This window comes from Gimesia aquarii, from assembly GCF_007748195.1.
In the GTDB taxonomy this organism is placed as follows: domain Bacteria; phylum Planctomycetota; class Planctomycetia; order Planctomycetales; family Planctomycetaceae; genus Gimesia; species Gimesia aquarii.
Genome location: NZ_CP037920.1, coordinates 1,557,128 through 1,735,000 on the forward strand (window position 1 = coordinate 1,557,128; position 177,873 = coordinate 1,735,000).

129 protein-coding genes, 1 tRNA gene and 1 other RNA gene are annotated in these 177,873 nt (G+C 46.7%); 76 read left to right on the plus strand and 55 right to left on the minus strand.

Annotated features, from left to right (window positions below):
* Window positions 1–96 precede the first annotated feature (96 nt).
* The 5 genes from V144x_RS06435 to V144x_RS06455 all read right to left on the minus strand — a co-directional run bounded on the left by V144x_RS06435 (window position 97) and on the right by V144x_RS06455 (window position 4,156).
* Window positions 97–681 carry a TetR/AcrR family transcriptional regulator gene (locus V144x_RS06435; protein WP_144983096.1) on the minus strand — a complete coding sequence of 195 codons (585 nt, stop codon included), beginning with the start codon at window positions 679–681 and terminating at the stop codon, window positions 97–99.
* Window positions 682–1,281: 600 nt separating this feature from the next.
* The gene (locus V144x_RS06445; RefSeq protein ID WP_144983099.1) at window positions 1,282–1,887 is read right to left on the minus strand and encodes a YdeI/OmpD-associated family protein; all 606 of its coding nucleotides are present in this window, start codon (window positions 1,885–1,887) and stop codon (window positions 1,282–1,284) included.
* Between the two features lie 119 nt (window positions 1,888–2,006).
* Window positions 2,007–2,933: an SRPBCC family protein gene (locus tag V144x_RS06450; RefSeq protein WP_144983101.1), complete on the minus strand. Its 927-nt coding sequence runs from the start codon at window positions 2,931–2,933 to the stop codon at window positions 2,007–2,009.
* A gap of 85 nt (window positions 2,934–3,018) precedes the next feature.
* On the minus strand, window positions 3,019–3,168 hold the full coding sequence (locus tag V144x_RS28310) for a helix-turn-helix domain-containing protein (RefSeq protein WP_197998785.1): 150 nt from the start codon (window positions 3,166–3,168) through the stop codon (window positions 3,019–3,021).
* 88 nt (window positions 3,169–3,256) lie between these two features.
* Window positions 3,257–4,156, minus strand: coding sequence for a helix-turn-helix domain-containing protein (locus tag V144x_RS06455; protein WP_144983105.1), 900 nt, complete (start codon window positions 4,154–4,156; stop codon window positions 3,257–3,259).
* Window positions 4,157–4,831: 675 nt separating this feature from the next.
* On the opposite strand from V144x_RS06455, the gene V144x_RS06465 reads away from it, so the two are divergent.
* The 4 genes from V144x_RS06465 (at window position 4,832) to V144x_RS06480 (ending at window position 11,352) form a co-directional block, all read left to right on the plus strand.
* Window positions 4,832–6,373, plus strand: coding sequence for a glycoside hydrolase family 172 protein (locus V144x_RS06465; RefSeq protein WP_197998786.1), 1,542 nt, complete (start codon window positions 4,832–4,834; stop codon window positions 6,371–6,373).
* A gap of 260 nt (window positions 6,374–6,633) precedes the next feature.
* On the plus strand, window positions 6,634–9,027 hold the full coding sequence (locus V144x_RS06470; protein ID WP_144983112.1) for a DUF1549 domain-containing protein: 2,394 nt from the start codon (window positions 6,634–6,636) through the stop codon (window positions 9,025–9,027).
* Window positions 9,028–9,045: 18 nt separating this feature from the next.
* Window positions 9,046–10,482: a DUF1501 domain-containing protein gene (locus V144x_RS06475; RefSeq protein ID WP_232102735.1), complete on the plus strand. Its 1,437-nt coding sequence runs from the start codon at window positions 9,046–9,048 to the stop codon at window positions 10,480–10,482.
* 261 nt (window positions 10,483–10,743) lie between these two features.
* Window positions 10,744–11,352, plus strand: a complete 609-nt coding sequence (locus tag V144x_RS06480) for an alpha/beta hydrolase family protein (protein WP_232102736.1) — start codon at window positions 10,744–10,746, stop codon at window positions 11,350–11,352.
* 316 nt (window positions 11,353–11,668) lie between these two features.
* Here V144x_RS06480 and V144x_RS06485 read toward each other — a convergent pair whose 3' ends face one another.
* The 6 genes from V144x_RS06485 to V144x_RS06510 all read right to left on the minus strand — a co-directional run bounded on the left by V144x_RS06485 (window position 11,669) and on the right by V144x_RS06510 (window position 19,769).
* On the minus strand, window positions 11,669–12,376 hold the full coding sequence (locus tag V144x_RS06485; RefSeq protein ID WP_144983118.1) for an ATP-binding cassette domain-containing protein: 708 nt from the start codon (window positions 12,374–12,376) through the stop codon (window positions 11,669–11,671).
* Window positions 12,377–13,540, minus strand: a complete 1,164-nt coding sequence (gene devC, locus V144x_RS06490; RefSeq protein WP_232102737.1) for an ABC transporter permease DevC — start codon at window positions 13,538–13,540, stop codon at window positions 12,377–12,379.
* Window positions 13,540–14,637, minus strand: a complete 1,098-nt coding sequence (locus tag V144x_RS06495; protein ID WP_197998787.1) for an efflux RND transporter periplasmic adaptor subunit — start codon at window positions 14,635–14,637, stop codon at window positions 13,540–13,542. The genes devC and V144x_RS06495 overlap by 1 nt, the downstream gene beginning before the upstream one ends.
* Window positions 14,634–15,293 (minus strand): TetR/AcrR family transcriptional regulator, encoded by a 660-nt coding sequence (locus V144x_RS06500; protein WP_144983123.1) that lies wholly within the window; start codon window positions 15,291–15,293, stop codon window positions 14,634–14,636. The genes V144x_RS06495 and V144x_RS06500 overlap by 4 nt, the downstream gene beginning before the upstream one ends.
* A 749-nt stretch (window positions 15,294–16,042) precedes the next feature.
* Entirely contained in the window at window positions 16,043–19,381 is a 3,339-nt protein-coding gene (locus V144x_RS06505) for a M56 family metallopeptidase (protein WP_144983126.1), read from the minus strand.
* A 1-nt stretch (window position 19,382) separates the two neighbouring features.
* Window positions 19,383–19,769, minus strand: coding sequence for a BlaI/MecI/CopY family transcriptional regulator (locus V144x_RS06510; RefSeq protein ID WP_144983129.1), 387 nt, complete (start codon window positions 19,767–19,769; stop codon window positions 19,383–19,385).
* Window positions 19,770–20,242: 473 nt separating this feature from the next.
* Here V144x_RS06510 and V144x_RS06515 point away from each other — a divergent pair, with 473 nt between their 5' ends.
* The 3 genes from V144x_RS06515 to V144x_RS06525 all read left to right on the plus strand — a co-directional run bounded on the left by V144x_RS06515 (window position 20,243) and on the right by V144x_RS06525 (window position 23,269).
* Window positions 20,243–22,222, plus strand: coding sequence for a sulfatase family protein (locus tag V144x_RS06515; protein ID WP_197998788.1), 1,980 nt, complete (start codon window positions 20,243–20,245; stop codon window positions 22,220–22,222).
* A gap of 279 nt (window positions 22,223–22,501) precedes the next feature.
* Window positions 22,502–22,957, plus strand: a complete 456-nt coding sequence (locus tag V144x_RS06520; RefSeq protein WP_144983131.1) for a MarR family winged helix-turn-helix transcriptional regulator — start codon at window positions 22,502–22,504, stop codon at window positions 22,955–22,957.
* 18 nt (window positions 22,958–22,975) lie between these two features.
* A complete protein-coding gene (locus V144x_RS06525) occupies window positions 22,976–23,269 on the plus strand; it encodes an antibiotic biosynthesis monooxygenase family protein (RefSeq protein WP_197998789.1) in 294 nt (97 codons plus the stop codon).
* A gap of 232 nt (window positions 23,270–23,501) precedes the next feature.
* Here V144x_RS06525 and V144x_RS06530 read toward each other — a convergent pair whose 3' ends face one another.
* Both V144x_RS06530 and V144x_RS06535 read right to left on the minus strand, forming a co-directional pair.
* Complete coding sequence (locus tag V144x_RS06530) at window positions 23,502–27,032, minus strand: WD40 repeat domain-containing serine/threonine protein kinase (RefSeq protein WP_144983137.1); 3,531 nt, start codon at window positions 27,030–27,032, stop codon at window positions 23,502–23,504.
* Between the two features lie 67 nt (window positions 27,033–27,099).
* Window positions 27,100–29,493 (minus strand): hypothetical protein, encoded by a 2,394-nt coding sequence (locus tag V144x_RS06535; protein WP_144983140.1) that lies wholly within the window; start codon window positions 29,491–29,493, stop codon window positions 27,100–27,102.
* Window positions 29,494–29,603: 110 nt separating this feature from the next.
* Between V144x_RS06535 and V144x_RS06540 the strand changes: the two genes are divergently transcribed.
* The 10 genes from V144x_RS06540 to V144x_RS06590 all read left to right on the plus strand — a co-directional run bounded on the left by V144x_RS06540 (window position 29,604) and on the right by V144x_RS06590 (window position 39,832).
* Entirely contained in the window at window positions 29,604–30,257 is a 654-nt protein-coding gene (locus V144x_RS06540) for an RNA polymerase sigma factor (RefSeq protein WP_144983143.1), read from the plus strand.
* Window positions 30,258–30,500: 243 nt separating this feature from the next.
* Window positions 30,501–32,369, plus strand: a complete 1,869-nt coding sequence (locus V144x_RS06545) for a dienelactone hydrolase family protein (protein WP_390620810.1) — start codon at window positions 30,501–30,503, stop codon at window positions 32,367–32,369.
* Window positions 32,370–32,436: 67 nt separating this feature from the next.
* Window positions 32,437–33,237, plus strand: a complete 801-nt coding sequence (locus V144x_RS06550; RefSeq protein WP_144983146.1) for an MOSC domain-containing protein — start codon at window positions 32,437–32,439, stop codon at window positions 33,235–33,237.
* Window positions 33,238–33,635: 398 nt separating this feature from the next.
* Window positions 33,636–34,598, plus strand: a complete 963-nt coding sequence (locus V144x_RS06560) for an AraC family transcriptional regulator (RefSeq protein ID WP_144983149.1) — start codon at window positions 33,636–33,638, stop codon at window positions 34,596–34,598.
* A 266-nt stretch (window positions 34,599–34,864) separates the two neighbouring features.
* A complete protein-coding gene (gene ycaC / locus V144x_RS06565; protein WP_144983152.1) occupies window positions 34,865–35,497 on the plus strand; it encodes an isochorismate family cysteine hydrolase YcaC in 633 nt (210 codons plus the stop codon).
* Between the two features lie 10 nt (window positions 35,498–35,507).
* Window positions 35,508–36,086: an antibiotic biosynthesis monooxygenase gene (locus V144x_RS06570; protein ID WP_144983154.1), complete on the plus strand. Its 579-nt coding sequence runs from the start codon at window positions 35,508–35,510 to the stop codon at window positions 36,084–36,086.
* Window positions 36,083–37,969 carry an amidohydrolase gene (locus tag V144x_RS06575; RefSeq protein WP_144983157.1) on the plus strand — a complete coding sequence of 629 codons (1,887 nt, stop codon included), beginning with the start codon at window positions 36,083–36,085 and terminating at the stop codon, window positions 37,967–37,969. Before V144x_RS06570 ends, V144x_RS06575 begins: the two co-directional genes overlap by 4 nt.
* 26 nt (window positions 37,970–37,995) lie before the next feature.
* Window positions 37,996–38,694: a pirin family protein gene (locus V144x_RS06580; protein WP_144983160.1), complete on the plus strand. Its 699-nt coding sequence runs from the start codon at window positions 37,996–37,998 to the stop codon at window positions 38,692–38,694.
* Window positions 38,695–38,725: 31 nt separating this feature from the next.
* Window positions 38,726–39,088 (plus strand): nuclear transport factor 2 family protein, encoded by a 363-nt coding sequence (locus tag V144x_RS06585; protein WP_144983164.1) that lies wholly within the window; start codon window positions 38,726–38,728, stop codon window positions 39,086–39,088.
* 105 nt (window positions 39,089–39,193) lie between these two features.
* Entirely contained in the window at window positions 39,194–39,832 is a 639-nt protein-coding gene (locus tag V144x_RS06590; protein WP_144983167.1) for a TMEM175 family protein, read from the plus strand.
* Between the two features lie 89 nt (window positions 39,833–39,921).
* Here V144x_RS06590 and V144x_RS06595 read toward each other — a convergent pair whose 3' ends face one another.
* Entirely contained in the window at window positions 39,922–40,794 is an 873-nt protein-coding gene (locus V144x_RS06595) for a LysR family transcriptional regulator (RefSeq protein WP_144983170.1), read from the minus strand.
* 188 nt (window positions 40,795–40,982) lie between these two features.
* Here V144x_RS06595 and V144x_RS06600 point away from each other — a divergent pair, with 188 nt between their 5' ends.
* Window positions 40,983–42,830 (plus strand): catalase, encoded by a 1,848-nt coding sequence (locus tag V144x_RS06600; protein ID WP_144983172.1) that lies wholly within the window; start codon window positions 40,983–40,985, stop codon window positions 42,828–42,830.
* Window positions 42,831–42,966: 136 nt separating this feature from the next.
* Window positions 42,967–43,668, plus strand: coding sequence for an ankyrin repeat domain-containing protein (locus tag V144x_RS06605; RefSeq protein WP_144983175.1), 702 nt, complete (start codon window positions 42,967–42,969; stop codon window positions 43,666–43,668).
* 118 nt (window positions 43,669–43,786) lie between these two features.
* On the opposite strand, the gene V144x_RS28890 is transcribed toward V144x_RS06605, so the two are convergent.
* On the minus strand, window positions 43,787–43,918 hold the full coding sequence (locus V144x_RS28890) for a hypothetical protein (RefSeq protein ID WP_261343659.1): 132 nt from the start codon (window positions 43,916–43,918) through the stop codon (window positions 43,787–43,789).
* Here V144x_RS28890 and V144x_RS06610 point away from each other — a divergent pair.
* The 5 genes from V144x_RS06610 to V144x_RS06630 all read left to right on the plus strand — a co-directional run bounded on the left by V144x_RS06610 (window position 43,917) and on the right by V144x_RS06630 (window position 48,778).
* On the plus strand, window positions 43,917–44,825 hold the full coding sequence (locus tag V144x_RS06610; protein WP_144983178.1) for a hypothetical protein: 909 nt from the start codon (window positions 43,917–43,919) through the stop codon (window positions 44,823–44,825). The two genes, V144x_RS28890 and V144x_RS06610, sit on opposite strands and share 2 nt — an antisense overlap.
* Before the next feature lie 123 nt (window positions 44,826–44,948).
* Window positions 44,949–46,940 carry a protein-disulfide reductase DsbD family protein gene (locus V144x_RS06615; RefSeq protein WP_197998791.1) on the plus strand — a complete coding sequence of 664 codons (1,992 nt, stop codon included), beginning with the start codon at window positions 44,949–44,951 and terminating at the stop codon, window positions 46,938–46,940.
* A gap of 55 nt (window positions 46,941–46,995) precedes the next feature.
* Entirely contained in the window at window positions 46,996–47,790 is a 795-nt protein-coding gene (locus V144x_RS06620) for a DUF1223 domain-containing protein (RefSeq protein ID WP_197998792.1), read from the plus strand.
* Between the two features lie 113 nt (window positions 47,791–47,903).
* Window positions 47,904–48,515: an RNA polymerase sigma factor gene (locus V144x_RS06625; RefSeq protein WP_197998793.1), complete on the plus strand. Its 612-nt coding sequence runs from the start codon at window positions 47,904–47,906 to the stop codon at window positions 48,513–48,515.
* 14 nt (window positions 48,516–48,529) lie between these two features.
* Complete coding sequence (locus V144x_RS06630) at window positions 48,530–48,778, plus strand: anti-sigma factor (protein ID WP_144983190.1); 249 nt, start codon at window positions 48,530–48,532, stop codon at window positions 48,776–48,778.
* A 20-nt stretch (window positions 48,779–48,798) separates the two neighbouring features.
* Here the strand turns inward: V144x_RS06630 and V144x_RS06635 are convergent, their stop codons facing one another.
* Window positions 48,799–52,293: an FG-GAP-like repeat-containing protein gene (locus V144x_RS06635; protein WP_144983193.1), complete on the minus strand. Its 3,495-nt coding sequence runs from the start codon at window positions 52,291–52,293 to the stop codon at window positions 48,799–48,801.
* Window positions 52,294–52,782: 489 nt separating this feature from the next.
* On the opposite strand from V144x_RS06635, the gene V144x_RS06640 reads away from it, so the two are divergent.
* The 5 genes from V144x_RS06640 (at window position 52,783) to V144x_RS06660 (ending at window position 58,672) form a co-directional block, all read left to right on the plus strand.
* The gene (locus tag V144x_RS06640; protein ID WP_144983196.1) at window positions 52,783–53,172 is read left to right on the plus strand and encodes a BlaI/MecI/CopY family transcriptional regulator; all 390 of its coding nucleotides are present in this window, start codon (window positions 52,783–52,785) and stop codon (window positions 53,170–53,172) included.
* Entirely contained in the window at window positions 53,169–57,008 is a 3,840-nt protein-coding gene (locus V144x_RS06645) for a M56 family metallopeptidase (protein ID WP_144983199.1), read from the plus strand. Before V144x_RS06640 ends, V144x_RS06645 begins: the two co-directional genes overlap by 4 nt.
* Window positions 57,009–57,146: 138 nt before the next feature.
* Window positions 57,147–57,815 carry a class I SAM-dependent methyltransferase gene (locus V144x_RS06650; protein ID WP_144983202.1) on the plus strand — a complete coding sequence of 223 codons (669 nt, stop codon included), beginning with the start codon at window positions 57,147–57,149 and terminating at the stop codon, window positions 57,813–57,815.
* Window positions 57,816–58,043: 228 nt separating this feature from the next.
* Window positions 58,044–58,439 carry a hypothetical protein gene (locus V144x_RS06655; RefSeq protein WP_144983205.1) on the plus strand — a complete coding sequence of 132 codons (396 nt, stop codon included), beginning with the start codon at window positions 58,044–58,046 and terminating at the stop codon, window positions 58,437–58,439.
* Between the two features lie 5 nt (window positions 58,440–58,444).
* Entirely contained in the window at window positions 58,445–58,672 is a 228-nt protein-coding gene (locus V144x_RS06660; RefSeq protein ID WP_144983208.1) for a helix-turn-helix transcriptional regulator, read from the plus strand.
* Window positions 58,673–58,820: 148 nt separating this feature from the next.
* On the opposite strand, the gene V144x_RS06665 is transcribed toward V144x_RS06660, so the two are convergent.
* A complete protein-coding gene (locus tag V144x_RS06665; RefSeq protein WP_144983211.1) occupies window positions 58,821–59,927 on the minus strand; it encodes a slipin family protein in 1,107 nt (368 codons plus the stop codon).
* A gap of 156 nt (window positions 59,928–60,083) precedes the next feature.
* Between V144x_RS06665 and V144x_RS28315 the strand changes: the two genes are divergently transcribed.
* Window positions 60,084–60,443, plus strand: coding sequence for a hypothetical protein (locus tag V144x_RS28315; protein ID WP_197998794.1), 360 nt, complete (start codon window positions 60,084–60,086; stop codon window positions 60,441–60,443).
* 150 nt (window positions 60,444–60,593) lie between these two features.
* Here V144x_RS28315 and V144x_RS06675 read toward each other — a convergent pair whose 3' ends face one another.
* Window positions 60,594–61,427: a glycerophosphodiester phosphodiesterase gene (locus tag V144x_RS06675; RefSeq protein ID WP_144983214.1), complete on the minus strand. Its 834-nt coding sequence runs from the start codon at window positions 61,425–61,427 to the stop codon at window positions 60,594–60,596.
* A 446-nt stretch (window positions 61,428–61,873) separates the two neighbouring features.
* Here V144x_RS06675 and V144x_RS06680 point away from each other — a divergent pair, with 446 nt between their 5' ends.
* The 4 genes from V144x_RS06680 to V144x_RS06695 all read left to right on the plus strand — a co-directional run bounded on the left by V144x_RS06680 (window position 61,874) and on the right by V144x_RS06695 (window position 68,524).
* Window positions 61,874–64,063, plus strand: a complete 2,190-nt coding sequence (locus tag V144x_RS06680; protein WP_144983217.1) for a peptidase domain-containing ABC transporter — start codon at window positions 61,874–61,876, stop codon at window positions 64,061–64,063.
* A complete protein-coding gene (locus V144x_RS06685) occupies window positions 64,053–65,537 on the plus strand; it encodes an HlyD family secretion protein (protein ID WP_232102739.1) in 1,485 nt (494 codons plus the stop codon). Before V144x_RS06680 ends, V144x_RS06685 begins: the two co-directional genes overlap by 11 nt.
* Before the next feature lie 209 nt (window positions 65,538–65,746).
* Window positions 65,747–67,468, plus strand: a complete 1,722-nt coding sequence (locus V144x_RS06690; RefSeq protein WP_144983220.1) for a TolC family protein — start codon at window positions 65,747–65,749, stop codon at window positions 67,466–67,468.
* A gap of 84 nt (window positions 67,469–67,552) precedes the next feature.
* The gene (locus tag V144x_RS06695) at window positions 67,553–68,524 is read left to right on the plus strand and encodes a transporter (protein ID WP_144983223.1); all 972 of its coding nucleotides are present in this window, start codon (window positions 67,553–67,555) and stop codon (window positions 68,522–68,524) included.
* A 20-nt stretch (window positions 68,525–68,544) separates the two neighbouring features.
* Here V144x_RS06695 and V144x_RS06700 read toward each other — a convergent pair whose 3' ends face one another.
* From V144x_RS06700 to V144x_RS06710, 3 genes are all read right to left on the minus strand, one after another.
* Window positions 68,545–69,552, minus strand: a complete 1,008-nt coding sequence (locus V144x_RS06700) for a methyltransferase (RefSeq protein ID WP_144983226.1) — start codon at window positions 69,550–69,552, stop codon at window positions 68,545–68,547.
* Window positions 69,553–69,712: 160 nt separating this feature from the next.
* Complete coding sequence (locus tag V144x_RS06705) at window positions 69,713–70,186, minus strand: DUF1569 domain-containing protein (protein WP_144983229.1); 474 nt, start codon at window positions 70,184–70,186, stop codon at window positions 69,713–69,715.
* Window positions 70,187–70,250: 64 nt separating this feature from the next.
* A complete protein-coding gene (locus V144x_RS06710; RefSeq protein WP_144983232.1) occupies window positions 70,251–70,613 on the minus strand; it encodes a VOC family protein in 363 nt (120 codons plus the stop codon).
* A 235-nt stretch (window positions 70,614–70,848) separates the two neighbouring features.
* On the opposite strand from V144x_RS06710, the gene V144x_RS06715 reads away from it, so the two are divergent.
* Together V144x_RS06715 and V144x_RS06720 are read left to right on the plus strand one after the other, a co-directional pair.
* Window positions 70,849–71,214 (plus strand): YciI family protein, encoded by a 366-nt coding sequence (locus V144x_RS06715; RefSeq protein ID WP_144983235.1) that lies wholly within the window; start codon window positions 70,849–70,851, stop codon window positions 71,212–71,214.
* Between the two features lie 5 nt (window positions 71,215–71,219).
* A complete protein-coding gene (locus V144x_RS06720; RefSeq protein ID WP_197998795.1) occupies window positions 71,220–72,485 on the plus strand; it encodes an RNA polymerase sigma factor in 1,266 nt (421 codons plus the stop codon).
* A gap of 17 nt (window positions 72,486–72,502) precedes the next feature.
* On the opposite strand, the gene yaaA is transcribed toward V144x_RS06720, so the two are convergent.
* The 9 genes from yaaA to V144x_RS06765 form a co-directional block, all read right to left on the minus strand.
* Window positions 72,503–73,291: a peroxide stress protein YaaA gene (gene yaaA, locus V144x_RS06725; RefSeq protein ID WP_144983240.1), complete on the minus strand. Its 789-nt coding sequence runs from the start codon at window positions 73,289–73,291 to the stop codon at window positions 72,503–72,505.
* 92 nt (window positions 73,292–73,383) lie between these two features.
* Window positions 73,384–74,505: a glycoside hydrolase family 10 protein gene (locus V144x_RS06730; RefSeq protein WP_232102740.1), complete on the minus strand. Its 1,122-nt coding sequence runs from the start codon at window positions 74,503–74,505 to the stop codon at window positions 73,384–73,386.
* Window positions 74,506–74,574: 69 nt separating this feature from the next.
* On the minus strand, window positions 74,575–75,432 hold the full coding sequence (locus tag V144x_RS06735; protein WP_144983243.1) for a hypothetical protein: 858 nt from the start codon (window positions 75,430–75,432) through the stop codon (window positions 74,575–74,577).
* Window positions 75,433–75,471: 39 nt separating this feature from the next.
* Window positions 75,472–77,259, minus strand: a complete 1,788-nt coding sequence (locus tag V144x_RS06740; protein ID WP_144983246.1) for an FG-GAP-like repeat-containing protein — start codon at window positions 77,257–77,259, stop codon at window positions 75,472–75,474.
* A gap of 98 nt (window positions 77,260–77,357) precedes the next feature.
* The gene (locus tag V144x_RS06745) at window positions 77,358–77,798 is read right to left on the minus strand and encodes a hypothetical protein (RefSeq protein ID WP_144983249.1); all 441 of its coding nucleotides are present in this window, start codon (window positions 77,796–77,798) and stop codon (window positions 77,358–77,360) included.
* A gap of 87 nt (window positions 77,799–77,885) precedes the next feature.
* Window positions 77,886–78,812, minus strand: a complete 927-nt coding sequence (locus V144x_RS06750; RefSeq protein WP_144983252.1) for a DUF1559 domain-containing protein — start codon at window positions 78,810–78,812, stop codon at window positions 77,886–77,888.
* A 159-nt stretch (window positions 78,813–78,971) separates the two neighbouring features.
* On the minus strand, window positions 78,972–80,057 hold the full coding sequence (locus tag V144x_RS06755; RefSeq protein WP_144983256.1) for a polysaccharide deacetylase family protein: 1,086 nt from the start codon (window positions 80,055–80,057) through the stop codon (window positions 78,972–78,974).
* 14 nt (window positions 80,058–80,071) lie between these two features.
* Window positions 80,072–83,062, minus strand: a complete 2,991-nt coding sequence (locus V144x_RS06760) for a PVC-type heme-binding CxxCH protein (RefSeq protein ID WP_144983259.1) — start codon at window positions 83,060–83,062, stop codon at window positions 80,072–80,074.
* A 69-nt stretch (window positions 83,063–83,131) separates the two neighbouring features.
* Window positions 83,132–83,809 (minus strand): GntR family transcriptional regulator, encoded by a 678-nt coding sequence (locus V144x_RS06765; protein WP_197998796.1) that lies wholly within the window; start codon window positions 83,807–83,809, stop codon window positions 83,132–83,134.
* 655 nt (window positions 83,810–84,464) lie between these two features.
* Here V144x_RS06765 and V144x_RS06770 point away from each other — a divergent pair.
* The gene (locus V144x_RS06770) at window positions 84,465–84,974 is read left to right on the plus strand and encodes a hypothetical protein (RefSeq protein WP_144983265.1); all 510 of its coding nucleotides are present in this window, start codon (window positions 84,465–84,467) and stop codon (window positions 84,972–84,974) included.
* Window positions 84,975–84,996: 22 nt separating this feature from the next.
* Here the strand turns inward: V144x_RS06770 and V144x_RS06775 are convergent, their stop codons facing one another.
* Window positions 84,997–86,421, minus strand: a complete 1,425-nt coding sequence (locus V144x_RS06775; RefSeq protein WP_144983269.1) for a sulfatase family protein — start codon at window positions 86,419–86,421, stop codon at window positions 84,997–84,999.
* 257 nt (window positions 86,422–86,678) lie between these two features.
* Here V144x_RS06775 and V144x_RS06780 point away from each other — a divergent pair, with 257 nt between their 5' ends.
* The 9 genes from V144x_RS06780 to V144x_RS06820 all read left to right on the plus strand — a co-directional run bounded on the left by V144x_RS06780 (window position 86,679) and on the right by V144x_RS06820 (window position 100,006).
* Window positions 86,679–87,251, plus strand: a complete 573-nt coding sequence (locus V144x_RS06780; protein ID WP_144983272.1) for a MarR family winged helix-turn-helix transcriptional regulator — start codon at window positions 86,679–86,681, stop codon at window positions 87,249–87,251.
* 69 nt (window positions 87,252–87,320) lie between these two features.
* Window positions 87,321–90,095: a TolC family protein gene (locus tag V144x_RS28635; RefSeq protein WP_144983275.1), complete on the plus strand. Its 2,775-nt coding sequence runs from the start codon at window positions 87,321–87,323 to the stop codon at window positions 90,093–90,095.
* A 259-nt stretch (window positions 90,096–90,354) separates the two neighbouring features.
* Complete coding sequence (locus tag V144x_RS06790; RefSeq protein WP_232102824.1) at window positions 90,355–91,935, plus strand: efflux RND transporter periplasmic adaptor subunit; 1,581 nt, start codon at window positions 90,355–90,357, stop codon at window positions 91,933–91,935.
* Entirely contained in the window at window positions 91,932–92,645 is a 714-nt protein-coding gene (locus V144x_RS06795) for an ABC transporter ATP-binding protein (protein ID WP_144983281.1), read from the plus strand. The genes V144x_RS06790 and V144x_RS06795 overlap by 4 nt, the downstream gene beginning before the upstream one ends.
* Window positions 92,646–92,704: 59 nt before the next feature.
* Window positions 92,705–94,045 (plus strand): ABC transporter permease, encoded by a 1,341-nt coding sequence (locus tag V144x_RS06800; RefSeq protein ID WP_144983284.1) that lies wholly within the window; start codon window positions 92,705–92,707, stop codon window positions 94,043–94,045.
* Window positions 94,046–94,247: 202 nt separating this feature from the next.
* Window positions 94,248–96,338, plus strand: coding sequence for a thioredoxin-like domain-containing protein (locus V144x_RS06805; protein ID WP_144983287.1), 2,091 nt, complete (start codon window positions 94,248–94,250; stop codon window positions 96,336–96,338).
* 196 nt (window positions 96,339–96,534) lie between these two features.
* Complete coding sequence (locus tag V144x_RS06810; protein WP_232102741.1) at window positions 96,535–96,813, plus strand: 2TM domain-containing protein; 279 nt, start codon at window positions 96,535–96,537, stop codon at window positions 96,811–96,813.
* A gap of 32 nt (window positions 96,814–96,845) precedes the next feature.
* Window positions 96,846–99,203: a heavy metal translocating P-type ATPase gene (locus tag V144x_RS06815; protein WP_144983290.1), complete on the plus strand. Its 2,358-nt coding sequence runs from the start codon at window positions 96,846–96,848 to the stop codon at window positions 99,201–99,203.
* Between the two features lie 98 nt (window positions 99,204–99,301).
* Complete coding sequence (locus V144x_RS06820) at window positions 99,302–100,006, plus strand: class I SAM-dependent methyltransferase (RefSeq protein ID WP_144983293.1); 705 nt, start codon at window positions 99,302–99,304, stop codon at window positions 100,004–100,006.
* Window positions 100,007–100,039: 33 nt separating this feature from the next.
* Here V144x_RS06820 and V144x_RS06825 read toward each other — a convergent pair whose 3' ends face one another.
* Both V144x_RS06825 and V144x_RS06830 read right to left on the minus strand, forming a co-directional pair.
* Window positions 100,040–100,399, minus strand: a complete 360-nt coding sequence (locus V144x_RS06825) for a cupin domain-containing protein (RefSeq protein ID WP_144983296.1) — start codon at window positions 100,397–100,399, stop codon at window positions 100,040–100,042.
* 131 nt (window positions 100,400–100,530) lie between these two features.
* Window positions 100,531–100,604: transfer RNA gene (locus V144x_RS06830), tRNA-Val, on the minus strand.
* A 195-nt stretch (window positions 100,605–100,799) separates the two neighbouring features.
* On the opposite strand from V144x_RS06830, the gene V144x_RS06835 reads away from it, so the two are divergent.
* The 6 genes from V144x_RS06835 to V144x_RS06860 all read left to right on the plus strand — a co-directional run bounded on the left by V144x_RS06835 (window position 100,800) and on the right by V144x_RS06860 (window position 110,661).
* Window positions 100,800–101,777: an NAD-dependent epimerase/dehydratase family protein gene (locus V144x_RS06835; RefSeq protein WP_144983299.1), complete on the plus strand. Its 978-nt coding sequence runs from the start codon at window positions 100,800–100,802 to the stop codon at window positions 101,775–101,777.
* Window positions 101,778–101,949: 172 nt separating this feature from the next.
* Window positions 101,950–102,267 (plus strand): hypothetical protein, encoded by a 318-nt coding sequence (locus V144x_RS06840; protein WP_144983302.1) that lies wholly within the window; start codon window positions 101,950–101,952, stop codon window positions 102,265–102,267.
* A gap of 118 nt (window positions 102,268–102,385) precedes the next feature.
* On the plus strand, window positions 102,386–103,999 hold the full coding sequence (locus tag V144x_RS06845; protein ID WP_144983305.1) for a CehA/McbA family metallohydrolase: 1,614 nt from the start codon (window positions 102,386–102,388) through the stop codon (window positions 103,997–103,999).
* 100 nt (window positions 104,000–104,099) lie between these two features.
* Complete coding sequence (locus V144x_RS06850; protein ID WP_144983308.1) at window positions 104,100–105,845, plus strand: amidohydrolase; 1,746 nt, start codon at window positions 104,100–104,102, stop codon at window positions 105,843–105,845.
* A 174-nt stretch (window positions 105,846–106,019) separates the two neighbouring features.
* The gene (serS, locus tag V144x_RS06855; RefSeq protein ID WP_144983311.1) at window positions 106,020–107,300 is read left to right on the plus strand and encodes a serine--tRNA ligase; all 1,281 of its coding nucleotides are present in this window, start codon (window positions 106,020–106,022) and stop codon (window positions 107,298–107,300) included.
* Between the two features lie 217 nt (window positions 107,301–107,517).
* Window positions 107,518–110,661, plus strand: a complete 3,144-nt coding sequence (locus V144x_RS06860; protein ID WP_144983314.1) for a tetratricopeptide repeat protein — start codon at window positions 107,518–107,520, stop codon at window positions 110,659–110,661.
* Window positions 110,662–110,668: 7 nt separating this feature from the next.
* On the opposite strand, the gene V144x_RS06865 is transcribed toward V144x_RS06860, so the two are convergent.
* Genes V144x_RS06865 through V144x_RS06875 form a run of 3 tightly spaced genes read right to left on the minus strand, consistent with a single transcriptional unit; the run spans window position 110,669 to window position 115,163 of the window.
* Window positions 110,669–110,977 carry a putative quinol monooxygenase gene (locus V144x_RS06865; RefSeq protein ID WP_144983317.1) on the minus strand — a complete coding sequence of 103 codons (309 nt, stop codon included), beginning with the start codon at window positions 110,975–110,977 and terminating at the stop codon, window positions 110,669–110,671.
* Window positions 110,978–111,000: 23 nt separating this feature from the next.
* Window positions 111,001–111,396 (minus strand): thioesterase family protein, encoded by a 396-nt coding sequence (locus V144x_RS06870; protein WP_144983320.1) that lies wholly within the window; start codon window positions 111,394–111,396, stop codon window positions 111,001–111,003.
* Between the two features lie 26 nt (window positions 111,397–111,422).
* Window positions 111,423–115,163: a S8/S53 family peptidase gene (locus V144x_RS06875; protein ID WP_144983323.1), complete on the minus strand. Its 3,741-nt coding sequence runs from the start codon at window positions 115,161–115,163 to the stop codon at window positions 111,423–111,425.
* Window positions 115,164–115,529: 366 nt separating this feature from the next.
* Between V144x_RS06875 and V144x_RS06880 the strand changes: the two genes are divergently transcribed.
* From V144x_RS06880 to V144x_RS06890, 3 genes are all read left to right on the plus strand, one after another.
* Window positions 115,530–115,835: a hypothetical protein gene (locus V144x_RS06880; RefSeq protein ID WP_144983326.1), complete on the plus strand. Its 306-nt coding sequence runs from the start codon at window positions 115,530–115,532 to the stop codon at window positions 115,833–115,835.
* Window positions 115,836–116,048: 213 nt separating this feature from the next.
* Window positions 116,049–117,785 (plus strand): SulP family inorganic anion transporter, encoded by a 1,737-nt coding sequence (locus tag V144x_RS06885; RefSeq protein WP_197998798.1) that lies wholly within the window; start codon window positions 116,049–116,051, stop codon window positions 117,783–117,785.
* Between the two features lie 669 nt (window positions 117,786–118,454).
* Window positions 118,455–119,099, plus strand: a complete 645-nt coding sequence (locus tag V144x_RS06890) for a hypothetical protein (RefSeq protein WP_144983332.1) — start codon at window positions 118,455–118,457, stop codon at window positions 119,097–119,099.
* A 26-nt stretch (window positions 119,100–119,125) separates the two neighbouring features.
* Here the strand turns inward: V144x_RS06890 and V144x_RS06895 are convergent, their stop codons facing one another.
* The 3 genes from V144x_RS06895 to V144x_RS06905 form a co-directional block, all read right to left on the minus strand.
* Window positions 119,126–120,463 (minus strand): replication-associated recombination protein A, encoded by a 1,338-nt coding sequence (locus V144x_RS06895; RefSeq protein ID WP_144983334.1) that lies wholly within the window; start codon window positions 120,461–120,463, stop codon window positions 119,126–119,128.
* Between the two features lie 3 nt (window positions 120,464–120,466).
* A non-coding RNA gene (gene ssrS / locus V144x_RS06900) (6S RNA) lies at window positions 120,467–120,648 on the minus strand.
* Window positions 120,649–120,745: 97 nt separating this feature from the next.
* Window positions 120,746–124,021 carry a PVC-type heme-binding CxxCH protein gene (locus tag V144x_RS06905; protein WP_232102742.1) on the minus strand — a complete coding sequence of 1,092 codons (3,276 nt, stop codon included), beginning with the start codon at window positions 124,019–124,021 and terminating at the stop codon, window positions 120,746–120,748.
* 394 nt (window positions 124,022–124,415) lie between these two features.
* On the opposite strand from V144x_RS06905, the gene V144x_RS06910 reads away from it, so the two are divergent.
* The 4 genes from V144x_RS06910 (at window position 124,416) to V144x_RS06925 (ending at window position 132,461) form a co-directional block, all read left to right on the plus strand.
* Complete coding sequence (locus V144x_RS06910; protein WP_144983340.1) at window positions 124,416–125,699, plus strand: glucose-1-phosphate adenylyltransferase; 1,284 nt, start codon at window positions 124,416–124,418, stop codon at window positions 125,697–125,699.
* 197 nt (window positions 125,700–125,896) lie between these two features.
* The gene (locus V144x_RS06915) at window positions 125,897–127,276 is read left to right on the plus strand and encodes a hypothetical protein (RefSeq protein WP_144983342.1); all 1,380 of its coding nucleotides are present in this window, start codon (window positions 125,897–125,899) and stop codon (window positions 127,274–127,276) included.
* A gap of 476 nt (window positions 127,277–127,752) precedes the next feature.
* The gene (locus tag V144x_RS06920) at window positions 127,753–129,189 is read left to right on the plus strand and encodes an efflux RND transporter periplasmic adaptor subunit (RefSeq protein ID WP_232102743.1); all 1,437 of its coding nucleotides are present in this window, start codon (window positions 127,753–127,755) and stop codon (window positions 129,187–129,189) included.
* A 5-nt stretch (window positions 129,190–129,194) separates the two neighbouring features.
* Window positions 129,195–132,461: an efflux RND transporter permease subunit gene (locus V144x_RS06925; RefSeq protein ID WP_144983345.1), complete on the plus strand. Its 3,267-nt coding sequence runs from the start codon at window positions 129,195–129,197 to the stop codon at window positions 132,459–132,461.
* Window positions 132,462–132,620: 159 nt separating this feature from the next.
* On the opposite strand, the gene V144x_RS06930 is transcribed toward V144x_RS06925, so the two are convergent.
* Complete coding sequence (locus tag V144x_RS06930; protein ID WP_144983348.1) at window positions 132,621–133,187, minus strand: hypothetical protein; 567 nt, start codon at window positions 133,185–133,187, stop codon at window positions 132,621–132,623.
* Window positions 133,188–133,521: 334 nt separating this feature from the next.
* On the opposite strand from V144x_RS06930, the gene V144x_RS06935 reads away from it, so the two are divergent.
* From V144x_RS06935 to V144x_RS06965, 7 genes are all read left to right on the plus strand, one after another.
* A complete protein-coding gene (locus V144x_RS06935) occupies window positions 133,522–135,246 on the plus strand; it encodes a glycoside hydrolase family protein (protein ID WP_144983354.1) in 1,725 nt (574 codons plus the stop codon).
* A 317-nt stretch (window positions 135,247–135,563) separates the two neighbouring features.
* Complete coding sequence (locus V144x_RS06940; protein ID WP_232102744.1) at window positions 135,564–136,463, plus strand: 6-bladed beta-propeller; 900 nt, start codon at window positions 135,564–135,566, stop codon at window positions 136,461–136,463.
* Window positions 136,464–136,911: 448 nt separating this feature from the next.
* On the plus strand, window positions 136,912–138,327 hold the full coding sequence (locus tag V144x_RS06945) for an OprO/OprP family phosphate-selective porin (protein ID WP_144983361.1): 1,416 nt from the start codon (window positions 136,912–136,914) through the stop codon (window positions 138,325–138,327).
* A 226-nt stretch (window positions 138,328–138,553) separates the two neighbouring features.
* The gene (gene acpP / locus V144x_RS06950; protein WP_232102825.1) at window positions 138,554–138,814 is read left to right on the plus strand and encodes an acyl carrier protein; all 261 of its coding nucleotides are present in this window, start codon (window positions 138,554–138,556) and stop codon (window positions 138,812–138,814) included.
* A 215-nt stretch (window positions 138,815–139,029) separates the two neighbouring features.
* The gene (locus V144x_RS06955) at window positions 139,030–139,773 is read left to right on the plus strand and encodes an SDR family oxidoreductase (protein WP_144983366.1); all 744 of its coding nucleotides are present in this window, start codon (window positions 139,030–139,032) and stop codon (window positions 139,771–139,773) included.
* A 170-nt stretch (window positions 139,774–139,943) separates the two neighbouring features.
* Window positions 139,944–141,578, plus strand: coding sequence for a metallophosphoesterase family protein (locus V144x_RS06960; protein WP_144983369.1), 1,635 nt, complete (start codon window positions 139,944–139,946; stop codon window positions 141,576–141,578).
* 183 nt (window positions 141,579–141,761) lie between these two features.
* Entirely contained in the window at window positions 141,762–142,718 is a 957-nt protein-coding gene (locus tag V144x_RS06965) for a transglutaminase domain-containing protein (protein ID WP_197998799.1), read from the plus strand.
* A gap of 89 nt (window positions 142,719–142,807) precedes the next feature.
* Here the strand turns inward: V144x_RS06965 and V144x_RS06970 are convergent, their stop codons facing one another.
* Together V144x_RS06970 and V144x_RS06975 are read right to left on the minus strand one after the other, a co-directional pair.
* Entirely contained in the window at window positions 142,808–143,593 is a 786-nt protein-coding gene (locus V144x_RS06970) for a BPL-N domain-containing protein (RefSeq protein WP_232102745.1), read from the minus strand.
* A gap of 63 nt (window positions 143,594–143,656) precedes the next feature.
* A complete protein-coding gene (locus tag V144x_RS06975) occupies window positions 143,657–144,958 on the minus strand; it encodes a carcinine hydrolase/isopenicillin-N N-acyltransferase family protein (protein ID WP_144983375.1) in 1,302 nt (433 codons plus the stop codon).
* 277 nt (window positions 144,959–145,235) lie between these two features.
* Here V144x_RS06975 and V144x_RS06980 point away from each other — a divergent pair, with 277 nt between their 5' ends.
* Window positions 145,236–145,784, plus strand: a complete 549-nt coding sequence (locus tag V144x_RS06980; RefSeq protein WP_144983378.1) for a hypothetical protein — start codon at window positions 145,236–145,238, stop codon at window positions 145,782–145,784.
* 98 nt (window positions 145,785–145,882) lie between these two features.
* Window positions 145,883–146,443: a hypothetical protein gene (locus V144x_RS06985; RefSeq protein WP_144983381.1), complete on the plus strand. Its 561-nt coding sequence runs from the start codon at window positions 145,883–145,885 to the stop codon at window positions 146,441–146,443.
* A gap of 29 nt (window positions 146,444–146,472) precedes the next feature.
* Here the strand turns inward: V144x_RS06985 and V144x_RS06990 are convergent, their stop codons facing one another.
* From V144x_RS06990 to asnB, 8 genes are all read right to left on the minus strand, one after another.
* A complete protein-coding gene (locus V144x_RS06990; protein ID WP_232102746.1) occupies window positions 146,473–147,948 on the minus strand; it encodes a sulfatase family protein in 1,476 nt (491 codons plus the stop codon).
* Window positions 147,949–148,035: 87 nt separating this feature from the next.
* Entirely contained in the window at window positions 148,036–148,650 is a 615-nt protein-coding gene (locus tag V144x_RS06995; protein ID WP_144983384.1) for an adenylate kinase family protein, read from the minus strand.
* 220 nt (window positions 148,651–148,870) lie between these two features.
* Window positions 148,871–149,476, minus strand: coding sequence for a 30S ribosomal protein S4 (gene rpsD / locus V144x_RS07000; protein ID WP_144983387.1), 606 nt, complete (start codon window positions 149,474–149,476; stop codon window positions 148,871–148,873).
* Window positions 149,477–149,826: 350 nt separating this feature from the next.
* Complete coding sequence (locus V144x_RS07005) at window positions 149,827–150,825, minus strand: polysaccharide deacetylase family protein (protein ID WP_197998800.1); 999 nt, start codon at window positions 150,823–150,825, stop codon at window positions 149,827–149,829.
* 31 nt (window positions 150,826–150,856) lie between these two features.
* Entirely contained in the window at window positions 150,857–151,858 is a 1,002-nt protein-coding gene (gene nadE / locus V144x_RS07010) for an NAD(+) synthase (RefSeq protein WP_144983393.1), read from the minus strand.
* Window positions 151,859–151,938: 80 nt separating this feature from the next.
* Window positions 151,939–153,495, minus strand: a complete 1,557-nt coding sequence (locus V144x_RS07015; RefSeq protein WP_144983396.1) for a class I adenylate-forming enzyme family protein — start codon at window positions 153,493–153,495, stop codon at window positions 151,939–151,941.
* Between the two features lie 19 nt (window positions 153,496–153,514).
* The gene (locus V144x_RS07020) at window positions 153,515–153,772 is read right to left on the minus strand and encodes an acyl carrier protein (protein ID WP_144983399.1); all 258 of its coding nucleotides are present in this window, start codon (window positions 153,770–153,772) and stop codon (window positions 153,515–153,517) included.
* A 49-nt stretch (window positions 153,773–153,821) separates the two neighbouring features.
* The gene (gene asnB, locus V144x_RS07025; RefSeq protein ID WP_144983402.1) at window positions 153,822–155,795 is read right to left on the minus strand and encodes an asparagine synthase (glutamine-hydrolyzing); all 1,974 of its coding nucleotides are present in this window, start codon (window positions 155,793–155,795) and stop codon (window positions 153,822–153,824) included.
* Between the two features lie 448 nt (window positions 155,796–156,243).
* Here asnB and V144x_RS07030 point away from each other — a divergent pair, with 448 nt between their 5' ends.
* Window positions 156,244–157,848, plus strand: coding sequence for an ATP-binding protein (locus tag V144x_RS07030; protein ID WP_144983405.1), 1,605 nt, complete (start codon window positions 156,244–156,246; stop codon window positions 157,846–157,848).
* Window positions 157,849–157,869: 21 nt separating this feature from the next.
* Here the strand turns inward: V144x_RS07030 and V144x_RS07035 are convergent, their stop codons facing one another.
* A complete protein-coding gene (locus V144x_RS07035; RefSeq protein ID WP_144983408.1) occupies window positions 157,870–158,184 on the minus strand; it encodes a hypothetical protein in 315 nt (104 codons plus the stop codon).
* A gap of 381 nt (window positions 158,185–158,565) precedes the next feature.
* Between V144x_RS07035 and V144x_RS07040 the strand changes: the two genes are divergently transcribed.
* On the plus strand, window positions 158,566–159,573 hold the full coding sequence (locus tag V144x_RS07040; RefSeq protein WP_197998801.1) for a lysylphosphatidylglycerol synthase transmembrane domain-containing protein: 1,008 nt from the start codon (window positions 158,566–158,568) through the stop codon (window positions 159,571–159,573).
* 106 nt (window positions 159,574–159,679) lie between these two features.
* Here the strand turns inward: V144x_RS07040 and V144x_RS07045 are convergent, their stop codons facing one another.
* Both V144x_RS07045 and V144x_RS07050 read right to left on the minus strand, forming a co-directional pair.
* Window positions 159,680–160,564 (minus strand): right-handed parallel beta-helix repeat-containing protein, encoded by an 885-nt coding sequence (locus V144x_RS07045; protein ID WP_144983414.1) that lies wholly within the window; start codon window positions 160,562–160,564, stop codon window positions 159,680–159,682.
* Window positions 160,565–160,695: 131 nt separating this feature from the next.
* Window positions 160,696–161,844, minus strand: a complete 1,149-nt coding sequence (locus tag V144x_RS07050; RefSeq protein ID WP_144983416.1) for a citrate synthase — start codon at window positions 161,842–161,844, stop codon at window positions 160,696–160,698.
* Window positions 161,845–162,926: 1,082 nt separating this feature from the next.
* On the opposite strand from V144x_RS07050, the gene V144x_RS07055 reads away from it, so the two are divergent.
* The 5 genes from V144x_RS07055 (at window position 162,927) to V144x_RS07075 (ending at window position 174,477) form a co-directional block, all read left to right on the plus strand.
* Window positions 162,927–164,699 (plus strand): sigma-70 family RNA polymerase sigma factor, encoded by a 1,773-nt coding sequence (locus V144x_RS07055; protein WP_144983419.1) that lies wholly within the window; start codon window positions 162,927–162,929, stop codon window positions 164,697–164,699.
* 294 nt (window positions 164,700–164,993) lie between these two features.
* On the plus strand, window positions 164,994–165,806 hold the full coding sequence (locus V144x_RS07060; protein WP_144983422.1) for an enoyl-ACP reductase FabI: 813 nt from the start codon (window positions 164,994–164,996) through the stop codon (window positions 165,804–165,806).
* A 395-nt stretch (window positions 165,807–166,201) separates the two neighbouring features.
* On the plus strand, window positions 166,202–166,822 hold the full coding sequence (locus tag V144x_RS07065; protein WP_144983425.1) for a hypothetical protein: 621 nt from the start codon (window positions 166,202–166,204) through the stop codon (window positions 166,820–166,822).
* A 4-nt stretch (window positions 166,823–166,826) separates the two neighbouring features.
* Window positions 166,827–168,980: a flotillin family protein gene (locus V144x_RS07070; RefSeq protein ID WP_144983428.1), complete on the plus strand. Its 2,154-nt coding sequence runs from the start codon at window positions 166,827–166,829 to the stop codon at window positions 168,978–168,980.
* A 151-nt stretch (window positions 168,981–169,131) separates the two neighbouring features.
* A complete protein-coding gene (locus V144x_RS07075; RefSeq protein ID WP_144983431.1) occupies window positions 169,132–174,477 on the plus strand; it encodes a DNA repair ATPase in 5,346 nt (1,781 codons plus the stop codon).
* A gap of 28 nt (window positions 174,478–174,505) precedes the next feature.
* Here the strand turns inward: V144x_RS07075 and V144x_RS07080 are convergent, their stop codons facing one another.
* Window positions 174,506–175,882: a DUF1501 domain-containing protein gene (locus tag V144x_RS07080; RefSeq protein ID WP_144983434.1), complete on the minus strand. Its 1,377-nt coding sequence runs from the start codon at window positions 175,880–175,882 to the stop codon at window positions 174,506–174,508.
* 248 nt (window positions 175,883–176,130) lie between these two features.
* Here V144x_RS07080 and V144x_RS07085 point away from each other — a divergent pair, with 248 nt between their 5' ends.
* Complete coding sequence (locus V144x_RS07085; protein WP_144983437.1) at window positions 176,131–176,625, plus strand: hypothetical protein; 495 nt, start codon at window positions 176,131–176,133, stop codon at window positions 176,623–176,625.
* 88 nt (window positions 176,626–176,713) lie between these two features.
* Here V144x_RS07085 and V144x_RS07090 read toward each other — a convergent pair whose 3' ends face one another.
* Window positions 176,714–177,814 carry a DSD1 family PLP-dependent enzyme gene (locus V144x_RS07090; protein ID WP_144983440.1) on the minus strand — a complete coding sequence of 367 codons (1,101 nt, stop codon included), beginning with the start codon at window positions 177,812–177,814 and terminating at the stop codon, window positions 176,714–176,716.
* Window positions 177,815–177,873 lie beyond the last annotated feature (59 nt).

A 177,873-nucleotide genomic window follows, 5' to 3' on the forward strand; every position in this document is an offset into this window, starting at 1 on the left:
GCGTCTCTTTCTGCAAGTTCAGCCGGGTTCTTACCAAGTTCCTCATATTAAAGCGCACTCAGCCGGTGGACTTCCCACCACTTCTAGTCATCCACCTTAAGAAATCAGGGATTTCGCCTGCTGAGAGACTTGTTTTAAGGCTGCTTTGCTGAGCACCCCTCGGCTCATCACTCGAATTCCGACCACGAGTGTGAGCAGTGTTTTGGCAGTTGGCCGCGGCTGAACCGTCTCTGGAATCTGGCCAGCATTCTGACCACGTTTGATGAGTCGCTCAAAGAAAGAAGCGAACTCATCCATACCTTGAGTGACCAGTGTTCGTACCGCTTCGCTATAGTGGGTGATGTTTAATGCCGTGTTGACTAGCAAACAACCTTTTTTCTCGGTATCAGCCATTGCCTGTTGGACGAGAGAGTCAAACAAGGTATTGAATGCTATCATTGGGCTTTCAATCGCTTCGAGCTGCTTCAAAAATACGGCCCTTTGCTCTTGGTCGTATTTTTGCAAAGAGAGGAAGAATAGTTCTTGCTTGCCATCTCCAAAGGCGTTGTACAAACTTCCCCTCTTCAGCCCCGTTGCTTCGGTCAAATCGGAAATCGAAGTTGCCTCATATCCCTTATTCCAAAATACGTCCATGACGCTTTCGATTACGTCCGATTCGTCAAATGATTTTTCCCATGGCATCGTGAAGTCCTCCAAAGTTGCTTTCAGTGACATTATACACTGTGTTGACTAATCGGTCAAAATATGACACTATGTTTATCAAGAACCAAATAATTTTTAATGAAACATAAATCTCGTACACGGCAGCACTAAAGACTTCGCACACTCTGATTCTAACTCGTTACGAACGTCGACCTCTAGTCACTTAAAAATCAGGGTCACTCTTGCCCTACGGACACCAGAGTGTTGGTCGACGAAAGAAGTTCGACCTATAATCTTCGTCTATGAACATAAAATCAAATGACCATCGACAAACAAAATCAAAAATGAAAATTTGGTTCACATTGTGGCCTTTGTTAATGAGACACCAAACGAGGACTTCGAAAACGATGTCTATCGTAAACGAAACATCGTCGAGCACCTGATGGGGTGGCTCAAGGAATCACGAAGAGTCGCAAACAGATACGATAAACTCGCCGCCTCTTACCTCGCATTCGTTCAACTGATAGCGACAAGATGACTGCACAAAATGCTTTGATAAACAGTGCCTAGCCAGCGTCGGAGCGATCGGTGGGGCGTGGAGGAAGCGACGAAAATGGCTGGCCCCATCGCATCTCCCTGCTAAGTTTTCTTGCTTTTAGAGAAGCCAAAGTCAGGCTTCTCTTGACGGACTAGCATGTCGATGTATTTATCAAATCTCCTCTGTCTGGTTTCGGGTTTCTTCGCAGTTGTCAATCCATATGAAATGACGTATTTACTGGATTTGGTTAGTGTTTCAAAAAAACGTTTCGCTTTAGGCCTACTGTTCAGTGCTGCTAGAAAATCCGCTGGGACCTTCATCTCACTTGCCGGGGCATAGGCTTTTTGCCACCGACCGTCCGCTTTCGCGGAAAGAACATGCACGAGTCCAGGCTCTTCCATCCGGCCCTCAGTTATCAGACGCTCCACATGTTCTGTGTTTCTCTTCGACCAACTGCTTTGAGCTTTTCTTGGAGTAATCCGTTGGAGATAGGCTCGGTCACCGAGCGACTTCTTAACGCCGTCAATCCAGCCCCAACACAGCGTCTCGATCACAACCTCGTTCCAGGTCACGCTGGAAACTCCGGCTCCCTTTTTGAATATCTTGATCCATAGTTCATTTTCGGTGGCATGATTCGCTCTTAGCCACTTATTAAGCTCTTTCGAAGATGCAAAAGCAATTATTTTTTTCGGGTCGGGTTTAATCATTAATCAAACTCTCTTGGTGTAACGATTCAACTCAGCAGTCCGGGCCTCTGAGTGGGCTATGAAGTTCCACAAACGAACATATAAGCCGGGACTGCTGCAGCGCCTAGTTCGGCGCGCCTTCAATTCGCCATAGTCGCCTGGTACAGCTCGATCAACTCACGACTCGGCCCCAGGACGAACGCCATCCGCATGGGTTCCGGGCGATCACCCGACATGATCACGTCGAGCGGCGTGCCGTCCCACCGTTGCTCCGGGATCGGGATATCGGTGGGCGTTCCGCCGGCGGCGAGTGCCCGAGCGTAAGCGGCATCGACATCGGCCACGCCGAGCGCGAGGTGGTTCAGCGGGAATCCGGGCGGAGACATGGGCCACTGGCCGGCGGGGTGCAACTCGACGTAACGCCCATCGCCGGCCTCCAAAAACACGCTCGCCACACCGAAGGGAAACTCTCCGGAGGCGCGCTTCCCTATAATGTCTCGGAACTCTTCCCGCACTGTCAATCCGAGACCGATCGTGTAGAAACGAGTCGACGCCTCCATGTCGGCGACGAACAGACTGACGTGGTGTAGCGTTGGCCGACTTGCGGGGCAGAACACGTACTGGTTCGGGTCCGCACCGGGCTGGGCTTGGATGGCTCTCGTCGATGCCGTCGCGGCCTCTTGCGTTTGCTTTGTCAAGCCGAGGCCGCGCTCCATGATTTCGGCGACAGTGTCGGCGAGTTCATTTGGCAGCAGGTCAGCGGTCCAAACTACCCGGCACCCTTGGTTATCGCCAATCACTTGCGCGGAAGCATTGTGGTGTTCGAATGGGCCGGCGACAACCGACCAGACCAGACGTCGGGAGTCGCCGTCCACGGAGATGATTCGCTCCCTCAGGACGAGGCCGTCGGAGAAGGTGACAACGCGAATCCCTCCGCCATCTTCGAGCGTCGTGTTGGTTACGAATCCAGGGGCCACCCGAGTGTGGATAGCCCCAATGTCCTGAATTGCGTCCCACACGGTGGCGGCCGGAGCCGCGATGACAATCTCTTTCCGAATTGATGCCAAGGTGAAATCCTCTCAAAAACACATAAAAGTTGTATCCGATGACGCTTGCCGCCGGACGTAGTTCGGCTGAAACCCAAAAGTTCAGTTACTTCATATGACCGGAGTACTTGGCCGGGCTCTCTTTCACTGTTTTGGCGCAATCCTGACAGCAGACGACGATTTCCTTCCCATGAACCTGAACCTTGAAGGCTTCTTTGATTTCCCAGCCGCACACGGGACATTTTTTTGCGTTCATATCATCTTCCTTTGAATTGGACACCAATTAACATATTGCAGCGACTTGCGCCAGCGATTTAAAGGTGGTTATAGCCGAAGTCAAAAACTCAGGCTTCCAGATTCTTGCTCATTTCGCGAAGCGATTTGCGCGTTAGGGTGTGTCGCATGTCAGATGGCGAGCAGCCGAACTCGCGGCGGAAGGTGTCAGTGAAATGGCTGTGGCTGGAGAATCCGAGGTCAAGCGCCAGCGCGGTTAGATCACTAGCGCCGGCGGCAAGCTGTTCAAGTGAAGTGCGGAGGCGTAGGCAAATAAGGTAGCGATGGACAGGCATCCCGGTACGTCGCCGAAACACACGTGTGAGATGGAAAGGCGATGCATTCACTGCGCGAGCGACATCGTCGAGAATAACGCGTTCTCCAATACGGCTTGCGACGTAGGATTTAGCCGCCTCGGCCAGATCGATATGATCCGCATCCGTACGCGGTCGATGCCGTTTCTTCGGCAACCCGGTGCGTTGGAATGCAGCGTTGAGCACGTCAGTAATGAGAAGCATTGCTTTCTCATCGACCCAGAGCGAGTCTGGCGGATAGGATTGAACAGACTCAAGGACCGTCACCAGTTCACGATGCTGGTAGAAAGTCCGTGAATCGCATGGGCCTGTGACAAACGGGAACGGCCGATCGGGGTGATCGCTGATCGAGGGATCGAGTTCGTGGATCATGTCGTTGAGAACATGCGGCGAGACCGAAAAGATAGTTCCACGATCACCACAGTCGGCCGGATGGCTTACGCGATAGGTCGATCCTTTTGAGAAGAACGTCGCTTGATTGACATCGCTAGCGACAATACGCTTTCCCACATGTTTGCAGAACACACCGTGGCGCATGAGAACAATTTTGTTATCGCTGGAATGCTCTTCTTCCGCTGGTCCACCTCGACAGGCACTGCAGCGATAGTCGCTCAAGCTGACGATGGAACTGTTGTAGAGTGATTTGTATTCAAGCATACTTCTAACCGCTCATCCTTGACCAACGCTCAGATAGAAAATAACCACAATGATCTTCTACGAAATTCATGTTCCTCTTTCAGATATTTGGGGCCACTAGCTAGGAAGCAATTAGGCGTTCTGAGCCAGCTTCTCAAGCAGCAGTTGGCATTGCTCAGGCGCCGTCGTTTCAGGACCAATTGTTAGGTGAGCAACCGAAGCGTTGGCAGTGGTGAGGCTTGCGACGTAGGATTTGGCCGCCTCGGCCAGGTCAATATGATCCGCATCCGTAAGTGGTCGATGTCGCTTCTTCGACAATCCCTTGCTACAAAATACGTCCATGACACTTTCGATCACGTCCGATTCGTTAAATGATTATTACAATGGCATCACGAGATCCTCCAAAATTGGCTTAAACGCAAGTATACGCCGTATTGACTAATCCGTCAAAAAATGACAATATATTTATCAAGAACCAAATGATACTTTTGTAAGAGGTAATTCTCTTCCACGTCAGCACTAACGACTTCGCATACTCTGACTCTAAGTCGTTACTAACGTCGCCCTCTAGTCACTTAAAAATCTGAGTCACTCGTGCCCGACGGATACCAGAGTGTTGGTCGTCGAAAGAAGTTCGACCTATAATCTTCGTCTATGAACATAAAATCAAATGACCATCGACAAACAAAATCAACAATGAAACTTCGGGCCACTTTGTGGCTTTTATTGTTGATTTCAACGCCTGCTGTCTGTCCAGTGGCCGACGCGTCCCCGCCGATTCGACAGACATCAACATCATGGCAGTTGGATCTTCCCGATCACCCCGTTTCGCGACGTATCAGTCTACGCAGTGAATTCAAGGGTAAGCAAACCTTCGGAACGCTAATCGGTCCTGGATGTATTTGTCGCATCTGGGTAACGGGAAATTTCATCAGTCGAAAGGACATTTTGCGAATTTACTTCGATGGCGAAACAATCCCGTCTGTCGAAGCACCTCTGCCCGATTTTTTTGGCTTAATGCATAACTTGACTCAACCGGGAAAGAACTACCAGATCAATACTCCCTTCCTCTCGGTTAAGCCGAAACTGGGGATGACGTGTTATCTTCCGATGCCCTTTGCCAAGGGGGCACGTATTGAGGTCGAATCACCTGAGGGAAGCATCGTCTACATGATGGTCGATTGGCATGATTATCCAAGTCAGCAACTGAAGGAAAAGATGCGATTTCGTGCCCGTTGGCGACGAGAATCTCCGGTTGCGGATTTTGCAGACGACTTCATAATGCTGGATGCAGCCGGACCGGGAAGGTTAATCGGATTTGTTTACGCCGTCGATATGCTGGAAAGCCGACACAAGATGCGCTGGAGCCATGGTGGAGCAGACAACATCTACATTGATGGTCTTGGCGACCAGCCTTCGTTTCTACGTGGCATTGGCGGTGAAGATACTTTTGGCGCCTCTCATGGAGGCGCCGATTATGTGCCGCAGACATTTCTCTATTCGGACATGCCTTACTACATTCAAAAAGATGCCAAAGGCGACCGGCAAAAACTGGTGGGTTATCGTTTTTTCGCCAAAGACGAAGTTCACTTTAACAAATCGTTACATATCCGCTTTGGTGCACGAGCGCATGACATTTCATCAACTGCGTATTGGTATTCTGAAAAGCCGGTAAGGCCGTATTTCAAGATGCCGCCGATAAAGCAGCGCTTACCGCAGACAAAAATTCTCCGCGGCGAATATGATCTTCCGTTACCTGACTGTGGTTCGTGGTGGTTAGCAGGACCTTTTACGAAGGTAGAATCTCTACCAATGCGTGATGGCAAGTTTGATCCTAAAAGATCGTTTCTTGATCGTGCCTGGAAAAAGCGCGACTCAATCCGGGGATTCGTTGAGTTCAATCACGTTTTGCGTCCCAAGGCGTCCAATGCAAATTCTCCCACGTTAGACGGATGGGCTGTTGCATATTGCAAATTGGAGGCTCAGTCGGAAATGACCGCGGAACTCCGTTTGGCATGGGACGACCATTTGATCCTCAAGCTAAACGACGATCCCTCTGTCGATCTTGGATCACAGCCCTACATTCGTGCAAGAACTCTGAAAGTGAAACTACTAAAAGGGACTAATAAGTTACAGGTCTGGCTGAGCAATCAAGTAGGTGTGACGCGCGGCGCCTGGAACTTTGCGTTTCGTGCTACTGCACCCAATGGCAGGATCATTCTACCCAGGTCTGAGTAAGTAGACCACACTGTCGAATGCAATCAATTTTACAAAGCATTACCCTTTCACGACTTCTGGAATGGGTTCGAATGCGAGTCGTTACAAAGCGTATTTTATAACGGCAGCTTTGCGTAGCGCATACTAACAATCGTTATCCTCTGGTTACCAAAAACGTCGGACCAGAAATCGTTAGAAGTTTGTTTGTTTATCTGTGACGATGTCCGCTATAATAAAAGAACTTAGATGTCATTTATTATCGATCATGCAAAGAACAATCAATGAAATATTTTTATACAATGTTATTCGTGCTTTGTGGTATGTCTGTATGCGATGCGGATGATGTGCTAACGAAGCCCCAGTCTGCTGTCGATTTTGCTCATGAAGTGATGCCTGTGCTACAGAAGCATTGCGCGAAATGCCATACGGGTGACCAGAAAAAGGGCGGCCTGTCGATGAATACGCGGGCCGAACTGCTGGCCGGAGGAGAGTCTGGTAAAGTGGTAGTCCCGGGCGATGCGGCAAAGAGCCATATGATCGAATTGCTTGAATCGTCCGACGATTCCGTCTGGATGCCCCCGGAAGGGCCCCGTGTTTCGGCAAAGGAGATCGCAACTCTGAAAAAATGGGTCGACCAAGGCGCGCCTTGGGACACTGACATTACGATGGGCAAGTCTGCCTGGGAACCGCCGTTGAAACCCCGTCTTGTTACCCTGCCCCCACCACAAAACGGCCGTAACCATCCGATTGATCGGCTGCTGGATGCCGATCTCACTCAGCGAGGACAATCGCCTCCTCAAGCGGTTTCGGACGCCGCCTTTCTTCGTCGTGCCACTCTCGACGCCATTGGTCTGTTGCCGACGCCGGAAGAATTGCAGGCGTTCGTCGCGGACAAATCAAACCATAAACGCGAACAGTGGATTGATCAACTGCTGGCGAACGACATCGCTTATGCCGATCACTGGTTGACGACCTGGAACGACCTTTTACGCAACGATTATACAGGAACCGGCTTTATCACCGGTGGGCGCAAGCAGATCACTCCGTGGCTCTACGCTGCGTTGCGCGAGAACAAGCCTTATGATGTGTTCGTGCGCGAACTGATTTCGCCGACGACCGAATCGGCTGGCTTTATCGACGGGATCAAGTGGCGCGGCGATGTGAACGCAAGCCAGACGCGCGAGATCCAGTTCGCCCAGAATGTCTCGCAGGTTTTTCTTGGTATCAACATGAAGTGCGCCAGTTGCCACGACAGTTTCATTGATCGTTGGACTTTATCGGAGGCCTACAACTTAGCCGCGATTTATTCTGATCATCCCCTTGAACTCAATCACTGCGATAAGCCGACAGGTAAGATGGCCACGCCAAAATGGATCTTCCCCGAGTTGGGAGATGTCAATTCGAAAGCTCCCAAAACTAAACGACTCCAGCAGTTGGCTGTGCTGATGACTCATTCCGACAACGGGCGATTCACCCGGACGCTGGTCAATCGAATTTGGGCGCAGCTCATGGGGCGTGGTATCGTACATCCAGTCGACGCGATGCACACGCGGCCCTGGAATGAAGACTTGTTAGATTATCTTGCGGTGCAGTTTGCGAAGGATGGTTATGATTTGAGGAAGTTCATCCGCTTCATTATGACATCACAGGCTTACCAGTCGCAAGCCGTGATTCTGGAAAAAGAGCCGGGCGAAGATTATGTTTACGCGGGACCCATTGCCAAACGAATGACCGCTGAACAACTACTGGACTCGATCTGGCAGATAACGGGAGGAAATCCTGCCGTCGCGGAAGCCAAGGTGGATCGCTCAGAGAAATCGGAAGTAGAAAATTCGAAGTCCCCATCGGAAATATTAATACCCACACCGATTACCGCTTACTGGATTTGGCACAGCGGCGAAGTGGGCAAGAAATCACTGCTACGAAAGAAGTTTAAGCTCAACGCGGCTTCGACCGGTGCGAAATTGATGGCGACATGTGATAACGCCTTTGTCATGAAAATCAATGGCGCGAAAGTAGCCACCTCTCGAAGCTGGAAGAAGCCGGTCTATCTCGACATCACACAACATCTGCAGGTGGGTGAGAACCTGATTGAAGTCGATGCGGAGATGTTCGGAGGCGCTGCGGGATTTATTTGTCAGATTGCATATTTAGATGGCGTTGATCAAAAAGAAATTACGAGCAACAAATCCTGGGAAGCGCGTTCTCCATCCGGAAAATGGGCCGCGGCAGAAGAACTCAATCTGCACGGCAAGCCCCCCTGGGGCACTGTTCTGGATCCCAAAGTGAATGCAGGTCCGCCGTCTCTTCCTGCTTCCCCTGTTCGAGCGGCTTTAGTAAAGAATAATTTTCTGATGCGCTCGTTGGGTAGACCACATCGTGATCAAGTAGTGACAACCAGGCCTGGCGAGTTGACCACCTTGCAGGCAATTGACCTCTCGAATGGAGATATCCTGGCCGAGTACCTCCAAAATGGTGCAAAACATCTTGTTGGCAAAGACATAAGTAGTGAGGAATTGATCGTTCTGCTTTTTCGATATGCCCTCTCACGTGAACCCTCAACAGCGGAGCGAACCGTTCTAGCTGAAGTTGTCGGAGATGGCCGCGATCCTATCGCTGTTGAAGACCTTCTGTGGATCGTCTTCATGAAACCTGAATTTCAAATGATTCGTTAGTTCAAAGTCGATAATCTTATGATGACACTTGAAGAAAAAATTTCCCGTCGTGACCTGCTCAAAAAACTCAGCGCGGCATCTCTTGGTGCATTGACGATGGGAGCCCCTCGCGCCTGGGCCAATACCGAAGCGGTCAAACAACCGCACGCAAAGGCCGATTCCTGCATTCTCATCTGGCTCGCAGGAGGCATGGCTGCCCCTGACACGTTTGATCCGAAACGCTATCTGCCTTTTGAAAAAGGGCTCGAAGTAGAAAAAATTCTGAGCACATTCCCGGCGATTGATACCGCAGTCGACAATATCAAAATTACAAAAGGCATGGAGCAGATCGCAAAAGTTATGGATCGAGGCACACTGATCCGCTCTGCAGTGCAGCCGGACCTTGGTCACATTCTGCATTCCCGCCACCAGTATCATTGGCACACCGGATATGTTCCGCCTCTCACAGTAGCTGCTCCGCACATCGGGGCCTGGATGGCGAAGGTGCTTGGGCCGAAAAATCCGGTTGTCCCGCCATTCATTAATATTGGCCAGCGGCTTGAAGGCGTTGGGGAAAAGGAAGAGCTCAAAGCCTTCACCACTGCCGGCTTCTTTGGAACGGAATACGGCCCGATGAACCTACCCTACCCGAAAGACGCTGTTCGCTCTGTCCAACCACCAAAGGGGATGGAGCCCGGAAGGTTCGCCAATCGTTACCGGCATTATCGTCAGTTGATCGACAAAAACCCAAACCGTGAATGGATGAGCGATTACCAGCAGGAATCGATGCTGCGTTCGATGGAAGCGGCACATCGTCTGTTACAGTCGAAGGAAAAGCATGCCTTCGACCTGACTCTTGAGCCAAAGGAGTCTCGAGAGATTTACGACACAGGACGGTTTGGACGGGGTTGTCTTCTGGCACGCCGTCTGGTTGAGTCAGGCGCTCGATTTGTCGAAGTGACCACCGAATACATCCCCTTTATCCATTGGGATACGCACGAAAATGGTCACACCACTGTGAAACGTCTCAAGCAGGAGATCGATCGACCGATCGCGCAGCTTGTTCTCGATCTCGAAGTAAAAGGGCTACTTGACCGGACTCTTGTCATCATTGCCAGCGAGTTCAGCCGTGACATGATGATCGAAGGGGTTCCCGGTTCGAATGCGAAAGATCAGTCACGCGCCAAGACCGAGAAACTTGCAGAGATGAAGCACTATGGTTTGCACCGTCATTTCACTGGTGGCACAAGCGTCGCCCTGTTTGGTGGCGGCGTCAAAAAGGGCTTTCTCTACGGTAAGACGGCCGATGAGCGGCCTCTGCTTGCGATCGAAAACCCAGTCTCCGTTGAAGACTTACATGCTACGATCTTCACCGCGATGGGTATTAGTCCGAAAACAGCTTACGACGTCGAGAAACGGCCCTTCTTTGCGACAAAGGACGGACACGGCAAACCAGTGACAGAAATATTCGCCTGAGATGTATCCAATAATAGAATTAAGTAAGCGATGATGAATCGATTCTGTCTTATTTTTCTAAGCCTGTTCAGTATCACGGTGGCGACCGCCGCAGAACCCGTAATTACAGAAGGCAACAAGTCTCTGCCACTGCCGGGTGAGTCCTTCAAGCTCAATGGTCACAACGCCTTTGTTATTCTGCCACCGAATACAGACGCCAACATTCCATGGATTTGGTACGCTCCCACCCTTAGCGGACTACCGGCCAAATCCGAGGTTTGGATGTTCAAACAATTTCTCGCGAAAGGCATTGCCATCGCGGGCATCGACGTTGGCGAATCTTTTGGCAGTCCACAGGGGCGAAAGATCTACACAACCTTCTTTGATTATCTAGTAAAGAAACGCGGCTTTCGCAAGAAGCCATGCCTGCTGGCACGCAGCCGCGGCGGATTGATGCTTTATAGCTGGGCGGTTGAGCATCCGCAATCCGTGAGCGGAATCGCTGGTATTTATCCGGTCTGTAACATTAAGAGTTATCCCGGCATCGCGCGTGCCGCTGGCGCTTATGGGTTAACCCCCACACAATTCAAACTGGAATTGTCAAAACATAATCCAATCGATCGGCTAAAATCACTGGCCAAGGCCAGAGTACCCCTGTTTCATATTCATGGTGATAATGACAAGGTTGTGCCTTTGGAAGCAAACTCCGCAGAACTGGCCAGTCGTTACAAGGACTTTGGTGGTCCCGTTGAAATTGAAGTGGTCGCGGGGCAGGGACACAATATGTGGAAAGGCTGGTTTGAATCCCAAAGACTTACCGACTTCGCGACAGCTTGCGCGCTTGGGCAACCCCTGGAAAAACGTAAAGCGGCAGCCCGCTTAGAGCGCTGATCAACACAGTGACCACATACAACTCGCCGCATCGCTTATGCCACCTCCAGTTCTTTGAGTAAAAAAAGGAATACGAGCAAGGCAAACAAGATTGCGCAAGCTGCGGACGTGGCATGGACTATTAGAAAGGATTGCCAGCCATTCCAAGGCTGAAACCCTTCGCTGACCTTGTGTTTCATGAACGATGTCTGCAGAATCTCAACGATCCAGACACGGCTAATCGTATGAAGCAATCACGAGCAGGCGATCAGTCCAATAAAAGTGACCAGAAGTTGTATCACGATTCTTGAAAAAAATCTTTTCGTTGAGTGTGTATTCATTCACTGGCTTTACTTAACGCGCTTGAATCTTTGATCCGTCCATCCTCCATCTCGATGATTCGGTCTGCAATATCCAGTACTCGGGAATCGTGTGTCACCATGAGAATTGGAACTCCACGCTCTCGTGCGAGTTTCTTCAACAGATCGACGATACTCCTACCAGATTTGCTATCTAATGCGGCAGTTGGTTCGTCTGCCAGGATCAAAGAAGGATTGCCAACTAGCGCACGAGCAATCGCGACGCGTTGTCTTTGCCCCCCGGACAGGCCAGAGGGTTCGTGCCTCATGCGATCGCTTAAGCCAACGACAGCCAAAGCCTCGGCAGACCTGGAAACGATCTCGTTTGACGACACAAGTCCCTGCATTTCCAGCATCAATTCGACATTCTGTGCTGCCGTCAGAAAGGGGAGTAAATTGTGCTGTTGAAAAATGAATCCAATCTGCTTGCGTAGTGAAACCAGTTCTGACTCTGTCGCTTGATGCAACGAATGGTCTAGAACGGTTAACTCTCCCTCCTGAACTTGTCGTAGGCCGCCAATCAGGGTCAATAGTGTCGTTTTGCCGCTGCCACTCGGGCCAGTCAGTAATACGATCTCCCCCGCTTCGACCGAAAAACAGATGTCGAACAAGATTTGCTTTTGCAGTTCTCCATTGCCGAATGAGAAACAGAGGCTGTTTGCAACGATGGGAGTAGGATTCGACATCTAGAACACGTCTGCTGGTTGAGCGGAAGAGAGTTGTCTAATTGCAATCAGGCCTGATAGACCACACATCGATAAAGTCACGACAAACACTGTCACCGCACGATCAATAGTCATGATAATTGGCATTTGGATCGCATCTGTAGCGACCGAATAAATACCGAGAGCCATTAGAAAGCCTGGGACAAACCCAAAAATGGAAAAGATCACGGCTTGGCTGAGGACGATTCGAACCAGAAATGATTGTCGAAATCCCATCGCTTTCAGCGTTGCATAGTGAGGCAGATGGTTTGTGACCTCTGTGTACAGGATTTGGTAAACGACCACAAAACCGATGAAGAACCCAACAGCCGTACCCATACCAAAGATAAAGTCGAGAGGGGCGGTTTCTCTTAAGTAGGTTTCTTCGGCATCGACCAAATCTTGACAAGGCAAAACGCGGGCTTCTTTGCCGAGAAGCTCAGAGAGTGTACTGGCCACAGCCTGAGGGTCCGAATCACTTGTTAATCGGACCAAACCGATATCGATCGAGCCGGGGTTGCGATCAGGAAAAAGCCTGAGGAAATTTGCTGGAGATACATACAAATTGCCGTCCGTATTAATGGACACACCCACGGAAACGGAACCGACGACGTGGACTTCTCGATGATTGACCTCCGTGATCACGTTCCGACTTTTATCAAGTTCGTCAGCAACAGGACCATAGGTGGGTCGGCTTTGCCGGTCAAAACAAATGCGGTCAGCACGCTCAAGTATCTGCTGCATTGACTCGTAGCCGGGTAGATCCATCATTGGTCGGTCTGGATCGATTCCATACACGCTGATCGGAAACTCGATATCACTCCACGGATTGCGAAATACAGCGCGCCCAACATAGAGAGATTGCACCCGCTCGACCTCTGGATGTGCCATCACCCGGTAGAACATACTTCTTGGGACGGAAGAAGGTTGAAAAATTGTTTTCGTCCGCGGGCTGACGACAACGACATCTGCCGTCAGGCGTTTCGCGACCGCGATACTGCTATCGATGGCTCCGCGGCGAATACCCAGTTGCACTAACATCAGCATGACTGCAACAATCACGCCAGCGGAAGCCACGAGTAACTTGGTCTTATTGTGGCTGACTTGCTGCCACCCCACACGAAGACTCGCAGGCAGACGAACCATCAAGGTAGCCCCCTATCAACTGACAGATCTCTTGACCCTTCTGGCTTGATCACCACCTCGACTCTGGCATTCGAAAGCCGCGCGAGCGCCTGTACAATGTCAGGTTCCAAGTCGATGCGCACTTCAACTACGCGGGCATCCACATCGCTCACGGGATCGACAGAGAGAACGTCTTGGCGGCCGACGAGCTGCCCAATTTCAGCAATGGATCCCTTGAACCGTTGATTCATCGAGATGACACTCATTTCAGCGGACATGCCAACAGACAATTTAGCGATATCAGCCTCAAAAATTTCGGCTACGACTTGGAGATGTTCCATGTCTGCCAACTCTAGAATTCCTTGGTCGCCAATCGTCTCGCCCGCATGCGCGTGAAGCTTCAGCACTTTGCCATCAATAGGCGCAAAAACTTGAGTGGCTTCGAGTAAAGCTAATTGGAGTTGCAGTTCAGCTTCCGCTGTCTTTAGCTCGGCTTCTGATAGTGTGATATCGACCGCACGGACATTCTCCATGGCCGCTAATTCACTTGTAAACTGCTGAATGTTTAGGACCGCTTCGTCAAAACGCAGCTGAACCTTTTCAAGTTCATGAACGGTGATCGCCTTGGAATAATCAAGCCGCTTTGAACGTTCCAATTCCTTTCGAAGCGACTCCATCCGCGTGCGTACGAGCTTCAGTTCGGCACGCTTCGCGTCTATAGTCTCAGGCTCTTCGCCGGATTTGATTTTTTGGAGTCTCGCTAGAGCAGTTGCAACGTTTGCTTTCGCTACCGCAACTTCACTAGATCGTTGAGCAAATGTATCAAACGTGGCAAGCAACTGCCCCTTTTGTACGATATCTCCTGTATTAACGTGTAACTCCGTGATGACTGACGAGCGAGAACCACCCCAAGGGGAAATACGCCGAATGCGACTACGCGGTTCAATTCGACCGAGCGCACCAATCCATTTATCCTGTTCCTCGGAAAGAAAACGCGACTTTGCATTACCCGCAACGACACTTCGCAACTCACTCTTGTTTGAGCTAAGTGCAGCGATAGCGATTGTCGCGATAACAACGATTGCGAAGATGATGTTCCAGGACCGGCTTAGCTTCACTTTAGGCCCTCTTTCCGTCGTTTTGTTCGCTGAGTCGATTTTTTGCTCTTGGTCGATTGCTCTTTGCTGTCTTCTCGGGGTGACAGTCCCACGCGGCTTCGGAATTCATTGCCCACACGAGCGAATAGCTCGTCTTTTGGGTCGATTAACCCCAATAGCTGCCAAACCAGAAGACCGTCAATCGCGAGCCAAATCAGCATCTGCTCCAGACCAACAGACTCATCTTCGAGTAAACGATCGCGCAACTCTGTTCCCATTTCGGTAAGGGGGCCGATGCTGGTACTACGATCAGCAGCTAACGTGAGCATTGATAGCATAAATTTGAAAATGATCGATGGGTCAAGCTCCTGTTTCGTAGTTTCCAACTCCGCATCTGAAGGAAACATGCATGAAACAATTCCACGCGCCCAGCGCATTTCCGAATTGGGGTCAGACGCAATTCTGCCCAAGAGCATATGTTGGCCAACTTCTGCAAAATGCTGTAGCGTGCCGTGCATTAACTCTTCTTTTGTACCAAAATGATAAAGCAATCCACCTTTGCTGACTCCGGCTTCTGCAGCTACGGCATCCAAGCTCATCGAAGAGAATCCGTCCCTCGCGGCAACAGCGATTGCTGCTTCACAGATTTTGTTTCGAGATTCGCTAGCTTTGGACATAAATTCTCCTTGGACTCTTTTATTGTACCGTCTGGACGGTTTGTGTCAAGCTCAATTTTACTTGAGTACTCTGTCTGATTTCCATATCAACGATCACAAACCTGAAATAGCCGATGATTCGTGAACCACCGTAACGAGCTCTAAATATTGATCGAAGGATAGTGAGCATTCCTTTTTGAAGATCTGATGTTGGACTCGTAGGGAACATTTCGCATCTGCAAGTTAATCCCGAGCAATCTGCATGGCAATTGCTTGAGTGTTGAGAACACCTCTTGTAATTCATAGAAGCTCCTAAAGGAAAAAAGTGTATTTCTAAGCGAGTCCATCATGAACCTGTTATCGTAAGTGAAATCCCAAAATACATGGTAGGGGTAGTGGTTGTTTTTGCGGCCACCGCTCATGTTCTTTTTAACTATCAGCGAAACATGCCAAGCTTGTCGGCCTTGGACGTCTTTTGCAGCCGATCGAAGAGCCCAATGATCTGGTTCAAGAGCTAATGACTGTCTGCCTATCCGAAATGGAAGAAAAAAACTACGGAAGAAATTAAAAAAGCAAAACACCACAGGTTTACCTGTGATGGGATTGAGCATTGACAACAAAAAAATGACGAAGTTTGTAGGATCAGAAATCTCTGTCAGGGACCGAGTTCATGGATGGCAAGCTCGACGAGATAAAGATTTGGAATCAGGCCTTGACGTCTGAGCAGGTTCAAGTGGAGTGGGAAGCGACCAATTGATTTACTGCGATTCTTACTTTGGTTTGTTCTCTGGAACATTCGAACTGTCATCAGATTTTTTTGGCATTACAACTGGTGGGAACTTTATGTTGCCAACATTTTTTGTTTGGTTTGCTTGAACAGCGATGTCCGTTAATACGTGTCCGCTTGCGTTAGCTGACATACCTGAGATCGTGTACTTTTTACCTGGTACTAAGCCTTGAATGAGGAACCACCCTTCTTTATCCGTCACTAATCGAGGCGCTTGGACTCCAATTCTCTCTAGTGGCAAACCTTTACCGCTGAGCATGACATCTGGAACAGGATCACCAACTTCATCCACTAATCGTCCTCGTACGCTGCCAGCCGGTTCCATCTGAATCACGATTTCTGCAGGTGGTTTGCCTTCCAGATGGTAGCTGCCAATGAGATTTTTCTGTGGGTAATAGGCGTGTAGGGTTCGCGGTTGATCGGGATAGTAGCCTTGAATCAAAAACTGTTTGTTACGAATCGGTAGCCCCCAAGATTCCAGATTTCGGTAGTACGTCCCACTGACAAACCCACCGTCGAGCGACTCTCCGTTTTCATCAATCATTCTGCCTGGGATATCAACTCCGGAAGTCAGTTTCATTTCGATCTCAACTGGTTCAGAACCAACCTGCGGATTGATTTCTCGAAGGAGATGACAGTACGAAGGTATTAAGGCGGGAACCGTATCAAGTTGCTTGTACTTACCGATGTTGATTTTAACTTTTGCTGTGATGGACTCTATTCCCACTCCTCTACGATAGCGGGTATGGTCATAGGCCATGAAAGTAACAATTCCCTTTCCGGGTAGTACGGGAATTTTAAAATGACCTTCCCTGTCGGTCCGCCGCTCGAAGACATTGAATAAAAAAACGGTGTGGTTCAACTTTGAGGGCTTTTTAGTATTGAACGCATAGTATTTAACGAGTCCACGTACAGGCTTTCCAGTACGCTCATCGACCACCTGTCCGCGAACCCACACTCCTTTGGTTAGCTTGATTTCCGGAATTGTTTGCGGCTGCTCTGTTTGTGCCGGGACCTCAACAGTTACCGGAAGGTAAGTGGTATCGATTGGGGAATGCACATAGATCCGCTCCTGTCGTTTTTTCTTAATGGCCGGGAGCCCTTCCAGGCGATAGCGACCATCGGCATCTGTGGTATCGTTAATATGATTTTTACCACCGCCGGTGAATGTAACGAAAGGACCAGCACTTACGAGTGCTCCTGAAATCGGTTTACCCGTTTCAGCATCAGTCACTCGACCAACAACAGGTATTGAATCACTAACAATGTGCGTAAACTTGGCTGGAAAATAGATTTCTTTAGGCAGAGAGTTAATTCCCCTTTGAGAAGTTTTATCTTTCCAAGAATGAGGCACAACAATTTTTTCGCCTCGACGCGTGCGCGCGGATATCATATTTGCTTCGATGCCGGGGCCACTGACCAGCAGTTTGGCAATTCGTTCTTTCCCGATTTCCCGTATTGTAAAGTATCCATCAGCGTCTGTATGAACATCGGGAATAACCGATGGCATTTGGGGGCCGTTATGGCTCTCCGGTGTAAAATTTCGAAGCGAATAAAAGTCGGCCTCTTTCTTTTTTGCGGCTTGTTCCCAGGCATCAAGGTTATTTTCTGCATTGAGCCAGACTCGATCAACACGCACGCGGGCTCCTTTAACTGGCTTGCCTTCGATATTCATAATACGACCAGTAATGGGTACCTCATCTGGTACGAGTTGCAGGACCGGTTTCTGTTTTGCCAAATAATTAGAATAACTTTTTCTTCTCGAAGCAGGCAGCAGTTGCAGAGTACGTCCGGTTGTCTCAAAAACGGACGAGGAACCTCTGGCGAATCCGAATCCATCCGCAGCAGCAACGAGAGTGTAAGCCAGATAATAAATATCGGCATCGGGCTCGAATACATCTGAGGATTCGGAATATTGAAACATCCCATTGGCATCGCTAATGGCACGTGGTTTGATATGAGGGTTGGAGCGAGAGCCTTGCACCCAATACACGGCAAAGATTTTTGCTCCCTCAACGGGAGTTCCATCGGGAGCAATGACACGTCCGCGATACTTCAGAACATATTTTTCCTTACCGCTCTTATTATCTGCTTTTTGTGAATGATTCTGTGCGGGTAAACTGTTTTTTGAATTCGAATCAGGTTTACTTTCGGATGATTGAGACTGTGGTGTTTCGATTGGTCTGGCGTCGAGCCGTACGGTGCTCAGGCCAGTCACTGTCAGCAGTGCAAATAATAATATCAGAAGTGTCGGCAACCGCTTTTTCTTTTGCAGCAACGGACGCGGTGGGTCCACGAGCATATTAACCCTACGGAAGAGATTCGATCTGTGATCGCTGATGCCAAGGGTTCCTGTAAGTAGTGGCTGGTTCTGATTGCGTGCGATCGAAACCAGAAAGTCTGCGTAGTCTTCTGTTGACGGTCCTTGATTTGCTGCGAATGCATCCGCGAGGAAATCCTGATTAAGAATCAATTGGCGCCGCAACCACCAATAAGCCGGCTGATAGAAACAAACGAATTTCGTTAAACTCGACAGCACTTGTGTGCTGAAGTCGCCTTGTAAAACGTGAGACCATTCATGAGCAATCGCCCAGCGCAGTGCAGCGGAATTCGGCTTAGCGGCAAGCTCGGTCGGAATCACAATGGTTGGCCGAAACGCTCCCCACATAATGGGGGTTGGCACTCGGTCACTTACGAGCAGACGAACATGCTTCCCTTTTGCACCAGCGATCGAACTTAGGAGATGCTGCAATTCATCGCTGGCTAAAATTGCATATTTGGCGATTTGACAACGTCGAGCATAGCCAACCAACCAAATGAGAATCCAGAAACCGACCATCGTAAAATACACTAACTGCATCGTGCGTCCGATACGTAATAGCAATGCAGAATCACTGATTACAGGCACTGTAGCGGGTCGTGCCGACTCTTTCAAATTTTCAATTTCAGAGAAAACCGTATTTTCGACAGACAAGTTTTGTGAAGGGATCGGTTCGAAATGTCGAATCGAGGAACCTTGTGTTTGTTCAACAGGGACTGATTGTGAAACGAGGGGCGATTCGGAAAGTGAAACGATTTCAGGAGCTGTCTGCAGTGGCTCGGTTTTCATTTCACTTCCTAAATTGAGCGAGTAACCGGGGATCATATCTAATTGTTGAAACGCCGGCACTAGCAAACAGGCCACGAATGTCCAATGAATAATACGAATACGATAGATTGGCTCGCGGAAAAACCAGACTGCTAAGCCGCCAAGCAACAAGATCGCTGCACCAAACACAGCCGAGTGAATGAGCCATGAACCTGATTCATTGAGTAACATCATATCACTTCCCTTTTTTTCGATTACGGGCTTTCTTTTGACGAGCCTGCGCGATAATCGCTTCGAGTTCCAGCAAATCCTTAGCACTCAGTTTTTCTGAACTCAGCATATTCAAAACAAGTTCATTGACAGCACCATCATAGACTTTATGCAAAAAACGTGATGAAACTTGCTCGCGAGAGCAAAGCGGACGATACAAAAACGTTCGTCCTTCACGTCGATGAGCGACAAGCTGTTTTTCATCCATGATACGAAGCTGAGTCTGGATTGTATTGAAATGCAACCCTGACTGCTTTTCGAGACGCGCATGCACATCACGCACCGAACCTTCTTTGATCTCCCAAAGCACTTTCAAAATATCCATCTCTCGCTCAGTGGGTGCGGTATCCATGGGTCGCCTTGCTCTCAAATCATTTCTTGAACGCGACAATTGATGTCACGCGAGTCAAAAATATCACCTAATTATTTAGGTATATGTGATCCGAGTGATACCGTCAAGAGGAATACCTAATAAATTCGGTGAAAGCAAAAAAGCTGTTACTAAAAGAACTGCTGTGCTACGAGATACAATAATTCTGCAAATCGATCATTTTGGATTGGAAACGCCGAATCAGTCTTGAATCGTTACCGCGATCGCCGTTCTTATCTCACCCCATTGTCATGTTATGTTTATTCCTGGTCGATTGTGGATGTTCCAAAATCACGGAAAAGTGGCAGTAGCAGAAGGTTTCTGGTACGCTTGGTTTACTGCGGTATTATTATTGTCATCAGTGAAATGTCGCCACACACGAATTGGCAACTTCAGTTATCGTTTGATTCTGTGAGAGGCGTATCCAAATTCATCACCTGGTAGAAAAAAGGGGAATGATGACCAACCAACTCCGACTTACGAGAAAGAACGCGACCCCTCTTCAGATATTGGGTTGTGCCATTTTAGCCCTTTCACTCCATACCTCGATTGCCGTTGCAAATGACAAACCCAATATCATTGTGATTTTTACTGACGATCAAGGCTATAACGATCTGGGGTGTTTCGGTAGTCAGACCATCAAGACGCCACATTTGGATCAAATGGCGGCAGAAGGTCTAAGGCTGACAAGTTTCTATGCGCAACCGGTCTGTGGTGTATCGCGGGCCGCTTTGATGACGGGATGTTACCCGATTCGCGTTGCTGAGCCAGATAACGTCAAGCACTTACATACCGTACCACATCCTCAAGAGTGGACTATGGCCGAGATGCTGAAAGAGGCGGGTTATGCGACGGCTTTAATTGGAAAATGGCATTTATGTCAACGCGATCGCAAAGCTCCGACAGGTTTTCGTGTTGCTACGATGCCGAACGCTCAGGGATTTGACTATTTCTATGGCACTCCCCAATTTAACGGTCTCACGACATTTGTGAATCAATCGCGGTTTCGCAGTCCAATCTTACGCAATGAGGAAGTGGTCGTTCACCAGGTTCAAGACTGGGATGCCATTACTGGCGATTATACTCGCGAGGCAATTGATTGGATTGAGAAACACCACAGGCAGCCTTTCTTTCTGTATCTCGCGCATAACATGCCGCACATTCCCGTGGGGGCCTCAAAAGATTTCAAGGACAAATCGAAAAACGGGCCCTACGGAGATACAATCGAAGAAATCGACTGGTCTTGCGGTCAGATTTTTGCGAAGCTCAAGTCACTTGGGTTAGATGAAAACACGCTCGTCGTTTTTACATCCGACAATGGTCCTTGGATTGAAAAACAGATTCCCAGAAACCATTCGGGGACAGCAGATCCCCTGCGTGGCTGGAAAATGTCGGCATGGGACGGCGGATCGCGCGTGCCTTGCATTGTGCGCTGGCCTGGTAAGATTCGCCCGGGCCGTGAAAGCGATGAAATCCTGACAACCATGGATTTGCTACCGACGTTTGCGGCGTTCGCCAAAACGAAGACACCGAAGGAACTTATTTTAGATGGCTTCGATGCATCAGAATTCTTGCTGGGAAAAACAGACAAAAGTCCGCGTGATGAATACTTCTATTATTGTGGTTGTCTCCTTACCGGAGTACGTGTTGGCGAATGGAAACTGGTGTTACCCCGAGAGAAAAATCCCCCAGGCACGGGCTGGTGGGGTCGCATGATCGAAGCCGTTGAGAAAACCCAATTATTTAATCTCGACAAAGACCCTGGTGAAACAAATGACATTGCCCGGCAGCATCCAGATGTGGTGAAACGTCTGATGCAGCGAATTCAGCACGCCCGAGAAGACCTTGGCGACATCAACCAGAGCGGTCGCGGTGCCCGGTTCTTTGATGAAGGCCCGCGTAGATTAGAAGCCAGTCGACGGTCCAACAAAAACAGAAAAGTAGTTTACGACAACGCAAAGCCGGTCGGCAACTATCGATTCACATTTGAAAAAGAGGACTGGCACGGATGGAAAGTCGTCGAAGGATCTCTGCCTGATGCACTCACGGATCGAGACACTTTACCGAACTTCAAAAGTCAGCCCTTCAATAAGCAAGGCGATTGGTTTCTGTTCACAGGCAACCGAAAGACTCAGATGCGCGGCGATGATAGTCAAGTCGGCATCATTGAATCGCCGACATTCGTTCTCAAAGGGCCTAAAGTCAGTTTCTTAATCGGTGGTGGTAGTGGCAATTCCACATACGTCGCCCTCTACGATTCCGATGGGAAACAACTGCGAAAGGCAAGCGGTAGTAATGGTCCCGCGATGCGCCGCGTGGTGTGGAATATGAACTACTCTATTGGAAAACGAGTGAAATTACGCATCGTCGATCAGAGTACGGGCGGATGGGGTCACGTTACGTTTGATGATTTCTCCTGCCAGACTGACGATTAAACACTCCTTCTTCTTTCTGAGCTTCACTTACTCATAGAAATTGATTGCCGCGCAATAGCACGCAAGAATCTTCTTTTCCCGATCAGTATTTGGTATCCAAAATACTGACTTCGGTACCAATGATGCTCATTTTCTTTATCTATACACAACTCGCCATCCGTTAACGGAGAATCGCTGGCGAGAAGAATCCGCGGACAACGGAAGGTTTGAAAAACTCGATTCGATATTGCCATAATTTAACTTGACAGCATCCTGTCATTAAGGTAGGATACTGTCATAATGACAAAGGATCCATCAAGAACCGTAAAGGGACAATCCCTCACAGAACTCATCCTCGAGGTGTTTCCACTTCATGGAGACATTCTTACGGCTGGTGATGAAATCGGTGCCGAGTTTGGATTGACTAGTGCGCTTTGGCAGGTTCTGGGTGCGCTTGAAGACGCTCCACATACAGTTCCTCAAATCGGTCGTGCGATGGGTTTGACTCGGCAGAGCGTCCAGCGTTCTATCAACATCATGGAACATGATGGCTTGGTCGAGTTGATTCCTAACCCGGATCATAAGACTTCGCCGTTAGTACAGATGTCAACGAAAGGGCGAACGGCTTTTCAAAAAGTCATGCGCATTCAGGTGCTGTGGTCGAATAAGCTTGCTGAAGGAATGAAAGCAGATGAATTGAAGACCGCCATTCGCGTTCTTCATTCTTTACGAGAATCTTTGAACAATGAAGAATAACAAAACAAGGAGAATATGATGTCTGTCACTTTACTCAACCCGTTTGAAGTTCCAGAAGGCAAAGAGGCTGAAGCGATTGAGTATTGGGAACGTGGCGCCGATGTGATGCGAAAGTCTCCGGGTTTTATCTCGACTCGCTTGCACCGGGCGATCTCATCAGATGCACGATTCCATCTCATCAACATGGCTGAATGGGAGTCGCCGGCGCATTTCGTAGCGGCAATTGAAAGCGACGAGTTCAAGGAAGCAATTGCTGAAGGCAGGGAGACATTTCCGCACTTCCCCGGTCTATATGAAGTTGTCCGAACTTGAGGTAATGGGACTGATCGCTCAACACCTCGATGATCCGAAGTACCTGTAAACGCTTCATCTAATACAATCTTCCAGACATTCGAATAACCTGTAAGAGATTCGTCCGATAACTAATATTAGTTCCGTGGGGTGAAATACGTCATTTACTTTTAAAAAAGATAATTGGTGTTTCAGGGAGCAGCATTTCTATTTTGATGTAGTTAGGCACTCAACCAAGGGGCTAATGACATATTTACCTTTTTGAAGAGAACTCAAACCACCGTCGTGTCCAACCGACGTCAGTGCCGACAGCAAGTGATTCTCCAGATTCACTGAATCGAAATTCGTCGACGGCTCCTTCCAGTTGTTCATCGAATACGATCTTCCAGGTTTGACAATCGTAGGCAACTAATCTTCCATACGCTCGTCCGACAAATAAGGTTGATTCCTGCGGGTGGAAGATGGCACTCACTCTTAAATTCCCCGTTGGTATCTCCTGGACGAGAGCTCCTGTTTCGGCAGAAAAGACTCTGACTGATCCAGCGTTACTTCCCGTGGCGATGAGTTTGCCGTCATGTGAAAATGAAACTTTAAAATTATGAGGCGTTTTCGTGGTCCATTTCAAGGTGAAATCATCCAGGTTAATCATGTTTATCCCTTTTCTTGTAATCAGGCACAGATGCTGACCGGTGGGATCAATGTCAAGTTTCCGAGAGTAGCCTCTGACTGAAGTATTTCGTTTCACGATTTTTTCATCATCAATGGACCATTGAACGATGCCTTGGCGACCGGCTCCAATGAAATGCTGTCCATCGGGATGGAATGCAATCAAACCGTTTGCTTGCTTTTTATCACATGGCAGTCTCGCCATTTTCTCTCCCGTTTTTAAAGAGAATATTTCTATGAAATCATCATCAACCATAAACGCGATCCGTCCCTGACGATGATCTACCACTGTGAAGATCTGGTGGAAATGAAATTTTGGATTGACGGGTCGGGTTTCAATTACCCTCTTTTTGAGATTGACTTTATCATTTCCTCCCCGATGGGGCACGATTACCCAGGGCTCTTCTTGATAATAAAAGAGATATGGTCTCACCTGAGGGCCATAGTGTGTAATGGGTTCCCATCGCGCCAGCTCTTTCTCAACGAATTGCGATCGAAATCTTCGAACATGTAGAGGGGCTTTGCGAATCACGACTTCGTTGTATTCTACGTTCGCATAGAGATTTCCCTGAGGAGAGATGGAAACTCCTTGGGCCTTGCCTATAAATTCTCCTGATTTCATATTCCACCAACAGAGCGACGTTGAGAAACAGATCGGGGAGCCCGTTGTATTCAGATTGAGCGTGACATATTGGTTATCGTTCGAAATTCGAAAGCCCTGCCATTTTCCCGGAGAAATGTTGCTTTGCTTATCGGAATAAACTAACAGGTCTTCTGCAACGGCAGAGTTGCTTTCTAGCTTGGAAATGATTTTATCAGGCAGTTGGACGACTGCCACTTGACCGGGTGCAATAATCCGACCTCGTTCTTCCCAGTTCCATGTGTCTTGTAACTGGCCGACGATATACTTGAAATCGTCAGAAGCATTGGAATGAATTGCCCCCAGGCGTTTCATAACAGACCTCTGGGTTTTTTCTTCTCTCGTTTCCTTAGTCGAAAATGTCACTTTGTTTCGAGTTCTAAAGGCTAAAGACTTTTTATCAGGAGCCAAACTGAAATTACCGGGAAAGCAAAAAGGGCCCGTTCCCAGGTCTTCCGATTTATTATTTCGAAAATCCCAAATTGAAAATCGGGGCTGGTCATCCATTTTTTTTTCAAGCAGTATTTTGTGCTCACAGTCTCTCAAAATTTCAAAGTGCAGTACTTCAGGATGAGTTGCGATAATCGTTTTCTTTTGTGTGTCATAAACACCAAGTTCTTTAAAGTACCAATTTCCTCGTTTTATTGGTTTGTACACAAGCAGGTAACGGCCATCCCTGGTGAAGCTTGATAGTACAGCAGACCACTTTAGAGGGAGCGTGCTGATTAATTTTTGGGTTTCAATATTGACGATACGCGTTACATATGGACTTACATTACTGGTAGAATAAAAGGGGACTGCAAATTTTTTTCCTTGATGATCGAAGCTGACAATGGGAACGCTTGAATTTCTTGTGTCACTATTCAAGCTAAATCGACAGGCTTCGCGGGGAACGCGTCCGAGTTGAATTCTCCAGATCCAGTTTCGATCTTCTTTAGACGTGGCATTGAGCATTGCCATAGCTTCTTGAAATCGTCCCTCCTGAATTTCTTTGGCTGCCAGTAAGATCTGATTTCTGGAACTCTCCTTACGAGCAACGATTGCTGCTTTTTCTGCGTTATCTCGTTCCTGTTTCGCTTGTTGTTCATTTTTTACTGCCAGTTGCTCATTCTGAACTGCCAGATTGAGATTGGTTTGCGCTTCATTCTGTGCTAAATATGAATCCATCAATGCGAATGAGATTGCGATCAGACTGGTAACGAGAATGATGGCGACAGAGGCAATCGACCCGCTTAAAACCTTATTACGACTGCACCATTTGCGAAAACGTTCAGAGGTGGAAACACGCCTGGCAGAGACAGGACGGTTTTCCAGCCAGTTGTTCAGGTCTTTTGCTACCACTCCACAATTGACATAGCGATCAGCAACACTAGGTTGCAGCATCTTTTGGCAGATTGAAATCAGGTCAACGGGAATACGCTCTTTGACGGTTGAAAATCCAGGTGGTGCAGGATTGCCTTGCAATGTGATTAAAATTTTGTGAACTGAGCCCGAGTACAATGGCTTTCCCGTCAGCATTTCATAAAACACAGAGCCCAGTGAATATTGATCTGTTTGTGGCCCCATTTCAGACTGATTCCCCCGCGCCTGTTCGGGAGACATATAGGTGGGAGTACCCAGAATTAATCCGTCGGTGGTTCGATTTGGTGAGTTATTGATGCGTTTGGCGAGTCCAAAATCCATGATCATGGGACGCTGGTGCTCGTTAATCATGATATTTGCAGGTTTGATGTCACGATGAATGATATGTTCTTCATGGGCATAGTGTAGTGCTTGTGCCAGGTCTTGAATCCAGGAAACAATTCTTTCAGTTTTTATATTCTTGCCTGATAATTTCTGAGCGAGAGTATCTCCCTCTACGAATGCCGATGAAATATAAAACTGTTGATCAATTTCTCCTCTTTCCCAAATGACAACGATGTTTGGGTGGTGTAGTTGTGCGGCGATTTGTGCTTCATCTAAAAAACGATCAATGCGTTCTTGGTCAAAGTTCTGGGAATGGGCCAGTTTAAGGGCTACTTTACGATCCAACATCGGATCATAAGCCAGATAAACGGTTCCAAAAGCGCCTTTACCCAGCGCTTCTAAAATTTCAAATCGTCCAAAGTGCTCTTTTGTATTTTCCATTGAAGCATTGGGTTTTGCTTCATGAATATGTTGATCTTTTTCGCTTGTCTGCTGCGGAAACAGCAGGGTGTTCAATTCCACTTTACTCGATTCCACCACTTCCTGGATGACATCGCTGAATTCAGGAAGCTGATTCTGGTAGAGTTCGGGAGCAATCTCAAGACCATTGGAAAAGCGTAATTCCAGATCCACTTTGATGAGTTCTTGTACGGCCCCCCGATGCAGGTGGGGCGCACACCGATCAAGGTAGGGTTTGAAGATCAACGAATTCTCAGGAGTCCATTCTGATTCAAACGCATCGCAAAGCGAGTCGATTTTCAGATTGTCTTCCAGATTTAGTTCGGCAAACATGTCAATTCGTTCTCTGAAATTCGAGAGGGAGATTTAGTCAATTATATCAAGGCGAGATCCAACAGCGTTACTTCCCGGTCGAAGCATCCAGTTCAATAAATTCAGGATCGTCATATTGGAAATCAGTCAGTCTTCCATACATCTTTGTACCAGTTTCATTGAGTCGAAATTGAACTTTCCGGCTTCCAAGATTATAGGTATCAAAAAAATGACTCGTTGAATTGACGCCCGTCATTTTTTTCAAATTTAAAGCATAGCCATTAATCATATTCTCAGTTGTGACCAAAGTCCCCTTGTAATTTGCTTTGATTTTCGAATTTCCTTTCACTTCCAGGACGAGTTCAACAGCGTTTGTTGTTGATTCATAAGATCGGATTTTGGCGAGAATTTCAACCGAACTGTTTGTTTTTGGTGCGGTTAAAACTCCTTTCCAGAGTATGGTTGTGCTCAAAGCAGATCGCCATAATTTCTGGAACTCAGCTGTTTTCAGCTGATGACTCGGTTTCACTGCTTCGTCTTTCGCCAGTATGGTTCGTTGTCCTCTGAGCGAATAGGCATACATCTGCTTTCCATCCGGCGACAGGCGAAACACTTTATGATCCCAATCGATGTTCCAGACTCTGCCACCGGAATAAATGTATTGATTAAAAAAGACTCCGTCAGAGATTTTATCAACGAATGAGGATTGCCCCCGTTGATGCATGACTAAACCGAAACCATCAATGGTCCCACTCTCTTTCTGTAAAGAACCTTCATAGACCACGTATTGACGCGAATCACTCTTTTTTTCCAGAACCAGTCGCACATAGTTCTGATCGGGACGGTAATCGGCAATTCGCATCCGGAGTGCTTCTTCCGGATCATTTTTCCAATAGAGGGGCCCCGACCATTGAGTGCCTGGTTGAAGCGCCTGTTTCCATCGCTCCAAAGCACTTAGTAGGGTGAGACGATCTTTCTCAATTTGAAAGGTCAGTTTTGCATCACCTATCACGCCTTGCCAGCCTGCTTTCGTTGGTACCAGCAATAGTGTTCCCGATTGTTTGGAGAACAAATTGGTTCGCGTTTTGTTTCCATTGGGTGAGAGATGAGAAAAGGAAACTTGTTTTAACTGAATTGGTATGCCCAGATGATGGGGGGGATCGGTGCGACGAACGCCTTCAAACACTGCCGACAGAAAGGGATTGTCTTTTTCTTGTATGACAACGCGAAAGAGGTTTCTCGCTGGATCAAATTCCATGTTTGTCATTTGCAATAAACGATCTGGCATCGAATTGATTTGCTCTTTTCCATTGAACTGAGCACCTTTCAGAATTCTCGTTTCCAGTAATTGGATAGAATTGTTTTCTGGCTGAGTTTCTCTTTCAGCAATGAAATAAAATGCACTGTTTCGATTTGCGAGGCGGAATTTGGCAGTTGGCTGATCGTAGTAGATCACCATACCGCGTGGAAACGTCTTCGCGAGTTCAGATAGTTTGAAGTCTTCATTTTTTAAAGTGAGGACCCAGCCATCATGGACGTTTCTACTTGCGAATGAATTACGCTCAGACACATCAGGTAGCAAAAATGATCCACTGAAGACAACCCGCGATATGATCTCACCAGAGTCAATCGCAACGGCACTCAGAAAGTGTTTGTCACGATTTTGTTCAAATTCGAAATTGAGATTGATGGACTTTGCTGTTCCGTTTTTAAAGATCCCCTGTAACCGAACTGGATGAGTGACTAACGTTTCTAGATTGGTCTTTTCTGCCGCTAATCGCGCTTCCATCTTCTGCCAGCTTGATTTAACAGAATCTACAAAATTACGTTGTTGCTCTCGGTACATTAATAAAGGATCGTTCTGGGAGCCATCTGCAATCGCGGTCTGCTTTGGCAATTTCGATTTCGTAGTCAGCTGTTTAAAATCCAGGTCTTCGTTGGACTTTACTTTTGTCAGCTCGAGATGAAAGAGTTCTCCTTCTTTTTCCAGTGTTCCTTCACCCCTCCACAGAACTTCATCAGAGACTCCATATTTCTCTCGATAGACCTTGGGAAATCGAAAAGCCCTTAATTCTTTATGTAACTTCTGAATCTTATTTTTTTCAGGAAATCGTAGTTGTTGAAACTGTTCGACGGCAGTTTGGAAGCTTTCTTGATCCGGTGCGTTCTTTTTTAACTCAGCAGGAACATCGACTGGTAGGAGCCAGGGTTCTGCAGGCTTATCTCGGCTCTCAAATTTAACTTTCCATTTCTGTCCTGCTTTGAGAGACTTGATTTCAGTGATCTCAACGACTCGACTGGAACAGACGAGACCATGGGGGGCTGTCTCCGCTAATGCTTCCAGCAAGTCATTTTCAGAGGGACCTGACGAACAGCCAGTCAAAATAAATAGAAGAGGTATCCAAAAGCCGATTCGAAGCGTAAATTCTCTTAAGCTATGGTTTTGTAACGCGTTTGGTGTCTGCAAGTCATTGAATCTCATTTTTGTTTTTCCTATATTAGTTGTATTGTTTCGAGTTTCTGGCTCTCTAATTTGTTAATGGCAAACGCGTTTTAACCACCGCCATCGTTTTCTTTGATTTTTTGAAATATATGAATGATTCCTCGCAGCCCGATCCAACCGAGACGATTTCAGTACTTGCAGACTCAATGCTTCAGGAAGCGGAGGACTCTTCAAGTCAGGTCTTTCTCGAAATAAGAGAACGGTTCCAGGTGAGGCTGAGAAACTATGTGGACAAACATCTGTCGCCCAAACTGCAAACGCACGCGGATTCCAGCGATATTTTGCAAAGCGCCTTTATCAGTTTTTGGAAGAAGTTAAATAGTGAGAGCCAGCCATCTGTTGATGATCATGACGAACTCTGGCCTTATCTAATCAAGATCACGCGGCGTAAACTGGCAAAGTCCTGGAGAAAAATTTATGCCCAAAAGCGAGGCGCTGGAAAGGTCTTGCCGGCGGCTGATTTAGCTGCAATGGAATCAGACTCTGATTTTCAAAACCTGGTTTTCGATGAGTTTGATTATCAGCTCGATCTGGACCTGCAATCAATCTTGCAGAAATTTGATTTGGAAACTCAAACGATTGCTTCCATGAAGTTGTCCGGGATGACCAATAAAGAAATATCTCAAGAGTTATCCTGTAGCCTCAGAAAAGTCGAACGAAAAGGTTCAATCCTTCGAAAGGCGATTGGTGAGTATTTTGATGAACATGAATCGCTTCAAAGTAAATCGGAAACTTTGTCGTAACTCAACTTCTGTCTGATGGATCTGTCAGAGCTGGTAGACTTTAGTGACCTCTTCTTTGGGGGTTGTCTATTTTTTCACTATCCTGTTGCCCTCATCAGGGTTACAGTAATAGTGTGAAGTCAGTCTCATTTTCACACTTCGATTAAGGATTTCCACGTGCCGCTTAAGCAACTCTTGTTTTCGTCGTTATGTCTGTGGATTGTTTCTGCGGCAATCCAGGCCGCTGAACCTCACCCGAATCTTATTTTCAGTTCGCTTCATAAAAGCCATACGGAGCAGGAAACACTGTCACCATTGAAAGCTGGAAGTGCTCCGCAGAATTTTGCTGAAATGTGGGCCGGATTTGACCCACGGGTAGAACCTCTCGAAGTGGAAACACTCAAAGAATGGGAAGAGGATGGTGTGGTATTGCGGATTGTGCGATTCCGTATCGGAGTCTTCAAGGGTCAGAAAGCCAAACTGGCTGCCGTATATGGTTTTCCTAAAAGTATCGTTGAGAGTGGCAAGAAGATACCCGGGTTACTTCAAATTCATGGTGGTGGTCAATACGCAGATTATAAAGCTTGTCTACTGAATGCCAAACGAGGATATGCGACACTTTCGATTGCCTGGGCGGGTCGGATTTCCGCGCCTGACTATCGTGTCGATCCGAATGTTGTGAAGCTCTTCTGGGAGGGTAAGACTAACGACCCCGCTTATAAACTGACGACTGACTGGGGTGCCGTGGATGGTTATCACGCGCCGGGCAGGAATCAAGGCAATCTCTTTCCGAGCGCGATGCCGGCGGCATGGACGTTGGATGAAGTCGAATCTCCCCGGAACAGTGGCTGGTTTCTGTGTGCACTCGCCGCGCGTCGCGCAATGACATTTCTTGAGCGACAACCCGAAGTCGATCCGAAAAGGCTTGGCGTCTACGGACATTCGATGGGGGGGAAGCTGACCGTCATGACATCAGTCGATTCCCGTGTCAAAGCGGCTGCCCCTTCCTGTGGTGGTATCAGTGATCGTGATAATAAGAGTGCGATCTTTCGATCAACCCTCGGCGATGATATCAGTTTAAAAGAGATCTCCTGCCCGATCATTTTTCTGTCTCCCGCAAACGATTTTCATGGACGCATTGGTGATTTGCCAGATACCGTCAATGAAATTGCCAGCCGTGATTGGCGTGTGACTTGTTCGCCGCATCACAATCATCAGGATACGGCCGAATATGAAGTGGCGACATTGTTATGGTTCGATCAGCATCTGAAGGGCTCTATGGAGTTTCCGCAAACACCGAAAACTGTTTTAAAGCTTGATACTACTGATGGCGTGCCAACATTCACCGTTCACCCTGATTCCTCAAAGCCGATTCTCTCAGTTGACATCTTTTATACGCAACAGGGTAAGGCCGATGAACGGCCCGAAGATCGTGAACGAACGATGCATAGATTCTGGCATCACACGGAGGCTACAAAAATAAAAGGGGGCTGGACCGCGAAGCTTCCGCTACACAGCACAGATCAACCACTCTGGGTCTATGCAAACGTCGTGTATCCGTTGGAGGCCCCGGTGACTGGTGCGGGTTATTACTACGGAACCTACACAGCAAAATCGTTCAACCTGTCCTCGTTGTTGCAAACAGTATCCGTCAAAGAACTACAGTCTGCCAGGATTCATGCGACCATGAAGCCCTCTTTGTTAATCGAGAGTTTTCAAGACGATTGGGAAAAGGAGTGGTTCACCTACAAGCCCAACGAATGGGCACGATCCACTCACAAAGTTTACGACGAGACCTGGAAAGCTCCCCCAAACACAACGCTCGCTTTGGAAGTCATGGCTGCCGAAGCGAACAAACTGGTCGTCATGCTGGATGGATTTGCTGCCGAAGTGCAACTGGATGGAGGAGATCAATGGCAGACCGTTGTTTTGTCACCAGACAACTTTCAGGACCATGCGGGTACATCTTTGCCAAACTGGGAGAATATCAAACGGCTGAAACTAAGCCCTGCCGAACGCCTGAGGCCAAAACGCGGTGATCCCAGAGCGCCGCGTTTGGTAGGTAAGCACTGGCGCGGAACCAAGCCGCAGTTTCGGAATCTACGCTGGCAGTCAATGACCCAGGATCGCTAAAAACTACGACGGCTGAGATTCTGACGATTCTCGGTCATACGACTTTCAAAGAGAGGAACTTCCAAACATGCTCACTCTAACCGGGATCAACATTTTTCCCATCAAGTCGCTCGGCGGCATTCAAGCCCAGTCTGCTAAGTTGACGGATCGGGGGTTGAAGCATGACCGTCGTTGGATGCTTGTTGATCAGGCAGGAAAGTTTCTGACTCAACGGACCGTACCGGTCATGTCACAGTTACTTGTGAGCATCAAAGGCAATCATCTTCATGTGCAGAATCGAAAGGTGAATGATGACGATTTGTTGGTCCCCATGCAGTCCGATGAGTGGAGTCCGCGGGATGTCACCGTTTTTGCCGATACCTGTAAAGCGTTCGCCTATCCTCAAGTCATCAATGACTGGTTTTCCGAACGGATCGGTGTCTCATGCGAACTGGTCTTTATGCCCGATGACGCCGACCGTCCGGTCGATCCTGACTATAGTATTACGGGCGAACAAGTCAGCTTTGCTGATGGCTATCCTGCGTTGATGATCGGCGAGTCCTCACTGACAGATTTAAATTCTCGGCTGGATGAACCGGTGACAATGGAACGCTTTCGTCCGAATCTGGTTTTCTCCGGTGGTGCGCCTTATTGCGAAGATGAATGGAAGCAAATCCAGATTGGTGCGGTCAAATTCACGGCCGTCAAACTGTGTGCGCGTTGTGTGCTGACGACGGTCGATCCCTTAACCAGCGAGAAAGGGCGTGAGCCACTGAAGACCCTGGCGACTTATCGCAAACAGGAACAGGGAGTGATGTTCGGTCAGAATTTGTTACACCCCGCTGAAGGGGAGATCAAAGTCGGCGATGAAATCAAGGTGATCGAGTAGAACTTGGACGATTTCTATTACCCGTTTCTGAGTGACAAACGGAAAAACTCTGTCAGGCTGAATGTCGCACCAGTTCCTGGACCATTGCTAGCTGACTTATATGTTCGACGGAAACCGGATCAAAAGATCGCAGGCGGCAAAATGTCTGAATGTTGAAAGACAGACAGACTCTTACTTCACTGAAAACGTGATTTGCAGAGTAATTCCCTTGTATTTCAGTGATTATTTCCAAGCTATTAAGTCCTACTTTAAAACAACACTGGTGTGCCTATAATCGAGAGGAGTCTGTTTTAGAGGGGAAATCTATACGAGAGTATATTGATTCTGCGTTCATTGGTGAAATTCATTTGTAAGTACCGACCAGAGCGGAACTGAATGACAGATTTATAGGGTCATCGATGGGAAGTGCAAAAAAACGCAGTAAAAAATCAAGCTTTCGAGGTAATACGAAAGAGGGACAACAGAGTTTTCGTAGTCATGTTCAGTGGTTGAAAGAATCTAATGAGTCAATTGAGTTGATTGATCAGTGTTTGTCTGATCGTGGAGAAATTGCGTTGTCGCATATCTTTTTGTCAGAGGAATGCAGTGCTCCGCCAGCAAGCTCTGACTTAGTGATCTCCACTGTAATCAAAGGCCGTTCACTCAACAAGAAACAGGTAGATCTTGGTTTTGGTCGCTTTGATATTACAGAGCATCCTGGGTACACACTTGTATTCACTCCCAATGTGGATATCGAATTCACTGAGCCGGGACCGTACGAAATTCTTACGCTCAGTATTCCGTGGTCAAGGTTACAACCACAGATTGAATTGGTACTGAACCGCCCCATGCCCCACCTAACAGCTTCAATCCATGGACAACAACACAAAGATCCTTTGCTGGCGCAAACACTCAAACAGCTTTGGGATCCTATTAACGGAAATAGTGTTGGTGATGTGTTAATTCGTGATGGTTTAATCAATATTCTATTAGGGCGATTACTGCAAATCGCAGATTTGAATGTACCTGTCGTCACCCCACGTTCCAAGCTTTCAGACTCAAAACTGGCTAACGTTCGAGAATTTATCGATCAGTCTCTCGAACAACCAATCTCGCTCGACATGCTTGCAGATATCGCAAACTGCAGCCGTTTCCACTTTGCGAGGTTATTCAAGGCAAGTATGGGCATGACTCCGATGGCTTACGTTAGTCAATGTCGCGTCGAGCGTGCGAAGCAATTAATCAATAAAAATAACGAATGGTCACTTTCCGTTATCGCTACGAAGTCTGGATTCAGTGATCAATCCCATATGAATCGTCATTTCAAAAAAATTATTGGGATCACGTCAGGTCAGTATGCGAAAAGTGCGAATGGATGGTAATCGGAAGTAATCTGACACTCAGGTGAAAGCGACTCCGTTTTCTGATTGGTCACGAACATAAGCTCAACATATGAACTCTTCGAGGTACTTCTTGGTACGCAGGGGAGAGCAAGATTTTACCAATACCAGGCAAGATCATTCTATATGGAAAAGTTCGATTTTTTATATTGTTGTTTTGTAAGTAGTTGCACGATGTTTAGATACGACTTAATGAACTGCTGTTTTACGGTAACGACTACATATTCAAATTGATGAGGAGCACTAGAATGGGACAAAAATATAACCGACTCGATAAAGATCAGGCCGCGCTCTTACTGGTTGATCATCAGTCTGGACTGATATCGCTGGTTCAGGATTTCACCCCGGATGATTTCAAAAATAGTGTGATCGCGTTAGCCGATATCGGAAAATTTTTCAATCTTCCAACTGTAATTACAACGAGCTTTGATGAAGGCCCCAATGGTCCTATCATTCCCGAAATAGTTGAGCGACATCCAGAGGCACCCTTTATTCATCGTCCGGGACAGATCAATGCATGGGACAATGAAGATTTTGTTAAGGTGGTTGAAGCAACTGGTCGAAAGCAGCTAATCATCGCTGGTGTTGTGACCGATGTTTGTGTGGGCTTTGTGACTTTGTCAGCAATTGAAGCAGGTTACGATGTTTTTGTCGTTACTGATGCTTCAGGAACATTTAATCACACGGTTCAACAAGCCGCCTGGAATCGGATGTCTGCCGCTGGTGCTCAAATGATGAACTGGTTTGGCGTTGCATGTGAATTGCATCGGGATTGGCGAAACGATATGGAAGGGCTCGGAAATTTACTGTCGAATCATCTTCCCAACTATCGTAATTTGATGACCAGCTATTTTACATTGCAGGATGCCAAGAAAGGATAGGTTCATCACTATGAATGACCTATCCGAAAAATCGCCATCCTCTTCATCGCAAAATGGTATTCACTGCGCAATCACGCGAGTCGTGCGCGAAGGCAAAGAAGTGGAGTTTGAAGAAGCGATCAAACGGTTCGTTGCGCGTTCGATGAAGCACTATGGTACGACGGGGGCGCACCTTCTGCGTCCAACGGCCGCTTGTCGCCCGCGTGAGTACGGTATTCTACGTTCATTCAACAATGAACAAGATATGAAAGAGTTTTACGCCTCGGATCTATTTGCCAATTGGCAATCCGAAGTCGCAGATTTAGTAGAAGGTGAAGCAGTGCATCGGCAACTGCATGGACTAGAAGCGTTTTTTCGAAATGAAAACACAAAACAGCCGCCACGTTGGAAGATGGCTTTTATCACCTGGCTGGGTGTATTTCCAGTCGTTTTCATTTGGTCCCGATTGCTGATGCCTCGCCTAACCATCCTACACCCCATCTTAGTTATGGCAGTCATCAATATCTGTGTTGTCGTTACACTTGCATGGCTTGTGATGCCTGCCCTCACTCGATTATTCCGACCCTGGTTACAAAGTAGAGAGCAATGAATACAACTCGACGCGATTTTTTACAGAAGACATCCGTAGCTGTGGGAGCTGCAGCATGTGTTGGACTGCCACAGCTTGCTCATACACAGAACAACGATGTTGCCGAACCGGAATTAATTCTGCATAGTGGCAAAATCACAACAGGAGATAAAACGCATCCGGAAGTGAATGCGATTGCGATTACGGGCGGAGTTGTCGCCGCAATCGGTAGCAATGACAACATACTGAAACTTGCGGGAAACGCGACTCGGAAGATTAATCTCAATGGTCGGCGCGTGATCCCTGGTCTGAATGATTCTCATCTGCATGTCATTCGAGGTGGTTTATATTACAATCTGGAGCTTCGTTGGGATGGCGTGCCGACAATCGCACAGGCACTTAAGCAGTTGAAGGTACAAGCGGATAACACGCCTCCACCTCAATGGGTTCGCGTGATTGGTGGTTGGAATGAGTGGCAGTTTGCCGAAGGTCGAATGCCAACATTAGAAGAGATCAACAAAGCGGCTCCAGAGACGCCCGTTTTTTTGTTACACCTTTATGATTCCGCTTTGTTGAACAAAGCAGCCTTAAGAGCACTGGGGTTTGACAAGTCCACACCGAACCCGTCTGGTGGTTTGATTGCCCGCGACAGGGCAGGAAATCCAACGGGTATGCTTGTTGCCGAACCGAATGCGCTAGTACTCTACTCTGCAATTGCTAACGCGCCGAAGTTAGGCTTTGAAGATCAAGTCAATTCATCACGTCATTTTATGCGGGAACTAAATCGGTTCGGTGTGACCAGTGCTTCCGATGCAGGTGGTGGTGGTCAGAATTATCCCGACGATTACGCAGTCATCAAACAGCTTGATGACGATGGCGATCTGACAGTTCGAATAGCCTATAGTCTATTTGCACAAAAACCCGGTCAGGAAATGGCTGACTACAGTCGCTGGATCGGCATGACAAAACCAGGCGAAGGCAGCGACAAGCTACGCGTCAACGGTGCAGGAGAAAATTTACTATGGGCTGCAGCAGACTTCGAAAATTTCCTTCAGCCGCGCCCCGATCTAAAACCCACAATGGAATCCGAACTTGAAGCGATCGTCCATAAGTTAGCTGATGCTAATTGGCCTTGGCGAATTCATGCTACTTATGACGAATCGATAACTCGATTTCTAAACATTTTTGAGCGTGTTCATCGTGACCGACCGATCGACAAGCTGCGTTGGTTTATAGACCATGCTGAAACAATATCTGAAAAAAATATGGAACGAATCGCCGCTTTAGGTGGTGGCATCGCGATTCAACATCGGATGGCGTATCAGGGTGAATATTTCCTGAGACGCTATGGAGCCGAAGAAGTGAAACGAAAGCCACCCATCAGAAAAATGCTGCAAATGGGATTGCCCGTGGGAGCTGGAACTGATGGGACGCGCGTCGCGAGCTATCACCCGTGGACATGTATTTGGTGGATGGTCACTTCTAAGACAGTTGGCGGAACTGTAATGCACGATCCCGGTGATCGGCTCAGTCGGGAAGAGGCGCTCAAACTTTATACACACGGAACTCCCTGGTTCAGTAAAGAAGATGATAAGAAAGGGATCCTGTCTCAAGGTTACTTCGCAGATTTGGCTGTATTATCTGATGATTATTTTACTGTGGAGCCCGATCGAATTCGTGAACTAGAAAGTGTTTTAACGATTGTTGGCGGACGTGTTGTACATGGCTCTAAAGAGTATGGAAAGCTAGCACCGGCATTGCCGAAAGTGAGCCCCGGCTGGTCACCTGTTACTCGATTCGGGGGCTATGACAATTCGAACGTAACTCCTCCACGACACAAGCATCAACCAATTATGGGGGCAGATGGCCGAGTTTGGGAGACTGGTTGTGGCTGCGGTATTTGATCTCAACCATTAAGGAATAGATATTAATGATTACGATTCGTAAAGCCCATGATCGCGGTCACGCCGATCATGGTTGGCTCAACAGTTATCATACTTTTTCGTTCGCATCATACTACGATCCCGACCATATGGGATTTCGGTCGTTGCGTGTGATGAACGAAGATCGAGTTGCTCCCGGACAAGGCTTTGGAACTCATGCACATGAAAACATGGAGATTATTTCCTATGTGTTGGCAGGAGCGTTAGAACATAAAGACTCGATGGGAAACGGAGCAATCTTACAGCCAGGCGAGTTTCAACGTATTTCTGCTGGAACTGGTATTGAACACAGTGAATTTAATCCGTCGGTTGAAAAACCGGTCCATTTTTACCAGATTTGGTTGATTCCGTCTCAGACAGACCTGAGCCCCAGCTATGAACAGAAACAGTTTCCCGATCACCAGTTGAATAACCAATTTTGTCTCGTGGCTTCACCAACTGGTGAAAAATCGTCTCTGACGATTCATGCCGACGCGAGAGTTTATCTCAGCAAGCTGACAGCAGGCGAAATTTTAACAATGCCACTTGCTGAAGAACGCCACAATTGGATTCAAGTCTTGCGCGGTGCGATAGAGCTTAATGGCATAGTGTTGGATACGAGTGACGCGGCCGCGCTCAGTGAAGAACCTACACTTGCCATTACTGCGATATCTAATGCTGAGATTATGATTTTTGATTTGGTTTAATCACTTAATACTCAAGTACTAAAGAGAAACTATGAAGCAGTATCAGTTCATTGATGGGCTTTCCCCTGCGATCGACACTATGGTCACAAAAAATGTGATCGATTTCCTTGATGAAGATTGTATTCTTCAACCGGGTAATGCAACCCCTGTCAGAGGGCATGCTGCGATTACTGAAGTCTTTGATAATCTGTATGCACAGATTCAATCAATTAAACACAATATTATTGATGATTTTGCTGTCAACAACTCAGCCGTTTATCGTGGAACCGTCACATATAAACGACTCGATGGGTCGCTGCTAACAGTGCCGTTCTGCGATGTGTTTAAAATCAAGAATAACTTGATTTCTGAATACAATATTTACATTGATTGGCACCAACTATTTGTATCTTAAGTAGTCTGCTGAACTTGACAACTAAGGCATTTCAATAACAACAGTTGCCGAATCGAGCAAGGCTGTTACGAATTCAAATCGCTTCTAAGAGTGAGTTTTCAATATATGATTAAAACAAGACTTGAGGCATTTAGTGATGGCGTGATTGCAATCATCATTACAGTGATGGTGTTCGACATCAAAGCTCCTCAAGATACTGGATTATTCGGTCTATTGGTGGTGATGCCTTCCATTCTGACCTACTTGATGAGCTTTTTGTATCTAGGCATTTATTGGATGAATCATCATCATATGCTGCAAATCGCCACGTCTATCAATGGTGTTGTTCTTTGGGCGAATCTGCATTTGTTATTCTGGTTGTCCTTGATCCCTTTCACAACGAATTGGTTAAGAACAAGTAATTATGCGGCTTTACCATCAGCAATTTATGGAGTGGTGTTGCTATTTGCCGCGATTTCCTATCGTATTCTGCAGTCTTCGATTATTCGAGTAGAGGGTTCCAGTTCGCAGTTAAAACAAGTAATCGGTCGCGATCTTAAAGGGATGACGTCACTGATTGCTTACGCAGTTGGTGGAATCACTGCCTTTTATGCTCCGTTTATTGCCATCCTGATTTACATCGCAGTCGCGTTTATTTGGATGCTTCCCGACCGACGGATCGAGGCACATTTTCAGTCTGCCTCCCAGCCATCGAAACAGAATGACGAGACTTTGGTTTCGGATAAAAACAGTTCTTTACATTAAGCTCATTTTACTTGCTACGCCAAACGCAACTTTTTTTAAAAGACAGAACTATATTCAAAGTAGAAATGGTCAAATTGGGCCTGATTCCTTCAGACTGAATTACGTACCAATGCTTTAAACTTCTCCAGTAACTGACTTTGGAATCGATAGGGATTCCAGACCATCGCGATGGTACGCGTCGGCTTATTGCCGGCGATTGAGCGATAGATGCGTCGATCGCTCTCATCCAGGTTCACCGCCATAGCGGGAACCATCGAGACCCCATGATTGAGCGAAACCAGTTCCTGAACCATTGCCAGTTGACTCGTGCGTTCGACGGATACCGGATCAAAAGATCGTTGCCGGCAAAACGTCTGAATGTTGTCAGACAGACAATGCGCTTCGTCCAGCAAGACAAACGGCAAAGGTTCGATATCCGTGAGTCGAAGCTGCTTCTTCTTCGCCAGCGAATGATCGGGAGCCAGTACGATCTGAAGTTCTTCGTCAAAGAGGGGCTCGATTTCCAGGTATTTGACTGTGATCGGTAGTGCCAGGATGGCTAGATCGATTTCGCCCTGAGTACAACGTTTCAGCAGGTGGTCGGTGGTGTCTTCTTGAACTGTCACGGTTGCGCCTGGATGCGCGGCGGCAAACGTCTTCAGTATCTCTGGTAAGTAGAACGGCGCAATTGTGGGGATGGCTGCGATCCGAATGCGACCACTTTCACCATCATCAGAGATTTCAGCGATCGTATCATCGACAAGACCAATTAACTGCTGCGCTCTGCGGAGCAGAAGCTGACCGGCGTCAGTCAGTTTGACCTTACGGGTCTGTCGTTCAAAGACAGGTTGCCCCAGTTCCTCTTCCAGTCGCGCGATAGATCGGCTCAATGCTGGTTGCGACAAGCCGATCATTTCCGCAGCACGCGTAAAATTCTGATGCTCGGCCACGGCGAGGAACTGTCGCAGTTGTTCGATTTCCATGTTTGTACTCTTGCTTGAGCTCTGAGTTGAGAGGGTCAGTATGTGATGCGTATTATGCATGAAATGTATTCATTTAATGCATTGGACAAATATATCATCTTGCCCGATACTTTGATAGTCCGAAGATCGATTTCCACGGTGTCTGTGGGAAACACATTTGAATTTCACTACAAAAACAGGGAGCAAACATGAAAATTCGGCAGATTTTATTCACAGGTGCTTTAGTGCCAATGCTGGTTGCAAGTGGCCTGTCACAGGAGCGAATGCCCCTGACAGAAGATGGCGGCCAGCCTGTGGGCGACAATCAGAATTCTCGTACGGCGGGACCACATGGTGGAGTTCTGCTCGATAATTTTCATCTGATTCAGAAGCTGTCGCGCTTCGACCGTGAACGAATTCCCGAACGCGTTGTTCACGCACGCGGAGTCGGGGTGCACGGGGAGTTTGTCAGCTACGGTAATTTTTCAGAACACACCAGGGCGAGTCTTTTCTCCGCAAACGATAAAGTGACACCCGTATTTGTCCGGTTCTCAACGGTGATTCATTCGAAGGGTTCTCCGGAACAATTGCGTGATCCACGTGGCTTTGCCGTGAAGTTTTACACGGACGAAGGCAACTGGGACCTGGTTGGTAATAACCTGCCCGTTTTCTTCATTCGCGATGCCATCAAATTCCCCGACATGGTGCATTCACTCAAGCCTTCTCCGATCACGAATCAACAAGATCCCAATCGATTCTTTGACTTCTTCAGTCATGTGCCCGAGAGCATGCATATGCTGACGTTTCTGTATTCTGATCAGGGAACTCCGACCAACTTGCGACAAATGGATGGCTTCGGTGTTCACGCTTTCAAATGGGTAAATCAAGCGGGGGACGTTACATATGTTAAATTTAAATGGAATAGTTTACAGGGGCATAATCCCTCATCGGCAATGGACGCAGCGAAGGCATCTGCGGTGAATCATAGTGGGCATAGCGCTGACCTCTATGACGCCATTGGGAGAGGTGAATTTCCAGAATGGGAGTTGAGCGTTCAAATGCTGAAGCCTTCGCAGCTTAATGACTTCGATTTTGACCCGCTCGATGCGACCAAGGTTTGGCCTGACATACCAGAAGTAAAAGTTGGTAAGATGACGTTGAATCGTACTCCAACCAACTTCTTCCAGGCCACAGAGCAGGTTGCGTTTTCACCCGGAATGGTCGTGCCTGGCATTGAGCCTTCCGAGGATCGTCTGCTTCAGGGGCGGCTGTTCTCGTATGCGGATACGCAACGCTATCGAATTGGTGCGAATTATCTCTCGCTCCCGATCAATCGTCCGCGTGTTGCCGTGAGCAATATCAATCAGGATGGTGCATTGAATATGGGGGAAATCGATACTGACGTGAATTATCAACCGAGTGTTGCTACTGGATCGTATCGCGAAGTTCCGGCTGCGAAATACAGTCTGGCTCCTCTTAATGGTCAGGTTCAGCAACAGCGCGTCGATAAAACTTTGAATTTTCGCCAGGTGGGAGAGTTGTATCGTTCGTTTTCGGACGAAGAGCAGGCAGGCCTGGTCAAGAATTTTGCCGGTGATCTTGGCAAAGTCGCTAACCGTCAGGTAAAGCTGCGAATCCTGAGCTTTCTGCATGAAGCGGATCTGGATTATTGCAAACGCGTCACTTCGGCAGTTGGTGAATCCATGCAGGATGTGAAACGTATGGTGGAATTGAATCGTGATGTGGAGCCGACGCGTTGGCAGACAATCGCTCTGAAAAATCAGCCGAATGCGAATGACCGGGTCGTGGTCCGCAATACGACGACGAAACCTTTGCGGTATCAGGTGAAGACATCTGCTTCTCAGTGGAGTCGTCAATATACGTTGATGCCTCACAAGTCGCATACATTCAAACAGGCAACCATCAGAATGCGAATGGCAGACGATCTGAATGCGACACCGTTAACTGCTTCGGCGGGAGAGGTCGTGAATCTCAATGGCCGATCGATGGTAACGGAATTGCCTGCCACATCAGCTGTGAGTCAGGTGAAACAATGATGAGCCCTTTTCATTGGTCGGTGTTGAAACCAAGAGCAGGTAACGTGACTGGGGCTTTAAGCCCCAGTCCTTTTAAACAAATTTCCAATAACCATAATATCGTCATCTGGACGGTTTCTAAAAGAATGGGTAGAAAATGATACGCCGCATGTTGAAATATTGTTCCGTCTGCACTGCCTTACTGCTGACCATTATTCTCATCACTTATGCCACGCTTCCTACTCCAGCATCACCTCCCCTTCAAGGAAAATCAGGCGTGCGACTGGATGCACAGAGCGAAGCAGCGCTCATCAAAGTTGTGTTTCAGGCCGCGCGTGATAACGACATGAAGACAATAAGCGAATACCTTTTAGAAGGCTTTACGCCGAACGTTCGCAGCGAACGTGGTGATACACTCTTAACCGTTGCCGCTTATCATGGCAGCGACAGAGTCATCGCAACACTACTTACTCATCAAGAAATTGAAATAGAAGCCCGTAATCGGATGGGCCTTACCGCCGTCTCTGCGGCTGCCTTCAAAGGTCATGATGTTGCTTTGCGGCAATTGCTCGATGCGGGAGCGAGTCCCACGGCTGCAAACACGGTTAACCAGTCTGCCATCATGTTTGCTGCGCTCGCCGGTCGCACGTCGACCGTACAGATCCTGCGTGATGCGGGTGCCAGTGATTCTCGAACAGACGATTTCGGTAATTCAGCCGACTCTCTGGCCCGTTCACAAGGAACTCCGGAAACAATGTCGCACGTCTCAAGTTCGTCTCCAGAATATCAGTCCGATGCACCTGTTCCTTTGGAGCTTTCGGGTGATGAAAGGTGGATTGACATTCCGTACGTTCAATAGACTGAAAACCGAGTCCTCCACATTCTCTGAAGATACTTTGTATCTTTTCTCACAAATTCGCGCCCGATTTGTGAAATGGTTCACTTTTCATAAACACAATTTGTGATTCATCTTACATTCAGAAAAAACTTTCCATTTCTTTTGGTAAGACACCTGCGAGAACCTGCGTCTCATGATCATAACCCAGGTCATCAACCAAACTCTCTGGTTGTCGTTTTCCCAATTTTTTAGTCGAGAAGGAAAGTTTCATGTCTACAAAAATCTCTCGCAGATCCCTGTTCGCCACTTTCGTCGTCACATTATTGATGAGCCCCGCATTCTCTCAAGTGTCTCAAGCAGATCATACTCCCGGACACAAAGTCGGCTTGAAAGGTTATTGTCCCGTGTGTGTGCTCGAGGCGCGAAAATGGGAACGCGGACGACGTGAATTTCACTCGACCTATGATAACGTGACTTATTTTTTCCCAAACCTTGCGATTAAACGAAAGTTTGATCAAAATCCTGTCAAATATGTACCCGCTTTAGCAGGCGACTGTACTGTCTGTTATAAAAAACTTAAAAAACGGGTTCCCGGAAACATTGATCATGTTGCCATTTACAAGAATCGGCTCTATCTCTTTCCAGGCGAGAGTGAAAAGAAAACCTTCCTTGCCGACCCATTTGCTTTTATTGACACAGACTTAGCCGCCAATGGGCTGTGTGTTGTTTGTTATAAAAAAGTTAATAAACGTGTGCTCGGTAACACCAGATTTACCGAAATTCACAACGGATTTCGATACCTCTTTCCCTCAGTAAGAGAGCAAGCAGAATTTCGGAGAGCACCTGACTTTTACGCACTTGCAGGAATGAAACAAGAGACACAACAAATCAGCTTCAGAACGAATCAACCCGGCAAAACATTAGAAAGCTTCGCTGGTAAGTCGACATGTGCTGGTTGCGAACATGGTGTCACTCCCATTGGCAGCCCGGATGAATTAGGTTTGGCAATCAACGCTAGTGGAGGCCGCGTCATTGTGGTCGAAGAGGCACACAAGCTTTACCCCAAGATTTATGCAGCTCGCTTTCAGGGACAACAACTCCAGGTCAAAGGCCAGGTCATTAAATCACTTGGTAAGATTTCCTGGTTGAAACCAACTTCGTTGAAAGTAATCAACTAGAGGCTTTCTTTCTCAATCGTTTCTCGAAAGAAGCTCAATGGAGCCGTTTCTTACTATGAGTCTCGGCTCCTCTTTCTCCCTTTTCATACATAAATGGCCCAAACAAGACGAAAGAATGTCATCATGTTTACTAAGTCACTCTTTTACTTTGTTCTCTGCGGTTTCTTGTTCTTGCCTTTTGTCAGTTCGATCGCACAAGAGCAGGACAACCCTCAACAAGTTGAAATCTCTGCACAGGTATCAAGAGTGGCTCCTGATGAAGCAGAATTGGTGATCACCGCAAAGATACAACCGGGCTTACACATTTATGCACAATCTCAGCCAAAACCTTTTTTAGCAACGAAGATTACTCTGAAACCAGACAATCAAATTCGCTCAGCAGGGCCGTTCGTTCCCTCGAAAGAACCGGTTCTAATGAAACACGAAAAACTGGGAGTCGAGTTACATGAGCATGAAGGAACTGTTTCCTGGCGATCACGCATTCAACTTAAAGATTCAAATGCAGCCACTTTTATCATTGGTACACTCTTTTCGCAGGCTTGTGAAAAAGATCGTTGTTTTGCTCCGACGACGACTCCCTTTCAGGTACAACTAGCAGGCACTAGTCATCCCCTAACAACGCAACAAGAAACAGCGGCAATGGATCTCAGCTTAAAGCAAACAATGGGTGATAATAATTCTGACGAAATGAGCTCGATAGATGATCAGGAGAATTCAAGCTTTTCACTTAATGAATTGAACATCACCAACCAGCAAAAGCCACAGTCTGCATGGTCTGTTTTGCCGTTGGCATTCATCGCAGGTTTTTTGCTGAATTTTATGCCGTGTGTGCTTCCCGTTGTCGGATTAAAACTTCTCTCGTTTGTTCAGCAGGCCAATTCGGATCGAAAACGTATTTTGTTAATGAATCTCTCGTATACAGTGGGCTTACTGTCTGTCATGATGGTACTTGCTACGTTGGCCGTCTTTGCCGGGCTGGGATGGGGAGAACAATTTAGCAGCACCGCGTTTACAGTCAGTCTGTCTGCGATTGTCTTCGCCTTTGGTTTGAGTTTTTTGGGAGTCTGGGAAATTCCATTACCTGGCTTTGTGGGATCAGTGGGGGGCAAGACTCCCCAAGAAGGTTATGAGGGTGCATTTAGTAAGGGCGTGTTAAGTACATTACTGGCGACGCCCTGCAGCGGCCCCTTTCTTGGTGCAGCTTTAGCGTGGGCGGTCACTCAGCCAGGCTATTTAACGTTTAGTGTGTTTGCAACCGTTGGTCTGGGGATGGCCAGTCCCTATCTAATCATTGGGCTATTTCCTTCCATGATTCGTTTTTTACCTAAGCCGGGAAACTGGATGATCGCCTTCAAGCAGATCATGGGCTTTATCATGTTGGCGACAGTTGTTTATCTTATGAGTTTCATGCCCATTGCCGCTGTGGTACCCACCGTTTTGTTACTATTGGGAGTGGGAATCGGACTTTGGTATGCAGGCCGCGTGCCTGCTCATGAATCCTTGCGTAAACAATTCAAGGCCTGGTCTGTCGCGGCAGGGATGGTGGTCGTTATTGGATTGCTTTCTTTCACCTGGTTACAGGGGGTGATGCAACAACGTTTCGAAAGGGCGGCACAACGTTTCATCTCAAGTCATGTAGAAGTTTCTCAATCTGCTCTTGTAGAAAATCAGACCGTGGGGGCAATTCAATGGGAGTCTTACTCACCTGAGCGACTGGAAAGTTTACTCAAAGCAGGGAAACCTGTGTTTATCGATTTTACAGCGGACTGGTGTTTGACTTGTAAAGCAAATGAAGCGGCTGCGATTGAAACGAGAGAAGTAGCCACAGCCCTGCGAGAATCAAACGTGATTGCACTCAGAGCTGATAAAACAGAGCCTAACCCGGCAGTGGACCGTCTGCTACGTCAGTTGGGTAACTCAGCTGCTTCGATTCCTTTTTACGCGGTCTTCCCGGCAGGCAAACCCAATGAACCGATCCTGTTAGATGGTATTTACGCGACACCTGCACCCTTTGTGAAAGCAATCGATCAATCAAAAGCGATCGCAAAAAATAAGCAGCCGACGACCATTGTTACAAAACGAATTGAAACGGGAAGGCATGTCACCGGTAGTTAAGAGTATGAGTTTTTCAGAACAGAAAATACCAAGTTTTAAAAAGGAACCGAGTGTGATGAATCAACAATTGAAAGTTCAGATCGTCACCTTACTGTTTGCGTTTGTGTTAACCGGTTGTTTTCAATCGGTGGACAATGAAACCATGGCTCAAACCACTGAGCAAAAACAAGCGACTCCAAAAGGGTTTGCCGTTGTGGAATTATTTACGTCAGAGGGGTGTAGCAGTTGCCCTCCCGCGGATGCCAATTTGACTCGTCTTGTGGAAATTGCCCACAAAAATAAATTGCCCATTTACGCGCTCTCGTTTCACGTCGACTACTGGAATTATCTTGGTTGGAAAGATCCGTTCAGCCAGCGCCAGTTTACAGAACGACAAAGAGCCTATGCCCGGGCACTGCGTTCATCAAGAGTTTATACGCCACAGATGATCGTCAACGGAGAAAAAGGATTTGTGGGATCAAATCGCAGACAAGCACAAGAAGCAATACTCGCGGCATTTAAAACAGCTCCTTCCGCCAGTCTTCAGTTAGTGCTTAAAGATGCTACTGAAGGTTTGCAAATCTCCTGGAAGACCAAAGGAATGAAAGCAGGGGATCAGATTAATCTGGCTCTTGTGGAAAAAACAGCGGAACGGAAAGTAAGCGCCGGTGAAAATGAGGGACGCAACTTGACTCATGTAAATGTGGTGCGATTGTTTAAAGCGATCAAGTCTCCCTCGGCATCAGGTTCTACAATGATGCAAACAACTGAGAAAGTGGATTGGAAAAAATATCGGGTTGTTGGTTACATCCAAGCACCGCAAACTCTTCAGATCAAAGCGGCCACCGAAGCAGAGTTGAAACCGAATTGAATCTGGAAAATCAATGAATTGAAGAAGTTTGCAGAAGATCAATATAGACGGTAGCCGCGTAATGTGACAAAATTTTACAGCGCTCATTTTTAATGACTCATGGAGTTGGTTGTGTGATATTTAACCGTGAGGATAGTCACTGGATTTCCCGCCTACAGGAACAAAGCCCTGAGCGTGAAACGGCGGTTGCTGAGCTTCGAAACCTGCTTGTGCGTGGACTGACAGGATTTCTCAAACATCGCCCCGGTGGGCTGCTGATTGTGGAAGATGCGGCACAAGAGGCGACTCTGAAGGTAATAGACTCGTTTGATCAATTTGAAGGCCGTAGTCGCTTTACAACCTGGGCGATGACGGTTGCCACGCGCATTGCGATTAGCAGCTTCCGTAGAAAACATTTTCAGGACGTTTCACTCGAGGGTGTTTCAGCAGACCAATGTCTGAAGATTCAAGTTGCCGTCGATGAACATTGTTCTGTCGAAGAGGAACATGATCGGAAGCTCATTTTGCAGAAGCTGGGTCAGTTGATCGACACGCAATTGTCCGACAGACAGAAAATTGCGGTACGTGCATTATTAGATGGTTTGCCGGTGGAAGAGATTGCGATACGCACAGAAAGTAATCGGAATGCCGTTTACAAACTCATTCACGACGCGCGTATGAAACTACGTGAAGGCTTTGAACAAGCAGGGATTTTCGCTGACGATCTTCAAATTTTCTTAAACTAAAGAATGTATCAGTTATGGCTTTAAACAAACAACACATCACAAACTTGCTCGGCATGATCCGATCTGTTGAACCAGACGAGCTCGATTGTGACAGTTGCTATGAGCAGCTATCCGAGTTAGCAGAAGTCGAGCTCCATTCGGGCAGAGTTCCAGATACACTGAAATTGGTAGAACATCATTTACATCAGTGCCCCTGTTGCAAAGACGAGTTCAACGCTCTGCTGGAAAGCCTCCATGCTTTGCAGGCAGAGAATTCAGATTAAGTAGCTGATCGATTTTCAGATCATAAACTTGTCAGAAGGTCATTCGCTTCTAAATCAATCAAACCCTCACCCAGCTTTGTGAAAAACCAGTCTTTCCCGTTGTCTCCCGCCAATGAATCGTCATCTCCATCATCAGTTACTGTATCAAGATTGAGGAAAAAATCATCATTGAGTCGAGGGCCAACGCCGGTACCATTAATATTAGCTACACGGGTTTCAAAGCTACGATTTGAGGTCCATTCGTTTTGAATGGAGATTAGTGCGAGTTGGTTCATATCGTGATCGGTCGATCCTGCGATTAAAATATCCTCGCCGTTCCCTCCATTCAAGATATCAGAGCCACGCCCTCCAATCAGCAGGTCATTTCCATTGCCGCCACTGAGAGAATCATTACCTCCACCACCTACAAGAATGTCGTTTCCGTTACCTCCTGAAAGTGTGTCGCCTGCTATCTGCGGGAATGAATTGAAGATGACAGCGACAGCATCGGCGGTCTGTTGTGACACGACAAGATCAATGTCTCCATCCCCATCGACGTCAGCGCTGTTAATCGCGCGAGGCGTACCACTGACGACGATATTCACGGGCGCCGCAAAGTTTGCTGAGCCGTCGTTCAACAGTAGAGAAACCGTGCCCGCGGTGATGTTAACCACGGCCAGATCAGCGTCTCCATCTTTGTCGAAGTCTTCCGCGACCAGTGACAAAGCGCCTGCTCCCGTGGCAATGTTTGTAGCAGCCCCAAAGGAACCGTTGCCATCGTTCAAAAGGACTGAGATGTTAGCCGAACCGAGATTGGCGACAATGGCATCCAGGTCACCATCTCCATCCAGGTCGCTAAGTACCACATCCAATGGTTGGGAACCTGCACCAAAACTGGTGGCTGCAGCAAACGTCCCGTTTCCGTTATTCAGTAAGACCGACATGTCATTGGAGAAGCGGTTTGCTACCACCAGATCCAGGTCTCCATCCCCATCGAGGTCACCGGCCCGCACACTGCGGGGGCGGTTGCCTGCGCCGACATTCACGGCGGGGGCAAATACTCCAGAGCCATCGTTGAAGAAGAGCGAAACATTTCCTGACAAGCGGTTGGTGGCAGCTAGATCCAGATCACCATCTCCGTCCAGGTCAGCTGCGATGACCGTTCCCGGTTCATTGTTCGCCGTCAGGTCGACACGGGAACCAAAGGCCGCATTTCCATCATTGAACAGGACAGAAATAAATGTTGTGCCGCTATTGGCGACTGCCAGATCCAGGTCACCGTCTCCATCCAGATCAGCGAGCGAGACATCCTGCGGGCTGGCACCGACTGCAACGGTACCAGCGGAAACATACGCTCCCGTACCATCGTTCAGCAGAATCGAAACATTGTTTGAGAAGCGGTTAGCGATGGCCAGATCGGCGTCTCCATCTCCGTCGAGATCACCGGCCCGCAGCAGGTGTGGATCATCGCCGATGGCAAACGATTGTTGAGTTACGAACAGGTCAGTGGGATCGATGGGCGGTAATGCTGGATCTCCACTCATGAGCAGATCATCTCCATTTCCGCCGTTCAAAATATCTGTGCCTCCCCCTCCGACAAGCGTGTCGTCACCGTTTCCACCTTCCAGTGTGTCGTCGCCTTCCCCACCTTCCATCTGGTCTGATCCATTAAAGCCAATCAGTAAATCGTCTCCTGTGCCACCTTCAAGAGAATCATCGCCATTACCGCCATTCAAGCTGTCATTGCCTGATCCACCTGCGATTGTATCATCTCCGTTAAATCCATCCAGAGAATCATTTCCTGCGCCACCATCGAGAGCATCATTACCATTTCCACCAAATAAGTTGTCATCTCCGCCGGCACCGGTGAGAGAATCGTCTCCATTCCCACCCTGCAGATTGTCCTGGCCACGCCCTCCTGTCAAAGTGTCATTTCCATTTCCACCAACAATGGTGTCGTCGGCCGTTGAAAACGAATTAAAGATGACAGCGACAGCATCGGCGGTCTGTTGTGACACGACAAGATCAATGTCTCCATCCCCATCGACGTCAGCGCTGTTAATCGCGCGAGGCGTACCACTGACGACGATATTCACGGGCGCCGCAAAGTTTGCTGAGCCGTCGTTCAACAGTAGAGAAACCGTGCCCGCGGTGATGTTAACCACGGCCAGATCAGCGTCTCCATCTTTGTCGAAGTCTTCCGCGACCAGTGACAAAGCGCCTGCTCCCGTGGCAATGTTTGTAGCAGCCCCAAAGGAACCGTTGCCATCGTTCAAAAGGACTGAGATGTTAGCCGAACCGAGATTGGCGACAATGGCATCCAGGTCACCATCTCCATCCAGGTCGCTAAGTACCACATCCAATGGTTGGGAACCTGCACCAAAACTGGTGGCTGCAGCAAACGTCCCGTTTCCGTTATTCAGTAAGACCGACATGTCATTGGAGAAGCGGTTTGCTACCACCAGATCCAGGTCTCCATCCCCATCGAGGTCACCGGCCCGCACACTGCGGGGGCGGTTGCCTGCGCCGACATTCACGGCGGGGGCAAATACTCCAGAGCCATCGTTGAAGAAGAGCGAAACATTTCCTGACAAGCGGTTGGTGGCAGCTAGATCCAGATCACCATCTCCGTCCAGGTCAGCTGCGATGACCGTTCCCGGTTCATTGTTCGCCGTCAGGTCGACACGGGAACCAAAGGCCGCATTTCCATCATTGAACAGGACAGAAATAAATGTTGTGCCGCTATTGGCGACTGCCAGATCCAGGTCACCGTCTCCATCCAGATCAGCGAGCGAGACATCCTGCGGGCTGGCACCGACTGCAACGGTACCAGCGGAAACATACGCTCCCGTACCATCGTTCAGCAGAATCGAAACATTGTTTGAGAAGCGGTTAGCGATGGCCAGATCGGCGTCTCCATCTCCGTCGAGATCACCGGCCCGCAGCAGGTGTGGATCATCGCCGATGGCAAACGATTGTTGAGTTACAAACAGATCAGAAGGTGCAATAGGAAGATCTCCACTTTGGAGGTTGTCATTTCCATTCCCCCCATTGATCAGATCCTGACCTCCACCACCGTTAATCGTATCGTTTCCATTACCACCGTTAATTTCTTCATCGAATTCGCTGCCGGTGATGACATCGTTGCCGTTTCCTCCATTTATGACGACTGTGGAAAGATTAATATAATCCACTGATGTCACTGCCGACAAATCAATGTCATTACCGTCATTTCCGCCAATGACATTGATTGTTGCTACATCGGCTGCCTGAATTGATCCAGTAATGATTTGTCCATTGACGGTAACTTGTCCCACGCCATCCGCGCCGATGTTGATTGAGTCTGCTCCCTCACCTGTCACTGTTAGCTCACCCGTTATGTTATTAAATAGGGAAACGACCGTAAGCATGAGGCGTGATTCAAGTACTTCCGTTGCTGGAATCAGATTGATTTCCGAGTGGTGTTTCATTCGGGCTCGTTTTGGACGTGAGTTTACTTTCAAGATCTGGTTGAGAGTCTGAATTAAATGATGCATGGTCGGTCTCCATGTGAAAGGCTTGCCAAAGAAGAGAGAGTGAAAAGAATGTTGTCCCACAACGTTTCGCCGGTTAAAAAGATTGTCAGTCCCACTCAAAAAATTGAGTGAGAGTCAGTACTTCCTCGTTTCAGACAACTCATGAGGTCAGCACTTCTTCGGCGATTCCACAGATGCTCGAAGTCGCCTCGTTTGGCGTACCGTGTATGAGTTTTGTCTGTCAGAAAAACTCCCCGGTGCCTTCGAGGCGTTATCAATGTTGGTTGATTATAGTACACTATATTTTTGGATACAAGGCTACAGTGAGCGATAAACCTCCAGCAGCGGTCTGCTCTTTTTTAAAAGCAATGATTTGAGAAAAGTCTTTGATAAGTCTGTTTTCAAAACATCGAAAAACACCTTTATTTATAAATTAATCTTGCATTGACGAATTCTTTCGTTTAAATTGACGAAAGAATTCGTTTTTGTGTTTTTGGAGGAGTTGGAAACATGGCAAGACCCAGTTCATCCCAGCCAACGGAAGTGGAACTGCAGATACTGAATGTGCTTTGGGAAGACGGCCCGTTAAGTGTGCGAGATGTTCACGAGACGCTTTTAGAGAAACGGGAAACCGGCTATTCCACAACCTTGAAGATGATGCAGGTTATGCTGGAAAAAGGTCTCCTGGTTCGTGATGAGTCGGTTCGTCCGCAGCTTTACCAACCAGCACAAGCCAGAGAGGAAACGCAGTTGCAGATGCTCGATGGGTTCGCGCAACGCGTTTTTCAAGGGTCAGCAATGCGTCTTGTGATGCGAATGGTCTCATCGGGGCGGTTGTCTGTTGAGGAACTCGAAGAAATTCAGAGGCTTTCCCAGGATTCGGAAGGAGGCCAGAAATGATCAACGAATTGATTTCAACCGATTTGGTATGGCGATTGGGGTGGACCTTATTGCACTCTGTGTGGCAGATTCTGTTGATCGGGATTCTTGTTGCAATCGGATTCTTAATAGCGCGCAAATCTGTAACGGCTCGTTATTGGGTTGCCTGTTGTGGTTTGGCTTTGATGTACATTCCGCTGGTGGTGACGTTTGCTTTGATCGCTCCACCAGTTTCACAGGAATCCCAGGCTGTCTTAACAGCCAAACAGACTTCATCTGATCAGCCACAGCAATTCGTTCACAAATATGCTTCACAATCTATACCCGGAAATTCGACTTTGAGGCAATACGATCATGTCTCAAATAATCTCAGTGGAAGCGAACCGGAAAATGAAAGTCAGATCACAGTGCAAGCATTCAATGTTTCTACAATTTTTTCCTGGCTATCTTGGTTAGTTGGTAGTTGGTGCATGGGAGTCGCAGTCTTAGCCGTCTGGAATGGAGGCGGCTGGATTGTCGTTCATAAATTGCGTTCTCACGGGACGGCACCCGTTGACGAGTCTCTCCGTTTAAGGATGGAGAGGCTATCCCGGCGTCTGCGAGTGAACCGTCCCGTTGTTTTGGTTAAATCGATGTTAGTTGAAGTGCCGATGGTCATTGGTTGGCTACGTCCGATGATCTTGATGCCTGCGAGTTTGCTGGTGAATCTATCACCAGACCAGTTAGATGCGATTTTGGCACATGAGTTGGCACATATCCGTCGACATGATTACCTGGTGAATTTATTTCAGTTATTGACTGAATCATTGTTATTTTATCATCCTGTCACCTGGATACTATCAAGACAAATTCGTATCGAACGTGAATTCTGTTGTGACGATGCTGCAATAGCCGCATGTAATGATAAATCAGTGTTAGTGCAGGCCCTGGCAAAAGTGGAATCGAGTCGACCGATTCCGGCGCACGCTTTGTCGCTCTTTGGACGAGAAACCAGCATGTCGCTTCAGCGGGCGCGACGCATCATGGGTAGATCCCACAATGTTCCTCATACAGGAATTGTGGGTATCTGCGCACTTCTGTTCGCGGTGATTGTGGGATTCGGCGTTGCCGATTCGATGCGCCAGGCGGCGGCGACTGATAACACGGGAAGTGCTCAAGTCAGAATCCAACGTCAAGCATCGACGCCTAACCAGCAAGTGGAACAAAATCCGGCACCATCAGCAGGGAAGGCAGGCAAATTCAATCCTGCAGAAGCCGGCATTGATGTGAAACGTTTCCGAGTCGACATCGCGTACGAAGGACCATCCGATAAACCTTTTTATGATTTTTCACTGAGCAGCTATCCGTTCAGCGAGGAACGGAATCCAATGTGGCTGACCCATGAAGTCGACCAAACAAATCACGAAATGCTTGAACAAATCGTAGCGTGGCTCACGAATTCTGGATCCTTATTACACGAAAAAAATAGTTCACTAATACAAGCAGCAGGAACACAGCGGTATATGATGCGCGTCACGTCTGGTGATAAAACATTGATAATGAATCTAGGCTGGGACCTGGGAATGTTGCTACGATTGGACAGCCTGCGAAAGGTCCTTGCTGAGGGAGATGCACAAGCAAAGACACCACTTGATCCCCTTCTGAATCGTCTGTCAGGCTATCGTCGTCAATGGACCGAAGGTCGCGTTGTCAACGATATCAAGACTCAACTCACTGCGTCAAAAAAATCATTTCAAGCGGGAAGGCCGATCAAAGTGAAGCTGAAAGTCGAGAACACCGGAGATCAGACTCGAAAAGTCGGAACGATCCTCGGCGATCAAGGTGAGGTTAAAAGTGCTGTGAAACAGATCGAATTTAAAATCTTTAACAGTTACGGACAGCGTATCCCGTTTCTGGCAGGAACGTCACAGTTCCTTGAACATCAAATGTCCCTCGAACCGGGACAGGCAGCAACATTTGAATTTGATCTGGCGAAAGCCCATTACCTGAGACAACCGGGACAGTATACTGCGGTGTACGAATCGTGGAATCAGCTTGATTCGAACAGTTTTGAATTTGCTGTCACGCCGAGTCCGCTTCATGAAGCAGACCTCGTAGGTCAATTGCTTCCGCTCTTACATGATGAATGGTATATGATCGCAAATCCTAACTTCAAAGGTAAAGTTCGCCCCGGAATCAATTTTGAAGAGGTCGATGGTTTTCCGATGCGTTTCCAAAATGTTCCAAGGCATGGGAACATCGGTGATATGAGTACGGTCTGGCTCTGGTTTACTAAGGAAATGGCCAGTCTGGGAGCTCAGGTTCCGGAGAGTCGGTATCCTCCTTCGAGTCAGTATCTTGGCAAAACAGGACAATGGTACTTCTATGCGTTTGCAGATGAGAAATCACTGAAACGATGGCCGACTGTTCTGGAAGATGTGAAACAGAAATTCATCAAATCGCAGGTTAATGCCAGGAGTAGTGGAGAATCTACAAAACAGGCTAAACAAGTCAGGCAAACATTTATCAAACCAGGTGACGATATTGTAGTGTCTGAGAAATCAGTTCGTGCCGATGCTCTGGATGGAACATGGTGGTTGCTTTCGACGCAGCTCGATAGAAAAGCAGAGTCATTCGAACAGGGAGAAATGAACGTTTCGTTCCACAAGGAAGTGTTCTCTGTGAGTAATGAATCAAATCCCTCACGTTCGGCTAAACGGCGATTTCAACTGCTTCCCGATCAGCGCATTGACTTCTTTGATGAGCGAGACGGAAAACCAGAGCGAGCACTCGGACGCTATCAACTTGCGGGAGACCGTTTGTGGATCGCCGTTAATGATGACACAGAAGAGGTCAATCCGATTGCTCCTTCCGAAGCAGTCAATCTTGCTATTGAAAAAGGAGTGCGTTACTTAGTGCTTCAGAGAAAGCAGTCTAAGGTTGATACGGTGGCGGCAAAAGAGCCAAATAAGAAAAATACGCGTAAAAATCCTGGCCTGATTGGTCATATATATGCCATAGACCGTGATGGGAGCAACCTGGAATTACTCGCAGATGAAACATTGCTTGACGGGTATACGTTTCTGGGAGGATCTGCCTGGTCTCATGATGAAAAATGGATTGCCTGTGGTGCCACTCCCTATCCCGGACGTGACTATTCAAAGTCTCACCTTGTCAAATTTTGCATCAATGGTCCGGATGAAGGGAAGAAAGTGGACCTTGGCTGTGGTCTCTCGCCATCCTGGTCACCCGATGACAAGCAGATTTCGTTCCTCATCAACGGCAATAACCCAATCGGAGCAAAAGCAGGTTTGTGGGTTATGGATGCAGACGGAAAGAATCGTCGACGTCTTGGTTATGCCGTTCACGGGCAGTGGTCTCCAGATGGTGAATCGATTCTGGCGGTCAGTAGCCATATGAGTCCTCGTAAATTTCTGCTGTTCGATGTGAAGACGGGAAAGCGCAAGGAAATCCTAACCAATTATTCTGGTGTTAGTCTGCCTACCTGGGCGCCGAACAAAAAACAATTTGCAGCATCTGTTAAGGATGGAAATGATCGGGTGCTGGGGATTTTCGATCCAGTAGAAGCGCCCGAGTCTTACACGGAGCTTTGGCGAAATCCATGGGGAGGTGGCGATGGTAAAACCTGGTTCGACGAAACCTGGCCTGACTGGTCACCTGATGGAGCAACGATTGCGCTTACGTTAAATGGTTCATCAATACAATTGATCAATACGACTAAGGGCTCCGCTGTTAAACAACTTTATGTGGCACCTGAGGATACCGAGGTCTTCTTTGTTGCCTGGTCACCCGACAGCAAACGACTCTCGTTTACCCTGCTTGGACCGGGTTTGCTGGAACTTGAGAAAGAAAAGTAACAAAAAAGTGATGATCTCTGAAAAATGGTGAGCAAGAAACAGCCGTTTGTTAAGAAAGAAAATCGAAAAGCCTTGGTAAATCATGCAGTTCTTTTCGACCATGTTATATATCATTAATCACACAATGGAATAGTCTCAGTGAGCCAAGAGTCTGTTAACCAAAGCTGTCCCTTATGTTTTACTGAAAAAAGGAGCCCTTTCCATCAGGACCGTCGCGAGTATTTTTACTGCCCGACTTGCCACTTGGTTTTTGTGCCGCCCAAATATTTTTTGTCTCCCAAAGAAGAACAGGCACAATACAATCATCACGAAAACTCTGTCGATGATCCTCGCTACCGTAGTTTTCTGGGACGACTTTTTACTCCCTTGTCAGAACGCATAGTACCCGGCAGTAACGGCCTCGATTTTGGTTCGGGTCCGGGGCCAACGCTCTCTGTGATGTTTGAAGAGGCTGGACATAAAATGGCGATTTATGATCCCTTCTATGCCCCCGACCTCTCACCGTTACAACAGCAGTATGATTTTATAACAGCCTCTGAGGTCGTAGAGCATTTACATCAGCCACGACAGGAATTGGATCGGCTTTGGTCTTGTTTAAAACAAAATGGTTTTTTGGGAGTTATGACAAAACGCGTTATTAACCGGCAGGCATTTTCAAGTTGGCACTATAAAAATGATCCAACACATGTCTGCTTCTTTTCACTCGAAACCTTTCAGTGGCTGGCCAATCGTTGGAGTGCAACTTTGACTGTGTCTGGTGATGACGTTGTTCTTTTTCAGAAAAGCAATTCGTCTGATTCTGATTGAGTCAGAACTCAAGTATTTGCTGGCATCGCTTTGGTGGCTAGGGCAGGTTAACGGCTCTACCCTCCAGGCCTTTCTCATCCAAAACGATGTTGAGATTCTTATTCTCAGTGATTTTTTGCATGTTTTTAGCTAATTTTATGTAATATTTGCTTTACATTAAGTAATGTTTGCATTACAATTGATTTCAGTGATTCTGAAGTATTTTTAGATTGTCAAAGGAGTTCTCCTATGTCTGCATCACAGAAACACGCCTGGTTCAATTTGATGGTGATCTTAGTAAGTCTCATCGCAGTTATATGTTTGTATCCATTTCTGGGGTGGAAAGCGAACGGTGCACTTGGATTGTGCGGTCTGCTTGGCTTTGGACCATTCTTCTACCGAAAGCGAGAAAATGAAGTTGTCATGGATGAACGGGATTTATTGATTGAAAAGCGTTCTACACTACTTGGTTACTCAGTTTTTTGGGTCGTCTATGTGCTTGTGGCCAGTCTCCTGTTACCAATGGTCTATGGGAAGCAGGGCAGTATTCCTGTCATGGTCGTTCAGTGGAGCGTATTTTACGCACTGGTGCTGTTTCTCGGTTTGAAGTCGCTTGCCACTCTCGTCCAGCACGGTAGAGGATGAAGGGCATGCCCAGCAAAGAACAGGGAACTCTTACGAATCAAATTCGCCGCTTTCGTTTTGAACACGACGAGATGACCCAACAAATGCTCGCAAGTCAGGTTGGTGTCACTCGGCAGACAATCATTGCTCTCGAATCGGGAAAGTACGCTCCTTCGCTTCTGCTTGCGTTGCGAATTGCCAGAGCGTTCGATGTGCGAGTGGAGGATATCTTTCAACTCGTTGAGGAGCCGTAAGTAAAAATCGAGTGAGGGAGAATTCTGAGTCTCCTCAATTGCGTAAGCTTGATATGTCAAAGTTTCATGTCTTTTATAGGTTCTGAAACAATAACACCCCAGGTCTGATTGCCCAGACCTGGGGTGCTGGATGACATCGCGACCGTGATCATAGCAGGTTGACTACTTTGTCCGCCAAGCCCTTCTCGCCTAGGACGATATTGAGCTTGTTGTTCGACGCGATCTTTTCCAGGACTTCCAGTTCACGCATCCGCATCAGTACTGGATTATCCTGTAGTAGTTTGGCCGTATTAGCCTGGCTACGGATTGCCGCCGTCTCTTCACGCCGTGAGATCAGGTTGGCCTCGGCTGCTTTTTTCGCCTCCGTAACTTTGTTCATCAGATCTTTCATATCACCTGGCAGAATCACATCCCGGATTCCAACTGAAGCGATCTTCAGACCCAATTCACTGGCGCGCTGACGAACATTTTCCTCGATGTCCCGCGCCACAGCGTCTTTCTCCATCAGGAAGACGTCGAGGTTACGGGCACCCAGCATCGCACGCAGTACGAGCTGTGTCTCCCGATACAATGCCTGCCGTACGTCATCCGTCTGGCTGACCGCTTTGCGCGCGTCGATGATCTTGTATGTAACAATTGCGTTAATACGCAACGTCACTTTATCAGCCGTCATGATGTCCTGGCCGCTGACGTCAACCATCGTCTCCCGCAGGTCAATCTCGACCACTTTGGATTCCGACTGTCCTTTCCAGAAGGCATACAGACCGGGAGCCAGCGTGTCGACATAGCGACCGTCAATGAACAGCACACCGACTCGGTCACGTTCAACTTTGCAGACATCAAGCACACTCTGCACCATTGGTGAGCGAGCGATGACCTTGAGGTCTGCGTGTTCGAACCATACCGTATGAGCATCAACGACTTCAACACGGACCTCTTTCTGACCCGTCCAGTAGGCGTATAAGCCCGCTGGCAGGATGTGGCTGAATCGGTTCTCGATCCACACCAGTGCCCGTTCGTTGTCCTTCAGGTCCAATACGACGGCGCGTTCCTGCAGCACTCCTGATTTGACGATCAGGTCCAGCTTCTCGTGAACCAACCAGGGATCGCGCTGCGAGATCACGTCGACGTGAACCTTGAACAGCGGGTTGATAAACCAGTGCGTACCGCTTTCGAGCAATCCCTTGAATTCACCATCGCGGAATAACAGACCCATTTCATAGCTGCGAATTTTGTAACGCTTGATGCCGAACATCACATACCTCCCCGGGGATCATCCCCGGACTTTTAGCTTCCACTCTGTTTCAAGAAGGGAAGACGATGAAAAAACACGGCTCCAATACCGTGACAAGTTTGATAAAGACACCTTTCGAAGACAGAATGTTCGCCGATCACACAGATGAATCGCGGAGTGCGTTTCAGCAAACGTCTTCAGCAGCGTCCGAATCGTTTCACGCCGAAGTTTCCTTCACGGCTTCCCGTAGGATTCCGTTCTGGTGAACCTCGTTGTTTCCTGATTTTTCAACTACTCAAGCACGAACGCGGTATCCACGCACTACAAAGCGTCATCCTGTGCTGCCTCAGGCAACGTTCCCCACGCAGATCGCAGGCGATCCACGTGAAGTCCATTACCCAAAGCCGATCCAACGGACATCTGCCTCCGTCCGGTTTCATGGGTGTTGGTTCTTCACCAACGGCCTTGGGAGTCGGTACGGGACTCGAACCCGCAACAACCAGATTAACAATCTGGGGCTCTAACCTGTTGAGCTAACCTGCATTGCTATCGACCCTTCAGATTCCCTACACGGAACGTCCAGCACCAAACCTTTACAGGTGACCTGAACGCCGCTGGATGGACGATATGCAACGGACGATACATTGACATGAGTTGTTTGAGTAGGGTTCGTTGGAGATTATGATTTTACTTACTGTTCGCTACCTGTTTCTTCTGCTTGAGGGTGGCTCGGAGTGCCAGTGGGTAATCAGTCAGGATGGCATCGATACCTGCACTGGCTGCATCCTGCCAGTTCTTTGGCACCTTACCGCTGACTGTGGCTCCTGCGATAAACGCGCGTTTGTTTGCACGATGCACGCGTTCGATTTCTTCTTTTGATGGTAGATATCTCACGTAAACCCAATCCGCATTCCGAGCCGCCAGCGCAGCAGAAAATTCAGAGGCATTATTGGCAACAGCCGCAGTTTGTGCTTTGCTGGAGATGACTTTAATATTGGCACGAACTTTTGGTTCCTGGATCGTTCTGCCAATGAATAGCAGCCGGTTCAACACGTTCAATCTTTCAGCAATGCGTACGACGTCCTGTTCTACATCTGTTTCTTTAAAATCGACGGCAATCAAAATTTTATGCTGTCGATACGCGGCGACCAGCTGCAGAACTTCCTCCACAGTCGGCACCCGCTCCCCGGCAAATCGAGGATCGAACCAACTGCCTGCGTCGAGTTTTTTTATCTCTGCCAAGGTCAGATCCGAGACCTTGCCTGTCTGGTTTGTTGTACGGTCGATGGTGCTATCGTGAATGCAAACGAAATGCCCGTCTTTCGTTCGCTGTACATCAAATTCAAAACCGAGCCGCAATTCCAGGCAGGCTCGGAAATTGGCAAGTGTATTTTCTGGCGCCACTTGTAATAACCCTCGATGGGCGACGATCAAAGGCTGTTCGGCTTCCGCAAAATAGGGGTTCAATGTAATCAAGAGGATCCCTGGCAGGAGTGGCAAAAATCGGGTATGCAATTTCATGGTTTTTCTTTCATGATGTGGATGACTGATTTTGTTTGATCCTGTCTTGTCTTCACTACGTTGATCATTTAAACACATTGGATCAGCGTACAATGCAAATCTCGGTTGTTCAATCTTCAGATATAGTAAGTATTTATCACGAATTTCATTTCGTGGGTTGTCCCTCCTCTGGAACTGCCTAAAATAATGGGGTGATTAAAACAAGGGGAAGGACCAACAAGTTTTGTAGGATGTCATGTGCAAGTTTGTCGATAGACCAAAAGAGCTTCATCTCGTTTAATTTTCTTATGTGTTCGCATGTTCTGCGTCTGGGATATGCTTCACATGCGAAGGATTTGAAGTTGTTTTCTCTACACCATTAGAAAACGACTGGATTTGTTGTAACTATTGCAAGAGATCAAGGTCGTTGTTTTTTCCTCATTAAGTCTTCTCCTTACGAATTGCTCATGTCAACTACTCCCCCTAATAACGTGGATTCCACTGCCGACGCTGATGTGAAGGCACTGCAAAATGATATCAAAGTCGCTGCTTTGTTATTTGAGCAACTGGCTGTGAATACAGGTCATTCGGCAGATCGTTCAAGAATTCGCCGCGCATTGATGGAAGCGACTTCTGCAAGAACACCTGAGACAGACGACGATTGGTGGAATTGGCTAACGGAAGCGAGCCGTAGTTTAGGGCTCAAAGATAAGGTGATGGATTGTACGTTCCGTGAGCTGATGGATATCACCAAACAGGGGGGAAAGATTATCACTCGTGTGGGTGATCCACACTGCTGGACTGCGATTCTTTCATTTAAAAGACGACGATTTCAGGTTTTACAACCCCAACAAGAAAAAAACCAAACGTGGCTTAGTGCACGCAGGATGCGGAAGGCACTGCAAATTACAAGTAATGATGAAGTAGTACGCTGCCTCATCATTAATCCTGAACTGACGGCTTCCGATTTTTCGACAGTAGAAAGACATGAGCGAGAGCCGTTCAATCGAACGCTGGCTCTAATGAAGCCAGAATCTTCGGATATCTGGATTATCGTAGTCTATTCACTCGTAACTGGTTTATTAGCATTAGCGACTCCTCTGGCCGTTGAGACGTTAGTCAACATCGTCGCATTTGGCCGATTGTTACAACCAGTTATTCTTCTGGCAATCATGTTGCTGGCATTTCTTTCGTTTTCAGCCATCTTATTAGCTCTGCAAACCTATGTTGTGGAAATCATTCAACGCCGACTTTTTGCGCGCGTGACGGCAGACCTTTCCTATCGACTACCACGGGTGGATCCCTCTGCAATTGAAGGTCATTCGGGACGAGAATTGGTCAACCGGTTTTTTGACGTCGTTACAGCTCAAAAAGCACTGGCGATTTTATTGTTAGACGGCATTTCTCTCGTGTTGACTACGTTGATTGGTATGACCGTTTTGGCATTTTATCATCCGTGGTTACTCGGTTTCGACATGGTTCTACTCGGATTGATCGCTTTTGTCATTTTTGTACTCGGACGTGGTGCAGTCAAAACCAGTATTAAAGAGTCGAAAGCCAAATACAAAGTTGCAGCCTGGCTTGAAGACCTCGTTGGTTGTCCGACTGCCTTTCGTTATCGCGGGGCTGCCGAATTTGCTCTCGATCAGGCTGATCATTTAACATATGAATATCTGAGTGCACGTAAAAAACATTTCCGTATCTTCATGCGACAAGTTATCTTTGCGTTGGGGATGCAGGCAGTTGCAAGTACTGCTTTACTGGGATTAGGTGGATGGCTCGTCATCACCAATCAGTTGACACTGGGGCAGTTAGTGGCAGCCGAATTGATTGTTACGGTGATCGTTGGCTCTTTTGCCAAGTCAGGTAAACAACTACAGAGTTTCTATGACCTTTTGACCTCGATCGACAAACTGGGAATTCTGTTTGATCTGCCTATGGAACGCCAGGATGGGTTACTCGAGATTTCTCATGAGCGACCGGCTGAAGTCACAGTTAGCAATGTCAGCTATGAAACACCTAATCAGCTTTTTCATACTGAAAATATCAATCTTACTGTTGAGAGCGGCGCGAGAATGATTCTCATGGGACCTTGTGGAAGCGGTAAGAGCCAGTTACTGGATCTGTTATTCGGTTTACGATCGCCCGCAGAAGGGCATGTTTCCATAAACGGGATTGATCCGCGCGATCTGAGACCAGACGCTCTCAGAAAGCATGTCGCATTGGTTCGAGATATTGAAATCTTTTCCGGTACGTTAGAAGAGAATGTCCATTTGGAGCGTCCCGACGTTTCGACGAGCGATGTTCGAGACGCATTAGAACAAGTAGGACTAATTGACGATGTACTGCGATTGCCCGAAGGTATCAAAACACATATAGTGGAACATGGATTTCCACTCACCGAAAATCAGACACGTAAATTGATGATTGCCCGGGCAATTGTGGCACGTCCTCGACTGTTGCTCATTGACGGAATGATCGATGCCTTTTCTGATGAGGAAGCCGAACAACTAACTCAGATGCTGGTTGATTCAAATCGTCTCTGGACATTAATCATGGTCACGGGACGACAAAATCTGGCGAGTGCAGGGACGGAGATCCAAACTTTCGGTGAAGATGGAATCGTTTCTACAGAGGGGGGAGCTCATGTCAACTAAGCAACAGCTTGATACACCTGTATCTCAAACGGAGCAACAGCGCTGGTCGATGTTGGCACCGGTTGCATATAGCGAATCGAGTATGCCTTCACTCAGACTTGCCAGATCATCGCGGATTGCCCGCAAGATTGCCAAATATCTGTTCATTGTGCTCGTGTTTACAATTTTATTGATGGCGTTCGCTCCCTGGCAGCAATCAGTGACTGGCACAGGTAATGTTCTCGCCTATTCTCCCGATCAACGTCAGCAGGTCATTCAAGCACCGATTAAGGGGAGAATTGCCCTTTGGGGTGACAACATTTATGAGAACGCGCGGGTCAAAAAAGGTCAGTTCATCGCAGAGATTCGAGACCTGGACGATCAGTACACCTCAAATTTGAATATACAATTGCTGAATAGCCAGCAGGCTGTCGCATCTGCAAAACAACAGCTCGAGGCCGATGAAGCGGCGCTAGAAAAATCACTGTTAGTTGTTAACACAATTAACGATCAGGTTACGACTTATGGTAACGTGAAAGACGATGTCACTAGAGCACAAGATGCGTATGTCGAAATGGCGAGAAAGAAAGTGGATGCTAAGTTACAGGAACTGAATGTGTATCGAGCAGCGTTACCACAACTGCAGGCCGAATATGACCGTATGCGGAAATTGGAAGCTGCCGATAATATCTCGTTGCAGAAGCTGCAAGAGGTCTTTCGGAAGCTTAACGAAGCAAAAGGGAAAGCGAAGGCCGGCGAGTCTTACTATGCTTCTGCAATGGAGGAACTGAATGGGAAAATCAGTGATCGTAGTGCTTACATCCAGAAGGCCCAAGTCGAGATTGAGAAAGCACAAGCATCTCTGGAAAAAGCACAGGTCGATGTTTCGAAGGACAAAAGTAAGATCGAAGAAACCAAGCAGAAGTTAAACAAAGCAAATAAAGAACTGGTTGATATGCAAGTTAAAGTATCTCGCCAGTCAAATCAGATCCTTGATGCTCCCTTTGATGGTTATATCGTTCAGATCACACCAAATCTGAAAACCGCCATCTTGAAACAGGGAGATCCGATTTGCACGATTGTGCCTTACACAAAAGACCGCTCGGTGCAAATCTGGCTCGATGGAAACGATGCACCATTGGTTGAACCAGGGCGTCATGTGCGGTTGCAGTTCGAGGGGTGGCCTGCCGTTCAATTTGCGGGATGGCCCTCTGTTGCCGTGGGGACGTTTGGAGGAGATGTGGTTTCCGTGGATTCGATTGACAACGGTAAAGGCATGTTTCGAATTTTGATCAAGCCTGATCCTACCGAACCTGCGTGGCCAACAGACCGTTTTCTTCGTCAGGGAGTGCGTGCCAATGCCTGGGTCCTTTTGAATCGTGTCCCTCTCTGGTATGAAGTCTGGCGTAACCTTAACGGCTTCCCACCGGTCGTCTCAATGGATGAGCCAGGAGAGAAGAGTGACAAAAGCAAGCCACCTAAGCTTCCGAAGTGATTTTAGGTAAAATAAGAAGAGTTTTTCGCCTTTGCTGTTTTTCGGGATAATATAAAGACTTTGTGTTAATACGATGAGTGTGCTCCCACTCAAAGTTAAATACCAGGTGTACTTCTGCCGAATTCTACAATAGACCGGTTTGTGCAGATTATTCTAATTGTAACAACAATTAAAGCTGCCAGTGCGCTGTCGAGTAGAGTGATTGAGCAATGATCAGAGTTTTGATACCGTTGATAGCAGCCATAGCAGTGGGATGTTCTGGGTCACGTCAGAAAGTGACTCAGTCAAAACCTGTCTCAGATGATCACATTGCATATGTTGCCATTGAATCAAAACCAGCGAAAATAGCTGATGAACCTCCGGTAGAGTTGGCGTCTGATTCGATGGGGTTGGACAAAGAACATCAGAGTCAGATCGATAAAGAATTTGAAACTGAGTTTGGAACTCAAGAGAGTGAGTCTAAGTCCCAAGACATCGAACTTATCTCGGTCAACAATCAGGCACAAGAAAGTCAAGAGCCTGCCGATGAGATGACGATTCCTCAACTCCCTCCCGCTGTGGACAGTTATGATTCCGTTGATGATGGACTCGATCTTAATGAAGTCATCGACTCAGTCTATCAAAGTTACCCTCTTCTCGAAGCGGCCTTCTATTCACGTGACGTTGCTTCAGGTGAGCGATTAGCAACCCTGGGAGCCTTTGATCGAAAAGTAAAAGCGGGCAGCGAAAACGGTCCGATGGGTTTTTATAAGACTTATCGCCAGAACATCGGCTTTATTCAACCACTGTATCAGGGGGGAGAGGCATTTGCCGGGTATCGTATCGGCCGTGGTAGCTTTCAGCCCTGGTATCTCGAACGGCAGACAAACGATGGTGGTGAGTTCAAAGCCGGTTTCTCAGTGCCTCTGTCTCGCAATCGAGATATCGACTCCCGTCGAGCCGACTTATGGCGTGCAACGTTTGGTCGTGAAGCGGTTGAGCCAGATATTCAGGCGCAACTCATTGGTTTTGTGCAAGAGTCAAGCTACGCCTATTGGGATTGGGTTGCCGCAGGAGCCAAATTGAGAATTGCGGAACGCGTGCTGAGCCTCGCTCAAGATCGAACAGAGCGCATTCGGAGTCAAGTCGAAAATGGGTTCCTCGATCCACCAGAATTAACCGACAACTTACGACTCGTGGCGGAGCGTCTGGGTAAACGAGCGGATGCGGAACGTAAGCTACAGCAGAAAGCTGTTAAGCTGTCATTATACTATCGTGATGCGAACGGCAGACCGATGATTCCACGACCAGAGAGTCTTCCCCAATTTCCCGAACTGGAGCCCATTGATCGAGAAATGGTGTCATTAGATGCGAAGATCGCAGTGGAGCAACGCCCGGAAATTTATACGCTCGATCTCATACAACGCCAACTGGATGTCGATTACTCTCAGGCGCGTAACGATTATCTTCCTAATGTCGATCTAGTCATGCAGGCTTCGCAGGACGTGGGATTGAGAACCAGTTCAATTAATGATAAAGGTCCGTTTGAATTAGATGCCTTATTGTTGATAGAAGTTCCCGTTGAACGTCGTAAGGCTCGTGGTAAGTTGATGGCCATTGAAGGCAAGCTTTCGCAACTCAATGCCAAGCGACAACTGACGGAAGAAAAGATAATCGCTGATGTCGAGTCAGCTTATGCTGGTTTAAGCGGAGCCTTTGAACAGGCGAAGCAGGCACAGCAGGCAGTTGAGTATGCAGAGGACCTGGCGCGACGAGAGCGAGTCAACTTCGAAGAAGGATTATCAGACTTGTTGAAAGTAACGCTACGCGAACAATATGCGGTGGAATCCGCCGAGAAAGCCGTAGATGCAAAACTACTTTATTTCCTGGAACAGGCTGATTATCGGGCGGCACTCGCTGAGGATCAGGTTCCCTTCATGGAAGAGCAATAATAGTACATCACCACCTCAATCCCGCAGTTGAAGAAAACAGCGGCTCTCGTTTTATATCTTGAGCAAAAATAAAGAGTAGGAACGATGAATACAAATTGTATTCGAATCTGGAATTGCCTGCTTACCGTTGTTCTAGCCTGCTGGACGAGTCAAACTTCTGCCGAAGATGAGGCATTCCAGTATGTCCAGAGTGAGTTGGGAAAATCGCTGACAGAATATGAGAATATTCAATACCAGTGTAAGACGGTAAAGGGACTCTTTTTTTCTCCTTGCTGTGGCACTCTATTTCAGTGGAGTGCAGGCAGTGATTGCTCTGGTGGACCTCAATTGGATAAACCGTTGCAAACCGATCGTCCTAATTTTACCTCGACCTCTGTCACCGTAGGAAAAGGCGTCTCTCAGCTTGAATCTGGATATACTTATTTAGATGATAAGAATAGCGGTCGACAGGTCAGTACTCAGTCGTTTGGAGAGTTTCTTTTTCGCAGGGGTATTGTGGCAGACTGGCTTGAGTTTCGTATCGGTTTTTCTCCTCTTCAGCAAAGCATTGCCATTGGCACATTTCAGAATACCACAGTAGGCAGCGAAGATCTTTATACCGCACTCCAGTTCGCGTTGACTCCTCAGACGGGAGCCATGCCGGAGATGGCGATCATCGTTCAAATGAGCATTCCGACGGGGAGTCCTGCGTTTACGTCACATAAACTGCAACCGGGGCTCGATTGGGTCTATGCCTGGGAACTGAATGAGTTCATTTCGATTGCGGCTTCGACTCAGGGAAATCAAAGTATCGATGACAACGGCCGATCCTTTCTGGAAATCGCTCAGTCATTTAACGTCAGTTACACACTAACAGAACAGTGGGGAGCCTTCACCGAGTGGTTTGCGCTCATACCCAGTGGTGCGAATACGGCTGAGACAGAACACTATTTTGACGCCGGCTTCACATATCTGATAAACAATAATCTGCAATTGGACATCAGTGCTGGTGTGGGCTTGAACGAGGCCGCCATTAACTACTTTGTGGGGGCAGGGGTATCCATCCGGTTTCTGTAATCAAGAATTCAGAGATAAGTTTAACGTTTCACACCTTCGATGATACTGAGTTCAGTTTTTGTGGGAACGATTCTCGTCAGTTCGAATCCTGCCTGATTGTAAAGTGTTTTATATTCTTCTTCTGTTCGTTCTTTGCCTCCGGGAATAAGCATCATCACCAGATCGAGGAATTTGCCTGCAAACGGTTCGTTACCCGGGGGAATGACGCTTTCGATGACGAGCAATTTACTGTTTTCCGGCATTACCGCATGGCAGTTACGAAGAATGGTCAGCGACTTTTCATCGTCCCAGTCATGGATGATGTGTCGCATCAGGTACGCATCCGCCGTTAGCGGGACAGAATCAAAGAAACTACCACCGATCGACTCACAGCGATTGTTAAGACCTGCATTTTCTAGATTCGTTTGCGATCGCTCGACCACATGCGGCAAATCAAAGAGGATGCCCTTCATTTCAGGGTAATGTTGCAATAGACCGATGAGGTTCGATCCGTTTCCACCTCCGATGTCAGCCAGCACTTTAAATTCAGAAAAATCATAGGCTTCGAGTATCGTGCTGGTTTCCCTGCCATGAATTCCAGTCATCGCCTGGTCGAAAATATGTCCCTTATCGGGATGTTCGGACAGGTATTCAAAGATCGGCTTATTAAATACTTTATCGAATGATTTTTTACCTGTCTCAAGGGTGTAAAGAATTTCGGCCCAGGCATGAAATTGTTCATCGCCAGTCATCATGGCTAAGGCACGTTTTGATCCGGGAATATCACTGCGTAATAGTTCAGCCAGTGGCGTTAATGAGAACCGTCTCTGTTCCTCTTCAGCAAAAATACCGATACTTGCCAGGGCACGTAGTAACCGATAGAGAGCATCGCTGTTTGTATTGGAGGCAGCAGCCAGTTGATTTACGTGTTGAGGTCCCTCTTCGAGCAAATCAGCAATTCCTAATTTTGCGGCTGCAAAAATGGATTGCGAAGTCCAATACCCGGTAATCATTTGATCGAGTTGTCGGTGAGGCGATGCTTCTGACATGGGTTTCCTTCGTGAATAAGCAGCTTCGTAATCCTAGTCATTGAGACGTGATCCTGATTCTGACATTAGTCTCATGCTAACAAAATTGACGTTGCACGCAAGGCTTTCAAGAGGCCCAGAGGATGGGACCCAATCAAAGTGAATTTAGCATGACGGCGCCTTATTCTAAGGTTACAAAGCTCATATGCAATTCTGCATGTCTAAGATGAAAGGCGTTCCATTCATCAACAGTGAGCCGGCCTAATCCAGGGTTGAGTGCCTGAGGAAGTTCCTGCTTCAACCGTTCGATGGCCGCTCGTAATTCATTGAGCGCTTTCGCTGCGTCATTTTCTTTAGGAAGCACCGCTTCAATCTTTTTAGAAATCTGAAATCCAGCCGGCATCGGTTGTGTGAGGAATTTTTGTTTCATCATCAAGCGAATCATGGCCCGAATCGGCCAGGGAGCCAATGCGGGAAAGCCATCAATGGATTTATGCATGGTAATTGCCAGATGTTCCAGGATCTGACCCAGCGACCAGTTGCCCAACGTGCGGGAAGGGCCCGCCACCATTTGTTCTGCATCTTCAAGCAGTTGATCCATGGAATTGTAATGGACGTCACGGCGATCTTGAACGGTTTTGGTGTTGATGGGCATGAGAATGTCTCCTGGTGCTGGTATTAAATTGACGAGAGAACTGATTTGAGCGCAAATTGGATCATCAGCTTGCTGGCTGCCAGAGTCCAAGTGTGGCGCCGGTCGGATCTGAGATCACACTAAGAGAGCCAAAATTAGGAACTTCGGTTGGCTCCTGAATGATGGTCGCCCCCAGTGATTTTGCTTTTTCCGTCGAGGCAGCCAAATTCTCCACTTGCACGTAAGAGAGCCAGTGTGAGGGGGCATCAGGAATCGGGTTTGTCAGCATGCCTCCGCCGGTACCTTCACCCACGTCAATCATGGTGTAGGTGTGGTCGTCGCAGATTTGCATGTCATTCAGTTTCCAGTTAAAAAGTGAGGAATAAAAAGATTTCGCACTTTCTACGTTGTTGGCATGCAGCTCGATGTGGCAAAATGGGTTCGACATTGTTGTTTCTCCTGTTTCGTAATAGATGATTTCTACCTGTTATGACTGCTTTCAGGCAATTTCATCCATGACGAATGGAGCCCTGTGGTAGGGACACGATTGTCAGCGTTTTTTCGAAAATTTTGATTTTTGCTGAAATTGTCAGCCGAGTTCTGTCCCCGAATCGGTGCCTGATCCGTCACTAGGTAGATCGTAAGTCCCAATAGTCACCAGCATTTGAGAAGGAAATGAAACGATGCCACAATTTATGTTTATCTATCGTGGGGGAGCCCCTCAAACACCGGGCATTTCTCCAGAAGAGATGCAGGCTCACCTTGATCGCTGGTGGGGTTGGATGAATGGTTTCATTGAACAGGGGGTATTGGAACCAGGAAATGCACTGGAGCTGAGAGGGAGCGTTGTTTCCGGGGATAAAGTGATTGCCGACGGTCCCTTTGTAGAATCGAAGGAAATGATCGGCGGATTTTCGATCCTGACCGCAGCAAGTCTGGAGGAGGCGACGGAAGTTGCGAAAGGGTGTCCTATTTATGAATATAATGGAAAGGTCGAAGTGCGTCCCGTTATTGATAATTGTGGAGACGCTGTCAAAGAAGATACTTAATTGCTGTGACATCCGATGCCATTCAGAGTCTCGACGAACACTTTTACCGGCATGAGTCGGGGCGTCTGACTTCACTTTTGACAAACCGCTTTGGTTTACAAAATATAGAACTCATCGAAGATGCGGTTCAAGAGGCTCTGTTGCGCTCGTTGGATAGTTGGAAGCTGGGAGGTCTACCCGACAACCCTCCAGCCTGGCTCTACCGTGTGGCAACGAACTGTGTTCTGGATGCACTACGACGACAGCAGACGGTAAAAAAATCGTCAGCCGAATTACAGCAGTATCAGTCGCGCTTGAATGAGGATTCTCAAAGCGAATCAGGAGCTTGCTCAGACAGTAATGAGGAAGAAAGCATCTTACGGATGATGTGCGTCTGCTGTCATGAGGATTTACCGGCGGAATCACGCATCTCTTTATCCTTGAGAACGCTTTGTGGATTCAGTATTGGAGAAATCTCTCAAGGATTACTCACCAATAAAGAAACCACGAAAAAACGAATTACACGTGCAAAAAAATTCTTTATTTCAGAACGCATTCCTTTCGAAATCCCCGTAGATGAAGCGTTTCACAAGCGGATCGAATCGATGCACCTTGTCCTCTATTTACTGTTTACCGAAGGGTATAACTCTTCGCGGCCCGACACGCTCATTCGTCGAGAAATCTGTGCGGAAGCGATTCGGCTTTGTCAGCGACTGATTGATCGGGAAGAGTTTTCGACACCTGCGACGCACGCATTATTAGCACTAATGCTGTTTCATGCCGCGCGATTCGAAGCACGCCTTGATAACGAAGGTTGTATTCTCTTGATGGATCAGCAGGACCGCAGTCTCTGGGACAAGAATTTAATCGCTTCGGCCGCCGCACAGTTACAATTTGCCGCAACCGGGAACGAATTGACGCGCTATCATCTGGAAGCAGGCATTTCCGCCACCCATTGTCTGGCGCCCAGCTTCTCTGAAACCAATTGGGACGCGATCTTGAAGTCATATGATTTATTGATAAAGTTCTATCCTTCACCGGTGGTGGCTTTAAATCGTGCTGTGGTCATCGCGCAACTGGAAGGACCGCAGCAAGGGATCAAAGCGATCCAGAATATTCGCGGGATTCAGCTGCTGAAAAACTACCATCTACTCGAAGCAACACTCGGCGAACTGCATCTGAGATGTAAAGAATTTTCCAAAGCACGCCGTTACTTTTTGCAGGCTCGAGAAAAAACCACATCTCATACCGAGCAATTACTATTGGATCAAAAACTGAAAAAGTGCGAATGAGTCTGGGAATGCTCGATTTATTTTCCGACCGGCGGAGGTTGTGGGCGCGCAAAGACCAATTTGTCGGCAGTCGATTCTTTAGCGACGTATTTATATTTGTCGACGTTAAACTCTGTGAGTTCCTCTGGTTTATCAATCCGATTCAGAATCATCCAGCCCGCCATTTTTCCGCGCGCCTGTTTGGCGAACAGGGCAATTGTGCGTGATTTTCCTTCTTTGATTTCCTTAAAGACAGGGGTAATGACACGCCCCGTCAACAAACCGGGCTTGACCGATTTGAAGTATTCATTGGAGGCCAGATTAACCAAGACGTCGTGTTTATGTGTAGACAGGATTTCATTGAGTCTGTCAGTGATCTTTTCTCCCCAGAAGTCATACAGTGTCTTACCGCGCGCGGTCGACAGACTTGTACCCATTTCAAGCCGATATGCCTGCATCAGATCCAGCGGACGTAGCAGACCATACAGGCCAGAGAGAATCCGCAAGTGGTCTTGTGCGAATGCTAAGTCGCGTGCTTTGAAACGACTGGCTTCGAGTCCCTGATAGACGTCGCCATTAAACGTGAGAACCGCTTGTTTTGCATTTTTGGCAGAGAAGGGGCGTGACCATTGGGCAAAACGGCCATGATTCAACTCCGCCAGATCCGCGCTAATGCCCATAAGTTCGCTCAGTGACTTTCGGGACATACGGCGTAGTTTCTTGACGAGAGCCTCTGATTCGTCGAGAAATTCGGGCATCGAGAATTTCGATGTCTGTTTTTGCGCTTCCAGATTCAAAGATTTGGCGGGAGAGATGACAGTTAACATAGTCGCGATCAGTCCTTAAGCGGTGTGTAAGATTACCACTTTGTTTATAGATCGCACATCTCAGATTGTCAACGAAAAGAAAAAACAGACGTTTACGGTTTCAGAGCCTGATAAGACTTAATCATGGCGTCTACTTTGTCAGTTTGGGGATGCAATGAGCCCCAGCGAAAGACCATGACTCCGGTGGCAGGTAAGCGCGTCCCGTGATCTAATACTAATTGTACTTGTTCGACAGCCACAGACTCGCCCCAGTCCGAGAGTTGTACAATCGGCCAGATTTTGTGCCGTTCCCCGGGCTTGCCTTTGATGCCGAGGAACTTCCCCAGCCAGGCTGTCTGACGCGAGATCCAGGCAGGATCATGCGGATGATTGAACCGGGCATGGTAGGGCATAATGCTGAAGACATCCATATATTTTGCTTGCGCTTTCAGATCAATGGCCAATTTATTTTTGAGCGCGCCGTTGAAATCGGTGTCGGACCAGGGACAGTGGAATGTGCCTAAGAGAGCTTGAGGACGCGTCTCATCAATGACCGAACGGAATTCGCGGACCCAATCTGTAAAGACATCACAGCGCCACTGGACCCAGGTCTCTTTATGCTTTCCCAGCAGTTGTTTTGAGAGTTCAGACGCGGGGACATCGGGTAATTTCGTTTTGGTTTCGCGCTGGAACTGTTTCAGGCAGCGTTTACAGAAACAGGTTTCGGGCATGTCCGGGACCGCTCGTTCCCAACTGGCGTGGCTGTGATGGTAGTCGAGCCAGATGCCGTCAATCTCGAATTTCTTGAGCACTCTACGAAATTCATCCATACGATATTTGCGATAGCCGGGATGGGTGGGGCAGATCCCCTGCCAACCCTGGGGAGCGGGACAAACCTTTCCATCGACGCCAATGGGGGCGGCGTCGGGATGTTCTTTAAGATAGTTGGCGACATGAAGTGTATTGAACTCAGCGAAGACTTTTGCCCCTTGTTTTTTGAGAAGCGCAACGCGTTCCTGTGTCAGGCCACCCGATCCCATAAAGATCGCATTGATTCCCAACTCCGGCAATGTCATGTTCTGTTTCAGTAATTGTGTGGGAACGCCACCATAAACACCACGGATTTTGATATGGGGGCGCTTTTCAATCTGAGCATTCACAGATTGTAAGGATAGCTGAGTCGTTGTTGTGATGACAATCAGTGATAAAATAGTTCGCATCGTTTGTTTTGCCATTGAATTCTCTCCTTATCAGTGAAGTACACACTTCAATCTATCGTGCAGGGGAGTATAGATCAACGATGGTTACTGCTTCAGAACGTCAGAGAGCCATTGGCGGGCCTGGGTTCGTTCGGGCAAATCTTTCAATACCCATTCATCGGAATGATTGGGGTAGGGGATCGCGAGGAAGGTGAATTCGCCTTTTGAGTTCGACTTTTTGAGATACTCTTCTGTCGCGCGAGTACTCTTTTCGTGAGTAATGAACTGAGGCCGCTTCCCAAGTCGGGCGAGCCGTTTATAGGCAGAAGCAACATTGCTATCGGAATAATTCCATTTTCGAACGCCATCATAATGACTGTGTGGCAGCATGGCTTTCCAGAGCGAGGCGATTTCATCGTCGCGGAGACCAATATAGTTGCAGGCAATGGCGCCTCGTGAAAAGCCGGTGAGAATCACGTTTTGGGGATCACCACCAAATTCTTTACAAATCCGGGCGACCGTTTGTTTGCAGTAATCCGCGGTGGCATCGGGATCGCCCCACCATTTGATCGCGTGTTTGCCAGTCTTCGGTTCAACAAAAGGCAAGCTAACCCAGATCATCCCCTTTCCACCAGACAAGCCATAACCCAGCTTACAATCTTGAACGCGTCCATCACTACGGTCTTGAAGTACATTCGTGTAACCTCCGTTTCCCGGATACTCCACGATCACGGGGTATTTTCGGCCGGGCATCCAATTCGTGGGGAGATAAAGGGCGTGTGCGATTTCTGTTGTCTCGTATCCGGGATTTTGCTGCCAGACCCGCTTTCCCGCCTGTGGTTTGCCTTTGATCATAGCAGGAACCTGTAAGTCATTCGGCAGGTTATTTAGATTCACAGGCTCTGCTGCAGGCAATATTGTTGTGCTATAAACGAAAAACAAGGTGAGACTGAAACGATTCACAAACCCGATTCCTGTCGTTCATTAGAAAAAGATGCTAAATTATTTGATTTCATCTTCCTTAAGGTTAAACGACAGCGAATAAGAATCAAGGATGGGTGTGTGTGATTGATTGGTTGTTGAGAAAATGAATTCAAGTCGTACAGGCTCATCAATCTTTAGTTGTGAACCGCTCAAAACATGGGAACGGATTGTTTTCCCGGTTTCATTCAAGATATTCACTTCGATCGATGTTTGGTTTGGTGTGCGTATAGCATAATTCAGTTTGTTAAATCGACCATTGGGATGAAGCGTGAGCAGTTCAGTGGTAAATTTACCTGTCGAGCGGTATTTGCCATCTTGTTTGTTTAGCACCAGATTATCTGTCAGGTTAACAACAGCCTCTTTGGTACCACGATAGATGAAGTACGAGTCTTCATAAGCCCAGGGAACCACATTCAGTCGCTGATAGTTGCGACGGCGTTGAAAATGTTCGGTATTGGCACCAAAGCCTTGCGTTTCGATCACATCTAATCCGCCGCTCCCTGTGATCACCAACTCCAAAAAAGGATCATCGTCAAGATTACAAACATAGGCATCACCCCAATAGCGTGGTCCACCAACGTCGAAACGATCAAGGATCTCTCCTTCCGCCGAGAGGGCATAGACGATTCCATTTGCTCGTGTCTCTTTATTGGAAAATATATGCGTGTTATCAAAATACTTACCATTGGTCAGCGCCAGAATTTCCATTTTTTGATCACCATTGATATCACAGAGGATTGGTGTCAAATAAGCATGCGAGTTCTGATGCTTGAGCTCAGGACGCAGATTCCTGCGCCACTTGATACGTCCTTTTGCGTCCAGACAATAGACCTCGTTTTGAAATGTCATACCAACGATTTCCACTTCTCCATCGCCATCCAGATCGGCCACGTTCGGTGAATCTTCACCACTCAAGTCTGGTACTTTCCAAAGCAGTGTGCCATCCGTTTCAAAAGCGTAAATGGCATCGTGTGCATCATCTCTTGCATAATTGTCAACCGATTTGATGATTTCGACCGATCCATCATCGTCGATATCAACCAATACCGGATCGGCACTCGAAGCGTTATCGTTTGTCTTGTACGACCAGAGGCTCTTTAGCGTGATCGGGTCAATACGATGCAACACTCCCTTCTTGCCGCGCGAATCGTCGCCAGAACCTGCGAAGAAGTCCCATCGACCATCTCGGTCCACATCCATCGCTGTCGTGTGACAGCCACATTGAACCCAACCTGCACGCCGCTCACTGAGTTTCAAATCCGCCATGTTGAGACGCAGTAGATACTTTGACCGAGAACCAAATAATCCATCAAGCTGTCCATCCCCGTCGGCGTCAACAATCACTGCCGAATTTCCGAGTTTGAAGTCACTGGAATCCCATTTTCGGAGCACGTTCCCGGTATGGTCGAGCACGTACAGACGCCCGGGACTGGAAACGGTATAAAGAATTTCGATTTTGCCATCACCGTCCAAATCGTAGGCCGAAATACTCTGCTGACTTCCCGCCAATTTCTTGCTCCAGATCACAGAGCCATTGCTGGCGTTGAGCATCTGTAATTTTTTGGTTTTTCGTGAGGCAAACAGTATTTCTCGTTGACCATCATTGTCAAAGTCGACACAAATCTGTGCATTACAAAAACTAAGATCAGGCTTGATGTATTCGAGTTGGAAGAATTTACTGGTGGTTGATTGCAACCTCGTATTATTTCCAGATTTAATGTCAGACTCTGAATCCGCAAGACTGATGGATGTTTCGATGACTGACAGTAGAGCCATGACAGTCATTAGTACCAAACGCTGGCACATTATGGTTTTCCTTTTGATTCAATAGAAGATAATAGTTGTGATCATTTTTTTTGCTAACTTCAATTACAATTTCATGAAAATAATTCAATAGAAAAAGATCATTTGTTAAGATTGAAATCCTGTTTGTTTATACCAGATAAAATAGTTACCTCTAGCGTAGTTTTGATATTATATTGAGCAGGAATATATTGCTCCGTTTCTTCTACCTTAGCACCTCCGGTTTGCGGTCCTGCATCGACCATCTTACCAGTATTGCGAGTTGCTCGAATCAGAACTTTATGTGGTCCCATCGTTGGCCCTTTTTCGGTAATGTCATACTTGCCATTTTTGATCGGGCCTCCAGAAGTGGGGCCTTTGGTACTGCCAGTGGGAATGAATTCAATGATTCCCTTTTCAATGGGCTCTCCGTTAAAGGTAACACTTCCACTGATCGTGGCGCGCTCCTGACCAGTTTCTTTCCCGCCACAACCGACAGTCATCGCTATGGAGAGAACGATGGCCAGCACTCCGAGTGGCTTTCGATCTGAATTTCTTCGCATGACGTTGCCTCGTTCAGAATGTACTGAAGCATGGTATTGTGTATGAGTGGTGCACAATACCGCCTTTGAACATCATTGAGTATCTTCTTAAAATTCGCCTAAAGGGATCCCATCCTGTGGTCTTCCCAGATTCTGCCATGTATTGATGTCGATATTTTCGCTCACAAAACGGACAGCTCCATCGCCCAATAGCACGTGGACTCCGCCTTCATGCATGCTGCGTGCAGCCAGATGCCAGGTATGAAAGTTATTGCTGTTTGAAGAATGTCGACACGGTGCCGGGCCTGTCGTCGTTTCGTCACAGTATTTAAAGGTTCCTCCCCGCACTTCATCCTGGATTCTGGTGTTGGGCGTTCGATCGTGACGGTAGTAACACACATCGGTTGTCTGCCACGAACCACGAGCGTCGTTGGTTAAGCCTCCGAGTACTTCTGCAAGTAGGACAACATTACTGGTACCATCGGTAAAGTCTCGAAAACGGGTTCTGCTGACAGGTGAAAAAACTGCGTTTGGTTTGGGAGTTCTCGTATCTCGTGGAGTCCAACCTCCGACACCAATATTGAGGCAATAGTTACCTCGAGTCGAAATTAACGGAATGACCGGATAATCGAAGTTGTTGACTGATCCCGGATCAGAAGGGCAACGAAATAGTCCAATGACAGCAAGCTGCAGGAATTCGCTTTCAGGGTGTCTCCACGGTTCAACGTTAAAATCGACCCTGTTATAGAGATTTGCCTGATCAATGAAAGGAAGAAGCATTGTGAAACCTGTGTGTCCTGTTCCACCTGTAGATCTTAAATACCACAGCGCTGGGAGTGCGCGATGTACGTCGTGGTAATTATGAAGTCCCAACCCAAGTTGCTTCAGGTTATTTCGGCATTGTGAGCGGCGTGCTGCTTCGCGCGCCTGTTGAACGGCCGGCAGTAACAACGCAATGAGTATTGCAATGATCGCGATTACAACTAACAACTCGATCAGAGTAAATCCGCGGCATTTGTCTGGATGCTTTTGCATGACGAATCCCCATTTTGATGAAAAGAATGAAATGATGATTTATTCTATACTTTGCTCTATAGGAGCAAATGAGTTATTGATCGCGGTAAGTCACTTGTGTGAAGCCGTGAGATTTTTCATAAACATTTCGCATTATTAACGGATTTCTGTTGTGGTCTCTTATGATTTTGTTTTTTCATACTGCTGCCTGGCACGTCGGGCGAAGGTGTCCAGATCAACGATCGCGGCACGGTCACCTGCCGCTTTGACAAGGTTGCAGATAAGTTTGATGGCTTTAAACTCCGGGTCTTCGACATACATGACCGAGGGATGAACTCCGAAGTCATAAGTTGCCCGGTTTTCAATGGCCCAGAGGACACTTTTCTCAATGAGTTGCAGGAAATCATCGAGTTTCCAGCTCCTGCCACGAAAAGCGCCAACGTCCATCGGGGGTGAGAAAGGAACTTCAATCAGACCCGTCGGATAAACATAGGGCTGGTGTTGTTTGTGTGTGGCGATAAACGCATCGAAATCCGCTTTGGTCGGATTCTTACGATTTACATTGGTCGGCCCCCTGTATTGAGAACTGGTCCACGTGTATCCCAGCGAGAGCAACATTTCCTGCAGGTCGACTCGGTCCGCAATCCCATTCGCAAAAGCGTAGGGTGTTCGGAAACCGGCCGGTTTGATACCCAGCCGCTGTCGCATTGCCAACTCACATAATCTGATATTTTCTGAGATGACTTCTGCGGGCGTTTTTCCTTTAATCAACCAGGGAGCGCGCTGGAAACGATATTGAATATCGTTTGGATTTTTGGCTGTAATTCTGACATGATCGTAAGTATGATTGCCGATCGGATGTCCTGCTTGAATGATCTGTTTGAGCCAGTCAACGTTTTTATGTTCCAAAACCTGGCCCACAAGAAACGAATGCAGCACGCCGCCCGCCTCTTTGACTATGCGACATGATTCCACTGTGTATTGCTTCGTTTCGTCGTTGAGATTCCCTTTTTGATGATCCCAGGGATAGGCGTTTCGCGGTTTGCCTTTGATTGGATAACCGGCGGACATCTCCAGATCATAGGAAATTGCAATCAACGCTTTACTCTCATTCGTAGCGAGATCGGTTTTTTCTTCATCGGCAACAAGTCGAGAGACCATCGAAAGTCCTGCCACTGTTGCTGCACTACTACTCAAAAATTGACGACGTGAAATCGTAGTTTGAGATTGTTTTGATTTCGAAGATGGGCCCAGGTACTGGTTCATTTTATTTCTCTAATTCAGTGTTTGTTGGTACCTTCACTCTGTAAATAGCTAAACAGATCGCGCAGTTCCTGATCTTTTAATGGCTTCAAGACATCCTCTGGCATCAGCGAAACGGACGCGTTGTGGATTTCTTCAATGTCTTCACGTCGGACAGTGGATTCTTTGTTTTTGTTATCCGCCAGTACGATCTGAGTTGGAGTTTCTTTGACGATAATCCCGGTCAGAACTCGTCCATCCTGTGTGAGTACGACAGAAGACACAAACTCTTTTCGAATAAATGCATTGGGATTGATAATGCTTTCGAGCAAATAGTTCAGGTCCTTGCGGTTTGCGGTTGTCAGATCAGGACCCAATTTTTTGCCTTCTCCGAAAAGTTGATGGCAGGTGGCGCAGTGCTTTGTAAAAAGTCCGTGACCACGTTTTGGATCGCCGGTCGTTTTAAGATTAAATCGGACACGGCGAATTTCGGTGATTTTCTGTTCTGCAGTACTACGATTAATTTGCCCCCAATGTTTGGTGAGGAGCTCGGAAATGGATTCGTCTTTGTAAGCAGAAAGTGAGTTCAGTTCACCGAGAGAGACCTCACGAGGATCATACATTCCACCATCGATCCCTGTGAGAAAGCGTTTCGTCCACTCTGGGCGGGCAAACAGTACACGGCGGACGTATGCACGTGAGTTACTATCGTAGTCAGTGTATGCTTTTAAAAGAGTTTCACCCACACGCTCATCGTCATACCGTGCGAGAACATCCATGGCTGCTTGTTTTAACCAGGTTGGTTGATGAGGTGCCAGCAGGGGTAACAATGGTGCAATACTTGAGGCGTCACCAAATTGACGCAGCACATTGAACATGGTCCTTCGTTGTTGCTGTTCTGTTTGATCGTTGGTGACTACCTTCAGTGCATAGTCCGCGACAGCCCGGTTGCCAAGTCGTCCGTTCAGTTTGATGAGTGTGAAATTTGACGGTTGTTTGTTCCATTTCTCTGCTAGCCACTGTTTGAGATCAGCGGGTACACGATCTTCAAGACGCTTTTTTTTGATGCGGCGCCTGCTTACCATTGCCAGGCCCGCATCAAGCGATGTCAACAGGTTCTGTTCATCGATTGAAGAAGGTGCACTCTCAATTAACTTCTTACAGACAGCCAAAGTACGTGGTGTTGCTTCTACCGCTAAGCGTTGCATGAGTCGGTTCAGGATCTCTTCACGAATCAATGATTTCTGCCACGCAGATTTATTAACAAACCGCTGTTCAATATCGTCAATGGCAGACATAGCGTGTTGCTCAACAGCCCACCAGAGCAGCAACGGGATGTAGGGATCTTTCCCGTCTGCATTACGCAGTAAGATTGTATGCGCAATTGACAAACCTTGTTTGGCTGGAATCCGTGCTGCCGTGCTGGCCAGTTGGCTGCGGACAATGGCACTAGGATCACTTTTTGCCAAACGATTGAATTGTTCTGTAACCGGTGGCGAGATGTTCTGCTCATCACCCAGTAATCGAACGGTCCAGGCACGAATATGTTCGTTTTGATGTGTGAGTGCTTTCAGAGCCGTTTGCTGGTCCAGGCCTCCTGTCGATGCCAGAGTCCAGAGTGAGTTGAGCACAAGCCGGTTATTGCTGTTTTGTAAAATCGTTTTACGGAGCTGTGGCCAAATACTCTGGTCTCCGCGGGACACTAATTCACGCCGTGCAGCGCGCACATACCATTCGTTGGAAAGATTAAGCATTTTTACCAATTGATTGCTTGGCATCTGTAGGAGATCTTTGTGTTTTTCTGAGCGAACACCTTTGGCTTGCACTCGGAAAATACGGCCATTTGAGCGGTCCCAGTCAGCATCGGGATTAGGATGCGCGGTTCGTTTATCATGCCAGTCGGAAAAATAAACTGCTCCATCTGGTCCGACTGTCAAATCATTTGGAGCAAACCAGGTGTCATTGGCTTTGACCAGTTCTCCTCCATGCGCGCTACGGAATGATGTTCCATCTGGGTGTATCTCATGAAAATGAATTTCGTGCGATAACAAGTTCGTGCTGATATATTTGTTGCGCATTTCTTCAGGAAATGTGTCGCCTTGATAAAGTGTGCCGCCCACAGTCACATGTCCGCCACGAAAATTTTTGTGTGGCATATGATTGAAATACCCAAATGTGTAAGGATTTCGCAGTGGGCCGTGTTTGCTGAATTGCTTCCAGTAGTATCCCCCCTGTACCATGTGCAGCATGGTAAATCCGCCGACATTTGTGCTGGCCAACAGGTTTCCGTGACGATCAAAGTCCAGACCCCACATGTTGCCTCCACCTTCAGCGAATAGTTCAAATTTCTTTGAAACGGGATGATATCGCCAGATTGCCTGCACAAACTTGATGCCACGAATCACGGCGGTCACTGTGCTACCCTGGCACCCATACAGCCAGCCATCCGGACCGAAAGTTAGAGAATTGGCGACAGAACTCGCATCATCCATGCCGAAACCTCTCAGCAACACTTCCGGGTCGCTATCGGGAAGATCATCACGGTTCCGATCAGGATAGAAGAGCAGATACGGTGCTTGTAAGACAAAGACTCCGCCATGTCCGAACGCAAAACCAGAGGCAAGGTTCAAACCATTCACGAAATCCTTTGCGCGATCCATGTGCCCATCGCCGTCTGTGTCTTCGAGAATTGTCAATCGATCTGCCCCTTTTGGCCCATGTGGGGGTGGTTTGGGGACTCGGTCGTATTTTGAACGCGTGTGCTGATCGACTTTAACTCGTTTCAGTCCTGCCGGGTTAGGATATTGAAGGTATTGCATGACCCATATCCTGCCGCGATCATCAAAGTCAATGGCCACGGGCTGACGCACCAGAGGTTCTGAGGCCACAAGTTTCACCTCAAACCCCTCGGCGACGGTCATGCGCTGAGCGGCTTCTTCCGGCGGAACGCCTTGAGCAAAGATGGTCGCTTCTGCCATGCACAAGACCAGAGCCATCACAACAATCCAGCGTCCTATAAGGGAATCCATTTATTGCATCCTCTGATTATTTAATGTTCAAATAAATGATATTTTGTTTCTGAAGATTGAAGGCATTCACTAGCACAACCACTCGGGGACAAAATTTCCTTCCGCAATCTGCTGTTCAACCAGATTGCGTGCTGATCGAATATGGTCGCGCATCAATTGTTCTGCTTCGTCAGGGTCGTTTTTCTCAATGGCCTCAATAATGGATCGATGGGCTTCATAAACAATCTCGACATCGAAACTCATTTTCAACACCAATTGCAATGTCCAATGGCTTGTGGTGACTGCCTGAAGTGTCCCGCTATTCGCCGTCTCAACGATACGATGGTGGAATTCCCGATCCAGCAGCGCTGCTTCGTCGTTCTTTTCTTCCTGTCCTAATAAGTAAATGCGCGTGACTAATTGATCCAGCTTTTTAATATCTTCTCGGCTGGCGCGTTGGCAACATAAACGCGCAGCAAGACCTTCGAGGACTTCACGAACTTCGAGTGCCTCAACTACTTTGGCACCGTCTAATTCACTGACAAAGACTCCCAGGTTGTCGACGGCATCTACCAGACCACAGCAACTCAATTCCAGTAACGATTCCCGCACGACTCCTTGTGCAACGGAAAACTCCTTGGCGAGTCTTTCTTGAACGAGTCGCTGTCCCGGCTTCAGTTTTCTGCTCAGAATCATCTCTGTGATTTGATTTCTTACACGATGTCGAGATGACTTTCCATCAGAACTTGTCGTTTGGGTGATTACCACTTCTGGGTCTTTCCTTATTTGGGAATATAAAATCATCGATGATTATTGATTGTAATCAATGATAACCGATGGTCAACACTTTAGCTATGTTTTTTAAATTTGTTTATAATATATATGGGATCATCGAAAGAAGCTTTGCAGAGATGTGAATTGCGACGCAGGTGACTGAAGCGAAATGAGTAATTAGATTTAGGACGATCCAGGTAAGTTGATAAGGTGGGTTGGTAATCAATATTCGTTTTTATATGTAGTTCATTTGATGTAAACGTATTTATTTTTTGGCATTCATGTTCTTGGTTATCTAATTGTGTTCTATCGCGATAAAATTTAAGCATATTCTGGATGACGTGTGTGTGCTATTACGCAATAAGAGGTTTTCTTAGAAGCATTAAATGTGTAAAAGTTTGTACTACCACTTGATGAACTATGATCCTCAATACGAATTGGTGACCATCAGTACTTAAAGTTCGAGATCTGATGATTCAATTTTGTTTGGGTTTTACCAGGCAAATAATTATGTGCTTTCCAGATATGTGTTCGAGAACTTTATTTATTCATTTCCGAAGTTTTATTTTCCTGGTCTTAACTATAATTAGTAGTAGTTCATTGGCATTCATCGAAAAAATCTCAAACCCAAATAGTGTGATCACTCATTATGAATATCAGTAATTCCGAAATTGTAGATACGATCAAAGCAATCGAATCTATTGCCCCCGATGGTTATGGCAGAATGTCCATTCCCTGCGAGACAGACGAAGAACTCTATCAAAAAATTGAATTTGCATTGCAAAGTGAGTCGAGAGCTGACTTCCTGCTCAATCAGAATGGCGTTGATAGTCTTCTTAAATTTACCGAGCGGATGGCATCACAGTGTTTGCGTGAGCCTGATTTTGAACATTGTAGTCACGCGGCAGAAGCGGTTGAGTTAATATTGTCACAGCCTTGCTATGATGAGAAAATGCTGTCCGTCGCGTTGGCATTGATCCATGATGCGTACAATCGATTATCAAAACCACGTCCCGCGTTTGATTGGAAACACATACCCAAGTTCCATGAAGCCTGGAATGATTTTTGTACCCGTTTTGAACTTGACCAATCTATCGCCGAAAGCCATTTCCGTATTGGAACGGAACACGATGGCTTGCGTTATATTTGTTATTGGTAGAATCTGGTTTTCTTACCTTGAACTATTTTTTGATTGGTATCTCCAGTTGTGATGGAACCGGTTTGATGCTTTGCTGATGTTTTTCAGCGGCTGCTTTGATCGATTTGATCACTTCCGGGTTTGCTTTGGCAACATCATATTTTTCAGACGGATCATGTTCAAGATGATATAACACGGGGGGATGATGTTCTTTGAACGGCTCTCTACCATAGGCTGGTTTTGTAATGAAATGTGCTTTCCAGGGACCTTTCCGAAAAGCCATCAATTTCGTCCCACGGTAAAAGGCCATTTCCTTTCTCGGACTCTCGCCAGTTCCCAGTAAGACCGATGATAAATCCACACCATCAACAACCCGGTCGGAAGGGACTTTACCACCGGCTAGCTGGATCGAAGTCGTAAAGATATCCATCGTACTACCTAATTCGTGCGTCACGGAACCAGAGGGGATATGCCCGGGCCACCAGGCAAGTGTTGGCTCTCGCATGCCACCTTCCCACGTACTTCCTTTCCCTTCCCTCAATAATCCGGCAGAACCTCCCTGTTCATTGAAGATCAGCCAGGGGCCATTATCACTGGAAAACCAGACGATTGTATTCTGGTCAAGTCCCTGATCTTTAAGGGTTTGTAGAATCTGACCGACGCTCCAGTCAATTTCTTCAATCACATCACCATACAATCCACGTCGACTTGTATCTTCGATTGCTTTCGAGCGGAATAACGGGACATGTGGCATGCTATGAGCCAGATAGAGATAGAAAGGTTGTTTTTGATTTCCTTTAATAAATTTGATCGCTTCTTTGGTATAGCGTTTGGTAATCGTGGTCTGGTCTGCCGGTCGCTCAATGACTTCCTGATTACGCATTAAGGGTACGTTCCAGTATTCCACTTTTGGTTTGAGAAAAATTTTACGTCCCAGTTTTCGCTCTGCCACTCGGTCCATATCGTTGGAATAAGGAATACCGAAATAAGAATCGAAACCATGACTGGTTGGTAAGAACTGTGGTAGATGGCCCAGATGCCATTTTCCCACACAGGCAGTCTTGTACCCCGTTTCTTTCAAAGCTTCTGCTAAGGTCACTTCACTCGCTTGAAGTCCGCCGCCGGAATCGGGAAAGAGAACCCGTCGTTTATCGCTGCACATTCCAGAGCGAATCGGATAGCGGCCCGTCAATAAAGCGGCCCGGCTAGGGGTACATACCGGGGCTGCCGAATAGAACTGAGTAAATTTCATACCTTCGGCGGCCATCTGATCCAAGTGAGGAGTTTTAATCGTGGGATGTCCAAAACAGGCCAAGTCACCATATCCCAGATCGTCAGCATAGATCACGATGACGTTGGGTTTTGCGGCGGCACGAGCTTCAGTCGATAATGTGCAGATAATGAATAGGGGAAATAGTAAGAATGGGTGAACTTTTGTTTTGCACAAAATGAGCGCGAACTGCTTCATGGAATGTTCTCTCACGACTGGGTTTAGGGAGCAGTGAATCAATCTAACTTCATGTGATTGTTCACTCTTTGTAGCTTGATTGCAACCTAAAATAAAAATTTACTTATGTAAAACTTTGCGGGTTATGCCGATAAGTCCTTCAGATACTAATACTTCATGTCCGAAATATTAATAGAGACAATCATCGGGCCGGAGATTACGCGAAGTCAAGATCAGAACAAAATTTTTCATATCAAGTCAGTTTGAGGTTGGTGTATATGGAACAGGAACACAATTCCGATTTGGAAACGGCCCAGGATCCCATTGATTGGCGATCGTTACAAAATCATGAATGTGTTGAACAGATTGATCTTCTGATTCGAACAGTTCATTTGGTTAGAGCGGCTTTAAACAATAGCTTTGCTCAATTGGAGATTAATGAAGTTCGCTACGCGTCACTCAAGGTGATTGATGCGGTGAGTCAAGTAGGATGCTCTCAGTCAGAACTGGCACGAAAACTGGGGCAGTCAGAGTCGAATATCTGTACATTGATCGAACGTATGGAAAGCGACAAATTGGTGATACGGCAGCAATCTAAGAAGGATCGCCGTAAACGCGTGTTGCATTTAACTGAGGAAGGTGAAAGTATCCTGGCACAAGTGAAGGCGTATCATGGTACCGTTTCACAGCGTTTGTTGTCAGCATTGAATTCAGATCAAAGACGTCAACTCACCGGCATTTTGCAGGCCTTGCTCAAGTCGGCTCATATCCAACGGTCTCATCGTGAGACTGCAAAAACGATTCTGGATGTCTCCGGTCCTTATCCATTTCAGGGGTCTCCTGCAGCCTAGTTCTTTTGTTTTTATATTGGTTTCGTCATTCCTGAATTCATTTCTATTTTATGCAACGGATGCTCTTCCATGAGGCGCATAAAACGTTTTCTGTTTTATAACAATCGCAAACCACTGTTAACGACCGCTTTGATCCTAGCAATGGCCGTGGTTCATTCTGGCTGCTCTCCAACATTCTGGTTCGACCAAGCCAATCAGGATACATATGAAATCTTAGCTGAGAATGCAAATGATCCTGCCTGGCAGGTTCCCCGTTATGACATCGAACCCGATCCACGCAGTCGCTTTTATGATCCTTATGACCCTAATCATGAACCACTGCCTCCCGACGACCCTGCGGCAAATGTCTATATGCATTGGCTACAATGTAAGAAAGGGTATAAAAGCTGGCATAAGTTTGGCCGCGCACTTAGTATTGAGAATCCGGACTGGCTTGTGCAGTACGGGATCAGTCCCGAATTGAGTGCGGAAATTGCTGCCTCGGGTGATGCATTAGAAGGTGTGGAATTACCTGCCCTCAATGATCTTACACTTGCGGAAACCATTGACATTGCCAACATCAATAGCCGCGAATATCAATTTCAAATTGAAAATTTGTTTCTGGCCGCTTTGGATTTGACGTTTGGCCGATTCCAGTTTGATGTCCGGTATCTCGGTGTGGGGGGGCAGAATCCCCAGGCAGAACTCAATCGACGTCGATTGGCAAATGGAACACAGGAACTCGATCTGGCTAGCCGGATCGGAGTGAATCAGGTTCTCCCCAGTGGAGCCCAATGGGCCGTTGAACTGGCAAACAATACACTCTGGATATTCTCTGGATCGAATCGAACCAACTCTGTCAGTCTCCTTTCCTACTCTCTGGTACAGCCTCTCTTGTTAGGGGCAGGTCGAAAAGTGGTGTTGAATAATCTGACACAGGATGAACGAAACGTGTTATATCAGACACGGACACTCGCTCGATTCCGAAAAGAGTTTTTTACAGCCAATGTCGCCGGAGGGACTGGCTTTCTACAGTTGCTCCAGCAAACTCAGGTTATTAACAATGAACGAAATAATATCAAGTTGCTGGAACGTCAGGTTGAAACCTTGCGTGCGCTCTCTTCACAAAAGCCAAAAGTCCTCTCTGAAAAATTAGAAAAACTTCCCGAGAATTGGATCCTTCCACCCGAACTGGTTGATAAGTTGCTGTTTGATGACGAAGCTCAACTTTTGTCATGGAATGGAGAAATGACAGAAGCACATGAGAAACAATTGTTGGCGTTAAGTGAAGAAAATGCTTATCAGGCGGCTGTCAATGAATTGATCCAGCGAGTCCGAACGGAAGTTGTCACTTTGGATGTTGCACAGTTGGAAACCAGATTGGCACAATCCATCAATCGCCTGAGATCATTCGAACGAGTCTATCAGGATTCACTGGGGAGTTTCAAACTTTTTTTGGGACTGCCTCCCAATATGCCTTTGAGTATCGATGAATCGTTATTGAAACCGTTTCAATTAATTGATCCCTTGTTGCCAGCGATAGAACAAGAAATTTATGACTATGTCCTAGTGTGGGCGAAAGTTTACGTAGAGGACTGGGAAGATCCTGACTTAATTCCTCCCACAACGGCAGAATTGAAAGAAGTTCTCATTGGTCTCAAACAGCTTCTGGCCAAACTTCGTGCCGATGGATTGGAAACACTGGAACAGGACATTAAAAATATAGAAGACCTGCTGGGCGATAATGATGAAAATGTTTCAGAAGAACTGTTGGCCTTACGTCAGCGGCGTTTCCTCTCAGATGAAGATCGTGAACGAGTCCGCCAAAGTTCCTCAAATGATATACGTTTGTATTATGGGGTTCGAAAGACAATGGAAGGCATGGAACGCCGTCTGGATGGCCTACAGAGTTTTCTGAGTGAAGATAAACTGACAAATGAGCAAAAAAAGCGAATTATTTTTGAGATGGCAGATCTTCGTGAAGACATGCTCAGAATCTCCCAGGGAATGCAGGTCATTGAAATTGGTCTGCGAGTGGAACTGATTACCCTGGAACCATTTACGATGGACATCGGTGAAGTGGTTCGCATCGGACTTGCAAACAGACTCGATTTGATGAATCAGCGTGGTTTGGTGATGGATGCTCGCAGGTTGATGGAAGTCCGGTCTAATTCTCTCGAAGCGGTGTTAAATGTCGTAGTAGAAGGAGACGTTAGTACGCCTCTCGGTAGAAACAAGCCGTTGGATTTCCGCGGAAGTCAGGCAGGTTTTCGAGCAGGAGTCGAGTTTACAGCTCCATTATCTTTGGTTCAGGAAAGAAACGCCTATCGCGAGTCACAAATCGATTATCAACGAGAACGCCGTGCTTTTATGGCTGCGGAAGACGATACGAAGTTCGAAATTCGCCAAAGTTGGCGTCAATTAGCAGTGTTACGTCAGAATTTCGAGACTTCTCGAGTTCAAATCCGTTTAGCCGCTTTACAGTATGACAGTGCAGTAGAGGCAACATCAGATCCTGCCCAAGCAGGGCGTAATCAAGGCCTAAATCTGTTAAACGCGTTAAATGCGGTATTAGACGCACAAAACAGTTTAATTGGCAACTGGATAAATTATGAGCAAAACCGACTTAACATCTATCTGGATATGGGTATTATGGAGATAGATGAAAATGGAATTTGGAAAGACGATTTCTACCAACACCGCGCGGGAAGAATCAGGCCCACCAATGAGCACCGCCAACCCCCCCCAGGGACAACTGAAACCGGAGTTACCGCAGCAGAAGACATCAGACAAGTTGTCTTCCGACCTGCCGGAGAGCTTAACGCCCTCTCCACTGAAAGCGAAGAAACGCCGCAAGCTCCCTAAAACCAGAACGTTACTCTTGTTTGCGATCGTAGGATCTGGTGTCGCGATATTGACGGTTCCTGCCATTCGACAGTCGTTGTTTTCTTCATTCTCTTCGGGGAGCAAGAAAAATACGATTTATATTACCGACACGGTCACACGCGGACCGTTCCGAGTCACGGTGACCGAAAAAGGCCAGTTGGACAGTCTGAATAATGTCACGCTGACCAGTAAGGTCAAAGGCTATACGACGATCATTAGTATCGTTCCCGAAGGAACCATGGTCAAAGCAGGTGATCTTCTCTGTGAACTTGATTCTGCCCTACTGGTTGATAAAGAAAAGCAACAGCAAATTCAGGTCACACAGGCAGAGGCCGAATTGAAACAGGCAGAAGAAAATGTGGCCATTCAGAAAACGCAAAATGACAGCGATAACTCAGCGGCTCTTCTTGCATATGAATTAGCAAAACTTGACTTGGAAAAGTTTCTAAAAGGCGAATCGCAACGTGACATTAATGTCAAACAAGGAGCGATTACCAAAGCCCGCGAAGATTTACAGCGTGCGGAAGAAACGTTTGAGTTCTCCAAGAGAATTGCAAAAAAGGGTTATAAAAACCAAAACGATGTGGAAGCAGACCGTATCAATGTTGTAAAAGCACAGATTGATCTGGAGATTGCCAAAGAAGATTTAGCGGTTGAAAAAGACTATGTACAAAAACGGAAAGAACGAGAGTTAAAAGCCGCCGTTGAGGAGAAAGAACGAGATCAGGAACGCGTTCGACGTAAAGGAATTGCCACATTAGCTCAGTATGAAGCCAAACTGAAGGCAGGCCAGTTGACCTATGAAGTTGAGAGCAGTGAACTGGAGCGGTTTCGAGAGCAGATTAAGGCCTGTAAATTAATCGCGCCTCAAAATGGTCAGGTTGTTTATGCCAACCAGGATAATGGGCGTCGCGGTAATGGTGAAGATGTGATTGAAGAAGGGACAGAAGTCCGCGAACGTCAGGCGATCATACAATTACCAGATTTCAGCCTGATGAAAGTGGATGCTCGAATTCACGAATCAAAGATTAGCCTGATTCGAGAAGGATTGCCTGTTGATATTCGTGTTGATGCTTTTCCCGAACAAACCTATCTGGGTGAGGTGGATCAAGTCTCTTCTGTGCCGATTTCCTCCAACTGGATGCGGCCCGACCTCAAAGAATACAAGGCCTCCATCAAGATTGTGCCTAATGGAGCAGATATCACGAAACTGAAACCAGGTTTAACTGCTGAAATCGAAATTCGCATCGAAGAGCGAGATGGTGTGTTGCAGGTTCCCGTGCAATCAGTGATTACAATCGGAACTCAGCATTATATTTTCGTCCTTGGCTCGGATGGCGAAGCTGTACGAAGATTAATTAAAATTGGTCAGACCAGTGATACAACGATTGAAATTTTGGATGGTGTCCAGGAAGACGAAGAAGTCATCTTGAATCCTCGTACACACTTTGCAGATCAACTCATTGATCTGGAAGAACAGATGGCGCTTGAGCGGAAAGAGCAGGCTGAAAATCAGACGTCGGGTCAAGGTAAAAGGAAATCCACCAAAGCACAATCTTCAGGAAAATCGGGAGGCAAGGCTGGGGGGCAGAAATCCGAGAGGTCTTCTGCCGGTGGTGCGAGCGGCTTTATGAAGCGTCTTGACAAAAACTCAGATGGCAAAATTTCCAAAGAGGAACTGCCCGAGCCGATGCGCGAACGGTTCTCCAGTATGGATACCAACAAGGATGGTTTTATTACTGCGGAAGAGCTGAGTAAACTTCGAGGGAAGAGGCCACCTTCAGGAGGGCAAAGACCCTCTGGAGGAAAACGACCATGAGGCTGGCTGCCCAAGTTGTCGACCTCAGCAAATTCTATGATTTAGGTTCTGTTGTGGTAAAAGCGCTGCGGGGCGTTTCGACAGACTTTCCCGAAGGTGATTTTGTCGCCATTATGGGTTCATCCGGAAGTGGTAAAAGTACGCTTCTCAACCTTTTGGGAGCGTTGGACCGTCCTACCAGTGGTCAGTATTTTCTGGGTGGTCACGATGTTTCGACTCTGGATGATGATGAACTTTCATTGATGCGCAATGACATGATTGGTTTCATCTTTCAGTCTTTCAATCTGATTGCACAATATACCGTTCTGGAAAATATCGAAGTTCCACTTTTGTACCGTGCCGGCTATCCCGCCATCGGACGGGTTGAAAGAGAACGGTGTATCGAACTGGCCAATATGGTTGGTTTGGGAGACCGCCTAGACCATCGCCCCTTCCAGCTTTCTGGTGGACAACAACAACGTGTCTCCATCGCCAGAGCATTAGTGAATGATCCGGAAATTATTCTGGCGGATGAACCAACGGGTAACCTGGACTCAGCGACTGAAGCGGAGATTATGACTATCCTGCATAATTTAAACGCGGAAGGGCGCACTATTATTATGGTGACACACGAGCCCGGTATCGCCCAACAAACCAAACGTCAGATCACGATGAAAGATGGAATCATCGAGAGTGAAACCATTTTGCAAACTCCCTCGTTCAATCATTAAATCCATTAACGATACTTCTTTGTTACGATTTTTTTTCAGAAACTACTCAGGTCACCAGCATGACTCGAATCATTCGTATCATTCGGCTCGCACTGAAAAGCTTATTGCTGCATAAGCTAAGGTCCGGCTTGACGATGCTCGGGATTGTGTTTGGAGTCTTTTCTGTGATTGCCATGTTGGCCATTGGTGAAGGTGCCAGCGCGCAGGCTCAAAAACAGGTGTTGGAGCTAGGTGCCACAAACGTGATTGTGCGTAGTGTGAAGCCTCCACTTGATGTGGCCCAGTCTTCGACACGTACTCGAGTGCTGCAATATGGATTATTGAGGTCAGACTATAAAGTTTTAACCAATACGCTACCTACGATTACCAAAGCAGTTCCGATTCGGGAAATCAGCAGAGAAATTCGCTACCTGAAAGATGCCATGAATGCCCGCGTCGTCGGTTGTACCGGTGATTATCTGGAAATGAATCATTTGGAACTCTCTCAAGGTCGCTTCCTGACTCACAGTGATCAGACAAAGCTGCTGAATGTGGCTGTAATCGCCAATGATGTGGCAAACACCTTATTCAAGCATGAAGATCCGGTAGGAAAATCAATCCGGATTGGTCCCATGTTTTACACAGTTATTGGTGTGACTAAAGATCGTACCGCCTCTGCAGCCATTGGTGGTAGCCTCTCGGGGCAGGATTATAACAAAGATGTTTATGTCCCCATTAAGACGCTTCAGGTCCGCGAAGGAGATCTTGATATCAAAAATCAGGCCGGTAGCATGACGGCTGAGCAGATCGAACTGCATCAGATTACTCTACGGGTTAATGATAAAGATGCTGTATTACCAACGGCTCAGGCGATCAGAGAAACCTTGGAGCAATCGCATTCACGCGCCAAAGATTATGCTGTTGTTGTCCCTTTGGAGTTATTAAAACAGGCCGAGCAGATTCGACTCATCTTCAATGTTGTGTTGGGGTCGATCGCCGCCATCAGTTTAGTGGTGGGTGGGATTGGAATCATGAATATCATGCTGGCTACCGTTACCGAAAGAACGAGAGAAATTGGCGTTCGGCGTGCTCTGGGCGCACGACAGCGGGACATTGTCGAACAGTTTCTGACAGAAACTATCGTATTAGCAGGTTCGGGGGGATTAATTGGCGTTGTGCTTGGGCTCCTCACTCCTGTTTCCTTTCTGGGAATTCAATGGTTTGTGCAGAATTTCATTATGGAAGGTACCACCGTAGGTTCAGAAGTCGGGCGTATGTTTTTTGACCTGCAGCCACAGATTGCGTTCTGGAGCCTGCCCGTGGCGTTTGGGATCTCAGTGACGATTGGCGTTATCTCGGGAATTTATCCTGCTGTCGCTGCAGCAAAACTCGATCCCATTGAAGCATTACGACACGAATAATGCTTCAAACGTTGATTCACTACGAATTTTCAACACAATTTTAATTCATCAATGAATCTTGATTGGTTTACGGAATTTCCGTCTCGAAACGGTTCCTCAAAATGGGGAAGCGCCTACAATAGAAGCGTGTGTTTCCACAAATAAAAAAAGTAGTTTGATCCCGCCTTCACTCACCAGGCCCTCAGTACATGGAGAAGTTGGTATGCCAGGAAAGCAAGCTTTTCTGAATCGAATCTATCTCATTCCGTTCGTCATCGCTTCATTTTTCTTGAGCCTTGATCTTTCTGTATCGCTTGTCTTGGCAGATGAGAAGTCTCCAGCAAAAGACACAAAGCAATCTGAGAAAAACGTTAAGCAGGATAATGTTCTGGCTGTAAAAAATCCATTTCCGAATCGTCCCAAAGCACCCAGTTTGGATGGCGGCAAAGAATGGCTTAATACTTCCGGTGAGATCACGCTCAAAGACCTGCGTGGTAAAGTGGTACTCATCGATTTCTGGACCTATTGCTGTATCAATTGCATGCATGTGCTGCCCGATCTGGCTTACCTGGAAAAAAAGTATCCGAATGAACTGGTCGTCATCGGTTGTCACTCCGCTAAATTCGACAATGAAAAAGAAACGGATAATATTCGCCGCGCGATTCAACGCTATGAAATCAAACACCCGGTCATCAATGATGCCAACATGACCGTCTGGCGAAAGTATGGAGTGCGGGCATGGCCTTCGATGGTTCTCATTGATCCAGAAGGCAATTACTGCGGACATTTGTCCGGTGAAGGAAATCGCGAACTGTTGGACAAAGTTCTGGAACGGGTGATTGCCTATCATCGTGCGAAAGGTACTTTGGATGAGACTCCTGTGCACTTTGAATTAGAGTCAAACAAGTTAAAAAAGACACCGTTAAAGTTTCCTGGCAAACTCCTCGCCGATGCACCGAACCAGCGTCTGTTTATTTCCGACAGCAATCATAATCGAATTGTCATTGCTTCGCTGGATGGAAAATTAATCGATGTGATTGGCTCGGGGCAAATTGGCAAAAAAGATGGTGACTATAAGACCGCTTCATTTGATCATCCTCAAGGCATGGCCCTCGTAGGTAACACCCTGTATGTTGCTGATACTGAAAATCATCTGATTCGTGCGATCGACCTCAACAAAAAACAGGTCACAACTCTGGCAGGTACAGGTGAACAAGCCCGCTATCGTTCGGCAGGAGGCAAGCTGAAAGAATCTGCTCTCAACAGTCCCTGGGCTTTGGCCGAGATCAACGGCGTGCTCTATATCTGTATGGCGGGGCCTCATCAAATCTGGTCGCACAAACTGGGAACAGATGAAATTGGCGTTTATGCTGGCTCGGGACGTGAAGACATTACTAATGGTCCTCTGGAGACATCCGCATTTGCACAGACATCAGATATTACCGTTGATGGTGATGTATTCTATGTTGTCGATAGCGAAGGTTCAGCTGTGCGTAAAGTTGATACGAAAAATAAGAAAGTAACGACAATCGCAGGTACTTCCGATCTCGAGCGAGGTCGTGCTCTGTTTGAATTTGGGGATATAGACGGTATCGGTGAGAAATCACGGTTACAGCATCCGCTCGGAGTCCTGTTTGATAAAGGACGCCTGTTTGTTGCCGATACCTATAATCATAAGCTCAAAACTATCGATCTGAAAACCAACGAAGTCAAAACATTACTTGGCACAGGCAAGGATGGCGATGCGCTCAACCCGGCTCAGTTCTCCGAACCATCGGGGCTGGCACTCGTCGGAAACCGATTATTTGTGGCAGATACGAACAATCATCGTATCTGTGAGGTCAATCTGAATGATAACAAAGTGACTGAGTTCAAAGTACAGGGTTTAACGCCTCCCAGCCTGCCGAAAAAGTCAGATGACAGTTTTAGTCCAGCTAAAAACACAATAGCAGTTTCCGCACAAACGGTTGATGCTAAGAGCCCATTCAAAATCAGCGTGTCTCCGAAACTTCCTACCGAATTTAAGTTATCCCCACTGGCACCTGTGAAGTTTTCTTTCACATCTGATGCAGATCCCAAGAAAACCATTGCCAGAGGGAAGGGAGTTGTGAAAGGAAATCAAGTTGTTTTAGAACTTCCTGCATTAACTAGCCAGTCAGGCACTTATCTATTAAATCTACGTTTTGGATACTGTCGCGATGGTGTGGGCGGACTATGTAAACAGCATTCAGCCCATTGGAAAATTCCGATTGAGACTGCTGCTGGAAATAAAACATCTGAGATTTCGTTACCATTGGATCTCTCACAAGATTGAACTCGCTCTCTTTCTTTATGTTTATCAGAACGGTTGTTTGTCTTTTCAGATGGGAGACAGACAACCGTTTTTTCTTGATCCGGTTTCTGTGCAAGGCAAATATTTCTATGGCAAAAAATTATGGTTTCAGAAACTAACCTGTTCAATTCGTAATGACTTAGGTATAAGTTTTTGAGAGGAAAGGAGAGCGGGTATCATGATGGCAAAAAACGAAAATTATGAGCAGGCGAAAAGCCGTGTCGAAAAACGTATCGGTTTTATGATTCATGCTGGCGTTTATGTTCTTGTTAACGCTGGCCTGATTACTTTAAATCTGATGCGTTCCCCAGACAAACTCTGGTTTATCTGGCCATTAGGAGGCTGGGGGCTCGGAGTTTTATTCCACGCGATCAAAGTGTTTGGCCCCGGAAGTGGGGGGGCTTCGAATTGGAAAGAAAAAATGATTGAGAAAGAGCAATCGAAACTCGATGAGTAATATTTGATATTCAATAGAAAACAGGGCCCTTAATGACCGCAATTGATCCGATTTGCCATATGGAAGTTGACGAGTCCTCTGCGCTACACGAAACCGTCGGCAATCAAACATGGTATTTTTGTAGTCAGGGTTGTCGTGACAAATTTCTGGTACAACAGGCTCCTAATGAAACAGACTCTGATCAAGAATCAGAGTCTTGTCATCACGGCGGAGCGCATGAAAGTCATGGCCATGGGAGTATGATGAAGGAGCAGGTATCCTTACCGCCTGAGACCATTTATTCCTGTCCCATGCATCCCGAGATTCAGCAGCAAGGACCGGGGAGCTGCCCCATTTGTGGTATGGATCTTGAACCGATCATGCCCCAAAAAGAGGAATCGCCGGAAGAAGTGGCCGAGTACGAACTCATGGCACGACGCTTTTGGGGTGGGCTGGTATTGGGATTACCAGTCTTTCTCCTCGCGATGCTGCCGATGACAGGGCTCCCCATTCATCAATGGATTCCACTCCGGGTTTCGGACTGGATTCAATTCCTGCTCTGTACGCCAGTCGTATTGTGGGCTGGTTGGCCTTTATACGAACGCGCCTACCGCTCCATTATTACAATGAACTTAAATATGTTTACTCTGATTGGCATCGGCACAGGAACCGCGTATGTCTACAGCATTTTCGCACTGTTATTTCCCGGGATTTTCCCTGAGTCGTTTCGAAGTGAAGGCAGCGTCGAACTTTACTTCGAAGCAGCTGTAGTCATTACGGTTCTAGTCTTATTAGGCCAGATGCTCGAGATGAAAGCGCGTAAACGAACCAATAGCGCTATTCAGGAATTGTTAGCACTGGCACCGCCTACCGCACATCTTGTCGTGAATGGTGAAGAACGCGAGATCGCTCTGGAAGAAGTACAGTCTGGAAATCTACTGCGCGTCCGTCCGGGAGAAAAGATCCCCGTCGATGGAACGGTGCACGAGGGAAAGAGCCTGATTGATGAGTCAATGATTACGGGTGAACCCGTGGCGGTCTCAAAAACGCAAGGTGATGAAGTCATCGGTGGTACTGTCAATCAAACTGGTTCGTTTCTGATGGAGGCGCAAAAAGTCGGCAGTGATACACTGTTATCGCAAATTATTCAGATGGTTTCGAGTGCTCAACGCAGTCGCGCTCCCATTCAGCGTGTTGTAGATACCATCGCTGCGCGATTCGTACCCGCTGTTCTGGCAATCGCAGTCATTACGTTTCTCCTCTGGAGTTGGCTGGGGCCGGAACCACGGTTTGCTTACGCGTTGATTAATGCTGTTGCGGTCTTGATTATCGCGTGCCCTTGTGCGCTGGGTTTGGCAACTCCTATGTCAATCATGGTGGGAGTGGGACGAGGAGCAAAACAGGGCATCCTGATTAAAAATGCCGAAGTCTTAGAGACATTGGAAAAAGTAGATACACTCGTCGTAGACAAAACGGGCACTCTGACGGAAGGGAAACCACGATTGACAGAATGTATTACTGCAGGAAATTTTGCTGATAATGAATTACTGCAGCTGGCAGCTTCTGTAGAAAAACATAGCGAGCATCCACTCTCAGAGGCGGTTGTCCTCGCCGCGAAAGAGAGAGAGTTGACGCTGTCTGATGTCGTTGACTTTGACTCGGTGACAGGTTCTGGAGTGAAGGGAGTGGTCAATGGAAAAACCACTTTCATTGGCAGCGCCGCCTTTCTAAAAGAACAATCCATCCAAATCGGTGATGAATTGATGACGAAAGCAAACACGCTTCGCGAACAAGGTCAAGGCGTGATTTTTGTTGCCGTGGGAGGAGACTTAGCGGGGATCTTGTCTGTAGCAGACCCCATAAAGGATACGACGTCTCAAGCAATCAAGAAACTGCATGACTTGGGTCTTAAGATCGTGATGTTGACAGGTGACAATGAAAAAACAGCCAGAGCGGTGGCACAATCATTAAACATTGATGAAGTGGAAGCTGGTGTGAAACCCCAGGATAAATATGAAAAAATTAAGTCACTGCGAAGTGCCGGCCATAAGGTTGTGATGGCGGGGGATGGAATCAATGATGCCCCTGCACTGGCAGAAGCCGATGTTGGTATCGCCATGGGAACGGGTACCGATGTTGCCATAGAAAGTGCCGAGGTCACACTGGTCAAAGGCGATTTGAGAGGAGTAACAGATTCCATTCACTTGAGCCGTCTGGTTATGCGCAACATCCATCAGAATCTATTATTTGCCTTTGGCTATAACGCAATGGGAATTCCGATTGCAGCCGGGGTACTCGTACCATTCTTCGGCATGCATGCACTCCTGAGCCCGATGATCGCTGCCGCGGCAATGAGTTTCAGTTCCATCTCCGTGATCGGAAATGCGCTACGACTCAGAACTCAATCGTAGACTGAATTTGTGATTTAGAAAGAACCGAACCGCATTTAATTGTTGGTGTCGTTTGTAAGGTAACAAACGAATTGAGATTGAGTTTACGAGAGGTGCAAATGGACCAGGAAATTGTCTGGCAATACGACGAATTCAAACAGATCGGAAAAGATTACAGCAGCCAATCGGAGGTTGAGGTTTACGATTCGAGTCACGCAACTTTTCGGGATCTCGAAGCGGAAAGTTTGCGCGTTCTTGACTTACTGGAACTAAAAGAAAGTGATGCGCTGATCGAATTTGGTTCGGGGACAGGCACATTTGCTTTAATGGCCTCTCAACGTTGTCGTCACGTTCATGCAGTCGATGTTTCTCTTGCGATGTTAGACATATCAAGAGAGAAAACGTCTCGTGCCGGAGTTTCAAATATTGAGTATCACCACGCAGGTTTCCTTACCTACGAGCACCGCGAGTTACCTGTGCAAGCGGTTGCGACGACTCTTGCACTACATCATTTACCAGATTTCTGGAAAGGGGTCGCGTTGAAACGTGTACACAATATGCTGTCACCCAACGGCAAACTTTATATCAATGACGTCATTCTGGAAGAAACGAATGCAACGGAGAATATTAAAGCACTTATCGAACATCAGGCAGCTGTAGGCGGAGATTTTATGCGTGAAGATGCAGAAGCACATTTCAGGGAAGAGTTCTCGACCTATGACTGGGTGATGGAGGGGCTCTTAAAGCGTTCCGGCTTTACGATTGACTCTAAATCAATTGAGGGTGGTGTTCTGGGAACGTATCTTTGCAGGCGCTCCGCATAAATGTTTGCAACTCAAAAATTCGAGAAACGACTTTCATTCCCCGTTCGAACCAAGAGGAACAAAGTCATACTCACCAATGCCCTGAAGCACAAGAAAGGTTGCAGAAGCCTTTCCTGCATTTGTCACCAGATGTGGGCGGTGTGGCCGAACCGAGTAAGTATTACCGGGAGCGAGGATCACTTCCTCTTTGGGATCCTGCAAAAATATTTTGAGGGTACCATCAATGACATAAAATGCATCCTGGATATGATTATGAAAATGCCAGGGCACGCTTTGTGTGGGCGAAATTTGCAATTCAATGATTCGAAACCCAGGCCGCTCAGCATGATATTGAGTGCGTTCGACTTCATAAAGATGGCTCGCATCTTTCAGTGATTCAGATTCTTCATCCATCAGTAAAGTCTTTCGTTTAAAGCTGTTTTTTAATCACAAAATTATGAAAAACAGATGATGCTTCTGATTGAGGGAGAGAGCTAGTGATGCGCAAAGAAATTGAGCATACGTATAGAAATAAAGAAAAGAAATGGGCGATGAGGGACTCGAACCCCCGACATCCACGGTGTAAACGTGGCGCTCTAGCCAACTGAGCTAATCGCCCGAGAATTAGATTGAATTCGACAATTTTTGAGAATTGCTCGCGTCATTCTAGGTGACACTCTGGTATTATTGCAGGTTCGTAGCGAAATGCAACTCTAGCGTGTAAACTGTTTTAAGCCTTCATCGACATTCGAGCAATTTTGGCGTTTTTGCGGTTTTTACGTGATTTTTCCTTTCTGTGAGAGAGATTTGATTTATGTCTCATTGCCTGGTCACCGGTGGTGCAGGATTTATTGGTAGTCACCTTTGTGAACAATTAATTCAGCAAGGTCAACAGGTTACTGCTGTGGATGACCTTTCAACCGGATTTTTACAAAATCTGGACGGGATCATTGACCATCCCCATTTCACCTTTCGTACTGGTTCTATTACCGATCCGGTTTTGATGGCCGAGATGGTGCAGGGGATCGATACGATCTATCACATGGCGGCCGCGGTGGGTGTGAAACTGGTAGCGGATAATCCTGTACGTACCATTGAAACCAATATCTATCCGACCGAAGTTTTATTACGACACGCGGTCCAGGGGGGGCAAAAATTTTTCCTGGCATCCACAAGTGAAGTGTATGGGAAAAACCCTAAAGAACGCTGGACTGAAGAAGACGACCTCCATTTTGGGCCAACCACAAGGCCAAGGTGGGCTTACGGTGCGTCGAAAGCCATCGATGAATTCCTCGCGCTTGCATATCATCAGAAATATGGCCTGGATGTAAGAATTGGCCGCTTCTTTAATGTCGTCGGACCACGTCAGGTAGGACAGTATGGGATGGTTATTCCACGATTTATTGATCAGGCTCTGGATGGTGGACCGGTGGTGGTCTTTGATGATGGAAGCCAGGTCCGCTGTTTCGGTCACGTTGATGAAATCGTTGGTTGTGTGATCGATCTAACCAATCTGGATGCCGCGCAAGGACATGTTTATAACATTGGCAGTGATGAGCCGGTATCGATTCGTGGGTTGGCGGAAGCGATTATCGCAAAAGTCAATCCTGAAGTGAAAATCGATTATCTACCTTATAATCAAGCGTATAATGAAGACTTCGAGGATGTTCAGCGTCGGGTTCCTGATTTAGGCCGCCTGACTTCCACTCTGGGACGTAAGCCACATGTAAAGCTGGATGCCATTCTTGATGATATTATTGCGTACAAGAAAAAAGCGCGTGGGCTTGCCTGAGAGACAGGTATAACTGGCAGGGCTGGAATAATCCTTACAATCTGACTTAGAATTCCAAATGGATTCAATACAGGAGAAGTCGACTCTCATTACCGAGGTTCTTTTGAGCCGATGATGGTGGGTAAGTGTGGTTCTCTCACACCATCAGACAAAAACAGGAATGGAGAGTACGATGAAGGGATTCCAACTAAGAACAATTGCGTTTGCCCTCTTTCTGGGCATCTTTGGCCCCAATTTTGTAAGCCAATCTGCTCAGGCCGGCGGTGGTCGCTTATTCCTTTCTTTTTGTGAATTATGTGAAGAAGAGAGCCGTGGACGCCAATATCTAGGCAGCACGTATCCTTGGCCCCGTTATTCTTATCACCAGTATCGCGGCAAACACTGTGATGCTCGGTTATCAACGGGGCGTTATCGACGCTATGAGTACGATCGCTATCAGGTTAAAAGCTATCGACCGATTCATGGTGAGATGCTACCGTTACCTGAATAGAGAATATCAGACGGCACGCTCAATTTATGCCGTTTGACTATGGAAATAGTTCTTCTACGTGTAGGCTAAAGGGTGAGATTTATGACAGCCCTTCTTACTATTGCAGGAGAATGTTTTCATGTTTCGATTTGCGCTCCTTCTTTCTCTCTCTTTCATTTTCACTGCGTCTCTTAGCGCAGCAACGTTGAAAGGGAAAATCATTGATTCCAGCACAGGGAAGATCATTCCCGCGCGGCTTTCGATTCAGTCCTCGGCAGGTACATTCCATTTTGCGGAAAGTGCAGTAAAAGTGGGATCTGCGATCAAGTACGAGAAACAGCGCGGGGCCACCAGTATTGAACGGCATGTCACACTGTCGGCTCACCCATTTCAAGTGGAACTACCACCGGGTGAATATCAAATTTCTGCCTATCGTGGTAAAGAATATATTCCCGCCAAGCAAACGATTCAGATCAAAGACCAGCCTCAGCAGATCACACTGTCATTAAAACGCTGGATTGATATGGCTAGCCAGGGTTGGTATTCAGGCGACACTCATGTGCATCGGTTGGTTAAAGAACTACCCAATGTCATGTTGGCGGAAGACTTAAACGTGGCCTTGCCGTTGACCAACTGGGTCTCGATTGCAGATCAACCTCCTTCCCGCGGTAACTTGAATACCGATCAGGATGCTGTGAGCGCTGTACCAGTCCAGGTAGACCCAACTCACGTTTATTATCCGCTGAACACGGAGTATGAAATCACGTTAGTCGGAAAGAAACGCCATGTTTTGGGAGCTGTTTTTGTTTTGAATCAAAAAGCGGTTCTCCCTATGGGGGCGCCTCCTGTGGGACCGATTGCAAAAACCGCTCACAAGCAGGGCGCATTGCTCGATTTGGATAAACATTCGTGGCCATGGTCATTGATGTTGGTTCCGGTGATGGATGTGGATCTATTTGAGTTGAGTAACAATCATATCTGGAAAACAGACTTTTATTTCAAAAACTTCATAGTCAAGCCACGACCTACGCATTTAGACATTGAAATGGATGGCAAGGGTTTTACGGAAAACGGTTGGATGCACTATGGTTTTCAAATGTATTATACCATGTTGAATTGTGGGTTTCGTATGCGACCGACGGCGGGGACTGCTTCAGGTGTGCATCCTGTCCCTTTGGGATTTGGGCGTGTTTACGTTCATTTGCCAGATGGTTTCAGTTACGAAAAATGGATGTCCGGTCTCGATGCGGGACATAGTTTTGTTTCGACAGGTCCCATGTTGACCGTTCAAGCCAATCAAGCTGACTTAGGTAAAACGTATCAAAGGCCTGCGGAAGCGAATTATGAGTGCCATCTACAGGGAGCGGCTCGGTATTGGAAGCCGATTTCTAAAATCGAAGTGATTGTCAACGGTGAGGTCTCGGAAACAATCAAACCACAAAATCGAAAAACAGAAACAGGCGGTCTGCATTCTCCCATTGATCTCAAGTTGAATTTGGAAGGTTCTGCGTGGGTGGCACTACGTTGTTTTTCAGAGTACGAAAAAGGACGAGTTCGCTTTGCCCATACTGCTCCTGTTTATTTTGACGTTCCAAGCCAGCCCGTTCGTCCGAAGCGTCCCGCGGTGCAATATTTGATTCGCCGTATGGAAGAAGAAATCGCACGGAATCAAGGTGTCACAAATGAGACCTGTGTTAATGAATATCGGAAAGCACTGGAAGCGTATCGAAGTCTGTTACCAACCGCACGCTGAAACTTGAAGGCTGAATTAATTCGATGTTGGATGTTGGCAGATAAAGATGACATTCTCTTATTTAACTTTGATTCTCACATAAAATATCACTGGACTGGATATGTTTGCTCAAATCAGAAAGTTCGATTGTTCTGTTGGTATCGTTTTATTTTTTTGTGGGATCGTCAGTGAACTCCCTGCGGAAACGGCTTCGGTGATTCTTAAAAACGGTAAAGTGATTACGCTTGATGATCAATCCCGGATCACTCAGGCGATTGCCATTCGTGGGGGAAGAATTCTGACAGTCGGAAGTGATGCAGATGTGATGCAATTGAAAGGAGAGCAAACCAACGTGATTTCCCTAGATGGGAAAACCGTCATACCGGGCTTAATTGAGTCCCATGTGCATGCCTACCGTGCTGCCCGTGGCGAATTGTTACAACCACACCAGGAACTGAATTCCATCGCAGAAATTCAGAACTGGATTCGAGCGAAAGCGAAAGAAGTTCCGCAAGGACGTTGGATTGTTGTACCGCGCACGGATATTACACGTTTAAAGGAACGACGCCACCCCACTCCCGAAGAATTAGATGAAGCTTGCAAGACACATCCCATTCGGCTGACAGTGGCGCGCAAAGATGTTTTGAATACGTTGGGTTTTCAAACGTTGGGGATTCACAACGATCAAGATAGACTGGCGAACGTTCGAATTCTTTTTGATCAGGCTGGCAAGCCTCTGATGCTCGAAGGGGCAGGAGCCGCGTTACGAAAATTGATACCTCAGCAAGCAGTCCCCACAGAAAATGTCCGTGAGGCGTTGAAGCGACTGCACGCGATTTATAATTCGGTGGGCATTACCAGTATTTTGGAAAGAGGATCCGGAGTCGCCGAATATCGTGAATACGAATTGATGAATCAGCAGAAAGAATTGACAGTGCGGATGACAATGACGATTCGCCAGCAACTTCGAAGTGCGACGGCTGTTAAAGAGTTTACTGAAAAACTGGGGCTGGTAACCGGTGATGGAGATGACTGGGTTCGTGTCGGACCGTTAAAAATATCCGTTGATGGTGGGATTCATTGGGGAAATACACGTCTTTCAGAGCCCTATGGTGAAAAGCGAAGGCAGTTTTACAAGCTTCAGGATGCCAACTACCGAGGAGATTTGTTTTACTCGCGTGAATTGATGGAAACAGTATTTGAGGAGGCACAAAAGCTTGGCTGGCAGATGTGCTGTCATGCGACTGGGGATGGGAGTGTCAATGAAATTCTGTCAGCACTGGAGAATGTGAATCAAAGATTGCCGATGAAGGGACGACGGTTTTGTATCACACATGCTTATTTTCCCACTAAGAAATCAGTGAAGCGCTCCAAGCAACTTGGCGTATGTTATGATACTCAAACTTATTTGTTCTATCGTGATGCCGATGCGATCAATCAGATCTATGGTCCTGATTGGGTCGATCGGTTTATGGGACTAAAAACGTTTGTCGATGGAGGCGTTCCCATTGCCATCAACAGCGATCATATGAATGGGTTTGATCCTGATCATTCGATGAACGCCTTCAATCCGTTTTTGGCACTCTACATTGCCGTTAGTCGAAAAGACATTCAGGGGAATGTCTATGGACCATATCAGAAATTGACTCGTGAGCAGGCACTACGTTGTATGACCAGTGACGCTGCCTACATCAGTTTTGAAGAAAAGGTGAAAGGCACGCTTGAACCCGGCAAGTTTGCAGATTTAGTGGTACTAGATCGCGATTATCTGAAGTGCCCAGAAAACGAAATCAAGCACATCAAACCTCTTTTGACGCTGGTAGATGGAAAAATCGTCTATGATGCATCTAAGAAAAGCGAGCCCTGACTGAAGCGAAAGGCATATTTACATGAAATCAGATGGAATCTCCATTTTTTAGACTGAAAAACCGTTACCCTTGGACATTAAATTTGTCTTTGGATATGATGCGTGCTCAAATATCTCGGACTGAAGCCGAAACATCATAATTTACCGATCACATCACGGAGCAATTGATTACTTATGTTGGATTTGCAGTTTATTTGCGAGAATCAGGAAGCAATTCTTGAGAATTGTCGCAATCGTGGAATTGAAGTCGATCTGCAACAACTCACAAAGCTGGATCAGCGACGGCGTGAACTGATTGTTCAAGGAGATCAAGTTCGCCAGGAGCAGAAGTCGATTTCGTCTCAAATTCCTAAAGCTGCCGATAACGAAGCGAAACAGTCCTTGATTGCCCAGGGCAAAGAATTGCGCGAGCAAGTGTCTGCGATTGACATCGAACTTCGTGAAGTAGAATCAATGTTGAAGGTGGAACAGGCACGGGTACCCAATCTGGCTCATCCGGATGTGCCTGTTGGCAAGGAAGATAAAGCAAACACAGTCGTTCGCATGTGGGGTGAGAAGCCTGTATTCGATTTTGAGCCATTGGATCACGTACAACTGGCAGAAAAACATGACCTGATTGATTTCGAAGCGGGTACGCGCGTCGCCGGACACGGATTTTATTACCTGAAGAATGAAGCGGTTTTACTGGAGATGGCGCTTTGTCAATACGCCATGCAGAAGCTCGTACAAGAAGGATTTATACTCCATAGTACTCCTGATCTGGCACGCAAAGAGATTCTGGAAGGGATTGGCTTTAATCCCCGAGGAGACGAGACACAAATCTATTCGGTAGAGAACACTGATCTCAGTCTTGTGGCAACAGCGGAAATTACTCTGGGGGGATCTCTCAAAGATCAGATTCTGGATCGCGAGAGTCTGCCACGTAAAATTGCGGGGCTCTCTCACTGCTTCCGAACCGAGGCGGGGGCACACGGTAAAGCCACACGCGGTATCTATCGCGTCCATCAATTTTCTAAAGTCGAAATGTTTGCGTTCACAGAACCCACGAATGCCGCTTCAGATGCGATGCATGAAGAGATTGTGCGAATTGAAGAAGAAATCTTTCAGGGATTGGGATTGCACTATCGTGTGGTAGATACTTGCACGGGAGACCTCGGAGCACCCGCTTACCGAAAATACGACTTGGAAGCCTGGATGCCTGGTCGAGGCGAACAAGGTGCATACGGCGAGGTCACTTCGGCTTCTAACTGCACGGATTACCAGTCTCGGCGATTGGCGACTCGTTGTAAATCCAGTGCTAAGAAAGGGACCGAATTTGTGCATACTCTGAACGGTACTGCGGTTTCGATTGCGCGGGCGATTATTGCCGTTCTAGAGAACAATCAGCAGGCAGATGGTACGATTCTGGTGCCAGAAGTCCTTCAATCCTGGGTTGGAAAAGAGAAGATTGGGTAATTTTTCCCATTTGGAACAAACAGTGTCTCTGTGGATCTCGTAAAAGAGGCAGGGAGAGTTTGTTTAAATTGATCATTCTCAGAGGATTAGATTGATCTTAAGTAGATCCTGATTATTACTGGTTTTGGCTGGACAACTTGTAGTGAGACCGGCCAAAATTAGACTCCATGTGTTGTTCTCTCATCTTCCATTCCTGTTTCAGATCCAGAGTATATCCGTGAACGATAATCCAGACAAAGATTTGCCTGAAGACAACACTACCGATCCGACTGAGTCAACCTCTGAAGAAAATTCCATTCCTGAAGAGGCAAATGAAAAACAGGAAACCGTTGCAGGCCAGCCAGATTCTGGAACAGAGCAAACATCTGAGAGCGACGAAGGGCTTCCAGAGTGGGAGCCATTAACACCTGAACTGGTTGAAGATGAGGCAATCCGTGGCGATTTTATGTTGCGTTGGGCTGCCATTTTATTGGCTTGTTTATTTGCCGCCACGATTATTTCAGAAACACAGACTCTGGTGCACGTCAAAACAGGGCAATATTTAGTCAGCCATGGATTCTGGCCTCCTGCAACCGACGTGTTTTCATATACCGCTATGGATCGCCCCTGGAATAACAATTCCTGGTTGTTCGATTTAACGCTTTCCGGTGTGTATGGCGTTTTAGGCGATACTGGTTTGAGTTTGTTTAAGATTCTTTTACTGGGCATCACTTTTTATGTCATTGTGCATCTTTGTCAGCGGGAGATTTCCACCTGGTGGGGTTCCATTCTCGCTGTGCTGGCATTGATTGCCTGTTTTCCTCAGCTCACAGTCACTCCGGAAATCATTACAATTCTGGGTGTGGTGCTTACATTACGTTGCCTGCAGTCCTGGCAGGAACAAAATTCCTCTCGTGCTCTCTGGACTTTGGTTCCACTTTTTTTAGTGTGGGCCAATTTTGATTCTCGCGTCTTTCTCGGGGTCCTGTTACTGCTGCTATACGTCTTGGGAGAGACTGTTGCGACGATAATGAATCGGTCTGTCTTAAATGATGACACCGATTATCAAGCTTTGTGGATGGTCTTCGGGGGCAGTCTGGTTGCCACATTGCTGAATCCAACAGGCTGGCATTCACTGACAGCAGGGATAACATATTACACCGTTGATTATCCCATTCTGCGCTCCATGTTTGCGGGTACCCTACGGCCGGAAGAGCTTGGTTATTTCTCAATGACATCTCCGATGTTCTGGCAGTCTCTTAATCACTATACCGTTGCTGCTTTTATTTTGATCTTACTTACCTTTGTCAGCTTTATACTCAATCAGGCGAAGATGAGCTGGGGGCAATTGTTTGTATTTGTCGGGTTTTGTGGAATGTCGATTCTGGCCAGCCATGAGCTCGTGGTGACGAGTGTTATCTGTGCCATCTTTGCGAATATGAATTTTCAAGTCTGGTATCGAGATAATTTTCGCCAGACTTATAGCGTGGAAACATCCGAGCTTTTGTTTTCGCGAGGCGGACGTGCCTTAACAGTACTGACGTTTTTTGCACTGGCCTATTTTGTGGTCAGCGGTCGATTTCAAGGGCAGGCTTCAGTGCGGCATGCAGTCGGTATGGGATTCAGCCCTGCACTCAACCGATCCATCGAGGGTTATCGCAGTGCTCTCGCTGATTCTTTAGATGATCGACCGTTTCATTTTGTGTTGGGGCAAGGTGATATTTTAATCTGGCTGGGTCAGAAGTCATTCATCGATAATCGTATCTCTTTATTTGCAGGAACGGGCGAAAATGACCTGATCGATTTGCATGATAAAACACGGCGGGCATTGCGAGTTCAACGTGAAGGACAACCGGGAAGTGGAAATTCGGAGGTGTGGAAAAAGACCTTCGATCAATTTGAGGTTACTCATGTTATTCCGCGCTTATCAGGTATGAATCCTGATTACCGTACGTTTTATGATTTACTCGCGAATCGGGACGATTGGCAGTTAATTGATTTGAATGCTGTCACAGCCGTCTTTTATCGCACAGATACGAATGACAAAAATGTGGAAGCCTTCCTGGCTGACCATCCATTTGATTTCAAACAACGAGCATTTCGCGATCAAAAAGACTTCCCGGACTTGCGGCCTGACTGGGCGCGGCCAAAATCGTTCTACAGCCGTTATTTTTTGCCACAAACACATACTGTGGAGAATGATGTTCAAACGGCCCGTCATTACCTGGGTCTCATGTCACTGACGGGCAATAACCATGAAATGGCATCAAGCTTTGCCATTCTTGCGATTCAATTGGCGAACCAGGGTTTGATCGAAAACCCCAATAGTGCCGAAGCTTATCGAATACTCGGTAGCGCTTACGGATATCTGGCAAGTCTCGAATCACAGTTAATGGCACCTCCGGTAGCTCGAAATCAGCAGAGACAAGCGGTGAGAATTGACCGCATGCGTTATTTTCAAATCTTGCATGCCTATCATCAGTCATTGATTATTGATCCTGATTTTGCTCCGACGCATCTCTTCCTGTTTGACCTCTATTCAAACATGGGGAAGATCGATCTGGCACATCATGAATTAAAAACGTACCTCGATATGATAGATGGACAGGAACAATTCACAGACGATGATTTCGCGCGGCTCCGGGCTTATACCGATCATCTGGAAAAACTCAAAACTCAGATCGACCTGATTACGCAGGAACAAGAGAAGCTGCTTGCGGAAGGTACAGACCGTCTACAATTGGCCAGTCAGGCTTACCAGAATGGATTTGTATTATTGGCGAAGCGTCATCTGGATGATCCCGTTTATGTTGCACAAAACCCACTTGCACAAAACTTGAAAGCAAGCATTCTGATGGAAGTGGGACAACCTGAAGAAGCACATTCTCAAATGGCACAACTGGAAAGTCTTGCACAAAAAGATCCTCGAATTCCCTGGCGTGCACAGGCCGCATTTACCAATTTGGGAAATGGAAACTATCGGACCTGCTTCGATTTGTGGCTACAGGAAATTAGAACGCAAGAAGAAGCACGGGTCGCTGGTTTACTGCAAACTCTGCCTTTGATTCAGCCTGCTTCCAATAGCTTTTGGCCGACTCAGCATGCTGTTTCGATTATGAACTACCTATACGGGCTTTCTCAGCAGCAAGCGCCGCTTAAGCTGAACCTTGCCAAGTGTAAAATCGAAACAGGGCAACCTGAAGATGCCGTTACAATTTTACGCGAAATCATCGAAGAACAGTCAGACAGTCCTTATCGACCAATCGTTCGCTTCTATCTCTATCAGATCACTGGTGAGTTGATCCCGCTTCAGCCAGACGTCCCCGCCGGACAGTCTGAACCTGAGCAAGACGAACAGCCCTTAGTGGCTCCCAAACCTTAACGGCCATTCAGGCAGGCTTCAGGATTTTGATCGTAGTTCCTTTCACCAGATCAGCAACCTGCTCCCGATAAGCCTGCATATGCGGTGCGGCGAGATGTGCTTTGAGTGTCTCCACACTTTCCCACTTTTCCATGACCGTAACAATCTGATCGCCATTCTTGGCTTGGATGGGGATATCTGTATCTTCGTCGACGGCTGGCCCATATTCAATGCAGCCTTCTTCAGCCAGGACCTGTGGGACTAATTGACGAAAGGCTTCCAAAAAGGCAGCCTGTTTTCCTTCTGCTAATTCAATATTCGCAATGACAAAAATCATTTCATTACCCTCTCAGTAGAAGTCTAGTTGGTTGTTTTTAAGCGTTTGACTAACTGGCTGGCTTTGATGATACGTCGTGAATGAACTCCCTTCGCGATCTTTTCCTGACCTGCATATGCTTCAACATTGAAGCGATACACGGGGGCATCCTGATAGATGAGTCTGGCCGTGCAACTTACAGTGGCGCCAATGGGAGTCGGAGCCAAGTGCTCCACATCCACATGAGTTCCAACACTCAGAGACTGATCATCAAGCCATGGTTCCAGAAATTGTAACGCGGCTTGCTCCAGAAACCAAATCAGAGACGGCGTTGATAAGACCGAAATCTCTGATTCGTGAGTGAAAGTAATCGCGTGACTTTGTTGCACTTCAAAGGTAATTGTTTTCAATGAGCCAGTTCGCGGAGGCTGATCTAACATCAAAGATCTCACTTCTACATCAAGGCCTATTGTGAAATTTCAATCGGGATCGAATCGGAAATTCTGGAATCACTGGTGGAAATACTGATGCTCGAGCGAATGAGTTGTTTTGCCAGGGTTGATTTCACATCTGGAGTCACTGTCACAGGAAGCGTGACTTTGATTTTCGACACACCACCAATTTTTGTGGGGATTTCCAGAGTCGCCTGTGAGGGACTGCTGTGAGATGTTTTCGCAGCCGAGGCATCAATCAACTTTTTGGGAGCTTTGATCTTCAGGATGTAAACATCCGGTCTGCCAACGGGTAGAATGCTGAGTTGGAACGCGCCTTCCATCTTTACAGGAATTCCCGGGAAGTAAGCATCGAGCGTGATCGTCCCTTGGCTCTGCTTCAAACCTTCGTCAAAGGGGACTGTAAAGAAAGTATCGACCGCCGCATACAGTGTTTCATAAGGTTTACCAGGTTCTGGCCGAGGAATGTTATTAAACGATTTTCCGCGACCTGCGAACGATCCCTTATAAGCTTGAACCATTTTGCCATCGGGACCTTTTTTATACAGGCGATGATCAATACGCCCGCTAAAACCTTTGTATTTTTTATCATCGGGTGGAAATGTCAGCCGCACACTGGTTGTTTTAGATTCTCCACTTTCCGGTCGCCAGTAAGGTATATCAAGTTTGCGGAAGGTGCGATAATTGGCCAGAATCGGGAATTTCTCCTGCGGTACCACCCGTGTCAGTCCCCCCAGACTGGCACTCATACTTCGCACTTGCCCTGAGGAGTTTAAGAACGTAACCAGCTTCTCAGATTCTCTCCCGGAATCAACAGTCGAAATCGCGAGTTTATCGTTTGAAGCATTGAAGCGTTGGGCTTCAATCAGAAGGTCATACTTGGACTCATTGAGCCAGTTACCACTGTAGGTACTGACGACAACTTCATGGATCCCCTCTTCTTTTGTTTTCACAGTCAGACTGGCATTTGACCTGTCGCCTCCCAGCTGTGCTGTTTGCTGAATCACGCGATAGCCAATTTCTTTGCCATCCGGATTAAACACACTGACCAACAAACGTCCTGAACTTTGCGCTTCAAATCCGAGCATGACAGACAGACTGCTATCGCGTCGTGTGATGGCAATCGGATAACGGTGATAAGCACCGGCTGAGATTGTTTGCTGTGGTACCACAAACGCGGCAACACGGTCAGAATCTCGCAGAGCGATACCAGGAAGATTCACTTCTGTTTGAAGATCAGATAATTCAATAGGCTTATGAACGACGTCCAGGAAACTGAATTCCCGTTCGCCATGCTGTGAAACCGTATAATAAGCTAGATAAGTTTTCCCGGTTTCCATTAACTCACGTTTACGAGTACTATAAAAATAGGATTTACTGCTGTTCGAGAGCACAAGAGAGATCTGATTTCCCTGTGCTTCTTCTTTACCTGGCAAAGCAATAGAAAAAGGAATTTTTTCTTTATTCCCGTTTACATCCAGAGTAGTCACAGTGCCATCACTGTTTTGAATTTCCACTTTTTCCAGTTTCACAATGGCAGGTGTATTCTTTAGTAACAGGCTTCCACGATCAGAAACTTCACCATCGATATTCAGATCCAGGTCGACTTTTTTGTGAGCGGCAATGTTATTGGATCGGTCATAAAGTCGATTAAATTTCGAATAGCGATTGATACTGAATTCTGCAGTTTGTGTTTTGGGATTCACCGTTAAATTGGCCAGCCTCAGGAATTCTGGATAGGCTTTGTCGATGTCTATGAGACCCGCCCCCTGTTGGGCATAGGTAAATCCTTTCATACGCATCGCTGAATTTTCTAAAGCGAGTCGCATGCTCAAGGCCAATGATGTGAGTGAGTATTTACTGTCTGACGATTTCTTTCGAATGGCCTGGATTTTTTGTTTTTGTCGCTCCAGCACTTTTTCATATGCTTTATCCGCTTTAACCAATGATAACATGGCCGCGGCTGCACCAGCGGCAATGGGGGAGGACATACTGGTTCCATTAAACATACTCGATCCATCTGAATTCAAAGGGGTCGATGAAAGCGCAGAACCAGGGGCAACCACATTCGGACGCATTTCTCCTGTGTAAGACGGGCCTAATGAGGAAAAGTAAAGTAAGCCGTGTTCGGGAGCATTCACTCCCTCCGCCAGACGATAATGTTCTCTTAATGTGTTGGCAGAAACATGAGCACCCACAAACACAGCGGGGCTGGAGCCTGCCAGGCCGTTGATCGTTCGATAACCCGGACCATCATTCGATGCGGATACGAAAAATGTTGTGCCGAACTTTGCTGATAAATCCTGAATGAGGATACTCAACGGTCGTTTAAGATAACCTTCGTGACTTCCCAGAGAGATATTTACAACATCGGGGACATAACCTTCGGGATTAAAGAAGGCCGCGATGATACCACGAATAATCGCCTGATCGGTACAGCTGCGTCCCGAACAGACCTTAATAGACATCAGTTCCGCTTTGGGGGCAGCGCCTTCAATTTGTACTCCACTACCGGCAACGATCCCAGCGACGTGTGTGCCATGCGACTGTTGATCGAAGGCAATCGTGATTTCTGTGACTTGTTTTTTTGCATCAGGGCGGAATAACAAGGGATAAGCGATGCGTTTGGTTCGAGAAGGAAATTCCAGCATCGTTTGATAAGGAACTTTCAGACCGTCTCTTTGCATTTTCCGTGCGGTATTGAAATCGATGATTGGTGTCTTGGCTTCCTCTTTGCTGAATTTGCCATCCATGTCGACATCAACGAAAGCCAGTGTGTATTCTTTGGGCAGATCTCGTTTTTCGAGATCCGGTTTTTTAGCAACCAACGGCGCGTCTTTGTCGGTCTCTTTTTTCTCTGTACTTGCCTTTTTCTTTTCTTCTTCCTTCTTCTCTGCTTCTTTCTTGAAGACCGGATTGGGGATTGAGCCAACGACGACCATTAATTTATCGTCTTTGGTTCCATTTCGATTGATATCGACACCTTCTTTACCGAGGGTGGTCCAAATATCTCCTTGCTGAAATCCAAGCTTTTTCTCATCAATATAACCAAAGAAAACATAGTCGTTCTCTTTAATTGTCTCCGGAAGGGCGATGAATTTACGGGGCTCAATTTCAATTTTTCCATCCAGTTGACGCAGACGGGTTAATTTCATACGGCCCTCACGTGTGGCATCGTTCCAGAAAATGACACGATCCTGAAATACAGGATGAGTGGTATCAATGCCTGTATCGATAATCGCGACAATGGTACCTTCACCCAGACCTTTGCCGGCGACACGTTTTCTCAGCGCTGGAATTTTGATGTCATCCAGTGGAACATATAGTGAGTCAAAATCTGCTTCCGGAGCAGCTTTTAGTTCAGTGACTTTTGTGCCTGTTACTTCCGGTTCCGCCTGAGGAACAATTTTTTCCGGTATAATTTCTTCCATCACACCTGAAGGAAGTTTGAGTGAATCGATGAATTTTTTATCGTTCAGTTTACTTGGCGGAAGGTTCACAACCAGAAAGGGAATGTCGTTTCCGATACCCAGATTGGGATCGTAGACAACTTTGCCACCTGCTTTAGTAATCAGTGTTGCGGTTCGTCTGACATCGTTAACACGTAACAACAAGGTGAGTTCGGGAGAGCAATCACATAATTCCTGTTTCATTGATTGCGCAGGTGCATCTTGTTGACTTAAATGGATGCAACAGGTCACGATTGCGATGATCAGAGAGAAACGTATCAAACTACGACAATTTAAAATATTCATCAGATCCTCAAGCTTTCGAGATCCAGGACCTGTGGCCCCGTATGATATCTAAATATGAGTGATTTCAAGAAGTTAGGTAGGCAAACATGCTTTAAATAATTTTTAACATGTTAGATTGCTCTAAACGGTAAGATCTTCCTATCAGTCCATCTTTTAATATATGACATATTCTGTTGATGCTACTCATATTCTCACATGACAGCAAACCAATGTGAATGCTGGTGAGCAAGGAAAATATGATTTAGTGATGACTTAGAAAGAACTTAGAAGATCTGACATCCAAATGAACGAAACAGACCTCACACTTTTAAGTTAGGTCATAAACCCATCATTGACAAAGCAATAAACGGAAAATAGTATCCAGACATGTTTCAATATGCCCGCCAATCATTGTTATTCGCCTTTTGTACAGTGTTTATGCTGGACATGGCTTTTCTACTGGGCGGGCCGATTCTCGTTGAGTTTCCTGAGTCGAATCCAGATTGGCTCTATTCTGAGTTGGAGCTGGAAGAAAGTGAAGACTCTGGTGAAGAAGAGACTCTGATCCAGGATCTCAAATTCTCGACAGAGATTTCGCTAACGAATCCCCGAATTCAAAATGCTGTTTTCAGTTGCAAAGAATCGGATCGTTATGAAAGGCGTGATTCCCGGGGACCTCCTGTCACCTGCTAAGGAATGCTTGTTTTTCCCAGCATTCAGCCGCTTTTAGTGCTCACTGATTTTTCTGCTGCGCTTTTTTAGACACGGTTTTCGATCATTGCAGATCTGGCTTTGATTACTAATCGTAGTTCTACCCAATAATTGCGCTGACTTCTCGTGAGCATTGTCTTCTTCTTTTCTTATCTGAGATCTATTTACAGACTCATTAATATATGGATGACTTTCATGTCACAAAATAATTCAATCCAAACAAAGTTTAATCTAAAACGTTATCTCGGTGAATTTAATCCCTGGCATAACATCAAAATCATGCATACGAATGTGCCGAACGATATTCTGTCTGGTATTACGGTTGCAGTGATCGCAATGCCGCTGGCATTGGCATTTGGTGTTGCCTCTGGTTTAGGGGCTGAAGCCGGCATGTGGGCTGCAATTTGTGGAGGGATCCTCGTTGGGTTATTTGGAGGCTCCCATACGGGGGTCAGCGGTCCTACCGGACCCAAAGTGGTTCAGCTGGCGGCAATTATTGCAGCCACCAAACTGGTATCTGGAGAACCTGACATCGGATTTGCGATGTCAATGGTCTTTTTAAGCGGTCTGGTATGTATCGCGTTGGCATTAATGAAAATTGGCCGCTTCATCTATTACACACCTTACTCAGTCGTCTCTGGATTTATGTGTGGAATCGGTGTCATCATTATCCTGCTTGAAATTCGGCCTATGCTGGGTTTTGCCACGCCGAACTCAGTGATGGGAGCCATTAAGCAGATTCCCTATGATATCATGCATGAAAAACCGCATGCATTGATTGTTTCGTTAGCCACATTTTTTACGATTTTGCTCTGGCCTCGTATTACTAAGAAACAATGGTTGCCGGCACCCCTGTTAGGCTTAATTGTAGGCACGAGTATCGCACATTTCTTTCACTTCAATGACATTGAGTATATTTCCTCGATGCCCGTTGGTATGCCGCATTTATACTGGCCTGATTTTTCTCGGTTTGGCGATATGATAGGTGGTGCGTTTGCTTTGGCCGGACTTTGTATTTTTGATTCCCTGTTGACTTGTCTGGTTGCAGATAACATGACGAATGAGCGGCATAACAGTGACCGTGAAATCTTTGGGCAGGGGATTGCTAATATGGCCTGTGGAGTTGTGGGGGGCGTGACCACTGCGACTGCTACCATGCGAACGGTTGCCAATATCAAGTGTGGAGGAAAAACGGGCTTAGCTTCGATTGTTCATGGTCTTGTGCTCTTGGCGTTGATGCTTGGTTTAGCACCTTATGCCAGCTTTATTCCGATGGCCTGTCTGGCGGGGATCTTACTCAAAGTGGGCATGGACATCATCGATTACCGCGTGTTGCCAGTGTTGCACCGCATGCCTTTTATGGACTCAATCTGTTTCTGGGCCGTCTTGATTCTTACGATTTCGGTTGATTTACTGGTAGCTATGGGGGTCGGGATCACAATTGCCTTCGTGCGTATCGTGCACGAACTGGGGCAGGCTTATGAGCAGAATGTGGTGAACCTCAATGAAGTCAATCGTCCCTTGCCCGGCGATGTTCCTATGCCGGAAGAACTCAAGAAAAAGGTTCTCAAGTTACGCCTGGAAGGTCCTCTTTTCTTTGGTGTCTCAGATACGATCTACCGCGCCTCTTCTGCATTAGTTGATTACAAATATCTGATAATCCGGATGGCCCGTGTCCCGATGGTAGATATGTCGGGGGCTTATTTACTCGATGATATTGTTGAAAAGGCCCATCAGCAGGGAGCGATCGTGTTCTTCACAGGCTTGAAACCACATGTGGAACGTACATTGGAACGTTTAAGGATTTTTGAAAATGTGGCTGATGGAAATTGCCTCGAAACGTTTAATGATGCAATTCTCCGAATTCAGGAAATCGAGGGAACATTATCAGCTCAACAGACGGAATGTGATACAAGGCTGAGTCAGGTTTAAGACGTATGTGGGACATCTCGTAAGAAAAATTGCTCTTCTCAATGAGCATTTTTTCTGAATTCCCTAAAAAATTTCGATCTTGAATCAACTCGATCTTTGATGTCAAACCTCAAGCTGCATTCAAAATCGATACAATCAGACTCTTGTTCTCATTGCTGAGGCAAGAGTCTGAAATGACTGGTCTCTCAATACTATTGATTCCAAGCGGTTACAAAGTGGGATGAGTTGGTCAATGCCTGTTATAGCAATTTGTATTTTGGGTACAATTTGAGATCTGCGCTGCGTTTCTGACTTAATGACACTTCTGAATTACTGTTTGATGCAGATTCAAAATTGCGCCAATGCATAAAATTGGTGCCAGTGATGTTGAGCTGTAACGGTTATAACAATCAGTGACAGATTGCTAATTAAGTGATTTGCGCTAACTATGTTTTTGTGAGTAATTTAGGCCTTGTTTTACAGTGTTAAGCAAGACTCATGCACTTTAATCGATCCCTGAAATTTCAGGGTTTTTTCAAAACTTTTTTATTGTGTTTGGGATACCTCTCTGGCAAAGTGATATCTGTCACAAACAATATGTAACTGACTTCATGACAGTGTTTGACGTATTTTCATTTTCCCTGCATGAACTTTTTGAGATTCACAACTTTTGCCATAGCGACTAAAAACATGCTTACCATTTCAAAAGACATCTTGCCGCAGACATTCCTGAGCTACATTGCTTTCCGAATTGCATTTATGGATACGCTGGAGCGAATTGCTCTGGCAAAGCAAGTGGGAGATGATCCGTTTGAATCCTTTGGTTATCTGACGGAAGTACCCTTTCTGCGAAGCGTTCCTCCGCATGTTCAATTGGATTTGTTATCCGTAACCTGGGCCAAGCATCTTTCCAATGAACGCATTGAAGGTGATCTCGTTGATGAGAGTGTGGTCTACGCCGTATGTGAATCTGCAGCTCGTATTATAGATGAGCAACCAGAGGAAGCACGCCGTTACCTTGAAGGCGGACCGTTGGATGTGCATATTGCCATTGATCATTTTCTGTCTTCAGAAGTTCGAAATTTACATTTGAATTTATCGAATGAAGGTGACTTTTTACTAATTAGTCAATTTCAGGATATGCCTCCCGAAGAAGCGACACCCATGAAAGAAGAATTCGGGATTGAAGAAGAGGCAATTGAGCCGATGTTTGATGTACTCATGCAATGGTATATGTCGGTTGATTTCATGCCGAACCTGGAAGGATTATTACAAGAGCGGGAAGTTGCCAAAGCGATCACGATTGTAGGTTTGAAACAGCAACCGTTGTGCTGAGCGGTTGATGTGAGTCAGAGGGGGGATCAGGAACGGTTGTTATCATCCGTTCCTGTTTTTTTTCGTCTTTGCTTGAAAACTTCAAGTCGTTTACGAATTGTGGCTTCAAACCCTCTTTCGACCGGGCGGTAGTACTCTTTTTCGACCCCCAGATAATCCTGATCGACCCAGCCCTGTTCGGAATCATGCGCATACTGATATCCTTCGCCATGCCCTAATTGCTTGGCGCCTGAGTAGTGGCTGTCTTTCAAATAGATGGGAACAGGGATTAATGCTTTGTTTTTTACATCATGAATGGCTTCATCAATGGCAACATAAGAGGCATTTGATTTCGGTGCAGTTGCGATGTAAGTAACTGCCTGTGAGAGTAAAATGCGACCTTCGGGCATCCCGATCTTTTCGACTGCTTCAAAAGCGGATGTAGCCAGAATCAGTGCGGTTGGGTCGGCATTACCGACATCCTCGGCCGCAGCGATAACGATACGGCGCGCAAGAAACCGCGGGTCTTCTCCCGCTTCAATCATACGCGCTAACCAGTATAAGGCAGCATCCGGGTCACTGCCTCTCATGCTTTTGATCAACGCACTGGCAGAATCATAGTGTGCATCTCCGTCCTGATCATATTGAACGGCTTTTTTTTGAATCGATTCCTGAGCGACCTCCAGATCGAACACTCTTTCGCTTCCAGTGATCGAAAGCACTCCAATTTCCAGCGCGTTCAGAGACCGTCGCGCATCACCATCACAGACTTCAATTAGAAAATCCAACGCTTCCGGATCAACTGTCACGTTGTACCGGGCCAGTCCCCGTTTTTCATCGTTTAGAGCGCGTTCCATTAACTGTCGCACGTCTTCAGAAGTCAAAGGTTGAAACTCAAAGATCTGACTGCGGCTGATTAAAGCAGAAACGAGCGAAAAAAATGGATTCGACGTCGTCGCACCGATTAAAGAAACGATACCCGTTTCCACATCAGGCAACAGGACATCCTGTTGGACTTTACTAAAGTGATGCAACTCATCGATGAACAAAATAGTTTGCTTTCCACCTGTTGCCAGTTCGTCGCGTGCTCGATCCAGCGCGGCACGAACTTCCTTAATTCCAGCAGAGGCGGCGTTCAACGCTTCAAAACGGCGGTGAGATTGCTGAGCGATTAACTCGGCCAGAGAGGTTTTTCCAGTTCCCGGAGCACCATAAAAGATAAGCGAACCGATGCGGTCTGCGGCCAGAATTCTTCGCAGGAGCTTGCCTTCACCGAGGAAATGCTGTTGGCCGGCGAATTCTTCCAGCGATTGGGGACGCATGCGGGCAGCCAACGGTTTCGCTTTTTCCAGATTGCTGGCTTCCTGTTGGTCGAACAAGCCCATAAAAAAACCTCCGCCAAGTGATTCAGACGCGGGTATATTAGAACCCGTGATTGCAAAGTGGGAACCTGATAATCCGGGTTGTGTTTCCCGGGTATACCGGGTTTACACGCAGCCGAATTTCGGGGGTTCCCAGTTTAGTGTTTGTAGGGTCAACTCACGATTTTGAATCAACATGACAGAGGTGTATTCCTCTTATTTGTTGTTTTCTTATTTTATCCAGCATCGATATTCAAAACAAGGAGGCGATTCTATAATTATTTTTTCAATTATACAATCGATCCCTTATCCCTCATGTTTCTTTGCGGTTCCTTTCTTTTTTTGTTTTTGCTGAAAAAGAAATTCGACCAGATCCCGTAAGTCGTCCTTACTGAGTTGTTTGACAATCTCATCCGGCATCGCCGATTTCCCTGCGACCCGCTCGTCGATGTCGTCTTTGTTCACGCGACTGATTGTGCCTTTCGCGTCCATGAGTACAATTTCTTTGTCCGTCTCCTTACGAATAATACCAACGATCACTTTACCATCTAACATCGCGAGGACTGCAGTTTCAAATCCTTTTGCGATTGCTTTATTCGGGGCTACAATTGCCTCCAGCAGATATCTTCGGTCTTTATCGATTCCAATCGAAGATAAATCAGGGCCGACTTCTCCTCCATTGTCATTAATCTTATGACAACGTCGGCATGAAGTATCACTGCGGCCATAAAAGATCTCACGTCCGCGTGCTGCGCTTCCACCTGCCAGTGTCTCAACATATCCGGAAATCGCATCACCCTTCGGCCGATTTGTTTCGAATTCTGCTCGCAATTGCTTTAGCTCAGTCGACTGCTTCTCCTCAGCCGCTTTCAAGAGATCTAATTGAATTTCAGAGGGAACTTCCTGTTTGACGAGTCGTTGCATCCAACGCACCAAAATCTCAGTGGCAGCAGGTGAATTCATTGTCGCCAGTGTCTGTATCGCTCCCTGCTTTTCCCTGGTTTGCCCTTTCTTGATCGCTTGTTCCAGCACGGGAAGGGCTTCATCAGGACGATGTTGAGCCAAAACGTTTCTGCCGCTCACGCGCAACTGAGGTTTGGCAGCTTTGATTGCCGTTTTCGCGACGTTGGTAATTTTCGAATAGTCGAGTTTATTAAGTGCGACTAAAGAGGCTACACGCACTTCAACGGGACGCTTCTTATCAAGGACCATCTCTGCTAACAGGGGGGCTGCTGCTTTGATGCCATAGTTTGCTGCCAGTCCGGTACTTGCTGTTTTAACTTTTTCTGAGCTTTGAAATAGATCGGGAACAATCGTACCGATAATCCCAGCCAGTTCGATCTGCTTTCGTTGCTCAAGTGGTTGCCAGCGTCCCAGCACACGATCTAAGGGTGAAGGTTCATTCCATTGATTCAATTCTTCAATTGCCTCCAGTCGCAATGGTTCGGTCATATTATTATCAGCAGCGATTTTTGCCACTTGAAGTGCGCTGTCCTTAGTACCCAATCGGAAGTTCGCATTCATCACTCGTCGCAGCAAGGCGTCGGACATATCAGAACGAATTGAAACAGCCGCCAGATCAGAGAAGGCTGAGGGGATCGGTTCATCATTAATCGCGCGGGCTGCTTCGAGTACGACCAGCGGATCAGCATCCTGTAAAAACAAACCCACTTCTTTACGTTGCAGGCGTCTGAGTGCCACAACGGCTGCTAGGCGGACCGCTGCCGATTCATTTTTTGTAGCGGCAATTAATGAATCTGCATCGCCAATGCGTGATAATGCTAGAATCGCTGCGTGCCTAAGCATCGGGTCGGTGTTGTTATTTGTCTTAAGCATTTCAAACAGGGCAGGAATTGCCGCTTCTGTTTGAAGATTTCCCAATGCAACGGCCGCAAAATATTGGACTCGGGCATTCGAATCTGATAACGACGTAATGAGCGCAGGAGCAGCAGCCTCCCAGTCTGCTTCACCTGTTACTTTGGCTGTTTGCGCGCGTACTTCACTATCGGAATCATGAAGTAGACTTTGAATGCCCGAGACAGCAGATCTCGTTTTGCGACCGAGTTGTCCGATGCCCCAGATGGCATGGAGCCGCGCTAACTGGTGTGATGAGTTTAATGCGACATTTTGCAAGGCATCAAGTGCACTTCGATCGACGAGAGCAAATTGAGCTTCGGTGCGGATTCGTTGATCAGGGTGTTCCAACAGCTTGACGAGTTCCGCGACAGAACGTTCTGAGAAACCGGTCTTCATGAGTTCTACGGAACCTGCGGCAGTGGCAGACTTGACGTGTTTAGTATCAGTAAAGCGGTAAATGCGGCCCTTACCGAGGCCGTTCCAGCCGTTAACCCAGTCGCTGATATACAGACTGCCGTCATAGCCAAAATCGACATCGGTGGCCAGAATCGACCAGATAAACTCATGCGAATCAGTCAATTCAAATGAAGCCCCCTTGGGCTTAACGGCAAAGGAACGAATACCACTACGGGATGGAGTGCCTCGGAAGTCTGCCAGAAAGAAATGATTTTTGTAACGATCAGAAAGTCCCACACCTGGATAATGAACCAGTCCAGAAGGACCATCAGACAGATTGATAATGGGCGGCACCATATAAGCCGGTTGTCCCTCATGCGCCGGATGCCAGATCTTCTCTCGGTTAAACGGTCCACGATCGCTGAGGTACTGATAATACATCCGCCAGCCTGTATCACCGCCTTCGACGACATAGACCCAGCGGGCTTGATCTCCACTGTCTGAATTATTATCACCTGTGAAGAGATTACCGTAATCGTCAAACGCAAGTTCCTGTGGATTTCGCAACCCATACGCGAATTCTTCCAGTTCGCTGCCATCTAGATTACAACGGAATACGGCGCCCGTATCTGGTCGAAACAAATGTTTGCCTTCTTTGGTTTTGATGTTATATCCGCGGTCGCCAATACTGAAATAGAGTCGGCCATCGGGCCCCATCTTCAACCCATGCGAATCGTGACCACGAAAGGCAACACGTACACCATAACCGCTGCTCAGCTTTTCCCGTAGGCTCGCTTTACCCTCGTTGGCTGTGTCACTTAGTTTCCAGAGATGGGGAATACAGGTGTAATACACGTTACCACCTCGGGCCAGCACACCGGCTCCCGTACCATCCAGGATCCCATTGAAACCATCAGCAAAAACACTGGTATAATCCGCTTTTCCGTCGTGGTTTCGATCTTCCAGCAAGCTGATACGGTCATGTTCCAGGCCATATTGATTAACTTCTTCTTTGAGATGTTTCTGAAACATTTTCAGTCGTTGTTCGACTGTTTCGAGAGCCAGGTCATCGTGCAGCCAGGTCATATGGCCGCGATTGTCCTCGACTCCTTTTCCTTGACGAAATGTCTCGGCAACGTAAAAACGTCCTTGTTCATCAATACAGAACGCTACTGGATTCGCCAATAATGGTTCTGCTGCAAACAGGCTGACGCTCATTCCTTCCGGAACTCGGAAACCTTGAATGGCCTGTTCACCTTCCTGAGATGCTTCAGCGATTGCAGGAGTGTACGGTGTTTCGCTATGAACCGTTCGAGGAGCAATTAACAATAACAAACTAGTACAAACTGAACACAAATAGTGTGAATTTGAGAGAAACAATTTCAGACAACGGGCAGGAAACAAAGTGATACTCCTCGGTGAGAATTTGATGGGACAAAAACCGTTTTTTGAATGGGAATTTATCATATCTTAACGCTCTCATTAAGCAGTTCCCACCCTGGAATTCTCCTAAATTGCCTGATCAATACAGATTTGAATTTAATCGAAATTTTTTTCCAAGCACTCGGAGTACAGGTCATTATAAACTAGTTTGTGAGTCAAAATCTGAGTAACATGAAAACAATACGCAAGACAACAAATAAAGAGCAAACTGTTCATTAAGTTTGCTAATAAAGCTGCGTGAACTTATAGGATCAGCAGCGCATTAGAATCGAGTCATTCAATGAAAAATGTAGTCAGCCTCATTCTCGGGGGCGGCAAGGGCACACGTCTGTTTCCACTTACGCAACTTCGCTCAAAGCCCGCTGTACCACTGGCCGGGAAATATCGTTTGATTGATATCCCGATCTCGAACTGTATCAATAGTGAATTAAGTCGCATTTATTTGATCACACAATTTAATTCTGTCAGCCTGCATCGTCATATTCGGCAAACTTATAAATTTGATTCGTTTGGTGGCGGATTTGTGGAAATCCTGGCAGCACAGCAGACGATGTCAGGGACTGACTGGTATCAGGGAACCGCCGATGCCGTTCGCAAAAATATTCGCGTCATTGAACAATCGGGTATCGACTATGTTTTGATTCTCTCCGGTGACCAGCTTTATCGGATGGATTATCAGAAAATGCTGCAAACACATATCGATTCTCAAGCCGATGTCACAATTGCAACGGTACCGCTTTCCAGCGAGCAGGCTTCCGCTTTCGGGATCATGCGCGTCAATGATGAGGGACGCGTGGAAGGTTTCCTGGAAAAACCACAGACGGAAGAAGAACTCGAACTGGTACGTACCTCTCCGGCCTGGATAGATCAGCAGGGCATCGAAAGTAAAGGCCGCGACTGTCTGGCCAGTATGGGCATTTATCTATTCAATCGCGATTTACTGGTCGATCTATTGAAGAAGTCGACTTATGAAGACTTCGGTAAAGAAATCTTTCCGATGTCGATTCGTACGCATCAGGTCCATGCGCATTTGTTCGATGGCTATTGGGAAGATATTGGGACGATCCGCTCTTTTTACGAAGCAAATCTGGCACTGGCGAATCCCAATCCGCCATTCGATTTTGTGGTAGAGAAAGCGCCCATCTATTCCCGACCACGTTTTCTGCCACCAACACGCTGTGAAGGGGTGACGATTAATCGCAGCCTGATTGCAGATGGTTGTGAAATCGATGAAGGAACTGTGATCGAAAATAGTGTCATTGGTCTCCGTTGTCGCATCGGCAAGAATGTGACGATCCGCAACTCAGTATTGATGGGGGCCGATTTCTATCAGGATCAATCTAAAATCAATACTGAGAACGAAAGCTTACCCCCCTTTGGCATTGATGAGGGGGCGTTCATCGACGGTGCCATCGTCGATAAAAACTGCCGTGTCGGCAAAAACGTTCGCATTGAACTCAACGGCCACACCGAACAGGATTTCGACCATTCTGATGTCCTGATCCGAGACGGTATCATCGTTGTGCCTAAGGGAACTGTGTTACCTGACGGATGGAAATTATGAGGGGAAGAACTCATAAGAAACGCATCACCATTGGCCAGATATAACTTCCAGCTAAAACCAAGAGATCGGAATCAAAAGCATTAGCAGCTCTTTCGAGCTGTTTTTTTGTGTTTTCCTTGCAATTAAATGGCCATAACAACATAATGGACGTATGTTTTGTGTGTTGCCGTTTTCTTTATATATCTGGGATTCAGTTCATGAAAAGGTTGTTTTTCTTGTGCACGATTCTGTTTACCTGCCTGCTTTTAGCCCATGCTGAAGATCCGCGCAAGTCTTATGATATGGGTTTCGATACGATCTCTGTCTTAGATTACAAAAAGGCACTCAAAAAAGATGGGGAGAAGATTCCAAAATTTCCTCCCCGTTCGGGAAATGCGGTAATCGTGCAATCGGTGAAAAATGATTCGCGTGCTGCAATTGCAGGCTTAGAAGATTTAGATCTGATTCGAATCGTAAATGGTAGATTACTCAGATCCGCTGCTGATGCTGATAAGATCTTCAAAGAAGTAACATACAAGGATGAACTGGAACTAGGAGTTGTCCGTCGAAGTATGGACAAATGGGAGCGGGTCAAAATAAAGTTGACACCAATTACGGAACAAGAGTACTTTGACTCTAAATTATTTTACAACAAGAGATTTGATGAGGAATTCAATCCATTCGTCATGGTATACCATGAAGATGCACCATTCTCAAAATACAGTCACAGAAATATTCAACTCTATTTTAGGAAAGTTGACAGGCAGCCTCCTATTCTCTGTTTGCGGATGAGCTTACTCGTTCGAACCAAAGTTGATTGGGGAGAATTTGTTATCAAAACAGATAATGCGACGTATAAAGTTGGTGAAGAGAAAAAAATTGACAACCAAGAGGAAGCATTCAATGCAAAACTTGCTGAAGCAAATAAGTTGGTAAAATTAGCGGAAAAAGAAGCGAGGGAAGCTGACAAAACAAGTAAGGCTGCTGAAGAAACTTATCTTGCCGAATTTAAGGACTTCAAAGTTGATAAAAATAGGAAGGACGAGAAATATAAAAAACTGGTTCAGCGAAGATTAAAATCACTCAAATATTGTGAAGAACTGGCAAAGGTAGCTGTAGAGGCGGCTCAGAATTTTGGAGTAGCGGTTAAGAACTCAAAGCAGATTCTCGAAAAATCTTTAGAATATTCGAGGGAAAAGCAAAAGCAAAATGAACAACAACTAACACAAGCGCGCGAACGGGCGCAAGCAGCTTTTAATCAGCTTAAGGAATTTGAAGCAGATTTGGTGTCAAAATCAGCTGATAAGATCAGCCAGGGAATTTCTCCCTCACCGCTTGCACTAACCGTTATGGAAGAAGTCGGTTTCGAAGGGCCTAAAGTCATAAGATTGAGAATTAAACAGGGCTGGAGGTGGTATGATGCCCCACTAAATAAAGAGCAAAAACGTCTGCTCGAAGATATTTTATCCTCCAGTACAGTGAAGATCTACCACGAAAGCGATCAAAATCGTGGCTTTAATCTGACTCCGCAACACAAGGAACAGATGAAATTTATTCTGAGAGTGTTTGAGGCAGAAGGGGGTAAGGTTACTGAGTAATTTTTGATGACGATTTTCTGATTGCAACGCGGATGAAAGTAACACTGCCGTATCAGCATAATCATCCGCACTGAACAAGACTTCGACCATTTGGCGTCTTCTTCCGAGATCGTATCATCTTTATGATTAATAGACTGTCCTTTCCTGTCATTGGAAACTCTGACCTTCACAGGTTCTCAGTCACTTCTTTCGAGCATTGTAATTACTGAGCCTGAGCACCTCTTCTAATCGGCATATCAGATTCTATACGTATGTTGCGGATTGTTTACGGAGAAGTCATGCCTAGACTAGTTCTGAACATAGTATTACGCACGATATTCAATATATTTGTAGGATAGAATCAGCCTAATTGATGATGCGCTCAATCGTCTAAGATGTTTTCTAAATACAAGTTTGTTTAAGGCGTCGCCGAAGGGTGGTTGTCAGCTTTCATGTATTGAAGTGAACCGTCAAACGTTGAGTAGCCTGGAGTATGAATGAAATCGTATTCAGAATTCATGTGGCAAGCGGCAGGATTTGTGACCAGTGCATCACTGTTTTTTGTAGTTGGCTGCACACAAGAAGTCTCGTCTAAACCTCCAGTTCCAGTTGCTATCAAAGTGACTGTCGCGAAACCGCTTGTGATGCCCATTGTTGAATGGGACGAATACACGGGGCGGCTGGATGCCATTGATTCCGTTGAAGTGCGTGCCAGAGTCAGTGGTTATCTTGAGTCAACACATTTTGATGAAGGGCAAATGGTACAGAGTGGTGACCTGCTGGCAATTATCGACCAGCGTCCATTCAAAGCGGAACATAACGCAGCCAAAGCGCGACTGGAAGAAGCGACTGCAAGACTCGCGGAGGCGAACTCACTTTACAAGCAGGCGATTGCCGAAAAGTCTGACGTGAATGCACAATTGACCCTGGCTGATCGTAGGCTGGATCGTGTAAAGCGCTTATTTGCCAGAAAAGCCGTCACAAAAGAAGAAATCGATGTGACGGAAAGTGAACAGTTACAGGCGACCGCAGCCATCGAAGCAGCTAACGCAAAAATTGAATCCGCCAAAGCTGGGATCGCAACAGCTCAGGCTGCGATTGAGACTGCGAAAGCTAATATCGAGTCGGCTGTGCTCAATCTGAAATACACACAAATCCGCGCTCCAATTACGGGCCGCATCAGTCGACGTTATGTGACTGAAGGAAACCTGATCAGTGGAGGGACAAGCCTTTCAACATTGATCACTACGATCGTTTCACTCAAACCCATTCATTGTTACTTTGATGCGAATGAGCATGATTTTTTGAAATATGTGCGATTAGCGCGTGAAGGAAAACGCGCCAGTTCCCGCGATGTCAAAAATCCGGTTTATGTTGCACTCATCGACGAGCAGGGTTATCCGCACAATGGGCATATGGATTTTGTTGACAACAGGATTGATGTCAATACGGGCACGATGCGAGGCCGCGCGATCCTCGCCAATGAAGATGAATTGTTAACACCGGGACTCTTTGTAAAACTCCGGTTACCGGGCAGTGGTCGTTACGACGCAGTCTTGATACCCGACAGCGCCATCGGCAGTGATCAATCTGAAAAGTTTGTGTATGTGATTGATGAGCAAGGGGTGGTCAATAGACGGGTCATTTCGACGGGTCCAATCTCTCATGGTTTACGGATTATTCGCTCCGGGCTTGATGGTTCAGAAGAAATTGTGACACGTGGCCTGCAACGGGTTTACCCTGGAATCACCGTTGAGACCTCGAATGAAACCATCGAACCAGTTGCCAGTGACTTACCAGATAATTATGTGCCTGTACCAAAAGAAAAGTGGCTTTCACGCACGATGGCAAAAATACCAAAAGGAATTGAAGCCAACGCTGAACGGTATCGCCTGCCTCAATCCGGAACGAACACCAAAGCAGATAAGGAGTGAGATCCATGAAGTTCTCTCACTTCTTTATTAACCGTCCCATCTTTGCGTCTGTACTCTCAATTATCATTGTACTGGTTGGCTTTCTGGCTTACTTTCAGTTACCCGTTGGTCAATATCCGGAAGTAGCGCTACCGACGGTTGTCGTGCGTGCGAGTTATCCGGGAGCGACACCAGAAGTGATTTCGAAAACGGTAGCGACACCGTTAGAACAGGAAATCAATGGTGTCGAAGGGATGCTCTACATGGAGTCCGAAGCGTCTTCAGATGGTGCGCTGCAGATCACGATCACCTTTGGGATTGATATGGACGTGGACCAGGCACAAGTCCTGGTGCAGAACCGCGTCGCAATTGCAGAGCCCAGGCTCCCGCCAGAAGTCAGGCAGATTGGCGTGACAACACGCAAGGACTCCCCAGACCTGTTACTGGTGATTCATCTGTATTCGCCTGATGATTCGCGCGATCAGCTTTATATAGGTAACTATGCCTATTTGCAGTTGCGTGATGTGATCTCGCGCATTGATGGTGTTGGAAACGTGCAGTTGTTTGGCGCCAGCGAATACTCTATGCGCATCTGGTTAGATATTGAGCGGTTGGCAGCATTAGAGCTCACTTCAGGTGAAGTCGTGAATGCACTCCGCGAGCAAAATATTCAGGTGGCGGCGGGAGTCATTGGTCAGCAACCTCTGGATACGCTGAAAGGCGCTTTCCAGGTGAACGTCAATACGCAAGGTCGTCTTCGTGAAGCAGAAGAGTTTGGCGAGATCATCGTCAAGACGGGTGACAATGGTCGACTGGTGAGGCTGAGCGATGTTGCGCGGATTGAGTTGGGAGCGACTGATTATTCTGTCCGTAGCTATATGGGTGAGAAAAAAGCCGTCGCGATGGTCATTTCACAACGTCCTGGTTCTAATGCGATTGAGACGACACGCAGTGTACTCGATACCGTAGAAGGTTTATCAGAACGCTTTCCTCCTGGCCTGGAATATCAGGCGATTTATAATCCAACTGCGTTTGTCGAAGAATCAATTGCTGAAGTATTTAATACCCTGTGGATAGCAGGTTTACTGGTGATCCTGACGGTCTTTCTCTTCCTGCAAAACTGGCGTTCGACGATCATTCCGGTTGTCGCGATACCAATTTCGTTGATTGGAACTTTTGCGGTGATGCAGGGGATTGGTTTCAGTCTCAATAATTTGTCTCTCTTTGGACTGGTCCTGGCGATTGGAATTGTGGTCGATGATGCAATTGTCGTTGTTGAGAACGTAGAGCGACTGATCAAAGAAGGACTTTTGCCTAAAGAAGCTACCACAAAAGCAATGGATGAGGTTGGTTCGGCACTGATTGCAACGACATTGGTGCTCATCGCCGTGTTCGTGCCGACCGCATTTATTCCCGGAATCAGTGGGCAATTTTATCGCCAATTTGCAATTACGATTGCCGTCTCAACCTCGATTTCGACATTTGTCTCACTCACACTGAGCCCAGCTTTATGTGCTTTATTGCTCAGGCCGCAGGATGCAAAGAAGAACTGGTTTGGTCGGTTTATTGAAAGGGTCCTGGGTTGGTTCTTCAAGCTCTTCAACAAATCGTTTGATCTGACGAGTGAACTTTACTCGCGCGTGATCTCACGTGTCCTCCATATGAGCTTTGTTGTGTTGCTCATTTATGCAGGCTTATTAGGACTGACCTACTTTGGTTTTACTCAGGTACCCACCGGGTTCATTCCGCAGCAAGATCAGGGCTATGTCATCATTGCGATTGACCTGCCTGACGGCGCGTCTCTGGATCGAACCGATCAGGTGACACGCGATGTCGTTGCGGCCGCGCTTGATACTCCCGGTATTGAAAACGCGGTCTCTTTTGCTGGATTCTCGGGAGCAACTCGTACAAACAGTTCCAACTCAGCCGCAATTTTTCCTGTTCTGAGCGACGCCCGCGAGCGTGCTGAGCAAGGCCTGACTCTAGATGTGGTTCTAGCGGGACTACGTCAGCGCATGGCGGGAATTGAAGATGCAATGGTTTTTGTAATCCCGCCTCCTCCAGTTCAGGGAATCGGAACGGGTGGCGGTTTTAAAATGCAGATTCAAGATCGGTCTGGTGCTGGGCTAATTGCATTAAATGATGTTACGGGTCAGATCGCCGCTAAGGCGAACCAAGAGCCGGGTCTGGTTCAGGTGTTTTCTAATTTCAGGGTCGCAACGCCTCAAATTTATGCCGATGTTGATCGTACGAAAGTACGGATGCTGGATGTACCCATAAATAATGTCTTCGATGCATTGCAAATTTATCTTGGTTCTTCTTACGTCAACGACTTCAACTATCTGGGGCGGACTTATCGTGTGACCGCGCAAGCGAAATCGCAGTTTCGTGATGAGCGGCATGATATTGAACGCCTCAGTACGCGCAGCAATAATGGTGCAATCGTTCCCTTAGGTTCACTTGTGACAATTCGTGAAACAACGGCGCCCTCTCGAGTCGTTCGGTATAATCTCTACCCATCAGCAGATATCAATGGTGCTACACTCCCGGGCTATAGCTCCGGGCAGGCACTAGCGGCGATGGAACGCATTGCCGACGAGACACTACCGCCGGGATTTGGATTCGAATGGACCGATCTCTCTTATCAGGAGAAAGCAGCAGGCAACACGGCACTTTTTATTTTCCCTCTTTCTGTACTATTTGTCTTTTTGGCGCTTTCTGCGCAATACGAAAGCTGGTTATTACCCCTTGCTGTTATTTTGATTGTACCAATGTGCCTGCTATTCGCGATTTTTGGCGTCTGGCTGCGAGGGATGGACAACAACATCCTCACTCAGATCGGCTTTGTTGTTCTGGTAGGGCTTGCCTGTAAAAATGCCATTTTAATCGTCGAATTTGCCAAAGCGGAAGAAGACAAAGGGAAAGACCGCTTCGCAGCCGCAGTGGAAGCCTGTCGTTTGCGACTACGCCCGATCATGATGACCGCCTTCTCATTCATTCTGGGAGTCATTCCACTTTTAATTGCAACTGGTGCGGGAGCCGAGATGCGTCAGGCACTCGGCACCGCCGTCTTCAGCGGGATGCTTGGCGTTACGATCTTCGGGTTGTTTCTCACGCCCGTGTTCTACGTCGTATTACGCAAACTGGCGAAGCAGCCTGTTCCCGCTGGTGAAGTTGGCAGTGCCATGCTGGAATCACAGGCAGAGGAAGAGCTAGCATCCGCGACACAGGCAGTCGAACCGGAAGCGAAAACGACACCTCCCGATTCTGATGCTGGCGCTGATTCCAAATAAGATCTTTCAGTGATGATCTTATAAATCGATTTCGAGTCAATACGACTAATAGAATTTGTCGAAAAACAAGCTCAAGAGTGTCTGCATAGTTCACTCTTGAGCACAATGTTTTACGAGATATTTGTTTGAGATCTACTTGTTAGAAGGCGATCAGTTTGTCTATTTGCTCTCGACTTCTGTCACAGTGATGTCGTCGAGGATCGCTGTGCCACCCGCATTACCCTGGGCGGGAATACCTGCACGCAATCGGAATTTTGCTGTTCCTGCAGGAACGGTTACCATCGTCTCAACTGACTGCCATTCTTTTATGTCCTGCTGAAGTTTTCGTTCGGGCGTTCGTGCAAAACCAAGATATTTTTTCCCTGTTTGATCAATACACTGCACAGCCACCATGGGCATCGTTTCTAAACCACGCGTTTGTACGCGAGCAGATACTTTGTACGTTTTACCACTTTCAATGCCCGGGACGTCTTGAAATGCGTTATACGCAACTCGTTGATCGGGGTGGTTACTGGAAACTGTGATCGCGAGTGCCTTGGAACTTTCATCACCCGGCACAGTAGTGACTTTATATTGAACCAGATCAGACTGACCGGGAAGTGAGGTATACCCCCAACCAACGGGCAACTTAGTGCGCTCACTAATGTTTTCAAATCCCGAATTATTGACGTTTGTTGTAGAAGCCGCAGCAACCGTGCTGCACAACAATGCAAGTAGCAGTTTCATGTACTAATCCTCCATGAATGAAATCGGAAAATGAGCAAACTCTCTTTGCTCAACGTATCACCAGAATAGCAAAGTGTATGCCAAAGTGACGATACGTGAATTTAGGGGAGAAATACAAACTGGCAAGCTGATTTGCAACGAATCTACGATCAGAATTACATCTACTCTGGCAGAATTTACAAGCATCAGATCTTTGTAAAAGGATCAAGATCGCAATGAAGCTTTAAATCAAAATTCAGCCTGAATCCCTTCGTATATAAGCATTAAGTTCTCGATTCGAGGGTGGGGATTGATTACGATAAAAGTTCACAAACACTTTTATGAGAGGTGAGCAATGTCTGAACTAAGTTGTGGTTCCATTATGAGTGGGGGGCGGTTTCTCTACGTTAGTTTGATGTTCAGCTTGATCACGGCGTGTGATAACACTCGGCCAACTCAGACTGAGACGCCACAAAAAAAATCATTACAGACAGAGAATAGAACTCAAGAGATCGTTCCAGAATCTTTCACTTCATTTTCTGAAAAGTCGAAAGTCAGCGATTCCAAATACTTTGATGAGACGAAAGCGATTACGTTGTTTGCTTTTGATGACGTCTCCATTCCCTTTATGCAAAACCTCAAACTCGAAATGCGATCACCGCAGAGACACCCGGCAAACCCTGTTCTGCGTCGTGGTCCGCCGGGAACTCCCGATTCGTGGGCCGTACAGTTTTACGGCTCAGTCATTCGAGAGAATGACAAGTTTCGTATGTGGTATGTGGCGGCGGGTGATGATCGGCTTGATCGAAGTGTGCCTCGATCGTCGCCGTGGCGTGTGGCATATGCTGAAAGTATAGATGGTGTGCATTGGACCAAGCCGAATTTGGGACTGGTGGAATATAATGGTAATCGCAATAACAATCTGGTGTTGATGGAACCCCGACTGGGAACTGTGAATCTAAAAGTACTATTTGAGCCGGATGATTCCGATCCGACCCAGCGCTATAAAATGGGGACACATGTTTGGTTTCCCAAGAACGATGTACGGCTGGGGACGTTCGCTCCTTATGCAAGTGCAGATGGTCTGCGATGGAAATTGTTGATTGATACGAAGCCTGTTGGTGCAGAGCTACCACAGAAAGACATGGTATTGCCAGCATTGCATTTCGAGCCGGTGGGTGGGCTCTACAAGTGGGATGGTTTGTATTACCTTAACGGTCAAAATGCGATTGTGGCGTCACGTCCCTATCATGGTCGGTTGGTACGACAATTCATCTCGCCTGACTTCGTGAATTGGTCCCATGCCAGCACGGTTGGTTTCGTACGTGACGCGCAGCACAAACTGCTGGGACCCGGTAAGAGTCGTGAGGGTGAGCAAAACCATGAAGGCGTGAGTGTGTGGAATCGTGGGAATGTGCTCGTTGGTATCTCAGGAATCTGGCACGGTGCGAAAGAATGGGAAAATGTCACTGTCGACTTAGGGTTTGTCGTTAGTAACGATGGTGTTCAATTTCGTGAGCCCGCTCATGAATGGGTATTCCTGAAACGCGGCAAGGAGTGGGCCTGGGATCAAGGTGGTTTGCTTCAGGGGCAAGGCTTCGAAAACGTCGGGAACCAGACTTACATTTATTATGGGGCCTGGGATCCACGTAATTGGCAAGGTTCACCACCACGAGGTGGAGTCGGCATCACCACGCTCCCACGCGACCGCTTTGCGGATCTGAAAGTCGATGAAACCACTAAGGGCAACGGTAACTACCAGCTACCAAAGATCAAAAGCGAGTTCATCACCGCCGCCGTGAATTTGAAGGGGGAAGTGGCACATCGCTTTTATGTCAACGCCGATGGACTGAGCGAGGCAGCCCAGCTCAAAATCGAACTCTTGAACGACAACACGATTCCCCTGGCAGAGTTCTCGGGTGAGAATGCAGCAACCGTAAACAAGAGTGGTTTCCAGACCCCCATCACATGGAATGGTAAGCATGAGATCAATAATTTACCAGACCGCATTCGGATGAAGGTGATCTTCGAAGGAAATGAGAAAACCGATATTCGTTTCAGTGCGCTGTATCTACAATGAGGTACGTTTTGTAGAAGATCCTTCATTTGCTGCATTGTCCCAAGCGTCTTCATTGTGGCTTTTTACATCCTCTGCTTGAAATCTGTAGCGAGGTCCTAGATACTGGAGATGCTGGTGATCAGTTCTGATCTGCCGTGATTTCGTATTTTAGATCTACTTCAGTGGATGGCTGACCATTCCATGACAACTAGGAAATAACAGGAACCTGGATTATGAAGAAGTGTTCGATTTATATTGCTGTGACTGTTTTGCTTTGTATCTCGCTGCCGGTGTTTGCGGCAGAGAAGGTTGCTCCGGTGCGGATGGGCAGTGGGATCATGACGTTTGACACCGTGCCTGGTTGGGGCTTTGATGAAGAAGGCCGCTCAGTTCTAGGGCCGACACACGGTGGTGTGGTCATCGATAAAGCAGGGAATATCTACACCAGTGCCAGGATTGGCGTGATTGTGTTCTCGCCGGATGGGAAAGTGGTTCGTCGTTTCCTGGGGGACGAATATTCCAATATCCACGACATGGAAATCCGTGATGAAGCGGACGGCGAATTTATCTATGGGGCACGAAATGCGAACGCCGAGGGGATCAAGTTCAATGCCGTGACTGGAGAGATTGTGTTGAAGCTCCCGTTTCCTAAGGAATCGGGACTGAATTTGAAGAAGTTCAATCCAACGGCGATCACGGTTGCTCCCAACGGAGATATCATCCTGGCGGACGGCTACGCGAGTAATCACATTTTCAAGTTCGACAAGAACGGGAAATACCTCAAGCACTTTGGCAAGAAAGGGAATGGTCTGAAGGAGTTCAATACCGCTCACGGCATGACACTGGATACGCGATATGATCCTCCGCGCCTTTTGATTTGCGACCGTAACCACAAACCCAAGGGCCGGCTATTGCACTACGACCTCGACGGAAACTTCATGGACGTTGTGATCACCGGTCTGGGAATGCCGACTTCCGCATCCATTCAGGGAGAATTTGTTTCGGTGCCCGATTTGCATGGGCGGCTTGTGATTCTGGATAAGAGTAATACGATTATGGCCGTACTTGGTCATAATTCGGATCCCAAAACCAGAGTGAATTTCAACGTGCCACAAGACAAGTGGCGCGAAGGTATCTTCAGTGGCACACACGGTTCCTATTGGGACAAAGATGGCAACCTGTATGTGCAAGACTGGAACGTATCGGGACGTTTAATGAAGCTGGTGCGGGTTAAGTAAGCGCTCGTTTCATTCGCAGAAATTAAGTGCACCGGCCTTTATCGGCCGGTGCACTTTTCATTGTATCTAGTGCGAATATAGTCAACTCTCGATTTGTGAGGATCAATCTCCGCAATGGCTCTGGTGACACCACTTTTATGAGTACCTCGCTGATTCAACCGGCATAATCCGTACAGATTCTAAAGCTTTTAACTTGCTTTACAAAAACACTCTGCTCTTCAAGCAATATAGCTAGTGTTCTCTCAAATCGTTTAAGTGAGACTATCTAATTTAACCGATATAATGATAACCCATTGTTTTTCTCAAGTGGCTTCAATTTGAACTGGGAAAGGCAATGTAAGACCACTTATTTCAGGATCATTATACGCCGATTCTTGCTGCATAAAGTACATAGGCCGATCTCCAAATTAAACGCTAAGCCCTGCAGTAAACGTGGAATCCTCGTCAGATGAATATTCAAGAGGTTCAACTGCGGTCTATGTTGGGGCAACCAATCAAAATGAAGGCAAGATTGCTGATAGTGGGATTGTTATTCTCGCTGGGTTGGTGCATTTCGCTTTCAGGGCAGAAAATCTTTGGAGGAGTACCACCCGAGCCAATTGACCCATTGGTTCAACCAGATCACTATCTGGATGAAGCGACTCAGCATCAAAGTGGCCAGGATGATCAATTTGTTAGCCCCTTCACAGAGCATTACACTGACTTAGATCCCTGCGTCGAATGTGAATGGGATCACCGTCAATACCCGACTGGCGAGCTTAGTGGTTTCCTTCAATTCGACTCTGCCGCCTTCAACGAGTCAGCGGCTACTCGGGCAGCGTTCGGAGTCATCAATGATAAGACGGCTGTTCGCCGCGCACGGCTTGCTCTGATTGGAGATCTCCGGACTAACGTTGGTTACAAACTAGATGTAGATTTTGCCGCTGCAAATCATCCTAGCGCTCGTGATGTATTTATCGATTTTAAAGAGCGGCCTTTTGCGGATCGATTGGTTTTGGGGAACACGAAAGTTCCTTTTCAACTTGAGGCTCTCACTTCTTCAAAAGATTTCACTTTCGTTGAACGGGCCCCTTTTTTTACGTTTACTCCGTTTCGGCAAGTCGGGATCTGGGCAGACGGAACTTTTGTGGATGAGCAGGGGACATGGTCGCTAGCTGGCTTTCGGGTGGGGCAGGGAGGGCTGGTCCTTAATCATGCAGAAGATGGTCAAGGTGTTGCGTTACGGACGACTATCCTCCCGTGGTACGAAGACAATGGTCGCTATCTACTCCACACGGGGTTTAACTATAGTTATCTTCAGCCTTTCAATAAATCTGTCAGGTATGATGCAAAGTTGAGTTTCTTTTCAAACCAGGAGCCAGGCATCAACTCACCTGGCGTTCCTATATTAGTCGATACCGGAACTATCCCTGCCCAGGGAGTCAACTTGTTTAACTATGAATTGGCAGGAACACTTGGCTCGTTAAATTATCAAAGCGAAATGACGTACGCATTAGTCGATCAAATCGGCGGCCCACCATTGATGTTTTATGGTGGCTATTCACAAATTGGTTGGTTCTTAACAGGGGAAACACGTCCCTATAACCGCAAAACAGGGGTCTTCGACACATTAGAACCCAATGAGGGGTTTTTTGATGGTGGATGGGGTGCCTGGGAAGTGGCAGTGCGTGGGACCTACCTGAATCTGAACGACAAGAACATCCAGGGGGGGCGTCTGAATTCCATAGAATTCGCCGTGAATTGGTTTCTCAGCAAGAGTATCAGTCTGAAGTTCAATTGCGTGCGTGGATATATTGAAAATTCGACGACAGCAGGTAACGTTGATCTCAACATCTGTGGGGGGCGTCTACAGATCATCTATTGATTTATTTGATAGTTGTTATAAAGTTAATCTGCTAAGCATAGCCCATGCTTGAATTATGAGAAGATATTGCGCCAATCATAACCGCTAACGTTCCGAATCGAATATGAATGTCTCCTCCCGCACTCCTGAAGGATTTCCGAGCCATTGTCCTCTATGCGGGGCAAGCGTTAACATCGAATACTCTGAGCCGGCAGGTGATGCCCCTTGCCCTAACTGCGGTTTCCTGTTGTGGGCCTCTGTTGAACTTGTCGAATCAATAACGAAAATATCACTAGATTTGCTCGGCACTACGCCTTATGCGATCACAGTAGATTCTCGATTCGCGGATTTGAATGCTGATTCTCTAGACCTTGTTGAGCTCGTGATGAAGTTAGAAGATGAGTATGATATGCAAATTCCTGATGATGACTACGACAAGATTCAGACGATCGGGGATGTAGTGCGGTATATTAAAGTCAAGCGAAGAGGTAAAGGCGAGACAGAATAAGCGAGTGCAGAAGATTCAGCTAAATCATGAGCGACTACATCACCACAATCGTCTTTGGTTAACAAGTTAGAAGTTCTGAAAGTATAATCCCTCCCGTTATAAATCTTCTGAGTTGCCAAATGCGAACCAGCGCCTACAATGCTTTTGCGTTTGGAGACTAAAATAGCGCCAGACCGGTGCGTGTTCACAGCCGAAGTAGAAACAAGGAAGCCAATATGAGCTATGATGTGCGTGACAAGACTGTTCTCGTGACTGGTGCAAATCGAGGTATTGGTAAAGCGATTGTGGAGTCGCTTTTGAAACATGGTGCTGCGAAAATCTATGCTGCTGTGCGGAATGTGGCATCGGCGGCTGCGCTGACTGAGGCTCATGGGGATAAAATCGTTCCGATTGAATTGGATTTGACAAAACCTGATACGATTAAAGCGGCTGCCAGTTCTGCCAGTGATGTTTCGCTTGTGATTAACAATGCGGGTGTTTTGCGAACGTCGACTGCTTTGTCTGAAGATGCGATTGAAGCGTTGCAATTCGAAATGGAAACGAACGTGTATGGTCTCATCCATATTGCTCAGGCGTTTGCTCCTGTGCTCAAAGCGAATGGCGGTGGTGCTTTTGTTCAACTCAACTCTGTTGTTTCAATGAAATGCTTTCCTCAATTTACGACTTATTGTGCGTCTAAAGCTGCCGCTTATTCTGTGACTCAAGCACTCAGTACACTCTTGAAAGAACAGGGAACGGCTGTGTTAAGTGTTCATCCCGGACCGATTTTGACTGACATGGGCCATGATGCGGAACTGACAGAAATTGCAGAGCCACCAGAACTGGTAGGTGAAGAAATTGTTGCGGCACTTAAAGCGGGTGCCGCTCACGCTTACCCTGACTCGATGGCGAAACAGATTGGTGCGGCATACCAGAGCTTTGCAGAGAATGTTGTTGAAGCGGATATGTCCGAAGGTTAAGACTGAACCGTTCACGGTAGGAAGTGGCGGAGTGGGGGGGATCTAGCCTCTTTTCGAATACGATTTGATCTTGCTGGTCGATTATGTTGTAATCATTGGAGGCCCGACTAAATGATTTGACTCATTTAGTCGGGTACTTTCATTTTATTACATCTTTCAGGAATCGGGATATGATTGATCGAAACCAGGCTGGCAGGAATCTTCGCTACACCTCGCTGATCTTGATGCTGGCTATTGGCTGGTTTTGTGTAGTCATTGTCCAAACAGCGATGATCTCGGACCTCGTTGCGTCTGAGAAAAGTGTTTTGCTTGCAGACGATTTCGAATCGTATTCCGGCGGGCAATCAATCATTGCTTCCGATCAGTGGAAAGGTTTTGAAGGTTTTTCCGGCAAAGTCAAGCCGACGGCCATGATAAAAGAGGATGTGGGGATCGATGGCTCAAAAGCTATTGCCGTGTCGCATCCCGAACCGTTTCGGACCGATGGTTGGGGGATCCGCACGCAACTTGCCAAACCGGTTTCTGAAGGTGTCGTGTGGTTACAGTGTCACTTCAAGCCGCCGAAACAATGGAAAAACGGTACATTCTTCGACATGCGTGGTCAGAAAGCGAATGAGGTAATTGCGCGAATCGCCGCCGCTCCTTTTCAGGAAAAAGGTTCGAAGGACACGCAAATGCGCTGGCATTCCGTGTTCAATCGACCCTATTGGCGCCTCTATACAAAGACACCATTCGAGCAACGCTGGCACACCATGACAGCGCGCATCGATTTCGATCTCAAAACCTACGCCTGCTGGGTTGATCATCAAACACTGGGTGAAGAAATGCCATTAACCAGCCAAGCCGCTTTGTCTCATGTCTATCTTGGTGTAGCTGGAACTCCTGATGACCCTGCTTTGATCGACAATCTTCTTGTGTCACGTACGGCGCCTGAAGGATTTGATTTACCACGATTGTTGCCGAAACCAGACCGGGGGTTGATATTTCGTTTCGCTGCCGTGGGTGATCCGCAACTTGGATTTGGTGGTTTTGAAACCGACAAGGCACGTTTCGCCCAGGCGACCGATCAAATTAATCGCTCTGGTGCGGAGCAGACATTTATGCTGGGTGACATGGTTCATGAAAAGAGAGATCTGAAACTCTATGATGCGATGACCGAATTAGTGAAACGGTTTGAAAAGCCGTATCACTATGTGCGGGGAAATCATGAGATTCCTGAACTATTCCTGCGGTATTTCTACCGAGATCTGCATTACTCGGTGGTGCATAAAGGGGTTCGTTTTGTGGTGATCGACGCGGAAGGAAACCATGTTGGCCTGAACGACAAACAATTGGGCTGGATCGAATCAGAATTTCAGAAGGCCGAACAAGCAGGAGAAGAAATCGTGATTGCGCTGCATGTTTCTCCCTGGCAGAATAACGAACGCGGCCGCGGAAAATACAATCAGATTGGGAAAGGCCGCGATCGTCTGCGGGCGATGATGAAACAGTACAAAGTGCTACTCAGTCTGAGTGGTCATTATCATCGGGCCTTGTGGCATGCTGAAGAAGAAGCGACACATTATTTGGTACTGGGGGGAACAGCACTTGTGAGTCAGGGGGCCTTTGGCTGGTGCACGTTCGATGTGTACCCTGACCGGATTGTAGTGCACCAGAAACCCTTACATTTTGCCTATGAAACATCAGATGCGAAGCAGATTCATACATCACGCGGTTGGCTAAGTTACAAAGAACTCAAAGCCAAACATCCCTACGCCCAACAGGGGCCGCTGACAATCAAGCGACATCGGCCGGTGTCTGAGTAATTGATTCAACCTGATGCGTTGTTTGCTTTTTCAATCGTTTGCCCATTGGCAACTAAGAAGGCGGGTTTTACTGGCACCTTCTTTTGTAATAAAAAGCTTGACGTCTGAATCACTAGCAAATAACTTGTGTGAGATGGCGTTCCCATGTTGATTTCAGAATTGTTTTATGGCAGGAGAATACCGATGTGGCGATCACTCTTAATTCTAGTGATGTTTGGCTCTACTTCATTCGCGTCGGAGCCAGTATTTGATTCGATTGACTACACAACACCCTCGAAGTATCTTGCCATGCCTGCGACCCTCGGAGACCGAGAAGCGATTAAGACGCAGGCACTCGCGTTTAAGGCGGATCGTGACCGCAAAACGGTATTGAATGTGCTTAACTGGATGAATACAAATCTGAAATATCAGGCCGATCTGGCTTATCAATGGCGGAACTACGACACAGTGATTCAGGACGGTTGCTACGGAGGCTGTGCTGATTATGCCATTGCCTGCGGTGTGCTATTGAAACATGCAGGTATTCCGACAGTCTGGGTGAAGACAATGGATGTACCATGGATTTGGGATTTTAAGAAAGGCCGTCAGTTCAAGTCTTGGTCGGGGCATGTCTTTCTTGAAATTTATATCGACCAGAAGTGGGTGCTGTTGGATCCTGGTGCGAAAAGGGTCTACGTCGATTACTCTCCCAAGGCGCGTATTCTTCCCGGGAATCGGTTTGCTTATCACAAAGGCAATGATCCCAAAGCGATGATCATGTCTTTGCAGTGGGAAGCATGGAAGCAACAAACGAAGACCTACTTTTCTCAACTTGACGAAGGACTACTTCCTGTCAATATGGCGAGCGCAGACACTCTTGATCCAAAGTGTTTTGTGATTGGAAATTCTCCCTACTACCAGATATTGACAAGAACGGCTCAACAAAAAGGTCTGATCGTTGTTAAGTCATTTAATACACAATACGACACTTACCTTCCGCAAGCAAAAGGTCACACTTTGTATATTCAAACACAAAAGGGTATTCCCATTGTTCCAGTGACTACGCTCGAAAAATATTTCCCGAACGCATCTGATGGCCTTAAGGTCGGTGACATCACTGTAGGGGATACGAAGATTGTCTATACTGATTTCTCGAAGTGACAGCGCTGGTAGTGATGAGGAAACAACTTCTCGAGAGCAGAACGAAACTTACCGTATAATAATGCAACAGAGTTAAGTTACGAGCAGTCTTATTCAGCATTCGAAGCCCAGTAGACGCCGGAGGCGACTAAGGATTTTGGCCCGTTCTTCATTTCGGCATGGGGGCTGAAGCAGATCACGCGGCCTGCTCCGAATTTGGAGCGGATGATGGCGTGAGTGCCGACCATGGCATGTTGCGGGGCTCCGTTGCGGGTGACTTCAGTATTATATCTGGCTAGCACTTCGTAGCCGGGGAGATTCGGTTGATTGTCGGGAACCAGTAGCGGTCCGTTTGCATAATAGATGTCGAATTTTTCTTTTGATTTGCTGAGCACTTCACGGCCTGAGGGAGTTAATCTGATGGAAACCTGTTTTTTTCCTCGTGCCCAGTGTGCTCGATCCCAGACACGCGCATTGATGACTCCCAGTGACCACGTGTAATGGGTAGAAGCAAGATAGGCACCCGCGCAGATTCCCACATAACCACCCCCATTACGCACAAACTTGCGGACGGCGGTGCGCCCTGCTTCTTTAAGTTCTTTGGCTTGACGGCTTCCACTACCGCCGGGGCAGATGAGGACATCATAATTCTGAAGCGCCCCATCACGGATTTCGGCAGGACTGACGATGGTACTCTGAAAACCATAGGTAGGAGTCAGAAACTTCATCAGGTGCTCGGGGCCAGATGATTTGGATTTAGGAAAATCATATATCGCCACGCGCACCAGTTTTGTTGTCTGTGAGGAAGGAATATCGTCTGCCCACATAGTGGCATTGATGAATCCTGTGATCAACACCAGACCTATTCGTAAACCGCAGAGTGGGACACGCCTCATGGTTAGAATCCTTATTATTTTAATACATTCGCAAAGTGTTATGATTTACGTCTCTTGTTTTTATTACGGAACGATAATGGTTTTTTTGACAGGAGCAAAACGCGGCGGTGCCGGGGCTGGTAGTGAGAGCGCCGCCTGTTTCATTTCGCGGAGTTCCTGCTGCATGGCCTTCATTGCCAGCATCGTCATTTTTTTATGGAAACAGGTTAAGGCGTGATCCGAAACACCTTGTTTTCTCCATTTCTCTTGCGCTTGTGAAGTCAACTTGAGAATGTGATCTTCTTGAGGCCAAAGGTCGTTCCAAATTCCTGGCAGGTATTCCGTGTTGATCTTTTTGCCATCTGCTGTTTTGCTCCAGCTTCGAAGGGTTATCGCGATTTCACCAAGCTCGCCCCCTTTGCTGCCAGTGAGTGGGTCAGCAACTTCCATAACGTTAACCCAACAAGGGACAGCAACAGAAAAACTGGGGTTACCGAGAATTGTCCACATGGTCGTCAGCTCTGGTTTTTCACCAGGTTTGATACCTTGAAATACTACCGCTGAGACCGTTGTCGCGCGGCTGATGGTGTTCTTTGTAGAAATCGTGGCTGGTAATGGTTTATCAACTCCATTCACAGAACCGGGGTAGGGCTTGCCATTCTTAGTCGAAAGGTCACGCGTCAGATTACGGATTACATAGTTGAGAGTGATTCCTGAATTTTTTTGAGATTCAAAACGCGAGCATGCCTGGATGTAGCGATTTGCAGAGTAAATGCTGGCCAGCTGCTTTTTAGTTGGATTGGTTGGCAGCTCCTGGGCTGTGGTAGAGAAGTTGGAACGCACAATATAACCGTTCGGGGCATCCGTAGGATCATTTGCGTCAAACATGGTGTAGGTTTTTGGCCCTGTCTCAAACAGTGCAGCGCCTCCCTCTGCATCGATGACACCAAAATTCGCTGCGGTGCGGCGGCCTGTTTGGTTCGTCTGTTCAAGCAACTTTTTGAAATCGGCGACCGTCTTACAGGTTTCCAGCGCACGTTTCATGAAACGGCCATTGGTGTCGCCTTTGGTCTTATCGGAATCGCGCAGATCTTTACTCAGTGAATTTTCGATACAGAACCCGGCTTCATTCACACCCATATAAATCGATTTGCGGCTGCCTGCATTGACCACTCCTATTGCGTGCAGAGTCCCTTCTTTAAACAGCACAACTTCGTTGTGAATATTTGAAGTGTCCCGGTTCTTCCAAAGCAGAGGACGCCCATCAACGGTGGCTTTGCTGCTAATGACGGCCGTGGTACAAGCCACAGTGGTTTTAGGGATCAATTGAAAGGCGAGTGTCGCGGCAAAGAGGATGCGGATAAAGTGAGAGCCGTTGGCGTGCATACTTTGAGTATCCTTGTGGTAGGGATTGCTGAGGGCTTTCAGATGTAATCAAATTAGAATGAATATTTTGTATTGTAAGTGTTTCTATCTCAAGCGAATTCAAGGGCTTAGAAGCAACTTACATGAAATCTTCATATTAGCGTTGAATTTGTGATACCGCAAAAACTTTTAGTGGCAATTAGGTGGCTGGAGAAAATGTTCTATAAAAAATGAGCGAGATGCTTTATTCTTGAATACGTCTATGAAGATACTAAATAACTTCTTTTGAAAGAAGTGTATGAAAAAATCAAATTGTGAGTTGATAGTAGGAGAATTAGCAGACCATTTATTGGTTTGTGGATTAGATGATGAATTTTGTGAACTTGCCAGACAAAAACAGCGAGGTTTACGTTTGGATGATTTGAAAGAACTACAAAGTATGTTTCATCATCCGCCGGAAGAATCAACAAGCTATAGTATTGAAAAGCATGGACTTGGTGGGTGGCTTAGTGCTTGTCAATTTTCAATTTTTGAATTGATTTATAATTTTGGTGAAGAAGCAATTCCGTTCATTCGAAAAATTGCCTGGGGTGAATACGATTGGACTCAAGGCAATGCAATTGAGCTACTGATTCGCTTTGCTGCAAACGGAATTCAAAGAGAGGATCTAATTCAAGAGATCAAGGAGGAGTTTCCAAAAATTCGTTTCGAAGCAAAACTCTATTCGATTGAACCATTGCTTTCTAAATTGGAATCGAGTCCTGATATCAAATTAGTCTTTGATGAATTAATGGCTATAGAAGAATTCAAAGAATGTTATACAGAGTTAACAGAGGATGATGCATAACAGAAGCATCAGGCGATTAATATTGCAATAGTTAAAGAATCCTGCTAACTCAGAATGCAATAATTTACTTTGAGAAATAAAATTGAGACGGGGGGAGAATGGCAATTATCTTCGAACTATATGTTGACTGTAATACGCCAGAAGAACTTGCAGCAATGAAAACACACTTTTCCGGATTCACTTTGGAGTTAATGACAGGTAAAAAAACAGAATGGGAGTTTGATTGTTCTCCTGATATATGGGCAGGCACCTATGATCTCCATGCATTTGGTTTATGGTCATCCGATTTAAGCAGATCGGGAGTGAGGTCATTAGTTGATGCAATTGAATGTACTGAAGCAGGGATACGATTATATAAACATTTGTGCGATGGACCTGCATTTCAGTTTGCTAGAGTGGCTTGGGAGGCAGACCTTATTTGCAGGCCTGAGCTTGAAAAGTACCTGGAGCCATTGGAGAGTAGCTCAGAGAAGCGTTTCTGCGTCGAATGTGTGTTGTCTGAAACACTATATGAAAAATTGGGGAAACCAAAAAATATGGATGAGTTTAAGCCCGATTATTACTGGACAGGTTATCGAGGCGAGGAATATCGTCCTTTGTGGAGCAGCGATCAGCGACAGCTTTGGGATCTTTATCGCGAGTGTTTTCCTAAATCTTGAGATAGAATGAATGAGGTATTGATGATTTATCACTCCACGCGCCCTGGCTGGCGGTTGTTTTTCCCTTTGCGTTTGGTGCCGGAATCACCGAGGTCTTCGCGGGCTTTTTCTGCAAGGGCGGTTAAGTGTTTGACGACTTCGGGATTCTGATCAGCCACGTTTTTACTTTCGCTGATGTCATTGCTGAGATCATACAAAGCCAGGCCGGTTTTCTTTTGAACGTAACGACCGGGAGTACCACCGCTACCAGGTTTGTCTTTCAGGCTACGGTAAGGGTGAGGGAAGTGTAGTTTCCATTTACCGCTACGGACGGCGTTTAAGTGCCTGCCCCAGTAAAAGAGCAGGGCTTCGTGTGGTGATTTCGCTCCTTTTTCTCCCGACATTAAGGGCCAGATATTTTTGCCATCGATGATGCGGTCGTTTGGTACTTTTCCGCCTGTCAGGTAAGCAATTGTGGGCAATAGGTCAATTGTCATCGCCATTTGATTACAGACCGAGCCAGCCGGTATTTCTCCGGGCCAGGCCATGATACAAGGTTCGCGTTGACCGCCGTCCCAGGCCGTTCCTTTGCCTTCCCGTAAGGGTAGGGCTGAGCCGGCATGATCGCCGTAAGAAAGCCAGGGGCCGTTGTCAGAGGTAAAGATAACAAGTGTATTTTTCTCAAGCCCGTTCTCTTTAAGCGCCTGACGAATTTGACCAACAGACCAGTCGATTTCCATAATTACATCACCATACAATCCCTGTTCAGATTTGCCTTTGAATTTCTCGCTGACAAACAACGGTACGTGGGGCATGGAATGCGGGACGTAGAGGAAAAATGGTTTGTCGTGATTTTGGTTGATGAAGGCGACCGCTCGTTCGGTGTACCAGGTTGTGAGTTGTGCCTGCTCTTTGCCTGTGACTTTCGGATTGATAATGGTTTCATTTTCCATTAATGGCAGATCGGGAAAGCGTTTACCGGCGGTCGGATGGAAGGGCCACATATCGTTGGAGTAGGGGAGACCGAAATAATCGTCGAAGCCATGTCTGGTCGGCAGGAATTCCGGGAGGTGACCGAGGTGCCACTTCCCGTAGATAGCGGTTGCGTAGCCTTTCGGTTTGACGACTTCAGCAATGGTGGTTTCTTCGGCATTGATCCCGATCTTGGACTGGGGGCCGAGTGCACCACCAATGCCCACGCGGTTCGGATAGCAGCCGGTAAGCAACGCGACACGCGAAGCAGAGCAGACCGCCTGGGCCGCATAAAAGTCGGTAAACCGAACCCCCTCTTTTGCCATTTGATCAAGGTTGGGAGTTTTGATATTAGGTGATCCGAACACACCGACATCCTGATAGCCCTGGTCGTCGGTGAAGATAATCACGACATTAGGGTGATCTTTGGGGGGGCGTGCGATAGCAGTCGCTGATTGCATGCTCAGAATGGCAATCATAGTTAGCAGCAGACAGAAGCCGGGTAATCGTTTTGGATTCGACAGTCTGGAAGATCGTGTTACAAAACTGAGCATGAGCCTGTCCTCTGGAAAAGGGTTCGAGATAAACTATCTCATCTACCTTAACTGAGTGTGGCTCTATTTTTCAATGGTCGATTCAGTTTACTCCCCGCGAAAGTGAGCATCCTGTACGGGAACCAGATGTTCCAGGCAGGCATATAATACACCAGCAGGCGAGCCAATAGCATCAAGATGTGCAATGATCTCATCGGGATAGCAACTCAGGACTTGTGCCGATTCTTCGCGATAGACTTCAAAACGGTGTCTGATCACTTTTTCATTCGCGTCATCAGCCCGGTTTTCACGAATCGCACGATGGCGGATACGGTGGATCATTTCCTCTTCATCGCTACAGGTCAGGTGTAGTACTTTTAGAACCTCAATATGTTCTTCCAGTATTTTTGCCTGTTGAATATTTCTGGGAATTCCATCCAGAATGAGAATGTCTTTGCTTGGCTTATAAAGCGAGAGGGTAGCGCGGGCGTCGAGCCCCTGTTTCCAGATGCGGATACTGAGTTCATCAGGAACTAAATCTCCACGAGAGCTGTATTTATAAATTTCCTGACCTTCAGGAGATTCAATATCGATGGAGCGAAAGACATCTCCACTTGAGAGGTGAAAGAACCCGGGAATTTGTCCGAGAATTCTTCCCTGCGTTCCTTTACCAACTCCAGGAGCACCAAACAGTAGGACGGCTTTTCGACGTTCCGTCGCCATGGGTATGCCTCTTTGTTTCAAGGCCGAAATATATGGTTCAGTAACCACAGCGGTTACTGCATAATCATTCAGAAAATAATAACCAGAAGATTTTGATTACAATAACGTCTTGTAAATGAATTCTCACCCCTCTGAGGGGAAGTTATTAAAGAAGGTAAATAAAAAACACTCCGAAAACCAAAACGCTTTTCGGAGTGTTAAATTGATTCGTTCGATTCCCTTAACGAGAAATCAGAGCCACGACCTGACCAACGTCAACGGGCAGGCTGACATCTTCAAAGCCAGGAGCTGTGACAACATTTGCTTCCAACGCTTTTTTATCCAGTGTGATCCAGGCACAGCCAGGGCGACCTGATTCGACTAACTCACCATACAGCTTTTTGAGGTTAGGACGGTTTCGGATCGAGATCACATCACCTGGTTTTACCCAGATAGAAGGTTTATTCACAGTTTGTCCATTTAACTGGAAGTGTGAATGCACAATCCCCTGTCTTGCTTGTGGACGTGTCATTGCAAAACCAGCACGACAGACGACATTATCCAGGCGCCGTTCACAGAGAATCAAAAGCTCTTCACCGGTGTTGCCTTTGGTGCGGCGCGCTTTGTCGAAGTAGCGACGCAACTGACGCTCACGCAAACCATAGTAGAATTTAATCTTTTGCTTTTCGATTAAGGCCAGACCATAGTTGGAAGCCTTTCGACGACGTTGTGACATTCCGGGGGGAAGATTTCGATTGTCTAATGCACGCGTTGCACCTGCATCTTCAAAAACCAACGCTCCTAAGCGGCGGTTTACTCGTCCCTTTGGTCCTGTATAACGACCCATTCAGTGTTTCTCCCACATTAATCAGTGTCGCCGTATAATCAACTTGTTGAACGGCAAAGACTTATTATTAAACTCTGGTCGATATAAACTATTTTCTAATAACAGTTTACACATGGTAGCCAAGAGGACCAGAATCGAGATAGCGATCAGGATTATGATATTCGTCACGATGTTGCGCGTACCACAACCTTTAAAGCGGTCCGCTGTTATCGCAAATTAGGCGAGAATCGTCAACCAACTGGACTGAAGGATCACAAATTCTCGGAAAATATCAGCAAAGAATGATGAAGGCGTGAATATTACACAGAGATAGATCAGGCGATCCATGGGTCTGTTTGTATAGTTTCTGTTTAGCAGAAGACTTGTGGAACCGAAACCGAGGCCCGAAACAGTTCGTCTGGTTCTTCGGATTCGACTGCAATGCGTGGAATATCAAGGTTGTCATGCGAGTCGAGGCGAGAAAACCCGCCGTAATAGCTAAAGCCCCAACGGTAACCAGCTTGTTCCAGGCAGGCTCTGGTTTGCTCGTTAAAACAATCTTTGCCTCCGACTGGATAACTGAAGGCGGAGATGCTTTGGCCAATTTCCGTTTCGATTCTTTGTTTGCAGGTTTCAATTTCGTGCCGTTGTATTTCTGCAGGGTGATTTGCCAGAATGGGATGATTTACCGTATGGCCGCCGAAGTCCATGCCGGCGTCACGCATTTCGCGAACCATGTCCCAGGTCATCCAGATTTGATCTGCGATATCTTGAGGACAGCGCCCCGATCCTGTCGCCTCTGCCAGAAAGTTCAGATAGTCTTCGGTTTTCTTTCCTGGCAGCTTTTTGAAAACGCTCAGTAATGTTTTTATAGACCGATCTACTTCGTTTGATTTTAGTGAGACAGATTCCTCTGTCCATGGATTCTCAGGAATTACTGTTTGAGAGGCGCAGCGCACCATCCAGGAAATTTCATCCCACCAGGCCAACTTTCGTTCGTCGAGAAATCCTGTCGTTAAAAAGAAGGTGGCGGAGGAATTGTGAGCTTTGAGAATGGGAAAGGCCCATTCGTAATTGTCTCGATAACCATCATCGAATGTAATCAGAACATAGCGGCCACGTCTCTGATTCCAGAGGTCGTCCAAATCCCGAATACGAATCAGGTCATAGTTTAATCCTAGAAAACGAACCTGTTGTTCGAAACTTTCAGCAGAGGCGCTCCAGAGATCATGATCAAATAATGATCCATTACTCTCACCCACCCGATGGTAGTTCAGAACAATCAGCCCATTCCAGAGCGGAGTTGTGCGCGCGAGTCTGTTTAACCCGGTCCAGTCTAATGCCTTGGCTAGTAATTCTTTTTTACTCACAATCCGGCTTCCTTTTTCCAAAATCGTCAAGCTAAACTGTTGTGTCTACTAAAACTGGTTCAATGATTTGAGGTGACATGTGTAAATAGCGACTGGCTTTTCGCTTGGATTCGATATCGCCGTAAACCAGTTCCACCTGTTCTGTCGGCAAGCCGATTCCCTCTGCGACTGATTCGGCAGAAAAACCATGATTTAAACCATAAAGACAGCAGTCCAGTTTGTCATAAGAGACAGCAAAGTAGAACTCTTCCTGCGATTGTTCCAGTGAATAAGTATCAGTTGTGGGAGGTCGCATGCAAATGAGCTCTGGCACATCGAGATAGGCAGCCAATTGATAGACCTGTGTTTTGTAGAGATGTGCAATCGGTTTCAAATCGGCTGCACCATCACCATTTTTTACAAAGAATCCCTGATCGTATTCGAGTCGATTCGGAGTTCCAGGTACGGCGTAATTCAAACGATCCGCATGATAATATTCCATCATTTTGCGACAACGTTGTTTGAAGTTTGTCGCAGCCACAATGGTTTGATAGGCGGATAAAGGCAGACGTTTCTTAATGAGTTCACCCGAGGGAGTTTGTACAACAACAGAAAAGACGCGGTACCCCCCTTCTTCAAGTAGATTGGGAAGTACAATTTTTGACTTCCAGTCTGGTTCATATTCAGGAATCACTTGTTTGATGGCAGCATCGCGGCGTTCATAACAACCTGCGCCTTGTAGCATAGGGGAAATATTCTCGACGATGGCTTCCACATCAAAATGATCTGCCAGCAATTGTCCATAGGTCAGGCTTTCATCTTTTGTGTCGTGCTCAGGCATCATAATTCCCAAAACACGGTCTTTTCCAAACGCACGCGCACAAAGAGCTGTTACCACACTACTGTCAATGCCTCCCGATAAGCCCAGTACGGCTCCTTTTTTTCGCATTGTTTTGCGAACGGTTTCTCGCATCCATTGAACGATGCGCTCTGTTTCAGTTGCACAATCAAGGTTGAGTAATTCTGGACTGAATGTTTTCGTTTGGATGTTCATCTTGATGTTTCTTTCTTATTTGCTGACGACTTCGTTCAACAAATCTTTGTTTGTATGAGAGTAATGATGTTTGTTGCGAGTTAGGGAAGCGCTAACTGTTTTTTGTCGACCTTGCCATTGGGTGATTTTGGTAGTTCATCACGGAATTCGATTGTTTTGGGGACCATGAAATCCTCCAGGTGTTTACGACAGTAAGCCAAAACTTCTTTTTCGGATAATTCCTGGCCAGGCATCAGTGTGATGATTGCCCGGATGGATTGCCCCAGAACTGGATCAGGATCACCCATGATGGCGGCTTCAGAAATACGCTCATGTGCAAAGAGCACATTTTCAACTTCTTTCGGGCTGACTTTTTCACCGCGACTTTTGATGATGTCATCTCGTCTGCCGACGAAATATAAATAGCCTTCTTTATCCATGCGGAATAAATCACCAGTGTAGAGATACATTTCATTGGGAAGCTCTGCTGGTCTTAAGCGTTCTGCCGTCTGTTCAGGAGCTTTCCAATAGCCTTTCATTACGTTGGTACCGCGTACAACTAGCTCGCCGACACGTTCCGGTGGCAGTCGATGTCCCGCATCGTCCACAATAAATACTTCCGTATCGGGCATGGCGATGCCCACTGATCCGGTCCTGATATCGACCTGGTCCAAGGGAAGGTAAGAGACCCTTTTGCATTCTGTGAGACCATACATGGAAAAGATCTGCAGGTGCGGCAGACGTTTTCGGAAAGTCAGAATATGTTCGGTTGGCAGGGCAGCGCCGGTATTCGTGATATATCGTAGTTTGGAAAAATCGTACTTCGATAAATCCATTTTCAGCAGAATGGCAGACATGGTGGGGACCAGCGGAAAACCGGTCACTTTTTCGTCAATAATTCTCTGTAAGACAGCGTGTGGATAAGTAAATGATTTTTCCAGTACCAGTGTGGCGCCCACACGAAACGCCATCAGTAACTGGTAAAGTCCGTAATCAAATGAGAGTGGAAGAACATTCAAAATAATGTCATTCGACTCATTCATTAAATAAGTCGTGATGGAACGTGCAGCAGATGTCATGTTGAGATGAGTCAGCATTACACCTTTGGGGTTTCCGGTTGAACCCGAAGTATAAACCAGAGCTGCTAAATCGATACTGATCGCAGTAATGTGTGGTGGCGTAATACAATCTGCAAATTCAGCCTGAAGCTGTGTCCAGAGTTCAAACTGTGGCGTTTGCAGGTCGTTATCTACCTTATGTTCTGAGTCAGATCCGACTGTAATCACTGTTTTCAAATGTGGTAACAGGTCGCTGTGTTCAAAAAGTGTGTTACGTTTTTTATCGGGTATGATCAGCGCGTGTGCCTGACAGTTATTCAGGACATAGGTCAATTTATCAATCTTTGTGGTGGGATTCACCATCACAAAGACACCTCCCGCTTTTAGAACTGCAAAGACAGCGACAGTGGCTTCGAGTGTATTCTCCAGATGGATGGCAACTCGGTCGCCTCGCTTTAGTCCTCGCTGCAGTAATGCATGTGCGAGGCGATTGCTTTGTTGTTCTATCTCCAAATAGGTGCATCGCCTCTGATCAACGATCAACGCGATTTTATTGGGATCAAGTTGGGCACTGTGTTCTAGAAATGATTGCAGTAACAACGACCTGCTCCTTGAAAAATTAAGCTAATTCTTTCAGCTTGGATTCAATGAATGTGATTAACCGATCTATTGAATCCAGGTTTTCAGGAACCAATTCGTCATCGTCGACTTCTACAGAATATTTTTCTTCAATAAAGGCGACTAATTCCAGAACACCCGTTGAATCGATAATACCTGTTTCCAGAAATGAATCATCGTTGTTTAAAGATTCAGGGTTTTCGTCGAACAAAAAATTCTCTGCAACAAAATCCCGAACTTCAGACTGTATCGAACTCATTTTCTATCCTTTACTCAGTTAATAAATATAAAAGTAACATGTGCTTTGTTTATGCCAGTAACTTCGCAATAGCAGAGTCATTATTTCCAGACACAGTTGGTTGTCTGTTAATCATTTCTTCAACGAGAAGTTGTGTAGAAAGGATACCCACGAGTGCCATGTTGTCGCGTGTGCCGATCGCACGACCCTGTTCGATTTTCTTTACCAAACGCTGAACTGCGGTTGGATTAAATAATCCGTTTTCTTGCAGTTTGTTTTTTGATAAAAGTTGATTTACGTATTCGAACCGGGCTCTCTGTTTTTTTGTATCAATGAAACTATGTGCTTCTGGCGCACGATAAGGTTGTTTGGGACGTTGTCGAATACTTTTGGGAATCAGGTCACGCAACGCGTACTTCAGAAGGTACTTTTCATTTAATCCATTCATCTTAAAACGAATAGGAATACGTGCAGCGAATTCGACCACACGGTAGTCTAGAAACGGGAATCGGCCTTCAACAGAATTTCCCATCGCCATGCGATCGCCTTGTGACGACAAAATATAGCCCGGCATCAGGTTTACCGTTTCGAGGTACTGGGCCTGGCAGAATGATGGCCATTTTGAAAACTGTTCCGGTAATTGGTCTGAGAAGTCTGATAACGGATCATTGTTTATCAGATGTTGTTTCACGTCGTTGCTGAAAAACGTTTTCAATTTGGAAGTTAATTCCCAGCGTGGCAAATGTGAGAAAAATGGGCTGTTAATGTCTTCGGGACGAATATTGAAAAACGCTTTCAGATAAGCGGGCGATTGTGCCTGCAGATTTTTCATATAAGGATAAAGACGCTTCAACAGGAGGGGGCGAATTTTTGAATCGGGTTGACGACTCCAGAAACGCCGAATTTTGGTTTCTTTGAATAAATCGTAACCGCCCAGGATTTCGTCGGCTCCTTCACCGGTCATCACAACTTTGAACTGATTATCGTGTACCAGCTTTGACAGCAGGAACATGGGGGCAGGAGCAGTCCGCAGGACCGGCTTTTCCGTATGCTGTATCACTTGCGGAAAGACTCGTCCGATGTCGTCATAAGAACAGCAGACGGTTTGGTGCTCGGTTCCCAATTCCTGAATCATTTCCTGTTGATAACGACTTTCATCATACTCTTTGTCCTTAAACACAACAGAGAATGTATTTAAGGGGGCATTGGTGTAGTTTCGAATGATGGCTGAAGTGACGGATGAATCCAGGCCGCCACTTAGATAAGCACTCACATGAACATCCGCCCTTAAGCGTAACTGCGTAGCATGAATCAGCAAAGCACGCAGTTCCTCCGCCCAGTCATCAAGTGAGCGTGTTTCCTCGTTCGGACTATAATCCAGTTTCCAATATTGCCAAATTTTTAATTGATCATTTTTGACGATCATTGAGTGTGCGGGGGGTAATTCCAAAACGTTATCAAAAAATGTTCGTGGAGAAAGTGGCGACCAGAATGTAAATAACTGGTTCAATGCGGTCAGGTCTGTTTTTCGTTCCACATCCGGTAGTGTGAACAGTGCTTTGATTTCTGAAGCAAAAAGAAATCGTGATGGTGTCTGTGTATAAAAGAGAGGTCGAATTCCCATACGATCGCGCGACAGAAAAACCTCCTGTCGTCGTTCGTCATGGATCGCGAAGGCCCATTGTCCATTCAATTGTTGAACACAGCCAGGACCATATTCCGCATACATATACAGAATTACTTCCGTATCGGAATGGGTTTGGAACTGATAGCCTTTGCTGGCAAGTTGTGCCCGAAGTTCAATGTGATTATAGATTTCACCATTGAATGTAATGGAAAGCATTCCATCGGCAGATTGCATCGGCTGTCCGCCCCCAGCAAGGTCAACAATGCTCAGGCGACTATGCGCGAATCCAACAGAGCCGAATGTTTTGATTCCTGAAGCGTCAGGACCTCTATGATTGAGAGTGCCAATCATAGACTGTAATTCGGCCTGTCTGACTGGAAGTCGGTCAGACTGAATGATTCCCGCAATTCCACACATTTAATGATCCGATACTCTGTTGAAGATAGACCTTACCTGCAGAGAGACCTATATCTCTCACGGAAAAAATTTAGGTCACGTCAAATTCAAGTCAAATCGTATGTCTTTGTTCTCACAGACGTTCGTAAAAATATACGAGGACGTCTTCCTTTTGATGATTAATCGGTATGAACAGTACAAACTGTCTGATCGTTACGGTGTTCGATTTCCGGTCCTGCGTATGTGGTGTCAATAAGACCTTATATGAAGATATGTGGATGTTTTGAGTTTTGTCGATGATCCGAAACAATTTGACTCGTGAGTTATATGACCTAAGCTTTTTCGCACCCAACAAGATGTGCATAAGTTTTATATCTTGATCATCTTTGACAAATTTCTTTTGTCAGTTCGATTGATCGGGGTAGCGGGATAACTTATTTCAGGACAATTAACTGAGTGTGAACAGAAAATGTCAGCGAACGCTCCCGATTCTGATGCATTAAAATCCCTTCTCGATCAGAAGGACTCTAAAAAACTAGGCGATATTGCGTCTAACGCAGTCAATACCGAAGAGTTGCTCGCCTCGTTGAGTATGCTTAACCTGACTGCAACAGGTGATTCTGAAGAGAGCACCGATACAGAAGAGTTGATAACAGATCATCAAACTTCTGAAGTGCCGAACGGTGCAACTGCGCCTCCGTTGCAAACGGAATCTTCAGAGCCAATGCATGTCGTCGGTAAAAGTGAACATCTCAGTCAACTGTTCAATCGAGTGCAGTCTCTTTTAACGGGAGATGCTGAAGAGCAGCAGGGAACCTTCGTTCCTAAATCACCGGAATCGATGGAAGAGACCGGGTTGACACTGGATGAAATTGAACGCCTGATTCTCAAATTTTTGCTCGCGAAGGGAACTCGCACGGGGCGGCAAATTTGTCAACAGATCAGACTTCCTTTTGGGATCGTCGATCCAATTCTAAAACGTGCCAAGCAAGACCAGTTGGTGGCCTTTGGTGGCACAGCAGAAATGGGTGATTACGAGTTTACCATTACAGAACTAGGACGCGAACGCGCACGTCGATTTACACAAGAGTGTACTTATTTTGGTTCCGCTCCAGTGAGCTTTAAAGATTATCTGCGGGCGATGGAAGCACAGAGCATTGCAAAACAACAGGCAACAGAAGAAGACTTAAAAGAAGCATTTTCAGATTTAATTATCAACCATAAGATGCTCGACCGTTTGGGACCTGCTGTTAACTCTGGAAGAGGGATGTTTTTGTTTGGTGAAGCCGGCAATGGTAAAACCAGTATTGCAGAACGAATCACAAAAGCATTCGGCTCAACGATCTGGATTCCCCGTTGTATGGGGATTGATGGAGATATCATTCGCATTTTTGATCCCGGTTTGCATGAAGAGGTCACACAAGAGACCGATTCTGAAAGTCTCTTTGATCTCTCAGGCATTGATCAACGTTGGGTACAAATCATACGTCCGACTGTGATAGCCGGTGGCGAATTAACCATGCGTGAACTGGAAGTTACACAAAATCAACAGACAAAAATTTGTGAAGCACCGCTGCAACTGAAAAGTAACTGTGGTACTTTTGTGATTGATGACTTTGGGCGTCAGAGAATGCCCGTCGATGAGTTATTGAATCGCTGGATTGTTCCATTGGAAAAACGTTATGATTTTTTGAATCTTCCCAGTGGTAAAAAGATACAGGTTCCCTTTGATCAGCTCATTATCTTTTCTACGAACCTCGAACCTAAAGATCTTGTGGATGCGGCGTTTTTACGACGTATCCCTTACAAGATTGAAGCTCTCGATCCGTCAGAAGAAGAATTTCGAGCGCTCTTTGAGTTGATGGCACCTTTGATGGGATTTCAATTTGATGAAACCGCATATCAATATCTGGTTGATAAACATTATAAAGCCGTCAATCGTCCGTTTCGTGCCTGTCAACCGCGAGACCTGTTACTCCAGGTGAAAAATTTCTGTGTCTACAAACAGAAGCACAAGAAATTGACTCCTGAAGCATTTGACTTCGCAGTTGAAAATTACTTCTCGGTGATGTGAGCGAATTTGTCAGTATCGCGTTTAAGCTGGCCATTCCGTATCACAAGACTCACATCGAAAACCAACGACTGTTGATGTGCCGGGTATGGGACGGTTTTTTCGGTTGAGCAAACCATCTCGCAGCTCTAAAGGTGCCACTGCAGAGCTACTACAATCAGGGCACTTATGATTCTTGAATATCGTTCGGGCACGATTTATGACCCAATCTTGTTGTTGAGAACGAGGTTTTTTTAGGGAACCTCTTTCAAACGGAAGAATCATGGGGGGGGGAGTTTCCACAGAAGTGGAAGGCTGGGGGTGCGTATCTTCCGGGTAATAAATCTTTAAAATGCTCATCCATGAGCTCCTTGTAATCAGTCCCTTGATAAAATTTCCTGTAATCCAAACGGGAATCTTTAGGGGTAGTCTTCTCTCTTTATGAATCGAACTCATTCAAATCTGATGAACCCGACGAAGAGGAGACGAAGGATAAAGTTCTCTTATTAAGTTGGCAATAGGTTTTAGCAGAAAGGTATGAACATTGTAAAAAATTCATGCTGAAAAAAATTGACGTTGGTAAAATGGTAAGAATTCGTGATCTGGAGATCTTCGTTTGATAGTTGCAGAAGTCCGGTTAATGTATGATTATTTTCTGCAATCAGCTAAAACCATTCTGTCTTACAAATAATTATTAATACGTTAAGTGGTCTCGGGAGTTGTCACATTAATAAATCGAAGTTGATCAAACTGACTGTAGGAGTCATCATTACGGTCGCCTGTCTGGCAGCTGCCGTCTGGGGCATTGATGTTGAGCAAATCAAAGCAAGCTTTCGAGATGCTAACTTCTGGACATTGCCTATTTTACTACTGATACTGTTTGTCTTCTACTGGTTGAAGGCACTACGCTGGGGAATGTTATTGGAACCGATCAAGCCGCTTTCTGCAAAACAAGTCACCCCCGCAATGATGATCGGCTTCATGGGTAACAACATTCTGCCTGCACATCTTGGTGAGTTCTTACGTGTATATGTGCTTAGCAAGCAGTTTCAGATTCCAAAGACAACGGTCTTGTCAACGGTGGTTCTGGAACGATTGTTTGATGTAGTGGCGATTCTTTGTTTTCTTGGTGGAAGTGTTTATTTTGCCCCCAATCTGCCGGATGACTATCGAACTGGCAGCATCGTATTAGCAATGATGACTTTATTGGCGGTCTTTTTTCTTGCCGCCTATCTAATCTGGACTGATATCGTAATAGGATTATTTGGAAAAATCTTCAGCTATCTACGCTTTCTGCCAGCGAAACTAACACATCTCGTTTTGGAAATGATGAAATCGGGCGCACACGGAATGGCGTCAATGAAAAGTAAACGGTTGACTTTCGGGATTATCTGGACTTCGTTTGCACAGTGGACGTTGAACGGGCTGAGTATTCTAGTCGCACTTTGGAGTTTTGATATCCAGGTGACTCCATTGGCGGCGTTTGTCGTTCTAGGAGTAACAGCATTTGGTGTGACGGTTCCTTCCACTCCGGGCTTCTTTGGAGTGGTTCAACTCTGTTTCTGGATCAGCTTGCAGGCATTTGGAGTTTCCAAGGCCGATGCGTTTGCCGCATCAGTCTATTATCAGCTTTCGCAATATATCCCTGTTACGCTCATTGGATTGTATTTTTCAAATCGTGAGGGGCTGAAATTGAGCGAAGCAGAAAAGGAAGCCGAAAAAGAACTAGATGAGCTTGAAGGTATTTAACACACAGAAGCATCTGGATTGAGCTAGTATTGAGTGTGATCCAAGGTTAATTAATACAAACATCAGAGACGATCAAAATCTTGAATGTGATTAAGTTGTGAAATCGCTACTCGGAGACCGAAGCTTTTTTACTGAGTTCTGTTTTCCTGAGGTCAGCGACTGCCTGCTCAGTAATTAATAGATCATAGATGCGATTGTTGATTAACTTTGAGTCGATCACTTTCACCTGCGATGTCCCATTGACGGAAAGTCCACATCTGCCATTTTCTGTGCAGGTTACATTTTCCAAAACGATATTCTTACAGCGATCATGAACGTTGATCCCATCCATCCTGAATTTTTCAAATGTCAAATCAGAGATCTGTAAACCATCAATGTCAATCAGAGACAGGCCAACCGATTTCCCCGCGAGAGTAAATGATTCTGTGGGAGGTAGTTGATTTTTTAGAGCACGATAATAGATGGCACCTCGATGAACGGCCCAGTTTCCAGGAAGAATTTTCTCCAGTTTCACAGCTTGATTCTCAGCAGGACGATATTCAGGAAGTCTTTTTCCATTGTGATAAAGATTAAAAAAACCTTTTCGAAAGGGAGTGACTTTCCATAGTCCGTTTCCTGATTGTCTCCAACCATTGGGGGGGATTTTGATCGCTCCACTAATAATCGCACCATTTCCCAGGATTGTAAATTTCTCTTTTCCCAGTCCACTGAATCTTTTACCAGAGAGGCTTAATGATTCAAAATAGGGAGTCTCATTGTTAGCAAGGATGATTTTGTCTCCCTGTTTGGCATATTGAATCGCACGTGTGATGGTTTTAACGGGGCCGTTCTGCCCATCAACAATCTTTGGCGAAATTCCGTTGAGGGTATTGTTACCAAGACGATTATCGACATAAATCACGCCACAAACTGCTTGCTCTAAATTGCAGAAGAGAACGATCAAACACAACAATCCCAAGATCAACCTGGCGAAGCGAGCAGCATTTCGCATTTTTTGACTCCCTGACGTGATTAAAAGACGTGAGATTGAAATGAACCAATATTTAGTTTGTTGATTTCAGATAGCAGAAAACCCCGGTTTGATACCGGGGTTCAGAATGACTCAACTTGAAGATGCACAATTTATCGTTGACCAACGGGAACATAGGGACGTTCTTCATAGCCGATATAATGGGCATTGGGCCTGATAATTTTGTTTCCATCAAGTTGTTCAAGAACATGGGCACACCAACCAGCTATGCGGCTGGCTGCAAAAATGCAGGTAAATAATTCGCCAGGGATCCCCATATAGTGTTGGAGACTGGCAGAATAGAAATCGACATTACAGTTTCGAGCAATTTCTGCGTAGACCAGTTTTTCCATTTCGATGGACATCTCATACCACTTCGGTTCTCCGGTCTCTTCGCCTAAGCGCCGCGAAAGCTCTTTTAGATGTTTAGCACGTGGGTCTTCTACCTGATAGACCGCATGGCCAAACCCCATAAATTTCCCTTTCTCTGCGCGAACCTTTTTCACATAAGGGGCGATGTTTTCCATCGAACCAATTTCGAAGAGAGTTTTCAGCACTTCTGTATTTGCGCCCCCATGCAGTTTTCCTTTGAGAGCGCCAATAGCGCCTGTGATCGCAGAATAGATATCAGGAAGCGTTGCAATAATCACGCGACTGGTAAACGTACTCGCATTTAATCCATGCTCAGCGTGCAGCGTCAAAATCAGATCCATGGCACGTGTGGCATCCTGGCTCGGCTTTTCTCCATTAAGCATATACATAAAGTTTCCGGCGTGGCACAGGCTCGGATCAGGGGCTACTGGCTCCAGTCCCTTACGTATGCGATGAATGGCTGCCACAATCGTGGGAATTTGTGACACCAACTTGATCGAAATCTCTAACCGCTTTTCAACATCTTCAGACTCAGCATCCTCATCGTAAACACCTGCCAGGGAAGTCATAGACCTGAGAAGTGCCATAGGGGGAGCCGTTGGAGGCAGCTTCTTGAGAGCTTCAATCAGTTCGTCTGGAATCGTGCGATGTTGTTTCAGGCTTTCCTGGTATTTTGCCAGTTCATCAGCAGTAGGAAGTTCTCCTTTTAATAACAGGAAAGAGATTTCTTCAAATGTCGCATTCTCAGCCAAATCGTCGATGTTGTATCCGCGATATAGCAATTTCCCTTCGGTCCCGTTGACTAAACAGATTGAACTGTCGGCCGCATTAATCCCTTTAAGGCCTTTAACAGTTTCGCTTGATGTTTTCTCTACGTCGTCTGCGCTCATTTGAACTGATTCCACTTTCTCAACTAACAGTCAATAAATTTACAGTGCCGCCTGATATGACGAGCCAGAATGCTTATTTGGAAGCACCCTCTGCCGACTTTTATTAAACAAACTATTGAAATTTCGCTGTCTCCCAGTATATCAAGCGTCCCCATAAGTTCAATGTAGCGAATTTGTTTCTATCGTACAGTATCTTGACTGAGGGGGCTCAACATCATTCTCTGAGAATGGACTGTATTTCATAAATGTTCATCTATGGATATAAATCAGGGGATTGACTATTTTCAGGAGAGTGAAAGAATAATAGGACAAGAGTGGGAAGAGGGTTTCTCCTCAACATTTCGCGTGAAGTGTTCTACCTCTTAATATTCCTGCAATTTTATGATTTAGCCAGATTCCGAGGATTCTGTTTCGGTATAACTCTTATAATGGAAAGGAATACGATCACTTTTCGGTAAGTTGTTGACCAGTAATGTGAGTGAGGTTTTTTAGAAAATATTAAAACACCCTGTTATATTTCCGTAGACGTTACAGAAAGTTGTGATAGGATAGAGCGATATGAGCGGGAGGCTTATTAGCTTTTTTCAGGTTCTCGGGAGGAGTAAGGATGCTATGGGAGAGAACCCTCTTGAATAATTTTGTTGGCGAGCCGGATGCTCCAGTTAAGAGCGCGGAAGCGTATTTGAGCATTTTTATTTTTCAAATGCTCTACGCAATGGTCAGCCTATCTTTAATGATCAGGATGAGTTTGAGAACGATCATTTTGCGTATAGAGACAATGGGCGTGCGTTCTGAAATTGTTTCAAAAACCTCCAGAAGATTTTGCTGTTTTTTGCAATTATTTCTTTGCTCTATCGCTATAGGAATTGAGTAGTGATGAGTAGAGTGACTGTAATAAAAATGAGTATCGAAATTTGAAAGACAACTGATAAAAGTAACATTTGGAAAAGGGGATGAGTGAAGTAATCTTGATGTTTGCTGATCATCATTTTCTTTTATTCTCATAAACTAAAACGCCGTGGTTACACACGGACGTGTGGCCATTCGATTTTTGACAATTTACACATTTAAGGGAGTGACCCGTGCACCGTTTCGATGCCAATCTGAATTCACTATTTCAGGAAGCGGAAAAACAAGGTTTTTTAACATTTCAAGAGGTACATACTTTTCTCCCTGATGAAGGGGGCGATCCTGCCCTGATCGAGTATATTGTACTGGGGCTGGAAGAGCGCGGACTTGATCTCATTGATGATCCGAATGCAGACATCGAAGAAGAGGAAATGCCCGCCGTTGAAGAAACAGCAAATGCTGAATCAGACGAGTCGGATGTTACTCCAGGCGCGAATGAAGAGTCTGATGAAGCAGCCGCAATTGTCGAGCCCGAAACATCCCTTTCTTCACGCGATCCGATTCGCATGTATCTCAGCCAGATGGGAAACATCCCTTTGTTGAGTCGTTCACGCGAAATCTTCCTTGCCAAGAAGATCGAGATTACCCGCAAACGGTTCCGGCGTACTGTGCTAGAATCCGATTTTGCGCTCAAAATTGCGATCGACACACTAGAGAAAGTCTATGCTGGTGAACTTCCTTTTGAGAGAACTTTACGGACCTCCGATACGGAAGATGCCACGAAAGACCAGATCATGGGGAGGATGCCATTTAACATCGCCACCCTGAAAGCACTACTCGAGAAAAGCTCTCATGACTTTCAGCTTTTAAGCTCAGGTGAACTTACGAAACCTCAGCAGCGCGAAGTGCAAAAACGTATGACAGTTCGTCGTCAAAAAATGGCAACACTTTGTGAAGAACTCTGTCTGCGTACTCAGCGTCTACAACCGGTACTGAAACGAATCCACCAAATTGCCGGGCGATTACGAGAGGTTCAAGAACAGCTTAATGACTATAAACAATTACGGCATAAATCTACTGATACTCGCCTGCTGGAGCGTGAAATTTCAGAACTGACCAGCATGGTTGTTGAGTCATCTGAAGACTTTCAAACTCGTTCACGCGAAATCAAACGCCGCTTTGATGATTGGACAGAGGCCAAACAGCAGCTTTCAGGTGGAAACTTGCGGCTGGTTGTTTCGATTGCCAAAAAATATCGAAATCGTGGTCTGAGCTTCCTGGATTTGATCCAGGAAGGAAACGCCGGTTTGATGCGTGGTGTTGAAAAATATGAGTATCGTCGAGGCTATAAGTTTTCGACTTATGCCACATGGTGGATTCGTCAGGCGATTACGCGTGCTGTTGCTGACCATGCTCGGACGATTCGAATTCCCGTCCACATGTTCCAGAGTATTTCCACTTTGAAGGCACGAAGCGAACAGATTCGTCAGGAAACGGGACGCGAACCAACGATGGAAGAACTCGCAGATTCCGTCGGTTTAGGAGTTGAAGAGACGGAACGAATCATGAAGACCTGGAAGCATCCTATTAGTCTCGATACTCCTGTAGGAGAAAGCGAAGACAGTAGCTTTGGCGATTTTCTGGAAGATGGTCACGAATCCTCTCCAGCTGATGCCGCTATGCGTGAGATGTTGAAAGACAAAATCGAACATGTGCTCAAGAGTCTCACTTACCGCGAACGCGAAATCATTCGCCTGCGTTATGGTCTGGGTGATGGTTATAGCTACACTCTGGAAGAAACGGGGCGAATTTTCAAAGTGACTCGTGAGCGTATTCGTCAGATCGAGTCAAAAGCCCTGCGAAAACTCCAGCATCAAACCCGAAGTGCCCATCTCAGAGGATTTGTGGATGCGATTTTCCCCAATAAGGAAGATGAGGAGAACGAAGTAGAAGAGGGCGCTGAGTCCGAACAGGAATCACCAACGATGGCTGGTGTTGCTGAATAAACTAGACTCCTCTAACTCATCATTGTTAATACCCAAGGCGGTTTGCTGTTTTCACCAACAACAGGCCGCCTTTGGCTTTTCTATTTTGAACAATTCGAATATTTTATAAGCTATATCGCGTCCAATTGAACCATAGCGGCTTCAAAGCGATGATACGAGGTACAAACAGTCTTGGAGACGCTACAATAAACCTGGATACAGGCTAATGAACGCTATCCCGATTTACTGAAGCAGATTGAATTTTTGAATGATTCAATCTTTTAAGAATTTATTATCTTTACGGAGTATGAGAGAATGGGTCTTTTTGAAGGCAAAAAAGGTTTGGTTTTTGGAATCGCCAATGACCACTCAATTGCATGGGCCATTACGGAGAAGCTTTACGACGAAGGAGCTGAGATGGCTTTCACTCACCTTCCTGATAAAGATCCCGAGCGTCCGCGCATGGAACGGCGTTTGAGAAAACTCGTTGAACCCAGGGGGGCCAAGATCATGATCCCCTGTGATGTCACCAAGGATGAAGACATCGATAAAGTATTCGAAATCGTAAAAGAAGAATACGGGGAGATCGATTTCTTACTGCATTCGATCGCGTATGCACCGATGGACGATCTCAAAGGGCCTGTTGCCAACGTGAGTCGAGATGGATTCAAGCTTTCCATGGAAATCAGTGTCTATAGTCTCATTGCAATCGCGAATCGTGCGCAACACATTCTCAAGCCTGGTGGGAGTTTACTGACACTCAGCTACCTGGGGGGAGAAAAAGTGATCCCCGGTTATAACATTATGGGTGTCTGTAAGTCCGCACTTGAAAATTCCATCAAATATCTGGCCAATGAGTTAGGTCCGCAGGGCATTCGCGTCAACAGCTTAAGTGCCGGCCCACTTAAGACACTTAGTTCATCAGCCGTTGGTGAATTCGACATGATGATGAAGCTTTATCAGACCATGTCGCCACTTCGCAAGAACATCATCCCTGAAGATGTTGGTAAATCAGGAATGTATTTGTTAAGTGACCTCTCGAGTGGTGTTACCGGGGAAAATCATCACGTCGATTCGGGGTACCATGTCATGGGGGCTCCTCCGATCGAATTACAACAACAGGGATAATCTATTCCAGTGATCAGTAAAATCATCTCATGCCATCTGTTGAGCATAACCGCTACAACAGGTGGCTTTTTTTCTGTTCAGAAAGCATGAAGCAATCGTTAAGGCGAAACAAAATCTTGAGTTGATTTGGTTTCATCCGGAAATTTTGTGTGTTTTATGTCCACGATTTCATTAAATTGTACGTTCCCCATACAATTCCCTTTTTGCTAACGATTACGATATCAAGAAAAAAACTGCTGGATTCCCAGGTTTTCGTGATCCAAACAGACTAAATTACGTTCTTTAAGCAATGAGGCGTATTTTACGTCTCATACTTACATAACCGTACTCGTTGGAATCTATTCACATCGAGGTCGTAGAATTATTTCACATCTCCTTACTGTCCGAGGAATGTCGTGAGTGAATTGATACAAGCCTCAATGAATTGGCCCACTCTGCCGGCAACGGTTCTATTAGGGTTATGTCTTTTGTACTGGCTGAGTGTCATTCTAGGATTTATGGACTTTGATTTTCTGGACTTCGATCTGGATGTTGAAATCGGTACGGAAGGGGCATCTGTTCTTGATTTCGGTTTTATCGGAATCCGATTTCTGAACATTGGCGAAGTACCAGTCATGCTATGGCTAAGTATTTTTTCACTTAGTATGTGGATGCTCTCAATCAACTTCGACTCCGATGTAAAGATCCAGGATTTTATGGATTATTTGCCACTGGCATTACGAAACATAGGGATCAGCCTTGTGGTGACAAAATTGATCACTCAACCTCTTAGAGGATATTTTAAATTCACACCTCCTAATGAAGTCGAGACTTTGTTAGGAAAGACCTGTCATGTCACCAGTAGCACGGTATCCGAACAGTTCGGGCAGGGGGAAATGGAAGCGGAAGGGGCTCCTTTAAAATTGCATATTCGTTCTGAAGATAAAACAATTCACAAAGGAGATCTGGTCCGTTTAACAGATTATAACTCGGAGAAACAGTTTTTTTACGTCGTAAAAGTTAACCAGGAGTCATAATATTATGTCCATGCCGGCATTACATCTTTCCGCTAGCTACCTTCTAGCAGCTGAGATCTTTGGATACTCAGCCTCTGTTGTTGTAGGCTCTATTATCATTATGTGTATTGGGATGGCGGTAGCTGCTACCCGATTTTACCGAAAAGTCGGCCCCGAAGAAGCTCTGGTACGAACTGGTGTGGGAAAATTGCAGGTTGCTACCGGATCAGGGATATTCGTGATTCCGGTTTTGCATCGTGGAGATCAGATGGACTTGTCGGTTAAGCGAATTGAAATTGCCCGAAAAGGAGAAGCTGGTCTGATCTGTCGAGACAATATCCGGGCAGATATTGAAGTGGCCTTTTTCGTGCGTGTGAATAATACCGTTTCTGACATCTGTAATGTGGCTCAGTCACTGGGATGTCGTAGGGCCTCAAGTCGTGAAGCATTGGTTGAGCTATTTGATGCGAAATTTTCAGAAGCATTGAAGACCGTTGGTAAGCATTTCGATTTTGTTGAACTGTATAACGAACGTGATAAATTCAAGGAAGAGATTCTCAAAATTATCGGTACCGATTTGAATGGCTATGTGCTGGATGACTGTGCGATTGACTATCTGGAACAAACCCCAGTTGAAAAATTGAGCCCTACCAACATCCTTGATGCGGAAGGGATCAAAAAGATTACAGATCTAACAGCTCGCGAGCATGTATTATCAAATAATATTACACGCGAAAAAGAAAAAACGATTAAGAAGCAAGACGTGGAAGCACAGGAAACGATTTTGGAATTGGAACGCCAGCGTGTTGAAGCTGTTGAGAAACAACAACGAGAAATTGCAGCATTAACTGCCCGTGAACAGGCAGAGGCAGAGCGAGTCCAGCACGAAGAACGCCTCAAAGCGGAATCGGCGCGCATTCGCACCGACGAAGAACTGGCGATTGCCGAAGAAAATAAATTACGACAGGTGATTGTTGCTGAAAAGAGTAAGGACAGAACACACGCTGTCGAAACAGAGCGGGTTGAAAAAGATCGTTTACTGGAAGTCACCGAACGTGAACGCGTTGTTGGTTTAGCTGATATCGACAAAGAAAAAGCAATCGAAGTCGAAAAACGCAATATCCAGGAAGTGATTCGCGAGCGTGTGATTGTGGAACGTGCCGTAGTCGAAGAACAGGAACGGATTAAAGATACCGAAGAGTTCGCTGGTGCAGACCGTCTCAAGCAGGTTACCGTGACAAAAGCGGAAATGGAAGCCGAAGAGAATTTAGTCAAGGAAGTCAAAGCAGCCGAAGCACAGAAAACATCTTCAGAACTGTTGGCGGAAAAAGTTGTCATTGAAGCGGAAGCAGAGAAAACGGCGACAGAGAAGAAATCTGATGCCATCAAAGTTATGGCGGAAGCCAAGACGGCAGACGGTGCTGCCATTGGTCTGGCCGATGCTCAGGTGATGATTGCCAAGGCCTCTGCCACCGAGAAGACAGGCCAGGCTGAAGCGAACGTCGAGATTGCCAAAGCAGAGGCGACTGAAAAGACTGGTGAAGCGGAAGCCAATGTCATGATTGCCAAAGCGGAAGGGACCGAGAAGTCCGGAACTGCGGAAGCGAACGTGATGAAATTGAAATTCAGCTCTGAGGCAAATGGAATCGTAGAAAAAGCTAAGGCAATGAAACTCTTTGATGGAGTAGGCCGCGAACACGAAGAGTTCAAAATCCAAATTAATAAAGATAAGGATATCGAACTGGCTGCCATTGATGCGCAAAAGGATATTGCAGAAGCACAGGCTGGTATTGTTGGGGAGGCCTTGAAGTCGGCTCGCATTGATATCGTTGGCGGAGAAACGACCTTCTTCGACAAAATTGTGGATTCCATCAAGAGCGGAAAAGCCGTCGATCGCTTCGTGCATAACAGCGAAACAATGACCGACATCAAGAATACGTTCTTTAATGGCAATCCGGATTATTTTGAAGATCAACTTCAAACCTTCATTTCCCGTTTTGGAATGTCCTTTGAAGATGTGAAGAATCTTTCCGTGGCGGCTCTGATTTCTCAGTTAATAGTGCAAACAGACAGCGATGAGGATAAATCAGTCCTGAATCGACTGTTGGCAACCGTGAAAAACCTGGGGATTTCAGAACAAAAAGTGTCATCCTTTATAAAAGCAAAACCCAAAAAGTAGAAAGGTAAACCTCAACACTTTCGACTTTTGAAAGAGTTTGAAACGGCTTTCCTCACTTGATAATCATGTCACGTGAGGAGAGCCAATCGATTTCGAATTCATTCACTCTTGCGAAAACAAACAGAAACAGGATGCCCCGGGAACTACGTCAATGGCCGATTTGGAAAATGATTCTCAAGATGCCGCAGCAGACAACGCAGATGCGATTGCCCTGGAGAGCAGTACATACGAAATTATCCAAAATCGTTTGCAGAGTCACGGCAAAGAACTTCAGTCACGGCTGGGGAATCTCAATGAGCTGCGAAAAGAGGTCTTTGGCTCGATTGAAACGCAACTGCTGGGCAGTGAGCGAATCACCACAGAGCATAACTGTGTCCCGCGCGATATGTTGGCCGTTGGTAACCGTTTCTTGTTTGGTTACAACGTGCACTTTGGTTTGAAAGCGGAAACTCATCTGAGTGATGTCTTTTCGGTCTACGAATTTAAAGACGATACCTATCACCCTTTATCGCTGGATTTAATCCAGAATCCAGAGTTTGAAAAAGATTTCAAAGACATTTACCGCTATTACAAAAATGCTACCTTTGCAAAGTTTTTTGTAAAAGGTCCTTTTTTGTATATGCTGTTTCGTGTTGGTGAAGGGCCGAAAGATTTTAAATCGTTTAAATGGGCCATTCAAAAAGATCAACTGGTTTACGTTGACAACCGCAGTGACCATGAAGTTCAGTATCCACCGCAGCAGGAATTTCAATGGACGCGTACGCATCGCGACCTGCATTATTCGGGAGTGCATCCACATATTTCCATCGATGATCGGCTCTTTGTCGAAACGATCGGCGGCGATTTAACCATCAAGATAGAGAACAACACCGAAACCGGTGAAGGAATCTATTCGGAACCCGTGGATGATCCTGATCAGACACTCGATGATGCCGAGATTTTCTATGCACTCATTGGTTCACTGATCCTGCTCAAGGTTCGACCTTACCAGGAGTCTGAATACCGTTACTTTGTTTATAACGAAAAATTGCAGAATGCACGACGGCTGGATTCGATTAAAGACGCTTGCATTCTGCTTCCCGATGATCATGGTCTGGTTTTCTCGAATGGTTACTATTTACAAAGTGGAGAATCAAAGACCTTTGAGACTGAGCTAAAAGAGATGCTCTATCAGGGGCGAATTTCTTCCCCCAACGGAGAAGATTATCTCTATATCTTTTACCAGCCTGATCAGGGAGCCTATGTTTTATTGCAGTATAATGTGATCGAACAGAAGCTGGATACACCGCTTCGATGTCACGGATTCACTCTGTTTGAAGGGGGGGAGTTAATTTGTTTTTCCGGGCAGGACGAGCCTCAGAAACATCATACGATTCAGCTCTGGAAAACCCCTTACATTAGCGAAACATTTCAGGTTCCGCACAAAACAGACTCTTATCTCAATAAAATCGGTAACAAAGACATCGTACGCGGCATGGCGGAATGTCATGAAATTCTGGGGTTAATCAATCGTAAAGAGGCTTATGAAAATCTTTATGTAGATCTCGTTAAACATACGAGTGATGTCCTCGATTCCTATTTCTGGATCAATCACAAAGAGACATGCGAGCTCGGAGAGGTTGTTCTTGAAATCAAAAGAGCAGCTGAAGCGGCAGTCACTGAATTTGAAAAAGTATTACAGCTACAACAAAGCACAAAAAAGAGAACTGCCGAAGTCGAGACACATACCGGAAAAATATTAACAGAAATCAATCATCGTCGTTTCGACAAAATTGATGACTTTGTGTTGAGTCTTGCCAACTTAAGAGGTTTGCGGGGAGATATCATTTCGCTGCGCGATTTACGTTATGTTGATCTCAAGCTCGTTGATCAACTGGAAAAAAAAGTCAGTGAACGATCTGAGAAACTAGCCACGCGCTGTGTTTCATTTCTCTTGCGAGACGATGCACTCAAGCCTTACACCGATCGAATTTCAGCAGCGACGGCTCAAATTGAAACGGTCGAGAAAGTAGCCGATGCGCGAAAAGTCGAAAAAGAAATAGAGACCAGTTCTAGCGAATTGGAGATGCTGATTGATATTGTCAGCAACCTGAAAGTCGAAGACACGACTCAACGTACTGCCATTATTGATAACATCTCGACGAATTTCTCTCGTATTAATCAATCGCGGGCTGCCCTGAAACGCCGTATCAAAGATTTGATGTCCGTCGAAGGGGTGGCAGAATTCAATGCACAGATCAAACTCCTGAATCAAGGAGTTGTGAATTATCTGGATGTTTGTGATTCACCTGAAAAATGTGATGACTTTCTCACGAAACTGATGATTCAAGTTGAGGAACTCGAAGGGCGATTTGCAGAATTTGATGAATTCGTCGAACAGTTGACAGAAAAGCGGGAAGAGATCTACTCTGCTTTTGAATCGCGCAAGCTGGCGATTGTGGAGAGCCAGAACAAACGGGCCAATACTCTTGCGAAATCAGCTGATCGAATTTTAACGGGCATTCGCAGCCGTGCAGAACAGTTGAAGTCGATCAATGAGATCAATGGTTACTTTGCTTCGGACCTGATGATCGACAAGGTGAGAGACATTGTTCGCCAGTTGGGTGAATTGAACGATACTGTCAAAGTAGATGACATACAGAGTCGTCTAAAAAGTATCCGTGAAGATACCGTAAGGCAGTTGAAAGATAAGCAGGAATTGTTTGTCGATGGCGAGAACATCATCAAACTTGGCAACCGCAAATTTACTGTTAATCGTCAGCCACTTGATTTAACCACTGTCTTTCGTGATGATGCGCTGCAATTGCATTTGACGGGAACCAATTTCTTTGAAGTCATCGAAGATGAGCGTTTATTGGCCACAAAAGAAGTTTGGAATCAGGAGGTCGTTTCCGAAAATAAAGACGTTTATCGTTCTGAATATCTGACGTACTGTCTCTTGAATTCATTGGAAACGGATCCAGATCAATCTGTAGAGTCGCTGGCTAAATTGACCGATGAAGAGCTCCTGGCATTCATTCAAAAATTCATGGGCCCCCGTTATAGCGAGGGGTATGTCAAAGGTGTTCACGATCAGGATGCACTGCTTCTGTTAAAGTCAATATTGCATATCAAGCCGGCACTGGGGCTGTTACATTATCAATCGAGCGCGCGGGCGCTGGCAGCCTTGTACTGGAATTATTTCTGTGATGAGGATACCAAAACGATCTTTACAAGCAAGCTTTCCGGGTTTGGAAAGATCATGCAGGTCTTCCCTCAAACAGGACAGCAGCAGTATTATATCAATGAATTGCAGCAGCAACTAACGCAATGCATTCAGCAAATTTCCGGTTTTGAGGATGCATTGAGTCCGGAGGCGGCCGAATATCTGTTTCATGAGTTAGTCGGTGGTAATTCCTTTGTCATCAGTAAGCGTGCTGCAGACCTCTATCATGACTTCGAAAAGTATTTGAAACACAATAACGCGCTGGAGCGATTCGAAGAAAGTTTGGCAGCGACCAGCGAAAATCCAGCGAATTGGTTTTTGTTGGCCAGGGACTGGGTTCAGGCATTTCTGGATCATCAGGACGATACCGAAGATCATGATTACCGTGATGAAATGGCACTTCTCTTGCTCGAAGGAAAGCTGGACCGTGGTCGTTTAATTGATGCCCAGGTCATTGACCAGATTGAAGGCCTATCGGGTTCGCATGCATGTATTCAAAGTGGTGAATATCATTTGCACTTCAATCGTTTTATGAAACGGTTGTCCGAATTTCAGTCTGTGAATGTTCCCCGGTTTGAATCCTTTGTTGCGTTGAAGAAAGAACTGGTTGATACAACCCGCGAAACAATGCGGCTAGATGAATTTCAACCTCGTGTTCTCACTTCTTTTGTCAGAAACCGTTTGCTGGACGAAGTTTATCTACCAATGATTGGTGACAACCTCGCCAAGCAGATGGGAGAGGCCGGCGAACAGAAGCGAACCGACCTGATGGGACTATTGATGCTGGTTTCTCCGCCCGGATACGGGAAAACCACGTTGATGGAATACATCGCCAATCGGTTGGGTATCATTTTTATGAAAATCAACGGGCCTGCTCTAGGGCATGAAGTCACTTCGCTCGACCCCGCTTCTGCACCGAATGCGGGTGCCCGTGAAGAAGTTAAAAAGTTAAACCTCGCGCTGGAGATGGGTGACAATGTGATGATTTATCTGGATGACATTCAGCACTGTCATCCTGAATTTCTTCAGAAGTTCATATCACTCTGTGATGCCCAGCGCAAGATCGAAGGAGTCTACAAAGGCGAAACCAGAACCTATGACTTACGCGGTCGAAAAGTGGCTGTCGTGATGGCGGGCAATCCCTATACGGAAAGCGGCGAGAAATTCCAGATTCCCGACATGCTTTCTAACCGGGCCGATATTTATAACCTGGGTGAAGTGATTGGCGAGCACGCCGATGCGTTTGAGATGAGCTATCTGGAAAACAGTATCACTTCCAACCCTGTTCTGAATCCACTCTCGTCGCGCAGCCAGAAAGATATCTACACGATCATTCAGATGGCACAGAATGGCACAGGAGAACGGGGCGACCTGGAAGGAAACTATTCCGTTGAGGAACTCAACGAGATGGTTTCCACCATGAAAAAACTGATTCGAGTTCGCGATGTGATCTTGAAGGTGAACCGTCAATATATCCAGTCGGCGGCTCAATCCGATGACTATCGCATCGAACCTGCTTTCAAATTGCAGGGATCGTATCGCAATATGAACCGTATCGCCGAAAAAGTCTATGCGGTGATGAACGACAAGGAACTTGAGACACTCATTGTTTCCAACTATGAGAACGACGTTCAGACTTTGACTTCAGATACAGAGGCCAACTTGTTGAAGTTTAAAGAACTGATGGAGATTCTCACCGAAGAGGAGCAAAAACGCTGGAGAGAGATTAAAAAATCATTCCGCAAAAATCAGCAACTCAAAAGTGTCGGCGGGGAAGAAGATCGGCTGTCGCAGGCGATTTTACAACTCAGCAATGTCAGTGAGGGCTTAAACGAGATCCGCGAAACGATGGACACCGGAATCAATCAACTGACACAAGAGAAAGAGACCAACCTCGATCAATACGCGAGTGCTTTTATTGAACGGTTTCAACATCTTGCTGAAGGACTGGAAGCCATTCAGGTCGCACTGAGTTCTGGTACAAAGGATGTGGCAACGCTCTTTGAGCAATCGGTTCAATCACAATTGGAACAAACTAAAGCTGCTCCGGCAGTTCCTGATTCAAACCAGCCCGCGACTGGCGAGATCCCCGATAAAATCACAGTCGTCAATAAAATCCCGCGTTCGTTACTTAATGTGCTGGAAACGCAGTTTGATCTGATGCAAGGTTGGATGCAACCGCTGTTATCAACCTCGCATGCCCATCAGGCAGAGGTTCAGGAACTGCGGGAATTAATCACTCGTTGTCTCAAAGATTACAACGCACTCATCAAACGCGTGGATGACAACTAGTCAATAGTTCCGATTCTATTGAGAGTCATTACGCCAGTTCGTGCAATGGCTCTCCGTAGGGTAGCGTGATAATCGGACGTCCCGAATGGTCGAGGTAATGCTTTTGTGTATCGATCCCCAAGTGTTGATAAATCGTGGCCAGCACATCTTGTGGTGTCTTGGGATTATCCTTAGGGAATGCCCCTTTGGCGTCCGATGAACCAACCACTCGACCCCCTTTGACGGGTCCTCCTGCGATAGCAGCGCTGAAGACATTAGGGTAATGATCGCGGCCCGCATTTTTATTTACACGCGGCGTTCGACCAAATTCACCCCAGGCCACGACAAGTGTAGTTTCTAAAAGGCCCCGCTGGTCCAGGTCTTCAAGCAAGGCGGAGTAACACTGGTCCCAGCGAGGTAGAAAACCGTTACGCATGGAGTCGAAGCCTTTCACATGTGTGTCCCACCAGCGACAGTCGACTGTGACCAGTCGCACTCCTGCTTCGACCAGACGACGACCAAGTAACATGCGCTGCGAAAAGGCACTCGCGCTACAGCGAGTCGGATCCATAGGATTGTAACGCGGAATAAATCCATAGCGTTCGCGCGTGCTGCTGCGTTCTGAATCGAGATCAAACGCTTTACGGGCTTTGTCCGAACTGAGAATGCCAAACGCCTGTTGTTGGAATTTGCTGATCGCATCCAGTTGTCCGGAGTGATCGATATCAGTTCGCAGCTGATCGAACCCTTTCAGTAAATCTTTACGCTGACTAAAACGATCGCCGTTGATGCCTTCCACAAGCGAAAAATTTTGTAACGTAAAAGGACCATCGTTGGCGGGGTCCGCCAATGTTTCGAAAGGCTTGTGAGCCACTCCAAGGTAGGCAGAATCGGTGCCTGGTACATTTCGCGGGATCATAACATATGGAGGTAGTTCAGGTGTCAGGTGTCCCAACTGTTCTGAAACGATGGAGCCACAACTGGGGTGAACATTAACAGCCGGGTTCGTGCCGGGCGGGTGTCCGGTAAACAGAATCTGATCACCGGCAGAGTGTCCTGCGTTGGTATGATACAGGCTGCGAATGATGGACCATTTCTCCATGATCCTGGCACAGCGCGGCATTAAGTCGACAATTTCAATACCAGGAACGGAGGTCTTGATCGCACCAAATTCGCCGCGGAATTCCGCGGGTGCATTGGGCTTTGGATCCCAGGTTTCATGTTGAGAAGGACCGCCGCGCATCCAGAGAATGATCACCGAGTTCTCTTTTTTCGCAGCAGCGCCTGCGTAGGCTTCATGTTGCAGAAGCTCTGAAAGTGTGAGTCCGGTCAGCCCCAGGCCGCCTGCTTTCAAAAAACCACGACGGTTCAAGCGAAGCTCTCGTTGAAATTCAGCACAGCCAGCATGTGATATGAATTGAGCCATTCTTTCTCCAGTCGCACAGAAGAAACCATATATCAATCAATGTTTATGTTATCGGAAAGCATGCTTATAACCAAGCTAACATTGTTGATATTTGAGTTTTGCTCCGAAGCAGGAAGGAGAAGAAAATATTTAAAACACGGTACAAAATTATATGAATTCGGTTGACGAGAATTGATAGAAGGTGTATTTATATTCTCTGTAAACATATGTGACTTTTGTGTCAGTATAATTATTTAATGGAGCAGTCAATGTCAGACTCACAAGCGATAGGTTTTTTGGGAGGTTTTCTGTGTGCAATCGTCATAATTCTTCCCATTGCGTTACTCATAGGGGCTGTGATACTTCGGGCCGCCATTAGTATGTTTAATAAACTAGCAGGCAAGGGGAGTGGTGAAGAGGGGCAGGATTTAGTTCCAGAACCTTCAATGTTAAAGGCTATGGGCATTTTATTAATCACGGGTGTCGCCAATGCGATCATTGGGGCAATCCTGGGAGCGATAGGAGCTGCAACAGGTCTAATTCAAGCAGGAGAAGGTGGCGCAAAAGCCGGATTTGACCTTACACTGAATCTGATCTCTCTTCCGTTTACCTTTCTGGTCTCTTCAGCACTTTTGGCCGCACTCTTACCAACGACCTTCAAACGCGGTATGGGAGTCGCTCTTTGCCAGTATATTGTTACTATTTTGGTTGGCCTGGCTATTGGTTTAATTGCAGTGATAATAGGCTTAGCATTTGCGGTATGAGAATACGAGTTCTCAAACTGATCGTTTCTCTTTGAAGCGACAGTATGAGTCCAGGTTCATGCTTCGCGTTGCAATCAGTGAGCCGTGGCTACTGAATCTTCCCGCGACCTTGAATTGGCCAGACAACTTCCAGGCGGTCGTTACGAAAGCCATAAAAGTTCTCGTGCAGAATAGATGTGAAGTCGGTATAACCAGGAATGAGTTCGATTTTGTCGCCGATCTTGAGGTCCTGTGATGCGGGACCCAAGTCGACGGCGCAGTGTTCCGCGCTGAGAGAGGTGACTTTGGCGTCAGGCCAGGCTTTGACCAGCGGAAGCTGAAAATCGGGGTGCATTGTTTTACGGCCGGAGTCGAGTACCATGCGTCCTTTTTCGGGACGGCTGACAACGGTTGCCAGCACGCTCAACGAATAATCGTAGCCGGTCAGATTGCACTTGTTGACATACATCGGATCGGCAAAGATACCACCGCCCGCCTGAAGTTCTGTGATCCCTTCACAGTCGGATGTAATTTGAAACGAACCTGTGCCGCCTGCACTCACGATTTCACATGGGATGCCTTTCGCTTCAATGGCGTCTTTACAACCGACGAGTGTTCGCATCGCTTCTTCGATCTTTTCTTTCTTTTCTTCCTGATCTTGAACTTGAAGCAGATGCCCTTCATAGCCCATGATTCCCGCCAGTTCGACTCCATCAAGTTTGTCGATGGCCATCGCGAGATCAACGGTATCCTGTCCCGGGCGTGAGCCGACACGATTCAGACCGATATTCACTTCGGGCATCATACGACAAGTGACGCCAGCCGCATCGCACATCATGGCCAGAGGTTCAATCTGGGCATAATGATCGCAGGCGATGATTGGGTTGGCGTGTCGGCATAACGAAACCACACGTTCCCATTTGGTTTTACCCACAATCATGTTAGCGATCAGGATGTCTTTGACTCCGGCAGCCGCCATCACTTCGGCTTCGGAGACCTTGGCACAGGTGACACCGATGGCACCCGCCTCTATCTGAGCCAGTGCAATGGCAGGCGTTTTATGGCACTTTTCATGAGGCCGCCAAGTCTTCCCGCGGCTGAGAATGTGTTCCGACATCTTTTGAATATTCGATTGCATCAGATCCAGGTCGATGCACAGAACCGGTGTGTCGAGATCAAACTTATTTGAGCCAATCAGGGACTGAGACATAAAATTTCCTAATATCCAAAATATCAATGAACGCAGCAAAGTTTATTAACGAGATAGTA

Bases quoted from the DNA above. Each gene is read 5' to 3' on its own strand.
- V144x_RS06435 (WP_144983096.1), bottom strand. From the start codon at position 681: ATGCCATGGGAAAAATCATTTGACGAATCGGACGTAATCGAAAGCGTC.
- V144x_RS06445 (WP_144983099.1), bottom strand. From the start codon at position 1,887: ATGATTAAACCCGACCCGAAAAAAATAATTGCTTTTGCATCTTCGAAA.
- V144x_RS28310 (WP_197998785.1), bottom strand. From the start codon at position 3,168: ATGAACGCAAAAAAATGTCCCGTGTGCGGCTGGGAAATCAAAGAAGCC.
- V144x_RS06455 (WP_144983105.1), bottom strand. From the start codon at position 4,156: ATGCTTGAATACAAATCACTCTACAACAGTTCCATCGTCAGCTTGAGC.
- V144x_RS06465 (WP_197998786.1), top strand. From the start codon at position 4,832: ATGAAACTTCGGGCCACTTTGTGGCTTTTATTGTTGATTTCAACGCCT.
- V144x_RS06470 (WP_144983112.1), top strand. From the start codon at position 6,634: ATGAAATATTTTTATACAATGTTATTCGTGCTTTGTGGTATGTCTGTA.
- V144x_RS06475 (WP_232102735.1), top strand. From the start codon at position 9,046: ATGATGACACTTGAAGAAAAAATTTCCCGTCGTGACCTGCTCAAAAAA.
- V144x_RS06480 (WP_232102736.1), top strand. From the start codon at position 10,744: ATGTTCAAACAATTTCTCGCGAAAGGCATTGCCATCGCGGGCATCGAC.
- V144x_RS06485 (WP_144983118.1), bottom strand. From the start codon at position 12,376: ATGTCGAATCCTACTCCCATCGTTGCAAACAGCCTCTGTTTCTCATTC.
- devC (WP_232102737.1), bottom strand. From the start codon at position 13,540: ATGGTTCGTCTGCCTGCGAGTCTTCGTGTGGGGTGGCAGCAAGTCAGC.
- V144x_RS06500 (WP_144983123.1), bottom strand. From the start codon at position 15,293: ATGTCCAAAGCTAGCGAATCTCGAAACAAAATCTGTGAAGCAGCAATC.
- V144x_RS06505 (WP_144983126.1), bottom strand. From the start codon at position 19,381: ATGATGTTACTCAATGAATCAGGTTCATGGCTCATTCACTCGGCTGTG.
- V144x_RS06510 (WP_144983129.1), bottom strand. From the start codon at position 19,769: ATGGATACCGCACCCACTGAGCGAGAGATGGATATTTTGAAAGTGCTT.
- V144x_RS06515 (WP_197998788.1), top strand. From the start codon at position 20,243: ATGATGACCAACCAACTCCGACTTACGAGAAAGAACGCGACCCCTCTT.
- V144x_RS06520 (WP_144983131.1), top strand. From the start codon at position 22,502: ATGACAAAGGATCCATCAAGAACCGTAAAGGGACAATCCCTCACAGAA.
- V144x_RS06525 (WP_197998789.1), top strand. From the start codon at position 22,976: ATGTCTGTCACTTTACTCAACCCGTTTGAAGTTCCAGAAGGCAAAGAG.
- V144x_RS06530 (WP_144983137.1), bottom strand. From the start codon at position 27,032: ATGTTTGCCGAACTAAATCTGGAAGACAATCTGAAAATCGACTCGCTT.
- V144x_RS06535 (WP_144983140.1), bottom strand. From the start codon at position 29,493: ATGAGATTCAATGACTTGCAGACACCAAACGCGTTACAAAACCATAGC.
- V144x_RS06540 (WP_144983143.1), top strand. From the start codon at position 29,604: ATGAATGATTCCTCGCAGCCCGATCCAACCGAGACGATTTCAGTACTT.
- V144x_RS06550 (WP_144983146.1), top strand. From the start codon at position 32,437: ATGCTCACTCTAACCGGGATCAACATTTTTCCCATCAAGTCGCTCGGC.
- V144x_RS06560 (WP_144983149.1), top strand. From the start codon at position 33,636: ATGGGAAGTGCAAAAAAACGCAGTAAAAAATCAAGCTTTCGAGGTAAT.
- ycaC (WP_144983152.1), top strand. From the start codon at position 34,865: ATGGGACAAAAATATAACCGACTCGATAAAGATCAGGCCGCGCTCTTA.
- V144x_RS06570 (WP_144983154.1), top strand. From the start codon at position 35,508: ATGAATGACCTATCCGAAAAATCGCCATCCTCTTCATCGCAAAATGGT.
- V144x_RS06575 (WP_144983157.1), top strand. From the start codon at position 36,083: ATGAATACAACTCGACGCGATTTTTTACAGAAGACATCCGTAGCTGTG.
- V144x_RS06580 (WP_144983160.1), top strand. From the start codon at position 37,996: ATGATTACGATTCGTAAAGCCCATGATCGCGGTCACGCCGATCATGGT.
- V144x_RS06585 (WP_144983164.1), top strand. From the start codon at position 38,726: ATGAAGCAGTATCAGTTCATTGATGGGCTTTCCCCTGCGATCGACACT.
- V144x_RS06590 (WP_144983167.1), top strand. From the start codon at position 39,194: ATGATTAAAACAAGACTTGAGGCATTTAGTGATGGCGTGATTGCAATC.
- V144x_RS06595 (WP_144983170.1), bottom strand. From the start codon at position 40,794: ATGGAAATCGAACAACTGCGACAGTTCCTCGCCGTGGCCGAGCATCAG.
- V144x_RS06600 (WP_144983172.1), top strand. From the start codon at position 40,983: ATGAAAATTCGGCAGATTTTATTCACAGGTGCTTTAGTGCCAATGCTG.
- V144x_RS06605 (WP_144983175.1), top strand. From the start codon at position 42,967: ATGATACGCCGCATGTTGAAATATTGTTCCGTCTGCACTGCCTTACTG.
- V144x_RS06610 (WP_144983178.1), top strand. From the start codon at position 43,917: ATGTCTACAAAAATCTCTCGCAGATCCCTGTTCGCCACTTTCGTCGTC.
- V144x_RS28890 (WP_261343659.1), bottom strand. From the start codon at position 43,918: ATGAAACTTTCCTTCTCGACTAAAAAATTGGGAAAACGACAACCAGAG.
- V144x_RS06615 (WP_197998791.1), top strand. From the start codon at position 44,949: ATGTTTACTAAGTCACTCTTTTACTTTGTTCTCTGCGGTTTCTTGTTC.
- V144x_RS06620 (WP_197998792.1), top strand. From the start codon at position 46,996: ATGAATCAACAATTGAAAGTTCAGATCGTCACCTTACTGTTTGCGTTT.
- V144x_RS06630 (WP_144983190.1), top strand. From the start codon at position 48,530: ATGGCTTTAAACAAACAACACATCACAAACTTGCTCGGCATGATCCGA.
- V144x_RS06635 (WP_144983193.1), bottom strand. From the start codon at position 52,293: ATGCATCATTTAATTCAGACTCTCAACCAGATCTTGAAAGTAAACTCA.
- V144x_RS06640 (WP_144983196.1), top strand. From the start codon at position 52,783: ATGGCAAGACCCAGTTCATCCCAGCCAACGGAAGTGGAACTGCAGATA.
- V144x_RS06645 (WP_144983199.1), top strand. From the start codon at position 53,169: ATGATCAACGAATTGATTTCAACCGATTTGGTATGGCGATTGGGGTGG.
- V144x_RS06655 (WP_144983205.1), top strand. From the start codon at position 58,044: ATGTCTGCATCACAGAAACACGCCTGGTTCAATTTGATGGTGATCTTA.
- V144x_RS06660 (WP_144983208.1), top strand. From the start codon at position 58,445: ATGCCCAGCAAAGAACAGGGAACTCTTACGAATCAAATTCGCCGCTTT.
- V144x_RS06665 (WP_144983211.1), bottom strand. From the start codon at position 59,927: ATGTTCGGCATCAAGCGTTACAAAATTCGCAGCTATGAAATGGGTCTG.
- V144x_RS06675 (WP_144983214.1), bottom strand. From the start codon at position 61,427: ATGAAATTGCATACCCGATTTTTGCCACTCCTGCCAGGGATCCTCTTG.
- V144x_RS06680 (WP_144983217.1), top strand. From the start codon at position 61,874: ATGTCAACTACTCCCCCTAATAACGTGGATTCCACTGCCGACGCTGAT.
- V144x_RS06685 (WP_232102739.1), top strand. From the start codon at position 64,053: ATGTCAACTAAGCAACAGCTTGATACACCTGTATCTCAAACGGAGCAA.
- V144x_RS06690 (WP_144983220.1), top strand. From the start codon at position 65,747: ATGATCAGAGTTTTGATACCGTTGATAGCAGCCATAGCAGTGGGATGT.
- V144x_RS06695 (WP_144983223.1), top strand. From the start codon at position 67,553: ATGAATACAAATTGTATTCGAATCTGGAATTGCCTGCTTACCGTTGTT.
- V144x_RS06700 (WP_144983226.1), bottom strand. From the start codon at position 69,552: ATGTCAGAAGCATCGCCTCACCGACAACTCGATCAAATGATTACCGGG.
- V144x_RS06705 (WP_144983229.1), bottom strand. From the start codon at position 70,186: ATGCCCATCAACACCAAAACCGTTCAAGATCGCCGTGACGTCCATTAC.
- V144x_RS06710 (WP_144983232.1), bottom strand. From the start codon at position 70,613: ATGTCGAACCCATTTTGCCACATCGAGCTGCATGCCAACAACGTAGAA.
- V144x_RS06715 (WP_144983235.1), top strand. From the start codon at position 70,849: ATGCCACAATTTATGTTTATCTATCGTGGGGGAGCCCCTCAAACACCG.
- yaaA (WP_144983240.1), bottom strand. From the start codon at position 73,291: ATGTTAACTGTCATCTCTCCCGCCAAATCTTTGAATCTGGAAGCGCAA.
- V144x_RS06730 (WP_232102740.1), bottom strand. From the start codon at position 74,505: ATGGCAAAACAAACGATGCGAACTATTTTATCACTGATTGTCATCACA.
- V144x_RS06740 (WP_144983246.1), bottom strand. From the start codon at position 77,259: ATGTGCCAGCGTTTGGTACTAATGACTGTCATGGCTCTACTGTCAGTC.
- V144x_RS06745 (WP_144983249.1), bottom strand. From the start codon at position 77,798: ATGCGAAGAAATTCAGATCGAAAGCCACTCGGAGTGCTGGCCATCGTT.
- V144x_RS06750 (WP_144983252.1), bottom strand. From the start codon at position 78,812: ATGCAAAAGCATCCAGACAAATGCCGCGGATTTACTCTGATCGAGTTG.
- V144x_RS06755 (WP_144983256.1), bottom strand. From the start codon at position 80,057: ATGAACCAGTACCTGGGCCCATCTTCGAAATCAAAACAATCTCAAACT.
- V144x_RS06760 (WP_144983259.1), bottom strand. From the start codon at position 83,062: ATGGATTCCCTTATAGGACGCTGGATTGTTGTGATGGCTCTGGTCTTG.
- V144x_RS06770 (WP_144983265.1), top strand. From the start codon at position 84,465: ATGAATATCAGTAATTCCGAAATTGTAGATACGATCAAAGCAATCGAA.
- V144x_RS06775 (WP_144983269.1), bottom strand. From the start codon at position 86,421: ATGAAGCAGTTCGCGCTCATTTTGTGCAAAACAAAAGTTCACCCATTC.
- V144x_RS06780 (WP_144983272.1), top strand. From the start codon at position 86,679: ATGGAACAGGAACACAATTCCGATTTGGAAACGGCCCAGGATCCCATT.
- V144x_RS28635 (WP_144983275.1), top strand. From the start codon at position 87,321: ATGAGGCGCATAAAACGTTTTCTGTTTTATAACAATCGCAAACCACTG.
- V144x_RS06790 (WP_232102824.1), top strand. From the start codon at position 90,355: ATGGTCAAAGCAGGTGATCTTCTCTGTGAACTTGATTCTGCCCTACTG.
- V144x_RS06795 (WP_144983281.1), top strand. From the start codon at position 91,932: ATGAGGCTGGCTGCCCAAGTTGTCGACCTCAGCAAATTCTATGATTTA.
- V144x_RS06800 (WP_144983284.1), top strand. From the start codon at position 92,705: ATGACTCGAATCATTCGTATCATTCGGCTCGCACTGAAAAGCTTATTG.
- V144x_RS06805 (WP_144983287.1), top strand. From the start codon at position 94,248: ATGCCAGGAAAGCAAGCTTTTCTGAATCGAATCTATCTCATTCCGTTC.
- V144x_RS06810 (WP_232102741.1), top strand. From the start codon at position 96,535: ATGATGGCAAAAAACGAAAATTATGAGCAGGCGAAAAGCCGTGTCGAA.
- V144x_RS06815 (WP_144983290.1), top strand. From the start codon at position 96,846: ATGACCGCAATTGATCCGATTTGCCATATGGAAGTTGACGAGTCCTCT.
- V144x_RS06820 (WP_144983293.1), top strand. From the start codon at position 99,302: ATGGACCAGGAAATTGTCTGGCAATACGACGAATTCAAACAGATCGGA.
- V144x_RS06825 (WP_144983296.1), bottom strand. From the start codon at position 100,399: ATGGATGAAGAATCTGAATCACTGAAAGATGCGAGCCATCTTTATGAA.
- V144x_RS06835 (WP_144983299.1), top strand. From the start codon at position 100,800: ATGTCTCATTGCCTGGTCACCGGTGGTGCAGGATTTATTGGTAGTCAC.
- V144x_RS06840 (WP_144983302.1), top strand. From the start codon at position 101,950: ATGAAGGGATTCCAACTAAGAACAATTGCGTTTGCCCTCTTTCTGGGC.
- V144x_RS06845 (WP_144983305.1), top strand. From the start codon at position 102,386: ATGTTTCGATTTGCGCTCCTTCTTTCTCTCTCTTTCATTTTCACTGCG.
- V144x_RS06850 (WP_144983308.1), top strand. From the start codon at position 104,100: ATGTTTGCTCAAATCAGAAAGTTCGATTGTTCTGTTGGTATCGTTTTA.
- serS (WP_144983311.1), top strand. From the start codon at position 106,020: ATGTTGGATTTGCAGTTTATTTGCGAGAATCAGGAAGCAATTCTTGAG.
- V144x_RS06865 (WP_144983317.1), bottom strand. From the start codon at position 110,977: ATGATTTTTGTCATTGCGAATATTGAATTAGCAGAAGGAAAACAGGCT.
- V144x_RS06870 (WP_144983320.1), bottom strand. From the start codon at position 111,396: ATGTTAGATCAGCCTCCGCGAACTGGCTCATTGAAAACAATTACCTTT.
- V144x_RS06875 (WP_144983323.1), bottom strand. From the start codon at position 115,163: ATGAATATTTTAAATTGTCGTAGTTTGATACGTTTCTCTCTGATCATC.
- V144x_RS06880 (WP_144983326.1), top strand. From the start codon at position 115,530: ATGTTTCAATATGCCCGCCAATCATTGTTATTCGCCTTTTGTACAGTG.
- V144x_RS06885 (WP_197998798.1), top strand. From the start codon at position 116,049: ATGTCACAAAATAATTCAATCCAAACAAAGTTTAATCTAAAACGTTAT.
- V144x_RS06890 (WP_144983332.1), top strand. From the start codon at position 118,455: ATGCTTACCATTTCAAAAGACATCTTGCCGCAGACATTCCTGAGCTAC.
- V144x_RS06895 (WP_144983334.1), bottom strand. From the start codon at position 120,463: ATGGGCTTGTTCGACCAACAGGAAGCCAGCAATCTGGAAAAAGCGAAA.
- V144x_RS06910 (WP_144983340.1), top strand. From the start codon at position 124,416: ATGAAAAATGTAGTCAGCCTCATTCTCGGGGGCGGCAAGGGCACACGT.
- V144x_RS06915 (WP_144983342.1), top strand. From the start codon at position 125,897: ATGAAAAGGTTGTTTTTCTTGTGCACGATTCTGTTTACCTGCCTGCTT.
- V144x_RS06920 (WP_232102743.1), top strand. From the start codon at position 127,753: ATGAAATCGTATTCAGAATTCATGTGGCAAGCGGCAGGATTTGTGACC.
- V144x_RS06925 (WP_144983345.1), top strand. From the start codon at position 129,195: ATGAAGTTCTCTCACTTCTTTATTAACCGTCCCATCTTTGCGTCTGTA.
- V144x_RS06930 (WP_144983348.1), bottom strand. From the start codon at position 133,187: ATGAAACTGCTACTTGCATTGTTGTGCAGCACGGTTGCTGCGGCTTCT.
- V144x_RS06935 (WP_144983354.1), top strand. From the start codon at position 133,522: ATGTCTGAACTAAGTTGTGGTTCCATTATGAGTGGGGGGCGGTTTCTC.
- V144x_RS06940 (WP_232102744.1), top strand. From the start codon at position 135,564: ATGACGTTTGACACCGTGCCTGGTTGGGGCTTTGATGAAGAAGGCCGC.
- V144x_RS06945 (WP_144983361.1), top strand. From the start codon at position 136,912: ATGAATATTCAAGAGGTTCAACTGCGGTCTATGTTGGGGCAACCAATC.
- V144x_RS06955 (WP_144983366.1), top strand. From the start codon at position 139,030: ATGAGCTATGATGTGCGTGACAAGACTGTTCTCGTGACTGGTGCAAAT.
- V144x_RS06960 (WP_144983369.1), top strand. From the start codon at position 139,944: ATGATTGATCGAAACCAGGCTGGCAGGAATCTTCGCTACACCTCGCTG.
- V144x_RS06965 (WP_197998799.1), top strand. From the start codon at position 141,762: ATGTGGCGATCACTCTTAATTCTAGTGATGTTTGGCTCTACTTCATTC.
- V144x_RS06970 (WP_232102745.1), bottom strand. From the start codon at position 143,593: ATGAGGCGTGTCCCACTCTGCGGTTTACGAATAGGTCTGGTGTTGATC.
- V144x_RS06975 (WP_144983375.1), bottom strand. From the start codon at position 144,958: ATGCACGCCAACGGCTCTCACTTTATCCGCATCCTCTTTGCCGCGACA.
- V144x_RS06980 (WP_144983378.1), top strand. From the start codon at position 145,236: ATGAAAAAATCAAATTGTGAGTTGATAGTAGGAGAATTAGCAGACCAT.
- V144x_RS06985 (WP_144983381.1), top strand. From the start codon at position 145,883: ATGGCAATTATCTTCGAACTATATGTTGACTGTAATACGCCAGAAGAA.
- V144x_RS06990 (WP_232102746.1), bottom strand. From the start codon at position 147,948: ATGCTCAGTTTTGTAACACGATCTTCCAGACTGTCGAATCCAAAACGA.
- V144x_RS06995 (WP_144983384.1), bottom strand. From the start codon at position 148,650: ATGGCGACGGAACGTCGAAAAGCCGTCCTACTGTTTGGTGCTCCTGGA.
- rpsD (WP_144983387.1), bottom strand. From the start codon at position 149,476: ATGGGTCGTTATACAGGACCAAAGGGACGAGTAAACCGCCGCTTAGGA.
- nadE (WP_144983393.1), bottom strand. From the start codon at position 151,858: ATGAACATCCAAACGAAAACATTCAGTCCAGAATTACTCAACCTTGAT.
- V144x_RS07020 (WP_144983399.1), bottom strand. From the start codon at position 153,772: ATGAGTTCGATACAGTCTGAAGTTCGGGATTTTGTTGCAGAGAATTTT.
- asnB (WP_144983402.1), bottom strand. From the start codon at position 155,795: ATGTGTGGAATTGCGGGAATCATTCAGTCTGACCGACTTCCAGTCAGA.
- V144x_RS07030 (WP_144983405.1), top strand. From the start codon at position 156,244: ATGTCAGCGAACGCTCCCGATTCTGATGCATTAAAATCCCTTCTCGAT.
- V144x_RS07035 (WP_144983408.1), bottom strand. From the start codon at position 158,184: ATGAGCATTTTAAAGATTTATTACCCGGAAGATACGCACCCCCAGCCT.
- V144x_RS07045 (WP_144983414.1), bottom strand. From the start codon at position 160,564: ATGCGAAATGCTGCTCGCTTCGCCAGGTTGATCTTGGGATTGTTGTGT.
- V144x_RS07050 (WP_144983416.1), bottom strand. From the start codon at position 161,844: ATGAGCGCAGACGACGTAGAGAAAACATCAAGCGAAACTGTTAAAGGC.
- V144x_RS07060 (WP_144983422.1), top strand. From the start codon at position 164,994: ATGGGTCTTTTTGAAGGCAAAAAAGGTTTGGTTTTTGGAATCGCCAAT.
- V144x_RS07070 (WP_144983428.1), top strand. From the start codon at position 166,827: ATGTCCATGCCGGCATTACATCTTTCCGCTAGCTACCTTCTAGCAGCT.
- V144x_RS07075 (WP_144983431.1), top strand. From the start codon at position 169,132: ATGGCCGATTTGGAAAATGATTCTCAAGATGCCGCAGCAGACAACGCA.
- V144x_RS07080 (WP_144983434.1), bottom strand. From the start codon at position 175,882: ATGGCTCAATTCATATCACATGCTGGCTGTGCTGAATTTCAACGAGAG.
- V144x_RS07085 (WP_144983437.1), top strand. From the start codon at position 176,131: ATGTCAGACTCACAAGCGATAGGTTTTTTGGGAGGTTTTCTGTGTGCA.
- V144x_RS07090 (WP_144983440.1), bottom strand. From the start codon at position 177,814: ATGTCTCAGTCCCTGATTGGCTCAAATAAGTTTGATCTCGACACACCG.